Annotated in this window: 169 protein-coding genes and 1 riboswitch (1 of these 170 cut by a window edge); of the genes, 89 read left to right on the forward strand and 80 right to left on the reverse strand. The window is 71.8% G+C overall.

Features of this window, described 5'->3' with window-relative positions:
- Nucleotides 1–1,038, forward strand: partial view of a restriction endonuclease gene (locus IE267_RS31730; protein ID WP_189765544.1) — the end only. Its footprint begins 1,104 nt before the window's first position; 1,038 of the gene's 2,142 nt are visible here — the last part of the coding sequence; the start codon falls outside the window, past its left edge; its stop codon occupies nucleotides 1,036–1,038.
- 68 nt (nucleotides 1,039–1,106) lie between these two features.
- On the opposite strand, the gene IE267_RS31735 is transcribed toward IE267_RS31730, so the two are convergent.
- Nucleotides 1,107–2,498: an NAD(P)/FAD-dependent oxidoreductase gene (locus IE267_RS31735; protein WP_189765545.1), complete on the reverse strand. Its 1,392-nt coding sequence runs from the start codon at nucleotides 2,496–2,498 to the stop codon at nucleotides 1,107–1,109.
- Nucleotides 2,499–2,690: 192 nt separating this feature from the next.
- Here IE267_RS31735 and IE267_RS31740 point away from each other — a divergent pair, with 192 nt between their 5' ends.
- A complete protein-coding gene (locus IE267_RS31740) occupies nucleotides 2,691–3,416 on the forward strand; it encodes a DsbA family protein (protein ID WP_189765546.1) in 726 nt (241 codons plus the stop codon).
- Here IE267_RS31740 and IE267_RS31745 read toward each other — a convergent pair.
- Complete coding sequence (locus IE267_RS31745; RefSeq protein WP_229861530.1) at nucleotides 3,413–4,168, reverse strand: rhomboid-like protein; 756 nt, start codon at nucleotides 4,166–4,168, stop codon at nucleotides 3,413–3,415. The genes IE267_RS31740 and IE267_RS31745 overlap by 4 nt on opposite strands.
- A 452-nt stretch (nucleotides 4,169–4,620) precedes the next feature.
- Here IE267_RS31745 and IE267_RS31750 point away from each other — a divergent pair, with 452 nt between their 5' ends.
- The gene (locus IE267_RS31750; RefSeq protein ID WP_189765547.1) at nucleotides 4,621–5,304 is read left to right on the forward strand and encodes a pentapeptide repeat-containing protein; all 684 of its coding nucleotides are present in this window, start codon (nucleotides 4,621–4,623) and stop codon (nucleotides 5,302–5,304) included.
- Nucleotides 5,305–5,361: 57 nt separating this feature from the next.
- Here the strand turns inward: IE267_RS31750 and IE267_RS31755 are convergent, their stop codons facing one another.
- The 3 genes from IE267_RS31755 to IE267_RS31765 all read right to left on the reverse strand — a co-directional run bounded on the left by IE267_RS31755 (nucleotide 5,362) and on the right by IE267_RS31765 (nucleotide 8,614).
- On the reverse strand, nucleotides 5,362–5,862 hold the full coding sequence (locus IE267_RS31755) for a hypothetical protein (protein ID WP_189765548.1): 501 nt from the start codon (nucleotides 5,860–5,862) through the stop codon (nucleotides 5,362–5,364).
- A gap of 854 nt (nucleotides 5,863–6,716) precedes the next feature.
- The gene (locus tag IE267_RS31760; RefSeq protein WP_161252694.1) at nucleotides 6,717–7,352 is read right to left on the reverse strand and encodes a response regulator; all 636 of its coding nucleotides are present in this window, start codon (nucleotides 7,350–7,352) and stop codon (nucleotides 6,717–6,719) included.
- Entirely contained in the window at nucleotides 7,349–8,614 is a 1,266-nt protein-coding gene (locus IE267_RS31765; protein WP_189765629.1) for a sensor histidine kinase, read from the reverse strand. The genes IE267_RS31760 and IE267_RS31765 overlap by 4 nt, the downstream gene beginning before the upstream one ends.
- Before the next feature lie 185 nt (nucleotides 8,615–8,799).
- On the opposite strand from IE267_RS31765, the gene IE267_RS31770 reads away from it, so the two are divergent.
- Together IE267_RS31770 and IE267_RS31775 are read left to right on the forward strand one after the other, a co-directional pair.
- A complete protein-coding gene (locus IE267_RS31770) occupies nucleotides 8,800–9,414 on the forward strand; it encodes a GlcG/HbpS family heme-binding protein (protein WP_189765549.1) in 615 nt (204 codons plus the stop codon).
- Between the two features lie 77 nt (nucleotides 9,415–9,491).
- A complete protein-coding gene (locus IE267_RS31775) occupies nucleotides 9,492–10,940 on the forward strand; it encodes a M1 family metallopeptidase (RefSeq protein ID WP_189765550.1) in 1,449 nt (482 codons plus the stop codon).
- A gap of 36 nt (nucleotides 10,941–10,976) precedes the next feature.
- Here the strand turns inward: IE267_RS31775 and IE267_RS31780 are convergent, their stop codons facing one another.
- Complete coding sequence (locus IE267_RS31780) at nucleotides 10,977–12,479, reverse strand: M4 family metallopeptidase (RefSeq protein ID WP_189765630.1); 1,503 nt, start codon at nucleotides 12,477–12,479, stop codon at nucleotides 10,977–10,979.
- A 577-nt stretch (nucleotides 12,480–13,056) separates the two neighbouring features.
- Nucleotides 13,057–13,632, reverse strand: a complete 576-nt coding sequence (locus tag IE267_RS31785) for a TerD family protein (protein WP_161252700.1) — start codon at nucleotides 13,630–13,632, stop codon at nucleotides 13,057–13,059.
- A 233-nt stretch (nucleotides 13,633–13,865) separates the two neighbouring features.
- Between IE267_RS31785 and arfB the strand changes: the two genes are divergently transcribed.
- A complete protein-coding gene (arfB, locus tag IE267_RS31790; RefSeq protein ID WP_161252702.1) occupies nucleotides 13,866–14,300 on the forward strand; it encodes an alternative ribosome rescue aminoacyl-tRNA hydrolase ArfB in 435 nt (144 codons plus the stop codon).
- A 180-nt stretch (nucleotides 14,301–14,480) separates the two neighbouring features.
- Here the strand turns inward: arfB and IE267_RS31795 are convergent, their stop codons facing one another.
- Together IE267_RS31795 and IE267_RS31800 are read right to left on the reverse strand one after the other, a co-directional pair.
- Nucleotides 14,481–15,821, reverse strand: a complete 1,341-nt coding sequence (locus tag IE267_RS31795) for an NsdA family TPR-like regulatory protein (protein ID WP_189765551.1) — start codon at nucleotides 15,819–15,821, stop codon at nucleotides 14,481–14,483.
- 35 nt (nucleotides 15,822–15,856) lie between these two features.
- Nucleotides 15,857–16,303 (reverse strand): hypothetical protein, encoded by a 447-nt coding sequence (locus IE267_RS31800; RefSeq protein ID WP_189765552.1) that lies wholly within the window; start codon nucleotides 16,301–16,303, stop codon nucleotides 15,857–15,859.
- 260 nt (nucleotides 16,304–16,563) lie between these two features.
- Between IE267_RS31800 and IE267_RS31810 the strand changes: the two genes are divergently transcribed.
- On the forward strand, nucleotides 16,564–17,094 hold the full coding sequence (locus IE267_RS31810) for a hypothetical protein (RefSeq protein ID WP_189765554.1): 531 nt from the start codon (nucleotides 16,564–16,566) through the stop codon (nucleotides 17,092–17,094).
- Nucleotides 17,095–17,364: 270 nt separating this feature from the next.
- Here IE267_RS31810 and IE267_RS31815 read toward each other — a convergent pair whose 3' ends face one another.
- A complete protein-coding gene (locus IE267_RS31815) occupies nucleotides 17,365–17,931 on the reverse strand; it encodes a flavin reductase family protein (RefSeq protein ID WP_373300256.1) in 567 nt (188 codons plus the stop codon).
- A gap of 341 nt (nucleotides 17,932–18,272) precedes the next feature.
- Here IE267_RS31815 and cdgB point away from each other — a divergent pair, with 341 nt between their 5' ends.
- Both cdgB and IE267_RS31825 read left to right on the forward strand, forming a co-directional pair.
- Nucleotides 18,273–19,946 carry a diguanylate cyclase CdgB gene (cdgB, locus tag IE267_RS31820; protein ID WP_189765555.1) on the forward strand — a complete coding sequence of 558 codons (1,674 nt, stop codon included), beginning with the start codon at nucleotides 18,273–18,275 and terminating at the stop codon, nucleotides 19,944–19,946.
- Between the two features lie 110 nt (nucleotides 19,947–20,056).
- Nucleotides 20,057–21,058 (forward strand): CBM35 domain-containing protein, encoded by a 1,002-nt coding sequence (locus IE267_RS31825; protein WP_167158082.1) that lies wholly within the window; start codon nucleotides 20,057–20,059, stop codon nucleotides 21,056–21,058.
- A 30-nt stretch (nucleotides 21,059–21,088) separates the two neighbouring features.
- On the opposite strand, the gene IE267_RS31830 is transcribed toward IE267_RS31825, so the two are convergent.
- The 3 genes from IE267_RS31830 to IE267_RS31840 all read right to left on the reverse strand — a co-directional run bounded on the left by IE267_RS31830 (nucleotide 21,089) and on the right by IE267_RS31840 (nucleotide 24,332).
- A complete protein-coding gene (locus IE267_RS31830) occupies nucleotides 21,089–22,009 on the reverse strand; it encodes a 1-phosphofructokinase family hexose kinase (protein ID WP_167158080.1) in 921 nt (306 codons plus the stop codon).
- A gap of 77 nt (nucleotides 22,010–22,086) precedes the next feature.
- Nucleotides 22,087–23,232 carry an N-acetylglucosamine-6-phosphate deacetylase gene (gene nagA / locus IE267_RS31835; protein ID WP_167158078.1) on the reverse strand — a complete coding sequence of 382 codons (1,146 nt, stop codon included), beginning with the start codon at nucleotides 23,230–23,232 and terminating at the stop codon, nucleotides 22,087–22,089.
- Nucleotides 23,232–24,332: an ROK family protein gene (locus IE267_RS31840; RefSeq protein WP_205530609.1), complete on the reverse strand. Its 1,101-nt coding sequence runs from the start codon at nucleotides 24,330–24,332 to the stop codon at nucleotides 23,232–23,234. Before IE267_RS31840 ends, nagA begins: the two co-directional genes overlap by 1 nt.
- A gap of 282 nt (nucleotides 24,333–24,614) precedes the next feature.
- Between IE267_RS31840 and IE267_RS31845 the strand changes: the two genes are divergently transcribed.
- The 3 genes from IE267_RS31845 (at nucleotide 24,615) to otsB (ending at nucleotide 27,990) form a co-directional block, all read left to right on the forward strand.
- Nucleotides 24,615–25,832, forward strand: a complete 1,218-nt coding sequence (locus IE267_RS31845) for an extracellular solute-binding protein (RefSeq protein WP_161252727.1) — start codon at nucleotides 24,615–24,617, stop codon at nucleotides 25,830–25,832.
- 988 nt (nucleotides 25,833–26,820) lie between these two features.
- Nucleotides 26,821–27,054 carry a DUF3263 domain-containing protein gene (locus tag IE267_RS31850; RefSeq protein ID WP_189765556.1) on the forward strand — a complete coding sequence of 78 codons (234 nt, stop codon included), beginning with the start codon at nucleotides 26,821–26,823 and terminating at the stop codon, nucleotides 27,052–27,054.
- Nucleotides 27,055–27,150: 96 nt separating this feature from the next.
- The gene (gene otsB / locus IE267_RS31855; RefSeq protein WP_189765557.1) at nucleotides 27,151–27,990 is read left to right on the forward strand and encodes a trehalose-phosphatase; all 840 of its coding nucleotides are present in this window, start codon (nucleotides 27,151–27,153) and stop codon (nucleotides 27,988–27,990) included.
- An 84-nt stretch (nucleotides 27,991–28,074) separates the two neighbouring features.
- Here the strand turns inward: otsB and IE267_RS31860 are convergent, their stop codons facing one another.
- Nucleotides 28,075–29,559, reverse strand: a complete 1,485-nt coding sequence (locus IE267_RS31860) for an alpha,alpha-trehalose-phosphate synthase (UDP-forming) (protein WP_189765558.1) — start codon at nucleotides 29,557–29,559, stop codon at nucleotides 28,075–28,077.
- 147 nt (nucleotides 29,560–29,706) lie between these two features.
- Complete coding sequence (locus IE267_RS31865; protein WP_189765559.1) at nucleotides 29,707–30,654, reverse strand: glucosyl-3-phosphoglycerate synthase; 948 nt, start codon at nucleotides 30,652–30,654, stop codon at nucleotides 29,707–29,709.
- A 136-nt stretch (nucleotides 30,655–30,790) separates the two neighbouring features.
- A riboswitch (SAM riboswitch) is annotated at nucleotides 30,791–30,945 on the forward strand.
- Here IE267_RS31865 and thrC point away from each other — a divergent pair.
- The 8 genes from thrC (at nucleotide 30,939) to mycP (ending at nucleotide 39,950) form a co-directional block, all read left to right on the forward strand.
- Nucleotides 30,939–32,249: a threonine synthase gene (gene thrC / locus IE267_RS31870; RefSeq protein WP_373300255.1), complete on the forward strand. Its 1,311-nt coding sequence runs from the start codon at nucleotides 30,939–30,941 to the stop codon at nucleotides 32,247–32,249. It overlaps the preceding riboswitch by 7 nt.
- A 34-nt stretch (nucleotides 32,250–32,283) precedes the next feature.
- Nucleotides 32,284–32,559: a ubiquitin-like small modifier protein 1 gene (locus tag IE267_RS31875; protein WP_100577754.1), complete on the forward strand. Its 276-nt coding sequence runs from the start codon at nucleotides 32,284–32,286 to the stop codon at nucleotides 32,557–32,559.
- Nucleotides 32,560–33,039: 480 nt separating this feature from the next.
- Nucleotides 33,040–33,243, forward strand: coding sequence for a cold-shock protein (locus IE267_RS31880; RefSeq protein WP_005315736.1), 204 nt, complete (start codon nucleotides 33,040–33,042; stop codon nucleotides 33,241–33,243).
- A 544-nt stretch (nucleotides 33,244–33,787) separates the two neighbouring features.
- The gene (gene groL / locus IE267_RS31885; protein ID WP_100577753.1) at nucleotides 33,788–35,410 is read left to right on the forward strand and encodes a chaperonin GroEL; all 1,623 of its coding nucleotides are present in this window, start codon (nucleotides 33,788–33,790) and stop codon (nucleotides 35,408–35,410) included.
- Nucleotides 35,411–35,669: 259 nt separating this feature from the next.
- Nucleotides 35,670–36,416 carry a DUF4097 family beta strand repeat-containing protein gene (locus tag IE267_RS31890; protein WP_167158064.1) on the forward strand — a complete coding sequence of 249 codons (747 nt, stop codon included), beginning with the start codon at nucleotides 35,670–35,672 and terminating at the stop codon, nucleotides 36,414–36,416.
- Nucleotides 36,417–36,646: 230 nt separating this feature from the next.
- Complete coding sequence (locus tag IE267_RS31895) at nucleotides 36,647–37,102, forward strand: DUF2563 family protein (RefSeq protein ID WP_229861532.1); 456 nt, start codon at nucleotides 36,647–36,649, stop codon at nucleotides 37,100–37,102.
- A 23-nt stretch (nucleotides 37,103–37,125) separates the two neighbouring features.
- The gene (locus tag IE267_RS31900; protein WP_189765561.1) at nucleotides 37,126–38,622 is read left to right on the forward strand and encodes a translation initiation factor IF-2; all 1,497 of its coding nucleotides are present in this window, start codon (nucleotides 37,126–37,128) and stop codon (nucleotides 38,620–38,622) included.
- 164 nt (nucleotides 38,623–38,786) lie between these two features.
- Nucleotides 38,787–39,950: a type VII secretion-associated serine protease mycosin gene (mycP, locus tag IE267_RS31905; RefSeq protein ID WP_229861533.1), complete on the forward strand. Its 1,164-nt coding sequence runs from the start codon at nucleotides 38,787–38,789 to the stop codon at nucleotides 39,948–39,950.
- A 185-nt stretch (nucleotides 39,951–40,135) separates the two neighbouring features.
- Here the strand turns inward: mycP and IE267_RS31910 are convergent, their stop codons facing one another.
- The 3 genes from IE267_RS31910 to IE267_RS31920 form a co-directional block, all read right to left on the reverse strand.
- The gene (locus IE267_RS31910) at nucleotides 40,136–41,041 is read right to left on the reverse strand and encodes a hypothetical protein (RefSeq protein WP_373304617.1); all 906 of its coding nucleotides are present in this window, start codon (nucleotides 41,039–41,041) and stop codon (nucleotides 40,136–40,138) included.
- A gap of 329 nt (nucleotides 41,042–41,370) precedes the next feature.
- Nucleotides 41,371–41,706 carry a DUF397 domain-containing protein gene (locus IE267_RS31915; RefSeq protein ID WP_189765563.1) on the reverse strand — a complete coding sequence of 112 codons (336 nt, stop codon included), beginning with the start codon at nucleotides 41,704–41,706 and terminating at the stop codon, nucleotides 41,371–41,373.
- Nucleotides 41,690–42,529 (reverse strand): helix-turn-helix domain-containing protein, encoded by an 840-nt coding sequence (locus IE267_RS31920; RefSeq protein WP_189765564.1) that lies wholly within the window; start codon nucleotides 42,527–42,529, stop codon nucleotides 41,690–41,692. Before IE267_RS31920 ends, IE267_RS31915 begins: the two co-directional genes overlap by 17 nt.
- A gap of 115 nt (nucleotides 42,530–42,644) precedes the next feature.
- Here IE267_RS31920 and IE267_RS31925 point away from each other — a divergent pair, with 115 nt between their 5' ends.
- On the forward strand, nucleotides 42,645–42,944 hold the full coding sequence (locus IE267_RS31925) for a hypothetical protein (protein ID WP_229861534.1): 300 nt from the start codon (nucleotides 42,645–42,647) through the stop codon (nucleotides 42,942–42,944).
- Here IE267_RS31925 and IE267_RS31930 read toward each other — a convergent pair.
- Nucleotides 42,941–45,250 (reverse strand): LPXTG cell wall anchor domain-containing protein, encoded by a 2,310-nt coding sequence (locus IE267_RS31930; RefSeq protein ID WP_189765565.1) that lies wholly within the window; start codon nucleotides 45,248–45,250, stop codon nucleotides 42,941–42,943. The two genes, IE267_RS31925 and IE267_RS31930, sit on opposite strands and share 4 nt — an antisense overlap.
- A gap of 202 nt (nucleotides 45,251–45,452) precedes the next feature.
- On the opposite strand from IE267_RS31930, the gene IE267_RS31935 reads away from it, so the two are divergent.
- Nucleotides 45,453–45,953, forward strand: a complete 501-nt coding sequence (locus IE267_RS31935) for a hypothetical protein (protein WP_189765566.1) — start codon at nucleotides 45,453–45,455, stop codon at nucleotides 45,951–45,953.
- Nucleotides 45,954–45,960: 7 nt separating this feature from the next.
- Here the strand turns inward: IE267_RS31935 and IE267_RS40515 are convergent, their stop codons facing one another.
- From IE267_RS40515 to IE267_RS31955, 4 genes are all read right to left on the reverse strand, one after another.
- The gene (locus IE267_RS40515) at nucleotides 45,961–46,194 is read right to left on the reverse strand and encodes a helix-turn-helix domain-containing protein (RefSeq protein WP_189765567.1); all 234 of its coding nucleotides are present in this window, start codon (nucleotides 46,192–46,194) and stop codon (nucleotides 45,961–45,963) included.
- A gap of 346 nt (nucleotides 46,195–46,540) precedes the next feature.
- Entirely contained in the window at nucleotides 46,541–48,013 is a 1,473-nt protein-coding gene (locus IE267_RS31945; RefSeq protein WP_189765568.1) for a PTS transporter subunit EIIC, read from the reverse strand.
- A 56-nt stretch (nucleotides 48,014–48,069) separates the two neighbouring features.
- On the reverse strand, nucleotides 48,070–48,999 hold the full coding sequence (murQ, locus tag IE267_RS31950; protein ID WP_189765569.1) for an N-acetylmuramic acid 6-phosphate etherase: 930 nt from the start codon (nucleotides 48,997–48,999) through the stop codon (nucleotides 48,070–48,072).
- Between the two features lie 125 nt (nucleotides 49,000–49,124).
- Entirely contained in the window at nucleotides 49,125–50,048 is a 924-nt protein-coding gene (locus IE267_RS31955) for a MurR/RpiR family transcriptional regulator (protein WP_167158043.1), read from the reverse strand.
- A 126-nt stretch (nucleotides 50,049–50,174) separates the two neighbouring features.
- On the opposite strand from IE267_RS31955, the gene IE267_RS31960 reads away from it, so the two are divergent.
- The 3 genes from IE267_RS31960 (at nucleotide 50,175) to IE267_RS31970 (ending at nucleotide 51,281) form a co-directional block, all read left to right on the forward strand.
- Nucleotides 50,175–50,543 carry a DUF8819 family protein gene (locus tag IE267_RS31960; RefSeq protein WP_308428863.1) on the forward strand — a complete coding sequence of 123 codons (369 nt, stop codon included), beginning with the start codon at nucleotides 50,175–50,177 and terminating at the stop codon, nucleotides 50,541–50,543.
- The gene (locus IE267_RS31965) at nucleotides 50,540–50,806 is read left to right on the forward strand and encodes a DUF4031 domain-containing protein (RefSeq protein WP_161245785.1); all 267 of its coding nucleotides are present in this window, start codon (nucleotides 50,540–50,542) and stop codon (nucleotides 50,804–50,806) included. Before IE267_RS31960 ends, IE267_RS31965 begins: the two co-directional genes overlap by 4 nt.
- 271 nt (nucleotides 50,807–51,077) lie before the next feature.
- Entirely contained in the window at nucleotides 51,078–51,281 is a 204-nt protein-coding gene (locus IE267_RS31970; RefSeq protein ID WP_030160827.1) for a cold-shock protein, read from the forward strand.
- A 106-nt stretch (nucleotides 51,282–51,387) separates the two neighbouring features.
- Here the strand turns inward: IE267_RS31970 and IE267_RS31975 are convergent, their stop codons facing one another.
- The 4 genes from IE267_RS31975 to IE267_RS31990 form a co-directional block, all read right to left on the reverse strand.
- Entirely contained in the window at nucleotides 51,388–52,614 is a 1,227-nt protein-coding gene (locus IE267_RS31975) for a Cmx/CmrA family chloramphenicol efflux MFS transporter (protein ID WP_167158040.1), read from the reverse strand.
- 276 nt (nucleotides 52,615–52,890) lie between these two features.
- Nucleotides 52,891–53,424, reverse strand: coding sequence for a GNAT family N-acetyltransferase (locus tag IE267_RS31980; RefSeq protein WP_167158038.1), 534 nt, complete (start codon nucleotides 53,422–53,424; stop codon nucleotides 52,891–52,893).
- Nucleotides 53,425–53,568: 144 nt separating this feature from the next.
- A complete protein-coding gene (locus tag IE267_RS31985; RefSeq protein WP_167158036.1) occupies nucleotides 53,569–54,216 on the reverse strand; it encodes an HD domain-containing protein in 648 nt (215 codons plus the stop codon).
- Between the two features lie 80 nt (nucleotides 54,217–54,296).
- On the reverse strand, nucleotides 54,297–56,600 hold the full coding sequence (locus IE267_RS31990; protein ID WP_189765570.1) for a heavy metal translocating P-type ATPase: 2,304 nt from the start codon (nucleotides 56,598–56,600) through the stop codon (nucleotides 54,297–54,299).
- Between the two features lie 334 nt (nucleotides 56,601–56,934).
- On the opposite strand from IE267_RS31990, the gene IE267_RS31995 reads away from it, so the two are divergent.
- Nucleotides 56,935–57,621 (forward strand): copper homeostasis protein CutC, encoded by a 687-nt coding sequence (locus tag IE267_RS31995; RefSeq protein WP_167158032.1) that lies wholly within the window; start codon nucleotides 56,935–56,937, stop codon nucleotides 57,619–57,621.
- A 356-nt stretch (nucleotides 57,622–57,977) separates the two neighbouring features.
- Here IE267_RS31995 and IE267_RS32000 read toward each other — a convergent pair whose 3' ends face one another.
- Nucleotides 57,978–60,029 (reverse strand): HelD family protein, encoded by a 2,052-nt coding sequence (locus IE267_RS32000; protein ID WP_373304618.1) that lies wholly within the window; start codon nucleotides 60,027–60,029, stop codon nucleotides 57,978–57,980.
- A gap of 304 nt (nucleotides 60,030–60,333) precedes the next feature.
- The gene (locus IE267_RS32005; protein WP_167158029.1) at nucleotides 60,334–61,236 is read right to left on the reverse strand and encodes a sigma-70 family RNA polymerase sigma factor; all 903 of its coding nucleotides are present in this window, start codon (nucleotides 61,234–61,236) and stop codon (nucleotides 60,334–60,336) included.
- A gap of 316 nt (nucleotides 61,237–61,552) precedes the next feature.
- On the opposite strand from IE267_RS32005, the gene IE267_RS32010 reads away from it, so the two are divergent.
- Nucleotides 61,553–61,756 carry a hypothetical protein gene (locus IE267_RS32010; protein ID WP_189765571.1) on the forward strand — a complete coding sequence of 68 codons (204 nt, stop codon included), beginning with the start codon at nucleotides 61,553–61,555 and terminating at the stop codon, nucleotides 61,754–61,756.
- 68 nt (nucleotides 61,757–61,824) lie between these two features.
- Nucleotides 61,825–63,030, forward strand: coding sequence for a glycosyltransferase 87 family protein (locus IE267_RS32015; protein ID WP_373304619.1), 1,206 nt, complete (start codon nucleotides 61,825–61,827; stop codon nucleotides 63,028–63,030).
- Here the strand turns inward: IE267_RS32015 and IE267_RS32020 are convergent.
- Nucleotides 62,964–64,631 carry a DNA repair helicase XPB gene (locus IE267_RS32020; RefSeq protein WP_189765572.1) on the reverse strand — a complete coding sequence of 556 codons (1,668 nt, stop codon included), beginning with the start codon at nucleotides 64,629–64,631 and terminating at the stop codon, nucleotides 62,964–62,966. The genes IE267_RS32015 and IE267_RS32020 overlap by 67 nt on opposite strands.
- Before the next feature lie 239 nt (nucleotides 64,632–64,870).
- On the opposite strand from IE267_RS32020, the gene IE267_RS32025 reads away from it, so the two are divergent.
- From IE267_RS32025 to IE267_RS32035, 3 genes are all read left to right on the forward strand, one after another.
- On the forward strand, nucleotides 64,871–65,356 hold the full coding sequence (locus tag IE267_RS32025) for a hypothetical protein (RefSeq protein ID WP_189765573.1): 486 nt from the start codon (nucleotides 64,871–64,873) through the stop codon (nucleotides 65,354–65,356).
- Between the two features lie 92 nt (nucleotides 65,357–65,448).
- On the forward strand, nucleotides 65,449–65,700 hold the full coding sequence (locus IE267_RS32030) for an NfeD C-terminal domain-containing protein (protein ID WP_161245323.1): 252 nt from the start codon (nucleotides 65,449–65,451) through the stop codon (nucleotides 65,698–65,700).
- Between the two features lie 11 nt (nucleotides 65,701–65,711).
- Complete coding sequence (locus IE267_RS32035) at nucleotides 65,712–66,896, forward strand: flotillin family protein (RefSeq protein ID WP_229861535.1); 1,185 nt, start codon at nucleotides 65,712–65,714, stop codon at nucleotides 66,894–66,896.
- A gap of 424 nt (nucleotides 66,897–67,320) precedes the next feature.
- Here the strand turns inward: IE267_RS32035 and IE267_RS32040 are convergent, their stop codons facing one another.
- Nucleotides 67,321–69,837, reverse strand: coding sequence for a helicase C-terminal domain-containing protein (locus IE267_RS32040; RefSeq protein ID WP_189765574.1), 2,517 nt, complete (start codon nucleotides 69,835–69,837; stop codon nucleotides 67,321–67,323).
- Nucleotides 69,838–69,960: 123 nt separating this feature from the next.
- Here IE267_RS32040 and IE267_RS32045 point away from each other — a divergent pair, with 123 nt between their 5' ends.
- A complete protein-coding gene (locus IE267_RS32045) occupies nucleotides 69,961–71,001 on the forward strand; it encodes a hypothetical protein (protein WP_189765575.1) in 1,041 nt (346 codons plus the stop codon).
- Nucleotides 71,002–71,562: 561 nt separating this feature from the next.
- Here IE267_RS32045 and IE267_RS32050 read toward each other — a convergent pair.
- The 4 genes from IE267_RS32050 to IE267_RS32065 are packed head-to-tail and all read right to left on the reverse strand — an operon-like array spanning nucleotide 71,563 to nucleotide 75,471.
- Nucleotides 71,563–72,510: an ABC transporter substrate-binding protein gene (locus tag IE267_RS32050; protein WP_189765576.1), complete on the reverse strand. Its 948-nt coding sequence runs from the start codon at nucleotides 72,508–72,510 to the stop codon at nucleotides 71,563–71,565.
- A complete protein-coding gene (locus tag IE267_RS32055; RefSeq protein WP_167158006.1) occupies nucleotides 72,507–73,334 on the reverse strand; it encodes an ABC transporter ATP-binding protein in 828 nt (275 codons plus the stop codon). Before IE267_RS32055 ends, IE267_RS32050 begins: the two co-directional genes overlap by 4 nt.
- On the reverse strand, nucleotides 73,335–74,402 hold the full coding sequence (locus IE267_RS32060; RefSeq protein WP_167158003.1) for a FecCD family ABC transporter permease: 1,068 nt from the start codon (nucleotides 74,400–74,402) through the stop codon (nucleotides 73,335–73,337).
- Nucleotides 74,403–74,460: 58 nt separating this feature from the next.
- Nucleotides 74,461–75,471 carry a FecCD family ABC transporter permease gene (locus IE267_RS32065; RefSeq protein WP_189765577.1) on the reverse strand — a complete coding sequence of 337 codons (1,011 nt, stop codon included), beginning with the start codon at nucleotides 75,469–75,471 and terminating at the stop codon, nucleotides 74,461–74,463.
- A gap of 124 nt (nucleotides 75,472–75,595) precedes the next feature.
- Between IE267_RS32065 and IE267_RS32070 the strand changes: the two genes are divergently transcribed.
- Entirely contained in the window at nucleotides 75,596–76,228 is a 633-nt protein-coding gene (locus IE267_RS32070) for an HAD family hydrolase (protein WP_189765578.1), read from the forward strand.
- Between the two features lie 58 nt (nucleotides 76,229–76,286).
- On the opposite strand, the gene IE267_RS32075 is transcribed toward IE267_RS32070, so the two are convergent.
- Complete coding sequence (locus tag IE267_RS32075) at nucleotides 76,287–76,574, reverse strand: hypothetical protein (protein WP_229861540.1); 288 nt, start codon at nucleotides 76,572–76,574, stop codon at nucleotides 76,287–76,289.
- A gap of 136 nt (nucleotides 76,575–76,710) precedes the next feature.
- On the opposite strand from IE267_RS32075, the gene IE267_RS40320 reads away from it, so the two are divergent.
- Complete coding sequence (locus IE267_RS40320) at nucleotides 76,711–77,094, forward strand: cold-shock protein (RefSeq protein ID WP_100577723.1); 384 nt, start codon at nucleotides 76,711–76,713, stop codon at nucleotides 77,092–77,094.
- Between the two features lie 170 nt (nucleotides 77,095–77,264).
- Here IE267_RS40320 and IE267_RS32085 read toward each other — a convergent pair whose 3' ends face one another.
- The 4 genes from IE267_RS32085 to IE267_RS32100 all read right to left on the reverse strand — a co-directional run bounded on the left by IE267_RS32085 (nucleotide 77,265) and on the right by IE267_RS32100 (nucleotide 80,927).
- Complete coding sequence (locus IE267_RS32085) at nucleotides 77,265–78,116, reverse strand: 1,4-dihydroxy-6-naphtoate synthase (protein ID WP_167157997.1); 852 nt, start codon at nucleotides 78,114–78,116, stop codon at nucleotides 77,265–77,267.
- Nucleotides 78,106–78,858 carry a futalosine hydrolase gene (locus tag IE267_RS32090; protein ID WP_167157994.1) on the reverse strand — a complete coding sequence of 251 codons (753 nt, stop codon included), beginning with the start codon at nucleotides 78,856–78,858 and terminating at the stop codon, nucleotides 78,106–78,108. The genes IE267_RS32085 and IE267_RS32090 overlap by 11 nt, the downstream gene beginning before the upstream one ends.
- A gap of 17 nt (nucleotides 78,859–78,875) precedes the next feature.
- A complete protein-coding gene (locus IE267_RS32095) occupies nucleotides 78,876–79,367 on the reverse strand; it encodes a DUF2771 domain-containing protein (protein WP_167157992.1) in 492 nt (163 codons plus the stop codon).
- 204 nt (nucleotides 79,368–79,571) lie between these two features.
- A complete protein-coding gene (locus IE267_RS32100; RefSeq protein WP_189765580.1) occupies nucleotides 79,572–80,927 on the reverse strand; it encodes an MFS transporter in 1,356 nt (451 codons plus the stop codon).
- Nucleotides 80,928–81,262: 335 nt separating this feature from the next.
- Between IE267_RS32100 and IE267_RS32105 the strand changes: the two genes are divergently transcribed.
- Both IE267_RS32105 and IE267_RS32110 read left to right on the forward strand, forming a co-directional pair.
- Nucleotides 81,263–82,180 carry a DUF3027 domain-containing protein gene (locus IE267_RS32105; RefSeq protein ID WP_189765581.1) on the forward strand — a complete coding sequence of 306 codons (918 nt, stop codon included), beginning with the start codon at nucleotides 81,263–81,265 and terminating at the stop codon, nucleotides 82,178–82,180.
- Between the two features lie 708 nt (nucleotides 82,181–82,888).
- The gene (locus tag IE267_RS32110) at nucleotides 82,889–85,984 is read left to right on the forward strand and encodes a sacsin N-terminal ATP-binding-like domain-containing protein (protein ID WP_189765633.1); all 3,096 of its coding nucleotides are present in this window, start codon (nucleotides 82,889–82,891) and stop codon (nucleotides 85,982–85,984) included.
- 364 nt (nucleotides 85,985–86,348) lie between these two features.
- Here IE267_RS32110 and IE267_RS32115 read toward each other — a convergent pair whose 3' ends face one another.
- Nucleotides 86,349–88,766, reverse strand: coding sequence for a cation-translocating P-type ATPase (locus IE267_RS32115; RefSeq protein ID WP_189765582.1), 2,418 nt, complete (start codon nucleotides 88,764–88,766; stop codon nucleotides 86,349–86,351).
- A 106-nt stretch (nucleotides 88,767–88,872) separates the two neighbouring features.
- Nucleotides 88,873–89,163, reverse strand: coding sequence for a DUF2530 domain-containing protein (locus IE267_RS32120; RefSeq protein WP_189765583.1), 291 nt, complete (start codon nucleotides 89,161–89,163; stop codon nucleotides 88,873–88,875).
- 259 nt (nucleotides 89,164–89,422) lie between these two features.
- On the opposite strand from IE267_RS32120, the gene IE267_RS32125 reads away from it, so the two are divergent.
- Complete coding sequence (locus tag IE267_RS32125) at nucleotides 89,423–90,877, forward strand: NCS2 family permease (protein WP_189765584.1); 1,455 nt, start codon at nucleotides 89,423–89,425, stop codon at nucleotides 90,875–90,877.
- Nucleotides 90,878–91,684: 807 nt separating this feature from the next.
- Here IE267_RS32125 and IE267_RS32130 read toward each other — a convergent pair.
- Nucleotides 91,685–91,867, reverse strand: a complete 183-nt coding sequence (locus IE267_RS32130; RefSeq protein WP_100577851.1) for a ribbon-helix-helix protein, CopG family — start codon at nucleotides 91,865–91,867, stop codon at nucleotides 91,685–91,687.
- Nucleotides 91,868–92,034: 167 nt separating this feature from the next.
- On the opposite strand from IE267_RS32130, the gene IE267_RS32135 reads away from it, so the two are divergent.
- The 3 genes from IE267_RS32135 to thpR all read left to right on the forward strand — a co-directional run bounded on the left by IE267_RS32135 (nucleotide 92,035) and on the right by thpR (nucleotide 94,593).
- Nucleotides 92,035–92,478, forward strand: coding sequence for a MarR family winged helix-turn-helix transcriptional regulator (locus tag IE267_RS32135; protein ID WP_114039122.1), 444 nt, complete (start codon nucleotides 92,035–92,037; stop codon nucleotides 92,476–92,478).
- Nucleotides 92,479–92,505: 27 nt separating this feature from the next.
- Nucleotides 92,506–93,843, forward strand: a complete 1,338-nt coding sequence (locus IE267_RS32140) for an MFS transporter (protein WP_167157981.1) — start codon at nucleotides 92,506–92,508, stop codon at nucleotides 93,841–93,843.
- A gap of 180 nt (nucleotides 93,844–94,023) precedes the next feature.
- Nucleotides 94,024–94,593, forward strand: coding sequence for an RNA 2',3'-cyclic phosphodiesterase (thpR, locus tag IE267_RS32145; protein WP_189765585.1), 570 nt, complete (start codon nucleotides 94,024–94,026; stop codon nucleotides 94,591–94,593).
- Nucleotides 94,594–94,859: 266 nt separating this feature from the next.
- Here thpR and IE267_RS32150 read toward each other — a convergent pair whose 3' ends face one another.
- A complete protein-coding gene (locus tag IE267_RS32150) occupies nucleotides 94,860–95,852 on the reverse strand; it encodes an aldo/keto reductase (protein ID WP_167157977.1) in 993 nt (330 codons plus the stop codon).
- A gap of 71 nt (nucleotides 95,853–95,923) precedes the next feature.
- Nucleotides 95,924–96,604 (reverse strand): DUF4232 domain-containing protein, encoded by a 681-nt coding sequence (locus IE267_RS32155; RefSeq protein WP_189765586.1) that lies wholly within the window; start codon nucleotides 96,602–96,604, stop codon nucleotides 95,924–95,926.
- A 185-nt stretch (nucleotides 96,605–96,789) separates the two neighbouring features.
- Here IE267_RS32155 and IE267_RS32160 point away from each other — a divergent pair, with 185 nt between their 5' ends.
- On the forward strand, nucleotides 96,790–97,908 hold the full coding sequence (locus tag IE267_RS32160; protein WP_189765587.1) for a DUF2786 domain-containing protein: 1,119 nt from the start codon (nucleotides 96,790–96,792) through the stop codon (nucleotides 97,906–97,908).
- A gap of 342 nt (nucleotides 97,909–98,250) precedes the next feature.
- A complete protein-coding gene (locus IE267_RS32165; RefSeq protein ID WP_189765588.1) occupies nucleotides 98,251–100,311 on the forward strand; it encodes an FUSC family protein in 2,061 nt (686 codons plus the stop codon).
- Between the two features lie 56 nt (nucleotides 100,312–100,367).
- Here IE267_RS32165 and IE267_RS32170 read toward each other — a convergent pair whose 3' ends face one another.
- The gene (locus IE267_RS32170) at nucleotides 100,368–100,574 is read right to left on the reverse strand and encodes a hypothetical protein (RefSeq protein WP_189765589.1); all 207 of its coding nucleotides are present in this window, start codon (nucleotides 100,572–100,574) and stop codon (nucleotides 100,368–100,370) included.
- Nucleotides 100,575–100,628: 54 nt separating this feature from the next.
- Here IE267_RS32170 and rpmG point away from each other — a divergent pair, with 54 nt between their 5' ends.
- Nucleotides 100,629–100,793 carry a 50S ribosomal protein L33 gene (rpmG, locus tag IE267_RS32175; protein WP_161250689.1) on the forward strand — a complete coding sequence of 55 codons (165 nt, stop codon included), beginning with the start codon at nucleotides 100,629–100,631 and terminating at the stop codon, nucleotides 100,791–100,793.
- 253 nt (nucleotides 100,794–101,046) lie between these two features.
- Nucleotides 101,047–101,286 carry a DUF397 domain-containing protein gene (locus IE267_RS32180; RefSeq protein ID WP_053724624.1) on the forward strand — a complete coding sequence of 80 codons (240 nt, stop codon included), beginning with the start codon at nucleotides 101,047–101,049 and terminating at the stop codon, nucleotides 101,284–101,286.
- A 124-nt stretch (nucleotides 101,287–101,410) separates the two neighbouring features.
- Here the strand turns inward: IE267_RS32180 and IE267_RS32185 are convergent, their stop codons facing one another.
- Nucleotides 101,411–101,911, reverse strand: coding sequence for an ATP-binding protein (locus IE267_RS32185; RefSeq protein ID WP_189765590.1), 501 nt, complete (start codon nucleotides 101,909–101,911; stop codon nucleotides 101,411–101,413).
- A 291-nt stretch (nucleotides 101,912–102,202) separates the two neighbouring features.
- Between IE267_RS32185 and IE267_RS32190 the strand changes: the two genes are divergently transcribed.
- From IE267_RS32190 to IE267_RS32205, 4 genes are all read left to right on the forward strand, one after another.
- Nucleotides 102,203–103,102 carry a Sco1979 family transcriptional regulator gene (locus tag IE267_RS32190; RefSeq protein ID WP_161250693.1) on the forward strand — a complete coding sequence of 300 codons (900 nt, stop codon included), beginning with the start codon at nucleotides 102,203–102,205 and terminating at the stop codon, nucleotides 103,100–103,102.
- A gap of 81 nt (nucleotides 103,103–103,183) precedes the next feature.
- The gene (locus tag IE267_RS32195) at nucleotides 103,184–104,641 is read left to right on the forward strand and encodes an aldehyde dehydrogenase family protein (protein WP_189765592.1); all 1,458 of its coding nucleotides are present in this window, start codon (nucleotides 103,184–103,186) and stop codon (nucleotides 104,639–104,641) included.
- Between the two features lie 149 nt (nucleotides 104,642–104,790).
- Nucleotides 104,791–105,327, forward strand: a complete 537-nt coding sequence (locus IE267_RS32200; RefSeq protein ID WP_189765593.1) for a DinB family protein — start codon at nucleotides 104,791–104,793, stop codon at nucleotides 105,325–105,327.
- Between the two features lie 38 nt (nucleotides 105,328–105,365).
- Nucleotides 105,366–105,953, forward strand: a complete 588-nt coding sequence (locus tag IE267_RS32205) for a PadR family transcriptional regulator (protein WP_167157965.1) — start codon at nucleotides 105,366–105,368, stop codon at nucleotides 105,951–105,953.
- Between the two features lie 186 nt (nucleotides 105,954–106,139).
- Here the strand turns inward: IE267_RS32205 and gad are convergent, their stop codons facing one another.
- Complete coding sequence (gene gad / locus IE267_RS32210; RefSeq protein WP_161250701.1) at nucleotides 106,140–107,570, reverse strand: glutamate decarboxylase; 1,431 nt, start codon at nucleotides 107,568–107,570, stop codon at nucleotides 106,140–106,142.
- Nucleotides 107,571–107,617: 47 nt separating this feature from the next.
- The gene (locus IE267_RS32215) at nucleotides 107,618–107,983 is read right to left on the reverse strand and encodes a YbjQ family protein (RefSeq protein ID WP_161250703.1); all 366 of its coding nucleotides are present in this window, start codon (nucleotides 107,981–107,983) and stop codon (nucleotides 107,618–107,620) included.
- A gap of 135 nt (nucleotides 107,984–108,118) precedes the next feature.
- Between IE267_RS32215 and IE267_RS32220 the strand changes: the two genes are divergently transcribed.
- Nucleotides 108,119–108,817: a DedA family protein gene (locus IE267_RS32220; RefSeq protein ID WP_167157961.1), complete on the forward strand. Its 699-nt coding sequence runs from the start codon at nucleotides 108,119–108,121 to the stop codon at nucleotides 108,815–108,817.
- A 143-nt stretch (nucleotides 108,818–108,960) separates the two neighbouring features.
- On the opposite strand, the gene IE267_RS32225 is transcribed toward IE267_RS32220, so the two are convergent.
- Both IE267_RS32225 and IE267_RS32230 read right to left on the reverse strand, forming a co-directional pair.
- Nucleotides 108,961–110,610 (reverse strand): threonine/serine exporter family protein, encoded by a 1,650-nt coding sequence (locus IE267_RS32225; protein WP_167157959.1) that lies wholly within the window; start codon nucleotides 110,608–110,610, stop codon nucleotides 108,961–108,963.
- 127 nt (nucleotides 110,611–110,737) lie between these two features.
- Nucleotides 110,738–111,232 carry an inorganic diphosphatase gene (locus IE267_RS32230; protein WP_100577700.1) on the reverse strand — a complete coding sequence of 165 codons (495 nt, stop codon included), beginning with the start codon at nucleotides 111,230–111,232 and terminating at the stop codon, nucleotides 110,738–110,740.
- A 132-nt stretch (nucleotides 111,233–111,364) separates the two neighbouring features.
- On the opposite strand from IE267_RS32230, the gene dacB reads away from it, so the two are divergent.
- From dacB to folE, 6 genes are all read left to right on the forward strand, one after another.
- Nucleotides 111,365–112,774, forward strand: a complete 1,410-nt coding sequence (gene dacB, locus IE267_RS32235; RefSeq protein ID WP_189765594.1) for a D-alanyl-D-alanine carboxypeptidase/D-alanyl-D-alanine endopeptidase — start codon at nucleotides 111,365–111,367, stop codon at nucleotides 112,772–112,774.
- 49 nt (nucleotides 112,775–112,823) lie between these two features.
- Complete coding sequence (locus IE267_RS32240) at nucleotides 112,824–113,960, forward strand: Rv3626c family coenzyme F420 biosynthesis-associated protein (RefSeq protein WP_161254768.1); 1,137 nt, start codon at nucleotides 112,824–112,826, stop codon at nucleotides 113,958–113,960.
- A gap of 219 nt (nucleotides 113,961–114,179) precedes the next feature.
- On the forward strand, nucleotides 114,180–115,247 hold the full coding sequence (tilS, locus tag IE267_RS32245; protein ID WP_167157955.1) for a tRNA lysidine(34) synthetase TilS: 1,068 nt from the start codon (nucleotides 114,180–114,182) through the stop codon (nucleotides 115,245–115,247).
- Nucleotides 115,248–115,321: 74 nt separating this feature from the next.
- Nucleotides 115,322–115,861 carry a hypoxanthine phosphoribosyltransferase gene (hpt, locus tag IE267_RS32250; protein ID WP_120727895.1) on the forward strand — a complete coding sequence of 180 codons (540 nt, stop codon included), beginning with the start codon at nucleotides 115,322–115,324 and terminating at the stop codon, nucleotides 115,859–115,861.
- 202 nt (nucleotides 115,862–116,063) lie between these two features.
- Nucleotides 116,064–118,091: an ATP-dependent zinc metalloprotease FtsH gene (gene ftsH / locus IE267_RS32255; protein WP_161254774.1), complete on the forward strand. Its 2,028-nt coding sequence runs from the start codon at nucleotides 116,064–116,066 to the stop codon at nucleotides 118,089–118,091.
- A 116-nt stretch (nucleotides 118,092–118,207) separates the two neighbouring features.
- Nucleotides 118,208–118,813: a GTP cyclohydrolase I FolE gene (gene folE / locus IE267_RS32260; RefSeq protein ID WP_161254777.1), complete on the forward strand. Its 606-nt coding sequence runs from the start codon at nucleotides 118,208–118,210 to the stop codon at nucleotides 118,811–118,813.
- Between the two features lie 102 nt (nucleotides 118,814–118,915).
- On the opposite strand, the gene IE267_RS32265 is transcribed toward folE, so the two are convergent.
- The 6 genes from IE267_RS32265 to IE267_RS32290 form a co-directional block, all read right to left on the reverse strand.
- Entirely contained in the window at nucleotides 118,916–119,395 is a 480-nt protein-coding gene (locus tag IE267_RS32265) for a DUF3180 domain-containing protein (RefSeq protein ID WP_167157953.1), read from the reverse strand.
- A gap of 49 nt (nucleotides 119,396–119,444) precedes the next feature.
- A complete protein-coding gene (folK, locus tag IE267_RS32270; RefSeq protein WP_161254783.1) occupies nucleotides 119,445–120,059 on the reverse strand; it encodes a 2-amino-4-hydroxy-6-hydroxymethyldihydropteridine diphosphokinase in 615 nt (204 codons plus the stop codon).
- A complete protein-coding gene (gene folB / locus IE267_RS32275; RefSeq protein WP_053731208.1) occupies nucleotides 120,056–120,415 on the reverse strand; it encodes a dihydroneopterin aldolase in 360 nt (119 codons plus the stop codon). The genes folK and folB overlap by 4 nt, the downstream gene beginning before the upstream one ends.
- A 219-nt stretch (nucleotides 120,416–120,634) precedes the next feature.
- Nucleotides 120,635–121,096, reverse strand: a complete 462-nt coding sequence (locus IE267_RS32280; RefSeq protein WP_161254786.1) for a nuclear transport factor 2 family protein — start codon at nucleotides 121,094–121,096, stop codon at nucleotides 120,635–120,637.
- Nucleotides 121,093–121,953, reverse strand: coding sequence for a dihydropteroate synthase (gene folP / locus IE267_RS32285; RefSeq protein WP_189765595.1), 861 nt, complete (start codon nucleotides 121,951–121,953; stop codon nucleotides 121,093–121,095). Before folP ends, IE267_RS32280 begins: the two co-directional genes overlap by 4 nt.
- Nucleotides 121,954–121,969: 16 nt before the next feature.
- The gene (locus tag IE267_RS32290) at nucleotides 121,970–122,440 is read right to left on the reverse strand and encodes a MarR family winged helix-turn-helix transcriptional regulator (RefSeq protein ID WP_373304620.1); all 471 of its coding nucleotides are present in this window, start codon (nucleotides 122,438–122,440) and stop codon (nucleotides 121,970–121,972) included.
- 165 nt (nucleotides 122,441–122,605) lie between these two features.
- Here IE267_RS32290 and IE267_RS32295 point away from each other — a divergent pair, with 165 nt between their 5' ends.
- A complete protein-coding gene (locus tag IE267_RS32295) occupies nucleotides 122,606–124,096 on the forward strand; it encodes an MFS transporter (protein WP_229861536.1) in 1,491 nt (496 codons plus the stop codon).
- Nucleotides 124,097–124,836: 740 nt separating this feature from the next.
- Here IE267_RS32295 and IE267_RS32300 read toward each other — a convergent pair.
- A complete protein-coding gene (locus IE267_RS32300; RefSeq protein ID WP_167157949.1) occupies nucleotides 124,837–126,678 on the reverse strand; it encodes a phosphatidylglycerol lysyltransferase domain-containing protein in 1,842 nt (613 codons plus the stop codon).
- 150 nt (nucleotides 126,679–126,828) lie between these two features.
- On the opposite strand from IE267_RS32300, the gene IE267_RS32305 reads away from it, so the two are divergent.
- A complete protein-coding gene (locus tag IE267_RS32305; protein ID WP_189765597.1) occupies nucleotides 126,829–127,941 on the forward strand; it encodes an alpha/beta hydrolase in 1,113 nt (370 codons plus the stop codon).
- Nucleotides 127,942–128,005: 64 nt separating this feature from the next.
- On the opposite strand, the gene IE267_RS32310 is transcribed toward IE267_RS32305, so the two are convergent.
- The gene (locus IE267_RS32310; RefSeq protein WP_189765598.1) at nucleotides 128,006–129,160 is read right to left on the reverse strand and encodes an ABC transporter ATP-binding protein; all 1,155 of its coding nucleotides are present in this window, start codon (nucleotides 129,158–129,160) and stop codon (nucleotides 128,006–128,008) included.
- Between the two features lie 148 nt (nucleotides 129,161–129,308).
- Between IE267_RS32310 and IE267_RS32315 the strand changes: the two genes are divergently transcribed.
- The 5 genes from IE267_RS32315 to IE267_RS32335 all read left to right on the forward strand — a co-directional run bounded on the left by IE267_RS32315 (nucleotide 129,309) and on the right by IE267_RS32335 (nucleotide 134,075).
- Complete coding sequence (locus IE267_RS32315; protein WP_189765599.1) at nucleotides 129,309–129,989, forward strand: ABC transporter permease; 681 nt, start codon at nucleotides 129,309–129,311, stop codon at nucleotides 129,987–129,989.
- Nucleotides 129,990–129,992: 3 nt separating this feature from the next.
- A complete protein-coding gene (locus IE267_RS32320) occupies nucleotides 129,993–130,661 on the forward strand; it encodes an ABC transporter permease (protein WP_161256505.1) in 669 nt (222 codons plus the stop codon).
- A gap of 136 nt (nucleotides 130,662–130,797) precedes the next feature.
- The gene (locus tag IE267_RS32325; protein WP_189765600.1) at nucleotides 130,798–131,787 is read left to right on the forward strand and encodes an ABC transporter substrate-binding protein; all 990 of its coding nucleotides are present in this window, start codon (nucleotides 130,798–130,800) and stop codon (nucleotides 131,785–131,787) included.
- Between the two features lie 86 nt (nucleotides 131,788–131,873).
- On the forward strand, nucleotides 131,874–132,893 hold the full coding sequence (locus tag IE267_RS32330; RefSeq protein ID WP_189765601.1) for a hypothetical protein: 1,020 nt from the start codon (nucleotides 131,874–131,876) through the stop codon (nucleotides 132,891–132,893).
- Between the two features lie 372 nt (nucleotides 132,894–133,265).
- Nucleotides 133,266–134,075, forward strand: coding sequence for an MmyB family transcriptional regulator (locus tag IE267_RS32335; RefSeq protein WP_167157940.1), 810 nt, complete (start codon nucleotides 133,266–133,268; stop codon nucleotides 134,073–134,075).
- A 33-nt stretch (nucleotides 134,076–134,108) separates the two neighbouring features.
- Here the strand turns inward: IE267_RS32335 and IE267_RS32340 are convergent, their stop codons facing one another.
- Entirely contained in the window at nucleotides 134,109–135,251 is a 1,143-nt protein-coding gene (locus tag IE267_RS32340) for an NADH-quinone oxidoreductase subunit D (RefSeq protein ID WP_189765602.1), read from the reverse strand.
- Nucleotides 135,252–135,584: 333 nt separating this feature from the next.
- Nucleotides 135,585–136,553, reverse strand: a complete 969-nt coding sequence (locus tag IE267_RS32345; RefSeq protein ID WP_229861541.1) for an SAM-dependent methyltransferase — start codon at nucleotides 136,551–136,553, stop codon at nucleotides 135,585–135,587.
- A gap of 204 nt (nucleotides 136,554–136,757) precedes the next feature.
- Between IE267_RS32345 and IE267_RS32350 the strand changes: the two genes are divergently transcribed.
- Both IE267_RS32350 and IE267_RS32355 read left to right on the forward strand, forming a co-directional pair.
- On the forward strand, nucleotides 136,758–137,966 hold the full coding sequence (locus IE267_RS32350; protein ID WP_167157936.1) for a sensor histidine kinase: 1,209 nt from the start codon (nucleotides 136,758–136,760) through the stop codon (nucleotides 137,964–137,966).
- A 55-nt stretch (nucleotides 137,967–138,021) separates the two neighbouring features.
- Nucleotides 138,022–138,693 (forward strand): response regulator, encoded by a 672-nt coding sequence (locus IE267_RS32355; protein ID WP_167157934.1) that lies wholly within the window; start codon nucleotides 138,022–138,024, stop codon nucleotides 138,691–138,693.
- Between the two features lie 85 nt (nucleotides 138,694–138,778).
- On the opposite strand, the gene IE267_RS32360 is transcribed toward IE267_RS32355, so the two are convergent.
- Complete coding sequence (locus tag IE267_RS32360; RefSeq protein ID WP_189765634.1) at nucleotides 138,779–139,891, reverse strand: DUF5937 family protein; 1,113 nt, start codon at nucleotides 139,889–139,891, stop codon at nucleotides 138,779–138,781.
- A 146-nt stretch (nucleotides 139,892–140,037) separates the two neighbouring features.
- Between IE267_RS32360 and IE267_RS32365 the strand changes: the two genes are divergently transcribed.
- Nucleotides 140,038–140,265, forward strand: a complete 228-nt coding sequence (locus IE267_RS32365; protein ID WP_167157932.1) for a hypothetical protein — start codon at nucleotides 140,038–140,040, stop codon at nucleotides 140,263–140,265.
- A gap of 10 nt (nucleotides 140,266–140,275) precedes the next feature.
- Here the strand turns inward: IE267_RS32365 and IE267_RS32370 are convergent, their stop codons facing one another.
- Complete coding sequence (locus IE267_RS32370; protein ID WP_189765604.1) at nucleotides 140,276–141,475, reverse strand: threonine aldolase family protein; 1,200 nt, start codon at nucleotides 141,473–141,475, stop codon at nucleotides 140,276–140,278.
- Between the two features lie 132 nt (nucleotides 141,476–141,607).
- On the opposite strand from IE267_RS32370, the gene IE267_RS32375 reads away from it, so the two are divergent.
- The 10 genes from IE267_RS32375 to IE267_RS32420 all read left to right on the forward strand — a co-directional run bounded on the left by IE267_RS32375 (nucleotide 141,608) and on the right by IE267_RS32420 (nucleotide 149,610).
- A complete protein-coding gene (locus tag IE267_RS32375; RefSeq protein WP_161256619.1) occupies nucleotides 141,608–142,531 on the forward strand; it encodes a Rossmann-like and DUF2520 domain-containing protein in 924 nt (307 codons plus the stop codon).
- Nucleotides 142,528–143,514, forward strand: a complete 987-nt coding sequence (gene panC / locus IE267_RS32380; protein WP_189765605.1) for a pantoate--beta-alanine ligase — start codon at nucleotides 142,528–142,530, stop codon at nucleotides 143,512–143,514. The genes IE267_RS32375 and panC overlap by 4 nt, the downstream gene beginning before the upstream one ends.
- On the forward strand, nucleotides 143,511–145,211 hold the full coding sequence (locus IE267_RS32385; protein ID WP_189765606.1) for an L-aspartate oxidase: 1,701 nt from the start codon (nucleotides 143,511–143,513) through the stop codon (nucleotides 145,209–145,211). Before panC ends, IE267_RS32385 begins: the two co-directional genes overlap by 4 nt.
- A gap of 2 nt (nucleotides 145,212–145,213) precedes the next feature.
- Nucleotides 145,214–146,239 carry a carboxylating nicotinate-nucleotide diphosphorylase gene (gene nadC / locus IE267_RS32390; RefSeq protein ID WP_189765607.1) on the forward strand — a complete coding sequence of 342 codons (1,026 nt, stop codon included), beginning with the start codon at nucleotides 145,214–145,216 and terminating at the stop codon, nucleotides 146,237–146,239.
- On the forward strand, nucleotides 146,239–147,045 hold the full coding sequence (locus tag IE267_RS32395) for a type III pantothenate kinase (RefSeq protein ID WP_161247664.1): 807 nt from the start codon (nucleotides 146,239–146,241) through the stop codon (nucleotides 147,043–147,045). The genes nadC and IE267_RS32395 overlap by 1 nt, the downstream gene beginning before the upstream one ends.
- A 137-nt stretch (nucleotides 147,046–147,182) precedes the next feature.
- A complete protein-coding gene (locus IE267_RS32400) occupies nucleotides 147,183–147,758 on the forward strand; it encodes a hypothetical protein (RefSeq protein WP_189765635.1) in 576 nt (191 codons plus the stop codon).
- Between the two features lie 84 nt (nucleotides 147,759–147,842).
- A complete protein-coding gene (locus tag IE267_RS32405) occupies nucleotides 147,843–148,016 on the forward strand; it encodes a hypothetical protein (protein ID WP_167157923.1) in 174 nt (57 codons plus the stop codon).
- 124 nt (nucleotides 148,017–148,140) lie between these two features.
- Nucleotides 148,141–148,575, forward strand: coding sequence for a BlaI/MecI/CopY family transcriptional regulator (locus IE267_RS32410; protein ID WP_161248111.1), 435 nt, complete (start codon nucleotides 148,141–148,143; stop codon nucleotides 148,573–148,575).
- A 9-nt stretch (nucleotides 148,576–148,584) separates the two neighbouring features.
- Nucleotides 148,585–149,115, forward strand: a complete 531-nt coding sequence (locus IE267_RS32415; protein ID WP_161248103.1) for an amino-acid N-acetyltransferase — start codon at nucleotides 148,585–148,587, stop codon at nucleotides 149,113–149,115.
- Nucleotides 149,116–149,268: 153 nt separating this feature from the next.
- A complete protein-coding gene (locus IE267_RS32420; RefSeq protein ID WP_053729112.1) occupies nucleotides 149,269–149,610 on the forward strand; it encodes a histone-like nucleoid-structuring protein Lsr2 in 342 nt (113 codons plus the stop codon).
- On the opposite strand, the gene IE267_RS32425 is transcribed toward IE267_RS32420, so the two are convergent.
- Entirely contained in the window at nucleotides 149,589–150,221 is a 633-nt protein-coding gene (locus IE267_RS32425; protein ID WP_167157921.1) for an SCO3374 family protein, read from the reverse strand. The genes IE267_RS32420 and IE267_RS32425 overlap by 22 nt on opposite strands.
- Nucleotides 150,222–150,651: 430 nt before the next feature.
- Here IE267_RS32425 and IE267_RS32430 point away from each other — a divergent pair, with 430 nt between their 5' ends.
- A complete protein-coding gene (locus IE267_RS32430) occupies nucleotides 150,652–153,177 on the forward strand; it encodes an ATP-dependent Clp protease ATP-binding subunit (protein WP_120722094.1) in 2,526 nt (841 codons plus the stop codon).
- A 96-nt stretch (nucleotides 153,178–153,273) separates the two neighbouring features.
- On the opposite strand, the gene IE267_RS32435 is transcribed toward IE267_RS32430, so the two are convergent.
- Together IE267_RS32435 and IE267_RS32440 are read right to left on the reverse strand one after the other, a co-directional pair.
- Nucleotides 153,274–156,498 (reverse strand): NACHT domain-containing protein, encoded by a 3,225-nt coding sequence (locus tag IE267_RS32435; RefSeq protein ID WP_189765608.1) that lies wholly within the window; start codon nucleotides 156,496–156,498, stop codon nucleotides 153,274–153,276.
- Nucleotides 156,495–156,848 (reverse strand): trypco2 family protein, encoded by a 354-nt coding sequence (locus IE267_RS32440; protein WP_189765609.1) that lies wholly within the window; start codon nucleotides 156,846–156,848, stop codon nucleotides 156,495–156,497. Before IE267_RS32440 ends, IE267_RS32435 begins: the two co-directional genes overlap by 4 nt.
- A gap of 568 nt (nucleotides 156,849–157,416) precedes the next feature.
- Here IE267_RS32440 and IE267_RS32445 point away from each other — a divergent pair.
- Nucleotides 157,417–158,073, forward strand: coding sequence for a M23 family metallopeptidase (locus IE267_RS32445; protein ID WP_167157915.1), 657 nt, complete (start codon nucleotides 157,417–157,419; stop codon nucleotides 158,071–158,073).
- A 33-nt stretch (nucleotides 158,074–158,106) separates the two neighbouring features.
- Here the strand turns inward: IE267_RS32445 and IE267_RS32450 are convergent, their stop codons facing one another.
- Nucleotides 158,107–158,673: a TetR/AcrR family transcriptional regulator gene (locus IE267_RS32450; protein ID WP_167157913.1), complete on the reverse strand. Its 567-nt coding sequence runs from the start codon at nucleotides 158,671–158,673 to the stop codon at nucleotides 158,107–158,109.
- A gap of 172 nt (nucleotides 158,674–158,845) precedes the next feature.
- On the opposite strand from IE267_RS32450, the gene IE267_RS32455 reads away from it, so the two are divergent.
- Nucleotides 158,846–160,435, forward strand: coding sequence for an MDR family MFS transporter (locus IE267_RS32455; RefSeq protein ID WP_161257118.1), 1,590 nt, complete (start codon nucleotides 158,846–158,848; stop codon nucleotides 160,433–160,435).
- Between the two features lie 278 nt (nucleotides 160,436–160,713).
- Here the strand turns inward: IE267_RS32455 and IE267_RS32460 are convergent, their stop codons facing one another.
- From IE267_RS32460 to IE267_RS32490, 7 genes are all read right to left on the reverse strand, one after another.
- Entirely contained in the window at nucleotides 160,714–161,958 is a 1,245-nt protein-coding gene (locus tag IE267_RS32460) for a low temperature requirement protein A (RefSeq protein WP_189765610.1), read from the reverse strand.
- Nucleotides 161,959–162,016: 58 nt separating this feature from the next.
- The gene (cseC, locus tag IE267_RS32465; RefSeq protein ID WP_167157909.1) at nucleotides 162,017–163,351 is read right to left on the reverse strand and encodes a two-component system sensor histidine kinase CseC; all 1,335 of its coding nucleotides are present in this window, start codon (nucleotides 163,349–163,351) and stop codon (nucleotides 162,017–162,019) included.
- A gap of 114 nt (nucleotides 163,352–163,465) precedes the next feature.
- Nucleotides 163,466–164,170, reverse strand: coding sequence for a two-component system response regulator CseB (gene cseB, locus IE267_RS32470; protein ID WP_161246885.1), 705 nt, complete (start codon nucleotides 164,168–164,170; stop codon nucleotides 163,466–163,468).
- A 176-nt stretch (nucleotides 164,171–164,346) separates the two neighbouring features.
- The gene (locus IE267_RS32475; protein WP_202519096.1) at nucleotides 164,347–164,976 is read right to left on the reverse strand and encodes a hypothetical protein; all 630 of its coding nucleotides are present in this window, start codon (nucleotides 164,974–164,976) and stop codon (nucleotides 164,347–164,349) included.
- A gap of 20 nt (nucleotides 164,977–164,996) precedes the next feature.
- Complete coding sequence (locus IE267_RS32480; RefSeq protein ID WP_161246881.1) at nucleotides 164,997–165,554, reverse strand: SigE family RNA polymerase sigma factor; 558 nt, start codon at nucleotides 165,552–165,554, stop codon at nucleotides 164,997–164,999.
- A gap of 275 nt (nucleotides 165,555–165,829) precedes the next feature.
- Entirely contained in the window at nucleotides 165,830–166,738 is a 909-nt protein-coding gene (locus IE267_RS32485) for an HhH-GPD family protein (RefSeq protein ID WP_229861542.1), read from the reverse strand.
- A 91-nt stretch (nucleotides 166,739–166,829) separates the two neighbouring features.
- Entirely contained in the window at nucleotides 166,830–167,456 is a 627-nt protein-coding gene (locus tag IE267_RS32490; protein WP_161246879.1) for a phosphatase PAP2 family protein, read from the reverse strand.
- A 165-nt stretch (nucleotides 167,457–167,621) separates the two neighbouring features.
- Between IE267_RS32490 and IE267_RS32495 the strand changes: the two genes are divergently transcribed.
- Entirely contained in the window at nucleotides 167,622–168,446 is an 825-nt protein-coding gene (locus IE267_RS32495; RefSeq protein WP_189765611.1) for a hypothetical protein, read from the forward strand.
- A gap of 341 nt (nucleotides 168,447–168,787) precedes the next feature.
- Here IE267_RS32495 and disA read toward each other — a convergent pair whose 3' ends face one another.
- A complete protein-coding gene (gene disA / locus IE267_RS32500) occupies nucleotides 168,788–169,912 on the reverse strand; it encodes a DNA integrity scanning diadenylate cyclase DisA (RefSeq protein WP_161244434.1) in 1,125 nt (374 codons plus the stop codon).
- Nucleotides 169,913–170,013: 101 nt separating this feature from the next.
- The gene (gene radA / locus IE267_RS32505; RefSeq protein WP_167157905.1) at nucleotides 170,014–171,411 is read right to left on the reverse strand and encodes a DNA repair protein RadA; all 1,398 of its coding nucleotides are present in this window, start codon (nucleotides 171,409–171,411) and stop codon (nucleotides 170,014–170,016) included.
- A gap of 291 nt (nucleotides 171,412–171,702) precedes the next feature.
- On the opposite strand from radA, the gene IE267_RS32510 reads away from it, so the two are divergent.
- The gene (locus IE267_RS32510) at nucleotides 171,703–173,361 is read left to right on the forward strand and encodes a BACON domain-containing protein (protein ID WP_189765612.1); all 1,659 of its coding nucleotides are present in this window, start codon (nucleotides 171,703–171,705) and stop codon (nucleotides 173,359–173,361) included.
- Between the two features lie 49 nt (nucleotides 173,362–173,410).
- Here IE267_RS32510 and IE267_RS32515 read toward each other — a convergent pair whose 3' ends face one another.
- Nucleotides 173,411–174,247, reverse strand: coding sequence for a DUF3109 family protein (locus IE267_RS32515; protein WP_161251998.1), 837 nt, complete (start codon nucleotides 174,245–174,247; stop codon nucleotides 173,411–173,413).
- A gap of 52 nt (nucleotides 174,248–174,299) precedes the next feature.
- Between IE267_RS32515 and IE267_RS32520 the strand changes: the two genes are divergently transcribed.
- The 4 genes from IE267_RS32520 (at nucleotide 174,300) to ilvD (ending at nucleotide 179,055) form a co-directional block, all read left to right on the forward strand.
- Nucleotides 174,300–175,232: a Ppx/GppA family phosphatase gene (locus IE267_RS32520; RefSeq protein WP_167157903.1), complete on the forward strand. Its 933-nt coding sequence runs from the start codon at nucleotides 174,300–174,302 to the stop codon at nucleotides 175,230–175,232.
- A gap of 178 nt (nucleotides 175,233–175,410) precedes the next feature.
- Nucleotides 175,411–176,232, forward strand: a complete 822-nt coding sequence (locus IE267_RS32525) for a sugar phosphate isomerase/epimerase family protein (protein ID WP_167157901.1) — start codon at nucleotides 175,411–175,413, stop codon at nucleotides 176,230–176,232.
- The gene (locus IE267_RS32530; RefSeq protein ID WP_167157899.1) at nucleotides 176,229–176,843 is read left to right on the forward strand and encodes a TetR/AcrR family transcriptional regulator; all 615 of its coding nucleotides are present in this window, start codon (nucleotides 176,229–176,231) and stop codon (nucleotides 176,841–176,843) included. The genes IE267_RS32525 and IE267_RS32530 overlap by 4 nt, the downstream gene beginning before the upstream one ends.
- A 361-nt stretch (nucleotides 176,844–177,204) precedes the next feature.
- Nucleotides 177,205–179,055: a dihydroxy-acid dehydratase gene (gene ilvD, locus IE267_RS32535; protein WP_167157897.1), complete on the forward strand. Its 1,851-nt coding sequence runs from the start codon at nucleotides 177,205–177,207 to the stop codon at nucleotides 179,053–179,055.
- A 54-nt stretch (nucleotides 179,056–179,109) separates the two neighbouring features.
- Here the strand turns inward: ilvD and IE267_RS32540 are convergent, their stop codons facing one another.
- Entirely contained in the window at nucleotides 179,110–181,308 is a 2,199-nt protein-coding gene (locus tag IE267_RS32540) for a serine/threonine-protein kinase (protein ID WP_189765613.1), read from the reverse strand.
- A 126-nt stretch (nucleotides 181,309–181,434) separates the two neighbouring features.
- Here IE267_RS32540 and IE267_RS32545 point away from each other — a divergent pair, with 126 nt between their 5' ends.
- On the forward strand, nucleotides 181,435–181,722 hold the full coding sequence (locus tag IE267_RS32545; protein ID WP_229861537.1) for a hypothetical protein: 288 nt from the start codon (nucleotides 181,435–181,437) through the stop codon (nucleotides 181,720–181,722).
- 53 nt (nucleotides 181,723–181,775) lie between these two features.
- On the opposite strand, the gene IE267_RS32550 is transcribed toward IE267_RS32545, so the two are convergent.
- Entirely contained in the window at nucleotides 181,776–182,282 is a 507-nt protein-coding gene (locus IE267_RS32550) for a hypothetical protein (protein WP_167157893.1), read from the reverse strand.
- A 170-nt stretch (nucleotides 182,283–182,452) separates the two neighbouring features.
- Here IE267_RS32550 and IE267_RS32555 point away from each other — a divergent pair, with 170 nt between their 5' ends.
- The 4 genes from IE267_RS32555 (at nucleotide 182,453) to proC (ending at nucleotide 186,223) form a co-directional block, all read left to right on the forward strand.
- Entirely contained in the window at nucleotides 182,453–183,268 is an 816-nt protein-coding gene (locus tag IE267_RS32555; RefSeq protein WP_189765614.1) for a class I SAM-dependent methyltransferase, read from the forward strand.
- A gap of 234 nt (nucleotides 183,269–183,502) precedes the next feature.
- Nucleotides 183,503–184,357: an ABC transporter ATP-binding protein gene (locus tag IE267_RS32560; RefSeq protein WP_189765615.1), complete on the forward strand. Its 855-nt coding sequence runs from the start codon at nucleotides 183,503–183,505 to the stop codon at nucleotides 184,355–184,357.
- Between the two features lie 157 nt (nucleotides 184,358–184,514).
- Nucleotides 184,515–185,252 carry an ABC transporter permease gene (locus IE267_RS32565; RefSeq protein ID WP_189765616.1) on the forward strand — a complete coding sequence of 246 codons (738 nt, stop codon included), beginning with the start codon at nucleotides 184,515–184,517 and terminating at the stop codon, nucleotides 185,250–185,252.
- Between the two features lie 161 nt (nucleotides 185,253–185,413).
- Nucleotides 185,414–186,223 carry a pyrroline-5-carboxylate reductase gene (gene proC / locus IE267_RS32570; RefSeq protein ID WP_161252012.1) on the forward strand — a complete coding sequence of 270 codons (810 nt, stop codon included), beginning with the start codon at nucleotides 185,414–185,416 and terminating at the stop codon, nucleotides 186,221–186,223.
- Nucleotides 186,224–186,235: 12 nt separating this feature from the next.
- Here proC and IE267_RS32575 read toward each other — a convergent pair whose 3' ends face one another.
- Nucleotides 186,236–186,934 carry a hypothetical protein gene (locus IE267_RS32575; protein ID WP_189765617.1) on the reverse strand — a complete coding sequence of 233 codons (699 nt, stop codon included), beginning with the start codon at nucleotides 186,932–186,934 and terminating at the stop codon, nucleotides 186,236–186,238.
- Nucleotides 186,935–187,437: the final 503 nt, after the last annotated feature.

The raw sequence follows: 187,437 nt of genomic DNA on the forward strand, positions 1-187,437 counted from the left end.
CGGCGGCCCGCCGATGTGGGTACGGGGGTCGTGTCGCACGGGGGCGGCGGCGAGCCGGACCTGTTCACGATGGACCCCATCGAGTTCGAGGGGCTCGTCGCCGAGCTGTTCCGGGCGCGGGGGATGCAGGCGCTCACCACACAGCGCTCCAACGACGGCGGGGTGGACGTCGAGGCGCTCGATCCCGACCCGATCAGCGGCGGCCGGATCATCGTCCAGGTCAAGCGCTACCGCAATACGGTTCCGCCGACCGCGGTGCGGGATCTGTACGGGACGGTGCAGGGGGCCGGGGCCAACAAGGGTGTTCTGGTGACGACTTCGGGGTTCGGGCCGGGGTCGTATGGGTTCGCCGAGGGCAAGCCGTTGACGTTGGTGTCGGGGGTGGAGCTGGTGGATCTGCTGCATCAGCACGGGTTGCGGGGGCGGTTGGGGGAGGGGGCCTCGGGCGGTCCCGGTGCTGCGGGGGCGGCGGGCGTGCCGACACCCCGGCCCGCGTCGGACGCGACCGTGCTGGACATGACGGTGCCGGACGCTGCCGCGCCGGGCAGGGCCGGGGACTTCAACCTCCTCGGCATGGTGTGGGCCGGAGCGGTCGCGCTCGACGTGTGCGCGCTGGTGTGCCGGGGGTCCCGGGTGCTGTCCGAGGAACAGTTCGTTTTCTTCAACAACCCCGCCAATCCCGGGAGTTCGGTGCGGATGGTGCCGGGGGTCGGGGGTGACCGGGCTGCGATACGGGTCGCCTTCGACGCGCTGCCGGAGGGGGCGGACCGGTTGGTGCTCGTCGCCGCCGTCGACCCCGAGGCCGCGCCGGGCGGGGATCTGGCGGGGTTCACCTCGGCGGCGATCTGTCTGCGGGACGCGGCGGGGGCCGAGCTGGACCGGCTGCCCGTGGCGGACGGGAGGCCGGGGGAGACGGCGTTGGTGCTGGGGTCGTTCCGGCGGCGGAGCGGGGGCGACTGGGACTTCGTCCCGGGCGGGAAGGGGTATCGGGGTGGGCTGGGGGAGTTGGTGGGGGAGTACGGGGTGGTGGTGGCCTAGGGAGTCTTCCCCGCCCCGCCCCTTCCCGAGACCCTCCGGGAAGGGGCGGGACCGCGCCCGGGATCGCGTCAGTGGCGGCCCGCGATGCGGTCGGCCAGGGTGGCGAGGGGGTCGGTCGCGGGGCGGGGGCGCAGGAGCTCGCGGCGGTCCGCCGAGCGGTACGCCGCGTACATGCCCCGCACCCCCGCCCACCGGAACGGCTCCGGCTCCCACATCCGCACCTTGTGGTTCACCCAGGGGAGGGCGGTCAGGGCGGTCGCGCCCGCCTGGCCCGAGTCCTGGCGGACCAGGTCGCGCAGTGTCCGCGCCGCGAGGTTCGCGGTGGCCACGCCCGAGCCGACGTAACCGCCCGCCCAGCCGAGCCCGGTCGTACGGTCGAGGGTGACCGAGGCGCACCAGTCGCGCGGGACCCCGAGGACCCCCGACCAGGCGTGGCTGATCCGTACCCCGGCGAGCTGGGGGAAGAAGCGGACCAGGATCTCCCGCAGCGCCTCGACGGTCGCGGGCTGTGTGCGGCCGTCGTTGTCGGTGCGCGAGCCGAACCGGTACGGCACGCCCCGCCCGCCGAGCGCGATGCGGTCGTCCGCGGTGCGCTGCGCGTACATGTACGCGTGCGCCATGTCGCCGAGCGTCTCGCGGCCCGCCCAGCCGATCGCCTCCCACGCCTCGGGCCCGAGCGGCTCCGTCGCGATCATCGAGGAGTTCATCGGCAGCCAGGCCCGCCGCTGCCCCTTGAGGGAGGCGGTGAAGCCCTCCGTGCAGCGCAGGACGTAGGGGGCGCGGACGGTTCCGTACGGGGTGACCGCGTGTCCGGGGCTGATCTCGGTGACCGGTGTCGACTCGTACACCCGGACCCCGAGCGCCTCGATCACCTCGGCCAGGCCCTTGACCAGCTTCACGGGGTGGATGCGTGCGCCGTGCGGCGTCCAGGTCGAGCCGACCGCCCCGGCCACCCGGATCCGCTCGGCGGTCTCGCGCGCGCCGAGCAGGACGCGCTCCTTCTCGCCGAAGGCGACCTCGGCGGCGTGGAAGGCCTTCAGGCGTCCCAACTGGGCGGGTGTGTAAGCGACTTCGAGCACGCCGCCCCGGTGGATGTCGGCGTCGATCCCCTCCTCTTCGGAGACCCGCACCACCTCTCCCACCGTGTCGTTCATCGCCTCCTGGAGGCGTACCGCACTCTCCTGCCCGTGCAGCTTGGCGTACCGGTCGCGGCCCGCGATGCCGTTGTAGAGCCAGCCCCCGTTGCGGCCGGAGGCGCCGTAGCCGCAGAAGCGCGATTCGAGGACCGCGATGTCCAGGAAGGGCGCCGCCTTCTTGAGGTAGTACGCCGTCCACAGGCCGGTGTAGCCGCCGCCGACGATCACCACGTCGGCGGTCGCGTCACCGGGCAGTGGCTCGCGGGGGATGGGGAGGCCGTCGGTTGCGTACCAGAAGGAGATTCCGCCGTTGATCGCGCTCATGAGCCCTGTTCGTACACCCGCCTCCCGGAACTGTCCACCCATGGAATTCGCAGGTGGCGGGCCCGTTGCGGAATCCGTGGGACCAACGGCGGCGTGGGGCGGGACCTTTGGCGCGGGTGGCGGCGCGGGTGGGTGTTTAGTGTCGAAGGTCAGGTGGTTTTCGCCGCGTTTGTGCCGAAGGGTTGAGTCTTCATGGGTGTACGCAGTTTCCGTCGTGCCGCCGTCGCGGTGGTGGCGGCCACCGCCCTCGGCATCTCGGCGGCCGCCTGCTCCTCCGGCTCCGGATCGGACACGTCCTCGCAGGCCGAGCTGACCGCCAAGTCCTCGCCGGACGCGGCCACCCTGGCGAAACTGCCCGCCAAGGTCGAGGGTGCGGAAATCGTCGTGGGCGACCCGAAGGCGCCCCACACCGTGACGGTGTACGAGGACCCGCGCTGCCCGTTCTGCAAGCACTTCGAGGAGGGCGGCGCGGGGGCGGTCGCCCGGCTCGCGGCCGATGGCAGGGTCAAGGTGCGCTACACGATCGCCTCGTTCCTGGACCGCAACTTCGGCGGCGACAGCTCGAAGCGGGCGGTCAACGCGATGCGGGCCTCGGTCGAGCAGGGCAAGTTCCCCGAGTTCCACGCGGCCGTCTTCGCCAGCCAGCCGAAGGAGGAGACGGACGACGCCTTCACCGCCGACAACCTCCTGAAGATCGCCGACCAGGTGCCGGGCCTGCGGGGGCCCGCCTTCGACAAGGCGGTGCGCGAGAACACGTACAAGGACTTCGTGAGCGCGGCGGAGAAGGCCTTCGAGGACTCGGGCGTCCAGAGCAGCCCCGTGGTCCTGATCGATGGCGAGAAGCCGACCGGTGACGGCCGCGCGCTCTTCGATGCGGACGCCTTCAAGAAGGTCCTTGCCGAGGCGGGCGTCTCCTAGCGGAGACCCTGGTCGCCGCCCTCCGGGATGCGGCGGCTGCCGCGCCGCAGTCGTAGGCCGGCGTCGCGCACGGTCCGCACGCCGTCGGCCGGATTCCAGGGTGGGCCGCCCCGCCCGCGGGTGAGCGGGTACCAGGCGAGGCCGACGAGTACGGACGCGAAGTGCCCCAGGTCGGTGAAGGTGCGGCCGCTCACCAGCGGGGCGCCGTAGATGACGAGTACGCCGAGCAGGTAGAGGTAGCGGTACGGGGTCGCGATCCGGTACGTGAGTACGGCGACGACGCCGGCCAGCGCGTAACTCACGCCCACATCAAGGGTGTTGACGGCCGAGTGCGGCGCGTAGCCGTGCCGGACGGCCCACAGCAGGGCGCCCTCGCTGATGAAGGTGGCGGCCACGTGCGTACCGAAGGCGACGAGCAGCCAGCGCGCGGTGCCCAGCCAGCGTTCGGCCTGGGCGTGGAAGACGCTGTAGAGCACGGCGTACGAGAGCCAGCTGCCGCCGTCGGTCCAGAACGCGCTCGCGATCAGCACCCGGCGCGGGTTGGTCGACAGCTCGTGGATGTTGGTGGACCGCTGCCGCAGGAAGTCGGCCTCGAACTCCGGTGACATGTGGTGCATGGCGATGGTGGTGACGAACAGCGCGGCGAGCCAGAGGTAGGTGCCGGGCGCGCTGCGGACGTACCTGCCGATGCAGCCGCCGATGGAACGCAGCACGCGCCGGACCGGCCGCGCGCCGGGGGGAAGGGGCCTCATCCCCCGATTCACGCACGGGGGCGGGGCGGCCGGGCGGACCGACATCCCCGACCGCCCGACATCCGGGCCCGACCGCCCGACATCCGGGCCCGGCCGTCGACATCAGGGCGCGACCGTCGACATCCGGGCGCGGCCGCGGCGTCACGGAAGGGGGCGCCGTCCTGGTCCCGCATGACAAAACGGGCATGCGGGGCTTCGGGGCGGGGCCCACTCTCCGCCAATGATGCGGAACGCCATGGCGTGCCGGGGTGGAGTCGCGGCTTCCGGGGTGGTGGGCGCCGGGTCGTGGACGGGGGAGCGTTCCGGTCGGCCGGGGGTGTGCGGATCGGGGCGGAAACGGGGGGAAACGGGCGGCTGGAATGTGACGTGTCCAGGTCGCGAATTTATGGAGTGGACGGTTCCCGCGGGGCCGAGCAGGGGTGATTGTCAGTGCGATGGTCCAGCATGGGGACATGGCAGCGGCACGGAGTGCGAAGAAGACGGCGGCTACGGCGGGTGCCCGCAGGGCGGAGGTGCGACTGCCGCCACTGGCGCCGTTCGGCGCGGGTGAGCTGGAGCCGGAGGGTGACTATGACGGGCTCGAATTCAGGGACCTCGACCTGTCGCGCCAGCAGGCGCACAGCTCGCGCTTCCTCGACTGCGGCCTGTACGGCTGTGTCCTGGACGATACGCGGCTGACCGGAGCCCGGTTCATCGACTCGGTGATCTCCGGAATCCGCGGTGTGGGTACGGATCTGGCGCGGGCCAGCCTGCGCGACGTGGAGGTGCGCGACGTCCGGATGGGCGGGGTGCAGCTGCACGGCTCGGTGCTGGAACGGGTGCTGGTCCGGGGCGGAAAGATCGACTACCTGAACCTGCGCGAGGCCGAGCTGCGCGACGTCGTCTTCGAGGGCTGTGTGCTCTCCGAGCCGGACTTCGGCGGGGCCTCGCTCGTACGGGTCGAGTTCCACGGGTGCGAGCTGCGCGGGGCGGACTTCACCGGGGCCCGGCTCAAGGACGTCGATCTGCGCGGGGCGACGCTGCTCGACATCGCGCGCGGGGTGGAGCGACTCGCGGGGGCGGTCATCAGCCCCTCCCAACTCCTGGACCTGGCACCGGCGTTCGCGGCACAGGTGGGGGTGCGGGTGGAGGCGTGAGGACGTCTCCCGCTCCCGCTTTCCCCGGTTCCGTTCCGTGGGACCCGGGGGCCGGCGTCAGTCGGTTCGGGGGAAGCGGGCCTGGAGGTCCCAGACGATCGGGTTCTCGCCGAGGCCTTCGTGGAGGTCGGTCAGGTCCGCGATCAGATCGTGCAGGAAGTCCCGTGTCTCGCGGCGGAGTTCGGTGTGCGAGAAGGTGAGCGGGGGCTCGTCGGCGGGCATCCAGTCCGCCTCGACGTCCACCCAGCCGAAGCGGCGCTCGAACAGCATGCGGTCCGTCGACTCGGTGAAGTCGATCTCGGCGTACTGGGGGCGGGCCGCGCGGGAGCCGAGCGGGTCCTTGTCCAGGTTCTCGACGGTGTCGCACAGGGCCCAGGCGAAGTCGAGCACGGGCACCCATCCCCAGGCTGTGGACACCTCGCGGTCCGCCTTGGTGTCGGCGAGGTAGACGTCTCCGCAGAAGAGGTCGTGGCGGAGGGTGTAGACGTCCGCGCGGCTGTAGTCGATGCGGGTGGGGTCGGGGAAGCGGCGGGATAGGGAGTAGCCGATGTCGAGCACGCCTCGATGGTGCCATGGCCTGGGGCGCCTGCCCCTTGCAGCCCCCTGCGGACCCCGTTCCCGGGCCGCCCCCCCCCCGGCATCCTCCCCGGGTTCCCTCTTCTGGGCCGGGCCCTGGGGGCGTGCCGCCGGGGGTGGCTGGGGGGGCTTCTCCCCTCCCCGCCCCTTCCCGCAACCCTCCGGGGGCGAGAGGCGGGCCGTCCGGGTTTCCCGGGGCTGCGCCCCGGGCCCCTGTTTCGGCTGCGGACCGTGGGTGGCTGGTCGCGCAGTTCCCCGCGCCCCCCCAAACCCGTGGTCGACCTCGCACCGTGCGTGGCTGGTCGCGCAGTTCCTCGCGCCCCTGGCCCCGTTTTCGTCCTCAGGTCGTGGGTGGCTGGTTTGCGCAGTTCCCGGCGCCCCTGAAAACGTCTGTCGGCTACGGGCCGTGCTCGCTTTTCACGCAGTTCCCCGCGCCCCCAACCCCCTGTCGGCCTCGCGCCGTGGGTGGCTGGTCGCGCAGTTCCCCGCGCCCCCGAAACCCGTTTTCGTCCTCGGGCCGTGGTCGCTTCTAGCGCAGTTCCCCGCGCCCCTGGCCATACCGGTGCTGGCCGGCATCGGGCATTTCAGCCCGTCCGGCGTTTGAGGACGAGTGCCGTTCAGGCGCGAACGGGGTCCGGGGCGGAGCCCCGAACGGGGGTGCAGGGGGCGGAGCCCCTTGCGGGGGTTCGAGGGGCGCAGCCCCTCAGGGGGTCTGGGGCGCAGCCCCAGGGCTCAGCCGATGCAACCCGCCGCACGGGCGGGCGGGTGGGCAGCCCCCCCCCCAGGGCGCCGGAACCGACCAACGCCGGGTCACGGGCGGGCCGGACCCCGCCCCGTCAGGGCAGAAGGCGATGTTCCTTCGCGACGGACACCGCGCCCGCCCGCGTGTCGACGCCGAGCTTCTCGTAGATGCGCCCCAGATGCGTCTTCACCGTCGCCTCGCTGATGAACAGCGCCCGCGCGATCTCCCGGTTGCCGAGGCCGTTGGCCAGCTGGGCCAGGATGTCGAGCTCGCGCGGGGTGAGGGCGGGACGGGAGGCACCCCGGAGCCGGTTCATGACGCGGCTCGCCACCGGCGGGGACAGGGTCGTCCGGCCCTGCGCCGCCGCCCGGATCGCGGCGAACAGCTCCTCCGGGCGCTCCGCCTTCAGGAGGTACCCCGTCGCCCCCGCGGCGATCGCCCGCGTGATGTCCGCGTCCGTGTCGTACGTCGTCAGGACCAGCACGTGCACGCCGCTCGCCGCGATCCGCCGGGTCGCCTCGACGCCGTCGATGCCCGGCCCCAGTTGCAGGTCCATGAGCACCACGTCCGGCTTCAGCTTCGCCGCCGCGGCCACCGCCTCCTCGCCGCTGCCCGCCTCGCCGACCACGTCGATGTCGGGCTCGCTGCCGATGAGCGCGAGCAGCCCCGCCCGCACCACCACGTGGTCGTCGCACAGCAGGATGCGTACCGGGACGGGCGACGGGGTCATGGGCGTGGCTCCAAGGGGATCGCGGCGGACAGGACGGTGCCTTCGCCGGGGGACGATTCGACGGTCAGGGTGCCGCCCAGCTGCCGCACCCGGGCGTGCATCGCGGGCAGGCCGTGGCCCCGTACGCCGGGCGAGGGGGCCCGGGCGCCGAGGGGCCCGGGGGTGAAGCCCCGGCCGTCGTCCGCGATGTCCAGGACCACCTGGTCGCCCAGATAGGTGAGGGTGAGCGCCGCCGTGGTGGCCCCGGCGTGTTCGCGTACGTTCGCGAGCGCGCCCTGGGCGATGCGCAGCAGGGCCGAACCGACCCGGTCGGGCAGCGCCGCGACCGGTGCCCCGTCGATGTGGCAGCGCACCGCGAACGCCCCCGACTCCGCCGACTCCCGCGCCGCGAGCGCACGCAGCGCCTCGTCGAGGCCGCCGCCCGCGGCGAGGTCGGCCGGGGCCAGGTCGTGGACGAACCGGCGGGCCTCCGCCAGATTGCGTTCCGCGATGGACTCGGCGGTCCGGACGTGACGGCGTGCGGCGTCGGCGTCGGTGGCCCACACCCGGTCGGCAGCCTGCAACAGCATCTGCTGGCTGGACAGGCCCTGGGCGAGGGTGTCGTGGATCTCCATGGAGAGCCGCTGGCGTTCGGCGAGCGTGCCCTCACGGCGTTCGGTGGCGGCGAGTTCGCGCCGGGTGCGCAGCAGGTCGTCGATCAACTCCCGCTGCCGTTCGGCCAGTTCGCGCTGACGGTCGGACTGGCGCTGCATCTGTACGAACACGGCCGTCGCGATCGCCGCCACGGCGGGCGGGGCGAGGACCAGGTTCGGGTCGAAGCCGTCGGCGGAGAGCTCGACCTGGGCGATCACCACGAACGCGGTCAGCACCGCGACCAGTACCAGTGCCGCGCGCGGCCGCAGCGTACGCAGGCCGGTGTAGAACAGCGGGACCGCGCACCACGCGAAGCTCGGCGCGAGCACCACCAGGACCATCCAGGTGGCCACGACCCCGCCGAGCCAGGCGAGCCGGCGGGGGGTCGGCCGCGAGCCCAGCGCCGGCCCGAGCACGTACAGCAGGGCGAGCGCCGTCGAGAGCGCGATGATCCAGGGCGTGCGGACGTCCCCGGGGTGCCGGATCAGGAACCGGGCGAGCGAGGCGCCGAGCAGCAGGAAGAACGCCGCGTGCATGACCACCGGCAGCCACCGCTCGGTGCCGGGCGGGTCGACGGTGTCGCGCACCGCATGCCCGCCGTCGATGCCGTCGGCGTCGCCGTCGTCCATCCGTTCTCCGCCCTCCTCGCTCACGCCTCTCACCTGCCCGTACGCACGAGCCGCCTCCTCATCGTCACCCGGACCGGCCACCCCCGCATCAACCGATCGGCTGACGGGCCCATCCGCCGTACCGCGCCGCGGGAGCAGCCGGTACGCCGAGGGGAACGGTCCCTTCGCGGCGCCAGGATCGAAGCATGAACCTCACGACGAAGAACCCCGCCACCGACAGCTCCGCCACCTCCGCCGACTCCACCAGCTCCACCACGAGGAACACGCGGCGCAAGAAGCTCGCCCTGTCCGCCACCGCGCTCGCCATCGCCGCTGCCGGCACCTTCGGCGTCGTCACCGCCAACGCCGCCAGTGGCACCGGCACCGCGGCCCTGGCTCCCGTCGCCGGCCAGAACCTCACCACCTCCACCCACCTCACGGTCGGCGCCGCCACGAAGGCCGCCCAGGCGGCCCTGAACGCGGCCGTCAAGGAGAACCAGAAGGTCTCCGTCGCCGTGGTCGACCGCAACGGCAACACCCTCGTGACGCTGCGCGGCGACGGGGCCGGTCCGCAGTCGCCGGAGTCGGCCGAGCGCAAGGCGTACACCGCCGTCTCCTGGAACGCGCCCACCTCCGAGCTGGCCAAGCGCCTCGCCCAGACCCCGAACCTGAAGGACATCCCCGGCACCCTGTTCCTCGCGGGCGGCGCCCCCGTCCAGGCGAAGGGCGCTCCGATCGCCGGTGTCGGCGTGGCCGGGGCCCCGAGCGGCGACCTCGACGAGAAGTTCGCGCAGGCGGGCGTCGCCGCACTGGGGAAGTAGGACCCTCAAGTAAAGCCCTGGTAGCGGAAACACGGCCCCCGGGCGCGGGTGGCCGTGTCGCCCGTAGGATCACAGACGTGGACAAAGGATCCGAGAGGCGGGCAGGACCGGCACGGCTCGCGGGCAGCCGAACGCACCGCACCCGCCGCACCCGCCTCGCGGCCGTCGCGGCGCTCACCGCCCTCGCCGTCACCTCGTGCACCGGCGGAGTGACCGGCACCCCGGGCTCGTCCGGCACGCGCGACGCGCTCTTCCCCAAGCTCGGCAACGACGGCTACGACGTCCAGCACTACAGCCTGGACCTGGACTACGACCCGGCGAGCGGGCGCCTCACGGCCGGGGCCACCATCGTGGCGAAGGCCGTCAAGGACCTCAGCGCCTTCGACCTCGACTTCGCGGGCATGAACGTGGAGTCGGCCACCGTCGACGACGAGCCGGCCGCCGTCAACCGGGCCGGGGACGAGCTCACCCTGCGGCCCGAGCAAGATCTCACCGAGGGCGAGACGTTCACGACGTACGTGCGCTACTCGGGCCGCCCCAAGACCATCACGGACCTCGACGGCTCCCAGGAGGGCTGGCTGCGCTCGTCCGGCGGACGCGTGCTCGCGCTCGGCGAACCGACCGGCTCGATGGCCTGGTTCCCGTCCAACAACCACCCGAGCGACAAGGCCACGTACGACATCAAGGTGACCGTGCCCGACGGCCTCCAGGCCGTGTCCAACGGCGAGTTGGTGTCGAGGACGGTCAACAAGGGCCGTGCGACGTTCAGTTGGCGTACCAGGGAGCCGATGGCGACCTATCTGGCGACCGTCGCGATCGGACCGTACGAGATCGACAAGGGTACGACCGGGTCCGGCATCCCGATCTACAGCGCCATCGACCCCGGGGTGCGCAAGCAGACCGCCGCCGTCGTCGCCCAGCTGCCGGACATGCTCGCCTGGGAGGAGAAGCGGTTCGGGCCCTACCCGTTCGCGTCCACCGGGGTGATCGTGGCGCCCGCGAAGGCCTCGGGCTACGCCTTGGAGACACAGAACCGGCCGGTGCTGCCGCTCGACCACTTCGACGCCAGCACCCTCGTGCACGAGCTGGCCCACCAGTGGTTCGGCGACTCCGTCACCCCGGCCGTCTGGCGGGACATGTGGCTCAACGAGGGCTTCGCGCAGTACACGGAGTGGCTGTGGAGCGAGGACCACGGCGGTCCGAGCGCCCAGCAGATCTTCGACGAGGAGTACGCCAAGGACGACGGCGACGACATCTGGGCCTTCCCGCCGGCCAAGCCGCCGACCGCCGCCGATGTGTCGGGGCGGCCGGTGTACGTGCGCGGTGCCATGGTCGTGCACAAGATCCGCGAGGCGGTCGGCGAGGACCGATTCCGCACCCTCGTGCAGGACTGGGTGCGCCTCCACCGTCACGGCAACGCCTCGACCAAGGACTTCACCCGCTTCGTGGACGACGAAGCGGGCCACCGCCTGTCGACGGTGTGGGACACCTGGCTCTACGGGGACGGGAAGCCCGACAGCCCGTAGAGCCAGGTGGGTTGGTCAACTACGCGGTGCCGGCCGTCACTTCACGTTGATGGCGGTCCAGGCGGCGCCCACCGTCTTGTACTCGGTGCTGGTCGTGCCGTACAGGTCGCCCGCCGCCTTCAGGGTCGCGGCGCGCGCGGCCTTGTAGTTGGTGGTCGAGGTCATGTACGTGGAGAGCGCCTTGTACCAGATCTTGTACGCCTTGACCCGGCCGATCCCGGTGACCTTGGAGCCGTCGTACGTCGGCGAGTTGTAGTTCACGCCGTTGATCGTCTTCGCGCCGCTGCCCTCGGACAGCAGGTAGAAGAAGTGGTTGGCGGGGCCGGACGAGTAGTGCACGTCCTTGTTGCCGACGCCGCTCGACCAGTAGTCGGCCGACGCGCCGTCCTTGCTGGGCTTGTCCATGTAGCGCAGCGGGGTGCCGTTGCCGTTGATGTCGATCTTCTCGCCGATGAGGTAGTCGCCCTTGTCGGAGGCGTTGTTGGCGAAGAACTCGACCGAGGTGCCGAACATGTCGCTGGTCGCCTCGTTGAGGCCGCCGGACTCACCGCTGTAGTTCAGCTTGGCGGTGGCCGCGGTCAGGCCGTGGCTCATCTCGTGTCCGGCCACGTCGAGCGCGGTGAGCGGCTTGTTGTTGCCCTGGCCGTCGCCGTACGTCATGCAGAAGCAGCTGTCGTCCCAGAACGCGTTGACGTACGCGTTGCCGTAGTGGACCCGGGAGTAGGCGGCCTTGCCGTTGCCCGCGATGCCGTTGCGGCCGAGCTCGGTCTTGTAGAAGTCCCACGTCTCGGCCGCACCGTAGTGGGCGTCGACGGCGGCGGTCTCGCGGTTGGACGGCGAGCCGTTGCCCCAGGTGTCGGTGGACTTCGTGAAGAGCGTGCCGGTGCCGGAGCTGCCGCCCTTCAGGTCGTACGTCTTGTGACCCCCGCGCGCGGCGTCGGTGAGGCTGTAGGTCGAGCCGCTCTTGGTGGTGCCGAGCGTGACGGTGCCGGAGTACTCGCTGGTCCCGGTGCCGGTCTCGATCTCCTCGTGGGAGTAGAGCTGGGCGCCGGTGGTGGCGTCCGTGACGATGTCGCGGCGGCTCGGCGTGCCGTCCGGCTGGGTGCCGGTGACGGTGCGCTCGTACGCGAGGACGGGCTTGCCGGAGGCGGCCCAGACGACCTTGCGCGAGCCGGTGGGGGCGGCCTTGAGCGAGGTGGTGGTGGCGACGGATATCTTCGCGTCGGTCGCCTTGTCGACGCCCTTGACGGCGCCGTCCTTCGCGGTGTGCACGACGAGGTCGCCACCGAGGACGGGCAGGCCGTCGAGGGTGCGCTCGTAGCGGGTGTGGACCGTGCCGTCGGCGTCCTTGATGACGTCGCGGACGACGAGCTTTTCCTTGGCGCCGAGCCCGAGGCCCTTGGCGGTGGCGGGTGCCGCGTCCTGCGCCGCGCTCAGGGCGTCGGCGCGCTGGGTGGTGGTGAGGTCCAGCGCGGTGGCACCGGCGGCGCGGTCGGTGGCGCCGGCCGTGGAGCCGGCTTGTACGCCGACGACGACCATGGCGGCGGATGCAGCAAGAGCGGCGGCACGCAGAGTGGTTCGCACTCGGTGGTCTCCTTCACTCGTTCCGTGGGGGCGAATGGGAGACTGCCAGGCGATGACCTCTTCTTGACAGAGACGCGACAACTATTTGGCCTGATCGTGTCCGAAAGCAGGTCCATGCTGTCCGCTGACCGACTAATTCAAGCCGTGCGTGCGGGAGTTGCTGTGGGGGTGCGTGTGCTCGGCGCGAGCGCGGAGGCCCCCTCGGCGGGCACCCGCGAGCGCCGCGCCCGGCAGGGGCTTCGCGCCAGGCAAAGCGTGCCGAGCCGGGTGAAAGATGCCGAGCCGGTTAAAAGGTGCCCCGCGCGGCAAAGGTGGCCTCTTGCGGCGAAGTTGCCGCCGAGCACGCGAAGTTGACCCGCACGCGGAGGTGCCCCGCATGGCGAAGTCGCCGCCGCACACGTGAAGTCGACCCGTACGCGGAGGTGCCCCCGCACGGCACGGGTGGCGCCGCGCACGTGAAGGTGCCCCGTACGCGGAGGTGCCCCCGGCTTTCCCCGCCGGGGGCACCTCCGCGTCAACTGCCGCCGGAACGTCAGACGCTGACGCCGAAGTCCTGCGCGATGCCGACCAGGCCCGAGGCGTAACCCTGGCCCACGGCGCGGAACTTCCACTCGGCGCCGTTGCGGTACAGCTCGCCGAAGACCATGGCGGTCTCGGTCGCGGCGTCCTCGCTCAGGTCGTAGCGGGCGATCTCGGCGCCGCCGGCCTGGTTCACGATGCGGATGTACGCGTTGCGCACCTGGCCGAAGTTCTGCGAGCGCGTCTCGGCGTCGTAGATGGAGACCGGGAAGACGATCTTGTCGACGTCGGCGGGCAGGCCTGCCAGGTTGACGTTGATCGCCTCGTCGTCGCCCTCGCCCTGGCCGGTGGTGTTGTCACCGGTGTGGACGATGGTCTGGTCCGGCGTCGACTTGTTGTTGAAGAAGACGAAGTGGCCGTCGGAGTAGACCTTGCCCGTCGCGTTCACCGCGATGGCCGAGGCGTCGAGGTCGAAGTCGGTTCCGGTGGTGGTACGGACGTCCCAGCCGAGGCCGACCGTGACGGCGGTCAGGCCCGGGGCCTCCTTGGTGAGCGAGACGTTGCCGCCCTTGGACAGGCTTACAGCCATGGGATGTCCCCTTCATCGTGGTGTGCGGGCTTCGAGCCGTCCCGAAGCTACCGTCATCTCCCATAACGTCGGCAGGGGACCGAGAGGTTCCATCCCGCTTTGCTTTCTTTGCCAAGCGGCCGTCAAGGGGTCGTGAAGGGGCCGTCGCGGGGCCCGTCCCAGTGCCGTCTCGGGGCGATCGGAGGGCCGCCGGCGGGTAAAAGCGCGTGACGCGGTGCCGTGCACCCGGCACCATGGATGTCATGTCCGGGCCCTATTTCATCCGCGGCTCCGTCTCCCTCCCGGAGGCCGAGCTGATCTGGCGTTTCTCCAGGTCGTCAGGGCCCGGCGGCCAGCACGTCAACACCAGCGACTCGCAGGTGGAGCTCCGCTTCGACCTCGCGAAGACCGAGGCGCTGCCGGAGGTCTGGAAGGCCCGGGCCCTGGAGCGGCTCGCGAGCCGTCTCGTGGGCGGCGTCGTCTCCGTACGCGCGTCCGAGCACCGCTCGCAGTGGCGCAACCGGGAGACCGCCGCCGTGCGCCTCGCCTCGCTGCTCGCCGAGGCGACCGCCCCACCGCCCAAGCCGCGCCGGGCCACGAAGATCCCGCGCGGCATCAACGAGCGCCGCCTGCGCGAGAAGAAGGCGCGCGCCCAGACGAAGAAGGGCCGCTCGGGGCGCGACTGGTAGTCGCCGGGCGCGGGCGCCGGTGCCGCGCCCGTTCCCTGGGCGATGCCGGGCCCGGGCCGTGGCCGGTGGCGGGTTCGGCCTTGGGTGCCGATCGCGGGAGCCGGGCATGCGGAGCCACCAGTCGCAGGTGTACGGGTCATGGAAAGGCCGCCGCCGGGTTCTACCCATGGGGCCGCTCCGTCACGACCCCAGCACGTCCATCAGGTGATCGTCGAGGTCGACGGCCCAGTGCTCGCGCCGCCACGGCCGCAGCTCACGCCGGGCCCGGCGCAGCCGAATCGCGGGGACTCGTCCGCCTGTGGTCGCTATGGCCAGCACGCACTCGTGCAAGAGATCCGCCGCTGCCCGGGGATCGTCCATGCGGATCCGGGCCAGTGCCTGATCTGTCGCCGTGATCGCCCGCTGCACCCGCTCCCGAGGTGTCGTCAACGCGCCTGCCGCCGAGACGAACCGTTCGTGCGCCCTGGCCGCGTCTCCGGCATACAGCTCGCAGACACCTTCGAAGCCGCGCAGATGTCCAGGGCTGAAGCTCGACGCGGCCGGATCCCCCCTGTGGTCGCCCTCCATGTCGTACCAGGCAAGCCCCAAAGCCGCCTGCGCCTGGCGCTGCTCGCCGGCACGGGCGGCGATTTCCGCCTGGAGGGCGTGTGCCCGAGCCCGCACCACGCCACTGCCACCAGTACACGCGTCCCGCACTGCGGCATCGACCAACGTGCGCGCCAGGTCGAGCCCTTGGGCCGAGTAGAGCGTGGTCAAGGCATGGCTCATGTGAACCGTGGCCCGTTGCCACGGATCCGGCAGCAGCCCGGCCTCACGGGTCGCCACCGCGTACAGGGCCCTGGATGCGACATCGTCCCGGGTCTCGAACGCCAGGCGGCCGGCCAGCGTGTGCGCGGCTACGGAAACGGCTCGCAGCCGGGGGCGAAGGGCTTCCGGCACCTCGTCGGCGGTCAGTCGCCGACAGGTCTCCAGGGCAGGGGCGAGCAGGAGTTGGAGGCGAGCGAAGGGCAGACCGCCGACCTGGGCGTTCACGTCGGACACCACGGCCGACAGGCCCGCCACCACCTCGTCGTCGGCAAGCGACGGATCCGCGAGGGCTGCGGACAGACCTGCCTGCACGTCCGTCGACAGCAGGGCCAGCATCCCGCCGCCCTGGTCCGTGGCTGTCCGTATCAGCATCGACCGCAGCTCCGCCAACCGAGTCGCGCCTTCGCCGAGATGCGCGAGGGCATCCAGCAACTCCGCGAAGTCCGAGCCCGCGCCCAACGCGATCGTGCCGGTCGGCGTGCGGCCGTAGAGATGGGCCAGGAGCAGCTGGTGGTGGGTGTCGGGGAGCGACGGCTTCGTCGACTCCCACCGGGCTACGGACCGTTGGAGCCCGGCGACGGTCGGGAGAGTGCCTCCTGGCCGGCCGAGCCGCTTGGCGATCGAGATCATCATGCGTGCGGTATCGGCGAGGGAGAGTCCGCGGCGTAGACGCAGCGCCTTCAGGGTCGCCGCACCAGTCGCCTTCTCGTCCATCGGACCATCGTGACGCGAACCGCGCCCAAATGGGCCTACACGGGCACAATCAGGCGCGGCTTCCCCTGCTCCGCTGTGTAGTTGAGGGTCTGCCAAGTGCCGCCCTCCGGCTCATCCGCGTGCGGAAAGCCGATGGTCATGGAGGCGTGGTCGACCATCCAGCGGTTCCGCGCGTGGTAGGCGGGGGTGTCGAGTTCGGCGGCGCCGAGCTCGACGACGTCCTGGATACGTTCCCTTGTCCGGGCGATGGCCTGCTGCGCCTCGGTCGGCTGGTGGAGCACGGTGCCCGGCACGACGACGGTCAGGTGGGCTGCCGAGTTCCCGGCCAGCCACAGCAGGGCCAGCGAGTCGATGCCTTTGGCGCCGCCGATGTAGAAGTGCCCGTCGGCGAAGGGCCGGAGGTACGCCGAGAAAATCGCGCCGTACTCGTCCGGGGGGCGGTGTCCCGTCGCACGTGTTCCCGTGATCGCCACCGATCGCATGATCAACTCCGTGTCATAGGGTGTCATATCCCGCCCGGCCTGACCCGTTGGGATCGTTGCCGCATGGACACCGACCTGCGGAAACTCGTAGGCCATCCCCGCGAATGCGGGCTCCGCGACGACCCCGCCTCCAGTGGGACCACCGTGCGGACGGCCGACCCTCTCAACCGGCGCCTCACCGAGCAGATTGCCACGACCGGGAACCGGTACGCCGCTTCCTTCGATTGCGAGAGCTCCGTCAAAACCTCCGGCGCCGCAGCATGAGCACCGCAGACGTACGGGAGCTCACCGCATGGCTCGCGGGCCCGATGCCCGAGGCCGTACCGGCGCTTCGGGAGTGGGAGCGCAGCCCGGCCGCGGCTCCCGTGATCGCGCTCGGGGCCCGGTTCGAGGCCGTGCGGATCGCCGACGCGGTCGTGCACGCCGCCGTCAGCAGCACCGCGCACGCGACTCTGGCCTGGTTCCTGGCGGAATACCTCCAGGGCGCGGTCATTCGCGATACGGGCCTGTACTACGCGCTGGTCCCGACCCGGACCGCACGGAACTGGCAGGCCCCGGCGAGCCGTTGCCTGGGCCGGGGGGCCGGGCTGGCGATTCCGCACCCCACCTGTCGGCGGGGGCCGCGTACGCACTGGGCCGTGCCGCCGGAACACGTGGGTGACGTGTGCGATCCCGTCCGGGTCGCCGACCTGGCGCGGGTCGGGCAGGAACGGCTCCTCGCCCGGCCGGCACCGAGAAGGTGGCCGGCCCCGCACGCCCCTGCCGTGCTCGACGGGGGAGCCGCGACGTGAAGCAATGGGACTACGTCGTGTACGAACGCGAGGGCCGCACCGGGCTGATCACCCTCGACCTCGGCGAGGGCCTGCTGAGGGTCGCGTTCCTGCGGCCGCCCCCGTGGGGTCGGTTGCGTGAGGCCACGATCCGGACCGGCGACCTGAGCCCCGCCTCGGCCCAGCAGTCGGAAGCCGCGCGTGCGGCCGGGCTGACGCGGGAGTCTCAGAGGAGCTTCCTGCCTGGCCGCGGCTGTGGGGATCGCCCGGTGGACCCGGACAGCGGCCGGGTCAGCCCAACTGCCGGTACCGCCCCCGGAAGTACGTGAGGGGGCCGCCCTCCGCGCTGGGCAGGTTCGCCGTCAGGACGCGGCCGATGGCCAGGGTGTGGTCGCCCGCCTCCACGCGCTGCTCGGTGCGGCACTCCAGGGTCGCGAGCGCGCCGCCGACCAGGGGGGCGCCGCTCGTCTCTCCCCGGGTGTACGGGATGTCCTCGAACAGCAGGCGGTCGCTGATCCGGCCCTTCATCGCGAACCGGCCCGCGATGTGCCGCTGGCTCTCGGACAGCAGGGACACCGCCCACAGCGGCTGTTCGGCGAGGAGGTCGTCCATCCGTGAGCCGTTGCGCAGCGAGATGAGGACGAGGGGCGGGTCGAGGGAGACCGAGAGGAAAGCCGTCGCGGTCATGCCGACGTCTTCGCCGCGCGGTCCGTCGTCGGTGTCGTGCGCGGTCACCAGGACGACGCCTGCGGCCAGTCGGGACATCGCGGCGCGGAACTCGTCATTGCTCACCCCCACAGGATGCGGGGTTTCCGGAGCAAGTGCGGAAAGGGCGGCGGTGAGGGGTGTCTGCAACACAAGCGGAACGCTAGTCTCCTGCCACCGTCCGGCGCATCGGGCCCTGGGACCAGGCGGGACCTAGGTCCCTGGGCCGATGCGGATTCGGCCGGGGTGCCTTCGCCCGAAGGCTCCGTTCGGGCTCGGCCCGTTCTCAGTTTGCGTTCAGGAAAGGTAGGGGGCAAAGACGGAAAGAACGGCCAACACCCCATCATCTGCTGTGACTTGAGTCACAGAAGGCACTATTTGTTGACCCTGTGTACCGGCTAGACAGCTCGCTGTGATTCAGTGGCTGGACAGTGCACAAAGGAATGCCGATCTGAAGCCAGGAGTTGCTGTCGAGGTCTCGGGGAGAGCGAGCAATGGAGACCGAGTCGGAGCCCTACGTCCGTCTTGCGACCCTGCGGCAGCTGCACCAGGTGGTCGGGGAGCTCAACACGGCCCGCAGCCTCGCGGACACGCTGCAGACCGTAGCGGACGGCGTCATCGCCGGGCTCGGCTACGAGCTGGCCTGTGTCAATCTCGTACGCCCCGACGGTGACCTGGTCGTCGCCGCCTTCGCGGGCAACGCCGCCGCCGAAGCCCTGATCACCGGCCGAGTCGGCTCGCGCCCCTCCTGGGAGCGCCGCCTTTCGATGGGCGAGGACTGGGACGGCCTGCGCTTCATCCCGCACACCGAGGGCTGGGTGCTCCTGGAGGACGACGTTCCGCAGTGGTACACCGAGGGCCCCGACCCCCGCTTCGAGGACGAGTGGCATCCCCAGGACCGCCTCTACGCCCCGATGTACTCCGCGGGCGGGACCCTGGAACTCCTCGGCGTCATCTCCGTCGACAAACCCCGCAACGGCCGCAAGCCCGGCGCCTGGGGGCGGGAAGCCCTCCAGATGTATGCGTCGCAGGCGGCGATTGCGATCAGCAACGCCCGGCTGCGCGCAAACATGCAGCGCGCGCTCGTCCGTCTGGAGCGCGAACAGCAGGCGCTGCGCGCAAGCGAGGAAAGCTTCCGGCAGGCCTTCGAGTACGCGCCCTCGGGCATGGCCATCGCCGAGATGGGCGGCGACCAGCACGGGCGCCTGCTCCGCACCAACGACGCCCTGTGCCGGCTGCTCGGACGGCCCGCCTCCGTCATGCGGCGCTACTCCTTCGCCGACCTCGTCCACCCCGAGGACATAGGGACGCTCCTGCGCACCTCGGCCGAGGGGGGCCGGGCCGAACTGCGGCTCGGGCGGCGCGACGGCACCTATGTATGGGTGTCGCTGCGCAACTCGGTGGTCGCCGACACCGCCGACGGGCCGCGCTTCCTGCTCACCCACGTCGAGGACATCGAGGACCGCAAGCGGCACGAGCTCCAGCTCGCCCACCGCGCCTCGCACGACGCCCTCACCGGCCTGCCCAACAGCGCCGAGCTGCGCGCGCGGCTCTCGGCCCGGCTCTGTCCCCGGCCGCACTCGGTCGGCCCGGCGGCCGCCGCCGAGTCCCTGGACGCGGCCTACGGCCGGCCGCCGGGCGGGGCCGAGTCCGAGGCCCACGGGCACGCCTTCCGCGCCGACGGCTTCGACTTCGAGGCGGTCCCCGGCGGGGGACCGTACGACCACCACGTCCACACCGTGGCCCCCGACAGTGAGATCGACGACGGTACGAAGGGGCTCGCGGTCCTCTTCTGCGACCTCGACGGCTTCAAGTCGATCAACGACAGGTTCGGCCACCACACCGGCGACGCCGTTCTGATCGAGGTCGCCCGGCGCCTCACCACCGGGGTCCGCGACGGCGACACCGTCGCCCGGCTCGGGGGTGACGAATTCGTCGTCCTGGCCGACGGGCTCGGTGCGGCGGACGCCGCCGACCTGGCGGTTCGGCTCCGCAACGCGATCATCCCGCCCATCCGGGTCGACGGCCGGGCGGTACGCGTCGGGGCCAGCTTCGGCATCGGCTGGGCCAGCTGCGGGATGTCCGTGGAGGAGGTCCTGCGCTCCGCGGACCAGCGGATGTACATCGAGAAGCGCTCCCGCTCCAAGGTCCACCGCCGCGCGGGCTGACCGCGGCCCGGCCCGAGCGGTGTGTGCTCGGGGCCAGATCGGGCAGTGGTCCGTTCGGGGTAGGCTCGGCCGGTCGGCGACGGCTGGCGGACAGTGAGGAGTGACCCCGGATGACGACGCCCGGCAACAACGGCGCGAACACCCCCGAGGACGACGATCCGTTCGGCTACCTCTACGAGGACGGACAGGCCGCAGGCGCCAACCCGCCTCGCAATGGTGGCGGCTACGGCTACCCCGGTCCGACGGTGGGGCAGCAGCAGCCCGGAGTCCCCAGGACGTCGTACAACCAGGTGCGCACGGTCGGTGAGCGCAAGTACGGCGGACAGATCCCGCAGCAGCAGTACCAGGGCCCCCCGCAGTACCAGGGCCCGCCCCAGCAGGGGCAGACGCAGCAGCAGTACGGGCAGCCGACCGCGCAGTACGCGGCGCCCGAGACCTACCCCGGCGGCCCGCCGCGCCAGGGTCCGCCCCCGCAGCAGAACGGCGGTGGCGGCCGCGGCCCCAACACCAAGGGCCTGCTGATCGGAGCGGTCGCGGTGGTCGCGGCCGTCGTGATCGGCATCGCGGTGGCGCTGGCCAGCAACAGCGGTGACACGGACAAGAAGGACAACACGGCCAATCCGGGCAATTCGGCGTCCGGTCAGGCCTCGTCCACGCCGAGCGGCGACCCGTCGTCCACGCCCTCCGGCTCGACGGAACTGCCCAAGGGCGACGCGGCGACGCTCACGCTCGGCGGCTCCGCGCAGGTCGGCACCAATGTGCCGGGCGCCAAGGGGACGGGCGGCGCGTTCGTCGGCAACTTCAACAACGTGGGCGCCTCCGTCACCTGGAAGGCCAAGGTCCCCAAGGCCGGCTCGTACAAGCTGAACCTGCGCTTCGGCGTGCCCGGCACGGACGCGAACGCGACGATAACGCTCAACGGCAAGGCCGAGTCGCGCCCGATGAACATGAAGAACTTCGCCCAGTCCCCCGCGGGGGACTGGGCCAAGGGGTGGCAGACCACGTTCGCCCTGGTGCAGCTCGGCAAGGGCGAGAACGAGATCAAGCTGTCCTGCGAGCAGGGCAACCAGTGCAACGCCAACCTCGATCAGCTCTGGCTGACCGCCGGCTGACGGATCGTCAGCTCTGCTGGAACGCTCGGCTCAGGGCGCGTGCTCGCTCACGCGCACCGAGCCGAGCGTTTTCTCGTACGTCACGCGGTCGAACTCCCCCGCCGTGGGCGCCGCCACGGTCGCCGCGGACAGGGCCACCGCCCGCGTCAGGCGCCCAGGCCAGTCCAGGCCCTCGACGAGCCCCGACAGCAGACCGGCCACCGCCGAATCGCCCGCGCCCGTCGGATTGCCGCGCACCACGGCAGGCGGCGCCGCCTGCCAGAGGCCGTCGGGGGAGACGGCGAGCAGACCCTCGGCGCCGAGCGAGGCGACCACCGTGTGCGCCCCGCGCCGGCGCGCGTCCCGCGCCGCCCGCAGCGGCTCGCGCGAACCGGTCAGCTGCGCCAGCTCGTCGGCGTTGGGCTTGACCAGATCGGGCCGGGCCGCGATCCCGCGCCGCAGTGCTTCGCCGCTGGTGTCCAGGAGCACGGGCACCTTCGCGCCCCGGGCCTGGCGCACCAGCTGCGCGTACGCCCCGACGGGCAGGCCCGGCGGCAGGCTCCCGCACAGGGCCACGGCGTCCGCGCCCGCGAGCAGCCGTTCGTACGTGACGAGGAAGGCCTCCCACTCGGCGGGCGAGACGAGCGGTCCCGGCTCGTTGAGCTGGGTGGTGTCGCCGGTCGCCGCGTCCACCACGGCGATGGTCCGCCGGGTGGCGCCCGCCACGGGGACGAGCTCGTCGACGGGCGCGTCCTTCGCGAGCAGCGCGCGCAGCACCTCGCCGCTCGGGCCGCCCACGAATCCCGTGACGACCGCCTCGTGCCCGAGCGCGGCGAGCACCCGGGCGACGTTGAGGCCCTTGCCGCCGGGGCGCTCCGTGACCTCGTCGACGCGATGGCTCGCGTGCGGTACGAGGGCGGGGACGCGGTAGGTGATGTCCAGTGCGGTGTTCAGCGTGACGGTCAGAATCACCCGGTGATCATGTCAAACGGACGGCGGCAGGCCCAGACCCCGGACCGGCCACCATGCGAAAGACGCGGTGCGTGGGCTCAGCCGAGCTCGGGCTCGACGACCCAACTCCCCTTGTGCAGCACGCCCTTGACGGTGAAGTCGGCGTCCAGGACCACCAGGTCGGCGTCCTTGCCGGGCTCCAGCGAGCCGACCTTGTCGTCGAGGCCGAGCAGCCGGGCCGGGTTGGCCGACAGCGCCCGTACGGTGTCCTCGACCGAGATGCCGTCGATCGTCACCGAGCGCTTGAACGCACGGTCCAGGGTGAGCGTGGAGCCCGCGATCGAGCCGCCTTCCACCAGCCGGGCCACGCCCTCCTTGACCTCGACCTCCAGCGGGCCCAGGTGGTAGAGGCCGTCGCCGAACCCGGCCGCGTCCATCGCGTCGGTGATGAACGCGACGCGGTCCGCGCCCTTGTGGTGGAAGGCGAGTTCGAGGGCCGCGGGGTGCAGGTGCGTGCCGTCGTTGATGAGCTCGACGGTGATCCGGTCGTCCTCCAGGAGGGCCGCGATCGGGCCGGGCTCGCGGTGGCCGAGCGGGGGCATGGCGTTGAAGAGGTGGGTCGCGACGGTGGCGCCCGCGTCGATCGCCTCGACGGTCTGCTCGTACGAGGCATCGGTGTGGCCGATCGCCGCGATGACGCCGTGCTCGGCGAGCAGCCGCACGGAGTCGAGTCCGCCGGGCAGTTCGGTGGCGAGCGTGAACATCTTCGCGGTGCCGCGCGCGGCGTCCATCAGCTTGCGGACCTCGGCCGGGTCCGGGTGCCGCAGCAGGCTCTCGCTGTGCGCGCCCTTGCGGCAGGGCGAGATGAACGGGCCCTCGAAGTGGATGCCGGCCAGGTCGCCCTGCTCGACCAGCTCGGAGAGCAGTCCGGCGCGCTGCGCGAGGACGTCCATCTCGCCGGTCACCGTGGAGGCGACCACGGTGGTCGAGCCGTGCAGGCGGTGGGTGTGGACGCCCTTGAGGACGTCCTCGACCGTGCCGTTGGTGAAGGAGGCGCCGCCGCCGCCGTGGTTGTGCATGTCGACGAAGCCGGGAACGATCCAGTGGCCCGTCAGGTCGAGCGGGGCCGCATCGGCCGGGGCGGCTCCTGCGATGGCCGTGCCGTCGACGATCACGCGTCCGTTCTCGACGACCCCGGTCGGGAGGACGACGCGGGCGCCGGAGAGAACTTTCGATGCGGCCATCAGGCGGTTACCTCACTGGAGTCGGGGGCGGAGTCGGAGCCGGGGGAGGGGGAGAGGGAGGGGGCGGTGTGCGGCGCGGCGTCGGTGCCGGGGGCGGTGTCGTGGTCCGGGTCGGCGCTCGGTCCGCCGGAGCCTGCGGCCCTGGCGGTTTCGGCCACCAGGTCCCAGGCGAGGAGGCCCGCGCCCAGGCACCCGGCGGTGTCCCCGAGGGCCGCGGGGACGATCTCGGGCAGTTTCTGGAACGTCACCCGCTCCTCCACGGCGGCCCGGAGCGGTACGAACAAGGTTTCCCCGGCTTCGGCGAGTCCGCCACCGATGATCAGCATGCGGGGATCGAGCAGGGTGAGCGCGGTGACGAGGCCGTCGGCGAGAGCCTCGACCGCGTTGCGCCACACGGCGAGCGCGCGGGGATCGCCCGATTCGACGGCCTTGGCACAGTCGGCGGCGTCCGCGTCCGGGTCGCCGCTGGCTTCGGCCCAGGCCAGCGTCACCGCGGAGGCCGAGGCGAGGCGCTCCAGACAGCCCCGCTGGCCGCACGGGCAGGCGACTCCGCCGGGGCGTACGACGATGTGGCCGATCTCCCCGGCGAAGCCGTGCGCGCCCGGCTCGACCCGGCCGTCGATGCCGATGGCACCCGCGATCCCGGTGCCGAGCGGCACGAACAGGAACCGGTCCGCGCCCCGGCCCGCGCCGACGCGGCCCTCGGCCAGGCCACCGGTGCGCACGTCGTGGCCGAGCGCGACCGGCACCCCGTGCAGCCGCTCGCTGAGCAGCCGCCGCATCGGCACGTCCCGCCAGCCCAGGTTCGCGGCGTACGCGGCGATCCCGTTCTCGGCGTCGACGATGCCGGGCACGGCGACACCGGCCGCGACCGCGCTCTCGCCGAGGTGCTCCTCCCCGTACGCCAGCAGGTCCTCGGCGAAGGCGAGGATCGACTCGACCACGGCTTCGGGCCCGCGCTCTCTGCCGGTGGGCCTGCGCGCCTCGTGGAGCAGTTTGGGGGGTCCGGGGTCGGTGCCCCCGGACAGCGCGGTGTCCGCCCCGACCAGGGCGGCTTTCATCCCGGTGCCGCCCACATCCAGGGCGATGACGTGTCTCACGGAGGACAGTCTCGCGCCAACACCCACTAAAGGTCTAGTCCACTCGCCGGAAGAAGGGGAAAGCGCTTTCTGCGCTGAAAGTTTCCCAATGTACTCTTGCTCCGGGCGTTGCGGAAGCGATATGCGACTGGTGTAGACCTCATTCCCCCGTATGAGGGAAAATCGCAGCTCGATACAGGACGTCACGGGGGACCGACTGGATCCGTCAGGATCACAACGAGGGTGGGATAGCGCGTGCGCAGGCGCTTCTTGGGCTTGACCGCGGCGGTTGCCGCATTCGGTATGACGGCAGTGCTCTCGGGGTGTGGCGGGCAGAGCGGGTCCGGTGACGTCACCCTCAAGCTGGTGGCCGCCGACTACGACATAGCCGGCGGCAACACCACGAAGACGTACTGGCACAACGTGGTGGCCGACTTCGAGAAGAAGAACCCGAACATCAAGGTCGACGTCCAGATCTTCTCCTGGGACGTGGTCGACGCCAAGGTCGCCGAGATGGTGAAGGCGGGCAACGCCCCCGACGTCGCGCAGATCGGCGCGTACTCCGACTACGCGGCGAGCGGCAAGCTCTACAGCGTCGACCAGCTGCTCTCCATCCCCGTCGAGGCCAACTTCCTCGCCCCGCTCGCGGACGCCGGCAACGTCAAGCGCGTCCAGTACGGCATGCCGTTCGTGGCCTCCACGCGTCTGCTCTTCTACAACCAGACGCTCTTCGAGCAGGCACACATCAAGCCGCCCACCACCTGGGCCGAGATCGCGTCCGACGCCAAGGCGCTCAAGGCCAAGGGGGTGAAGACCCCCTTCGCGCTGCCGCTCGGCAGCGAGGAGGCGCAGGCCGAGACCATGATGTGGATGCTCAGCGGCAACGGCGGCTACACCAACACCGTCGACGGCTACGACATCGACTCGCCCGAGAACATCCAGACCTTCGACTGGCTGAAGACCAACCTGGTCGAGCCCGAGCTGACCGGACCGGTCGCCCCCGCCAAGCTGAACCGGCAGGCCGCGTTCGACGCGTTCGCGAAGGGGGATGTCGGCATGCTGAACGGCCACCCCTCGCTGATGGAGCAGGCGAAGAAGAAGGGCATCAAGTTCGGCATGGTCCCGCTGCCCGGCCCCAACGGCCAGGCCAAGGCGGCGATGGGTGTGGCCGACTGGATCATGGGCTTCAAGCAGAGCGGGCACCGGGCGCAGATCGGCAAGTTCCTGGACTTCGCGTTCTCCGACGACAACGTGCTCAAGTTCGCCGACCAGTACGACCTGCTGCCGTCCACGGTGTCGGCGTCCTCGGCGATGGCGGCGGACTCCAAGCACAAGGAGCTGAAGCCGTTCCTGGCCGCGCTGCCGACCTCCGAGCTGCCGCCGGTGGGCAAGACGTCGTGGCCGAAGGTGAGCGAGACGGTGAAGAAGAAGATCGGTACGGCTGTGGCGCCCGGGGGGTCGCCGAAGGCGGTGCTGCAGGACATCGCGAAGGTGGCGATGGACGCGGAGAACGCCGAATAACCCTGGGTTCCTCGGGGCCCCGCCCCGAACCCCGGGGGGTTTGCCCTCCCGCCCGCCCGTGGCCCGGGGTTGGTTGGTTCCGGCTCCCTGGGGCTGCGCCCCAGACCCCGGGGGGTTTGCCCGCCCGCCCGCCCGTGCGGCGGGTTGGATGGGTTCCGGCCCCTGGGGCTGCGCCCCAGACCCCGGGCGGGGGCTCTGCCCCCTGCACCCCCGTTCGCGCCTGAACGGCGCTCGTCCTCAATCGCCGGACGGGCTGAAGGTGCCTGCGCTGGCCAGCACCGAATCCTTCAGGGGCGCGGGGAACTGCGCGAGGAGCGACCGTGGCCCGCAGCCGACAGGGGCCTTTGGGGGCGCGGGGAACTGCGCGAACAACCACCCACGGCCCGAGGACGTAAACGGGTTTCAGGGGCGCGAGGAACTGCGCGAGAAGCGACCACGGCGCGAGGCCGACGTCGGATTTTTGGGGGCGCGGGGAACTGCGCGAGCAACCACCCACGGTGCGAGGACGAAATCGGGGTTAGGGGCGCGGGGAACTGCGCGCGGAGCGACCGCGGCCCGCAGCCGACAGAGGTCTTTGGGGGCGCGGGGAACTGCGCGAGCAACCACCCACGGTGCGAGGACGTAAACGGGTTTCAGGGGCGCGGGGAACTGCGCGCGGAGCGACCGCGGCCCGCAGCCGACAGGGGCCTTTGGGGGCGCGGGGAACTGCGCGAGCAACCACCCACGGTGCGAGGACGTAAACGGGTTTCAGGGGCGCGGGGAACTGCGCGACCAGCCCCGCACGGCCCGCGGACGAAGCACGAAGGACGCAAACGGGGCCGCGCCCCCGGGGTCCGGGGCGGAGCCCCAGCCACGTCCGCCCCCGGGGTCCGGGGCCGAGCCCCAGTCACCCGCGCCTCCGGGGCCCGCGGCGGAGCCCCAGTCACCCGCGCCTCCGGGGCCCGCGGCGGAGCCCGGACGGACGGCCGGGGCGGCTACCGTGGGCGGCATGGCAGACGACGACCTGGACGCCCGCGCCCGCGCCGTCCTCCGCATGGAAGCGCACCCCTGGCCCACCCCCGGCGCCAAGGAACGGGCCATCCGGGAGGAGCTCGGGGTCTCGCCCACCCGCTACTACCAGCTCCTCAACGCCCTCCTCAACGACACCCGCGCCCTCGCTCACGACCCCGTCACGGTCAACCGACTCCGCCGCATCCGCGACGAACAACGCGGTCGGCGCTGATCAGCGAGGCCGGGAGCAGAACGGGGCCCGAGCACAACGGACCCCGCGCCACACGCGCCCGCCCCCACCCGCCCGCTCCCCGATAGGGTCAACCGCATGGGAAGCCAACCGGAACCCCTGCCGACCCCCGCCACCCCGTCCGGCCGCGACGGCCTCGCGGCGATCCTCGCGCAGCCGAAGAAGGCCGTCGTGGCCATCGACTTCGACGGCACGCTCGCCGAGATCGTCGCCGACCCCGAGCAGGCCCGGGCCCACCCCGACGCCGTACCCGCGCTCGCCGCGCTCGCCCCGCACGTGGCATCCGTGGCCGTGATCACCGGCCGTCCCGCCGGAGTGGCCGTCCGCTACGGCGGCTTCGCCGGCGTACCCGGCCTGGAGCACCTCGTGGTCCTCGGCCACTACGGCGCCGAGCGCTGGGACGCGGTCACCGGTACCGTCCACACCCCCGCACCCCACCCCGGCGTGGCCGCCGCCCGTGCGGAACTCCCCGGGTTCCTGGAGTCGCACGGGGCCTGGCGTGGTACGTGGGTGGAGGAGAAGGGGCAGGCCGTGGCCGTCCACACCCGCCGGGCCCGCGACCCCCAGGCCGCTTTCGAAGCCCTGCGCGAGCCTCTCGCGGAGCTGGCCACCCGACACGGCCTCGTCCTCGAACCCGGCCGCATGGTCCTGGAGTTGAGGCCCCCCGGCATGGACAAGGGGGTGGCGCTCGCGGCGTACCTGCGCGAGGTGGGCGCCGAATCCGTGCTGTACGCGGGCGACGACCTGGGTGATCTGCCCGCGTTCGCAGCCGTCGAGAAACTCCGCTCGGACGGCATGCCCGGCCTGTTGGTGGCGGCGGACACGGTGATCTCCGACCTGGCCGAACGAGCCGACCTGACCCTGAGCGGCCCCGAGTCGGTGACGGCCTTCCTGAGGGCCCTGGCCACGCGCCTGTAGCCCCGGGGAAGGGGCCGCGGCTCCGCCGGACCTTCGAGTCCGCCCCGGGCCCCGCACGGGGTCCGGGGCGAGAGCCCCGGGGGTCTAGCCCCCCAGCGCCTCCAGCTGGTCCAGGAACCAGCGCCGGGGCGGCAGCGCCGTACCCGCCGCGGCCAGTCGCTTGGTCCGCTCGGCCCGCTCGCCGTCCGGCACGGACAAGGCCGCGTGCAACGCCGATGCCGTCCCCGTCACGTCGTACGGGTTCACGACCACCGCGTCGTCCGCCAGCTCCGCCCACGCCCCCGCCTCCCGCGACAGCACGAGCACGCACCCCGCGTCGGACACCACCGGGACCTCCTTCGCGACGAGGTTCATGCCGTCGCGGACGGGGTTCACGAGGGCGACGTCCGCGAGCCGGTACGCCGCGAGGGAGCGGGCGAAGTCGTCTTGGACGTGGAGTACGACCGGGGTCCAACCAGGCGTCCCGTAAAGGGAGTTGATCTCCTCGGCGACCCGGGCGACCTCCGCCGTGTAGTCCCGGTACACCGCCAGGTCCTGCCGCGAGGGATACGCGAACGCGACGTGCACGACCCGCTCGCGCCACTCGGGATGCGTGTCGAGCAGGTGCCGGTAGGCGAGCAGCCCCCGCACGATGTTCTTGGACAGCTCCGTGCGGTCGACCCGCACGATCGTCTTGCGGCCGGCCCCGATCTGCTCGCGCAGCGCCGCCATCCGCTCCTCGACATCGGCCTCGTGCGACCGCTTCCGCAGGAAGTCGCCGTCCGCGCCGAGCGAGTGCACGGCGATCTCCGTCTCGCGCCCCTGCCCGCCGGACCCGCCGGACCCGCCGGCCGCCCCGTGCCGGAAGAAGCGGCGCCCCTCCTCGTCGCGCCCGTGCACCTCGCCCGCCGTCACGGGCAGCACCCCCGCCACCGAATCCAGGAACGCCGACGCCCACCGCCGGGTGAGGAACCCGAGCCGGTCGGCGCCCAGCATCCCGCGGAGCAACTGCTCGGCGATGTCGTCGGGCAGCATCCGGAAGTAGTCCACCGGCGCCCACGGCGTGTGCGAGAAGTGCCCGATGCGCAGGTCGGGGCGGAGTTCGCGGAGCATGCCCGGCACCAGTGCCAGGTGGTAGTCCTGCACCAGGACTCGGGCCCCGTCCGCCGCCTCGGCCGCCAGCGCCTCGGCGAAGGACCGGTTGTACGCCTCGTACGACGCCCACTGTCGGCGGAACTCCGCGTCGAAGACCGGTTCCAGGGGGATCTGGTACAGCATGTGCTGGACGAACCACAGCACCGAGTTCGCGATGCCGTTGTAGGCGTCGGCGAACACCTCGGGATCGATGTCCAGCATCCGGACACCCTGCTCGCCCACGCCCTGCCGCACGGCCTCGCGGTCGTCCTCGCCGAGCGCCGCGCACACCCACACCGAGTCGACGTCGGAGCCGATCGCGCTCAGCCCGGAGACGAGCCCGCCCCCGCCCCGCTTGGGTTCGAGGGACCCGTCGTCCTTCAGCGTGTAGGAGACGGGGCCTCGGTTGGAGGCGACGAGGACCTGAGCCCGGGGGGTTTCATGCGCGGTGACCATGTTGCGGAACCTAGCCCGCCCCGCAATACCTCAAACACCCGTACGCCCACCCCCATGGGCGGAAACCGGCCACCGCCCTTCTCTAAAGCCGGGCCCGGATCTTCTTGCAGGCTGGGCCCGGATCTTCTCGGGAGCCGGGCCCGGACGCTAGGCGGCCCGGTGCACCGCGTACTCCTCGATCTCCCGCATCGGCGGCCGCTCCTCGGTGTCCACCGCGTACGTCCGCGGCACGAAGCCGTGCTCGCCCCGCTCGAACTGGGTCAGCTCGGGCCGTACGAGATGCCCCCGCGACAGCCGCAGCTGCGCGGTGCGGTAGATCGCGGCGGCCATCCGGCCGAGCGCCTGCCCGTCCTGGTGGCGGTGTTTGCGTACGCCCACGTCGACCTGGGCCAGCGCGTCCAGGCCCACGGTGTGCAGCGCGTCCACCAGCAGCGCGAGCTCCACCCCGTACCCGACGGGGAAGGGCAGCCGCTCCAGGAGCGAGCGCCGGGCCGCGTACTCGCCGCCCAACGGCTGTACCATTCCCGCCAGTTGGGGCCAGTGCAGATTGAGCAGCGGACGCGCCACCAGCTCGGTGACCCGGCCGCCCTGACCGGCGGTCTCACCGAAGGGCCGGTCGTACATCGCCTTGACGAACGCCACGTCCGGGTCGGTCAGGAGCGGCCCGACGATGCCGGAGACGAACCCGGCGTCGAAGTCCTTCAGGTCGGCGTCGATGAAGCACACGATGTCGCCGCTGGTCACGAGCAGCGAGCGCCACAGCACCTCGCCCTTGCCCGGCAGGGCCGGGACCCGCGGCAGGATCGCGTCGCGGTGCACGACCCGGGCGCCGGCCCCGGCGGCGACCGCGGCCGTACGGTCGGTGGAGCCGGAGTCGACGACCACCAGCTCGTCGACCAGCGGCACGGCCTCCGTCATCAGCTCGCGCCGGATCGCGGCCACGATGTCACCGACCGTGCCCTCCTCGTCCAGGGCGGGCAGCACGACACTGACGGTGGTCCCCGTGCGGTGTTTCGCGGCCAGGATGCGGTCGATCGGTCGCTCGGCCGCGGACCAGGAACGCCTGCTCAGCCAGCGTTCCACCTCTTCCAGCACGGCTCCTGGCCTCCTTGTGTGATCCATCTCGCGGTTCGGACGACTATCTCAACCGTCCAGGGCTTCGGTTACAGTCTTGAACAACGCGGATGACCGTCGCATGTCGGGGGTCGTCGTCACGCTGACAATCGAATACCGCTCATCCAGAGGGGCAGAGGGATACGGCCCGTTGAAGCCCCGGCAACCCTCCAGTCGGTTCTCGTCGATCGTTTCGATCAAGACACGGGGCCACCGGCTAGGGAAGGTGCCAAATCCGTCTCATGGCGAAGTTCGTCATGAGGAAGATGAGGAGAAAGGGCCTCCCCTCCATGTCTGCTCAGACTGTTGAATCCCGCACCGCCGTCGACCTCGGTCCGGCATCCGGCCTTTCCTGCCGTGAGTGCGGCCAGCGTTTCGAACTCGGGCCGATTTTCGCCTGTGAACTGTGTTTCGGACCGCTCGAAGTGGCTTATGACCTGCCGCTCGGCGACCCCGAGGCGCTGCGCAAGAAGATCGAGTCGGGCCCCGAGAACATCTGGCGTTACGCCCCGCTGCTGCCCGTCCCCGCGGACGTCGCCGACAAGCCGAACCTGAACCCCGGCTTCACCAAGCTCGTCAAGGCCGAGAACCTGGCCCGCGAGCTGGGCGTCGAGCCCGGCAAGCTGTTCGTCAAGGACGACTCCGGCAACCCGACGCACTCCTTCAAGGACCGCGTCGTCGCGCAGGCCCTGGAGGCCGCCCGCGCCTTCGGCTTCACCACGCTCTCCTGCTCCTCCACCGGCAACCTGGCCGGCGCGGTCGGCGCCGCGGCCGCGCGGGCTGGCTTCCGCTCCTGCGTGTTCATCCCGCACGACCTGGAGCAGGGCAAGGTCGTCATGGCCGCGGTGTACGGCGGCGAGCTCGTCGGCATCGAGGGCAACTACGACGACGTGAACCGCTTCTGCTCCGAGCTCATCGGCGACCCGCTCGGCGAGGGCTGGGGCTTCGTCAACGTCAACCTGCGCCCGTACTACGGCGAGGGGTCCAAGACGCTGGCGTACGAGATCTGCGAGCAGCTCGGCTGGCAGCTGCCGGACCAGCTGGTCATCCCGATCGCCTCCGGCTCCCAGCTCACCAAGATCGACAAGGGCCTCCAGGAGCTGATCAAGCTCGGCCTGGTCGAGGACAAGCCGTACAAGATCTTCGGCGCCCAGGCCGAGGGCTGCTCCCCGGTGTCGACCGCCTTCAAGGCCGGTCACGACGTCGTGCGCCCGCAGAAGCCGGACACCATCGCCAAGTCGCTCGCCATCGGCAACCCGGCGGACGGCCCGTACGTCCTGGACATCGCGCGCCGCACCGGTGGTGCGGTGGAGGACGTGAACGACGAGCAGATCGTCGACGCCATCAAGCTGCTCGCCCGCACCGAGGGCATCTTCGCGGAGACCGCGGGCGGTGTGACGGTCGGCGTCACCAGGAAGCTCATCGAGGCCGGTCTTCTCGACCCGTCGCTCACCACGGTCGTGCTCAACACCGGTGACGGGCTCAAGACGCTGGACGCGGTGGCCGCCACGTCCCAGGCGACCGCGACCATCCGCCCGAGCCTGGACGCCTTCCGCGACGCGGGCCTCGCCCACTGAGCCACTGCTGCTGATCGACTAGGAGTACCGAACCATGAGCGTGAACGTCCGCATCCCCACGATCCTGCGCACCTACACCGGCGGCAAGGCCGAGGTCGCCGCCGAGGGTGCCACTCTCGCCGAGGTCCTCGCCGACCTGGAGAAGAACCACACGGGCATCGCCGCGCGCGTCCTGGACGACCAGGGCAAGCTGCGCCGCTTCGTCAACGTGTACGTCAACGACGACGACGTGCGCTTCGAGCAGGGCCTGGAGACCGCCACGCCCGAGGGCGCCGGCGTCTCGATCATCCCGGCGGTCGCGGGCGGCTGAACGGCCTCCCCGGAGGGAGACCGAGCGCCCCTCCCGCGGGCGGCCGAACGGCCCCGCGCTGAACCCGAGTCGTACTCGGAGTTGCTCTTGAGTTGCCCCTGAGTTGCCCCCTCCGCACGAGAAGCGGAGGGGGCAATTCAACATGGTTGAGCGGGGTACAGTTGGGGAAGCCCCTTCGCTTCGAGTGCCAAGTGCATATGAGAACGCGACAACATGGGGTCAAAGTGTGAGAGCCCTTTGCGCAGTAAGTGCGCTTTGCCCGGCCCGACTTGCCCCGGAATGCAGAATAAATGGCATTCCGCTCCCCGCGCGTGCCCGGAATTCTCGTCCGATTGACCTGTTGCAGAGGGCAGTTGGGCAGATACATTCAGCCGCGGTCGACGCGTTCCGGCGCACACCCTCTCCTGTCGGAGGGTGCAGGTCTGACCCGGGTCCGCGAAGTGTGGTCCCGTGCAAGGGCCAGTAATAGGGGAGTTAGGCATGGCTCAGGGCACCGTCAAGTGGTTCAACGCGGAGAAGGGGTACGGCTTCATCGCGGTCGACGGTGGTGCGGATGTTTTCGTCCACTACAGCGCGATCCAGATGGACGGTTACCGCACCCTTGAAGAAGGTCAGCGAGTCGAGTTCGAGATCTCGCAGGGCCAGAAGGGTCCGCAGGCGGACATGGTCAAGCTCGCCGTCTGATCTCGGCGCGATCGACCAGCGACGCAAGCAAACTTGAAGGGGGCCACCCGAGAGGGTGGCCCCCTTTGAGCGTCCCCGGTCGGCCTGAGCGTCCCTTGGTCGGCCTGAGCATCCTGGTCGGCTTCTCCTGGCCCCGACCGCTGCCGGAGGGTGCCGTGCCGACGGCGCACGTATACCGGAGAGCGCTGCACCGACGGCGCGTGCCGGGGGCGCGGGAAGCGGCGCGAGCTGCTACGCACGGTCGCGAACGAGCCGGTCCGGCCGGGGCGTGGGGGCGGAGTCCGCACCGGAAACCGGGGCCCGGAGGCCCGTGAGGAACCCCGAAGAGAAGGCGTCCGTTTCAAGAGACTCGCTTGCACTCGCAGGGGCCGAGTGCTAATCATTGGGCTTAGCACTCTCCCAGTGAGAGTGACAGAACTTGGATCGGGTCAGTGAGGCCCGCAGACCGCGTGGGGCAAGGAACCACAAGGGATGCAGGCCGTCCGTCGCGGGCACCGGCGCGATCCACGAAGAACGCCACCCCTGTCCGGGAGGACCACTTCACATGGCCAAGATCATCGCGTTCGACGAGGAGGCACGGCGCGGTCTCGAGCGCGGGATGAACCAGCTCGCCGACGCCGTCAAGGTCACCCTCGGCCCCAAGGGCCGCAACGTCGTCCTCGAGAAGAAGTGGGGCGCCCCCACGATCACCAACGATGGTGTTTCCATCGCCAAGGAGATCGAGCTCGAGGACCCGTACGAGAAGATCGGCGCCGAGCTGGTCAAGGAAGTCGCCAAGAAGACGGACGACGTCGCCGGTGACGGAACGACCACCGCGACCGTCCTCGCCCAGGCCCTGGTGCGCGAGGGTCTGCGCAACGTCGCCGCCGGCGCCAACCCGATGGCCCTGAAGCGCGGCATCGAGAAGGCCGTCGAGGCCGTCTCCGCCGCCCTCCTGGAGCAGGCGAAGGATGTCGAGACCAAGGAGCAGATCGCTTCGACGGCCTCCATCTCCGCCGCCGACACCCAGATCGGCGAGCTCATCGCCGAGGCGATGGACAAGGTCGGCAAGGAAGGCGTCATCACGGTCGAGGAGTCGCAGACCTTCGGTCTCGAGCTCGAACTCACCGAGGGCATGCGCTTCGACAAGGGCTACATCTCGGCGTACTTCGCCACCGACATGGAGCGTATGGAGGCGTCGCTCGACGACCCGTACATCCTGATCGTCAACTCGAAGATCAGCTCGGTCAAGGACCTGCTGCCGCTCCTCGAGAAGGTCATGCAGTCCGGCAAGCCGCTGCTGATCATCGCCGAGGACGTCGAGGGCGAGGCCCTGTCGACCCTGGTCGTCAACAAGATCCGTGGCACCTTCAAGTCCGTCGCCGTCAAGGCTCCGGGCTTCGGCGACCGCCGCAAGGCCATGCTCGGTGACATCGCCATCCTCACGGGCGGCACCGTCATCTCCGAGGAGGTCGGCCTCAAGCTGGAGAACGCCGGTCTCGACCTGCTCGGCCGCGCCCGCAAGGTCGTCATCACCAAGGACGAGACGACGATCGTCGACGGCTCCGGTGACAGCGACCAGGTCCAGGGCCGCGTCAACCAGATCCGCGCCGAGATCGAGAACTCGGACAGCGACTACGACCGCGAGAAGCTGCAGGAGCGCCTGGCGAAGCTCGCCGGCGGTGTTGCGGTCATCAAGGCCGGTGCCGCGACCGAGGTCGAGCTCAAGGAGCGCAAGCACCGCATCGAGGACGCCGTTCGCAACGCGAAGGCGGCCGTCGAGGAGGGCATCGTCGCCGGTGGTGGCGTGGCCCTGCTCCAGGCCTCCGCGGTGTTCGAGAAGCTTGAGCTTGAGGGCGACGAGGCGACCGGCGCCAAGGCCGTGAAGCTGGCCCTGGAGGCCCCGCTCAAGCAGATCGCCGTCAACGGTGGTCTCGAGGGTGGCGTCATCGTCGAGAAGGTGCGCAACCTGCCCGTCGGCCACGGCCTCAACGCCGCGACCGGTGAGTACGTCGACATGATCGCCGAGGGCATCATCGACCCGGCGAAGGTCACGCGCTCCGCGCTGCAGAACGCCGCCTCCATCGCGGCGCTCTTCCTCACCACCGAGGCCGTCATCGCCGACAAGCCGGAGAAGGCCGCCGCGGCCGCTCCGGGCGGCATGCCGGGCGGTGACATGGACTTCTGAGCCACGGCTCGGTAGCTCCATGTAGGTAGCGGTACACAGCAGTTCGCAGCAGTTCACTGCTGTACGCCGAGGGCGGCACTCCCCATCGTGGGGGTGCCGCCCTCGGCCGTTCCCGGACCTGCCCGAACCAGGAGGGTGGGAAATTCCGAACCTCGAAGGTGGTGCTGGCTCCATGGTGCGGGGATGCGGGCGGGGTTAGCTTGGTGATCAGAGGGGCAGGCGCGAAGCAGCCCAACTGACGCACTTCCGGGGGACTTTCATGAGCACCACACGCCTGCGGACCCGTACCGTCGCGGCCGTGTGTCTGACCGCCCTGGTGGTCGGCGGACTCGCCGCGTGCAGCCCGCTGGACGACCAGACGTTCAAGGACGACGCGACGGTCAAGGACAGGATCACCGCGGTACGCATCGACGGAACCTCGGACGGGTTCCGGGTGCGGGGCAAGAAGGACCTGGCGAAGGTGTCCGTGCACCGCGAGGTCACCTACCGCGGCAAGACGAAGCCGACGGAATCGACGTACCGCGTGGAGAACGGGGTGCTCGTGCTCGGCGGCTGCGCGGGTCACTGCTCGGTCGACTACACGGTGGACGTTCCGGCCGGAGTCCCGGTCACCGGCTCCACCAGGGCGGGCGGGCTGAGCCTGTCATCGGTCGGCCAGGTGCAGGTGTCCACGAGCGACGGCGCGGTGAAGGTACGGGGCGCGACGGGCCCGGTCGACATCCGTACGAGCAACGGCTCGATCGACGCGAACGGCCTGAAGGGCACGGGCATCACGGCCATGGCGTCCAACGGCTCGATCTCCCTCACACCCGACACCGCCCAGAACGTCACGGCCCAGACCTCCAACGGCAGCATCACGGTGACCGCCCCGCGCGCGCCCTACCGCGTCTCGGCCCGAACCGGCCACGGCCACAAGGCCCTCGACATCCCGAACGACCCCGCCGCCCCCCACCGCCTGGACCTGACCAGCGGCAACGGCGGCATAACCCTGAAGCCGTCGAAGTAGCCGACCACCAGCCCGCCGACCGGTTCACGAACGACCACCTCTGCGACCCCGCCCTCCCACATTGGCCTGTTCCTGCCCCTCTTTGCGAGGGTACGACTGGGAACCGCAATTGCTGCTCGTTAGAGTTGCGTTGCGTGTGAAAACAGTGCTGTACGGGGGAGGATGTTTTGCCACCAAACGGGGGTGGAGCGGCGTCGGAGTCACCGGGTTGGCCTTTCAACGTGCTTGAGGTGGCGCAGACCGCCGCCGGGGACGTGGTCACCGAGCTGACGTCGTTCACGAAGTTCCAGCAACGCGTGGATGAGCTGATCCGGAACCTCAAGGGTTCTCCGGCCGGCCCCGGCGAGGTGGGCCAGGAGCGGCTCGCCCGCGGCCAGTTCGGGGGCGGAGGCGGCGCGTTCGCCGAAGCGACGGGCCTGTTCACCTCGTACGAGACGGTGATCAGCGAACTGGAGAGCCTGTCCAAGCTGCTGTCGGACTCCATCGAGGGCATGGGCATCGCGGTACTGGCCTCGCACAAGGGCTACCAGAACATCGATGCGGACGTCCGCAAGCGGATGGCGGCGATCGCCGTGGAGACCAAGAAGCACTACGGCGGCGACTACCACCCCGCCCAGCCCAAGCCGGACAAGCCGGGCCAGCCCGACCGGCCGCCCACGGGCGGCGACGCCGGAGGGACGATCTGATGGGCGGCACACCGTTCGAGGGCATGAGCCACGAAGCCATGCTGGCCTGGCTCGACCAGGCGAACAGCGGCACCGTGCAGGGCGCCGCCGACCGCCTGGCGGCAGCGGCCAAGGAGATCCGGAAGATCGCGGACGACCTGAAGGTCCGCCCCCAGTGGGTCGACTGGAAGGGCGCGGGTGCGGACGCGTTCCGCACCTGGAGCGCGGACCTGGCCAACGCCACGCTGCGCCTGGGCGACTTCAGCGAGGGCTCCTCGACATGGCTGGGCCACGCCTCCGACGCGATCGCCTCGGCCCAGGCGGCCATCCCCCGCGACAAGCCGGGCGCGGAGGGCAACTTGGCCGCGGCCCAGAAGGCCCACAACGACCCGGACGCGGCAGCGATCAGCAGGAAGTCGACGGCCGAACTGGCAGCGCTGGAAGCGGACAAGGAGAAGGTGCGGCAGGAGGCCGTCGCCCAGATGCGGAAGCTGGGACAGGCGTACCAGCAGTCTGCGACGCAGATGAACGGCTTGGAGCGGCCCAAGTTTCCGCCGCCGCCGCAGTCGATTGCGCCGGAACACTACGATTCGAAGGGCTCTGGCAAAGAGAGGCCGGACTCCAGCGGTGCGACTGGGGATTCCTCTTCATCTGGCCGCGCCGCCCCGGAGCATCCGGCACACATCGAGACTTCCGCCTCTGAGAGCCCGTACTCGACGTCCCATTCGAGCCACTCCTCATCGGTGAGCCCCACGTTGGGGAACGCGCAGCAGCCCTCGAAGCTGGATATCGACTCGGTGGCTACGTTGCCGCATACAGCACCGACACCCAGCCCGGCAGAAAACGTGCTGACCTCGCCTCCGGCTCACAGCGGTGAGGTGTCGGCGGTAGGTATCCCGCCGTCGACCCTTGGAGGGGAACGGAATGTGTTTCCAGGCCCCACGGGGGCAGGGCGGTCTACGGCAGGGGGAAATCCGCTGGTCCGGCCTGGTGGGCAGACGGCGTCCGGGCGTAGCCCGATTCGCATGCCGGACAGCACCCCCGGCATCACCGGAGGTCGTCCCATGCCCACTCCCGCCGGACGATCGAGCGGCAGCATCCCGAGGGGAACCGTTGTAGGAGCCGGCGAAGGAGTGGGCCGCAGTGCGGCCGGTCCCGTCACCGGGACCGGTCCGGTGGGGCAGACCGCCGGTCGGCCAGCGGGGGGTTTCGGCCGCTCGGGCACGGCACCCGGTGGTCCAGGAGCAGCTTCCGGCCCCCGTTTCCCGTCGGCGACTGGCGGCGTGAGCGGCGGGAGCGCGCAGCCGTCGGGACGAGCCGCCGCTCGCTCTTCCGCGGCATCTGGTGCCAGTGCGGAGCGAGGAGGCATCTCGGGCGGGAGGCCAGTTGGCGCGAACCCGAGCGGCACCCCTGGTGGCAAGGGGCCACGGGACTCCAAAAAGGCGCGCCCACGCCGTGAGGGGGTAGCCGGTTACCTGGTTGAGGACGAAGAGACGTGGCAGCAGGGCGCCGGGCGAGCCGTGCCGCCTGTCATCGACTGATGTGTTCAGGGAAGACGCGAGGGAAGCCCATGCCGAGGAGCAGTGTTCGACGCAGGTGCGGGTCGGCTGCGGTATTGGCGCTGTGCGGTGCCCTGCTACTTGGGGCTACTGCTGGGCCAGCCCTGGCCAATACACCGCGCGAGGACGAGTGGTTCCTTGACGCCATGAAGGCTGGGGATATGTGGCGGACCAGCACGGGCAAAGGCATCACGGTCGCTGTGATCGACACAGGCGTTGACCCGAACAATGCCGATCTGCGCGGGCAAGTGCTGCCGGGCAAGGACTTCGCACAAGATCAGCCGGGTGATGAACGCACCGATTATGACGGACACGGCACCGGCATGGCTGGGCTTATCGCGGGAACGGGGGCGTCTCACGACGGGAAGGGTGCTTTCGGACTGGCTCCAGGCACAAAGATCCTCCCAATTCGTATGCCGAAGGCGGGCACTGCTGCCAACCAGGCTGAGGGCGACAAGCGGTTCCACGTCATTGCACCCCAGGCGATCCGTTACGCAGCCGACCAGAACGCGAAAGTCATCAACCTGTCCCTAGGCCGAAGCGAAGGCTCACCGCAGCTGACCGCAGCGGTGAAGTACGCCTTGGACAAGGGGGCGTTGGTCTTCGCCGCCGTGGGGAACAGCGGCAACGCCGGCAACGAGGTCGAATACCCTGCCGCTACACCAGGCGTGGTCGGGGTGGCGGCGGTCGGCAAGGATCTCCGTAAGACCGCAGAGTCCGAATACGGCCCCCAAGTAGACCTGGCCGCGCCCGGCGACGACATGGTGCATGCCTGCACGAGCGACACCGGCCTATGCACATCCCACGGCACCAGCGACGCCACCGCCCTGGCCTCCGCCTCCGCCGCCCTGATCTGGTCCAAGCACCCCACCTGGACGAACAACCAGGTCCTGCGGGTCATGCTCAACACGGTCGGCGGGCCGACGGACGGTGCCAAGCGGAACGACTCGATCGGCTACGGCATCGTGCGCCCCCGGGTGGCCCTGGAAAACCCCGGCGACCCCGGCCCCGCCGACGTGTACCCCTTGCCCGACCTCACCGCGTCAGCCGCACCGCCCAAGCCGACCCCCGCTGGGACCCCCGCTGGCCACGCGGCGCCCCAGGCGGCCGGGGGAGGCGAAAGCGAGGCCTCGACTTACGGACTGGCAGCCGGAATTGGCGTGGTGGCTCTCGCCGGTGCATTCCTCGGCTACTGGCTCCTCCGATCGCGGCGGCACAAGGCGGCAGCCGTCCAGGATCAAGTGGGCCCGCAGGAGCCGGGGTTGGGCTGGCCGGGGCAAGGGGACGGCGGAGGCACGAGAGGCTTCTGACGCCACACAGGGTGAAATGGAGCCCAGGGCTGCTCAGAGGGCATAGTTCTTCAGCTCTTCGGTGTCCAGGGTGATGTTCGCCGGGTCGGGGAGTTCAACGGATGCGCCGTAGGGGTGGGAGGCGGTCATGGCGTCGCCTCCTCCCCTCCATCGCGCCCCGCCCCGCGCACGGATGGGCTGCAGGGTCACGCGGGCGTCCTCTCGGTGCGGCGGATCGCTGCCGCGCGGGCCTCGGCGGCGTGGGCGCGGACCCGTTCGGAGGAGAGGGCCTCGCCGGGGGGCCGGGGTTCCGGTTCGCCGCGGCAGGGGCCGCACTCGCCGCCCGGCAGGGCCTCCGCGCGGCCCGGGGCGCCGCACTTCGCGCACTCCAGGATGCGCAGCACCGGACGCGGGGGTGGTGGTTCCGGGGGCAACTTGTTGATGAGCCGGGTCCGGGTCAGGGCGGCCGGGCTGTGGACCGGGGTCGGGAGACCAGTGGTCAGCGCACGAAGGACGTCCTCTTCCGTTGCCCCGCGCTCGAACCACGCGGACGCCAGCGGAGCCAACTCCGCGCAGTCCCGCGCCGAGAGTGAGAGGGCGGGTGCGGTACGGCCCAGGGCCGCCAGCAAGATCAACGCCCGGCTCCGACAAGCCGGTTGAGTCGTCGGGGGACCTGACTCAGGCGGCGCGGGTGGCGGGGACGGGGAGCTGTCGTCGACACTCCCACGGGTGAACTTCGCCCACCAGGCGTCGTCCCGCGCCGTACGCGAGAACCAGGTCCGGGTCACCCAGCGCGCACTGTCCGAGCCGCGCAGATGTTCCCTTCCCCGGCGCAGATGCCCTGCCTGCACGAGGCGTTGGAGCGCGGTACGCAGGGCGCACTGCCCGTACGGCAGCACCTTGGCCAGCGTCTTCACGGACATGTCCGCGCCCTCGGGAAGCCGGTCTATGTACCCGGCAACAGCCGCCTCGCGCGGCGAAAGGTACGTGAAGTCGTCGTTCCTGCGCGGGCGTTGGCCGGGAACACACCGTTTTCCGTAGCCCGGACTGGCCATTGGATGCTGGTCCGGATGCGCGGCGAAGGGGTCGGCACTAAAGTGGCTGTCAGCCATCGGATCGCTCGATTCGATCGTGGTGGTTGCGCCGTCGGATCGCTGCTAACGATCTTGCGGCCAAGCCCCCGTAGGTGTTTCAGCACCTGTCGGGGGCTATTTGTTGTCTGGGACGCTAGACGCTCGTCACCCTCTGTGGCAAGTCGAACGCGGAAAGTGCCGATCCGCTGTGCCGCGTGCCCAACTCGCAGGGTGGGGGGGTGGGTTGAGGCCCTCCACCCATTCGATTTCCAGCACGGCTCGGCGTCCGGCGCGTGAGCTTCGAGCCGTATGCGCAACGAGCCGGTCACCTCGGGGAGGTGACCGGCTCGTCTTGGTGAACTGCGTTCTCAGGCTGCCGCGTTGGATCCCTTCACGTCCGCGATGAAGGCCGACCACGCCCCGGCTCGGAACACGAGCGTCGGGCCGTGGGGGGCGGTCTTCGAGTCCCGGACCGGGACGATGTGCGGCATGTCGTCCCTGACTTCGAGGCAGTCGCCGCCGCTGCTGTCGCTGTACGTCGACTTGCGCCAACGGCCCACCTCGAGGCAGTCGCCACCGTCGCCACCGCTGTAGCTGGACTTCTGCCAGCGTGCGATCTCAAGGCAGTCGCCGCCGCTCGCTCCGCTGTAGCTGGACTTGTGCCACGTGGCCTTGCTCAGGTCGTACTCAGGGCTGATCCTCATGAGCGTAATCCTCCGCCACTGATTCGATCAGGGCCAGGGATTGTTGTGGTGACAGCGCGCTGGCCCCGACCAAATCGTAGGTCAGCTCGTACTGAGTGACGGTGGCCGGGTCGTCCTGGAGCCGTCCAGTTCCAAGGCCCTGGAGATAGGCGAGCGGGGGTGCGTCCTCGAAGGCCATCAGTTTGAGGGAGCCCCCCAGTGCCATGTGTGCGCCGGCGTCGAACGGCAGCACCTGAACGATGACGCGATGTCGGAAGCCCAACGCGGCAACGTGGGCCAGCGCCTCGGCCATGACCGCCGATCCGCCGACCCTCCGGCGTAGGACTGCTTCATCGAGCACCGCCCACAACAGTGGCTTTGTTGGGTCGTCGAGGAGCTGAGAGCGAGCCAGTCGATTGGCGACCAGCTCGTCGATCGACTCTTCCGGCGCCGTCAGGTGGCCCGCGCGGAACATCGCCCGCGCATACGCCTCCGTCTGAAGCAGCCCCGGAATCAGCAGCGGCGCGTACTCGCGGATGGTCGTCGCGACCGCCTCCGCTTCCGCCGCCTCCGCGAAGTGGTCCGGGTACTTCGACTTCGCCGCCGCGACGCAGTTGCGGGTGAAGAAGCCCTCCGTGCCCAGGATTTCGTCGATCTGGCGGGCGTATTCGAGGTGCATGCGCCGCGTGCCCGCTTCGAGTTGGCCGATGAAGGAGCCGGAGACGAAGAGGGGTTGGCCGAGTTCGTCCTGAGTGAGGCCGGACTTTTCGCGGGCGAAGCGGAGTTCGGCGCCGAGGAAGGCGCGGGGGGAGGAGGAGGGGTCGAGGTCCTTGGGGCCTGGCATGGGCAACTCCCTGGACATGCGGGGTTGTTGGGTTGCCGTCGGTGGTCAGGCTAGCGGGACTCGGCCACGCTGGGTGAGGAAAGCGGAACACTCGGTATGCAGGAGGGCAAGGCGGATGGCGCTGACGGCAATGGAGCGGGTGCGGGCGGCGGAGGACGCCGTGGAGCAGCTGCGTACGGAACTGGGGCGGGCCGGGGTGGTGCTGCCGTCGCTCAGGATCGACCCGCTGACGTGCGGGGGCCACGTCCTGTTCCCGCTGGTGGATCTGGGGCGCTGCAACATGGACATGGCGCTGCGGCTGGTCGCCGTGCTGGCCGGGACGTACAGCGCGGAAGGGGCGCCGCCGATCGGCGACACCCCTTCCCCTTCTCCTGCTGAACCTCCTGCTGGACGTCCTGCCGCTGAGCCTTCCTAGCCGAGGCCGTTGCGGCGGCGCCGGAGCCAGACGAGGCCGGCGCCCGCGCCGACCAGAAGCGCGGCCACTCCCGCGATCGTGGCGATCTGGGTGCCGGTGTTGGCGAGGCCGCCGCTCGCGTGCTGGTCACCGGGGGCCGGCCGGTGACCGCCCTGGCCGGAGGGGGCGGGGGCCGGGGTGGCCGGGGGAGTGGAGGAGCCGCCGCCGGTGTGGGTCGGGGTCGGGGTGGGGGTCGGGTTGCCGCCCGTGCCGGTCCCGGTGTGGGCGGCGGTGTTGCCGCCGAGGGCGAGGAGCGCCTTGTTCTCCGCGTCGTCCGTCATCGCCTTCACGGAGATGTCGGTGGTACGCGGCAGGTTCTTGTGCTCGGCGGTGAACTTGGCCTGAGTGACGTTCTCCTTGGGCGACTTGGAGAAGTCGACGCCGCCCGCCACGCAGGTGCCGGGGCGGCCGGCCTTCTCGCAGGGATAGCTGTAGTCGCCCTCGGTGAAGGACTTCACGTAATCCTTGTACGTCTGCGTGGGCGTCCACGAGGCGTTCTTGCCGCGCAGGGGCCAGTCGGTCACCTTGTTGCTGTTGATGACCGCGTGGTAGTCCGTCGGCGACTTCGCGTCCTGCTGGCGGATCCACTCGGCGGCGACGCGCGCGTTGTAGACGGTGCGCAGGTCGGCGTACTTGGCGTCGGTGTTCACCTTCTTCTCGATGTCCGGCACGATCATCGTGTCCATGAGTTCCTGGACGCGCTTGTGCTGGGCCTCGGTGAGGTCGCAACTGCCGTTCGGCTGAGGTGTTTTGAAGTCCTGCGGGACCGAGTTGACCTTGAGCGGGGCGTCGAGGATGTAGAGGCCGCCGTCCTGCTCGCGGACCTCGGCGGGCTTGGGCACGATCCAGTTGCGGACGCCGTGGGTGCAGGGGATGTTCTCCGCCGCGAGCTTGGCGAAGAGCTGTTTGCCGATGCCGGTGCGGGGGTCCATGTCCTTGGCGTAGTCGTGCTTCATCTCCAGGTCGGCCTGGAGCAGGACGCGGCCGGCGTCGGTCGTGCCGAACGTCTTGTCCATGACCCGGTCGGGCTCGTCCGGGTTGAGGTTGACCCAGAACTTCTCCGGGGTCAGGGCGAGCCAGGTGAAGAACGAGTCGGAGATGAGCTCGGCGCGCTCCTTGCCGCCGTAGCCGAGGCCCGAGGACTCGTCGACCTTGTTGGCGGAGAACGAGTAGTTCAGGCCCTGGCCCTTGACCGGCTTGCCGACGTAGCGCAGTTCGAGGCTGGAGAAGTCGACGCCGCCGGGGCCGCGCACGCGCAGGCCCTCGGGGTCGGCGGCCCGGATGCGGTCCATCTGGCGCTTCATGTCGGCCGGGTTGGGCGGCGACTGCCGGATGACGTCGGGGCTGCGGCCGATGCTGCGCGCGGTGTCCTGCGCGGTGTACTTGCCGGGCTTGAACTGGGCCTCCGGTGTGGAGACATGCTCGTACGTGGTGACCCGGCCCGCCCCGCCGAGCTTCTTGAGGCTCTCCGTGTAGCGGGCGGTGTCCTGGGACTGCTGCTGCCCGAAGGCGTACCGCAGTTTGTAGTCCTTGTACTTGGGGTCCTTCAGGAACGCGCGGTCCTTCGGGGCCTGCGAACTGTCGTGGTTTCCGCCGGACTTGATCTCGACGACTTCCTTGGTCTTGTGATTGACCGCGTCGAAGCGCCGCGTGTAGGGCTTACCGGTGTCCGGGTCGGTGACCGTGACGGTCTCCTCGCAGATCCAGTCCGGCCCGATCAGGCCGAGGTCCTTGACGACCTTGCCGTGGAAGGCCTCACCGCGCGGGTTGCGCCCGTACACCTCGATGTAGGCCTCGTTGAGCCAGTTGCCGAAGCCGCCGTACTTGGTGTCGGCGTTGCCGTTGCGCGACAGATAGTCCTTGTACGTGGCGTAGACCCGCTCGGGGGTGCCCTCCGCGTACTTCTTGTAGGGCAGGGTGAGCTTGCCGAGGATCTTGTCGCGTGCGGCGGGGTCGTCGGGCAGGGTCAGGCCGTCCATGGCCTGACGCTGGTTGGGGAATCCGTAGGAGTCCCAGTCGGCCTCGGGCCGGGCCGCGTCACCGTTGGCCCACGGCAGCTTGCCGGGGTCGGTGGGCTTGCCCTTGAGCTTGAACATCTGCTCGCAGGGCATGGCCTTGGTCGCGGCGTCGGCGGTGCCTTGGAGCTGCGGAAGGCCGCTGACGGAGAGGATGCCGACGGTGGCGAGCGCGACGGCGGCGCGTGGCCACAGGTGTGGTCGGCGGGTGGATGCGGATATCGGAGATATCCGGGAGATCGGTCGGTTCACGCGAACGTGTCTTTCCCCGGGAGCCCGAAGAAGTGGGCGTGCAGCATGCTGCGACACCAGGGGCCCCCGTGCTCGATGGTGTCGCGCAGCACCACACGGTAGCCCTCGCGGCCCACAGGGGCCTCACAGTTTTCTGGGTCCCCAAACTCCCAACTCCCCATCTCCACAAGGTTCTTACACCGCTCCCGTACGCTCGGGTGCCATGAGCGAGCGCGATCAGCAGTGGACGGAGCACCCCCGGCTCGGCGCGTGGCTGGCGGAGCAGGAGGCGGCGTTCGGGGAGTGGGCCGCCTCGCACCCCGGGCAGTGGGACTTCTCCGCGTCCTCGGTTGACGCGCTGGAGCGGGCGGTACGGGCGGACTTCGCCGGGGCCGCCTGGGAGGACGTGCGCGCCGCCCAGGACACCCCGCGCCTGACCGCCCCCGCCTGGTACCTCGGCGAGGTGTGCGTACGGGCGGGCGCGGTGTGGAAGGTCAACCCGGCGGCGGACTTCGAGGCGGGGGCGTGGGACGGCCCGTTCGTCGGCGTCCCGGGGGACCCCATGGAGGACCCGGACCACGAGGACCTGTACGAGGACGACGACTACTGCCCGGCGTCGGTCCCCGTCCCCGAACTCCGCGACATGTTCCTGAAGGACCCGCCCTGGCGGCTGCGGGACGTGGTGGGGGAGTTCGAGGAGTGGGGGCGGGGGCGGGGGGTGTGAGCGGGAGTCAGGCTGCGGGGTGGGCGATGAAGGTGACCTCTTCGTGGTCCGCGTCCAGCGCGATGTTCAGCGAGGCGTTCAACCCCAGGGCCAGGCGGCGCAGCAGCGGGAGGGTCGGGACGGAGCCCGCGCCCTCGATGCGGGAGACCTTGGCCTGGGTGAGTCCGGCGCGCTCGGTGACCTCGGCCTGGGACAGCCCGAGTTCAACGCGGCGGTCGTAAACGGCCTTCGCGAAGGCCATCGCCAGTCGGATCTCGGCGCGCTCGAATTGCCTGCAAGATCACTTGTGCCCGATCGGGGCTCCGACGCGGCCTCGGGCGATTCGGCGAACCCCTCGGCGAGGGCCTTCTCGCGGGCCGGTTTCCAGCGGGCGTGATGCATGACGCGTCCCCTTTCTCGCCCCGGCTGTACGTCTCGTGGGCCGGGCCGGGCCGGGCCGTGCTCGCCTTCGCATACCTTACGAGCGGCGACCGCTCGGGCCGCCTGAGCGGGCTCCCGCATCTGCGTCTTGTGGAAGACGGTAAGCAGCACGACCCGTGGTGGCGTCCCTTCCGGCTGGAGGGAAGCCGTCCTCGTGCGGCCCGGCATCACACCTGGGCGGGCTCCGCCGTGGCCGGTGTGGGCATCCCCGCCTCCGTCGGGCCCGGTGCGGCGTTGAGGGCCGTCAGGGAGGCTCGGGTGAAGCCGAAGTAGTACGTGGCCAGGAAGCCCACCGCGTAGCCCACGAGCAGGCCGCCCGCGTAGATGGCGATCGTCGTGCCCAGGTCGTGGCTGCCCTGGAGGAGAGGGAACAGGGCCCAGCCCGAGGGGCCGATCGCCGTGGAGCCCACCTTGTCGCCCAGCATCGAGAACAGACCCACGAACGCGCCGCCCGCCGCGCCGCCCACGCACGCCGTGACGAAGGGACGGCCGAGGGGGAGGGAGACGCCGTAGATCAGGGGTTCGCCGACGCCCAGGAAGCCCGCGGGGAGGGCGGACTTGATGGTGGTGCGCAGGGGCTCGTTGTGCTTCGCGCGCAGGTACACCGCCATCGCGCAGCCCACCTGGCCCGCGCCCGCCATTGCCAGGATGGGCAGCAGGACCGTGTAGCCCTGCTGCTCGATCAGGGTGGTGTGGATCGGGATCAGGGCTTGGTGCAGGCCCAGCATCACCAGGGGCAGGAACAGACCGCCCAGGACCAGGCCCGCGAACGCGCCCGTGTTGTCCAGGAGCCAGTTCGCGCCGTGGCCGATGCCCGTCGACACCTCGCCCGCCAGGAACATCAGGCCGTAGAGGGTCACCAGACCGGACACCAGGACCGTCACGGTCGGCGTGACCAGGACGTCCAGCGCCTCGGGCACCCAGCGCCGGCACCACCGCTCCACGTACACCGCGAGCAGCGCCGCGCCCAGTGCGCCGAGGACTCCGCCCTGGCCGGGGGCCAGCGTCTGGCCGAACACGGTGATCTTCGCCACGCCCGCGAACACGATGATGGACGCGACCGCCCCGCCCAGGATCGGCGTGCCGCCGAACTCCTTCGCCGTGTTGTAGCCGACGAACACCGCGATCAGCGCCATGAAGCCCGAGGCGATCGCGGCGAGTGCGGGGGTCACGCCCGGCAGCCAACCCAGGTTCACCAGAAGGCCGTTGAGGCCCGCGATGATGCCGCAGCCGATCAGCGCCGGAATCAGCGGGACGAAGATGTTCGCCACCTTGCGGAGGAACAGCTTGAAGGGGGTGGCGTTCGCTGCCTTCCGGGCCGCCTTCAGCTCCGCGCCCCGCGCCGCCAACTCCTGGGGACCACTGCCGACTTGAGGGGGCTCCTCCGCCATCAGGGCCTCGAACTCGGGGGCCACCCTCGCCACCGTGCCGGGGCCGAGCACGATCTGGTACGTGTCGTCCTCGACCACGCCCATCACGGCGGGCAGCGCCTTCAGGGCGTCGTCCTGGACCAGTGTGCGGTCCTTCAGGCCGAGACGTAGCCGGGTCATGCAGTGGGCGATCGAGTCGATGTTCCGGGCACCGCCGACGAGCGGGAGGATCGCGGCGGCTGTGGCGCGGTTCTTGTTCTCTGGTGCCATGGTGCGGGTGCCTTGCTGTGCGGGTGCCCCGCGGTGTGGGCGGGGCGGTGGAAGGGTCAGGGGGCCGCGTGCAGCGCCGCACGCAGGTGGCCTCGGGATTCGGCCAGGAGATGGGCGGCCGTCGGGCCCTCGACGCCGCCGAGGATCACCAGGATCGCGTTCTTCACCTCGCCGTCCGTCGTGGCGAGCGCCGCCTCGATCTCGGCGTCGTCGGCGCCGGTGGCCAGGGCCACGATGCGGCGCGAGCGGGCGCGCAGCTTCTCGTTGGACGCCCGTACGTCGACCATCAGGTTTCCGTAGGTCTTGCCCAGCCGGATCATCGTGATCGTCGAGATCATGTTGAGGACCAGCTTCTGGGCCGTGCCCGACTTCAGCCGCGTGGAGCCGGTCAGCAGCTCCGGGCCCACCACGACCTCGATGCCGTGCTCGGCCGCGGCCGCGAGTGCGGAGTCCGCGTTGCAGGACAGGCCGATCGTGAGGGCGCCCACCCGCCGCGCGTGCTCGACCGCGCCGATCGCGTACGGGGTGCGGCCCGAGGCCGAGATGCCGACGACGGTGTCGCGGTCGGTCAGGCCGAGCGCGGCCAGGTCCTCGGCGGCCAGCTGCTTGGAGTCCTCGGCCCCTTCGACCGCCTTGACCATCGCGGACGGGCCGCCCGCGATCAGGCCGACGACCTCGGACGGGTCGGTGTTGAAGGTGGGCGGGCACTCGCTGGCGTCCAGCACGCCCAGCCGCCCGGCCGTGCCGGCGCCCGCGTAGATCAGCCGGCCGCCCCGGGACATCCGCGCGGCCGTGGCGTCGATGGCCGCCGCGATGTCCGGGAGCCGCTCGGCCACGGCAGCGGGGACCGTGGCGTCCTCGCCGTTCATGATCCGGGCGATCTCGGAGGTCGGCAGCCGGTCGATCTCCGCGAGGTCGGGCCGGAACGCCTCGGTGGTGAGGGTGGCCAGCTGGGCGCGGAGCTCGGCGTAGTCCTGCGTGGTCATGGTGACGGCGGCTCTTTCTCTGCGGATGTACGGCTCTGACGGGTGCGGTGCGGTGTGGCTGGCGCAGTGGGTCGTGGTGGTGTCGGTGGGTGGCTGGGTGGTGCGGTGTGGCGCCGGTGCGTGGCCTAGCGGGTGCGGGGGTTGTGGCGGTGGGCGAGGGCCTCGTACGAGGCGGACAGGGCCGGGGCCGCCGTCTCGTAGGTGCGCTGCGCGATGCCGATGAACAGGCAGTCCACGACGAGGAGTTGGCTCGTCCGGGAGGACATGGCGGCCGGGCGCAGCTCGCTCTCGCGGGCCGTGGAGGTCGTCAGCAGGTGGTCGGCGTACTGCGAGATCGGGCCGTCCGGGCGGCCGGTGATCGCGATCGTCGTGGCGCCGCGGTCGAAGGCGACGCGCAGCGGCTCGATGACGTCGCCGGTCGAGCCGGAGTGGGTGATGGCCACCGCCGCGTCGCCCGAGCGCAGCTGCACCGCGTTGGTGACGGCCAGGTGCGGGTCGGTGTGGGCGTGCGCGATGAGGCCGATGCGCAGCAGCTTCTGCGCCAGGTCCTGGCCGACCAGCGAGGAGGCGCCCACGCCGTAGATGTCGATGCGCCGGGCAGCCGCCAACACGCTTACCGCGGCGCCGAGTTGGACGGTGTCGAGGGCGGCCGCGGTGTCGGCGAGGGTCTGCTGCTCGTCGTAGGCGAGCTTGGCCACGACGTCCGCGATCGGGTCGTCGACGGCTATGTCGGCGGTGACCGCGGGGGCCCGGCCGGACTGCTGCTGGGCGGCGAGGCCCGCGAGTGCGAGGCGCAGGTCGCGGTAGCCGGGGTAGCCGAGGAGGCGGGCGGTGCGCACCACGGTGGCCTCGCTGGTGCCGGTGAGCTCGGCGAGGCCGGTGACCGTGAGGGCCGCACAGCCGGCCGGATCGCCGGCCACGGCCTCGGCGACCCGCTGCATGGAGCGGGTCATGGACGGCGCGAGCGTACGCACCTTGGCCGCGAGGGCCGCCGGTGCGGGCGGCGCACCGGCGCTTCCGCTGAAACTTTCCTTCAGGTCGTTGGTCACTCTTGAAAGATATTTTCGCGCCGTCCTGCGGTCAACCCTCCTTCGGTCCCGTCGCCGCCCGGGCCCTTCGTCCCGGACCGCGGGAGGGGGGCGATGCTCCGGGCGCAGGGAGTGACAATGGAGGGCATGGACGACGTACAACCCATCCAGCCCCTTGAGCAAGCACTGCACGCCGCCCGCGCGCTGGTCCTGGCGGATCTGGCGGCGCGGGACGTGGCGCACGCGGACGTCGTCTCGATGGTCGAGGACGCGGTGACCCACCGGCGCTGGTGGGTGGAGCAGTGGCCCGAGGGCACGGAGTACGTGGCGGGGCTGGTGGCCCAGGACGTACAGGACGCGCTCCTGGAGCGGTACGGGCGCTGGCCGCTGTGCCCGGTGTGCGATGTGGGTGACCCGCACGCCCTGGACGTGGAGCCGGAGCTCGGGCCCGACCCGCACTGGGTGTGCGGCAAGGCGGGCGTCGTCGTGGCCCCGGTCGGCGGCCTCGGCGGATGACCGTCTACATCGACCCGCCGACCTGGCCGGGGCACGGCCGTATGTGGTCGCACCTGGTCAGCGACGCCTCGTACGAGGAGCTGCACGCCTTCGCGGCGTCCATCGGCTGCCCTCCCCGCGCCTTCGAACGCGATCACTACGACGTGCCGTCGCACCGGTACGCGGACGCGGTGCGGGCGGGTGCGCGGGAGATCGGCTCGAAGGAACTCGTACGGCGTCTGACGGAGGCGGGGCTCAGGCGCCCCAAAGGGCGGCCCGCCTGAGGCGACCGGGGTCGGGGCGGCTCGTGCGGGCCGTCGGGGCCCGGCCGGAGGACTCCGCTGGCCGGAACTTGTCGCCGGTTCGGCTGCGGCCCGTAGCCAGACGAGTGCGGATCGGCTAACTTCCTTGCCAGTAGTCGTGGTTCCGAAGTCTCAGCGCCCGCGGTTTACGCCGTGGGCGTTTGCCTTGCAGCAATGTCCGAGGACCAGGGCGATCACCTCACCCAGGGGTACTGACAAGCCAGTACCCCGCGATCCTCGACAGGGGAAACACATGGCAACCGGCACCGTGAAGTGGTTCAACGCCGAAAAGGGCTTCGGTTTCATCGCGCAGGACGGCGGCGGCCCGGACGTCTTCGTCCACTACTCCGCGATCAACTCCACCGGCTTCCGTGAGCTGCAGGAGAACCAGCAGGTCAACTTCGACGTCACCCAGGGCCCGAAGGGCCCGCAGGCGGAGAACGTCACCACCGTCTGAGCAGGTACCCCGTGACCCCGGTCCGCCGGGGGAACACCGAAGCGCCCCGCACCCGGGGAAACCGGGTGCGGGGCGCTTCGCCGTGTACGGGGCGCCGGGTACGGGACTACGGGCACACCTCGGCGGGGGAGGCTGCGTGGGCCTGGTCCGCAGAGATCTGGTCGGCCGAGCGGGCCACGACGCGGGACTGGGACTTGTGGAGGCGCAGGGAGACCGTGACCAGGGCGAGGGCGACGACCGTCATCGCGGCGCCCGCCCAGGCGGTGGCCGCGAAGCCCAGGTTCGCACTGATGACGAGGCCGCCGAGCCAGGGGCCCGCGGTGTTGCCCAGGTTGAACGAGGACGTCGTGGTCGCACCGGCCAGCGTCGGGGCGGCGCCGCCCACGTTGAACATGCGGGCGTTCAGCGCGGGGGCCGTGTAGAAGGCCGAGAGGCCGATCAGGAACGACAGGGTGATCGCGATCGCCGGCGTCGAGGCGAACAGCGCGAGCGCGACGAGGAACACGGTCGAGGCGGTGATGCCGCTGAGCAATACGCCGAAGAGGTGCGCGTCCGCGACCCGGCCGCCGATGGTCGTACCGATGAGAGCGCCGACGCCGAACAGTCCGAGCACGGCCGGAACCCAGCCCGCGTCCACGTGCGCGACGTCCGTGAGGAGCGGCTTGAGGTAGCTGAACGCGCAGAACACGCCACCCGCGGCGAGTGCGGTGACGGCGACCGAGAGCAGCACCTGCGGGTCGCGGTAGATCCGCAGCTCGCGGCCGAGCCGGGGCTTCTCGGCGGGCAGCGGGATGCGGGGGATACGGGTCAGGATGCCGACCAGGGCGATCGCGGAGGCGGCGCCGACCGCCCAGAACGCCGAACGCCAGCCGAGGCCGTCGCCCAGCAGCGCCCCGAGCGGCACGCCGAGCACGTTCGCGATCGACAGGCCGCCGATCATGACGGCCATCGCCCGGGCCCGGGCGTTGACCGGGACCATCGCGATGGCGACCGCCGCGCCGACCGCCCAGAACCCGGCACAGGCCAGCGCCGACACGATCCGGGAGGCGAAGAGCAGGGCGTAGTTCGGGGCCAGCGCGCCCGCGATCTGGCCCAGGCCGAAGACCGTGATCAGCGCGATCAGGGTGGTGCGGCGGGGCAGGCGCAGGGTGGCCACCGCGAGCAGCGGGGCGCCCACCACCATGCCGATCGCGAAGGCGGAGATCAGCAGGCCGGCCTGCGGGATCGAGACGTTCATGTCGTCCGCGATGTCCGGGAGCAGTCCCGTGAGCATGAACTCGCTCGTTCCGAGCGCGAAGACGGAGAGGCCGAGGATGTAGACGGCGAGCGGCATACGGGCCGCTGAGGCGGTCGAGCCGGGGGGTCGGGAGGCGGGCGCGGGCGTGGGTATGGGCTCGGCGGGCATATCGCGTGCCAACGCCGCCGGCCGGTTCCGTATTCCTCCGGCGCGGCCGCTTCCGGCTACCGCTGGGTAGCGGGAACACCCCGGCTGCCGCCCCGGCCGCTGCCCCGCTGTCGTCCTCGCTGTCACCCTTGGAGCCGTCGTCCGGCCGTCGTCGCTGCGGCCCCTGTAGTCCCTGTCGTCCTAGCTGTCGTCCTAGCTGTCGTCCTAGCTGTCGTCCTCGGTGTCGTACCGGGACTGCTCGAAGAGGTGCTGGTCCTTGCGGCCGCCGATCGGGCGGGGCGTGTCGCCGATGCGGCGGAATCCCGCCCGTTCCAGGACGCGCTGCGAGGCGGTGTTGTCCTCGTCCGTCGTGGCGTACACCGTCTCGACGTCGGGCTGGGCGAGCGCCCAGGCGGTCAGGGCGCCGAGGGACTCGGTGGCGTACCCGTGCCCCCGGGCGGAGTCCGCCAGGTCGTAGCCGATCTCCACCCGGCCGTCCTCGGGCGGGCCGTGGAAGCCGATCCCGCCGATCGCCCGGCCGTCCTCGGCGCGGACGATGACGTACGCGCCCCAGCCGGTACGGTGCCGGCCGGTGGCCATGCCCGCCAGCATCTTCGCGGCGGCGAAACGGCTGCCCTCGTGCGGGCCGCCGGGGGCCCACTCCCAGCCGCCGGAGCCGCCGTCCTGCAGCTCGGTTGCCGAGGCGCGGGTCAGCTCGTGCAGGGCGATGCGGTCGGCCTGGACTGTCACGGGGAGCACGTGGGTTGCCTGCTTTCCGTCCGGGGGCGGGCGAGCGGTGGGTGTGCTCACCCGCGATGAGTTCGGGCTCGGCCGGTCCGGGCTCTGGCGGTACGGACCGGGTGGGTCCGGGCTCGGGCGGTCGGGCTCGGGCGGTCGGGCCGATTATGCGGTCAGCAGGGTCAGTTCCGCCTCGAGATTCTCCCGAGCCGTGGTCTCCCACTCGCGTTCGCCGTACGGGGTGCGGAACAGCCTGGGCAGCGCGAGCAGTTGGGACAGCACATCGGCCCGGCCGGAGCGGAACGCCTCGGCCGGTACGAAGGCGTACTCCTCGCGCACGGCGGCGGCGTAGGCGGCGTACGCCTCCGGTGCGGCGGCCAGGATCGCGAGGTCCGCGTCGCACAGGACGGCGCCGTTCGCGTCGCCCTCCTCGGGGGCGTGGCTGACGGTCAGACGCACCAGGCGCACCACCTCGGCGATGTCCTGCGGGCTCAACCCGGCCTCTTCCAGCGCGCGTTGAGCCAGACGCGCCGAGCGCTCCTCGTTCTCCGAACGGTCCGGGAAGTACACGGCGTCGTGGAACCACGCGGCGAGGCGTACGAGGTCGGGGGCGTCGGCGTACTGCTCCAGTACGTCGATGTGGTCCAGGACGGCCGCGAGGTGGGCGGTGTCGTGGTAGCGGCGCTGCGGTTCCGCCCAGCGTGCGAGGAGGTTCTCCCCGTACGGGGCCGGGTCGACGGGCTCGGCGTCGGCGGGGCGGGCCGCGAGGAGGGTGGTGTGCCAGCGGGCGCGGAGGGGGTCGGTGTGTGGCATGCGGCCGAGCGTATCGGGGGCGGTCCACCCGGCCGCCCGCCCCCGATACGCTCGGCCGTCTGCGACGTCCGGGGCGCGGGTCAGCTTTCGACGGGCCGGAAGCGGCGGAGCCGCAGGGAGTTGCCGACCACGAAGACCGAGGAGAAGGCCATCGCGGCGCCCGCGATCATCGGGTTGAGCAGGCCCGCCGCGGCGAGCGGCAGGGCGGCGACGTTGTAGGCGAAGGCCCAGAACAGGTTGGACCGGATCGTGCCGAGCGTCCGGCGGGAGAGCCGGATCGCGTCCGCCGCCGAGCGCAGGTCGCCGCGCACCAGGGTCAGGTCGCCGGCCTCGATGGCGGCGTCCGTGCCAGTACCCATCGCCAGGCCCAGGTCGGCCTGGGCGAGGGCGGCCGCGTCGTTGACGCCGTCGCCGACCATCGCGACCGAACGGCCTTCGGCCTGAAGGGACTTGATGACGTCGACCTTGTCCTGCGGCATGACCTCCGCGTACACCTCCTCGATGCCGACCTCGGCCGCGACCGCCTCGGCGACGGCCCGGTTGTCGCCGGTCAGCAGGATCGGGGTGAGGCCGAGCGCGCGCAGCCGGTCGACGGCCTCGGGGCTGGTCTCCTTGACGGCGTCGGCGACTTCGAGGACCGCGCGGGCCTCACCGTCCCAGGCGACCGCGATGGCGGTACGCCCCGCCGCCTCGGCCTCCTCCTTCGCCTTCGTGAGGGCCGGGGTGAGTTCCATTGCCCACTCCGCCAGCAGCCTCTCGCGGCCGACCAGGACCGCGTGTCCCTCGACGACGCCCTGGACGCCGAGCCCCGCGATGCCGGCGAAGTCCTCGGGGGCGGGCAGTGCCCCGACCTCTGCCGCGGCGCCCTCGGCGACCGCGCGGGCGATGGGATGCTCGGAGGAGTGTTCCAACGAACCTGCCAGGCGGAGGACTTGGGCCCTGTCGACCCCGTCCGCGGTGTGCACGGCGAGCAGGGTCATCCGGCCGGTGGTCACCGTGCCGGTCTTGTCCAGGACGATCGTGTCGACCTTGCGGGTCGTCTCCAGGACCTCGGGGCCCTTGATCAGGATGCCGAGCTGGGCGCCCCGGCCCGTACCCACCATGAGCGCGGTCGGAGTGGCGAGCCCCAGGGCGCAGGGGCAGGCGATGATCAGTACGGCGACGGCGGCGGTGAACGCGGCGGTGATGCCGGAGCCCGTGGCGAGCCATGCGCCGAGCGTGGCCAGCGCCAGGCCGATCACGACCGGCACGAAGACCGCCGAGATCCGGTCCGCGAGGCGCTGGGCCGCGGCCTTGCCGTTCTGGGCGTCCTCGACGAGCCTGGCCATGCGGGCGAGCTGGGTGTCCGCGCCGACCCGGGAGGCCTCGACGACGAGCCGGCCGCCCGCGTTGAGGGTGGCGCCGGTGACGGCGTCCCCGGGGGCCACCTCCACCGGGACGGACTCGCCGGTCAGCAGGGAGGCGTCGACGGCGGACGAGCCCTCGACGACCGTGCCGTCCGTGGCGATCTTCTCGCCGGGTCGCACCAGGAAGCGGTCGCCGACCGTCAACTCGGCGGTGGGTACGGTCCGTTCGCTGCCGTCCGGGCCGAGCACGGTGACGTCCTTGGCGCCCAGTTCGAGCAGCGCCTTCAGGGCCGCGCCCGCCTTGCGCTTGGAGCGGGCCTCGAAGTAGCGCCCGGCGAGGATGAACGCGGTGACCCCGGCGGCGGCCTCCAGGTAGATGTTGCCCGCGCCGTCCGAGCGGCCGATGGTCAGCTCGAAGGGGTGGGTCATGCCGGGGTGGCCGGCGGTGCCGAAGAACAGGGCCCACACGGACCACAGGAAGGCCGCCGACGTGCCGACCGAGATCAGCGTGTCCATGGTCGCCGCGCCGTGCCGCGCATTGGTCCAGGCGGCCCGGTGGAAGGGCCATGCGGCGTATGTCACGACCGGGGCGGTCAGGGTCAGCGAGAGCCACTGCCAGTACTCGAACTGGAGGGCCGGGACCATGGACATCGCGATCACCGGTACGGCGAGAGCGACGGCGGTCAGCAGCCGCTGACGCAGCGGCCGCAGCTCGTCGGCCGCCCGCTCGGCGCCGCCGCTGCCGCTGCCGTCCGCCCCGGTCCTGGTCCCGGCCTCGGCGCCGGTCCGTACGGGAGCGGGCTCCTCGGCCGTGTAGCCGGTGGCCTCGACGGTGGCGATGAGGTCGGCGACGGACACGTCCTCGCGGAAGGTGACCTTCGCCTTCTCGGTGGCGTAGTTGACCGTCGCCTCGACCCCGTCCATGCGGTTGAGCTTCTTTTCGATCCGGGCCGCGCAGGAAGCGCAGGTCATGCCGCCGATGGCGAGTTCGACGTCGGCGGCGGCGCCGGGTGCGGTGCCGGGAGCGGTGGTGGTCATGGCTGCGGCTCCTCGGGAGCTGGCGGATCTTGGTCTGGTACCCCTAGGGGGTATCCATTCGTTCGCTTCATGTATACCCCCCAGGTGTATGGGGCGCAAGGGAGGAAGCTGTTCGATACATACCCCCCGGGGGTGTGGAGCGGACTCGACGTTTCCCCGGAGTTCCCCGCCGGGCCGTGTGCCGGTGGTCGCCTCCCGGACTGCCGGCGCGGCCGAAACGTCCGTACGGCTGTGTTTACCGTCCGCGCGGATGGGCATCTCGCCGCGTAGGCTGGTCAATGGACTAGACCTATTTGGGCCGAGCCGGGCCCGGGTTACGGAGGAATGGGGTCAGATGAGCAACCGCGCACTGCTTGAGGTGATCGCGCTCGACGCGCAGGACGCCGTCGCGGCCCAGGCCGGCGGGGCGGACCGCCTTGAGCTGGTCACCGACATGGCGGCGGACGGGCTGACCCCGCCCCTGGATGCCTTCGCGGCGATCCGCGCGGCCGTCGACATCCCGCTGCGGGTGATGCTGCGGTCGGCGGACGGGTTCGCGGCCGGGGACGTCGACGCGCTGGTGCGGGACGCGGAGGCGCTGCGGGCCGAAGGAGCGGACGAATTCGTGCTCGGCTTCCTCGACGAGACCGGGGGGCCCGACATGGATGCGCTACGCGCGTTGGCCGCCGCGCTCGACGGGTGCCGCTGGACCTTCCACCGGGCCATCGACCGGGCCGCGTCCCGCGATGCCCTGCGCAAGGAGCTGGCGGGGCTGCCCGGGCTCGACACGTACCTGACGGCGGGATCGGCGCTGGGCGTCGACGACGGGCTGCCGGTGCTGCTCGCCGAGGCGGGGCGGGGGGAGCCCGGCTACGAGCCGCAGATCCTGGTCGGAGGCGGGCTCTCCCTTGCCCACCTGCCGGTGCTGCGGGAGGCGGGGATCGACGCGTTCCACATCGGCGGGGCGTCCCGTCCCGGCGGTTGGACCGCGCCGGTGTCCTCTGCGGCCGTCGCGGAGTGGCGCGCGGCGCTGGACGCGTAGCGGGCCCCGGCCCAGGTGCGGGTCCGGGGTGCTTTCCCATTCCCACCCGCCCGCCCGTGAACCGGGGTTGGTTGGCTCCGGGCCCCTGGGGCTCCGCCCCAGACCCCGGGAGTCGCCCCGCCCCGCCCCTCCCCACAACCCTCCGGGGGGTGAAGCGACCCTGGGGGCTCCGCCCCAGACCCCCGTTCGCGCCTGAACGGCGCTCGTCCTCAATCTCCCCCAAGGCCTTAAGGGCCAGGGGGGACCCCCATGACAGGCTGAGGATGCCTGCGCAGCCCAGCACCGAATCCTTCAGGGGCGCGGGGAACTGCGCGATCAGCCGCGCACGGTCCGCAGTCGAGGGCGGGTGGAGGGGGCTAGGTCAGCTGGGGCGGGAGGGGGGTTCCGTGGATGACCGTCAGGCCTGACACCGCCCGGGTCAGGGCCACGTACAGGCGCCGCAGGCCCGTGCGTTCGTCGGGTTCGGCGGCCACCAGCGTCGCGGGGTCGTCCAGGACCACGTAGTCGTACTCCAGGCCCTTCGCCAGGGAGGCGGGGACCAGGGTCAGCCGGGATGCGGCCGTGGTCTCCTCGCCGGGCGCCAGGCAAGGGAGACCGGCGGCCTCAAGTGCCGCCGCCAGTGCGGGGATTCGGGGGTCCGCCGCGATGAGGCCGATCGAGCCCTCGTGGGCCAGCGACTCCACGCACGCGGCCACCACGTCCGCGTCCGGGTCCGACGACTCCCGTACGGACAGGGAGCCCGGAGTCTCTCGCACCGACTCCACCGGGGCCAGACCGGGGGAGATCGACGGCAGCAGCTTCGAGGCGTACGCGATCACCTCGCGCGGCACGCGGAAGCCGGCCGTCAGTTCCTCCACCACCGCCTCGCCCTTGCCCAGGTGGCGCAGCGCCTCGGCCCAACTCGCCGTCGCCCAGGGCGTGGTGCCCTGCGCCAGGTCGCCCAGGACGGTCGCCGAACCCGTCGTGCAGCGGCGGCCGACCGCGCGGTACTGCATGGGGGAGAGGTCCTGCGCCTCGTCGAGTACGACGTGACCGAGCGAGTGGGTGCGGGTCACCAGGTCGTTCGCCTCGTCGATCAGGACCGCGTCCGCCGCCGACCACTTCGCCGACTTCACGCTGCGGGCGGGCTTCTCGGCGAGGATCGTCTTCTGCTCGTCGGCGGTGAGGACGCCTTCCGCGTGCGCGGCCAGGAAGTCGGGGTCGTTCAGGAGCCGCAGCACCAGCTTCGCCGGGTCCACCGGGGGCCAGATCGTCTTCACGGCCGCCTTCACCGCCGCGTTCCGGGCCACCGCGTCCTGCACCCGGTCGTCCGGCGCCTCGCCCGCCTGCTCCATCCGGACCAGGACGGTGTGCGCGATCCGCTGCGGCAGGGCCTCCCTCGCGGCCCCGTACCGGATGTCCCGTGCCCGCAACTCGTCCACGATCTCGGCCAGTTCGTAGGCCGGGACGCGCCAGCGGCGGGAGCCCCGTACCACCACCAGGGGCTCGGTGGGGGTCGTGACGTGGGACCGGACCGCGCGGCGCAGCACCTCGGCCATGCGGGCGTCGCCCTTGACCACGGCCGACTCGGCCGGGTCGGTGCCGCGCACCTCGATGCCCGCCGTCACCAGGTCGTCCACCGTCGCCTGCTTGACCTCCAACTCACCGAGGGCGGGGAGCACTTGCTCGATGTAGTGCAGGAAGGACCTGTTCGGGCCGATGACCAGCGTGCCCGTGCGGGCCAGGCGGTCGCGGTGGGCGTAGAGGAGGTACGCGACCCGGTGCAGGCCCACGGCGGTCTTTCCGGTGCCGGGACCGCCCTGCACGCACACGCTGCCGCTCAGGCCGGAGCGGACGATCTCGTCCTGCTCGGGCTGGATCGTCGCGACGATGTCGCGCATCGGGCCCACGCGGGGGCGTTCGATCTCCGCCTGGAGCAGCTTGCTGGTCTGCGACGATTCGGTCGGGTCCGTGAGGTGCTCGTCCTCGTACGCCGTCAACTCGCCGCCCGTGTAGCCGAATCGGCGGCGCAGGCCCACGTCCAGCGGGTCCTTCTTCGAGGCCCGGTAGAACGGCTGCGAGACGGGCGCGCGCCAGTCGATGACCATCGGGTCGCCGTCGGCGTCGTGGACGTGCCGGCGGCCGATGTAGAACCTCTCCCCCTCGGCGCCCTCCGCGAGGTCCGCGCCGGGGGCGTGGAGGTAGTCGAGGCGGCCGAAGAAGAGGGGGGTGTGGGAGAGGTCGGCGAGGGCCTTGATGCGGTCGTCGATCTGTCGCTGGAGGACGGCGGCGTTCACCCAGTTCGCGGTGACGTCCTTGATGTCGAGGGACTCGACGTCTTCGCGCATGGCGCGGAGCGCGGCGCGGGACCGGCTGAGGTGGGTGCGTTCGTGGAGGAGGGGGTCGGGGTCGGGGTCGTGCCTCTGCACGGGGTGCCTCCGGCGGTTTTGGGGGAGGGGGGATTTTAGGCCCCGGGCCGGGTGGGGGGCCAATGCTTTTCGGGTGGAGCCGGCCCCTGGATCTCCGCCCCGGACCCCGTTCGCGCCCTGAGGGCGCTCGTCCTCAAGCTCCCCCAAGACCTTGAGGGCCAGGGGGGACCCCCATGGCGGGCTGGAAGTGCCCCGGCACCGAGGCATTCGGGGTGCGGGGAACACCATCCCTCCCGGGAGGGCGACGCTCAGCCGCCTCTCCCGGGAGGGCCACGCTCAGCCGCCTCTCCCGGGAGGGCGACGCTCAGCCGGGCAGGAAGGACACGTCCAGTCCGGGGAGCCGCTCCGGGTCCGCCAGGATGTTCAGTTCCGTGATGCGTCCGTCCGTACCCAGCGCGAAGGACAGGACCGAGAACGCCCGGCCCTCCGAGACGCCGACGATGCCCGGCTCGCCGTTGACCAGGACGACCCGGTTGAGGGGGGCGAACCGCCGGAAGGCGTAGGCCTGTTCGGCCACCGTTCGGGCGCCCCGCACCAGCTTCGTGCCCGGCATGGCGCCCGTGTCCGCGCGCAGCACCACGTCCGGGTCGAGGAGTGCGAGCAGCGCCTCGAAGTCGCCGCCGCGTGCCGCGGCGATGAACGCCTCGACCACCTCGCGCCGGCGGGTGCGGTCGGCCGACGGGGAGGGCGCCCGGCCCTGCACCCGGCGCCGGGCCCGGCTCGCCAGCTGGCGAGCCGCCGCCGGTGTCCTGTCGACGATCGTCGCGATCTCCTCGAACGGCACCGCGAACAGGTCGTGCAGGACGAAGGCGAGGCGCTCCGCGGGGGCCAGGGTTTCGAGGACCACCATCAAGGCCAGGCCCACCGAGTCGGCGAGCAGCGCCTCCTGCTCCGGGTCGGCCACGTCCACCGGGCCGAGCACCGGATCGGGCACCCGGACGTGTTCGTACTCCTGGACGTCGAGCGCGGCCTCCCGTCGGGTGCCCCGCGAGCGCAGCATGTTCAGGCAGATCCGAGCGACGATCGTGGTCAGCCAGCCGCCCAGGTTGTCGACCGCGCCGGTGTCGGCCCGGCTCGCCCGCAGCCAGCCCTCCTGGACGGCGTCCTCGGCCTCGCTGAGGGAGCCGAGCATCCGGTACGCCACCGCACGCAGATGGCTCCGGTGCTCCTCGAAGCGCTGGGCGAGGTGTTCGACGTCGTCGTCCATCCTTGGTGATCCTCCGTCGCGTTGCGTGATGGCGTGGTGGCGTGGTGGCTCTGCCGGCACAGGAGATCCGACATGGGAGATCCGGCACAGGAGATCCGGCATGGGGAATCCGGCACGGGAGCTCTGACACGGGACAGGAAGGCGATGTGACATTCGGGCCGGCCCGGGCCGTGGTCCCGGGGCCATCGTCCCCCGTGCGGGAGGCGATCGGTCATACCCGTAGGGGACGGCGTCGGACCAGAGGACTACGCGGGGGGCCAGGAGGTTCAGCCCCGGGGTCGATGTGTCCGGGTTGTCCGCGTTCCATCATGGAGACATGAGTGCAGCGACCTTCACCCCAGCCCCCTCCGTCCGCCCCGGCGCCCCCAACGGTGCCACCGCCTCCGGCGCCGCCCCACACCGCACGCACAGGATCGGCAACGCCGTCCGGGCCGCGAGAGTTCTCGCCGGTGCCGCGTTCAGCGTCGTGGTCATGGGCGAGTACGCCGAAGAGGCCGGGGTCCGCCGGCGTCAGCACTGACGCCGCCCCACGCCCGCGCGGGCTCGCGTGGCCCGCTGTGATGTCCCGTCCCGCTAGGGTCACTTCGTGTGACCGAACGTTCACCGCGCGCCAACGCCCGGGCCCTGCTCGCGCTGACGCTCTCGCTGGCCGCGCTCGCCGCGCTCTGTGCCGCCCTGCGGATTCCCATGGCGGACGCCCTGGTCTACCGGGCGGAGGGCGCCGCCGTCGCGAACGGCACCTCGTTGTACGGGTTCACCGTCACCTCGTGGCGGCTGCCCGCCACCTACCCCCCGTTCGCGGCCCTCGTGTTCGTGCCGAGTGCCTTCGTGCCGCTTCCGGTGCTCAAGGCGGCCTTCTGCGTCGGCAACGCCGTACTGCTCGCGGTTCTCGTGCAGCTCTCCTGCCGGTTCGCCGGAGCCCGGCCCCGGCGCCCTCACGCGCTCGTCGCCGTCGCCCTCGCCCTCTGGATCGAGCCCGTCTTCCAGACGCTGCTCTTCGGGCAGGTCAACCTCGCGCTCGCCTGCCTCGTGCTCTGGGACCTCTCCCGGCCGGCGGGCGCCCTCGGCAAGGGCCTCGGGGTCGGGATCGCCGCCGGGATCAAGATCACCCCGCTGTCCTTCGTCCTGTACCTGCTGGTACGGGGCCGTCGCCGGGAAGCCGTCACCGCGCTCGCCGGGTTCGGCACGACCGTGCTCGTCGGGGCGCTCGTACTGCCCGGCGCCAGCGTCGAGTTCTTCACCCGGCGGCTCTTCGAGACCGGCCGGGTGGGCAAGGCGTGGATCGTCGACAACCAGTCCCTGCAGGGGCTCGTCGCACGGCTGCTGCACACCGCCGAGCCCGGCGCGGTGTGGGCGGTGGCGGCCGTGGCCGTCGGCGCCGCCGGGCTGTGGACCGCCCGCCGTGCCGACGAGCGCTGGGCGCTGCTCGTGACCGCGTTCACCGCGCTGCTGATCTCGCCCATCAGCTGGTCGCACCACTGGGTGTGGTGCGTTCCGCTGATCGCCGTGCTGTGGGCCGAGGGACGGATGCGTACGGCCGTCGCCGTCGCCCTCGTCTTCACCGCCCGCACGCTGTGGCTCGTACCGCACGCGGGTGATCTCGACCTTCGACTGCCGCTCTGGGAACAGCCGTTGGCGTCACCGTACGCACTGGTCGGGCTCGCGGTGCTGGCGTGGGCGGCCCGGCGGCCCCTCGCCGCCGGGTCCAACGTGCCTTGTGGTGAAGGTCAGTTGTCCGCTTCCCCGGTGGGCCGGTTGTCCGCGAGGAGCTCGTCCGCGTCCATGATCCGGTAGGCGTAGCCCTGTTCGGCCAGGAAGCGCTGGCGGTGGGCCGCGAAGTCCTGGTCGATGGTGTCGCGCGCGACCACCGAGTAGAAGTGCGCCTGGTGGCCGTCCGCCTTCGGGCGCAGCACACGGCCCAGGCGCTGGGCCTCCTCCTGGCGGGAGCCGAACGTGCCGGACACCTGGATGGCGACCGTCGCCTCCGGCAAGTCGATCGAGAAGTTCGCCACCTTGGACACCACGAGCACACTGATCTCGCCCTCGCGGAACGCCCCGAACAGCTTTTCGCGCTGCGCGTTGGTCGTCTCGCCCTTGATGACCGGCGCGTTCAAGTGCTCGCCCAGCTCGTCGAGTTGGTCGATGTACTGGCCGATGACGAGGATCTGCTGACCCGCGAACCGGCGTACCAGCGCCTCCGTGACCTTCCGCTTGGTCGCCGTCGTCGCACAGAAGCGGTACTTCTCCTCCGTCTCCGCGGTCGCGTAGGCGAGGCGCTCGGAGTCCGTGAGGTTCACGCGGACCTCGACGCAGTCGGCGGGCGCGATGTAGCCCTGCGCCTCGATCTCCTTCCACGGCGCGTCGAACCGCTTCGGCCCGATCAGCGAGAACACGTCCGACTCGCGGCCGTCCTCGCGCACCAGCGTCGCGGTCAGGCCGAGCCGGCGGCGGGCCTGGAGGTCGGCGGTGAACTTGAAGACCGGCGCCGGCAGCAGGTGCACCTCGTCGTAGACGATCAGGCCCCAGTCCCGCGAGTCGAACAGCTCCAGGTGCGCGTAGACACCCTTACGGCGGGTGGTGAGCACCTGGTACGTGGCGATCGTGACCGGGCGGATCTCCTTCTTGGTGCCGCTGTACTCGCCGATCTCGTCCTCGGTCAGGCTGGTGCGCTTCACCAGCTCGTGCTTCCACTGGCGGGCCGAGACGGTGTTGGTGACCAGGATCAGCGTGGTCGCCTTCGCCTCGGCCATCGCCCCGGCGCCGACCAGCGTCTTGCCCGCACCGCACGGCAGCACGACCACGCCGCTGCCGCCGTGCCAGAAGCCCTCGACGGCCTGCTTCTGGTACGGGCGCAGGCTCCAGCCGTCCTCGGCGAGCTCGATGGGGTGCGCCTCGCCGTCCACGTACCCGGCGAGGTCCTCGGCCGGCCAGCCCAGCTTCAGCAGCGTCTGCTTGATCTGGCCCCGCTCGGAGGGGTGCACGGCGACGGTGTCCGGATCGAGGCGGGCGCCGACCAGCGGGGTGACCTTCTTCGAGCGCAGGATCTCTTCGAGGACGGGCCGGTCGGTCGAGGTGAGCACCAGGCCGTGGACGGGGTGCTTGCTGAGGGTGAGGCGGCCGTAGCGGGCCATCGTCTCGGCGATGTCGACGAGCAGGGCGTGCGGGACGGGGTAGCGCGAGTACTCGACCAGCGCGTCGACGACCTGCTCCGCGTCGTGCCCGGCGGCCCGCGCGTTCCACAGGCCCAGCGGGGTCACCCGGTAGGTGTGGATGTGCTCCGGCGCCCGCTCCAGCTCGGCGAAGGGCGCGATGGCACGGCGGCAGGCGTCGGCCTGCTCGTGGTCGACCTCCAGGAGCAGGGTCTTGTCGCTCTGGACGATGAGTGGTCCGGTCACCTGGGGCGTGTCCTTCCGACGGATGGCCACCCGGGGAGGGCGGGCAAACTTCCAGTCTGCCGCATCGGCGGGCCCGGTGGGGCGCGCACCGGATGCGGACGCGGTGCTGACGGGCTCCCCGTACGCACCCGAGGGCCCAGCACTCCCCCACCCACCCACCCTCGGGTGAGTACGGGGCGCAGTCCGGATGAGTAGGCGGACGGTGCCGGTGGGGCGGGGGCGGCGGGTGGGATGGAGCCATGACGACGCAGGGGAATCAGACGCGGCGGAACCGGAACCCGTACGCCTACCGGGAGGTCTCCGCCGGGGAATGGGCGCAGAGCACCAGTGGCTTCGGGGGCTTCCGGAGCTTCGTGGACGGCCGTGGTGTCGGTGGCGTGGGTGGCATCCGTGACGTCGGGGACGTCGGGCCCGATGACCGGTGGTGGGTGGTGCCCGCCGTGTGCACGGCCGTGCTGGTGCTGTCGGCGTGGCTGGACCTCTCGGTGCTGGCCGGGACGGGGATGTCCGGGCCGGCCACGATGGCGTTCGGCTACGCGGTGCCGGCCGTGCTGGTCACCGTGAGCTGGCTGCTTCCGCACCGGCGGAGCCTGCGGTCGGCGCGGATCGGTCTGGGGGTGACGGCCGCGGCCGCGGTCGTCCTGTTCTCGAAGATCGCGGCCTTGGGTCTGATGCTCCTGCTGATGTTCTTCGTGCTGCTCTGCGGTGGGACCCTGGAGGGGTAGGCCAACACACGGGGTGGCCCGGCCATAGGCGGGTGATCCCAGCAGGTCTAAGGTCTGGAATCCAGGACCAGAACGATGGGGGGCGCATGGCCGTGGAACAGGACGACGACGTCATCGGCCGCCCCGGAGTGCTGCACGTGGCCACTCGTGGAACCGCCGGGCCCGGTGAGGTCGTGGTGAGCGTCAGAGGCGGCACGGAGGCCTTCCTCGCCTGGTCGGAGGAACCCCTGCCGAGGGGGGCGACCGTGCTCGTGATCGGATCCCGTGGCACCCGCCAGGTGGACGTCATCGAGTGGGCCGATCCGTTGGATGCGTTGGGCGGCTCCGCCGCCGACGCCGGCTAAGGAGACAAAGGATGTTCGGTTACCGGGTGCCCGCCCCCGACGAGGCAATGTTGATCTCGGGCGGCAGGCGCGGACTCGGGGGCGCCCCGTTCCGCGTAGTGACCGGCCACGGCAAGTTCGTCCTGCCCATTTTCCGCAAGACCCGCTTCCTCACCCTGTCGATGTGCGAGGCCGAGGTCACCGAGACGTGCGTGACGAAGCAGGGCATCGCGCTGCACGTGCGCGCCGTGATCGCGTTCAAGGTCGGCAACGACACCGAGTCCATCGTGAACGCGGGCCAGCGCTTCCTGTCTGACCAGGACCAGATGTCGGTCCTGACCGGCCGGATCTTCGCCGGGCACCTGCGGTCCATCATCGGCTCGATGACCGTCGAGGAGATCGTCACCGAGCGGCAGAAGCTCGCGGCGGAGGTCCTGGAGACCTCCAAGACCGAGATGGCGAAGATCGGCCTCATCGTCGACTCGCTCCAGATCCAGTCCATCGACGACGGCGAAGTCGGCTACATCGACGCGATGTCCGCGCCGCACAAGGCCGCCATCCAGCGGGCCGCCCAGGTCGCGCAGGCGCAGGCCACGCAGGCCTCGGTCGAGGCGGAGCAGGTCGCGGCGCGCAACCAGGCGGAGTACGCGCGGCAGACGGCGGTCGTGAAGGCGGAGTACTCGGCCGAGGTCGACCGCGTGCAGGCGCAGGCCGCGCAGGCCGGCCCGCTCGCCCAGGCGCACGCCCAGCAGGAGGTGCTCCTCGCGCAGACCGAGCTGGCCCAGCGCGCGGCCGAGCTCCGCCAGCAGCAGCTCGTCGCGGAGATCGTGAAGCCGGCGCAGGCCGAGGCCGAGCGCATCAAGGTGCTCGCGATCGCCGAGGCGGAGCGGATGAAGATCCAGGCGGAGGCGGCCGCGTCGTACGACCGCGTCGCGCTCGACCGGATGCTGATCGACCAGCTGCCGCTGATCGTGAAGGAAGCGGCGGGAGGTCTGGCGGGGGCGAACGTCAACGTGCTCAACGGGGCGGACGGGCTGGGCGAGATCGCGGCGGGGCTCGTCGGGCAGGGCCTGACGATCCTCGACTCCGTCCGGCAGAACCTGGGCGGTTCCGGCGACCGCGACTCCAAGGGCCCGGCCCAGCTGTCCCTGCCGGGGCTGTTGTCGGGCTCGGGGGACGGGCCCGCCAAGCGGGACGGGTCTGTCGACATCGACTAGGCCGGGTCGGAGGGGGGTGCGGGTTGGCGGGGCGTGGGCTTTTCCCCTCCCCGCCCCTTCCCGCAACCCTCCGGGGGGGGGAAAGGCGGGGTGAGTGCGCCTTGCGGGGCTGCGCCCCGGCCCGGGGGTTCGACTGCGGATCGTGGGTGGCTGGTCGCGCAGTTCCCCGCGCCCCCAACCCCGTTGGCGGGTGCGGGTCGTGCTCGCTTCTCGCGCAGTTCCTCGCGCCCCTGAAGACTTGGTGCCGGTCCGCATCGGGCATTTCAGCCCGTCATGGGGGTCCCCCCTGGCCCTTGAGGCCTTGGGGGAGTTTGAGGACGAGCGCCCTTGAGGCGCGATCGGGGTCTGGGGCGGAGCCCCAGGGGCCGGGACCCGTCCACCCCCGAGCCGCCAGCGGGTGGGTGGGCAAACCCGGCGGGTTGTCCTACGCCGGGTCGTCGGCGAGTTCGGCCACGCCGGTGATGCGGTGGAGGGGGTACGTGCGAACCTCGTCCGCCGTGTGGTCGTACGCGGTGACGAACCCTCCCTCCACCCGTACCGGCGCGATGACCCGCTGACTGGCGGAGCCCTCCGCGTTGACGTAGCCGATCCACACCGCCGAGCCGGTCATCGCCGCCGCCTGCACCGTCGCCAGCGTCTCCGCAGGCGAGGTGCGCGGGAGCGAGCCGTCCGTGCGGGCCGCCTCGGGCTGGTCCTTGCGGACGACCGTCGCCGCCGTGTCGCCCGCCCGGATCGCCCGTACCGCCGCGTCGAGCAGCGTCTCGTCGGGCAGCGGCGGGCCGTCCGGGACCGGCACGGGGGCCGTGCGGCGCGGGGTGCGGCGGGCATCGGCGCGGGTGATCAGGACGTCGCCCTCGGCGGATTCGGCGGCCGGGGCGTAGCCCATGGAACGCAGCCCGTCGAGCAGCGCGCCCGGCTCGGCCGTGGTGGCCAGGACCGTCGGGGCGAGGCGGCGCAGGCGCAGCGCCTGGCTGCGTTTGTCGGCCAGGATCTCGCCCAGCATCGCCTCGTCGTCGCAGCGTACGTACGCCGAAGCGGCGCCCACCCGGAGGTGGCCGTGTCTGCGGGCCACGTCGTCGATGAGGTAGCTGAGCGGCTGCGGCACCGGCGTACGGCTGTGCTCGGTCAGGAAGGCCTGTAGGTCGGAGGCGGTCTGGCCGGCGTCAAGGGCGCGTCGCACCGAGCCCGCCGTGAAGCGGTAGACGGTCGCGCCGCCCTTGGACTCGACGTCCGCGAGCACCCCCAGCATCGCCGCGAGCGGACGCCGCAGCGGCCCCGGCGCGACCGCCGTCAGGTCCGCCTGGAGCAGGACGTGGTCGACGGGCTCGGGCAGGTGCGGGGCCAGCGCCTTCGCGGCGAGCACGCCGAGTGCCCCGCGTTCGCCTGCGCCGACGGTCTGGGTGAGGAGGGTGCGGCCGTGCATGGTGAGCGCGCCCCGGCCCGTCACGCCGATCAACTCGGCCTCGGACAGCGCCCATTGGGCAAGCCGCGAGCGCAGGTCCGCGGGGCCGCTGCGGGCCGGGTGCTCCCAGCGCAGCCGGGCGAGCAGGGATGCGGGGTCGGGCGAGGTGGCCTCGGGCAGCGTGCCGAGCAGGGTCAGGACGCGGTGGCGGACCTCGGGCGCGGGGGAGCGGTCGAGGTCGGGGCCGAGTGCGGCGAGCGTGCGGCCCTTGGTGTCCTGCTCGCCGACGAGCCCGGCGGTACGGGTGGCGCCCAGCCAGGCCACCGCGAGCCGCGACCAGCGTTCGGCGGGCGGCAGCTCCAGCCAGTCGTCGTACTCGGGGGTCGGCGCATAGCGCTCGTCCGCCTCGCCGTCGGAGGCCAACAGGCCTGCCGCGTAAGCGAGTTCGAGCCAGAACGCGGCGATCGGCTCGGTCGCGTCCAGAGCGGTCGCGGTGCGCTTGAGGTCGCGTACGGACAGGCCGCCGGCCCGCAGCACGGCGGGGCCGCCCTCGTTCCACTCGGCGAGCAGGTCCTCGACGGTGGTCAGCGCGGTGAACGCCTGGCCCGCGGCGGTCGCGTCCACAACCTGTGGACGGTACTCGCGCAGCGGCGCGACGGCGGGCGGCACCGGCTCGGTGGTGCGGTGCGCGCGCCCGGCGCGCAGATGCAGGGCGACCTCGCGCGGCAGCACCAGGGTGCGGGCGGTCGCCGGGAGCAGCAGGCCGTGGTCGCGCAGCCAGCGCACCGGGGGCGGCGGATCGGCGGACACCTCGCCGTACGGCGGGCCCCACACCAGCCGGTCCAGGACGGTCAGCGCGTCGGACGGGGCGCTGTCCAGGAGCTGCGCCATGCGCGTGCGGTCGGTGAACAGCGAGGTCAGCGCGGCTACCGCGGACACCGGATCGTGCGTGGCCGGAAGCCCGGCGGCCTGGAGGATCTCCTGGACCCGGCCCGGAGACATACCCGAGGTCGCCTCCGCGACGGTCGGGCCGAGGCCGGTGGGCGAGGGGTGCGTGGGGGAGGGGGCGAGCAGTTCGCGCGCGGTGCGCACCAGGCGCAGCCGGTCGTCGCCGCCCCACACGAGGGCCTGTTCGCGCAGCGCGGCGAGCGCGCCGGGCAGCGCGGCCTCGACCTCCGGGTCGCCGTCGTCCCCGGCGAGCAGATCGCGTACGGCGTCGTACGGAGCCGGGTCCGGGGCCACCGCGAGGACCTGCGCGGTCTGGAGCGCAAACGTGTCGAGCCGTTCGAGGGCCCGCACGACGGAGGCCCGGGTGCCTGCGCGGGTGGCCAGCTGAGTGAGGTCGCCCGGCACCGGGCTGAGCAGGTCGGGGCGGCTCCGCAGCAGCGCGGCGAGCGACTCGTCGGGGCGGGCGCGCAGGGACTCGGCGAGGGTACGGGGTGCCGAGGCGGCGGTGCGTGCTGCCGTGGCAGCTCTGTCCGTAGCGCCGGTCGTTCCTTCGGGCACGTGCGCCTCCTGATTGCGCTCGCCGGTCCCCATCCGCCCCACGGTAGCCCGTGCGCGCTACCGTCAGGACCCGTAGCCGCTGTCCGAAACGCGACCGGACCGGCGGACGGCGGCCCTCAGGGTGGCCGCGGGGCGGCTCGCGGAGGGGAAACGCGCGTGGGGATCGAGAGCGACCAGCTGGTCTACGACTACCTGAGCCGGGTCGGAGACCTGGCCCAGCAGCGGCAACTGCCCTCCGGGGACCGGATGCGCCTGGTGTCGTCGCTGCGCAACGAGATCGACCGGCAGCGGGCGAAGTACGGGACGGAAACCCCGGCGACGGTACGGCGGGTGCTCGGGCGGTTCGGAACGCCGGAGGAGCTGGTGGAACGGGCCGCCTCCGGCGCGGGATTGGACCTGGGCGCGGGTTCCACGTCCCCTTCCGCCTCCGGCGCGTCGTCCGCCCCGGAGCCGGAGCCTCCTTCCGGGCGGGCCGTGCCGGTGCAGCGGGACCGGCTGTTCCCGGGCCGGGCCAAACGCGTTCCGCGGCCGCGTCGGCGCGAGGCGGAGGCGGAGCCTGCCGCGCCTTCGGTTCCGGCGCCGCCGCACCTCGCGGGCATGGACGAACTGGGCCGCCAGGGCGACGAGCCCGACTGGTGGCGGGTCGGGCCGCCCGGCCCGCTCGGGGGTGACTCGGTGGCGGGGTTCGTCGGCGGGGTCGAGATCCCGGAGATATTGCGGCCGCCGGTGGAGGACGAGGACGGCGAGGCGGAGGGCGACGCCGAGGAGGAGGCCGAGCCGGAGGACGCCGACCTCGTCGAGGCCGCCCCGGTGCGGCGCCGTCTGCGTCTGCGCCGCCGCCCCGCCGAGGGCCGGGCCGGCCTGTCGAACCCCCTCCTGCTGCTTGCGGCGGCGCTGCTCGTGGCCGGCGCGCTGTTCGGCCTGTGGCCGGCCCTGGGTGCGGGCTGGCTCCTGGCGTACGTGTCCCGGCGGCTGACCCCCGCGGAGTCGAAGTGGGCCGTCTTCGGGGTGCCCGGCCTCGCGCTGGCCGGAGGCCTGGTGTGGCTCTGGGGGCGGCAGGACGGGCGCTGGGGCGATCCGATCGCGCAGGGTGAGATGGGGGTTGCGCTCTCGGGGATGTGGCCGTGGCTGGTCCGGGTCGCGGCGGTGGGCTCTGCGGCGTTCCTGGTCTGGCGGTCCCAGCGCGTCCCGCGCTGACCCGCCCCGGACGCCCTGGCTGGGCCCCGCCCCTTTCGCTGTGGCGCGTGCGGCTGCACCGCGTGGCGTGCGGGGTTGGCCCGGGGGTGTTCCGGGGCTCTGCCCCGGACCCCGGCTTCTTTCCCCTCCCCGCCCCTTCCCGCAACCCTCCGGGGGTTGAACGTGGGGTGCCTCCCGGGGCTGCGCCCCCCCGGGACCCCCGGGCCCTCGATTCGGCTGCGGACCGTGGGGGCCGTTCGCGCAGTTCCTCGCGCCCCCAACCCCGTTCACGGCTGCGGACCGTGCCCGCTTCTCGCGCAGTTCCCCGCGCCCCCGAACCCGTCGTCGGCCTTGCACCGTGCCCGCTTTTCGCGCAGTTCCCCGCGCCCCCGAACCCGTCGTCGGCCTTGCACCGTGGTCGCTTTTCGCGCAGTTCCTCGCGCCCCTGGCAGGACTGGTGCTGGCCAGCACCAGGTATTTCAGCCCGTCCGGCGTTTGAGGACGAGCGCCCTTTAGGCGCGACGGGGGTCTGGGGGCGGAGCCCCCAGGGGGACGGGGGGCCCGGGGCGGAGCACCAGGGGGTCAAGTGGGGAGCGCGGTGGTCAGTTCGGCCAGGATTCGGGTGGCGGCGGTGTAACCGATGCCCTGGATCCAGAGCTGGTCGTCCACCCCGTGCACCCGCCCCGCCCGCACCGCGGCCAACCCCTTCCACAGGGAGCTCGCCAGCGTCCGCGTCGCCCCCGCCTTCCCCGGATCGCCGTACGTCGCGTAGAAGATCACGTCCGCCGCCGCGAGATCGATCCGCTCGGGGCTCACCTCGTACGCGAACCCGTCCTTCGCCCTGTCGACGACCGCCGGTCGCCCGAGGCCCACGTCGGCCAGGACCGTCGCGATGTAGTTCTGCCGCCCGTAGATGCGGATGTCCGCGCCCTCGACGAACCGGACGACGTTCACCTTCAGCGCCGCCGCCTTGGCGGGACCACCGAGCCGCGCGGTCAACTCCCGTACCCGCGAACCGTATTCGGCCGTCGCCCGGGCCGCTTCGGGCAGCCGTCCCAGCGCCTCCGCGTGCACCTGGAAGTTCTGCTTCCAGGGGTAGCCCGTGGACTCCGTCATCACCGTCGGCGCGATCTTCGAAAGATCCCCGTACTTGTCCCCGTGCCGCACCTTGCTGGTCAGGATCAGGTCCGGCTTCAGAGCGGCGATGGACTCCAGGCCGGGGTTCATCATCGCGCCGACGTCCTTGATCCCGGCGAGCCGGTCCTTGGGGAGGTAGTCGAGGAACCCGGAGGTGACGTCGGCGTGCGTCGCGCCGACCGGGCGCACGCCGAGCGTGATGGCCGAGTCGAGTTCCGCCGTGTCCAGGACGACGACCCGCTCCGGCCGGGACGTGACCCGTACGTCCCCCATCGCGGTCTTCACGACACGTGAAACGCCTTGTTTTGAAGGAGAGTTGGAGTGGACCGACGTGCAGGCCGCCAGCGCCAGTGCCGGCCCGCCGAACAGCAGGCCGCGGCGGGGGAGGGTCATCCGGGAATCCTCTCCTTGGGTGGTGCGTCCTTCGGGGGCGAGTAGGGGGCGCCGGGCACCACCAGGGGCGAGCCCGTCACCGGGTCCGGGACCACCACCGAGTCCAGGCCGAACACCTCGCGTACGAGTTCCGCCGTCACCACCTCCTCGGGGCGGCCCTCGGCGACGATCCGCCCCGCCTTCATCGCCACGAGGTGGTCGGCGTACCGCGCGGCCTGGTTCAGATCGTGCAGGACCATCACCACCGTACGGCCCCGCTCGTGATTCAACTGCCGTACCAGGTCCATGACTTCGACCTGATGGGAGATGTCCAGGTAGGTCGTCGGCTCGTCGAGCAGGAGGACGCCCGTCTCCTGGGCCAGTGCCATCGCGATCCACACCCGCTGGCGCTGGCCGCCCGACAGCTCGTCCACCGGGCGGTCGGCGAGCGCCGTCACATCGGTGCGGTCCATCGCGTCGGTGACCGCCCGCTCGTCCGCGTCCGACCACTGCTGCCACCAGTGCTGGTGCGGCTGGCGTCCGCGCGAGACCAGGTCGGCCACGGTGATCGCCTCGGGCGCGACGGGCGACTGCGGAAGCAGGCCGATCGCCTGGGCGATCCGCTTGGTGGGGATGCGCGCCAGCTCCGTACCGTCGAGCAGGACCGCCCCGCCCCGCGGCTTGAGGAGGCGGCCCAGTGCGCGCAACGTGGTCGACTTTCCGCAGGCGTTGGGGCCGACGATCACCGTCACCTTCCCGTCCGGCACGGCGAGGTCGAGGCCGTGCACGACGGTGCGGTCCTCGTAGGCGAGGGTCAGCTCGCGGGCCGTCAGCCGGCTGGTCATCTACTTTCCTCCAGTCGTACGGCTGCGCACGATCAGCCAGATCAGATACGGGGCGCCGATCACCGCGGTGAGCACGCCCACCGGCAGCTCGGTCGGCGAGAACAGCTTGCGGGCGAGCAGATCGGCGAGCACGACGATGACCGCACCCGTCAACGCCGAGCAGAACAAGGGTATTTGGGCGGTACGGGTCATCCGGCGGGCGATCTGCGGCGCGAGCAGCGCCACGAAGTCGACCGGCCCGGCCGCACCCGTCGCGACCGATGCCAGGACCACACCGATGACGACCAGGCCGAGCCGCACCCGCCCGAGCCGTACGCCGAGCGCGGTCGCGGTGTCGTCGTCGAGGGAGACCGTGCGCTGGGCGCGGGCCGCCCACAGCACGGCCGGCACGAGTGCGAGCAGCACCCAGCCGAGCGGCGCGGCCTCGTCCCAGCCGCGCCCGTTGAGCGAGCCCGTCATCCAGATCTGGGCCTGCTGGGCGACCAGGTAGTCGCCCTTGGTCATGAACAGGGTGGTGAGGGAGCGCAGCGCGATCGCGAAGCCGATGCCGATCAGTACGAAGCGCGTGGCGTGCAGCCCGCCGCGCCACGCGAAGACGTACACCAGCGCCGCGGCGAGGACCCCGCCGGCGACGGACAGGTACGGCAGCACGGTGTACGAGGTGACGCCGAACGTCATCGCGCCCACGGTCAGCGCCGAGGCGCCCTGGCTGATGCCGATGATGTCGGGGCTGGCGAGCGGGTTGCGTGCGACGGTCTGGATGAGCGCGCCCGCGATGCCGAACGCGGCGCCGACCATCAGGCCCACCACCATGCGGGGCAGCCGCAGGGTGCCGACGACGAGTTCGGCGCCCGAGTCCTGGCCGGTCAGCACCTTGAGTACGTCGCCGGGCGCCACGAAGCTCTCGCCGACGCAGAGATAGGCGACGCAGAGCGCGGCCAGGAGGGCGAGCAGGCAGGAGCCGACCGCGGCCGCCCTGCGGTGCAGCAGGAAGGCGGCCCGTCCGGCCCGCACGACGGCGTATCCGGCGGGGCGCACGCGCGGGCCGGTCGAGGAGAGGGCGCTCATGCGGGGACCGCCTTCGCGAGGGGCCGGGCGGCCCGCGGGTCGAGGGGCTCGGTGCCGCTCATGCCGGGACCGCCTTCCTGCGGACCAGCGTGACCAGGAACGGCACGCCGATCAGGGCGGTCATCACGCCCGCCGGGATCTCGCTCGGCGGGAACACGATCCGGCCGAGCGTGTCGGCGACCAGCAGCATCACCGGGCCGACGAGCGCCGCCATCGGCAGCACCCAGCGGTGGTCGCTGCCCACGACGGCGCGGGCGATGTGCGGGATCGCGAGGCCGATGAAGGCGATCGGCCCGGCCGCCGCCACCCCGACGCCGGTCAGGACGGTCGCGCCGATGCCGCCCAGGACGCGTACCGTCGCGACGTTCTGGCCGAGGCCCTTGGCGACGTCCTCGCCGAGCGCGAGCGCGTCGAGGCCGCGCGCCACCCAGGCGACCAGGACGATCCCGACGAGCAGGAACGGCCATGTCTGATGGGCGACTTGGGCATCGCGGCCGGCGAGCGAACCGACCTGCCAGAAGCGGAATTCGTCGAGTGCCGCGGCCTTCGTGGTGAGCACGCCCATCGTCACGGACACGAGCAGCGCGTTGATCGCGGCGCCGCTGAGCGCGAGCTTCACCGGGGTCGCGCCGCCGCGCCCGCTGGACGCGATCGCGTACACCACGACGGAGGCGATGCCCGCGCCCGCGAACGCGAACCACACGTATCCCGTCAGTGTGTGCACGCCGAGGAACGCGATCGCCAGGACCACCGCGACCGAGGCGCCCTGGCTGATGCCGAGGATGCCGGGGTCGGCGATGGGGTTGCGGGTGATGCCCTGCAGAACGGTGCCCGCGACCGCGAGGGCGGCCCCGACCATCAGGCCGATGAGGGTGCGCGGCACCCGCAGTTCGCGGACGACCTCGGCGTTGGGGGTGTGCGCGCCGCCGAACAGCGCGTCCAGGACCTCCGACGGCGGGATCGGGCGCGCGCCCACGGTGAGCGAGAGCAGGACGGCGACCAGCAGGGCCGCGACGGCCGCCGCCGTCGCGAGCACGCGTCTGGTCCGGCGGGGTGCGGCGGCTGGCATAGGGCCCATCACAGTCGGCGTTTCGAGAATCGGGTCGGGCCGGCGTGGGGCGCGCGGCTTCGGTAAGGCTTGGCTAACTACCGGGTCAGTCTAGGGGGCCGGTTCCGCTGCCCGTCTGGGCACAATGGCCTTCATGCCTCTCGACGCACCCACGGTCGGCTTCGACCTCGACATGACCCTGATCGACTCGCGCCCCGGTATCCACGCCGTCTACCAGGAGCTTTCCGCCAGGACCGGGACGTTCATCGACGCCGACCAGGCCGTCAGCCGGCTCGGGCCGCCGCTCGACTGGGAGCTGCGGCACTGGTTCCCCGAGGAGCTGATCGCGGAGATGGTCCTCGCCTACCGTGAGATCTACCCCACACGCGCGATCCTGCCGACCCCGGCGCTGCCCGGTGCCGCCGACGCGGTGCGCGCGGTGCAGGAGCTCGGCGGGCGGGCCGTCGTCGTCACCGCCAAGAACGCGCCGCAGGCCCGGCTGCACCTCGACCACCTGGGCATCACCCCGGACGAGGTGGTCGGCGGCCTGTGGGCCGAGGGCAAGGCGATCGCGCTGCGCGAGCACGGCGCGGCCGTATACGTCGGCGACCACCTCGGCGACGTGCTCGGCGCACGCGCCGCGGGCGCCCTGTCCGTCGCGGTCCCGACCGGACCGATCGGCGCGGCGGAGCTGCGCGAGGCCGGCGCCGATGTCGTCCTCGACGATCTGACGTCATTTCCGGCCTGGTTGAAGGGTTACGCCGCCGAACGCGCTTGACAGCCGGGCCTCGTACTCGCGTACGGGACCGGCCGGTTCGGGTGGGCTTCGGGCCCGGTCAGACGCGGGCCCGGCGGCGCTGCTCCGCGATGGTGAGCAGCACGCCCGCCCCCGCGATCAGGAAGCCGACGCCCATCAGCATGCAGACCAGATAGGCGACGGACGGGAACGGGGCGGTGTGCAGGAACAGCGGCGCCACGGTGACCAGGGTGGCGAGCGCGCCGACGAAGAACACGACGACGCCGACGCGAACCAGCCGATCACCGGTGGTGAGGGCGTCGCGGTCGGTCCTGGCCTGGGTTTCGGTACTCACCCCGCCAGGGTAGTTCCCTGCTCGTAAGGACAGGCCGGGACGTCTTGTCAGCTGCCCCTGGACCATTAGCCTTGGTGTCGGCGGGTCGGAAGGCGACCCGCTGTCGTGCTATCCAGAGCCGTTTTCGGCGCCCCCGCACACAACGACGAGTACGAGGACGAGGACAGACGTGCCTACCGGCAAGGTCAAGTGGTTCAACAGTGAGAAGGGCTTCGGCTTTCTCTCCCGCGACGACGGCGGCGACGTCTTCGTCCACTCCTCCGTGCTCCCCGCCGGGGTCGACGCCCTCAAGCCCGGCCAGCGCGTCGAGTTCGGCGTCGTCGCCGGTCAGCGTGGCGACCAGGCCCTGTCCGTGACGGTCCTCGACCCGGCCCCCTCGGTGGCCGCGGCCCAGCGCCGCAAGCCCGACGAACTGGCCTCCATCGTGCAGGACCTGACCACGGTCCTGGAGAACATCACGCCCATGCTGGAGAAGGGCCGCTACCCCGACAAGGCCGCGGGCAAGAAGATCGCGGGCCTGCTGCGCGCGGTGGCGGACCAGTTGGACGTCTAGGTCCCGTCGCCGTCCTCCGGACGTCTAGGTCCCGTCGCCGTCCTCCGGACGTCTAGGTCCCGTCGCCGTCCTCCGGACGTCCGGGTTCCGTCGCCGTCCGCGCACGGCTCCGCAGGCTTGGGGCGGGCCGCCGGGCTCCGTGCGGTCCCGCCCGGCAGCCCGTTGCCGGTTCAGACGAACGACAGCGCATCGGGGCCGAGGGGCGGGACGAGACCCTCGGCCGCGGCGCGCGTCAGCAGGCCCCGCACCGCGGCGTAGCCGTCCTCGCCGAGGTCGGCGGTGAACTCGTTGACGTAGAGCCCGATGTGCCGGTCGGCCACGGCCGGGTCCATCTCCTGGGCGTGCTCCAGTACGTACGGCCGGGACGCCTCGGGGTGCTCCCAGGCGAGCCGTACGGAGGTGCGGGCCGACTCGGCTAGGAGGCGCAGCGTGTCCTCGCCCAGCGAGCGCTTGGCGATGATCGCGCCGAGCGGGATGGGCAGCCCGGTGGTCGACTCCCAGTGCCGGCCCATGTCGGCGAGGCAGTGCAGCCCGTAGTTCTGGTACGTGAAGCGGGCCTCGTGGATGACGAGTCCGGCGTCGACCTTGCCGTCGCGCACCGCGGGCATGATCTCGTGGAACGGCATGACGACCACCTCGCCGACCCCGCCCGGCACCACGTCCGCGGCCCACAGCCGGAACAGCAGGTACGCCGTCGACTTCTCGCTGGGCACCGCAACCGTCTTGCCGGTCAGGTCCGTTCCCGCTTCCCGGGTGAGGACCAGCGGGCCGCAGCCCCGGCCGAGCGCGCCGCCGCACGGCAGCAGCGCGTACTCGTCGAGGACCCAGGGCAGCACCGCGTACGACACCTTGAGCACGTCGAACTCGCCGCGCTCGGCCATGCCGTTGGTGATGTCGATGTCGGCGAACGTCACGTCGAGTCCGGGCGCGCCCGGCACCCGGCCGTGCGCCCACGCGTCGAAGACGAAGGTGTCGTTCGGGCAGGGAGAGTAGGCGATCTTCAGCGCCGGTTCAGTGCTCATGCGAGGTCCAACTCTCCAATACGGGCGGGAGCTTCCCGAATGCGTCGGTGAGGGCGGCGAGTGCGTCGCCGATCCGCCAGGCCGAACGGTCGCGCGGGCCGACGGAGTTGGAGATCGCGCGGACTTCGAGGACCGGCAGGCCGTACTGGTCGGCGGCCTCGGCGACGCCGAAGCCCTCCATCGCCTCGGCGACGGCGGACGGGTGGCGGGCCAGGAGTTCGGCGGCGCGCTCGGCGGTGCCGGTGGCGGTGGTGACGGTGAGGACGGTGCCGTACGCCGCGCCGAGTGCCCTCATCACGCGGCGGCCGAGCGGGACGGACGGGTGCACCTGGTCGCGGCCGAAGCCGAGCTCGGTGACGGGGATGAAGCCCTCGGGGGAGCCCGCGCCCAGGTCGGCGGCGACGATCCGGGAGGACACGACGAGTGAGCCGAGCGGCGCGACCCCGGGGAAGCCGCCGCCGATGCCGGTCGAGATCACCAGGTCGTAGCCGGGGTCCTGGGCGCGGCCCAGCGCGACGGCGGTGCCCGCGGCCGCGGCGGCGGGGCCGACGCCCGCCGGGTAGACGTGGATCTCGTGGCCCGCGCGGCCGTACCGGGTCAGCGGCGAGGGGGAGGACTCGGGCCCCGCGAACGGCGCGCGCCGGATGAACTCCTCGTCGAGGCGCGCGTACCCGGCGACCGCGAGGCCGGCGGCGACGGAGTCCGACTCCGCCGCCACCGCGGTCACGACCAGTACGCGCATCAGGCAGGGCCCGGTCGTCAGGAGTTGGTGCGCTTGAGCGTGAAGCTCCAGACCGACTCGGGCTTGTTGTCCTTGTCGACCTGCACGATGCTGACCTTCTTCTCCTTCGGGGCGGCACCGCCCTGGCCGCTGGCGAAGACGTCGGCGTTGGGGAAGCTCCGGTAGGTCTGGGCGGACGCCTCGGTGATCGGGCTGCCGTCGAGCAGCGCGATCCACTTGCTGCCGTTCTCGACGACCTTGGGGTCGACGCCCAGACGCAGGGTCGAGCCCGGCGCGTAGTCGATCGACTTGGCGTCCTTGACGCCGCTGAGGCAGCCGGTGAGCTTGGACTCGGCGAGCGGCTTGCCGTCCTCGCCGCGGCAGGACGCCTCGGTGTTGACGGAGTTGGTGCCGACCGTCACGGTCGCGAGAGGCGTCGGCTTGTCGCAGGCGGAGAGGACGAGGAGTCCGGCGGAGGCGGCGGCGAGTGCAGCGCCGGCCCGGCGGGTCCTACCGGAACGAAGTGACATTGTGCGGCTCCGCCGCGGGGCAACGGTCATGGAGCGAAGGCTATCGGTCGCCCCGAGCCACGCCGCGCGGGGGTGCGGCGTGCGGTGTGGCGCGGACCCGCCGACCCCGTGACGGGCCGTCCGCCCACGCTCGTCCGGGTCCCGTCCGGCTGCATGCGTAGGGGGCCCGTCCGCCCGCACTCCTACGGGCCCGTTCCCGACGGCTCAGGCCACCCGGGGATGGGGCGTGCCGCGGCGGGCCGCGCCGAGCAGGCCGCGCACCGAGACGGTGGCGCCCAGTGCGAGCAGGGACGCGGCCACCGACATGCCGAGGAGCCCGTTCAGCGGAAGCGCTATGCCGATGGCGCCGCCGAGGACCCAGGCCACCTGGAGCAGCGTCTCCGAGCGGGCGAACGCGGAGGTGCGGACCTCCTCGGGCACATCGCGCTGGATCATCGCGTCCAGGGACAGCTTGGCCAGGGCCTGGGTGAGCCCGGCCGTCGCGCCGAGGACGGCCACCATCACCCCGCTGAAGAACGCCGCCGACAGGACGGCGACGCCCAGCGCGGTCGTCAGCATCGTCACGATCAGTACCTCGGGCCCGCGCGCCTTGAGGAGCGAGCCGACCGCCGTGCCGAGCGCGTTGCCGACGCCCGCCGAGACGCCGACGATGCCGAGCGAGACGGCCGCGCTCTGCCCGGACAGCGGGTGCTCGCGCAGCAGGAACGCCAGGAAGAAGATCAGGAACCCGGACAGCGCGCGCAGCGCGGCATTGGCGTACAGACCGTTCTGCACGGACACCCCGACCGTCCGCAGACTGGGCTTCTGGCCGCCCCGGTCGGACAGCCGTGCCTTGGTCTCGCCCTTGGCCGAGTCGACCTTCGCGGGCAGGGTGAAGGCCAGGAACGTGCCGCCCATGAAGACACAGCACGCCCCGTAGAGCGGCCACTCGGGCCCGATGCGGGAGAGCCCGGCGCCGATCGGGGCGGCGGCGCCGGTGGCCAGCAGGCCGGCGAGGGTGACCCGTGAGTTCGCCTTCACCAGGGAGAAGCGGGGTGGCAGCAGGCGTGGCACCACGGCGCTTCTGACCACGCCGTACGCCTTCGACGCGACCAGCACGCCGAGCGCGGCGGGGTAGAGCTCCAGGCCACCGGTGGCGACCGCGCCCGACATGGTCAGGGCGAGCAGCACGCGGGCCAGCATCGCGCCGGCCATCGCGGCGCGCCGGCCGTGCGGCATCCGGTCGAGCAGCGGGCCGATGACCGGCGCCAGGAGGGTGAAGGGCGCCATCGTGATCGCCAGGTAGAGGGCGACCCGGCCGCGCGCCTGGTCGGTCGGCACCGAGAAGAACACGGTCGAGGCGAGCGCGACGGTGATCATGACGTCACCGGCGCCGTTCACCGCGTGCAGCTCGATCAGTTTGCCGAGCCCCGACTCACCGGCGCCGTGCGCGTGCGTGGCTTTTCTGATCGAACGCGCCGTCCCCGTGAACGGCAGATGCAGGGCGCGACCGACCGCCCGCCCTGCCCTGCCCAGGCGGCCGGACCCGTCCGAAGAACCTGACGACCTCGCGGTTGCCACCCCGCCATAGTGCCCCAAGCCCGTCCGACCCGAACCAGGATTCGGACGTGCAGGTGGGCCGGGGGCCACGAAGGGGGTAGCGTGACAGGCGCGCCGCCCGCGGCTGCCCAAGGCCGCGCGCCTCTCCGCGATCCCGCAGAATGGATCGCAGAAGGTGCGCCTCCACGCTCATACGGAGCAGGGGGGACCCCCTTGGTCAGTGAACTGGACAGCCGCTGGGCAGTTGATCGCCCGGGCGCGGACGTTGACGCGGCCCCCTGGTCCGCTCCGCCCGCCCCGTACGCATTCGGCTCCCCGGCGCACCCGTGAGACGGCGTAGGAGAGAAGCGAGACCTGTGAGTGCTGCGACGACGCGAAGCCGTACCCCTGACCGCCTGTGCGCCGAGGCGGTCGACCTAGCCCGCGAGGCGGCGGAGGAAGCCGCCGCGCCCGGCGTGGTCGGCGAGCACGTGACCCTCGTGTCGGAGGGCGACCGGGTCGTCACGCACTTCTTCGAGTGCAAGGAACCCGGCTACCGGGGCTGGCGCTGGGCGGTGACGGTCGCCCGGGCCTCCCGCGCCAAGCTGGTCACCCTCGACGAGACGGTTCTGCTGCCCGGGCCCGACGCCCTCCAGGCCCCCGAGTGGGTGCCGTGGAGCGAGCGGCTGCGGCCCGGCGACATGGGCCCCGGCGACCTGCTGCCGACGGAGGCCGACGACCTGCGCCTCGAACCCGGCTACACCGGCGAGGACGCGCCGCCGCCGAACTCCGCGGTCTCCGATGAGATGGCCGAGCGGGTCGACGCGGAGGACGCCGAGCTGGCGGACCGGTCCGACGCGGCCCCCGCGGGCACCGCGCGCGGCTCCATCGCGGCCGTCGCCGACGAGCTCGGCATGCGGCGGGCGCGGGTCCTCTCGCGGTACGGGCTGCACGCCGCGGCCGACCGGTGGGAGGAGTCCTTCGGCGGGAAGACCGCCATGGCTCAGGCCGCGCCGGCCTCCTGCGAGTCCTGTGCGTTCCTCGTCCCGATCGCGGGGTCGCTGTCGCAGGCGTTCGGGATCTGCGCGAACGAGTTCGGTCCCGCGGACGGGCGTGTCGTGGCGCTCGACTACGGGTGCGGGGGGCATTCGGAGGCTGCGGTCATGCCGAAGCCGCCGCGCCCGGCCGCGCCGGTCCTGGACACGGTCGCCCCCGACCCGCTGCCGCTCCGCCCGGCCCGCGACGGCTCGGTCCCGGAGACCCCGGACCCCACGGACGACCTGGGCCACTCGTAACCCCGGGCACGCGGGGTCCCCTGGGGCTCCGCCCCAGACCCCGGGGGGTTTGCCCACCCGCCCGCCCGTGACTCGGGGTTGGTTGGTTCCGGCTCCCTGGGGCTGCGCCCCAGACCCCTGCGGGGGCTCCGCCCCCTGCACCCCCGTTCGCGCCTGAACGGCGCTCGTCCTCAATCGCCGGACAGGCTGAAATGCCCGATGCCGGCCAGCACCGGTATGGCCAGGGGCGCGGGGAACTGCGCGACCAGCCACGCACGGTGCGAGGTCGACGGCGGGTTTTTGGGGGCGCGGGGAACTGCGCGACGAACCGCCCACGGTCCGCAGCCGAGAGCGGGTTGAGGGGCGCGGGGAACTGCGCGAGAAGCGACCATGGCCCGCAGCCGACGAGGGTTTTTGGGGGCGCACGGAACTGCGCGAGAAGCGACCACGGTGCGAGGTCGACAGGGGGTTGGGGGCGCGGGGAACTGCGCGATCAGCCACGCACGGTCCGCACCCGAACAAACGGGACCCGGGGCGCAGCCCCTGGAAGCCCCCCATTCCACCCCCGGAGGGTTGCGGGAAGGGGCGGGGCGGGGCAAGACCCCGGGGCCCGGGGCGGAGCCCCGGTGGGGGGAAATTGAAGGGCTCGGCCCGGCGCGCGGTACCTTCGGGCCGCGGTCCCGGCACGCGGGGCAGGACAGAGCGGAGTACGGCGTGATCGTCAAGGCGATGGCGGCCGAAGGGGCCGACCCCTTCGGGACGGCGCGGCTGCGGCGCGGGGTCCTGAACGCCTGGGGCGCGGCCCCGGCCAGGTTCCGCGAGGACGCCAACGCCGAGGAGGACCTCGCACTGGGCGGCTACCGCGACCGCCTGATCGTGGAGCTCGCCCAGAACGCCGCCGACGCGGCGGCCAGGGCGAACACCACGGGCCGCCTCCGGCTGACCCTCCACCCGGCGGCCCAGGACACCCCGGCCGTGCTGGCCGCGGCCAACACCGGCACCCCGCTGGACGCCGTCGGCGTCGAGTCCCTGTCCACGCTGCGCGCCAGCGCCAAGCGCGCCGACACCGAGGTCGCCGTGGGGCGCTTCGGCGTCGGGTTCGCCGCGGTGCTCGCCGTCAGCGACGAGCCCGCCGTGGTGGGGCGCACCGGCGGCGTGCGCTGGTCGCTCGCCGAGGCCCGCGAACTGGCCGCCGACGCCGCCCTCGCCAGCCCCGGCCTCGGCGACGAACTGCGCCGCCGCGACGGACACGTACCGCTGCTGAGGCTGCCGATGCCCGCCGAGGGCGCCGCCCCCGAGGGCTACGACACCGTCGTGGTGCTGCCCCTGCGCGACGGCACCGCCGAGGACCTCGTGCGCCGCCTGCTCGACGGCATCGACGACGCCCTGCTGCTCACCCTTCCCGGCCTGACCGAAATCGTCGTCGAAACCCCGGACGCCACACGGGTGTTGAGGCGGTCGGTGCACGACGCGCATGTGCACATCGACGACAGCCGGGACGAATCCATTCACCGCTGGCGGACGGTCAGTCACCACGGCCCCATTGGCAAGGAGTTGCTCGCCGACCGGCCCGTCGAGGAGCGGCTGCGCCCGCACTGGACGGTGACCTGGGCGGTCCCGGTCGACGAGGACGGCGCGCCCGAACGGCCCCGCACCGCCGCGGTGGTGCACGCGCCGACCCCGACCGATGAGCCGCTCGGCGTGCCCGCGCTGCTCATCGCCTCGTTCCCGCTCGACACCGCGCGGCGCCACCCCGCGCCCGGCCTGCTCACCGACTTCCTGGTGCAGCGCGCGGCCGACGCGTACGCCGAACTCCTGGGCGCCTGGCGTCCGGTGTCGACCGGCGTCGTCGACCTGGTGCCGGGGCCGCTCGGACGGGGCGAACTGGACGGTGCGCTGCGCGCGGCCGTGCTGAAGCGGCTGCCCCGGGTCGCGTTCCTGGCGCCCGCCGCGCCCACCGAGGAACTCGTCGCACTGCGCCCCTTCGAGGCGGAGGTCGTCGAGGGCGCGGGCGTGGACACGGTGCGCGTGCTCGCCGAAGTGCTGCCCACGCTGCTGCCCGCCGGACTCGAACGACGCCCGGAACTGAGGGCGTTGGAAGTCGGGCGGCTCTCGCTCGGCGACGCCATCGAGCGGATCGCGGGGGCCGAACGTGACCCCGAGTGGTGGCACCGGCTGTACGACACGCTCGCCGGGGTCGACCCCGACCGGCTGTCCGGGCTTCCGGTGCCGCTCGTGGGCGGCCGTACCGCGATCGGCCCCCGGCAGATCCTGCTTCCGCTCGCCGACACCCCCTTGGACCTGGGGCGTCTCGGCCTGAAGGTGGCCCACCCGGACGCGGCCCACCCGCTGCTCGAAAAGCTCGGCGCGCTGCCCGCGACCCCACGCGCCGTACTGACGACCCCTCAGGTGCGGGCGGCCGTGGCGGCCTCGCTCGACAGTGGGGAGGTCTGGGACGAGGACGGCGGGCTCGATGCGGACGAACTCGCCGACACCGTACTGACGTTGGTGCGCGAGGCGAACCTCGAACCCGGCGACGAGCCCTGGCTCGGTGCGCTCGCCCTGCCCGACGAGGACGGAGAACTGGCCCCGGCCGGTGAGCTCGTACTCCCCGGGTCGCCCTTCGCCGCCGTCATCCGCGAGGGTGAACTTGCCCACGTGGAACGGGAGTTGGCGGACCGATGGGGCGAGCAGCCGCTGACCGCCTGCGGAGTGCTCGCCACGTTCGCCCTCGTGCGGGCGACGGACGTCGTCCTGGACCCGGACGAACTGGAGCCCCGCGAAGGGGACTTCGCCGAGCCGGACGACGCGGGACTGCTCGACGCGGTCGACGTGTGGTGCGAGGACGTCCTGGACCGGCTGCCCGAATCGCCGGTTCCGCCGGTCGCCACGGAGATCGTCGCGATCCGCGACCTCGACCTGGTCGACGACGAGGCCTGGCCGCAGGCGCTGGCCCTGCTCGCGCAGCCGCCGCTGCGGGACGCCTTGGTCCAGCCCGTGCGCGTCCTGCTGCCCGACGGCACGACGGAGTCCGTACGCCCCTACACCGCGTGGTGGCTGCGGGACCATCCGGTGCTGGCCGGGCGTCGCCCCGCGGGCCTGCGTGCGGCCGGCTCCGACCCGTTGCTCTCCGGTCTGTACGAGTCCGTGGACGCGACGGGCTTCGACGACGCGCAGGTCCTGCGGGCGCTCGGCGTACGCACCTCGGTGGCCGCGCTGCTCGACGAGCCGGGCGGTGCGGCGGAACTCCTCGGCCGCCTGGCCGACGCGGACCGCCCGGTGTCGGCCCCTCAACTCCACCCCCTCTACACGGCGTTGGCGGACCTCGACCCCGAGCAGGTCACGCTGCCGGACGAGTTGCGCGCGGTGGTGGACGGGGAGGTGCGGGTGGTCGACGCGGCGGACGCGGTCGTGGCGGACGCCCCGGACCTGCTGCCCCTCGCCGCCGGCCTGCCCCTGCTCCCGGTCGCCCCCGCGCGGGCGGCCGAGCTCGCGGAGCTGCTCCAGGTGGGACGGCTCGGCGAGGCGGCGGCAGCGGAGGTGACGTCCGAGGGCGTCGAGCACGCGGTGCCGGAGGCGGTGCGGGCTCTGCTGGGCCCCGGTGCGCCGTCGACGTACGTCGAGCACGAGGAACTCCGGGCGGGTGGAGTGGAGCTGGACTGGCGTCGCTCGCCCGACGGTACGGTCCACGCGTCCACCCTGGAGGGGGTGGCGGCGGGCCTCGCCTGGGCGGCCGCCCAGTGGCCCCGCCGCTTCGAGGTGGCGGCCCTCCTGGAGGACCCGTCGCGCACGGCCGAACTCGCGACGGCCCGCTGGTTCGACTAGCGGGGCGTACGCCGGGGCTCCGCCCCGGGCCCCGGGTTTTGGCCCCTCCCCGCCCCTTCCCTCAACCCTCCGGGGGTGGGTGGGGATGGTAAGGGCTTCCGGGGGCTGCGCCCCCGGGCCCCCTGGTTCGGCTGCGAACCGTAGGGGCCGTTCGCGCAGTTCCCCGCGCCCCTAGCAGCGCCGGGTGCTGGGACACCTACAGCCCGTCCGGCGTTTGAGGACGAGCGCCGTTCAGGCGCGTACGGGGGTCTGGGGGCGGAGCCCCCAGGGTCCTTTAACCCCCGGAGGGTCTCGGGAAGGGGCGGGGCGGGGGCCAAACCGGGGTCTGGGGCGGAGCCCCAGGGGGCCGGGGCCGCCGAGGGGCCTAGTCCGGGTAGCGGAGCGTTACGCGGCGCCACACCAGTTCCAGCAGGGCCGACGCCAGCACCGCAATGCCGACGGCGGTCCACGGCATGACCGCGCCGACCAGCTTCAGGGCGAAGAAGTTCTGCAGCCACGGCACGGCGAGGACCAGCAGGAACGCCACCCCCATGGCGACGACCAGGGCGATCCGCCACCACGTGTAGGGGCGGGCGATGATCGCCAGGACCCACATGGAGACCAGGAAGAGGGTCAGCGTCGTGACGCTGGTCTCCGCGTCCAGGTCGCCGGGACCGGTGTAGTACGCCCGGGCGATCATGTACATCACGAACGTGGCCACCGCCGCGATGACCCCGCTGGGAATCGCGTACCGCATCACCCGCCGCACGAAGTGCGGTTTGGCGCGCTCCTTGTTGGGCGCGAGGGCGAGGAAGAACGCCGGGATGCCGATGGTGAAGGTGGACAGGAGCGTCAAGTGCCTCGGCAGGAAGGGGTATTCGACCTGGAAGCAGACCACGAGGACCGCGAGCAGGACCGAGTACACCGTCTTGGTGAGGAACAGCGTGGCCACCCGCGTGATGTTGCCGATCACGCGCCGCCCCTCCGCCACCACCGAGGGCAGCGTCGCGAAGCTGTTGTTGAGCAGGACGATCTGGGCGACGGCCCGGGTCGCCTCCGAGCCCGAGCCCATGCTCACGCCGATGTCGGCGTCCTTCAGCGCCAGCACGTCGTTCACGCCGTCGCCGGTCATCGCGACGGTGTGCCCGCGTGACTGGAGGGCCGCCACCATGTCGCGCTTCTGCTGCGGGGTGACCCGGCCGAAGACCGAGTTGGAGTCGAGGACGTCGGCCATCTCGCCCTGGTCGGTGGGGAGTTGGCGGGCGTCGACCGTATCGGCCGCGCCGTGCAGGCCGAGCTTCCCGGCGACCGCGCCGACGGAGACCGCGTTGTCGCCGGAGATGACCTTGGCCTTGACGTTCTGCTCGTCGAAGTAGCGCAGGGTGTCGGCCGCGTCCGGCCGCAGGCGCTGTTCGAGGACGACGAGTGCGGTGGCCTCGGCGTCGGAGGCGACGGCAGGGTCGTCGAGGTCGCGCGATGCGCGGGCGAGCAGCAGGACGCGCAGGCCCTGTTCGTTGAGCGCGTCGATCTCCGCGAGCGCCGGGTCGCCGGTCTCCAGCAGGACGTCGGGCGCGCCGAGGAGCCAGGTGCTGTTCTCGCCGTCGCCCTCGCTGAACGCGGCGCCGCTGTACTTGCGGGCCGAGGAGAACGGGAGCGACTCGGTGCAGCGCCACACCTCGCTGTCCGGGTAGGCGTCGATGATCGCCTGGAGGGAGGCGTTGGGCCGCGGGTCGGACTCGCCCAGGGCGCCGAGCACCTTGCGTACGTACGCCTCGTCCGAGCCGTTCAGCGGGCGCAGCTCGGTGACGTCCATGCCGCCCTCGGTGAGCGTGCCCGTCTTGTCGAGGCACACCACGTCGACGCGGGCCAGGCCCTCGATCGCGGGCAGTTCCTGCACCAGGCACTGCTTGCGGCCGAGCCGGATGACGCCGATCGCGAAGGCCACCGAGGTCAGGAGGACGAGCCCTTCGGGGATCATCGGGACGATGCCGCCCACGGTACGGGCGATGGAGTCCTTGAAGTTGTTGTCCTTGACGACCAGTTGGCTGATGACCAGGCCGAGTGCGGTGGGGATCATCATCCACGTGACGTACTTGAGGATGGTGGAGATGCCACTGCGCAGCTCGGAGTGGACGAGCGTGAACCGGCTGGCCTCCTCGGCCAGTTGAGCCGCGTACGCCTCTCGGCCGACCTTGGTGGCGGTGAACGCGCCGCCGCCCGCGACCACGAAGGCGCCCGACATCATCTTGTCGCCGGGCTTCTTCAGGACGGGGTCGGCCTCACCGGTCAGCAGGGACTCGTCGACCTCCAGGCCCTCCGCCTCGACCGCCTCGCCGTCCACCACGATCTTGTCGCCGGGGCCGAGCTCGATGACGTCGCCGAGCACGATCTCGGAGGTGGATACCTCCACGGCCTGCCCGTCGCGCCGCACGGTCGGCTTGGCCTCGCCGATGACCGCGAGCCCGTCCAGGGTCTTCTTGGCCCGCATCTCCTGGATGATGCCGATGCCGGTGTTGGCGATGATGACGAAGCCGAAGAGGCTGTCCTGGATCGGCGCGACGACCAGCATGATCGCCCAGAGCACACCGATGATCGCGTTGAACCGGGTGAAGACGTTGCCGCGGACGATCTCCGCGGTGGAGCGACTGCTGCGTACGGGAACGTCGTTGACCTCGCCGCGCGCCACCCGCTCGGCGACCTCGGCCGTCGTCAGACCGCCGGCCCGCCGCGCCGTCGCGGGGCACTTCATGGGGTGGACGGGGTCGAGTTCCGCCCCGGCGTCGATGTTGGCGGGCTGCGTCATGATTTCGACGGTACGGGGGGTTCGGGCGCTTCACCTGCCGGGGAGGCCGAACATCCGACCCTGGGAGGAGACGAATGGTCCTCCGGCCGTACGCAGGTCCCGCGGGTCAGAGACTTTCGGCCCTTGTGCCCGTCGTGCCGCTGTCCGCCTGCTGTGCGGCGTGCCGCTTGAGGGCGGCGTCGCGGCCGCGGACGTACCAGATGCCGATGAGGCCGAGGCCGCCGCCGGCCAGGCAGGTCCACACCCACCACAGGTGGCCGTGGTCGTCGAACCAGCCGTAGAAGGGGAGCTGGACGAGGAAGAGGACGAACCAGAGGATCGTGCCGCCGGTGATGGTGGCGACCACGGGGCCCTCAAGGGGCTCCGGCGCCTCGTGCTGGGGTGTCCACTTCGCCATGCGATCAGTGTAGGGCGCGCTCTTTCGCGTCCTTTCGCGGGAATCCGGACACCGACGGACGCACGGCCGGAGGCCGGAAACGCACCTGGTCGGGGGCGGTCGGCCCTTGGCGTTGCAGGGGTCTACGCGCGGAGATGGTGATCTTCGACTTATGTATTCATACTGAAACGGCTTACGGCTGACTCATTCTGTTCGTTAAAACGTCCAAAGAAGCTCGGGTACGTGCCGTTTCCCCGCCCCTTCACGACTGAGGTTTCGCATGCCCTCCTCGGCCCCCGACACGGTCGACGCCGCAGCTCAGCCGCCGGTGCCCAGCAGGCCGACCAACGGCCTCGACCGCTACTTCAAGATCTCCGAGCGGGGTTCCACCCTGGCCCGTGAGGTCCGTGGCGGATTCGCGACCTTCTTCGCGATGGCCTACATCATCGTGCTGAACCCGATCATCCTCGGCAGCGCCAAGGACATGTACGGGCACCAGCTCAACAGCGGCCAGTTGGTCACCGCCACCGTGCTCACCGCGGCCTTCACCACGCTGCTCATGGGCGTCATCGGCAACGTGCCGATCGCGCTCGCGGCGGGGCTCGGCGTGAACACCGTGGTCGCCCTCCAGCTGGCGCCCCGGATGAGCTGGCCCGACGCCATGGGCATGGTCGTCCTGGCCGGCATCGTCGTGATGCTCCTGGTCGCCACCGGCCTGCGCGAGCGCGTCATGAACGCGGTGCCGCTGGGCCTGCGCAAGGGCATCGCCATCGGCATCGGCCTGTTCATCATGCTGATCGGCCTCGTCGACTCGGGCTTCGTCTCGCGCATGCCGGACGCCGCGCACACCACCGTGCCGCTGGAACTCGGCGGCAACGGGCACCTGCTCGGCTGGCCCGTCCTGGTCTTCGTCCTCGGCGTGCTGCTCACGCTCGCGCTGATGGTCCGCAAGGTGCCGGGCGCGATCCTGATCTCCATCGTGGCGATGACCGTCCTCGCGATGATCATCAACGCGGTGGCGACCGTGCCGTCCTGGGGTCTGACCACCCCGAAGTGGCCGGGCAACCCCGTCGACACCCCGGACTTCGGTCTTGTCGGCCAGGTCAGCCTGTTCGGCGGCTTCTCCAGGGTCGGCGTCCTGACCGGCATCCTCTTCGTCTTCACCGTGCTGCTCTCGTGCTTCTTCGACGCGATGGGCACGATCATGGGCATCAGCGACGAGGCGGGCCTGACCGACGCCCAGGGCAACATGCCCGGCATGAACAAGGTCCTGTTCGTCGACGGCATCGCGGTCGCGGTGGGCGGCGCGTCGTCCTCGTCGGCCACCACCTGCTTCGTGGAGTCCACGGCGGGCGTCGGCGAGGGGGCCCGTACGGGCCTCGCGAACGTGGTCACCGGCGGGCTCTTCACCGTGGCCCTCTTCCTGACCCCGCTCGCCACGATGGTGCCCTCGCAGGCGGCCACCCCCGCGCTGCTCGCGGTCGGCTTCCTGATCCTGTCCGGCTCGATCCGCGAGATCGACTGGGCGGACTGGACGATCGCCATCCCGGCCTTCGTGACGATGCTGATGATGCCGTTCACGTACTCGATCACCAACGGCATCGGGATGGGCTTCATCACCTTCACGGTCCTGCGGCTGGTGGCCGGGCGGGCCCGCGAGATCCCGGTCGCGATGTACATCGTCTCGGCGGTGTTCGCCTTCTACTACCTGATGCCGGCGCTGGGCCTGACCTGACCCTGGCCCGCCGCGTCCCGGGTGCCCCGGGGGGTTTGCCCTCCCGCCCGCCCGTGGCCCGGGGTTGGTTGGTTCCGGCTCCCTGGGGCTGCGCCCCAGACCCCGGGGGGTTTGCCCGCCCTCCCGCCCGTGCGGCGGGTTGTATCGGCTGAGCCCTGGGGCTGCGCCCCAGACCCGCTGAGGGGCTGCGCCCCTCGAACCCCCGCAAGGGGCTCCGCCCCCTGCACCCCCGTTCGCGCCTGAACGGCGCTCGTCCTCAATCGCCGGACGGGCTGTAGGTGCCCCAGTACGGGTATGGCCAGGGGCGCGGGGAACTGCGCGAGAAGCGGGCACGGTGCGAGGCCGACCACGGGTTTTGGGGGCGCGGGGAACGGCGCGACCAGCCCCGCACGGTCCGCAGCTGAGAGCGGGTTGAGGGGCGCGGGGAACTGCGCGAGAAGCGGGCACGGTCCGCAGCCGAAACGGGGTCGGGGGCGCGAGGAACTGCGCGACAGCCACCCACGGTCCGCAGCCGAGGGCGAGTTGAGGGGCGCGGGGAACTGCGCGACCAGTCACCCACGGTGCGAGGACGAAAACGGGGTCGGGGGCGCGGGGAACTGCGCGAATCGCCCCCATGGCGCGGGGTGCCTAGCCAAAGCCAGCCCCCCCCGTGGTGCGGGGTGCCTAGCCAAAGCCAGCCCCCCCCCGGTGGAGCGGGGGCACCTAGCAAAGCCGCCCCCCCCGGGCGGCGCCGGGCACCCAGCAAAGCCCCCCGGCGGCGCGGGGCACCTCGCGAGTCGGCACCCCCGGGCGCGGCCCGCGGCGCGGCTACGCCGCCCCGTAGAAGCGCTCCGTCTCATCGACCGCCGCCTTGAAGCGCTCGTCGAAGTCGTCACGAACGAGCGTCCGGACCACATAGTCCTGGACGCTCATGCCGCGTTTCGCGGCATGGTGCTTGAGCCGGTCGAGCAGCTCACCGTCTATCCGCAGGCTGAGCACGCTGGTCCCCATGGAGCGAGGGTCGCCGCCCGCCAGGGCATCGCGCGTCACTTTTCCCAGCCAACTCACTCATTCGGGTGATGTTCGGCGAGGTGTGGCGGGATGGGGCCCGTGTGGCGCTCGACACCTGGGCTTAATCCGGTGGTATTTAGCCAGAGTAATGAGTTATGCTAACGAACATGTCTGACCTGTCCCACGGCAGTGGCGAGGACGCCGCCGCCGTGAACTCCCTGCGCTCGGCCGTCATGCGTCTTGGCCGACGCCTCAAGCACCAGCGTGTTGACGAATCGCTCAGCCCGACCGAGATGTCGGTGCTCGGCACCCTTGCCCGTTGCGGTTCGGCCACCCCCGGTGAGCTGGCTCGCAAGGAGCACGTACAGCCGCCGTCGATGACCCGGATCGTCGCACTGCTGGAGGCGAAGGGCCTGGTCAGGCTGGAGCCGCACCCCGACGACCGCCGCCAGAAGGTGGTCAGCCAGACCGAAGAGGCCGAGGCGATGCTCGAAGAGAGCCGCCGCAAGCGCAACGTCTGGCTGGCTTCCCTCGTGGAAGGTCTGGACGAGGACGAATGGGCGAAGCTGCGCGCGGCCGCCCCGGTCCTGGAAAAGCTCGCACATCTGTAAACGCGCATCACTAGGAGGCGAGCCCTTTTGAGTACGGGATCCGGAGCAGACTCCGCCCCCGCACCTACCCCCACCTACAACAAGCGTGGCGGGGGGACGTTCTCCTCGCTTGCGGTACGCAATTACCGACTGTTCTTCTCCGGCGCCATCGTGTCCAACATCGGCACCTGGATGGCCCGGATCACCCAGGACTGGCTGGTCCTGACGATCACCGGCTCCTCGGTGGCGGTGGGCATCACCACCGCCATGCAGTTCCTGCCGATGCTCCTGTTCGGCCTGTACGGCGGCGTCATAGCCGACCGGTTCGCCAAGCGGAACATCCTGTTCGTGACGCAGGCGGCGATGGGCCTCGGCGGCCTCTTCCTCGCCGTGATGACCCTGTCCGGGCACGTCCAGGTGTGGCACGTCTATCTCACGGCCTTCTTCACCGGTCTGGTCACCGTCGTCGACAACCCGACCCGGCAGTCCTTCGTCTCCGAGATGGTCGGACCCGACCGGGTGCGCAACGCCGTCAGCCTCAACTCGGCGAACTTCCAGTCCGCCCGGCTCGTCGGTCCCGCCGTCGCCGGTGTCGTGATGGCCGCCGTCGGACCCGGCTGGGCGTTCCTCGCCAACGGCCTGTCCTTCACCGCCCCGCTGATCATGCTGTCGCTGATGCGGACCAAGGAGCTCCAGCCGACCCGCCTCGCCCCGCGCGGCAAGGGCCAGCTGAAGGAGGGGCTCGCGTACGTCTCCGAGCGGCCCGAGCTGATCTGGCCCATCGTGCTCGTCGGCTTCGTCGGCACCTTCGGGTTCAACTTCCCGATCTGGCTGAGCGCGTTCGCCTCCGACGTCTTCCACGGCGACTCCGGCATGTACGGCTTGTTCAACAGCCTGATGGCGATCGGCTCCCTGGTCGGCGCGCTGCTCGCGGCCCGTCGCTCCAGCACGCGACTGCGGATGCTGGTGCTCGCGGCGGTGCTGTTCGCGGTGCTCGAAATCGCGGCCTCCGGGGCCCCTGACCTCGGCCTCTTCATGGCGCTGCTCATCCCCGTCGGCATCCTGGGCCTCACGGTGAACGTGACCGCCAACGCCTCGGTGCAGATGGCCACGGACCCCGAGATGCGGGGCCGGGTGATGAGCCTGTTCATGATGGTCTTCACCGGCGGCACCCCGCTGGGCGGCCCGCTCTTCGGCTGGCTGACCGATGTCTACGGCGTGCGCGTCAGCCTCGCGCTCGGCGGCCTCATCTGCGGCGCGGCGGCGATCGGGGTCGGCCTGATGCTGGCCCGCGCGGCCAACCTGCGCCTGAAGGTCGACGTACGCCCCGGCCACCGCCACCTCGAATTCGTACCGAGGAACCGGGCACTCGTGGCCGCCGCCTGACGACCGGACCCGCGCGCAGAAGCACCGGACGTCCCACGGCTCGGCCCGGCCCCCGCAGTGCGGGGGCCGGGCCGCTTCCGTACGGGCCGTTTCCGTAAGGGCCCCCGTGCGTACCCGGGCCGGCGGCCGGACCCGTCGTGCGTCGCGACAGACCGGGGCCGATCTTGGTTGACTGTCCCCATGCGCCTCTTCGCCGCCGTACTGCCCCCTGCCCGGGCTGTCGACGAACTAAGGCTCGCCGTAAGGGAGTTGACTACTCTGCCCGGTGCGGGCGAGCTGCGCTGGACCGGGCGCGAGGGCTGGCACCTCACCCTCGCGTTTCTGGGAGAGGTCGACGAGCGGGTCCTGGACGAGCTGCACGAGCGGCTGCGCAGGGCCGCCCGTCGCACCGACCCGTTCGCGCTGCGCCTGCACGGCGGCGGCCGCTTCGACGGGCGCGCCCTGTGGGCCGGCGTCGCGGGCGGCCTCGACGAACTGCGGCTGCTCGCCGAACGCGCCGACGCCGCCGCCCGCCGCTCCGGCGTCCCGATGGACCAGCACCGCCGCTATGTGCCGCACCTCACCCTGGCCCGCTCGCGTACGCCGGTGGACCTGAAGCCCTGTGTCGGCGCCCTGGCCGCGTTCGAGGGAAGCCCCTGGCAGGTCACCGAGTTGACGCTGGTCCGCAGCAGCCTGCCGCGCGCCGGAGTGCCCGGGGAGCGGCCCCGTTACGAGGCGGTCGCCCGCTGGCCGCTCGGCCGGGACGGTTAGGCTCAAGGGGTGGACCCGAAGACCAGGAACCGGATCATGGCCGGTGTGCTCGTGTTGATGTTCGTCGTCGTGGCGGTGGCGGCCGCCGTCGGCTGACCGCGCCCGCCACCGCTCGTCGCACGGCCCGTGTACCCCGCACGGCGTCTGACCCGAAGTGGTCGTACGTCGTACGACCCGAGTGCCCCGCACGCCGTACGGCCCGCCGTACGACCCGAGCCGGCCGCATGCCGGGCCGTCCCGGCGCCCTCGCGTACGACCCCGTCGAGCTACCAGGCGAAGGCCTCCGGCGACGGCCCGGGGCCGGGGAACACGTCGTCGAGCGCGGCCAGGAACTCCTCGGACAGGTCGAGTTCGACGGCCCGCAGCGCCGACTCCAGCTGATCGGCCGTGCGCGGCCCGACGATGGGGCCCGCCACCCCCGGCCGGGTCAGCAGCCAGGCGAGCGCCACCTCCGCCGGGTCGAGGTCGTGCTTGGCGACCAGCTCCTCGTACGCCTGGACCCGCTGCCGTACCGCCGGGTCCGTGAGGGCCTGGGCCGCCAGCCCGCCCTTGGAACGCGCACCCGCGCCCTCGCGCTCCTTGCGCAGGATGCCGCCGAGCATCCCGCCGTGCAGCGGCGACCAGGGGATCACGCCGAGTCCGTACTCGTGTGCCGCCGGGACGATCTCCATCTCGGCGCGGCGCTCGGCGAGGTTGTAGAGGCACTGCTCGCTGACCAGGCCGAGCCGGCCGGTCCGCGAAGCGATCTCGTTGGCCTGGGCGATCTTGTAGCCGGGGAAGTTGGACGAACCGGCGTACAGGATCTTGCCCTGCGTGATGAGGACGTCGATCGCCTGCCAGATCTCCTCGAAGGGGGTCAGGCGGTCGATGTGGTGGAACTGGTAGAGGTCGATGTAGTCGGTGCCGAGGCGCTTGAGGGAGGCCTCGACGGAACGGCGGATGTTGACCGCCGACAGCTTGTGGTGGTTGGGCCAGGGCTCGCCCGCGGCCATGTTGCCGTTGAGCTTGGTGGCGAGGACGGTCTTGTCGCGCCGGTCGCCGCCCTTGGCGAACCAGCTGCCGATGATCTCCTCGGTGCGGCCCTTGTTCTCGCCCCAGCCGTACACATTGGCCGTGTCGAAGAAGTTGATGCCGGCGCCCTGCGCGGCATCCATGATCGCGTGGCTTGCCGCCTCGTCGGTCTGCGGTCCGAAGTTCATCGTCCCCAGGACGATCCTGCTCACCTGGAGACCCGTGCGTCCGAGCTGCGTGTACTTCATGGAAGCCCAGCCAACGTCTTCGAGCGCGCTCAAGGCAAGGGGTATGCCTCATCAGGGGTTCGGTCGGGTGGTCACTTCGAGCCGACCGGGCCGACGTACGTGCCGGGGTGGGTCGCGCCGTCCTGGAGCAGGACGGACGAGTAGGTCCAGGGCAGCGTGTGGGGGTGGGTCTCGTTCGGCGGGGTGACCACGATCGACTTCGGCCGGAACTCCTGCCCGTCCCCCTTGTCGAACGGCAGGTAGAAGACGGTGAAGGTGGTCGTCGCGCCGGGCCGCACGGTGACCGTCGAGGGGGACTCCGCGGTCTGGCGGGGCAGTGACCACCGGGTCGGGCCGCCGACCAGGTCGACGCCCGGATAGCCCTTCATCACACAGGACTTGGCGCCCCTGTTGGTGAGCGTGACGGTGATAACGCCCTGCTCGCCCTTCGACTGGGCCCCACTTCCGGGGGCGACGGCGAAGGCGAGCTGGGAGGTCCGGCAGCGGGTGCCGTCGGCGCCCGCACCGGTGCCGGTTCCCGCGTCGGTGCCGCCACCGGTGCTGCCGCCGGAGGGTGCCATGGTCCGGCCGCCGTCCACGCCGGGGGAGCCGGTGCCGGTTCCGGTGCTGCCGGTGGCGGTGCTGCTCGGAGTGTCGGTGGCGACCGTGTCGGAACCGCCGCCGCCGTTGCCGTCGCAGGCGGTCAGGGTCAGGGTCAGGCCGGCGGCGAGGGAGACGATCGCGGCCAGGGGGGAGGTGCGCGGACGCAACACGGCGATCCTTTCGGTGGGGCGGGCCGGTCCCTGAGGGGCCGGTGGGGCGGCCCGCGTTTCACGGTTCCGTTCGGCAGCTGGGACGATTGTCGGGTCCGGGACGCGAGGATTCGTTGAGGAGAGACTTCCATGTCGGTGGGGCCCACCGCGGTGAATCGGCCGCGCGCAGGCGGGGCGGTGCGGTGATGGAGGCCGTGGACCGCGCCTTCGCGGCGGCGCTGTACATCGAGGGCGACGCGGCCCTGGACACCGGCGCGTCGCTGCTCGCCGCCGCACCCGACGCCGATGCCGAACTCGCCCTGCGCGGGCGGGAGTTCGTACGCCGTGCCTGGGACCGGGGCTGGCAGCCCGCCGATGTCGTACGGATCGTACGGCGTGACCTGGACGAGCCGCAGGTACGCATTCTGGCCGGGCTGATCCGCGACGAGCTGTCCCGTTACGAGCGGCTGCCCGCGCGCTGGCAGGGGCAGGTCGAGGAGCTGCCGCGCGAGACGTGGCGGTCCGACCGCTTCTCGTACGCAACGGCCGTCCTTGAGCTGTACCGGGTGCTGCTCGCGCTCCCCGCGATCGAACCGGCCGGGCCCGCGCCCGGGACCTCGGTGCTCGGCCCGCCGGTGCACGGCGAGCCGAAGACGCTGGCCCGCATCCGGGCGCTGCTCGCCAAGGCGGAGGCGACCGGGTTCCCCGAGGAGGCGGAGGCGCTCACCGCGAAGGCGCAGGAGCTGATGGCGCGGCACAGCGTGGACGACGCGCTGCTCGCGGAGCGCGGAGCGGGCGGGGAGGTGCCGGGCGCCTGCCGGATCGGGGTGGACGCCCCGTACGAGACGGCGAAGGCGATCCTCCTCGACGCGGTCGCCTCCGCCAACCACTGCCGGGCGGTGTGGAACGCCGAGCTCGGCTTCTCGACGGTCGTCGGGTTCGAGGGCGACCTGGAGGCGGTGGAGCTGCTCCACACCTCGCTCCTCGTGCAGGGCACGGCCGCGATGACGGGGGCGGAGGCGGCGCAGCGGGCGGGTGGGCGCAAGCGCACGAAGACGTTCCGGCAGTCGTTCCTGCTGGCGTACGCCGGGAGGCTCGGCGATCTGCTCGCCGAGACGGCGCGGGGGGTGGAGGCGGAGTTCGGCGGTGAGCTGCTTCCGGTGCTCGCGACGCGGGCGGTGGCGGTCGCGGGGCGGGCGGAGGCGATGTTCCCCCGGACGGTGTCGACGCGGGTTCGCGGGGCGTCGGACGAGTCGGGCTGGCGGGACGGCCGGGCGGCGGCGGACCGCGCCCACCGGGGCCGCATGCGCGGCCTGGGGCGCTAGGCCGGGTCCCCTGGGGCTCCGCCCCAGACCCCGGAGGGGCTGCGCCGACGGGCTGGGGGATGCCCATGCCCGCCGGCACCGAGGCATTCGGGGCCACCTGCAGGGGCGCGGGGAACTGCGCGACCGGCCCCTACGGTCCGCAGCCGAACGAGGGGGCTTGGGGGCGAAGCCCCCGGACGGGGCCTGGGGGCGAAGCCCCCGGACGGGGCTTGGGGGCGAAGCCCCCGGACGGGGCCTGGGGGCGGAGCCCGCTGGGGCCCTGGGGCGGGGCCCCAGCGCACCCCGACCGGCCGCACCCCTACTCCGAAGCCACGCCGCAGGCGACCCGGTAGCCTCGGGATCATGAGTTGGGTCCGGGCGCTGAAGGAGACCGCCCGCTCGGGGCTGAAGGTCGAGCGGCGCCGGCTCGAACCCCTCGTCGCCCTGCGCGGAGCAGCCGGCCTCGCCATCGTCGTCGGCATCAGCCTCACCCTCTTCGGCCCCTCCGTCGCCGCCAGCTCGGCGTTCGGCGCGTTCCAGGGCGCCATCGCCACGTACCAGCGCAGCTGGCGCCCCCGTCCCGTGCTCGCCCTCGCCTCCGGCCTCTCCCTGGCGATCTCCACCTTCCTCGGCTACCTCGTCGGCACCCACTCCCCGTTCTTCCTGCTGCTGCTCGCCCTGTGGACGTTCATGGCGGGCCTCGCCTGGGCGGTCGGCCCGACCGTCGGGGTGATCGCCTCGTCGAACGTGGCGATCATGCTGGTCACCGTCACCCTGCCCAGCACCGTCGCCGAGGCCGCCGGGCACGCCGGGATGATCGCGGTCGGCGGGATCGTCCAGGCCGCGCTCATCGTCCTGTTCCCCATCCGCCGCTGGGGCGCCCAGCGCGACGCGCTCGCCGACGCCCTGGCCGCGGTCGGCGACTATGCGCGCAGGCTGCGGCACGACCCGGTCGCACCGTTCGACGCCGAGCCGCTCATGACCGCCCGGCTCGCCGCCGCCGTCACCCCGCGCGAGGCCCGCCGCCGCCCCGCGGAACTGCACGGCGCCCGGGGCGTCGCCGAGCGGATCAGGCCGGTGCTCGCCTCGCTCGCCGACCCCGCGCTCGGCGTGCCCGAGGAGGGCGAGGAACGCCACCGGGTAAGGGAGTTGCTGGCCGCCGCGGGTACCGTCCTGGACGCCGCGGCCCGGGCCGTGCGGCACGGTGAGGCGCCCGTCATCCCGCCCGCGGCCCAGGCCGCGCTCGCCACCCCCGACACCGGCGCCATCCTCACCGGACCCGCCCGCCGCGCCGCGGGCCGGCTGACCACCCTGCTCGCCGACGTCGTCGAGACCGCCCAGGGCAGCGGCACGGGACAGGGCGCGGAACCCCTGCTCCGCCCCACCCTGCCGCGTCTGATCCCGGGCGCCCTGCGCACCATGCGCGCCGAGCTCGGCCGGCGCCGCTCACCGGTGTTCCGGCACGCGGTGCGGGTCTGCGTGGTGGCGACGGTGGGCTATCTGCTCGGCTACGTCCTGCCGTTCGGCCACGGCTACTGGGCCCCGATGGCCGCGGTGATGGTGATGCGCCCGGACTTCACGCTCACCTACGCCCGCGCGGTCGCCCGCTTCGGCGGCACCCTCGTAGGCGTCGCCCTCGCCACCGGCATCGTCCAGCTGACCCACCCCGACACGAGTCTCTCCGCCGCCATCGCGGTGACCTGCGCGTTCCTGGCGTACCTGTTGATGCGCACCGGCTACGCGGTGCTGAGCGGCTGTGTATCGGCGTACGTGGTCTTCCTGCTCGGCATGGGCGGCCTCCAGTGGACCCAGACCGTGCCGGACCGCGTGTTCCTCACGCTGATCGGCGGCGCGCTCGCGATGGTCTCGTACGCCGTCTACCCGGCCTGGGAGACGCCCCGCCTGCGCACCCGCCTCGCCGACTGGCTTGCCGCGAACGGCCGTTACGCCTCCGCCGTCGTCCTCCACTACGCCGACCCGGACCGCGGCACGGGCGAGTTGCGCCAGGCGTTGCTCGATACGCGCGAGGCCCGGATCGCCTGGCAGGAGGCGCTCGACAAGGCCACCCACGAGCCGGTGCGCCACCGGGGTCTTTCGCACCTCGCGGCCGAGGAATCCGCCCATGCGCTCAGCCAGTTGGGGCGTACGGCCATGTTGATGGAGGCGCATCTCCCGGACCGGGACGCGGTGCCGGTGCCGGCCGCCGCGAAGCTCGCCGAGGCGCTGCGCGCGGCCACCGAGCAGGGCGCGAAAGCGGTGCGTGAGCGGCGCGTCCCGCGGTGGGACGAGGTCGAGCAGGCCTTGGACGCCTGGGACGGCGAGGGCGTGCCCGACCGTGTGGTGCGGCGGGGGGCGGGTCTGGTCCTGCACTGCCTGGACGACCTGACGGATGCCCTCACTGCCCCCAACTCACCCAAACCATAGGGTAGTTGGCCAACGGCCGCGTTGCGGTGTCGAGCGGCGTCGGGGACCGCGACGAGCTACCGGCCGGTCCTGGCTCGACCGGTCCTGGTCCGGCCGGTGCTGGTCCGGTCGGGCCCGGCCGGGGTGGGCCCGTTCGCTCCGGCTCGGGGCGTGGCGCGGATGACCGCGATCAGTACGGCCCGTCGGGCGGCGTACCGGGCGACGGTCAGTCGGCATCGCAGTCGCCGGTAGCGGGTGCGCCGGGTGCTCGATCGGCAGGACATGGGGTCACCCTAGCCCTTCTTGCAAATGAAAACCATTTCCATATACTGGGTGTCATGGCTCGCAACGAAGTACGTCCCGTCATCAAGCTCCGATCCACAGCCGGTACCGGGTACACATATGTGACCCGCAAGAACCGGCGGAACGACCCCGACCGCATGAACATCCGCAAGTTCGACCCCGTCGCCGGCCGTCACGTCGACTTCCGGGAAGAGCGCTGACCATCGAGGGAGCGGCAAGTCTGAACCAAGCGGTGCCGGAGCGCGTCTCTTACTCGTGCACGAGCGCGTGCACGCGGAGTTCGAACGGGACGGCCCGGCGCGGATGGCGTGGCGCGGGGTGCGGCGGGCGGCTGTAACCGCCCGGGCACCCCGCGTGCACGTGCATCTTCCCATGCAGGCGCACATGAACACAGCTATGATCCGGGGCAGTTGACCATTCACAGTTGCACGTCTGCACATCCCGGGAGCGACCTTGCACCACGCGTACAACGGCATGGCGGCAGCGGAGCTTCAGGGTGCCGCGTGGCAGAAGAGCCGGCACAGCAACTCGCAGGGGTCCTGCGTCGAATTCGCCAAACTTCCGGGAGGCGGGGTGGCAGTACGCAACTCACGCCACCCCGACGGGCCCGCTCTCGTCTATACGAGAGCGGAGATCGAGGCGATGCTGCTCGGGATCAAGGACGGCGAGTTCGACCATCTGATAGCCGACTGAAGCCGGTTGAGGGGTGACGGCCGTCGGGGCGGGTGCCCGCTCGCGGCCGTCGACTGACAGGTGTCAATCCGGTCGCAGGGCTCGCTGCGGGCGGCCCGGCCCGGTCCGGCCTGGCCCGGCTCGTTCAGTCCGACGGTTGCAGCCGGAACAGCGCCCAGACGACCTTGCCGCTGATCGCCCCGGACAGCGGGTGCCAGCCCCAGCTGTCGGCGAAGGACTCCACCAGGAACAGGCCACGGCCCGACTCGGCGCCGAAGTCGTCGCCGGCGCGCTCGACCGGGCTCTCGTCACTGGGGTCGCGCACCGCGCACACCAGTCGGCTGGTCCAGCGCATCAGGTGCAGCCGCACCGGGACCTCGGTCTCGCGCGGGGTGTCGGCGGGCAGGGCGTGGCGCAGCGCGTTGGTGACGAGTTCCGAGACGACCAGGGCGACATCGTCGAAGCGCTCGCCGAGGCCCCACTGCGTGAGGGTCGAACCGGTGAACTTCCTTGCCCCGCCCACCGCTTCGTAGCGCGCGGGCAGCGCACAGGACGCGGAGCCCGACACGGTCGAGGGATCGAAGGGGGGAAGCGCCTGCCGCAACGGGTCGTAGGGCTCCAGCATGGTCGATCCATTCGTCCCCATGCGAGGCACTCCCGGGTTCGCGGCCGTGGCGGTACAGGACGCAAGCGACTAGACGCAGTTGAGCACGCAGGTGCGCGAGGACCATGGTTCCGAATGCTTCGGCCCGATGCAAGGGCAGATGCACGTGCACGCGACCGACCTGTCCCCGCCCGTGCCGTTTCTTGCTCATTTCTTCCTCAGAAGTTCCTCAGGCCGATTTCACTCCTTGACCATTTCCGTAATCACGCGGGTACGGGGTGAAGCGTTTTGATGGCAGACTGCCCACCACCATTGGATGGGGAGGACGGCGAAGTGACCGCAGGGGAGGCATGGGGATCCCCCCGGCCGAGTGCAGTCGAGGCCGGCGGAGGTTCGGTGGTCCGGCGCATTCTGCTCGGCTCTCAGCTGAGGCGCCTGCGCGAGTCGCGCGGCATAACCCGGGAAGCGGCCGGCTATTCGATCCGGGCGTCCGAGTCCAAGATCAGTCGTATGGAGTTGGGGCGGGTGAGCTTCAAGGCCAGGGATGTCGAGGACCTGCTCACGCTCTACGGCGTCGGCGACGAGGCGGAGCGCATGTCGCTCCTCGGCCTCGCCAAGGAGGCCAACATCGCAGGCTGGTGGCACAGTTTCGGCGATGTGCTGCCGGGCTGGTTCCAGACGTACATCGGTCTGGAGGGCGCGGCCTCCCTCATCCGCATCTATGAAGTCCAGTTCGTACACGGCCTGTTGCAGACCGAGGCGTACGCCCACGCGGTGGTGTCGCGGGGCATGCACGGTGCACCGGCCGCCGAGATCGACAAGCGTGTCGCGCTGCGTCTTGAGCGGCAGAAGGCCCTGGTGTCGGAACGGGCGCCCCAGTTCCACGCGGTGCTCGACGAGGCCGCGCTGCGCCGTCCGTACGGTGAACGGGACGTCATGCGGGCCCAGTTGAAGCACCTGATCGAGATGTCGGAGCAGCCCAACATCAACCTCCAGGTGATGCCGTTCAGCTTCGGCGGTCACGCGGGCGAGAGCGGCGCGTTCACGATGCTGCGGTTCCCCGAGTCCGATCTGTCGGACATCGTGTACCTCGAACAGCTCACCTCTGCACTGTATTTGGACAAGCCCGAAGAGGTCGGCCAGTACGAGCGCGCGATGGCGCGGCTGCAGCAGGACAGTCCCGGCCCGGAGGAAAGCCGCGATCTTCTGCGCGGACTCCTCCAACTCAGCTGACTCATCAGTAGGATGACGTCACATCAGGCCAGTGACGCGGTTGACCGCGCGAAGCCGGCGGACACAGCAGTAGGGGATGGCATGTCCTTCTTCACCGACCTCGCCCACCAGTTCATAGACGGCCAGTGGCGCACCGGCAGCGGGTCGTGGGACATCATCGACTTCGATCCGTACAACGGGGAGAAGCTCGCCACCATCACCGTGGCCACCGTCGAGGAGGTCGACGAGGCCTATCGTGCCGCCGAGCGCGCCCAGCGTGAGTGGGCGGCCACCAACCCCTACACCCGCCGGCTGGTCTTCGAGCGCGCCCTGCGCATCACCGAGGAGCGCGAGGCCGAGATCATCGACGCCATCGTCAGCGAGCTGGGCGGCACCCGGCTCAAGGCGGTGTACGAGGTCCACCTCGCCAAGGAGTTCCTGCGCGAGGCGGTCCAGCTGGCGCTGCGTCCCGAGGGCCGCATCCTGCCGTCCCCGGTCGACGGCAAGGAGAACCGGGTCTACCGGCTGCCGGTCGGTGTGATCGGAGTGATCAGCCCGTTCAACTTCCCGTTCCTGGTGACCATCAAGTCCATAGCCCCGGCCCTGGCGTTGGGCAACGCGGTCGTCATCAAGCCGAATCAGAACGCGCCGGTGGTCGGCGGCGGGCTCATAGCGAAGATCTTCAAGGACGCGGGCCTGCCCGCCGGCCTGCTGAACGTCCTGGTCACCGACATCGCGGAGATCGGGGACGCGCTGATCGAGCACCCCGTCCCCAAGGTGATCTCGTTCGCGGGCTCCGACCGCACCGGGCGCCATGTCGCCTCGGTCGCCGGCAGCCACTTCAAACGCGTCATTCTGGAGCTGAGCGGCAACAGCGCGCTCGTCGTCCTCGACGACGCGGACCTCGACTACGCGGTGGACGCGGCTGTTTTCAGCCGGTTCGCCTATCAGGGCCAGGTCTGCATGGCCGCCAACCGGATTCTGGTCGACCGGTCGGTGGAGGAGGCGTTCACGGGCAAGTTCCTCGCCAAGGTGGCCTCGCTCAGAACGGGCGACCCGGCCGACCCCGCCACCGACATCGGCCCCGTCATCAACAACTTCCAGGCCGAGGCGCTGACTTCGCTGGTCGAGCAGGCCCTCGCAGAGGGCGCCACCGCCCTCGTACGGGGCCGCACTCGCGGCAACCTGGTGGAGCCCACCGTGCTGACGGACCTGCCCGCCGACTCTCCCGTACTGCGCCAGGAGATCTTCGGCCCGGTCGCCCTGCTGATCCCCTTCGACGGGGAGGACGAGGCCGTACGCATCGCCAACGACAGTCCGTACGGGCTCAGCGGGGCCGTGCACACGGCCAATGTGGAGCGCGGGGTCTGGTTCGCCAAGCGGATCGAGACCGGGATGATGCACGTGAACGACTCGACGATCCAGGACGAGCCGCTGGTCGCCTTCGGCGGCGAGAAGTACTCGGGGCTCGGGCGGCTCAACGGGGAGGCCATGGTCGAGGTGTTCACGACCCAGAAGTGGATCTCGGTGCAGCACGAGCGGAGCCCGTTCCCGTTCTGACGGGCGGGCGCGGTACGGGAGTTGTCCGGCCGCCCCGGTCCGCGCGATAGAGGACGGCATCTGACCTCTATGCCTTCTACCGTGTCCTTGTCGGCGGCCGAAGCTCAGGGCCGCGGGGCACGGGCAGGACGAACGAAGGCGGTTGGATCATGGTTACTCACGTTCCTTCGGAGACGTACGGCGACGAGCGCGGCGCCCTCATCAACTTTGTGGAGGCTCAGCGCGGCGGGCTGCGCCGGGCGCTCATCGGGCTCACCGACGAGCAGGCGGCGAGCCGGCCGAGCGCGAGCGGGCTGTCCCTGTCCGGGCTGGTCAAGCATGTCGCCGAGACCGAGCTGAACTGGCTGCGGATGGCGCAGCAGCGGACCAACGAGAAGCAGCGGGACCAGTCCAACTGGCACGAGAGTTTTGTCCTCGTCGGGGACGAGACCGTCGAGGGCATGCTGGCCTTCTGGGCCGAAGTGGCCGTCGAGACCGAGGAGTTCATCCGCAAGGTGCCCTCCCTCGACGACACGTTCCCGCTGCCCGAGGCGCCGTGGTTCCCGAAGGACGGCCGGGTCTCGATGCGCTGGCTGATGATGCACCTCGTCGAGGAGATGGCCCGGCACGCCGGGCACGCCGACATCATCCGCGAGTCGCTCGACGGGAAGACCGCGTTCGAGCTGGTGGCGCTCGCAAACGGCTGACGCCTCGGCGGGACGGCCGGGGTCATAGGCTTGCGGTCATGTCTGCCATCCGTCTCCTCGTCCTCGGCGCGGTGCGCCGGCACGGCCGGGCGCACGGCTACCAGGTGCGCAACGACCTGGAGTACTGGGGCGCCCACGAGTGGTCCAACGCCAAACCGGGATCGATCTACCACGCGCTCAAGCAGATGGCGAAGCAGGGCGTGCTCCTCGCGCACGAGGTCGCACCCAGTACGGCGGGCGGCCCGCCGCGTACGGAGTACGAGCTGACGGATGCGGGCCGGGCGGAGTACGTCCGCCTGCTGCGCGAGGCGCTCGCGTCGTACGACCAGAAGTTGGACGTCCTGTCGGCGGCGATCGGCTTCATGGTCGACCTGCCGCGCGCCGAGGCGGTCGCGCTGCTGCGCGACCGCCTCGGGAAGCTGGAGGCATGGCGCGGCTCGGTGACGGAGCACTACGTGCCGGAGGGCGGGCCGGGGCAGCTGGGCCACATCGGCGAGATCATGAACATGTGGGTGCATTCCGCCGATGCGGAGGCGGGGTGGACGCGGGGGCTGATCGCCCGGATCGAGGGCGGGGCGTATGTCTTCGCCGGCGAGGGCGAGCCGTTCGTGGGCGTCCTCCCCTGAAACCTCCCGGTGCCCGGGGGCCAGCCCCTCCCGGCGCCCTGAGGCCGGGGGCGTTGTGCACAGTTCCCCGCGCCCCTGAATGCCCGCCTTCGTCCTTCGCCTGCGGGCCGTGGGGGCCGTTCGCGCAGTTCCCGCGCCCCTGAAAAGCCTGACTTCGGCTTTACCAGGGGCCGAGCCCAAGCGGGGTCAGTGGTGGAAGGCGGTGGCTTCGGATTCGGAGCGGCCCAGGGGAGCGGACTGACGGCGGAGCTCCGGCAGCAGCCGCCCGAGGTCCTCCAGGAGCAGCGCCCCGAGGTCGGAGGAGAAGCCGTTGCGGCAGACCACCCTCAGCACCGACAGGTCCTCCCGGTTCGCCGGGAAGGTGTAGGCCGGCACCAGCCATCCGTGCTCACGCAGCCGCCGCGAGACGTCGAACACGTCGTACTGCCGCACCTCCGGCGTCGTGGTGAAGGCGAACACCGGCAACTCGTCGCCCCGGGTGAGGAGTTGGAAGTCCCCGAGCGCCTCGATCCGCTCCGCGAGCCCGCGCGCGACGTCCCGCGTGGTCTGCTGCACCGCCCGGTACCCCTCCCGGCCGAGCCGCAGGAACGTGTAGTACTGGGCCACCACCTGCGCCCCGGGCCGCGAGAAGTTCAGCGCGAACGTGGGCATGTCGCCGCCGAGGTAGTTCACCCGGAAGACCAGCTCCTCGGGGAGCTCGGCCGCCGTGCGCCACAGCGCCCAGCCGACCCCGGGGTAGACGAGGCCGTACTTGTGGCCCGAGGTGTTGATCGAGGACACCCGCGGCAGCCGGAAGTCCCACACCAGGTCCTCGTCGAGGAAGGGCGCGATCATCGCCCCGGACGCCCCGTCGACGTGGACGGGGATGTCCAGACCCGTACGCTCCTGCAAATCGTCGAGCGCCGAGCACAGCGCGCCGATCGGCTCGTACGACCCGTCGAAGGTCGAGCCGAGGACGCCGACGACACCGATCGTGTTCTCGTCGCAGAGGGCCGCGGCGGCCTCGGGGTCGAGGTGGAAGCGGTCCCCCTCCATGGGGACCTGCCGGGCCTCGACCTCCCAGAACGTGCAGAACTTCTCCCAGCACACCTGCACGTTCACACCCATGACCAGATTCGGGCGGGCGTCGCGCGAGGGGTAGCGGTCCGCGTTGCGCTTCATCCAGCGCCGCTTGAGCGCCATCCCGGCCAGCATGCAGGCCTCGCTGGACCCGGTGGTCGAGCAGCCGACCGTGGTGCTCGGGTCCGGCGCGTGCCACAGGTCGGCGAGCATCGCCACGCACCGCCGCTCCAGCTCGGCGGTGCGCGGGTACTCGTCCTTGTCGATCATGTTCTTGTCCCGGCACTCCGCCATGAGCACCCCGGCCTGCGGCTCCATCCAGGTGGTGACGAAGGTCGCCAGGTTGAGCCGGGCGTTCCCGTCGAGCATCAGCTCGTCGTGGACCACCTGGTACGCGGTCGCGGGGGCCAGCGGCCGGTCGGGCAGCCGGTGCCGGGGCGGCGCGGAGGTCATCGAGCCGACCGGGTCGGCCTCCCCGAAGAAGGGGTTCAGGGCGAGCCGCCCGAACTCCTTCTCGTCGGTGCGGTCCTTCTCGCTGCCGCCTCGGTGCAGTGCCATGGACGGTCAACCACCTTTCGGGGAACGGGAGTTGGGGAAGGCGGCCGTCAGTTGCGGGCCAGGATCACCGCGGTTCCGTACGCGCACACCTCGGTGCCCACGTCCGCCGCCTCCGTCACGTCGAACCGCATCATCAGGACCGCGTTCGCGCCCCGCGCCTTGGCCTGCGCCACCAGCCGTTCCATCGCCTGGTTGCGGGTCTCGACCAGCGTCTTGGTCAGGCCCTTGAGCTCGCCGCCGATCATCGACTTGAGGCCGGCGCCGATCTGGCTGCCCAGGTGGCGGGAGCGCACGGTCAGGCCGAAGACCTCCCCGATGACCTGTTGCACGGTGTACCCGGGTACGTCGTTCGTGGTGACCACCAGTACGTCCGACTGCGGGCCCTGGCCGCCGCCGTATTCCTCGATGCCCATCCGGTTCCCCTTCGGTAGCGCTTGTCGGCCCTTCCAGCCTGCCCCTGGAACCTCGCTTTCGCGCGTTACGTTGATAACTTTGGCTGCCGACGGCAGACAGCCCCGCCCGACACCCACACCAGGAGCCCGGTACCCGTGACATCCCTTGCCCTCGGACCGAGCTGGCTGGACCCCGACTATCTGTTGCAGACCTTCGGCCTGGTCGGTCTGCTGATCATCGTGTTCGCCGAGTCCGGCCTGCTCATCGGCTTCTTCCTGCCGGGTGACTCGCTCCTGTTCACCACCGGCCTCCTGGTCACCACGGGCAAGCTGGACACCCCCCTGTGGCTGGTGTGCATCCTGGTGGTGTTCGCCGCGGTCCTCGGTGACCAGGTGGGCTATCTGTTCGGCAAGAAGGTCGGCCCCTCGCTGTTCAGCCGGCCCGACTCGAAGCTCTTCAAGCAGGAGAACGTCGAGAAGGCCCACGAGTTCTTCGAGAAGTACGGCCCCAAGTCGCTGGTCCTGGCCCGCTTCGTGCCGATCGTGCGGACGTTCACGCCGATCATCGCGGGCGTCAGCGGCATGAACTACCGCTCGTTCGTCACCTTCAACGTCATCGGCGGCACCCTGTGGGGCGCGGGCGTCACACTGCTCGGCGCGGCGCTCGGCAATGTCGCGTTCGTGCACCAGCACATCGAGCTGATCCTGGTCGCGATCGTGCTGGTCTCGGTCGTCCCGATCGCCATCGAGTTCCTGCGGGCCCGCTCCAAGGCGAAGAAGAACCCGTCGGCGGCCGAGGGCCCGGGCGGCCCCGGCCAGGCCCCGCAGCGCGGCGGCCGGCACGCCAAGCGGTAGGCGCTCCGCGGGGGAGGGGCCGGGCCGGGCTTGGCCGGTGCCGCTGGCTGCGGCCCGGTGCCGGGAGGCCCTGCCGCACCTCCGGCCTCCCCGCGCCCCTGTAGGTGGCCCAGTGCCCGGTCGCCCCCTCGCGGGGCGGCGCCTCAGAAGCCCCGGGTGCGCTTCGCGGCCGCGCGGCCCGCGCCCGGTGCCCGCAGGAAGAGCCGGGCGATCTCGTTTCCGAGGTTCACGCCGATCGCGATGGCCAGGGCCAGCGCCGCCGCCTTGGCGAGCGAGGTGACGCCCTGGTTGAGATGGTTCTGGGCGATCGCCAGGACGCCGAAGTAGGTGGCGCTACCGGGCAGCAGCGGGCCGATCGCGGCGGTGACGTACAGCAGCGCCGAGGTGTGCCAGTACCGCGAGAGCAGCTGCCCGAACAGGCCTACCAGGCCGGCCGCGATGGCCGTGGCCATGATCGGGGAGCCCTTCGCGGTGACCGCGATCGAGGCGTACACCACCCAGGCGACACCGCCGTTCGCTGCCACGATCAGGACGGTGGAACGGTCCTGCTGGAGCAGGACCGCGAAGGTCAGACAGAGCAGGATCGACGCGAGGGTCTGCAGGATCGGCCGGTCGATGGGCTGGAAGGTGCCCTCGGGATTGAGCTTGGCGTGGAACTGGAGTCCGCCGTACAGGACGGTCAGGACGCCGACGACGATCGCGACGAAGAAGTACCCGACTTCGAGCAGCCGGGCCGCCGCGGTGACGTAGAAGCCGGTCAGGCCGTCCTGGACGGCCGCCACCAGGGCCCGTCCGGGGATCAGGGCGAACAGGCCACCGGTGATGACCGCGGACGAATTGAGTTCCCAGTGCAGCAGCGTGAGCGCGACACCCATCGCGGCGGGCGGCATCGCGGCCACGGCGAACTGGTAGAACTCCGGCAGCCCACGCGACGCGCACAGCCAGGCGAGCCGGTCGCCGAGCACCGCGCCGACCGCCGCCACCAGGAACACCGTGATGCCGCCGCCGAGCAGCACCGAGGCCGCGCCGGCGAGGAGCCCGCAGGCCGTGGTGAGGGCCCAGCCCGGGTAGGGGTGGCGGTTGCGGCGGATCTCCGCGAGGCGCCGGTAGGCCTCTTCGAGCGAGACCTCGTGGTCCTCGCTGGTCATGTCCGTGACGAGCCGGTGCACGGCCGCCAGACGGGTGTAGTCGGTGCCGCGGCGGCGCACGGTGCGGTTGGCCGTCACCGGGTCGTCCACGAGCGAGGGCTGGTGGGTGATGGCCAGCATGGTGAAGGTGACCGTCGGCTCGCAGCGGTCGAGGCCGTAGCTGCGGCAGATCGCGAACATCGCCGCTTCGACGTCCTCGGCGCCCTCGCCGCCCGCGAGCAGCAGCTCGCCGATACGCAGCACCAGGTCGAGGACGCGGGGCACCGCGGGGCCGGTGTCGTCGTGCTTCTGGATCGGCTCGGCCACCGGCCGGTCGCCGACCGGCATGCGCAGCATGGTGCGCATGCGGTCCTGCCAGGGCGCGTCCTTGGACAGCCGCACGAGGGGCATGGACCCGGTGGTGGCCATCGGGTTCGGTTCGCGCGCGGTGTAGCCGCTGGGGGTGGTGAACGCGGAGGCGGGCTGGTCGGCGGGCGGCTCGGCCACCGGGGTGGCGAGTCCGGCGGGCAGCGCGAACTCGGAGGTCGGCGACTCCTCCTCGGGCACCTGCGGCTGCTCCACGCCCTCGGGAGGGGTGAAGGCGCTGCGGGCTTCGTCGGACTGCGGTTTGCGGTCCTCGACCACGTCCTGCTGCTCGGCCACCACTGGTCCCTCGCCTCCCTCCGGCCGCTTGCGTGCGTCTGCCCAGTATGTGGGCCGTCATGAACGGAGACGACTGCGGGCGGCCCACCCCGGAGGTGAGCCGCCCGCAGTCGTTACGGAAGTACGCGCGTCAGTGCGCGCCACCCTGCGCCTCAAGGCGCTTGTAGGAGGCCTCGACCTCGGCCTCGGCCTCGACGCGGCCGACCCAGTCGGCGCCCTCGACGGACTTGCCGGGCTCCAGGTCCTTGTAGACCTCGAAGAAGTGCTGGATCTCCAGGCGGTCGAACTCGGAGACGTGGTGGATGTCGCGCAGGTGCTCGACACGCGGGTCGGAGGCCGGGACGCACAGCAGCTTGTCGTCGCCGCCGGCCTCGTCGGTCATCCGGAACATGCCGATGGCGCGGCACTTGATGACGCAGCCCGGGAAGGTCGGCTCGTCGAGCAGGACCAGGGCGTCCAGCGGGTCGCCGTCCTCGCCGAGGGTGTTCTCGACGAAGCCGTAGTCGGCCGGGTAGCTGGTCGAGGTGAAGAGTCGACGGTCCAGACGGATCCGGCCGGTCTCGTGGTCGACCTCGTACTTGTTCCGCGATCCCTTCGGGATCTCGATGGTGACGTCGAACTCCACGGGTGGCTCTCCTCCATGATCAGCACATGCATCGGACGGGGCTGCGTCGCCGCCGTGTTCCCGGCCGGACGCAGTTCTGGTGATTAAGTGTCCCTCACGCAGGTGTGTGATCGCGAAAGGGGCTGGTCCTCGGTGCCGGGACCCAAGACATGGCAGCTCACGGCTGGTGCGGCGGCGGTCGGCCTGGCACTTTCGGCCGGGGCCGTGGCCCTGGCCGGACCGTGGGACTCAGGCCAGCGTACGGCCGAGCGTGTACGGGCCGCATCGCGGGAGGCCGGGGGTGGCGCAGATCACCAGCGCGGTACGGATCCGGACGCTCCGGCTCCGGCTCCGAGCGCTCCCGGAGTCCTCGCCGCCCTGGGCGTCCCCGGTGGCGCCCCGGTCCCGGCATCCCTGCCCGCGGCGCTCGCCCCGCTGCTCGGCGACCCGGCGCTCGGGGCGCACCCGGCGGCCTCCGTCGTCGACACCGCCACCGGCCAGGAGCTGTACGCCTCGCGCCCGGACGCCGCCATGACGCCCGCCTCCACCGTCAAGATCGCCACGGCGGCCGCGGCTCTCACCGCGTTCCCGGCCGACCACCGCTTCGCCACCACCGTGGTGGCCCCCGAACAGGGCGGCGCGCTCACGCTCGTCGGGGGCGGCGACCCGACCCTGGACACGGCCCGGCTGACCGCGCTCGCCGACGGCACCGCCCGCGCGCTGCGGGCCCGCGCCCTCGACCACGTACAACTCGCTTATGACGCCTCGCTGTTCACGGGACCCGCGGTGCATCCGATCGGGCCCAACGAGAACCTGGCGCCGGTCGTCGCCCTCATGACGGACGAGGGGCGCCTCGGGCCGGCGGGTGCGTCGGACGGCGGGCCCGCCGACCGCACCGCCGACCCCGCGGGCGACACCGCCAGGGCCTTCGCCCGGCTGCTGCGGGACCGCGGGGTGCGGGTGGACGACCCGGTGGCGGGCGACAGGCCCGCCGGCGCGAAGGAGCTGGCGAGCACGCTGTCGGCGCCGCTGCCCGACGTCGTCGAGCGGATGCTGACCAACAGCGACAACGACATCGCCGAGGCCCTGAACCGCCAGACGGCGATCGCCTCGGGCCGGCCCGCGAGCTTCGACGGGGGCGCCGCGGCCGTGGCCGACCGGCTCGGCAAGCTCCAACTCCCGCTTGCGGGAAGCGTGTTCACCGACGGCAGCGGGCTCAACCGCGCCGACAAGGTCACCGCCGGGCTGCTCACCCGGCTGCTCGCCAGAGCCGCGGACCCGGCCCGCCCCGAGCTGCGCCCGATCCTCACCGGACTGCCGGTCGCCGGGTTCACCGGCACCCTCAGCGCCCGCTACGGCTCCTCCTCCGCCGCGACCGGCCTGGTCCGGGCGAAGACCGGCACCCTGGGCGGCGCCGGGGTCAACACCCTGGCCGGCACGGTCGTGGACGCGGGCGGCCACCTCCTGGCGTTCGCCTTCCTGTCCGCCGGGGCGCCGGGCGCCGACCCGGCCCCCGCGCAGCGGGCCCTCGACCGGCTCGCCACCCGGCTCACCGCGCACTGACGGGTGCCGACCGGGTTCCCTCACGGTGTCGACAACGTACGGTTGACGCATGACTGGCATCGGCGGTGCAGGTACCTCTGGGATGGTCGACTGGAACCTCGCGGTCGCGACCGCGACCCGACTGGTGCGGCCGGGCCCCGACGTGAGCCGCGACGAGGCACGTGAGATCGTCGCCGAGCTCCGCCGGCACGCCAAGGCCGCCGAAGAACACGTACGGGCGTTCACCCGGATGATCCCGGAGGGCGTGGAGCCCGAGGACACCCCGGTCCTGGTCGTCGACCGGGCCGGCTGGGTGAAGGCCAACGTGGCCGGCTTCCGCGAGGTGCTGCGGCCGCTCCTCGACAAGATGCAGGAACGTCGCGGCAACAGCCCCGGCGGGGCCGTGCTCGGCGCCGTCGGCGGCAAGGTCACCGGCGTCGAGCTGGGCGCGCTGCTCAGCTTCCTGTCCTCCCGGGTCCTCGGCCAGTACGAGACGTTCGCGCCCCCGAGCCGCGAGTTCCCCTCGGCCCCCGGCGGTGGCGGGCGGCTGCTGCTCGTCGCCCCCAACATCGTCCACGTGGAGCGCGAACTCGACGTCGCCCCGCACGACTTCAGGCTCTGGGTGTGCCTGCACGAGGAGACCCACCGCACCCAGTTCACGGCCGTGCCCTGGCTGCGCGACCACCTGGAGAGCGAGATCCAGTCATTCCTCGACCAGACCGAGGTCGACCCGATGACCGTCCTGGAGCGGCTGCGCGAGGCCGCCCAGTCCCTCGCGGGCGGCCGCCCGGAGGGCGAGGAGGACGAGGGCCGCTCCCTGGTCGAGCTGGTGCAGACCCCGGCCCAGCGCGAGATCCTCGGCCGGCTCACCGCCGTGATGTCCCTCCTGGAGGGGCACGCCGACTACGTCATGGACGGGGTCGGGCCGCAGGTCGTGCCCTCGGTGGGGGAGATCCGCGAGAAGTTCCAGCAGCGCAGGGCCAAGGGCGCGTCCCGGCTCGACATGGCGCTGCGCAAGCTCCTCGGCCTCGACGCGAAGCTGCGCCAGTACCGCGACGGCGAGCGCTTCGTGCGGGCCGTGGTGGAGGAGGTGGGCATGGACGGCTTCAACCGCGTGTGGACCTCGCCGAACACGCTTCCGACGAAGTCCGAGATCGCGACGCCCGCGGACTGGGTCGCCCGGGTCCACCGCCGCGCGGAGTCCTGACCCGAAAGCCGCCGGTGGGCGGGTGTCAACGCGGGAATCACCCATCCGAGGGACCGTGGGGCATGGGTAGGCGTGCAATGCTCGGGTAACGGCTCTGTTCTGTCACCATCTACGCACTCTGTGTGACTGAATGGCCCCGGTCGTCACCCCCGCTCCTCCGATTCCCCCGCTTCCTCTCCGCGCCGAGGCACCCCCCAACTTCACCGAAGGGCACCGGACATGGGTCCCCATCCTGCGGTCGCAGCGATACGCCTGGCGGTTCGCCGCGTACTCCACGACGTACTGAACGAACACTCCCGCGACCACGAGGCCGTCGCCACCGCCGTGACCGCGGGGGCACCCGCCGGTCCCGGGACCGGCGGCCGCACCGCGCCCGAGCCCCTCGTGCTCGTGGCCTGCTCGGGCGGCGCCGATTCCATGGCGCTCGCCTCCGCCCTCGCCTTCGAATCCCGCAAGCTCTCGCTGCGCGCCGGCGGCATCACCGTCGACCACGGCCTCCAGCACGGCTCCGACCTGCGCGCCGCCGAGGTCGTCTCCCGCATGACCGGCCTGGGCCTGGACCCCGCCGAGGCCGTCGCCGTGCACGTGGGCCGCGAGGGCGGGCCCGAGGCCGCCGCCCGGGACGCCCGCTACGCCGCCCTCGACGACGCCGCCGAGCGCCACGGCGCCGCCGCGGTCCTGCTCGGCCACACCCGCGACGACCAGGCCGAGACCGTGCTGCTGGGCCTCGCCCGCGGCTCCGGCACGCGCTCCCTGTCCGGCATGGCCGCCGTCTCGGGGGCGGCGGGCCGCTACCGGCGCCCCTTCCTGGAGATCGACCGCCAGACCGCCCGCAAGGCCTGCATGGTGCAGTCCCTGCCGGTCTGGGACGACCCGCACAACGCCGACCCCGCCTACACCCGCTCCCGGCTGCGCCAGGAGGGGCTGCCGGCCCTGGAGAAGGCGCTCGGCAAGGGCGTCGTCGAGGCCCTGGCCCGCACCGCCCAGCTCTCCCGCGACGACGCCGACGCCCTGGACGCCTGGGCCCTCCAGGCCGAGGCGACCGTGCGGGACGACGCCGGGCTCCTGGAGTGCGCGAAGCTCTACGCGCTGCCGCCCGCCGTGCGCCGCCGCATCGTCCGCCGGGAGGTCATCGGGGCGGGGGCACCCGCCGGTTCGCTCTTCGCCCGCCATGTGGAGGAGGTCGACAAGCTGATCACCAGCTGGCGCGGCCAGCGGGCCATCAATCTCCCGGGCCGCGTCGTCGCCCGTCGGCAGGGTGGCAGACTGGTCATTCGGCAGAGCTGAGCTCACGCACGTAACTCGGCTCCCGCACGGACCAATGAACCCCCAAGAAAGCGGCCCGGGTGAACGAGAAGGACATGGGCACCGACCTCCAGTCGGTGCTCATCACCAAGGAAGAGATCGACGCGAAGCTGGCGGAGCTGGCCGGGAAGATCGACGCGGAGTACGCGGGCAAGGACCTGCTCCTCGTCGGCGTTCTCAAGGGCGCCGTCATGGTCATGGCGGATCTGGCCCGCGCGCTGTCCACCCCGGTCACCATGGACTGGATGGCCGTCTCCTCGTACGGTGCGGGCACCCAGTCCTCCGGCGTCGTGCGGATCCTCAAGGACCTGGACACCGACATCAAGGGCAAGCACGTCCTGATCGTCGAGGACATCATCGACTCGGGTCTGACCCTGTCGTGGCTTCTTTCCAACCTCGGATCGCGCGAGCCCGCCTCCCTGGAGGTCTGCACGCTGCTGCGTAAGCCGGATGCCGCAAAGGTCGCGATCGACGTGAAGTGGATCGGGTTCGACATTCCGAATGAATTCGTCGTCGGTTACGGCCTCGACTACGCCGAGAAGTACCGCAATCTCCCCTTTGTCGGCACGCTCGCGCCGCACGTGTACGGCGGCTGACGCCACCCGGGCCGTTCGGGGAACCACAGCCCGCCTCCCGCCGTTGGAGCAGGGGAAGGGCCCTTTGTCAGCCGTACCGTGCGACCACGGGTGACAATGCTGGGGTACCGTCCGAAGAACAGTCTTTACACACAGTCTTAGTCACACTCACAGCAGCATTTACCTACGGGCAGGAGGGACGGGGCGTTCTCGCTCCGTATGGATGGACGTGAAGCGATACTTCCGTGGGCCGGTCATGTGGATCGTGCTGGCCGTCCTCGCCGTGGTCGTGTTGATGCAGGTCGTCGGCTCGTCGGGCGGCTACAAGACGGTCGACACATCCGATGTCGTTCAGGCGATCAACAACAAGCAGGTCGAACAGGCCAAGATCACCACTGGTGACAGTCAGGTCATCAAGATCGACCTGAAGGACGGCCAGAAGGTCAAGGGCAGCAGCAAGGTTCAGGCCAACTATATCGGTGACGCCCAGGCGACCGACATGGCCAACCAGCTGCAGACCGGAGTGAAGGGCGGTGACATCCCGAAGGGGTACACCGTCTCGCCCGACAAGCAGAACCCGTTCCTCGGGATCCTGCTGTCCCTGCTCCCCTTCGTCCTCATCGTCGTGGTCTTCCTGTTCCTGATGAATCAGATGCAGGGCGGCGGCTCCCGAGTCATGAACTTCGGGAAGTCCAAGGCCAAGCTCATCACCAAGGACACCCCGAAGACGACCTTCGCCGATGTGGCGGGGTCCGACGAGGCCGTCGAGGAACTGCACGAGATCAAGGAGTTCCTCCAGGAGCCGGCGAAGTTCCAGGCCGTCGGCGCCAAGATCCCCAAGGGTGTGCTGCTCTACGGCCCGCCCGGTACGGGCAAGACGCTGCTCGCCCGCGCCGTCGCGGGTGAGGCCGGCGTTCCCTTCTACTCGATCTCCGGTTCCGACTTCGTCGAGATGTTCGTCGGTGTTGGCGCCTCGCGTGTGCGTGACCTGTTCGAGCAGGCCAAGGCGAACGCTCCGGCGATCGTCTTCGTCGACGAGATCGACGCCGTCGGCCGGCACCGCGGTGCGGGTCTCGGCGGCGGTCACGACGAGCGCGAGCAGACGCTCAACCAGCTGCTCGTCGAGATGGACGGCTTCGACGTGAAGGGCGGCGTCATCCTGATCGCCGCCACCAACCGGCCCGACATCCTCGACCCGGCGCTGCTGCGCCCCGGCCGCTTCGACCGCCAGATCGCGGTCGACCGCCCGGACATGCAGGGCCGTCTGGAGATCCTCAAGGTCCACCAGAAGGGCAAGCCGGTCGCCCCGGACGTCGACCTGTCGGCCGTCGCCCGTCGCACCCCCGGCTTCACCGGCGCCGACCTGGCGAACGTGCTGAACGAAGCGGCGCTCCTGACGGCGCGCAGCGACAAGAAGCTGGTCGACAACCACGCGCTGGACGAGGCGATCGACCGCGTCGTCGCGGGTCCGCAGAAGCGGACGCGGATCATGTCCGAGAAGGAAAAGAAGATCACCGCGTACCACGAGGGCGGTCACGCCCTGGTCGCCGCGGCTTCCCCCAACTCGGACCCGGTCCACAAGATCACCATCCTGTCGCGCGGCCGGGCCCTGGGCTACACCATGGTCCTGCCGGACGAGGACAAGTACTCGACCACGCGCAACGAAATGCTCGACCAGCTGGCGTACATGCTGGGCGGGCGCGCGGCCGAGGAGCTCGTCTTCCACGACCCGACGACGGGCGCGGCCAACGACATCGAGAAGGCCACGGCCACCGCGCGAGCGATGGTCACGCAGTACGGCATGACCGAGCGTCTGGGCGCGATCAAGTTCGGTGGCGACAACACCGAGCCGTTCCTCGGCCGTGAGATGGCGCACCAGCGCGACTACTCGGAAGAGGTCGCGGCGCTCGTCGACGAAGAGGTCAAGAAGCTCATCGAGACGGCGCACAACGAGGCCTGGGAGATCCTGGTCGAGAACCGCGACATCCTCGACAACCTGGTCCTGCAGCTCCTGGAGAAGGAGACGCTGGGCAAGGAGCAGATCGCCGAGGTCTTCGCCGGCATCGTCAAGCGCCCGGCCCGCCCGGCCTGGACCGGCTCCTCGCGGCGTACGCCGTCGACGAGGCCGCCGGTGCTCTCGCCCAAGGAGCTGGCGCTCACCAACGGCGCCACCACGAGCACCAACGGCTCCACGCCCCTGGAGACGCCCACGGAGGCCATCCCGGCCCCCGAGGACCGTCCCGAGAGCTGAGCACCGGGGCCGCACCGGCCCCGGAATGCATGCCGCGCCCCCCAGGTTTTAGCCTGTGGGGGCGCGGGTGTTTTCCGGCCACGCGCATGGATTGACAGTCGAGGAACGAGGCACAGATGACCGACCCGGTGACGCTGGACGGCGAGGCCAAGATCGGCGAGTTCGACGAGAAGCGGGCCGAGAACGCGGTGCGCGAGCTCCTCATAGCCGTCGGCGAGAACCCGGACCGCGAGGGCCTCCAGGAGACGCCGGCCCGCGTGGCGCGGGCCTACCGGGAGATCCTGGCGGGCCTGCGGCAGACGCCCGAGGAGGTCCTGACGACGACGTTCGACCTCGGGCACGACGAGATGGTCCTGGTGAAGGACATCGAGATCGTTTCCCTCTGTGAGCATCACCTGCTGCCGTTCCACGGGGTGGCCCACGTCGGCTACATCCCCGCCGAGTCCGGCAAGATCACCGGCCTGTCCAAGCTGGCCCGCCTGGTGGACGTGTTCGCACGCAGGCCCCAGGTGCAGGAACGCCTCACGACCCAGGTGGCGGACTCGCTGATGCGCATCCTCGACGCGCGCGGCGCCATCGTGGTGATCGAGGCCGAGCACATGTGCATGTCGGTGCGCGGCATACGCAAGCCCGGTGCGAAGACGACGACGTCGGCGGTCCGCGGCCAGCTCCGCCACCCGGCGACGCGCAGCGAGGCGATGAGCCTGATCATGGCCCGCTGAGCCGGACGACCGCGGCCCACCGGGCCCGATGACATCGGACGGCCCCGCCTCTCTGCCTCGGCAGGGGGACGGGGCCGTCCGGCGTTGCTTGGTGACGGCGGGTCAGGTGACCGGGGCCGTGGTGTCGTCCTCGTCCTCGGGGAGCTTGCAGACGCGCTCCAGGAACAGGGCGGCGGCCACCACCGCGATTCCGGCGAGGACCGAGAAGCCGGCGTAGATCGCCTGGTCGCGGCGGGCCGGGACGTCGAGGTAGCTGAGCAGGTAGACGCCCGTGCCGCCGTACATCCCGCAGACCAGGGCCGCGACCAGGGCGCTGGCCTGGCCGAAGACGACCGCGCGGGCCGCCATCAGGGGCTCCACGCCCTTGGCGCCCGGGCGGCGCTCGCGCTGGGCCCGCAGCCGGGCGCGGATGGACAGGCCGGTCGCCAGCAGGACGACGGCGATCACGCCGAGCACGATGGGTGCCGCGAGCGGCACGCTCGGCAGGGTGGACACCGAGTCCCACAGCCGGGCGCCCGCCCAGGAGAGCACGCCGGCGATGACGAACAACCCGGCCAGCACGCCCAGGCGCAGTTGCTTCACGGAGTAGGGCCCTTCGCGTCTCGAGTGATCGACCTCAGAAGCGTAACGACTACTCGGGCAGGCGGAGTTCCAGATCGGCGCGCGGCTGGACGCCGGTGCGGCCGACGCCGGTCAGCAGGTCGGCGATCGCGCCGTGGCCGGGCAGCTGGGCCTCGGGGTCCACGTCGAGCCACGGGGCGAGCACGAAGGCGCGCTCGTGGGCGCGCGGGTGGGGCAGCGTGAGGACCGGGTCGTCGGAGACGACGTCGGCGTACGAGACGATGTCGACGTCGATGGTGCGCGGGCCCCAGCGCTCGTCCCGGACCCGGTCGAAGGCCTCTTCGATGGCGTGGCCGCGCTCCAGGAGCGAGGCCGGGGGCAGGGTCGTCTTCACGACCACGACCGCGTTGAAGTAGGACGGCTGGGAGCCGGGGTCGACGCCCCAGGGCTCGGTCTCGTACACCGGCGAGACGGCTTTGACGCGCAGGCCCGGAGTGTCCTCCAGGGCGTCGATGGCGCCCTGGAGCGTCTCCAGGCGGTTGCCCAGGTTCGACCCGAGGGCGATGACCGCGCGGCGCGGGTTGGAGAGCGTCATGTCCGCCGCGTCCACCTGCTCGACCACGGAGGCGGGCACCGGCTGTACGGTCGGGTCGCTCTGCGCGGCCCCCTGCGAGAACACGGTCATACTCGGCTCCGGGTGATGGTGATGGTCACGTCGTCGAACGGGACGGTGATCGGTGCGTCGGGCTTGTGGACGACCACCTCCACCTCCTGGACCCCTTCGTGCTTGAGGCACTGCTGGGCGATCCGCTCGGCGAGCGTCTCGATCAGGTCGACGGGCTCGCCCTGGACGACGTCCACGACCTCCTCGGCCACCACGCCGTAGTGCACGGTCTTCGCCAGGTCGTCGTCGGCCGCCGCGAGGCGGGTGTCGAGGCCGAGCACCAGGTCCACGATGAAGGTCTGGCCCTCTTCGCGTTCCCGGGGGAAGACGCCATGGTGCCCACGGGCCTTGAGGCCGCGCAGCGCGACACGATCCACGCGAATCACTCCTGCTGTCGTTGGTCAGACGGGCATGCGGCCGCGTGCGGGCGGCACCGTGCCCACAATCGAATCTACCTGCGGGCACTGACACTGCTCGCCCACGGGGGCTATGGACAGATCTGGACAGGCCTGGTAGCCGCCCCTACCCGATGACTCCCGGTTCAATCCCCCGAGACGTCGGCTTCAACCCTCCGAAGTCCCCAAACGTGCCCGGATTCAGTCCTCTTCCGACTCTTCGTCGCCCGATTCGGCCAGTACCGGCGAGCCGTGGTGGGACCAGAGCCGCCAGCCCTCGGATGTGCGGCGGAACACATTGGTGGCGACCACGAGCTGCCCGACGAGCGGGCCCAGTTCGCCGCTCTCCTCGGCGGGGCCGCCGCTGAGGATGTTCTCGGTGCAGGTGACGAGCGCGGTCTCGCCGAGGATGACGACCTTCACGTCGGTCAGGAAGAACTGGATGTACTCCGTGTTCGCCATGATCAGTGCGTACGAGCGGAGCACCTCGCCGCGTCCGGAGAGCACCGGCCAGCCCGGATGGACGCAGGAGATCCCGGTGTCGCCGGCCTCGGTGGCGTCCAGCCAGAGGGCGGAAAGCTCGTCGAAGTCGCCCCGCTCCAGGGTCTCGTAGAACGCCGTGTTGGCGCGCTCGACCGCCTCGCTCTCGGTGCGCGGGCTCACCGGGCTCCCTCGACGGCGCGTGCCACGCGGACGGCGTCGGCGGTGGCCCGCACCTCGTGGACGCGGACCGCCCAGGCGCCCTCGTGGGCGGCGATGGCGGAGACGGCGGCGGTGGCCGCGTCGCGTTCGCGGGCGGGCGGCGGGGCGCCCTCGTGGCCGGCCAGGACGCGGCCGAGGAAGCGCTTGCGGGAGGCCGCGACCAGGACCGGACGGCCGAGCGCACGCAGTTCCGCGAGGTGGGCGAGGAGCGCGAGGTCGTGGTCGGCCTGCTTGGCGAAGCCGAGGCCGGGGTCGATGACGAGCCGCTCGGGGGCGATGCCGCCCTCGATGACGGCCTCGGTGCGAGCGCGGAGTTCGGCGACGACCTCGGCGACCACGTCGGTGTACACCGCGCGGGCGTTCATGTCCTGGCTGAATCCGCGCCAGTGCATGACGACGAAGGGGGCGCCGGTGGCGGCGACGGCGGGGATCATCGCCGGGTCGGCGAGGCCGCCGCTGACGTCGTTGACCAGGACCGCGCCGGCGGCGATCGCCTGCTCGGCGACGCGGGCGCGCATGGTGTCGACGGAGACGGTGACGCCCTCGGCGGCCAGGCCCCGTACGACGGGGATGACGCGGCGCAGTTCCTCGTCCTCGTCCACGCGGGAGGCGCCGGGGCGGGTGGACTCGCCGCCGACGTCGACCAGGTCGGCGCCCTCGGTGACGAGGTCGAGGCCGTGCTTGACGGCGGTGGAGGTGTCGAACCACCTGCCGCCGTCGGAGAAGGAGTCGGGCGTCACGTTGACCACGCCCATGACCGCGCAGCGGTCCCATTCGGGCAGGCCTTCGACGGACCCCCGCCCGTTCCACTTACTCATACGTCAAGCGTAGGCGTCAGCCGGGTGTTCCAGGACCACGCTCGGGGGTGGCGAAAAGGCGCTGGAGGAGATCGTGCAGGGCGACGCGGTCGGCGTCGGGGAGCCCGTCCAGGGCCGTGTGGGTGGCGAGCATGCCGGTGCGGACGGTCTCCACGGTGCGTACGCCGTCGTCGGTCAGGACGACGTTCTTGACGCGGCGGTCGGTGGGGCTGGGCTCGCGGCGCACCAGGGCGCGGGCTTCCAGGCGGTCGATGATTCCGGTCACGTTCGAGGCGTCGCAGTGCAGCGTGGTGGCGAGCGAGCGCATGGAGGCGGGGCCCCGGCGCAGCACGGTCAGGGTCTTGGCCTGGCTGGAGGTGAGGCCCTCGTCGGCGGCGGCCGAGGTGAAGTCGCCGTAGAAGCCGGCCAGGGAGTCCCAGATGGCGTCCATGAGCGCGGCGTTGCTGACGGCTTTGCTGACCCCGGTCGGGCGGCTGGTTCCTGGCATGCCGTCCACTGTACCCGCGGCTCGACCAAAACTTGACTACCTCAACCTTCGATGTTTACCTTCATTCAGTTGCTTGAGGTAATCAAGCATCCATGTGTTCAAGTACCTGCTCCCGAGCGCCCTCGCGTGCTCGGGCGTACCTACTCCTGCCGTACGGAAGAAGAAGTGACCACTAACCAACGCCCCAGCGGCGGTACCGGGCTCGTCCTGGTCCTCGGCCTTGCCGCCATGGTCGTCTCGATGATGCAGACCCTGGTCGTGCCGATCCTCGGGATCATCCAGAACGACCTCGGCACCACCACCTCGGGCGTCAGCTGGGTCACCACCGCGACCCTGCTCTCGGCGGCCGTCTTCACCCCGCTGCTCGGCCGCTTCGGCGACATGCACGGCAAGAAGCCGACGCTGATCGGCGTGCTCGTGGTCATGGTCGTGGGGTCCGTGCTCGCCGCCACCACCAGCTCGCTCGTCCTGCTGATCATCGGCCGGGTGCTCCAGGGCGCGGCCACCGCGATCTTCCCGCTGGCCCTTTCCGTGCTGCGCGAGGAGATACCGGCGCAGAAGCTGCACGGCGCGATGGCGCTGGTCAGCGGAACCCTCGCGTTCGGCAGCGGGCTCGCGCTCGTCGGTGCCGGGCTGCTCACGCAGGGCTCGCACCCCGACTACCACCGGGTGTTCTGGCTCGCGGTGATCCTCGCGGTCCTCGCCCTCGTCGCGGTCGTCGCGGTCGTGCCGGCCTCCCGCAACAAGACGGGCGGACGCACCGACTGGCTCGGCGCGGCCACGCTGGCCGCCTTCCTCGTCCTGCTCCTGCTGCCGATCTCGCAGGGCCACGAATGGGGCTGGTCCTCCGCCCGTACGGTCGGGCTCTTCGTCGGCGCGGTCGTGATGGCCGGGGTGTGGGTGCTGGTGGAACGCAAGGTCGCGGCGCCCATGGTCGACATGCGGATGTTCGCGCACCGGCCGGTGCTCTTCACCAACCTGGCCGGTCTGCTTCTCGGCTTCGCGATGTTCTCGCAGTTCATCGGCGTCTCGTACCTGGTGCAGATGCCGGACCGGCTCACCGGGTACGGGTTCTCCGCCTCGGTGCTGCGGGCATCCGTCGAGTACCTGCTGCCGACGACCCTGATCTCGCTGGTCGCGGCGCCGCTCGGCGGGCAGCTGGTCGGACGGATCGGGGCGCGCTTCACGCTCGCCGCGGGCGCGGCCTTCGGTGTGCTCGGCTTCGCCTGGCTGACCGGGGCGCACGACTCGACGGCGTCCGTGATCCTCGCGGGCATGCTGATCGGAGCGGCGATCAGTTTCGGGTACGCGGCGATGCCGGCGCTCATCGTGGCGAGCGTCCCGCACCACCAGACGGGGATCGCGAACGGGATCAACTCGATCTCGCGGTCCGTCGGTTCCGCGATCGCCAGCGCGGTGATCACTTCGCTGCTCGCCTCGAAGGTGCTGTCCGGCCTGCCGGCCGGGGTGCCTCCGCTGCCGGCGGAGAGCCAGTTCACGCTCAGCTTCGCGTTGGCCGGGATCGCGTTCGTGCTCGTGGTGGGGGTGGCTCTGGTGGGGCTGTCCTCCGACGGGCTCCGGGCGCGGCGGGTCACGGCGTCCTCGGAGGCCCCGGACCCCGACCCGACCCCGGAGCCCGAGCTCCAGCAGGCCTGACCCCCCGGGTGCCGGCCCCCGCGCCCCCTGGGCTCCGCCCGGGGGGGTTTGCCCACCCGCCCGCCCGTTGCCCGGGGTTGGTTGGGTTCCGGCTCCCTGGGGCTGCGCCCCAGACCCCCGGGGGTTTGCCCACCCGCCCGCCCGGTGCTCGGGGTTGGTTGGGTCCAGGTCCCTGGGGCTGCGCCCCAGACCCCCTGAGGGGCTGCGCCCCTCGAACCCCCGCAAGGGGCTCCGCCCCCTGCACCCCCGTTCGCGCCTGAACGGCGCTCGTCCTCAAACGCCGGACAGGCTGAAGGTGCCTGCGCCGGCCAGCACCGGTACTGCCAGGGGCGCGGGGAACTGCGCGAGAAGCGATCACGGTCCGCGGACGACGACGGGGTGAAGGGGCGCGGGGAACTGCGCGAGCAACCACGCACGGTGCGAGGCCGACGACGGCCGTTGGGGGCGCGGGGAACTGCGCGAGCAACCACGCACGGTGCGAGGCCGACGACGGCCGTTGGGGGCGCGGGGAACCGCGCAAGCAACCACGCACGGTGCGAGGCCTCCGACGGCCTTTGGGGGCGCGGGGAACTGCGCGACCAGCCACCCACGGTCCGCACCCGAACCAGGGGCCCGGGCGCGCAGCCCCGGAAGTGGACTCGGCCCGCCCCACCCCCGAGGGGGCCGGGGAAAAAGTAAACGCCCCGGCCCAGGCCCCCGCAGGGGGACCCGGGACCGGGGTTCAAGGGGGTGGTGGCGGGCTACGCCGCCGTCGCGCCCTGCTTGCTCGGGGGGACGTGGGTGCAGGCCCGTTCCCGGCGGGCCGCCCGGGTGAGGCGGGCCAGGGGGCCGGGGAGGCCCAGGTTCACGAAGCCTTCCGCCTGCATCACGGCGAACCCGATGCGAGGGAGGTCCGCATGAGCCCGGTAGACCATGAAGCGCGGCTCCCACCGCGGCTGGAACTTCGCGTTGAACTTGTACAGCGACTCGATCTGGAACCAGCGCGACAGGAAGACCAGCAGGCCCCGCCACATCCGCAGCACCGGACCCGCGCCGATCTTCTCGCCGCGCGCCAGCGCCGAGCGGAACATCGCGAAGTTCAGCGAGACCTGGCGTACGCCGATCTTCTCGCAGGCCTGGAGCGACGCCACGATCAGGAGCTCGTTCATGCCGGGGTCCGCCGCACGGTCGCGGCGCATCATCTCGAGCGACATTCCGTCCTTGCCCCAGGGGACGAAGTGCAGGATGGCCTTCAGATCGCCGTAGGGGGAGGGGGCGGTGCCCTCGTCGTCGGCCTTGTGGGCCGTCGCGATCACGCAGTCCCCGTCGTTCGGGTCGCCGATGCGGCCGAGCGCCATCGAGAAACCGCGCTCGGTGTCCGTGCCGCGCCAGTCCTCGGCGGCCCGGCGGACGCGTTCGAGTTCCCCGTCGGAGAGGTCACGAACGCGCCGCACGCGGGTTTCGTAGCCATTGCGCTCGATGCGCTTGACCATCTGGCGTACGTTCCGCATGGCGCGTCCGGCGAGGGAGAAATCCGCGACGTCCACCACCGCCTCGTCACCCAGTTCCAGCGCGTCGAGCCCGGTCTCGCGGGTCCAGACCTCGCCGCCGGTCTCCGAGCAGCCGACGACCGCCGGGGTCCAGGAGTGCGCCTTGGCCTCGTCCATGAAGCGCTCGATGGCGCCCGGCCACGCCTCGACGTCACCGATCGGGTCGCCCGATGCGAGCATCACGCCGGAGACCACGCGGTAGGTGACGGCCGCCTTGCCGCTGGGCGAGAACACGACGGCCTTGTCGCGGCGCAGCGCGAAGTGGCCGAGCGAGTCGCGGGCGCCGTGCTTGGCGAGCAGTTCGCGCAGCTTGTGCTCGTCGTCCTGGGTGAGCCGGGCCGCCGGGTGCTCGGGGCGGAAGGCCAGGTAGATCGTGGTGATCGCGGTGAGCAGGCCGAGCGCGCCGAGCGAGTAGCCGACCGTCCAGCTGGTCTTGCCCTGGTATTCGACCGGCCCCTCGACGCCGAACAGGCCGAACATCACGTGCTGGATGCGGTCCACGATGCTCGGGTTGCCGACCGTGCGGTTGGGGTGGACGCTCACGATGACCAGGCCCAGGCCCAGCGACCCCGCTCCCATCAGGAAGAAGTTCGCCACCGCCTTCCAGCGGCTGCGCGGGTCGGGCAGCGCGTTGAACTCGCTCCGGTGGCGGACGAGCAGTGTGAGAAGTACCAATGAGATCAGCACCCCGACGACGGAGTGCCGGTACCAGAACTGGGCCACCGCCCCGATCGGCAGCAGCACCACGGCGGCTCGCCAGGCCCGGCGCTTGCGGCGCTTCAGGCCGTGCGCGAGGAGCAGCAGCAGGATGCCGGCGCTGAGCGCCACGGCCGCCGCGAAGGGGCCGAAGGTACCCGGAAGCACCTCGCTGACCGTGTGGAACCGACTGTGCCGGACGCGATCGAAGACTCCGGCCGCGACGTCCAGGAGGCCCACGATCGTGCAGGCCGTACCGACCAGCTTGGGAACCGACTCGGGGCGCGGCCCGCGGAGGACCTTTCGTACACGAGTCGGAACCGATCCGTTTTTGTCCCCATCTATCCTGACAGACATCGCTTCCCGTGACTCCGCGAGAGATTCAGTTGGCCGGGGGACGGCGTCCGCACCGTCCAGCCGGACAATTTGCGCCCTCTAGGACGGGACTTGTGGGGGGCGGGTTCCCTCGGTCTCAGGAAAATCTCAGCCAGAAAGTTTCATCGACTCATGGGTCTCACGAGCAACAAGGTCCTGGCACTCGCCGTGTTCCTGGCGGTGGTGCTGTTCGCGGTCACCATCTGGTTGTGGCCGCGCCTGGCGCGTCGCAGCTGGAAGGCAGTGACGGGCCGGATCGGTCTGCTGCTCGCGACCCAGCTGGCGATCTTCGCCTCGGTCGGTCTGGCCGCCAACAACTCGTTCCTGTTCTACGGGTCCTGGGCGGACCTGTTCGGTCAGGAGCAGGACATGGGCAAGGTCGTCGACCACTCGGCGGGCGGGAAGAACATCCAGGTGGTCGCCAAGCAGAAGCCGGACACCCCGGGCGCGGGCAAGCCGCAGCTGGGCGGCGAGATACAGAAGATCGTCCTGGCCGGCGAGCAGTCCAAGATCACCAGCCCGGCCTACGTGTATCTGCCCCCCGAGTACTTCCAGAAGGCGTACGAGAACAAGACGTTCCCCGCCTCGGTCGTCCTCACCGGATACCCGGGCACCGCCGAGAACCTGCTCAAGGGCCTCCGGTACCCGAAGACGGCCTGGGCGCAGGCCAAGCAGAAGAAGATGCAGCCGATGATCCTGGTCATGATGCGCCCGACGGTCGCGGGGCAGCGGGACACCGAGTGCGTGAACATACCGGGCGGCCCGCAGACCGAGACGTTCTTCGCGAAGGACGTGCCGGACGCGATCTCGGCGAGCTACCGGGTCGGCAAGAAGCCGCAGAACTGGGGCTTCATCGGCAACTCGACCGGCGGCTACTGCGCCCTGAAGATCGGCATGCAGCACCCCGAGCGGTTCGCGGCGAGCGCGGGCCTCTCGGCGTACTACAAGGCGGCGGACGACCCGACGACCGGTGACCTCTTCCACGGCAACAAGCACGAGGAGAACCGGGCCAACCTGTTGTGGAGCCTGGACCACCTGCCCGCCGGCAAGTCGTCGTTCCTGGTCACCAGCTCGCTGTCGGGCGAGGACAACTACAAGCCGACCCAGGCCTTCATCAGGAAGGTGAAGGCGCCGGGCCGGGTCTCCTCGATCACGCTCGACAGCGGCGGCCACAACTTCAACACCTGGCGGCGCGAGATCCCGCCGACCCTGGAGTGGATCAGCGGCCGGCTCAGCGCGGGCTGACCGGCCCTGCACGGCGTTCCCCCGCCCCCGGCCGGCCGGGCCGGGGCCGGCCGGCCCACCCGGCTCAGCGTGGGCCGACCGAGGCCACCGATTCGACCTTCACCTCGGTGCGGGGCACGGCCTGCGCGTCCGCGTCGATGGAGCGGCGCAGCGCCTCGTGCAGCCGGGCCGGGGTGAGCACGCCGAGGAAGCGGCCCCGCTCCTCGCGGTCGATGACCGCGATCCAGCCCGCGTCGTGCTGGAGCATCGTGGCGAAGGCCTGCTTGAGGGATGCGCCGACCGGCAGCCAGGCCTCCATGCGCCGGGCGTGCTCGCGGACGGTGCCCTTGCCGAGCCGGGCCTGCTCGCCGGAGATCCAGCCGTGCAGGTTGTCGTCGCCGTCCAGGACGACCGCCCAGCGCGCGATGTCGGCCGGCAGCGGGTCGTCGAGGTGGACAACGGGCGGCTGGTCCAGGTCGCTCTCCTCGATGGGGGTCACCGAGAGGCGCTTGAGGCCGCGGTCGGCGCCCACGAAGTCCGCGACGTAGTCGGTGGCGGGGGCGCCGAGCACGGCGGCCGGGGCGTCGAACTGCTCGATGGCGCCCTGCCCGTAGACCGCGATGCGGTCGCCGAGGCGGACCGCCTCCTCGATGTCGTGGGTGACGAACAGCACGGTCTTGCGCACCTGCGACTGGAGCCTGAGGAACTCGTTCTGCAGCCGCTCGCGCACCACCGGGTCGACCGCGCCGAACGGCTCGTCCATCAGCAGTACGGGCGGGTCGGCCGCCAACGCCCTTGCCACGCCGACCCGTTGGCGCTGACCGCCGGAGAGCTGCTCCGGGTAGCGCGAGCCGTACGTCTTCGGGTCGAGCCCGACCAGGTCGAGCAGCTCGGCCGCGCGCTGCTGCGCGACGGACTTCTTCACGCCGAGCAGGTGCGGGACGGTCGCGGTGTTCTCCAGGACCGTCTTGTGCGGGAAGAGGCCGACCTGCTGGATCACATAACCGATGCGCCGCCGCAGCTGAACGGGGTCGACGGTCGATATGTCCTCGCCGTCCAGGAATATCCGCCCGCCGGTCGGCTCGATGAGCCGGTTGACCATTTTCATCGTGGTGGTCTTGCCGCACCCCGACGGGCCCACCAGGGTGACCAGTTCACCCTCGGCCACCTCGAAGGACAGGTCGTCCACGGCGATGGTGCCGTCGGCGTACCGCTTGGTGACGTGCTCGAACCGGATCATGGGTCCCCATTGTGAAGGCTGTCTGGCGCGCTTGTGTGAAGCCCATGTTGCTGTACTGCAAAGGCGCAGGTCGATTGTCAGTGGGCGGGGATAGGGTTTTGGTACGTACGTTCGGGGCACCGGGCGAGGTGTCAGGGGAGGTGGGAGAGTGGCGCAGAGCTGCCTGGCGGCGAACGACTGGATCTGCTGGGAATACGTCAGCTCCCGGAGTCAGGAGCTGACCGACGCGACGGTCCAGCACATCTGGATCACCGCGATGTCGGTGGTGATCGGCCTGCTCATCGCCTTCCCCCTCGCGCTGCTCGCACGCGGGCGCAAGGGCGTCGCGGCCACCGTCCTCGGCGTCACGACCGTGCTCTACACCGTGCCCTCGCTCGCGATGTTCGCCCTGCTGCTCCCGCTGCTCGGCCTCTCCGCCGGGCTGGTGATCACGGGCCTGGTGCTCTACTCCCTGACGATCCTGGTACGGAACATCCTGGCGGGCCTGGAGTCCGTGCCCGCCGACGCCCTGGAAGCGGCCCGTGGCATGGGATACGGGCGGATACGGCTGCTTTTCGAGGTCGAGCTGCCGCTCGCGCTGCCGGCCCTGATGGCCGGGCTCAGGATCGCCACGGTGGCGACGGTCGCGCTGACCACGATCGGCTCGCTCGTCGACCACGGCGGCCTCGGCAACCTGATCGAGCAGGGCCTGCCCACCTTCTTCAAGGCGCAGATCCTCACCGCGTCCGTGCTGTGCGTGGTGCTCGCGATCGCCGCCGACCTCCTGCTCCTCGGAATCCAGTGGCTGCTCACGCCGTGGACCCGCATCCGTACGGCGAAGGCGGTCTGAGCGATGGGGGTCTTCCCGCAGGCCTGGACGTGGCTGACGACCGGGGCCAACTGGTCGGGCGACGACGGCGCCTGGCACCGCCTCGGTGAGCACGTGTACGTCAGCGCGCTCGCCCTCGTGGTGTCCTGCCTGGTCGCCCTGCCGCTCGCGCTGTGGCTCGGCCACATCGGCAAGGGCGGCGCGCTGGCGGTCAACATCTCCAACGTCGGCCGCGCGATACCCGTGTTCGCGGTGCTCGCCCTCTTCATGGTGACGCCGCTGCGCAACGCGGGCTATCTGCCCACCGTGATCGCCCTGGTGCTCTTCGCGGTGCCGCCGCTGCTGACCAACGCCTACGTCGGGATGCGCGAGGTGGACCCGGCGGCGGTGGAGGCGGCCCGCGGCATGGGGATGTCGGGGCGCCAGCTCTTCCTTCAGGTCGAGCTGCCGCTCGCCTACCCGCTGATCATGACCGGGCTTCGCTCGGCGGCGGTGCAGATCATCGCGACGGCGACGATCGCCGCGATGGCGGGCCTCGGCGGGCTCGGACGCATAGTCACGGAGGGGTTCGCGGTGTACAACACCCCCCAGGTGGTGGCGGGGGCCATGCTCGTGGCGGCGCTCGCCCTGCTGGTGGAGGGCGCCCTGGTGGCGTTCGACCGCCTCTTCAGCCCGCTGCGCAAGCGTTCGTGAGCCCGCACTGACGCCCCGTACTGCCTCTCGTGACTGCCCGTCGTGCTCGCCCCACTGCTTGTCCCCCCCGCCCCCCACACCTCGTGACCCCGCAACTCCCTTGATTTCGTGACATCTCCTGGACGGTGAAACCCTCATGAGCAAGATCCTGCGCACGACCGGTGCGGTGCTCGGCACGCTGGCCCTGGCCGGCACGCTCGCCGCGTGCGGCGGCGACAGCCTGGAAAAGAGCAAGGACAAGAGCAGTGCGAGCGCCTCGGGCGGCTCCAGCAGTACGGGCGGTGGGAAGAAGGGCTCGCTGGTGATCGGCGCGGCCGGCTTCACCGAGTCCGCGGTGCTCGCGGAGCTGTACTCGCAGGTCCTGGCGGACGCCGGGTACTCGACCTCGGTCACCACCGTGAAGAACCGCGAACTGTACGAACCGGCTCTGGAGAAGGGCGAGATCGACGTCGTACCGGAATACGCGGCGACGCTCACCGAATTCCTCAATGCCAAGGCCAACGGCGCCGACGCGAAGCCGATCGCGTCCAGCGATGTGACGGCCACCGTCGCCGAACTGTCCAAGCTGGCCGGGCCGCGCGGACTGAAGGTTCTGCCCGCCGGTGCGGCCGTGGATCAGAACGCGTTCGCGGTGACCAAGGAATTCGCCACCAAGAACAACCTCAAGACCCTTTCCGACCTGGGCACTTCGAAGGCCAAGGTGAAGATCGCCGCCGGTGACGAGTGCAAGGTCCGGCCATTCTGCGCGCCGGGTCTCACCGCCAAGTACGGCATCGACGTGACCGGCATCGACCCCAAGGGCGTCGGCACCCCGCAGGCCAAGCAGGCCGTCAAGGACGGGGTGGACCAGCTGGTGCTGACCACCACCACGGATGCGACGCTGGACTCCTACGGCCTCGTCCTGCTCCAGGACGACAAGAAGCTGCAGAACGCGGACAACATCCTGCCGGTCGTCAATGCGAAGGAAGCGGGCGGCCAGGAGATAGCCGATGCGCTCGGCAAGCTGACGAAGGCGCTGGCGACCGACGATCTCGTGGATCTCAACCGCAAGGTCGACGCCGAGCGCGCCAAGCCGGCCGATGTCGCCAAGGCGTATCTCCAGTCGAAGGGGCTGATCAAGAAGTAGCCGAATTTGGCGCTCGGAGTAACTACAGGGGAACAGATTGACGGGTGGGGGTCCATGTGGGCGCTACGCACGGTAAATTTCAGGCCATGCCACGTGGACGCCACCGTCATTCCCCTCCGCTGCACCGGCTTCTTCAGCCGTCGGCCGTCGCAGGCGTTTCCGTCCTGTGCGCCGGCGGCGCCTGGCTCTTCGATCAGCCGGCGGCGCTAAGGGCGTTGGCCGCGGCCGCCGCGGCGGCCTGCGTCACCGGCTCGGTGCTCATGCGCGCCTGGGACCGGGCGGCGGGCCGCCGGGTCGCCGAGCTGACCCGCTCGCGCGCCGCCGACCAGTGGCGGACCGAGGAGCGCATCGCCGAGCTGGAGACGGAGTTGGAGGAGTCGCGCGAGCTGCGCGGCCGCCTCGACGCCAAGCTGCGCACCAAGCGCATGGAGCTGGCCGGGCTGCGCGGCGAGCACGCGGCCCTGCTGCGGCGCTACGCCAACGCCGAGACCGAGCGGGCCAGTGCCCTTGAGGGCCGGCGTCAGCTGGCCCTGGAGTCCACCGGGCCCAAGGCGCTGACGGCGTCCGGCAGTACGCCGACGCCGGCTTCCTACCTCGCGGCCGCCCGCGCCCTGGAGTCCCTCTCGCTCAGCGCCGAACGGCAGGCGAAGGCCCGTGCCGAGGCGGAGGCGGCGCGTACGCGCGAGTCCCAGGAGGCGGAGGAGCCGCAGGGGAAGCCCGCGGCGGCCCTCGGCAGCGGGGAACACACCCGCCCGTCGGCCGCCCTCACCGCCGGGCCCCGCCAGGCCGAACTGCCCGCGGCCCCCGCGCCGGTCGCCGCCGCGGTGGTCCCCTACCTCGCGCGCCGCGCGGCGCGCCCGGAGGGAAGCTTCGACTTCTTCGGCACGGGTGGCGCGCAGCCTGCCGAGGCCGCGGACGCGGACCACAGGGCTGCCGCGATCGAGGCCGTCCAGGACGAGGACCTCGCGGACGTGGTGGGCGAGGAGGTCCTCGCCCACCGGGTGCAGCAGGGTCCGGAGAAGGTGGTCGGCGAGGTCATCGACCTGACCGCCCACGACGAGACGGAACAGTTGGACGTGGCGGTCCTGCGGACCGCGATCTCCTAGGGCGGGGCCGCAACCGCCCGGGCGCGTACGGAAACCCGTGGAGCGGGGCCCAGCTGCCCGGGCGCGTCCGGACCTCGCAGGCCGGGGTCGGGGCTCAACTGCCGGGGCGCGTCCGGAAAATGGTCTGCGGCCGGTACCGAGGCCGCTGCATCGTGGCGAGTGTCGGTACCTGCCGCAGAATCCGGACGCACGGGACAGTCGGCATCCGGCAGGCCGTTCCCCCGAACCGGCCACGTGCCCATTGTGGTCGCGCACCCGACGGCCTTTCCAGGGGGCACGGGTGCAGATAATTGCCGTGCGGCCCGCTTCGCGCCCCTCGGCCGCCCCCCTCGGCCGCCCCATCGACCGCCCTCGCCACGGAAGGCGCCCCCCTTGCACCTCGCCGCCGCCGACCGCGCCGCCCTGCGGACCCTGCTGCGCGAGCGGCGGGCCGCCGTCAGCCCCGCCTCCGCGGGCTTCCCGCCCAGGCGGCCCGGCCCCGGGCGGCGCGTCGCGGGGCTCAGCCAGGAGCAGATGGACGTCCTCCTGGAGCGCACGCCGGGCACGTACAACCGCTTCGAGAACGGTCAACTGCCCACGCCTTCAGCCGAGTTGCTGACGGCGGTCGCCACCGTTCTGCGCCTCGACGAACAGGAGTGGGTCTTCCTGTGGCGGCTCACCCGGCGCGAGGCCCCGCCGAACCCGCTGCACCGCGACTCCGGCCTGAGCGTGCCCGAGGAGTGGCACGGGTTGGTCGACGGCATCAGCGGTGCGATCGCGTACATCAACGACGCCGAGTGGAACCTGCTGGCCCACAACAAGGAGTTCGCCGAGCTCTTTCCCGGCGGCGAGCCCCCGGCCAACCCGATGCGGTGGATGCTCCTGGACCCCGAGGCGCGCGAGGTGGTCCTCGGCGACTGGGCGGAGTCCTGGGCGCCGCTGGTGATGCCGCAGCTGCGGCACGCGGTGGAACTGCATCCGCGGAACGCGGCGCTGGCCCGCCTGCAGGCCGACGTGCGCCGGGACCCGGTGGCCGGGCCGCTGTACGCGGCGGCGGCCGCGGCGCCCATCGCCTACCCGGACGGCTCGGCGCGGCCCCTCAACCACGCGCTGTACGGGCCGGGCCGGGTGACGACGTGCGTCGCCGAGCCCGTGACGTCGCCGGGCGCGCGGGTGGTGCTGCTGCTCTACACCCCGAACTGAGCGGCGCCGTAAGCTAGTTGACGTTCCCGGACGTCACTTGTCGATGTCGCCGACGACGAAGAACAGCGACCCCAGGATCGCGACCATGTCGGCGACCAGGGTCCCCGGCAGCAGCACGGCGAGCGCCTGGATGTTGTTGTACGAGGCCGACCGCAGCTTCAGCCGGTACGGGGTCTTCTCGCCCTTGCTGACCAGGTAGTAGCCGTTGACGCCGAGCGGGTTCTCGGTCCAGGCGTACGTGTGGCCCTCGGGTGCCTTGAGGACTTTCGGCAGCCGCTGGTTGATCGGCCCTGGCGCGAGGCCCGCCATCGTGTCGAGGCAGGCATCGGCGAGGTCGAGCGCGTTGTGGGTCTGCTCCAGGAGGCACTCGAAGCGGGCGAGGCAGTCGCCCTCGGTACGGGTGACGACCTTCAGGGTGTCCTGGAGTTCCCCGTAGGCGAGGTACGGCTCGTCGCGGCGCAGGTCGAAGTCGACGCCGGAGGCGCGGGCGATCGGGCCGCTGACGCCGTACGCGTGCACGGCCTCGGCGGACAGGACGCCGACGTTCCTGGTGCGGGCGCGGAAGATCTCGTTGCCGAGGACGAGCCGGTCGTACACGTCCATGCGCGAGCGCACGGAGGCGACGGCCTGCCGGGCCCGGCCGAGCCAGCCGAGCGGCAGGTCCTCCTTGAGGCCGCCGACCCGGTTGAACATGTAGTGCATGCGGCCGCCGGAGACCTCCTCCATCACGGCCTGGAGCTCCTCGCGCTCGCGGAAGGCGTGGAAGACGGGGGTGATGCCGCCGAGCTCCAGCGGGTACGAGCCGAGGAACATCAGGTGGTTGAGGACGCGGTTCAGCTCGGCGAGCAGGGTGCGGGTCCATACGGCGCGCTCGGGGACCTCCATGCCGAGCATCCGCTCGACGGCCATGACGACGCCGAGCTCGTTGGAGAACGCGGAGAGCCAGTCGTGGCGGTTGGCCAGCATCACGATCTGGCGGTAGTCGCGGGCCTCGAAGAGTTTTTCCGCGCCGCGGTGCATGTAGCCGATGACCGGCTCGGCCTGTTGAATGCGTTCGCCGTCGAGTACGAGCTTGAGGCGTAGCACTCCGTGGGTGGAGGGGTGCTGGGGGCCGATGTTGAGCACCATGTCGGTGCTCTCCGCCCCGCCCCCGATCCCGACCGTCGTCTCCGTCATGCGGGCCAGTATCCCCCGGGGCCCCCGGGCCACCTGCCACCCGGGCCCCGGCGGGGGCGACGGGGTGGTCCCGCGCTCGCGCCGTGCGTGGCCGATCGCGCCGTTCCCCGCGCCCCTGACCCCGGTTTCGTCCGTCTGCGGACCGTGCGTGGCTGGTTGCGCCGTTCCCCGCGCCCCTGGCAGCGCTGGTGCCGGTCGGCGTCGGCATCTTCGGCCTGCTTCCCGTGCCCCCCAAAAGCCTCGACGCTGGGGCACCTTCAGCCTGTCCGGCGTTTGAGGACGAGCGCCGTTCAGGCGCGAACGGGGGTCTGGGGCGGAGCCCCCAGGGTCGCTTCACCCCCCGGAGGGTTGTGGGGAGGGGCGGGGCGGGGCGACTCCCGGGGTCTGGGGCAGGGCCCCAGGGGGCCGGGGCTGGAGGAGCCAGAGGAAGTCGCCGAGGGCGCCCCGGGCGGTCAGCTCGGCCGCCGCCCCCGCCACCGCCAGCGCGCGTACGTACGCCGCCGGGTCCGAGGAGGCCAGGGACAGGGGCGGCCGGGCCCCGGAGACGCCGAGACGGGCCAGGGCCTCGCGCTGGGGGAGCAGCTCCGCGCCGGGCAGCGCGCATGCGTCAAGGGCGACGTGCGCGGTGATGTCGCAGGAGCCGTCCGGCACCGGCACCACCTCGCGCCCGCCCCGGAACCCGGCCAGCGTTCCGAAGGGCGGCCTGGCCTCCCGCACGTGCGCGTAGTCCACCGCCACCGCGAGCCCCGCCGAAAGCGAGCCGACCGCGTCCGCCCACGCCGCATCGCGCGGCCGGCCGATCTCGGCCCGGGCCCCCGGCTCGCTCAGCGGCCACCACCGCGCGAGCCACTCCGCGTCCGCACCCGTCACCGGCGCACCCGGGGTCTCGGTGCCGTCGGGCCCGACGAGAACGAGCCGGGGAACCCCCTCCGCGTCGACCTCGGCGACCTCCACCGGCACGTTGTCGAGCCACTCGTTGGCGAAGAGCAGCCCCCGGATCCCCCGCGGCACCGAGTCCCGCCACTCGATCCGCTCGTCGAGCCCGGCCGGGCGGGCCGCACGCTCGACGGCGTACGCCCGGACCGGAAAGTCCGCGGGCAGCGCGGCGAGCACCCCGGTGAGCAGTTCCCCGCGCCCGGCGCCGACGTCCACGAGGTCGAAGGGCCCGGGGCCGAGCCCCGCGGCGACCTCGGTCAGGAGGCGGGCGACGGCCCCCGCGAAGAGCGGCGAGGCATGCACCGACGTGCGGAAGTGCCCGGCGGGCCCCTCGGGCCGCAGATAGAACCCGCCGTCCCCGTACAGCGCCCGCTCGGTGGCCGCGCGCCATCCGACGGGCGCGTCCCGCCCCGCCGAATCCGCCGGTCGTGGCCCGTTCCCGTCGCCGGAGTGCTGACACGTCTCATCCGTCACGCGCTCAAGTCTCCACCTTGCGGAGTACGCCGCCGGGATCAGGATCGCCCCGGCGGTTGACCCCTGCACCTGTCCGCTTTCCCTACGCTGGGTTACGTGCAGCGCCTCTACGACTTCATCCGCAGGAACCCGACCGGGGTCGACGCCTTCTGGGCCGTCATCCTGTTCGGGTTCTCCTGCCTGCAGATCCTGTCGGCGGCGCACGGCCCGAAGCAGCCGGCCTGGGGTCTCCAGATCCTGGTCTCGCTCGGGATGGGCGTGGCCGTGGCGCTGCGCCGCCGGATGCCCGAGCGGATGCTGCTGCTGGTCATCGCCGTGGGCCTGGCGCAGCTGGCGCTGAACGTCCAGCCGCGGATCGAGGACTTCGCGATGCTGGTTCTCGTCTACACCGTGGCCTCCGCGGGCGAGCGCTGGGCCTCACGGGTAGCCCTGGCCGGCAGCCTGCTCGCGGCCCCCCTCGCCCAGGTGCGCTGGTCGTCGGCGGGGGCCGGGAACGGCGGGCAGCAAATAATCTTCTTCGTCGTCATCATGACGGTCCCGTTCGTGCTCGCCTGGGTGCTCGGCGACTCGATGCGTACCCGCAAGGCGTACTTCGCGCAGCTGGAGGAGCGGGCCTCGCGCCTGGAGCGGGAGCGCGAGGCGCAGGCGAAGGTGGCGGTCGCGGCCGAGCGGGCCCGGATCGCCCGCGAGCTGCACGACGTGGTCGCGCACAACGTCTCGGTGATGGTGGTGCAGGCCGACGGCGCCGCCTATGTCATGGACACCTCGCCGGACCAGGCGAAGACGGCCCTGGAGACCATTTCGATGACGGGCCGTCAGGCGCTCGCCGAGATGCGCCGGCTGCTCGGCGTGCTGCGCACCGGTGAGCACCAGGAGGCGGGGGAGTACGTCCCGCAGCCCGACGTCCAGCAGATCGAGGACCTGGTGGAGACGGTCCGCGGGGCCGGCCTCACCGTCGACTTCAAGATCGAGGGCACCCCGCGTCCGCTGCCCAGCGGCGTCGAGCTGACGGCGTACCGCATCGTGCAGGAGGCCCTCACCAACACCCGCAAGCACGGCGGCCCGGACGCGGGGGCCAGCGTGCGGCTCGTGTACTTCGACGACGGCCTCGGCCTGCTCGTCGAGGACGACGGCCGCGGCGCCGCCCACGAGATGTACGAGGACGGCGGCGCGGACGGGCAGGGCCACGGCCTGATCGGCATGCGGGAGCGGATCGGCATGGTCGGGGGCACCCTTGACGCGGGGCCGCGCCCCGGCGGCGGCTTCCGCATCAGCGCCCTGCTGCCGCTCAAGCCGGCCCACTGATTTCCTGTACGTGCTCGTGTGACCGGACTTTGTACGGCGTGATGGAGAGGGAACGATGACGATCCGCGTGATGCTCGTCGACGACCAGGTGCTGCTGCGCACCGGGTTCCGGATGGTGCTCGCCGCCCAGCCGGACATGGAGGTCGTCGCGGAGGCGGGCGACGGCGCGGAGGCGATCGACATCCTGCGCGCGACGGCCGTCGACGTCGTCCTGATGGACGTGCGCATGCCGAGGCTGGACGGGGTGGAGGCGACCCGGCGCATCTGCGAGGCGCCGAACCCGCCCAAGGTGCTGATCCTGACCACCTTCGACCTCGACGAGTACGCCTTCTCCGGGCTGAAGGCGGGGGCCAGCGGCTTCATGCTGAAGGACGTGCCGCCGGGCGAACTGCTCGCCGCGATCCGCTCGGTGCACAGCGGCGACGCGGTGGTCGCGCCCTCGACGACCCGGCGGCTGCTCGACCGGTTCGCCCCGATGCTCCCGACCAGCGCCAAGGAGCCCGAGCACAAGCAGCTGGAGCGGCTGACCGAGCGCGAGCGCGAGGTCATGCTGCTGGTCGCGCAGGGCCTGTCCAACGGCGAGATCGCGGCCCGGCTCGTCCTGTCGGAGGCCACCGTCAAGACGCACGTGGGCCGCATCCTGACCAAGCTGGAACTGCGCGACCGCGTCCAAGTGGTGGTCCTGGCGTACGAGACCGGTCTGGTGCGGGCGGGCGGCGCGGGCTGACCCGACCGTACGCCGACCGGCCGCGGGCTGACCCCGGGGCGGCCCGACCGTTCGCCGACCGGCCCGGGGTCGCGTGCCCGCGGGCTCAGCGCAGCACGCCCTCCAGGAAGTCGCTGCCGAGCCGGGCCACCACCGTCAGATCCAGCTGGTGCAGTACGTACCGGCCGCGCCGCCGGGTCGTGATGAGCCCGGCCTTCTTCAGGACGGCCAGGTGGCGGGAGACCTCCGGCGGCGTGATCCCGTGCGCGTCGGAGAGCTCGCTCGTGGTGTACGGGGAGCGGGCGAGGTTGCGGCACAGGCGCATCCGCATCGGGTGGGCCAGTGCCTCCATGCGCAGCTTGAGCGTCTCCACCGAGGCGGGCGAGGGCAGTTCGGGGCCGTGCACCGGATAGTGGATCACCGGCCGCCAGCCCGGCGCGTGCAGCACCATCAGATGCGGCCAGCCGAACGAGGTGGGCACGAAGGTGAGCCCGGCGCCGGGCTCCGGGTCGGTCGCGATGGTGCGGCCCTCGGTCAGCTTGTCGATGCTGATGCGGTTGCCGCCCATGTCGACGCTGAGCGCGGCCGAGACCGAGCCGATCGCCTCGTCGAGGCCCTTGCGGCGCAGCAGCTCCGCCTTGTGCCGCGCGTCGGCGGCCAGTTGGACCCGGACCCGCTGCCAGGTGTCCGCGAAGAAGGCCTGCTCGCAGTCCTCCAGGAGGCGTCGGAGCCAGGCCCTAACGGCTGCGGGTTCGTCCAACAGGCGCTTGGTGAACTCCACTTGGTGCGGGCCGCGCGTCGCCGCCATCTCCAGGGCGCGCATCCGCATCGCCGGATCGTGCAGTGCGGAAAGCGTCTTGACCCCGTACAGGCTGGAGCAGGTGAACTCCAGGGCGGCGGAGGTGAACCGCTCGTCGGTGAGGCGGTCGAGCAGGTCGAGGTCCTCGGCGAGCGTGGCGCCGGGGGTGCCGTCGTGGCCGGGGATGCCCGCGAACGGCATGAACACGTCGGAGAAGGTGTTGCGCCACAGGAACTCGGCCTCGTGCAGCCGGTCGGCGAGGTCGGGCTTGAGGGACGCCGCGGTCGCCGTCGCCCAGCCGTGCAGGCCCGGGTGGTGGCCCGGCTCGGAGAGCGCGTGCAGGACCAGGCCGAGCTCCGCGAGCGGGGAGATGGCGAAGCCGATGCGCTCGGGCGGCAGGCCCGTGATGTCGATGGTCACGCTCATGCGCCCATGGTGCACCGGCGCACCGACGATGCCGCCGTCGATTGACGGTCCCGGTCAATCGACGGCGCTGGTCAAGGCGTCATTTGACGTGACTCGTCAATCGGCGCGACGCGGCGCGCGGGCGGGCCCACCGTGGAGGCATGGACGCGATGCAGCAGCACATGATCGACAGCTACCGCGCGGCCCGCCTCGGCGAGCCCGCGCCGCCCGTGCCGGGTACCCACGACGTGGCGACCGTGCGCACGATGCGCGACCACCGGCGCTTCGAGGCGGTCCTGGCGGGCCGCCCCGCCACCGGCCGGCTGCGGGCGGCCCTGGCCCGTCTGACGGCCCCCCAGCACCGGCGCCGCCCGCCCGCCTGCCCGTGAGAAGGGCGGGCTACGGCAGCAGCGTCACGAAGTCGGCCACCGCGGCCCGTACGTCCTCGGCGGTCCAGGTCAGGCCCGGCGCGTTGACGGTGACCTCGGTGACGGCGAGGCCGGCCGGGCCCGACGGGCTCGCTGACCAGCGCCGGAACAGGCAGGTGCCCGCCTCGGCCTGCCGCAGGGACGCGGCGTCGAGCACCTCGGCGTCGTAGGGCAGCCACACCTGGAACTGGTGGGTGTGCGGCGGCTCGGGATGCACCCGGAACCAGGGCACGCCCGCCTCGGCCAGGCCCTCGTGGATCGCCTTGGCCACGACCTTGGCATGGGCCACGTACGACGGCAGCTCGGGCAGTTCGCGGCGCAGCCCGAGCAGGCCGGAGAGGGCGGCGGGGAACTGCTGGAAGAGCTGGCCGCCGTAGCGGTGGCGCCAGGTGCGGGCCTGTGCGACCAGCGACTCCGGGCCCACGAGGACCGCGCCCGAGAGGCCGCCGAGGGTCTTGTAGAAGGACACGTACACGCTGTCCGCGAGGCCCGCGACCTCCCGCAGCGGACGGCCGAAGTGGGCGGTGGTCTCCCAGAGCCTGGCCCCGTCGAAGTGCACCACCGCGTCCCGCTCGCGGGCCGCCTCCACCACGTCGACCAGCTCGTCCCAGCTCGGCAGGACATAGCCCGCGTCGCGCAGCGGAAGCTCCAGCATCAGGGTGCCGAAGGGCTCCTCGAAGTCGCGCACCTCGGCCGCGGTGGGCAGCCGCGGCTCGGCGGTCGGGTGGACCGTGCGCAGGCCGCTGAGCTGCCCGAAGGCCTGGCGCTCGTGCACCTCGGGGTGGGCGAGCGGATGCAGGGCGACCGTCGCGTCGCCGGTGCGCGCGGCCCAGCAGCGCAGCGCGACCTGCTGGGCCATCGTGCCGGTGGGGAAGAAGACGCCGGCCGGGAAGCCGAGCTCCTCGGCGGTACGGCGCTCCAGCTCGGCCACCGGGCCGTCGCCGTAGATGTCGGCGAACGCGTCCAGGTCGTAGACCTCGGCGCCGTCCGCGAGGAGGGCCGTCAGACGTTCCGCCATGGTGTGGTCGACCGAGTGGTGCGCCAGGGTCCGCCCGGCGCTCCTGAAGACGGCCAGGCGGTGCTGCTGGGCCTGTTCCGGGGTTTCCTCCCGCGCCGCTCCGGGGGCCTGGGAGGGGGAGTCGGGGAGGGACTGCGGCTCGGTGTCTGGCATGGGGCGATGATCGCCCACACCCTGTGGACAACCAAAGGGGTTTCCGGGGCCTGGGCGTAGCATGAGCGGGCCGTTTGATTTTGGTTTGGCGTCCGGTACCCCCCGCGGACTGGAACGGAAGGCCCCCACCGCGTGAACGCACCACCAGAGCACCGCCACGAGAACAGTCCGGCGGACCGCCCCGCCCGCCTCACCGTGGGCGTCGTCGGCGCGGGCCGGGTCGGCCCCGCCCTCGCCGCGGCCCTCCAGCTGGCCGGGCACCGTCCCGTCGCGGTCTCCGGCGTCTCCGACGCCTCGGTGCGCAGGGCCGCCGCCCTGCTGCCCGACGTGCCCCTCGTGCCGCCCGCCGAGGTCCTCGCGCGCGCCGAGCTCGTCCTCCTGACCGTCCCCGACGACGCCCTGCCGGGCCTGGTCGAGGGCCTCGCCGAGACGGGCGCGATCCGCCCGGGACAGCTTTTGGTGCACACCTCCGGGCGCTACGGCACGGCCGTCCTCGACCCGGCCAGGCGGGCCGGCGCGCTGCCGCTGGCCCTGCACCCGGCGATGACGTTCACCGGCACCGCCGTGGACGTCCAGCGCCTGGCCGGCTGCTCGTTCGGCGTGACCGCCCCCGAGGAGCTGCGGCTCGCCGCGGAGGCCCTGGTCATCGAGATGGGCGGCGAGCCCGAGTGGATCGAGGAGGGCGACCGCCCGCTCTACCACGCGGCCCTCGCGCTCGGCGCGAACCACCTGGTCACCCTGGTCGCCCAGTCGATGGAGCTGCTCGGCCGGGCCGGTGTCGCCCACCCCGACCGGATGCTCGGCCCGCTGCTCGGCGCGGCCCTCGACAACGCCCTGCGCTCGGGCGACGCGGCCCTGACCGGGCCGGTCGCGCGCGGCGACGCGGGCACGGTCGCCGCCCATGTGGCCGAGCTGCGCGAGCACGCCCCGGGCATGGTCGCCGGATACCTCGCGATGGCCCGTACGACCGCGGACCGGGCGCTCGCCCACGGACTGCTCAAGCCCGAGCTCGCCCAGGACCTGCTCGGGGTGCTCGCCGAAGGAGACGAGAGATGACCGCCCTGGTGCGTACGGCCGCGGAGCTCGCGGCCCTGGAGCACACCGGCCGCCGCGCCGTCGTGATGACGATGGGCGCGCTGCACGAGGGTCACGCCACCCTGATCCGCACCGCGCGCGAGCTGGCGGGCCCCGGGGGCCAGGTCGTGGTCACCGTCTTCGTCAACCCGCTGCAGTTCGGCGCGGGCGAGGACCTGGACCGCTATCCGCGCACCCTGGACGCGGACCGCGCCATCGCCGAACGGGAGGGCGCCGACGCGGTGTTCGCGCCCTCCGTGGACGAGGTCTACCCCGGCGGCGAGCCCCAGGTGCGGATCACCGCGGGCCCCATGGGCGAGCTCCTCGAAGGCGCGACCCGGCCCGGCCACTTCGACGGCATGCTGACCGTCGTGGCCAAGCTGCTCCACCTCAGCGCGCCCGACGTCGCCCTGTACGGGCAGAAGGACGCCCAGCAGCTGGCACTGATCCGGCGCATGGTGCGCGATCTGAACTTCCCCGTGGAGATCGTCGGCGTACCGACGGTGCGCGAGGACGACGGGCTCGCCCTGTCCAGCCGCAACCGCTACCTCGGACCGGCCGAACGGACCGCGGCCCGCGCCCTGTCGCGGGCCCTGTTCGCGGCCCGCGACCGGCTCGCCGCCGAGCACGCCCTGCACGCCCGGGCCAACGCCGGGGGCGCGGTCTCCGGCCGGGCCGACGCACTTACGGCGATCGGTGAGGCCCGCGCTGCCGCCGACGCCCACGCGGTCGCCGCGGCCGCGCCGTCGCCCGCCTCCATCAGGGCCGTCGCCCAGGGCGTGCTCGACGCCGCCGCGAAGGCCGAACCCCCGGTCGTGCTGGACTACTTGGCGCTGGTCGACCCGACGACGTTCCGGGAGGCGCCCGAGGGCTTCGACGGCTCGGCGATCCTCGCGGTCGCCGCCCGCGTCGGCACCACCCGCCTCATCGACAACATCCCGCTCACGTTCGGAGCACCGGAATGACCAGTACCGGAATACGGCTCGACGCCCCCGCCGCCGGCTGGGCCATCGACGCGGACGTCGTGGTCGTCGGCTCCGGCGTCGCGGGCCTGACCGCCGCGCTGCGCTGCACGGCGGCCGGTCTGGCCACGGTCGTCGTCACCAAGGCCCGCCTGGACGACGGCTCCACGCGCTGGGCGCAGGGCGGCATAGCGGCCGCCCTCGGCGAGGGCGACACCCCCGAACAGCACCTGGACGACACCCTGGTGGCCGGCGCCGGCCTGTGCGACGAGGACGCGGTACGCCTCCTGGTCACCGAAGGCCCGGACGCGGTACGGCGGTTGATCGACACCGGAGCCCACTTCGACACCGACGACTCGGGCGCGATCTCGCTGACCCGCGAGGGCGGCCACCACCGCCGGCGCATCGCGCACGCGGGCGGCGACGCCACGGGCGCCGAGATCTCCCGCGCGCTCGTCGAGGCGGTCCGCACCCGGGCGGTGCGCACCATCGAGAACGCCCTGGTCCTCGACCTCCTCAAGGACGAGCACGGCCGCACCGCCGGCATCACCCTGCACGTCATGGGCGAGGGCCAGCACGACGGCGTCGGCGCGGTCCACGCCCCCGCGGTGGTCCTCGCGACCGGCGGCATGGGCCAGGTGTTCTCGGCGACCACCAACCCGTCGGTGTCCACCGGCGACGGCGTGGCCCTCGCGCTGCGCGCCGGCGCCGAGATCTCCGACCTCGAATTCGTCCAGTTCCACCCCACGGTCCTCTTCCTCGGCGCCGACTCCGAGGGCCAGCAGCCGCTGGTCTCCGAGGCCGTGCGCGGCGAGGGCGCCCACCTGGTGGACGCGGCCGGCACCCGCTTCATGCTCGGGCAGCACGAGCTGGCCGAGCTCGCCCCGCGCGACATCGTCGCCAAGGCCATCACGCGCCAGATGCAGGCGCAGGGTGCCGAGCACATGTACCTGGACGCCCGGCACTTCGGCGCCGAGATGTGGGAGCAGCGCTTCCCGACGATCCTGGCCGCCTGCCGCTCGCACGGCATCGACCCGGTGACGGAGCCGATCCCGGTCGCCCCGGCCGCGCACTACGCCTCCGGCGGCATCCGTACCGACCTCCGCGGCCGCACCACCGTGCCGGGCCTGTACGCGTGCGGCGAGGTGGCCTGCACCGGAGTGCACGGCGCCAACCGGCTCGCCTCCAACTCCCTCCTGGAGGGCCTGGTCTTCGCCGAGAACATCGCGGCGGACATCCTGGCGAACCCGGGCGGGCGCACCCCAACTCCCGTACACGGCAAGGCTGTTGCGGACGACCCGCTCGACGGTCCCGTACCGCTGCTCGACCCGGCGGCCCGGATCCGGATCCAGCGGATCATGACCAATGGCGCCGGGGTGCTGCGATCGGCCGCGAGCCTCGCCGAGGCCGCCGAGCGCCTGGAGGAGATCCGCGCCGACGAGCGCAAGGCCGCCGTGCCGGGCGTCGAGGCGTGGGAGACCACCAATCTGCTGCTGGTCGCCCGGGTCCTGGTCGCCGCGGCGGCCGCCCGCGAGGAGACCCGCGGCTGCCACTGGCGCGAGGACCGGCCGGACCGCGACGACACCGACTGGCGTCGCCACCTCGTCGTCCGCATCACCCCCGGGCGGTCCCTGGACATCCGCCCCACCCCCAGCGCCACCTTCCCCCCGACCGTCGCAGCCACCCCCCTGGAGCCGTAACCGTGAGCACGCCCGAGGAACTCCGTCCCCAGCCGGTGGACGTCCCCCTGATCCAGATCGGTGCGCCCGTCCAGGGCGGCGGCTGCGGCGACGACTGCGGCTGCGGCGGCGAAGAGGTGTACGAGTGCGGGCTCGACCCCGCGCTCGCCGCGCTGCTCGCCGAGTCCGGCCTTGACCCCGTCCAGGTCGAGGACATCGCCCACCTCGCCATCGAGGAGGACCTGGACGGCGGCATCGACGTCACCTCGGCGGCCACCGTCCCCCAGGACGCCGTCGCCACCGGCGACTTCACCGCCCGCGAGGCCGGTACGGTCGCGGGCCTGCGGGTCGCCGAGGCGATCCTGTCCATCGTGTGCACCGAGGAGTTCGAGGTCGAGCGGCACGTCGCCGACGGCGACCGGGTGGCCGCGGGCCAGAAGCTGCTCAGCGTCACCACCCGCACCCGCGACCTGCTGACCGGCGAGCGCAGCGCGCTCAACCTGCTGTGCCGCCTGTCCGGCATCGCGACCGCCACCCGCGCCTGGGCCGACGCCCTCGAAGGCACCGGCGCCAAGGTCCGCGACACCCGCAAGACCACCCCGGGCCTGCGCGCCCTGGAGAAGTACGCGGTGCGCTGCGGCGGCGGCGTCAACCACCGCATGTCCCTGTCGGACGCGGCGCTGGTCAAGGACAACCACGTGGTCGCGGCCGGCGGTGTGGCCGAGGCGTTCAAGGCCGTACGGGACCGCTTCCCGGACCTCGCCATCGAGGTCGAGGTCGACACCCTGGCCCAGGTCACCGAAGTCCTGGACGCAGGGGCCGACTTGATCCTGCTCGACAACTTCACCCCGGCCGGGACGGCCGAGGCGGTCGCCCTGGTCGCGGGCCGCGCGATGCTCGAATCCTCGGGCCGCCTCACCCTGGAGACCGCCCCCGAGTACGCGGCGACGGGCGTCGACTACCTGGCGGTGGGCGCCCTCACCCACTCCTCGCCCATCCTGGACATCGGCCTCGACCTGCGCGAGGCCGGCCGAGAGGGCTCGGCCTGATGCTGCTCACCATCGACGTCGGCAACACCCACACCGTCCTCGGCCTGTTCGACGGCGAGGAGGTCGTCGAGCACTGGCGGATCTCCACCGACGCCCGCCGCACCGCGGACGAGCTGGCCGTGCTGCTCAACGGCCTGATGGGCACCCACCCGCTGCTCGGCGCGGAACTCGGCGACGGCATCGAGGGCATCGCGATCTGCGCGACCGTCCCCTCGGTCCTGCACGAGCTGCGCGAGGTGACCCGCCGCTACTACGGCGACGTCCCCGCGGTCCTGGTGGAGCCGGGCATCAAGACGGGCGTACCGGTCCTGACCGACAACCCCAAGGAGGTCGGCGCCGACCGCATCGTCAACTCGGTCGCCGCCGTCGAGCTCTACGGCGGCCCGGCGGTCGTCGTCGACTTCGGCACGGGCACGACGTTCGACGCAGTCAGCGCGCGCGGCGAGTACGTCGGCGGCGTCATCGCCCCCGGCATCGAGATCTCCGTGGACGCCCTCGGCATCCGGGGCGCCCAGCTGCGCAAGATCGAGGTGGCCAGGCCCCGTTCGGTGATCGGCAAGAACACCGTGGAGGCCATGCAGGCCGGCATCGTGTACGGATTCGCGGGCCAGGTCGACGGCGTCGTGCGGCGCATGAAGCGCGAACTGGTCGGCCCGGACGGCGACCCGGACGACGTGACGGTCATCGCCACCGGCGGCCTCGCCCCGATGGTGCTCGGCGAGGCCGAGGAGATCGACGAGCACGAGCCGTGGCTGACCCTGATCGGCCTGCGTCTCGTGTACGAGCGCAACGTGGCGCGCTCCTGAGTTTCTGAGTTCCCGGGCCGGTGCCGGGCGCGGGACGGGATTCCGTCAACGCGCCCGGCATCGGCCTGTTAAGAGGATTTTGTCCCTTTAGGACGTATCGTCGCCGCATGCCCACGCCATACGGATCCCGCGGCGGCATGGCGTTCGGTGCGGACGAGCTGCGTGTGCTCCGACGCGCCCTCGCCATCGCCCTCCACCCCAGCGCCGTCGCGGATGAGGACATCCGGGACTGCCTGCGCCTGGCCGACTCGGTGGACGAGGCCGTCCGCGAGGGGGAGCGGCTGCGCGCCTTCCTGCTCGCCGACCTGGCCCGCTACCGCGATGCGCTCCCCGGCTCGCTGCCCGGCTACACCGAGCTGCTCCAGGACGCCCTGGCGGCCGGCTACCAGCCGGGGCCCGACGACCTGGCCGCGCTGCGCGCGCTGCGCTCGGACCCGGTGTGCGAGGCCCTCCTGGAACGCTGCCGCCGGATCGCCGAGCGCTCGGTGCGGGCCCGCCTGGCCGGCCGCGCGGGCGCGGCGCCCGACCGGCGCGGCAGGCTCCTGACCCTGGTCGGCGGAGGCGCCGCCGAGGGGGACAGGTCCGCCGAGCCGCGACCCGGCACCCCGGCCCGCCCGGCGCCCGCGCCCGAGCGGCCCGTACCCAAGCCCTCCGAGGTCTTCCCGCCCCGGCGCCGGCCCGAGCCCCCGGCCGAACGGCGCCGGGCGGGCTGAGGGGGACCCGGCGGGCCACGGCCGGGGCCGCGCCGCGGCCCACCCGATCCCGACCCGCCGGGCAGTGCTCGCTACCCTGTCGGTATGGACTACGTTTCCGCGCTTCTGCCCCCCGTGGTGATGGCCGTCTTCTTCATCGCGCTCGTCGTGACGATCGTGAAGAGCCAGGGCGGCCCCAACAAGGGCAAGGAGGACGCGGCCGTGGACAGCGCGCTCGCCCGCGCCGAGGCCGCACAGCAGAAGCCCGCCTCTCCCTGACCGCACGGTCCGGAGGGGTACGTACAGCGGGGGCGCACGGGGTATTTCCCCACGTGCGCCCTTTTTGCTGCGCGCTAACTGCAAATAAGCAGCCATTCGCGACATCTCCCACTATGGTGCAGTTGTGCCCCGTCAATTGGGAGAGCTGGAAGACGCCGTCATGACCCGGGTCTGGCAGTGGAACCGCCCGGTGACCGTCCGGGAAGTCCTCGAAGACCTTCAGCAGGAACGGTCCATCGCGTACACCACGGTCATGACCGTAATGGACAATCTCCATCAGAAGGGCTGGGTCCGCCGGGAAGTCGACGGGCGGGCCTATCGATATACGGCGGTCTCCACCCGGGCCGCGTACGCCGCGGCGCTGATGAACGAAGCCTGGTCCCAGAGCGACAACCGGGCGGCCGCACTGGTCGCCTTCTTCGGCATGATGTCCCCCGAGGAGCGCGAAGCACTGCGCGATGCCGTGCGCATGGTGCAGGAGCCGGAACCCGAACGGGACCGCGAAGCCGAACAGGGATCCGAAGAGGGCGATGCGCCCGGAGCCGAAGCGGGGCGATAGCGTCCAGGCATGTCTTATCCCGCCGCGAATGCGGTCACCGTCCGCCGGGCCAGGACCGGCGATGTACCGGCCGTGCGAAGCCTTCTCGACGCGTACGTCGGAGGCGGGATCCTGCTCGACAAAGCAACGGTCACGCTTTACGAGTCCATCCAGGAGTTCTGGGTCGCGGAACGCGACTCGGACGCCCGGGTGGTCGGCTGCGGGGCCCTGCACGTGATGTGGGAAGACCTCGCCGAAGTGCGCACTCTTGCCGTGGATCCCGAGTTCCACGGCTCCGGCATCGGACATCTGGTACTCACCAAGCTGCTCCAGACCGCCCGCTGGCTCGGAGTGCGGCGGGTTTTCTGCCTCACCTTCGAAGTCGCGTTCTTCGCGAAGCACGGCTTCACCGAGATCGGTGAGACTCCGGTCGATACCGTCGACACAGATGTCTACAGCGAGCTGCTGCGCTCCTATGACGAGGGCGTCGCCGAGTTCCTCGGTCTCGAACGAGTGAAGCCGAACACCTTGGGCAACACCCGGATGCTTCTGCACCTGTGATCGGCGAAGCGGCGGGAAGCTGTCGGAACCCTATGTCCGAATCGCGTACGTTTCCCGCGGAGCAAGGGCTCTGAACCTCTCCAGGGGGTTTGTGTTTTCCAGTCAAAAGCGGTTTCCTTTCCGCGTACTGCATTTTCGATGAAAGGAAATCCGGTGGCACAGAAGGTTCAGGTCCTTCTTGTCGATGACCTCGACGGTGGCGAGGCTGACGAGACCGTGACGTTCGCTCTTGACGGGAAGAGCTTCGAGATCGACCTCACCACCGCCAACGCGGACAAGCTCCGCGGTCTTCTCGAGCCGTACGTCAAGAGCGGCCGGCGCACCGGTGGCCGCGCTGCGGGCGGTCGTGGCAAGGCCCGTGGCGCGCTGCTCGGCACCGGCAACCAGAACACGGCCGAGATCCGTAAGTGGGCCAAGGAGCAGGGCTACAACGTGAACGACCGCGGACGCGTCCCGGCCGAAATCCGTGAAGCCTACGAGAAGCAGAACGGCTGAGTTCCCGCGTTCCCCGTACCACCTGGGGATTTCGCGTGAAACAACCGGGCCCGGTGGCATTCCGTCGCCGCCGCGGCCACCAGCCTCACGAGGCTGAGGCCCGCGGCGCGGCCGCCCTGCGCGGCCCGGGAGGCATCCGAAACGTCCCCGTCACCGGAACCACCGCACTGAGTGACCCCGGTGAACGAGGGCAACCGTGCCTCGATCTCGCACCCGGGCTCGGGGGGTCGCAGCCACACGGCGGCCCCCCGCGAGCCGGCCCAGCCCGGCGGCACCGGGGCGGTCATCCGGCCCCCCGCGCCGATCGCGCGCAGGTCCAGGGCGACCCCGCCCCACTCCAGCCAGTCGAGCAGCCCCGGCAGCTCGTCCGCGCTGCCGGCCGCCACGAGCAGCCGCATCCGGCGCCCCACCAGGGCTACGGGGCCGGTCCGCTCGTACCGTTCCAGGAGGGCGAAGCCGGCGCTCGCCGGGAGTTCCAGGACGTCGAAGCGCAGCCCGGTGAGCAGTTGGACCGGAGGCCCCTCGGAGACGGCCCAGCCGAGCCCGCGCTCGTACCACTGCGCGAGCGAGCCATCCAGGGGTGCGCGGGGCTGCGGGACGGTGAGGACCATGCCCGGAGCAACTGAAGAAACGGCGCCAAGTTACGCTGGGTTTCCGTACGAACGCGTTCCGTCGACATGCGTGCGGCGCTCCGGGGTGTGAGCGGGCGCAAGGTTGTTCGCCCGTAGCTTACGGAACCGGGGTCTTTCGCATGGAGTGTCAGTCCGGGCGGGTAAGACATTCCTAGTGGGGAGGGGCGACACGCTCGTCAGGCGGTCTCACGTTCGCCATCGGCGTACTGGAGACAGGGGTATCTGTCTGGCCTGCGGGAACATCGTCTCGCACCATCGGGTTGGAGCAGTTGTCGGCTGTTCGGGCCGGGAGGCATTGAACGGGTGTCGGCAGTTGGAATGAGCTGTCCCGCCCTGCGGGACTAGCATGCGGAAGGACAGGGAGGGGACCGCCCCCTTACTGCCCGACCGCTCTGAGGAGCGATTAACGATGTTCGAGAGGTTCACCGACCGCGCGCGGCGGGTTGTCGTCCTGGCTCAGGAAGAAGCCCGGATGCTCAACCACAACTACATCGGCACCGAGCACATCCTCCTGGGCCTGATCCACGAGGGTGAGGGTGTCGCCGCTAAGGCCCTGGAGAGCCTCGGGATTTCGCTCGAGGCGGTCCGCCAGCAGGTGGAGGAGATCATCGGTCAGGGCCAGCAGGCCCCGTCCGGGCACATCCCCTTCACGCCCCGTGCCAAGAAGGTCCTGGAGCTGTCGCTCCGCGAGGCCCTCCAGCTCGGCCACAACTACATCGGCACCGAGCACATCCTGCTCGGCCTGATCCGCGAGGGCGAGGGCGTCGCCGCCCAGGTCCTGGTGAAGCTGGGCGCCGATCTCAACCGGGTGCGGCAGCAGGTCATCCAGCTGCTCTCCGGTTACCAGGGCAAGGAAGCCGCCACCGCCGGCGGCCCTGCGGAGGGCACCCCCTCCACGTCCCTGGTGCTCGACCAGTTCGGCCGCAACCTGACGCAGGCCGCTCGCGAATCCAAGCTCGACCCGGTCATCGGGCGCGAGAAGGAGATCGAGCGCGTCATGCAGGTCCTGTCGCGCCGTACCAAGAACAACCCGGTCCTCATCGGCGAGCCCGGCGTCGGCAAGACCGCCGTCGTCGAGGGCCTGGCCCAGGCGATCGTCAAGGGCGAGGTGCCCGAGACGCTCAAGGACAAGCACCTCTACACGCTGGACCTCGGCGCCCTGGTCGCCGGCTCCCGCTACCGCGGTGACTTCGAGGAGCGCCTGAAGAAGGTCCTCAAGGAGATCCGCACCCGCGGCGACATCATCCTGTTCATCGACGAGCTCCACACCCTGGTGGGTGCGGGTGCCGCCGAGGGCGCGATCGACGCGGCGAGCATCCTGAAGCCGATGCTGGCCCGCGGTGAGCTCCAGACCATCGGTGCCACCACGCTCGACGAGTACCGCAAGCACCTGGAGAAGGACGCCGCTCTCGAGCGCCGCTTCCAGCCCATCCAGGTCGCCGAGCCGTCGCTGCCGCACACCATCGAGATCCTCAAGGGTCTGCGCGACCGCTACGAGGCCCACCACCGCGTCTCGATCACGGACGAGGCCCTCGTCCAGGCCGCGACGCTGGCCGACCGGTACATCTCGGACCGCTTCCTGCCGGACAAGGCGATCGACCTGATCGACGAGGCCGGTTCCCGGATGCGCATCCGCCGGATGACCGCGCCGCCGGACCTCCGCGAGTTCGACGAGAAGATCGCGGGCGTGCGTCGCGACAAGGAGTCGGCCATCGACTCCCAGGACTTCGAGAAGGCGGCCTCTCTCCGCGACAAGGAGAAGCAGCTGCTCGCCGCGAAGGCCAAGCGCGAGAAGGAGTGGAAGGCCGGCGACATGGACGTCGTCGCCGAGGTCGACGGCGAGCTGATCGCCGAGGTGCTGGCCACGGCCACGGGCATCCCGGTCTTCAAGCTCACCGAGGAGGAGTCCTCGCGGCTGCTCCGCATGGAGGACGAGCTGCACAAGCGCGTCATCGGCCAGAAGGACGCCATCAAGGCGCTCTCGCAGGCGATCCGTCGTACGCGTGCCGGTCTGAAGGACCCGAAGCGTCCCGGTGGTTCGTTCATCTTCGCCGGTCCGTCCGGTGTCGGTAAGACCGAGCTGTCGAAGACGCTGGCGGAATTCCTCTTCGGTGACGAGGACGCGCTGATCTCCCTCGACATGTCGGAGTTCAGCGAGAAGCACACGGTTTCCCGCCTCTTCGGTTCGCCCCCCGGTTACGTGGGTTACGAAGAGGGCGGCCAGCTCACCGAGAAGGTGCGCCGCAAGCCGTTCTCCGTCGTCCTCTTCGACGAGGTCGAGAAGGCCCACCCCGATATCTTCAATTCCCTGCTCCAGATTCTGGAAGACGGTCGACTGACCGACTCCCAGGGCCGGGTCGTGGACTTCAAGAACACGGTCATCATCATGACGACCAACCTCGGGACCCGGGACATCTCGAAGGGCTTCAACCTGGGCTTCGCCGCCCAGGGTGACGTCAAGACCGGCTACGACCGGATGAAGGCCAAGGTCAACGAGGAGCTGAAGCAGCACTTCCGCCCCGAGTTCCTCAACCGTGTCGACGACACGGTGGTCTTCCACCAGCTGACCGAGGAAGACATCATCCAGATCGTCGACCTCATGATCGACAAGGTGGACGAGCGCCTCAAGGACCGCGACATGGGCATCGAGCTCAATGCCGAGGCCAAGTCGCTGCTCGCCAAGAAGGGCTACGACCCGATCATGGGTGCCCGGCCGCTGCGCCGGACGATCCAGCGGGAGATCGAGGACATCCTCTCCGAGAAGATCCTCTTCGGTGAGCTGCGCCCCGGTCACATCGTGGTCATCGGCACCGAGGGCGAGGGTGAAGAGAAGAAGTTCACCTTCCGCGGCGAGGAGAAGTCGGCCCTGCCCGACGTCCCGCCGATCGAGGACGCGGCCGCCGGCGGCGGTCCGAACCTGAGCAAGGAGGCGTAGTCCTCTGCGGAGGCCTCGCCCGAAGGGGCTGCCCCGGCCCGTACGTCACGTACGGGCCGGGGCAGCCCCTTTTTCACGCGCCGGTTCCGCGGCGCGCTACGGGGACAGCGGGCCGCCGTTGACGGTGACCGTCAGGCCGGGGCGGCGCAGCAGCGCGCCCGGGTTCCAGGAACCGGCCTGGACGGTGCCGACCGCCAGGTCCACCGTCGTCAGTGCCGGGAACGCCGCGAGGACCGCGCCCAGGTCGCCGTCGGAGTTGGCGAGCCACAGGTCCAGGTGGCGGACGCTGGGCAGCGGGGCCACCCCGGCGAGCGCGGCCACCGAGCTGAGCGCGACCCCGAGCCGGATGATGCCGGGCCGCCCCCGCACGTACGCCAGGAGCCGTCGGGTGGTCGCCGACGAGGAGGGGGCGAGCTCCAGATAGCTGAGGGCGGGCCAGCGGCTCAGCGCGTCGAAGCCGGCCACCTGGTCCGCCTCCAGATGCAGGGTGGTCACCCGGTCCAGGACCGGGAGCTGGGCCAGGTGCAGATCGGTGCTGCTGCCGAACAGCAGGGTGCGCAGCGCCGGGACCTCGCCCAGTGGCGAGAGGTCGACCTCCTGCGCGGACAGGTCGAGCAGCCCCAGCGAGGTCAGTCGTGGCAGCCGGGCCAGCTGGGTCAGGTCGCGCAGGCCCGAGCCCCGCAGCACCTCCAGGTCCGCCAGGCGCTCCGCGCTGTCCCGCAGGAAGGCGAGGTCCCGCAGGCGCTCGGTGCCGTTCAGGCGCAGCGCCGCCACCTCGCGGCCGCGCAGCGCGACGTGCAGCTCGTCCGCGGTCAGGTCGGGCGGCACGGTGATCCACAGCCGGCGGGCGTCGGGCACGTGCGGAAGCTGGGCGAGCTGCCAGCGGGTCTCCACGTGCAGCCGGGCCTCCCGCAGATCGAGGTGCGCGAGCACCTCGCGGGCGTAGCGCTCGGCGGGGTAGCGCGACCACTCGGAGGCGAACAGGTCGACCGCGTCGGGGTGGGCCGCGGACCATGCTCGGGCGTGCTCGATGGCCTCCGCGTTGCCGACCCGGTTGATGAGCCCGACGACGAGGCCGAGCGCCTCGGCCGATGTGGTGCCCGGGTCCGGCAGATGGCCGAGGACGGACGGGCCGAGCCGCGCGAGCAGGGTGACCGTCTCCAGGTCGCGCGGCGGGAGCAGGGCGGCGATGTGTTCGCGGACCCGGCGGGCGGTCGTCTCGTCGAGGTAGGCGGCGTGTTGGGCACAACGGGCCGCGAGCACATGGATCTTGGCCTTGTCCTGGTGGCCGTGGTGGCGGGAGCCGGCGTCGAGCAGACCGTTGACGAGGACGGGCCGGTCGCGGCGGCCGCAGTGCCCCGCGGCGAGCAGGATCACGTCCTGCCACTGCTGTTCCTCGGAGGCGTGCCGAAGCAGCTCGCCCAGATGCCCGTCCTCCACGAACTCCTTGGCGGCGAGGAAGTCCTGGAAGGTGCGGTGGGTGAACTGGAAGACGTCGTCCGCGCGTTCCTGGAGCAGCCCGCTGCGGTTGAGGAGGTGGCGCAGGACGTCCTCGGGAGTGCCCTGGCCGCGTACGTTCTCCATGCCGGAAAGGGCCCGCTTGAGCTGGCGCAGCGCCTGGTCGCGGGAGAACTCCGACTGGCCCTCGCGCACCAGCCACACCGCTATCCGCTGGAGGAGTTCGGTGCACTCCTCGGCGCTGATCTCGATGCCCTCGGGCGCCTCGACCTTGCGCTGCTGGTCCCGGTTGCCGAGCAGCATCCGCAGGGCGGCCTCGTACAGCTTCCAGCGGGTGTCGGGCAGGAAACCCTGGCGCAGCCGGTGCAGGGCGCAGATCACCGCGCACAGCAAGGGCGTACGGGCGAGGCCCTTGAGGGTGCTGTTCTGCTTGAACTGCTCGGACAGGTCGCGCTCCAGCTCGTCCAGGTCCTCGTGCGGGCCGCTGTCGAGCCGGGCCGCGCGGTGCCAGGCGGCGATGAAGGCGGTGATGTCCTCGTCGTTCATCGGGAGCAGCCTGAGCTCCTCGAAGCCCGCGTACTTCAGCCAGTCCGGCTCGACCGCCATCGGCCGTACCGTCACCACGCAGCGGGTGCGCGGATAGCGGTCCAGGAGGGCGGCGAGCCAGCGGTGGGCCTCCTCGCGGTCCTCCTGCGGCACCTCGTCCAGGCCGTCCACCAGGAGCAGCGCCTGCCCGGTCTTCAGGACCCGCCCGGCCCAGCCCTCCGGGGCAGCGTCCACCACCAGCCTTGCTGCGGTGGGGAGTTGGGCGGGCAGCGGGAAGGTGGCGCCCTGGGCACGCAGGGTGCGCAGCGGCACCACGAACGGAATGAGCGCGTTGAGGTCCGCGAGGCCCGGGCCGAGTCGCCCGGCCGCCGCGTGCGCGGCCAGCCACCACACCAGGGTGGTCTTGCCGGCGCCCGCCTCGCCCCGGATCAGGACGCGGGGGCGCGATGCGAGCAGGGCGTCGATGCGCTGCGGGGCGCTGTCCATCAGGGGGCGGCCCGCCTGTGGCGGCTCGGTGGCCTTGGGTCTCGCCTCCAGGCTGAGGTAGGCGGTGTCCAGGTCCCACTCGGAGTCCCGCTTGTTCAGCTCGTCCAGGCCGAAGATCTTCGTCTTGCGGTACGAGGCGCCGATGGCCTCCGCGTACTCGTGCTCGTAGCGCTGGTCCTCCGGGGGCACGCCGGTGACCAGTTCGAGGGGGGTGAGCGCGGCCAGCGTGACCCACGCGGCGCGGAAGCCCTCCGAGGCGAAGATGCCCCGCAGCGGCACGCACACCACTCTGCGGTGGCCGCGCCCGCGCGGGATCTCCTTGACCAGGCCGAGCAGGGTGGCCGCCGCGAACAGCGGGGCGCCCGAGAGGCCGGCGAGCGGCGAGCTGCCGTCCGCGCGTTCGGTGGCGGGCGGCCGGTGCAGCTCGCAGACCAGATCGTCGCGCAGGCTGCCCGCGACCGGCAGGACCGTGCCCACGAACTGGTCGTAGTCGAGGTGGTGGTCGGCCCCGTAGCGCTGGATGTCGGGAAAGCCGATGATCTCGCAGCCGGGCAGCGACTGCGCGGTGTCGACGGTGCCGAGCCGCAGCAGGCCGGGCACCAGCTCCTCGTCGCTGTAGATCAGCGCCGCGTCCAACTCGGCGTCCCGCCAAAGGACTTGCCCGGTCACCTCGCCGATGGCGGGATGCGCGAGCCGAATCGGCGGGGCGCCCACCAGATTGTGCGCACAGGTCAGCACCAGCCACGGCGAGACGATCACCCCGCTGCCCTGCCGCCCGTCGGAGAGCACGGCCACGACCCGGTCGGCGGGCGTGGGTAAGGCGCCGCTCATCGCGGCCCGGTCCCGAAGCCCCCGCCGGGCCGGTCGTTGCCGACCCGCCAGGCGGAACCGTCGGCGGCGGAGTGCGGCTTCAGGGTGAAGGCCACCTTGTGGGTACGGCCCGTGTTCCGCCCGGCGTCGGCCCCCGCGTCCACCACCCAGGCCCGCACCTTGAGCCCGCCCTTGACTTCCCTGCGGAGCTCGACCGTGAACTCCATCTGGATGTCGCCGAGTTCGAAGACCAGCGCGTGCCCCGAGGCCCGGGCGGCGGCCTCGGTGAGCTGCTCCCGTACGGACTCGATGGCGTCGGCCAGTTCGATCCCGTCGAACGCGTCGGATGCGTGCGTGTCGCTGTCGGTCATGGCGCTGTCCCCTCGTTGGCCTCAATTCTCGCGCCGGGGAGGGGAGTTGGGACAGGGGTGGGAGGGGGGTGGTGGTGCGGGGCGGGGGAGGGGGCCACCCTGTCGGGCGGGGTCGGGGGTGTCGTCCGCGGCGATCGGCGCATCGCGTCCGGCTCCGGGGCCGTGCAGTACGCGCCCGCGGTCGGCGCGGGCCTGATCGGCGGACAAGGGGAGGACGGGCGCGCCGTACCCACGAGGAGTGAGCCCGGCGAGGGCCGCCGGGCCTTGGTCCCGAAAGGGAAGGACCGAGGACATGGACCGGGGACCCGGGGCGGTGACAAGGCACACAGGGTCCCGGGGGTCTACTACGCGGCCTAGGGGGCGTTGGCCGCGCATCGGGCGTATTCCCCGTCTGATCGTTACGGCTTTCGTTAGTAGATGGGCGTTTTGGGCGGAGATGGGGGCTTGGGTTACCAAGGTGAGGCCGACCCGGTGTGCCGCTGTGCGTGCCGGGTCCGCGCATGCCGCCGGAGCTCAGTCCTGGGTCTCACTCGGCGGATCCCCTGTCGCCGTAAGGAAGAGCTCCCGCATGCCTCAGCGCACCCTGTCCAAGACCGTCCGCCCGTCCGCGTTCCGCCTGCGCGCCGTGGCGATCGCCGCCGTCGCCGCCGGAACGGGGGCCGCGACGCTCCTCGGCGCGGGTGCCGCGGCCGCCGACCCGGCGCCGCTCGGCACGACCTCCGTCACCACGTCCGCCGTCGCCGACCAGGCCAAGGCGCAGACCAAGGCCGCCGCCGCGGTCAAGAAGGCAGCCGCCGCCAAGGCCGCCTCCTGGGTGCACCCCGTCTCGCGCTACACGCTGAGCGCCAGCTTCGGCCTGGGCGGTTCGATGTGGTCGCACAAGCACTCCGGGCAGGACTTCGCGGTGCCCACCGGCACGTCCGTCCTGGCCGCGCACGCCGGTACCGTCGTCAAGGCCGGCCCGATCGGCGCCGGTGACGGCCCCGCCTACGGCAACGCCGTCGTGATCCGGCACGCCAACAACACGTACTCGCAGTACGCCCACCTGTCGAAGATCAACGTGCGCGTCGGGCAGAGCGTGGGCACCGGCGAGCGGATCGCGCTCTCCGGCAACACCGGCAACTCCAGTGGCCCGCACCTGCACTTCGAGATCCGTACGTCGCCGAACTACGGCACGGCCGTCAACCCCGTCGCCTTCCTGCGCACGGTCGGCGTCACCCTCTGACCGTCGGGGCTGCTCGGCCGGGTCCCAACGCGCCTAGGAGCGGGACGAGTTGTGGTGGGCCTGGGTGACCAGGTCGCTGGCGACCTCAAGGACGCTGATGCGCTTCTCCTCGGGGTCGCCCTCCATGTCCTTGAGGACGAACATCCCGGCGTGCATCGAGAACAGCGCCGTGAAGCACCGGATCCGGTCGGCCATCGAGGCGTCCGGCTCCTTCAGCAGGTCGACCATCGCGTGCATCCGCTCCTTGAACATCTCGCCGATGCTCAGCTCGCGCATGGTCGCCTGGTTCTCCTGCATGAACCGGAACAGCGGCTCCGCCCCGAAGAGGGCCTTGCTGTAGCGGCGCAGGATCTCCAGTTTGACGTCGAGGGTGCCCGGCTGGGTCCGGCCCCACTCGATCACCTCGTCCAAGGGCCTGGTGAGGTCCTGGAAGAGGCTGATGATGATGTCTTCCTTGGTCTTGAAGTGGTAGTAGAGCGCCGCCTTCGTCACATCCAGCCGCTCGGCGATCTCGCGCAGCGAGGTCTTTTCGTACCCCTGCTCACCGAAGAGCTCCAGGGCAACGTCCTGGATCCGCTGGCGGGTGTTTCCTCTGGCCATGCCGCTCTCCCGAATGCGTACGGCCGCCGTCCCCCGGCGGCCGTGCCGTGAGCCATGTACTTACTTGACGCCCGGCTAGTTACGGTCTACCTTCCCCAGTGTAGTGGTAACTAGCCGGGCGGCAAGTAAGTGCCTCATCCGGTGGACGGCGGGTTTCAGGGAGTTGGGGACGATGGCGACGGGGATACCTAAAGAGAAGGCGGCGGAGTCGGGGGTGACCGACGGACCGCAGCCGCGCAGCGTACGGGTCGTGCTGCTCGCGCTCATGATCGCGATGCTGCTCGCCATGCTCGACAACATGATCGTGAACACGGCGATGCCGACGATCGTGGGCGAACTCGGGGGACTGGAGCACCTGTCGTGGGTGGTGACGGCCTACACCCTGGCCACCGCCGCGTCCACGCCGATCTGGGGCAAGCTCGGTGACATGTACGGGCGCAAGGGCGCCTTCCTCACCTCCATCGTGATCTTCCTGATCGGCTCCGCGCTCAGCGGCATGGCGCAGGACATGAGCCAGCTGATCGGCTTCCGCGCGATCCAGGGTCTGGGCGCGGGCGGTCTGATGGTCGGCGTCATGGCGATCATCGGTGACCTCATCCCGCCCCGCGAGCGCGGCAAGTACCAGGGCATGATGGCCGGCGTCATGGCGCTCGCCATGATCGGCGGCCCGCTGGTCGGCGGCGCCATCACCGACCACCTCGGCTGGCGCTGGACCTTCTACATCAACATCCCGCTCGGCGCGGTCGCGCTCGCCATGGTCACCGCCGTGCTGCACCTGCCCAAGAAGCGGGCCCGCGGCCGGATCGACTACCTCGGCACGATCCTGCTGACCGTCGGCATCACCTCGATCGTCCTGGTCACCACCTGGGGCGGCTCGCAGTACGCCTGGGGCTCCGGGACCATCATCGGGCTCATCGTGCTCGGCGTCGTCGCGATCCTCGGCTTCCTCTTCGTCGAGACGAAGGCCGCCGAGCCGATCCTGCCGCTGCACATCTTCCGCAACCGGAACTTCTCGCTGATGTCCGGCATCGGCTTCCTCACCGGCTTCGTGATGTTCGGCGCGATGCTGTTCCTGCCGCTGTACCAGCAGTCCGTGCAGGGCGCCTCCGCCACCAACTCGGGTCTGCTGCTGCTCCCGATGCTGCTCTCGATGATGGCCGTCTCGCTGATCGCGGGCCGGGTCACCACCAACAGCGGCAAGTACAAGATCTTCCCGATCCTGGGCGGCGCGCTCGTCGTGGTCGGCCTGTTCCTCCTGTCCACGATGGACACGACCACGACGCGGTTCATGTCCGGCGTCTACATGGCCGTGCTCGGCGCGGGCATGGGCTTCCTGATGCAGATCACGATGCTGGTCGCGCAGAACAGCGTCGAGATGAAGGACATGGGCGTCGCCTCGTCCTCCACGACCCTCTTCCGTACGCTCGGCTCGTCCTTCGGCGTCTCGATCATGGGCGCGATCTTCACGAACCGGGTGGGCGACGAGATGACCCACCGCCTCGGCTCCGGCTCGGGCAAGCTGGCCTCGGCGCAGCTGGACCACGCGAGCCTGCTGAAGCTGCCCGCGCCGGTGCGGGAGGCGTACCAGTACGCGGTGTCCTCCGGTACGCACGGGACGTTCCTGGTCGGTTCGATCATCGCGGTGGCCATGTTCGCGGCGGCCTTCTTCGTCAAGGAGGTCCCGCTGCGGGGTGCCGCGCCGGCCCCCGAGCCGGGCAAGGCGCCGGTGGACGCGGCGCCGCTGTCGGAGCCGGTGCTGTAGCCCGCCTCCGGGATGCCTGCCTTTGCCGCCTCCCCGTCTCGTCCGCGCGTGCGGGTGGGGTGGGGAGGCGGTTTTTTGCCCCTCCCCACCCCTTCCCGCAACCCTCCGGGGGTGGGGTGGCTGGGCTTTCCGGGGCTGCGCCCCGGGCCCCTGGTTCGGCTGCGAGCCGTGGGTGGCCGGTCGCGCAGTTCCCCGCGCCCCTAACCCCGTTGGCGGGTGCGGATCGTGCTCGCTTCTCGCGCAGTTCCCCGCGCCCCTGAAGACGGGGTCCCCCCTGCTCATTGAGAGCTTGGGGGAGGGTGGGCAAATCCCCCGGGCTGGGCCAGGCGGCGCCGGTGGCTGGGCGCCTCCGCGACCACGGAGAGCCCGAGCAGCACCGCCGGCGCGGCCAGCATCACCCACACCGGAACCCGCCCGGCCGCGGGCACCAGCGCCGCAATGAGGACCGCCGTCACCAGACGGACCCGTACCACCGGATCCCCCACCCCCGTGAAGGCGCCCCGCACCGCCGCCGTGGACAGCAGGAACAGCGCGACCCCGCCCAGAACGCACAGCGCGAGCGCGGTCGTGAGCCGGCTCCCCGAGCCGAGGACCGCCGTGCCCACGGCACCGCCCGCCACCGCGAGCCCGAGCTGCACGGGCAGATGGCCGAGGACATACGTGTGCAACAGCCTTGGGCTGTCGGCGAGTTCGGCGTGCGCCCCCGGCCGCGTACCGCTCGCGCTGAAGTAGGACCACCACAGGCAGGCGCACAGGGCGAACGCCGCCGCCCCGGTCGCCATCGCGGAGCCGGCCGTACGCGCCTGGACCAGCCCGTTGGTGAAGCCGAGCACCGATTCGCCGAGCACGATGATGGTGAACAGGCCGAAGCGTTCCCGCAGATGCTCGGTGTGGTGCGGGGCCCGCGCGATCCGGCGCCCCGAGAGCAGCGGGATCGCCAGGTCGACCGCCATCCCGCCGGCCCAGATGCCGTACCGCGCCGCCCCCGCCGGGGCGAGCAGCGCGCCGCCCGCCCAGAACAGCGCGGAGAGCACCGACCCCGTCGCGAAGGAGCGCAGCAGCGGTACCAGGCGCGGGTCCCGCCGGGCCTCCAGCGCGTACAGGAGCGCGACGCCGAGGCGCGCGCCGAGGTACGACAGGGCGAAGCCGGTGTCCGCGCTGTCGGAGCTGCCTACGCTGCCCACGAACACCGCGAGCCCGCACACCGCCACGAGCCCCGCCATGGTCAGCAACCGGTGCGAAGTGACGTCCCGGTCGGCCCGGTTGGCCCGGACCGCGTACAGCACCCAGGTCCACCACAGCGGTACGAACAGGGCGGCCGCCGCCGCGACCGAGCCGAGGGTGGGTTCGGCACTGATGCGCCGGGTGATCTGGCCGACGGCGGCGACGAAGACGAGGTCGCAGAACAGCTCGAACCAGGTCGCCCGCCGCTCGCCCTCGACAGCGGCCACCGCCTCGGGCGCCTCGGGCGCTGCGGGCTTCGGTATCGGATGGGACGGCGAAGTGTGTGGACCCTCATGCATGGTCAACAGTGTTGCCACTGTTGCCCGTTGACGCCTCCCCGTTCTCGAACCGGATCGGCTACACCTGCCGCGCACTCGTCGTCGACGGCGGCTGCACCGGGAAGCTCCCCGTGTTGGTCGGCGCGTGTTCGGGCAGCCAGAGCACGGCGATCGCCCCGCCGGTGCCCGCCGCGTTCGGGGCGCCCTCGGGGGCGGCGTTGCGGAAGGTCAGCCGGGCGCCGAGCACCTTGGCCTGACCCGCGGCGATCGTCAGACCGAGGCCGTGCCCGTTGCCGGCCCGGTCGCTCGACCCGGTACGGAACCGGCTCGGCCCCTCGCGCAGCAGCGCCTCGGGGAACCCGGCCCCGTGGTCGCGGACCCGTACGACCCGGCCCTCGACGGTGACCTCCACCGGCCCCTCGCCGTGCTTGGCGGCATTGCCGAGCAGATTGCCCAGGATGCGTTCCAGACGGCGCGGGTCGGTGCTGACCCACGACTCGTGCACGACCCGCACCTTGACGTCCGGGTCGTACGCGGCGACCCGGCGGCTCACGAACTCGCCGAGCGCCACGTCCTGCAACTCGGCCCGCTCCGACGCGCTGTCGAGCCTGGCCACCTCCAGGACGTCCTCGACCAGGGTGCGCATGGCCTGGGCCCGGTTGCGCACCAGCTCGGTGGGGCGGCCCGGGGGCAGGAGCTCGGCGGCGGTGAGCAGCCCGGTGACGGGGGTGCGCAGCTCGTGCGCGATGTCCGCGGTGACCCGGCGCTCGGCCTCGATCCGCTCCTGCAGCGCGTCGGTGAGCGCGTCGACCGCGCGGGCGAGCTCGTCGGTCTCGTCGCGCACGACGCCGCCGATGGCGTCCCGTACCCGGACGTCGGTGTTCCCCTCGGCGACCTTGCCCGCCGCATCCGCCGCCTTGCGCAGGCGGCGCGAGATCTGGCCGCCGATGAGGATGCCGAGCGCGCAGCCGCCGAAGACGACCGCGACCGAACCGATGACCAGGGCGCGGTCGAGGTCGGCCATCACGTTGGAGCTGCGGTCGGTGAAGGTGGAGTGCAGCGACAGGACGTCGCCGTTGCCCACGGGCACCGCCGCCCAGATGTCGGGCGGCCCGCTGTCGCGCTCCTGCACGGAGGAGACCTTGCGCCCCTGCAGGGCCTTGGACTTCAGCGTGGGCGGCAGCGCGGGATCGTTGAGCTTGGTGCCGAAGCGGACCCGCTTGTTGCTGGTCTCGTAGTAGTTCTGCGCGAAGTTGAGCCGCTCCATCTGCACTTCGCGGGCGTTGTCGAGCATGGAGACACGGGCCGCGTTGTGCACGACGAGGCTGAGCGCCATCACGGTGAGCGCACCCACGGCCGTAATGGCAATGCTGATCTTCCAGCGCACGCCGGTGCGCAGGGCGAAGCGCCTCATGCGGCGTGCTCCTGTTCGGCTTCGGCGGGGCTGCGGCCGGGGGTCCGGGGGTTGGCCCCCGGGTGACACAGTCGGCGCACGCCGGTGCGCAGGGCGAAGCGCCTCACTTGGCCATCACGCCTTCAACTTGTAGCCGAAGCCGCGGACGGTCTCGATCCGGTCCTGCCCGATCTTGGTGCGCAGCCGCTGTACGTGCACGTCCACCACCCGGGTGTCACCGCCCCAGCCGTAGTCCCACACCCGCTCCAGGAGCTTGTCGCGGGACAGGACCGTGCCGGGCGCCGAGGAGAACTCCAGGAGCAGCCGCATCTCGGTCGGCGTCAGGGCGACCGTCTCGCCGCCCTTGCGGACTTCCATGCCCTCGGTGTCGATCTCGATGTCGCCGAAGGCGAGGACCCCGCGCTCGGGCGCCTCGTCGGCCGTCTCGGTGGTCGCGCCGGGCCCGCCCGCGTGCCCGAAGCGGCGCAGCACGGCGCGGATGCGGGCGACCAGGACGGCGCCGTCGAACGGCTTGGTGACGTAGTCGTCCGCGCCGGCCTCCAGGCCGAGGACGACGTCGATGGAGTCGGCGCGCGCGGACAGCATGATGACCGGCACGGTCGACTCGTCACGGATGCGGCGGCACAGGCTGACGCCGTCGAGGCCCGGCAGCATCACGTCGAGCAGGGCGATGTCCGGCCGGTCGGCACGGAACGCCTCCAGGCCGGAGAGCCCGTCGGGCATGGCGGTCACGGTGAAGCCGTCCCGCTCCAGGGCGAGCTGGGTGGCTTCACGGATGACGTCGTCGTCCTCGACGAACAGAACATGGGTCTCGGCCATCGCGCTGCTCTCTCAGTTCTCCGGCGGTCTCTTCCGGCGCCCGGCGGTGGTGCGGTCGTGCTGTGGTGCGGTGCCGCTCTCGTGCTGTCGTCCTGTCCAGCGCCGGCGAGCGGCTCCGGGCGCAGTACCAGTCTGCGGCATGCGCACGGCGCGGCCTGCCGACACGGGCGGGCGGCTCAGGGAGTGGCGGGAAGCGGGGCGGGGGTCCCGTTGCCGTCGACGGCCTTGCTGTAGTCGTTCTCCACCTGGTCCTGCTGGGCGAACCTGCCGTTCGTGCCGCCCGACCAGCGGTAGGTCGTGACGACCTCGCTGGAGGCGAAGGCGGGCTTGTCGCCGGGGGCGTACATCTGGCGGGTCACCACCAGGTCGCCCCGGTCGATCTCGGCGTACACCGGGGTTTCCTCGGCGGTGAAGACGTTGTCGTACGAGGCGCCGGACGCGCGGTAGACGTAGGAGCCGAGGCCGACGGCGTCCGAGCAGTTCATGACGTTCACGACGACGTCCTGGCCGGTCGTGCCGGTCAGGTGCCCGTACGTCACGTCGATGGGGTACTCGTCCTTGGTGCACGGCTTGAGCTCGGCCTTGACCCGGGAACTCACCTTCGGGTCGCCCTTGAGCAGCCGTACCGGGTCGACCTTGGTGAACGGCGCCGGCGAGGACGCGCTCGGCGACGGTGTGGCGTGGGCGACCTTGTCGGACCGGGGGGCCTCGCCCTCGTCCCGGGTCCCGGTGCCGCCGGTGGAACAACCGGCCATGAGCAGCCCGAGGGCGGAGAGCCCGGCCAGTGCCGTGGTCCCCGCCGTCAAAGCGCCCCCGCTCCGCCTGCTCAGGCCGCGCACCGCTCCCGCCCCTTTACCTCGCCCGTGTAACCGTGCTCCAGCGCACGGAAGTCCAGCTCGCGGCTCTCCAGCTCCTGGCGGAGCCGGGCCAGCGCCCGGTGCAGCGTGCTCTTGACGGTGCCGGCCGACATGCCGAGGGCCGCGGCCGTCTCCTCGGTGCTCATCTGCTCCCAGTGTCGCAGCACCACGACGCTGCGCTGCTTGGGGGCCAGCACCTTCAGGACGTCCATCAGGAGGGCGCGGTCGGCGCGCTGCTCGGAACCGTCCTCGACGCGGGCGTCGGGCAGCTGCTCGGTGGGAACCTCTTCGAGCTTGCGCGCCCGCCACCACTCGGTCCGGGTGTTGATCATGACCCGGCGCAGGTACGCGTCGGCCAGCGTCTTGTCGGCGATGCCGTCCCAGCGGCCGTAGGTGCGGGCCAGCGCGGTCTGCAGGAGGTCCTGCGCGTCCACCGGGTCCGGAACGAGCCGCCGGGCACTGCGCAGCAGCGCGTCCTGCCGGGTGCGTACGTACTCCTCGAACTCAAGCACCTCGCCCTGCGCCATACCCAACCGCCTCCGTCATCCCCGTGAGCTGGTCCCGCTCGCCCTGCTGGTCGCTTACGTGAATGAAGCTACGGAGGACTTGTCACGGGCCTGTGCGGAGCAGCCGTCGACCGACGCACGGAGAGCCATCGGTTGTGTAACAGCCGAGGTTTACCGCCGTTTTCCAGGGGTAACGCCGCTCTTTCGGGCGTTACGGACACAGTCGGGCAGGCCGAGGGCAGGGGTCGTCCGGGCCGGGACGCAGAGGTGGAACCGGGCCGCGCGCGGGGCCGGCGTCAGGACTGGGGCAGCCGGTAGAAGCCGTCGTCGAGCGGCTCGACGAGACCGTCCGCGACCAGCCCGTCCAGCGCCCTGGCCCGCTGCACCGGCTCGTGCCACACCGCGTCGAGCGCCGACTGCGGTACGGAACCGGTGGCGTCGCGCAGCACCGCGAGGAGCCGGCCGCGCACCTGGCGGTCGGTGCCCGCGTACGTCTGGCCACGCCGGGCCGGGCCCTGGTGGGCGGGTTTGCCGGCCAGGCGCCAGGCGCACTGGGCGGCGATCGGGCAGCGCACGCACGTCTCGTTCTTCGCCGTGCAGACCAGCGCGCCCAGTTCCATGGAGGCGGCCGCCCAGCGGGCCGCCGTCGTCTCGTCCTCGGGCAGCAGCGCGCGGGCCAGACGCCGCTCGGCGGCGGTGGTGGCGGTCGGCGGGTACTGCACACCGGTGACGGCCCGGGCGAAGACCCGGCGGACGTTGGTGTCGAGGACCGCGTGGCGCTGCCCGTACGCGAACGAGGCGACCGCGGCCGCCGTGTACTCGCCGATGCCGGGCAGCGCGAGCAGCTGGGCGTGGTCGGCCGGTACGTCGCCGCCGTGCCGTTCCGTTATGGCCAGGGCCGCTCCGTGCAGCCTCAGCGCACGGCGCGGGTAGCCGAGCCGGCCCCAGGCGCGGACCGCCTCACCGGGTGCCTCGGCGGCCAGGTCGGCCGGGCGCGGCCAGCGCGCCAGCCACTGCTCGTACACCGGAAGGACCCGGCTGACCGGGGTCTGCTGGAGCATGAACTCGCTGACCATCACGCCCCAGGCGCCCGCTTCGGGGCGGCGCCAGGGCAGGTCGCGGGCGTGTTCGCCGAACCATCCGATGACGGATTCGTGGAGGGCGGCGGGCTCGGCGGCCGGGGCCGCCGGGTTCGTCTCGTTCATGGGCGTGGTCACGGTGGGCATCGTCGGCAGAGTGTTCATCGCAGAGCCGATCCTGGCATGTTCGGGCCCCAAGGGGGGCGCGCAGCGGCCCTCAGCGGCGTGCGTGCTGCCTGGCGTGCACACGTGCGCCGGGTCCGGTGAACCAGGCGACGGCCCCGATGTCGCTGGTACGCATCGACTCGGCGAGGGCCCGCACCGGCCGGGTGCCGAGCTTCACCACGATCAGTGCGACCACCGTGCCGAGCACCAGGCCGACCGCGACGTCGTGCGGGTAGTGCACCCCGACGAAGACCCGCGAGAAGGCCATGGCCAGGGCCATCGGGACGGTGAGCATCCAGATGCGCGACCAGGCGAGGGCCAGGCCGACGGCCGCCGCGCCCGCGATGGTGGCGTGGTTCGAGGGGAAGGACCAGTCGCCGTTGGCGGGGCAGGCGATCAGCGAGGTCGCCGCGCCCGCCACCGCGCGGCAGGGCCGTTCCTCGTCGATCAATGACTTGGCCACCTCACTGCACAGGTAGGCGGCCGCGGTCGCCAGCGGCGCGAGCAGGGCGAGGGCGAACGCCGTCGTGTCCCGGCGGCGGGCCCGCCACCAGGCGCAGACGAACAGCACGCCGAACAGGAGCAGGCCGAGCTCCGTCCAGACCTCGACGAAGCTCTGCACCCAGGACGGCATGTCGTGGGCGAAGTCGGTGATGTTGCGGTAGAGCTCACTATCCATGGTGACCGACAGTATGAATCATGAATGGGGGGTGACCACGAGTCGGCCGTGAGACTGCGCCAGGACCGCGGAGCGGGGCGTTCCGAGATGATGATCCGGAAAACTTGGCCGGAGTGGCGGCGGGTGGGGCCGGAGTTGGCCACGATCTCTCGTAAGGTTCGGTGCGTGGGATCTCTGCGCAATCCGGTCGGGCCGCTTCCCTCCTCCATCTATTGGCGACGGAGGGCAGTCGCGCTGTCCTTGATCGCGCTGCTTGCCGTCCTCGTCCTATGGGTCGTCACTTCCGGTGGCGGCAGCGGGAACAAGGGCGGCGGCAACGACAAGGGCCCGAACCCCACGCAGTCCATCACCCCCGGCCCTTCGGGCTCCGGGCCCGCCATCAGCTCGGCACCGGGCGGCCGCGACGAGTCGAGCGGTTCGGGCGGCTCCGGCGGTCCGGGCGGCTCCGGCGGCTCCGGCGGCGCCAACTCCGGTGACGGCGGCACGAGTACGGGCGCGGGTGGCTCGGGCGGCTCCGACTCCGGTTCTGGGGGCGGGAGTTCGGGCGGTGGCGGCAGCGCGGGCAGTCAGGTGCCGGCCGGGTCCAGCCTGCCCACCTGTGCGCCGGGTGCGCTGTCGTTGACCCTGCGCAGCACGAAGACGTCGTACGAGCCGGGGGAGAAGCCCCGCATCGAGGTCGTCCTCAAGAACAACTCGGCGTCGGCCTGCAAGGCGGACCTCGGGCCCAAGGGGGCGGTGGTGACGGTCACGTCCACCGCGAACGACCGGGTGTGGTCGACGGACGACTGCCCGTCGGGGGATGCCAGCGCCTTCTTCCAGGTGCCGGGTGGCTCGACGATCACCCACACCGTGGAGTGGGACCGCACGAAGTCCGCCCCGGCCTGTGCGACCCCCTCGCCGGGCGCGATCCCGCCCGGCACCTACCTCCTGGAGGCCCACCTCCCCGGCCTCCCGGTGGCCCGAGCCTCCTTCGCCCTGTCCAAGGACTAGCTCCCCTCCGGGGAAGGAGACACCGCGTCCGAGCCCGTCCGCGGGCGGTGGGTGGCTGGTCGCGCGGTTCCTCGCGCCCCTGGCAGTACTGGTGCTGGGGGCACCTACAGCCCGTCCGGCGTTTGAGGACGAGCGCCCTTCAGGCGCGAACGGGGGTGCAGGGGGCGGAGCCCCCGCAGGGGTCTGGGGCGCAGCCCCAGGGACCGGAACCCAACCAACCCCGAGCAACGGGCGGGCGGGTGGGCAAACCCCCGGGGTCTGGGGCGCAGCCCCAGGGAGCCGGAACCCAACCAACCCCGGGTCACGGGCGGGCGGGTGGGCAAACCCGCCCCCGGCCCCAGCTACACGTACCGCTCCAGAATGGAGGACTCGGCCAACCGCGAGAGCCCCTCCCGCACGCTCCGAGCCCGCGCCTCGCCGACCCCGTCGACCGCCTGGAGGTCGTCCACGGACGCGGCGAGCAGCTTCTGCAGCCCCCCGAAGTGCTCGACCAGGCGCTCGATGATCGCCCCCGGCAGCCGCGGCACCTTCGCGAGGAGCCGGTAGCCCCGCGGGGACACCGCCGAGTCCAGCGTCTCGGGCGAGCCGCTGTAGCCCAACGCCCTTGCCACTATGGGCAGTTCGAGCAGTTCCGCATGGGTGAGGTCGTTCAGCTCGCGCAGCGCCTCGTCCACCGTGCGCGAGCGCTTGGCCGTGGGCTCGGGCACGTAGTCCCGTACGACCAGCTCCCGCTCGGGCTCGACCCCGGCGATCAGCTCGTCCAGCTGGAGCGAGAGCAACCGCCCGTCCGTGCCCAACTCGACCACGTACTCGGCGATCTCGGTGGCGATGCGCCGCACCATCTCCAGGCGCTGGGCGACCGCGGTGACGTCCCGCACCGTCACCAGGTCCTCGATCTCCAGGGCGGACAACGTGCCCGCCACCTCGTCGAGGCGGAGCTTGTAGCGCTCCAGGGTGGCAAGCGCCTGGTTGGCGCGGGACAGGATCGCCGCCGACTCCTCCAGGACCCGGCGCTCGCCGTTCACGTACAGCGCGATCAGGCGCATGGACTGGCTGACGGACACCACCGGGTAGTTGCACTGCTTCGAGACGCGGTCCGCCGTGCGGTGGCGGGTGCCCGTCTCGTCGGTGGGGATGCCCGCGTCCGGCACGAGCTGCACGCCGGCCCGGTGGATCTTGGTGATGTCCTTGTCCAGGACGAGCGCGCCGTCGAGCTTGCACAGCTCGCGCAGCCGCGTCGCGGCGAACTCGACGTCCAGGACGAAGCCGCCCGTGCACATCGAGTCGACCGTCTTGTCCAGGCCGAGGACGATCAGACCGCCCGTGTTGCCGCGCAGGATGCGCTCCAGGCCGTCGCGGAGCGCGGTGCCGGGCGCGACCGCGCTCAGCGCGGCACGCATCAGAGCTTCGTTACCGGAGCCTGTGCCGGACTTTCCGGGTGATGATGCCCGGTCGTTGGCTGCCACTGCACTCCTCCGGTGTTGCTCATACGGCGCGTACTGCTCGCGTGCTGCTTGCGTACTGCTCGTACGGACGGGCGAGACCAGGGCAAAGTCTACCGGCGCGGCTACTCCTCCCGTGGGGCCTGTGCGCGACGCCCGCGCGGCAGCACCCGCAGCGCGTCACCCATGTCGGCGACTTCCGTGACCTTCATACCGGCCGGGACCTTGCCCGGGTCGGTCGGCACCAGGGCGTGCGTGAAGCCGAGCCGGTGCGCCTCGGCGAGCCGGCGCTGCACCCCGGTGACCCTTCTGACCTCGCCCGCGAGCCCCACTTCGCCGATCGCGACGAGGTTCTTGGGCAGCGGAGTGTCGCTGGCCGCGGAGGCGAGCGCGAGCGCGATCGCGAGGTCGGCGGCGGGCTCGGAGAGCTTCACCCCGCCGACGGTCGCGCTGTAGATGTCACGCTTGCCGAGCGCCGTGATGCGGCCCCGCTGTTCCAGCACCGCGAGCATCATCGAGACGCGCGAGGTCTCCAGGCCCGACGTGGTGCGGCGCGGCGAGGGGATCTGCGAGTCGACCGTGAGCGCCTGCACCTCGGCGACCAGGGGGCGGCGGCCCTCCAGGGTGACCGTCAGACAGGTGCCGGGGACCGCCACGTCGCGCCGGGTGAGGAACAGGCCGCTGGGGTCGGCGAGTCCGGTGATGCCCTCGTCGTGCAGCTCGAAGCAGCCGACCTCGTCCGTCGCCCCGTACCGGTTCTTGACGCCGCGTACGAGACGGAGCCGTGCGTGCCGGTCGCCCTCGAAGGAGAGCACCACGTCCACCAGGTGCTCCAGGAGGCGGGGGCCGGCGATCGCGCCGTCCTTGGTGACGTGGCCGACCAGGAGCGTGGACATGCCGCGCTCCTTGGAGGCGCGGATCAGCGCGCCCGCGACCTCGCGGACCTGGGCCATGCCGCCGGGTGCGCCGTCGATCTCGGGGGAGGCGACGGTCTGTACGGAGTCGAGGACGAGCAGGGAGGGCTTCACCGCGTCGAGGTGGCCGAGCACCGCGGACAGGTCGGTCTCGGCCGCCAGGTACAGGTGGTCGTTGAGGGCCTTGATCCGGTCGGCGCGCAGCCTGACCTGACTCGCCGACTCCTCGCCCGTGATGTACAGCGTGCGGTGGTCGTCACTGGCCGCCTTGGCCGCCACGTCCAGGAGCAGCGTGGACTTGCCGACGCCGGGCTCGCCCGCGAGCAGCACCACCGCGCCCGGCACGAGACCGCCGCCGAGCACCCGGTCCAGCTCGGCGACGCCCGTGGTGCGGGCGGTCGCCTGGCGGCCGTCGACCTCGCCGATGGGCAGCGCGGCCGTGGAGACCCGGCCCGCCGCCGTGGTGCGGACCGCGGGCGCGCCGTACTCCTCGACCGTCCCCCACGCCTGGCACTCGGGGCAACGGCCGAGCCATTTGGCGGTGGTCCAGCCGCATTCGGTGCAGCGGTAGGACGGCCGGTCCTTCGCGGATTTCGTACGGGCAGCCATGGCGTCACCGTATAGGGGCCCACTGACAATCCCGCCCGGCGGACCTCTGGGGCGGGGAGCGGCGCCGGGGAGCGGGGCCGGGATTTCCGCGCCCCGCCGTTCGGGTGGATGCCGACGGCCGCACGTCGCCCTGATCCCTTGCGCCCGTTTGCACAGTGCGTGATGGGTCCGCCATGGAATGCCGTGGAATTCCCAATTCCTGTCCCCTTTTGAGGGATACGTTCACCCGTAAGGATTAAATGTGCTCAACCGGTACGAAGAACCCTTGATGCTGCCCCTACGGTCGCACGCGTGACGAGCAGCAGACTGGATCAACCAGCGCACAACACCGGCGCACACCGGGCGCAGCGCCGTGCGCCCCGGACGTTGGCCCAGCGGCCGCCCGCGCGGTACGAGGCGTACCTCGACGGCCTGTTCACCTATTGCCTCTCCGTCCTGTGCGACCACGACGAGGCGACCGCGGCCCTCGGCGACCTGCTCGCCGTCTCCGAGCGCCAGTACGCGCGCTGCCCCGCGGGCGAGGCCGAACGCAAGGCGTGGCTGTACGCGCTCGCCCGCTGGGCCTGTCTGCGCAAGCTCGCCGAGCGCAGGCGCAGCCGCCAGGGCGCCCACACCGGCCGCGTCCCCGAGCAGGCCCCCGCCGTGGAGGTCTCCGATGAGGAGCGCGAGCGCCGCCACCGCGAACTCGCCCTGCTGGCCTGGCCGGAGGCCGCCGGCACCACCCCCGAGCAGCGCGAGGCGCTCGAACTCGCGGTCCGCCACCAGCTCGGCACCCGCGAGGTCGCCTCGGTGCTCGGCATGAACTATCCGGCCGCGCGCGAACTGCTCGCGGCGGGCGCCTGCGAGGTCGACCGGACCCGGGCCGCGCTCGCCGTCGTCGAGATGGGCGGCTGCCCAACGGTCGCCCAACTCACCGGTGACCACCAGGTGTTGCTCTCCGCGGCGCTGCGCCGCGAACTGGTCCGGCACGTCGACGACTGCCCCCGCTGCCGCCGCGCCGCCGAACGCGCGGGCGCGGCCGGCCCCTGGCCCGGGTCGACCGTGACGCCGGCCGCGCTGCCGCTGGCCGAGGCGCCGCGGGCCGCCGCGCAGGCCGCGATGCTGCACGTGCCGAGGGCGCGCGGCGGGGCTCCGCGCTTCGACCGGGCCGGGTTCCCGATGGACCCCAAGGACCGGGCCGCCCGGCGCGACCGGCTGCGCGCCAGGGCCGTGACCACCACCGTCGTGGCCACGGTCGTCGCGGCTCCCGTCTTCGCGCTGTGGGCCGCCTACCGCGGCGCACCCGCCACCGGCGAGCCCGAGGGCGGCGCCAAGGTCACCGCGAGCGAGGCCGACAATCCCGGCGGGCTCGCCGGGCACCCGTACGACCGTTACGAGAACGCGGGCAACGCCCGCAGCGAGCCCGACAACCGCTTCACCGCGGGCAGCCGCGCCCCGGACGTGTCGGTCGAGGTCATCAGCCCCACGACGGCCCCGGCCGGCTCGGCCCGGCTCGCGGTCGCGGCGAGCTCGGCGGGCGACACCACGGTGCTCACGCTCACCTCGACCGGCGACGCCCCCGTCGACTGGTCGCTGCGCAGCCGGGCCCGCTGGCTCACCTTCAGCCAGAGCGCGGGCCGTCTCGCGCCCGGCGAGAGCGTCACCGTGTACATCCGCGTCGACCGGGCCGAGGAGCCGCACCACGCCTGGTCGGTGCGGGTCGAGGTGGCGCCGTCGGGTGCCGCGGTACGCATCAGCGGCGACGGCACCCCGGTCGTGACCCCGTCCTCGCCCGACCCGGGCACCACGGGCCACCCCGGTCCCGGCGGATCGAGCGCGCCCGCCTCGACCCCGCCCACCAAGAGCCCGGGCAGCCCCACGCCCACCCCGACCCCGCCGAGCCAGAGCCCCACCCCGACGGAGACGCCCACACCCACGCAGACGCCACCGTCACCGACTCCGAGCAGCTGACAACTCCCGTACGGAGCACGGGAGTTGGTGGGCGCAAGGGTCGCGGGTGTTACCGCTTCGGGTCGGCCGGGTGCGGAGCGACGAGCGGCAGCTGCGAGGCGAGCCGCGCCTCGCACTGCTCGACGAGCACGGCGTAGGCCTCCGCGCCCATCAGCTCGGTCAGTTCCGGCTTGTACGTCACGTACACCGGCTCACCCGCGCCGTGCGCGGAGGTCGCCGAGGTGCACCACCAGTGCAGGTCGTGGCCGCCGGGTCCCCAGCCGCGCCGGTCGTACTCGCCGATCGAGATCTGCAGCACCTTGGTGTCGTCGGGCCGCTCGATCCAGTCGTACGTCCGGCGCACCGGCAGTTGCCAGCAGACGTCCGGCTTGGTCTCCAGGGGCTCCTTGCCCTCCTTGAGGGCCAGGATGTGCAGCGAGCAGCCGGCGCCGCCCGCGAAGCCCGGCCGGTTCTGGAAGATGCACGAGCCGTTCCAGCGCCGGGTCTGCCGGTCGCCGTCGTCGTCGGTCTGGATCCAGCCCGACTCCGTACCCACGTCGTGGAACTGCCAGAGCTCCGGAGTGAGCCGCGCCACGTGCCCGGCCACCCGCTTCTCGTCGTCCTTGTCGGAGAAGTGGGCGCCGAGCGTGCAGCAGCCGTCGTCGGCCCGGCCCGCCTCGATGCCCTGGCAGCCGCTGCCGAAGATGCAGGTCCACCGTGAGGTGAGCCACGTCAGATCGCAGCGGAAGACCTGCTCGTCGTCGGCGGGGTCGGGGAACTCGACCCAGGCCCGCGGGAAGTCGATCCCCTGCTCGTCCTGAGCCCGCTTCCGCTCGTCCTGCGACAGCTTCGCGAGGTTCTTCGGGTCTTTGGCTTTGCCCGGCTTCGCCTTTTTCGTCTTTGGCACACCTCAAGCGTATGTCCGAGGGGGTGTCGCCACGCGCAGTAGCGTTCAGTCCATGAGACTCGGAGTCCTCGATGTGGGGTCGAACACGGTTCATCTGCTGGTGGTGGACGCGCACGCCGGTGCCGCGCCCCTGCCCGCGCACTCGCACAAGGCCGAGCTGCGGCTCGCCGAACTCCTCGACGAGGACGGTGCGATCGGGCCGGAGGGCATCGACCGGCTCGTCGCCACGATCAGCGCGGCGCTGCTCTCCGCCGAGGACAAGGGCGTCCAGGAGCTGCTGCCGTTCGCGACCTCCGCGGTGCGCGAGGCCAGCAACGTCGACCACGTCATCGCCCGGGTCCACGACGAGACGGGCGTCGACCTCGCCGTGCTCTCCGGCGAGGAGGAGGCCCGCCTCACCTTCCTCGCGGCGCGTCGCTGGTACGGCTGGTCGGCCGGGAAGCTGCTGCTGCTCGACATCGGCGGCGGTTCCCTCGAAGTGGCGTACGGCATCGACGAGGAGCCGGACGCGGCGGTCTCGCTGCCGCTGGGCGCGGGACGCCTGACCGCGGGCTGGCTGCCGGGCGACCCGCCGGACCCGGCCGACGTACGGGCGCTGCGCCGCCATGTGCGGGCCCAAATCGCGGGAACGGTGGGGGAGTTCACGCGCTCGGGGCGTCCCGACCACGTGGTCGCCACCTCGAAGACGTTCAAGCAGCTGGCGCGGATCGCGGGGGCCGCGCGGTCGAGCGAGGGCGCCTACGTCCAGCGCACCCTGAGTCGTAAGTCACTGGAGGAGTGGGTGCCCAAGCTCGCCGCGATGACCGCCGAGCAGCGCACCACCCTGCCCGGCGTCTCGGAGGGCCGGGCTCCGCAACTGCTCGCGGGGGCACTCGTCGCGGAGGGCGCGATGGACCTGTTCGCGGTCGACGAGCTTGAGGTCTGTCCCTGGGCGCTGCGCGAGGGCGTGATCCTGCGCCACCTCGACCACCTGCCGGTGGGCTGAGAACGCGAAAGGGACCGGGTGGGGGCCGAGCAGGGGCGGGGAAGGGCGTCGGGCAGGGACGTGGGGCAGGGGCGTCGGGCAGCGAAGGACACGGTCCCGAGTTACCGGCGAGTGTGACGTTCGCCGGGGTCGCGGGACCGCCTCCCCTCCCGGCGGTGACGGCCCGTACCCTGTCTGCGTGGCAGAACCAGTGGTGCGCATCCCGGATGCGAAGGTCGCCCTGTCCACGGCCTCGGTCTACCCGGAGTCGACGGCAACGGCCTTCGAGATCGCCGCGCGCCTGGGCTACGACGGTGTCGAGGTCATGGTCTGGACCGACCCCGTGAGCCAGGACATCGAAGCCCTGCGGCGGCTCTCCGACTACCACCAGGTGCCGATCCTGGCCGTCCACGCGCCATGTCTGCTGATCACGCAGCGGGTCTGGTCCACCGACCCCTGGGTGAAGCTGCAGCGGGCGCGGTCGGCGGCGGAGAAGCTCGGCGCCTCCGCGGTGGTGGTCCACCCTCCCTTCCGTTGGCAGCGCCAGTACTCCCGCGACTTCGTCGACGGAATCTGGCGGATGGCCGACGAGACGGACGTCAGATTCGCGGTGGAGAACATGTACCCGTGGCGCTACCGGGACCGCGAGATGCTGGCCTACGCCCCCGACTGGGACGTGACGAAGGACGACTACCGGAACTTCACGGTCGACCTCTCGCACGCGGCGACCTCCCGCATCGACGCGATGGCCATGGTCGACCGGATGGGCGACCGGCTCGCCCACGTCCACCTCGCGGACGGGCGCGGCTCGGCGAAGGACGAGCACCTGGTCCCGGGCCGCGGCACCCAGCCGTGCGCGGAACTCCTGGAGCGCCTCGCCGTGTCGGGCTTCGACGGCCACATCGTCATCGAGGTCAACACCCGCCGGGCCATGTCCGCCGCCGAACGCGAGGCCGACCTCGCCGAGGCGCTCGCCTTCACGCGGCTGCACCTGGCGTCCGCGCCGGCCCGCCGCGCATGACGGACGGCGCCGCCCCGCGCCGACGCGGCCGCCCGCCGCGCTCCGCCGGGGACGACGGCCCCGGCACCCGCGAGCGGATCCTCGCGGCGGCCCGTACGGAGTTCTCCGGCCGGGGTTACGACAAGACGTCCATGCGCGGGATCGGCCGGGCGGCGGGGGTGGACGCGGCCCTGGTGCACCACTACTTCGGCACGAAGGAGGCGGTGTTCGCGGCGGCCATCGAGGTCGACTTCGAGCCGGCGCTGACCGTGGACGCGATCCTGGGCGACTCCCCCGACGGCCTCGGCGAACGCCTGGCCCGTCACTTCCTGGCGATCTGGGAGAACCCGGCGACCCGCACACCGCTGCTCGCCGTGATCCGCTCGGCCCTCACGCACGAGGCGGCGGCGAAGGTGCTGCGGGGGGTGGTGCTGCGGCGCCTCCTGGAGCGGGTCGCGGCCGAGCTGGACGTGCCCGATCCCCGTCTGCGCGCGGAGCTGGCGGCCTCGCACATGATGGGCATCGTGATCATGCGGTACGTACTGGAGCTGGAGCCCCTCGCCTCGACCCCGCCCGCCCGGATCGTGACCCTGGTGGCCCCCACCCTCCAGCGCTACCTGACCGAGGCCTGACCCCTGGCTCCGCCCCGGACCCCGGGGGTGAGTTCTTCGGCCGCGGGCATCTTCAGCCCGTCATGGGGGTCCCCCCTGGCCCTTAAGACATTGGGGGAGTTTGAGGACGAGCGCCGTTCAGGCGCGAACGGGGGTCTGGGGGCGGAGCCCCCAGGGTCCGTCAACCCCCGGAGGGTCTCGGGAAGGGGCGGGGAGGGGCCAAAAACAGGGGTCCGGGGCGCAAGCCCCAGGGACCCGGCCCCGCCCGGCCCGGGGGCCACATGGCGAACCCCGCGTCCCAACATCTGGACGCCCTGTCCAGATGGCGGAGCCAGGCGTAGGCTCGCACCAGAGCAGATCCATACCTAGGAGACGAGCGACGATGCCCGAGCTGAGGTCCCGCACAGTCACCCACGGCCGCAACATGGCGGGCGCCCGCGCCCTTATGCGGGCCTCCGGTGTAGCGAGCGAGGACATCGGCAAGCCGATCATCGCCGTGGCGAACAGCTTCACCGAGTTCGTGCCGGGCCACACCCACCTCGCCCCGGTGGGCCGGATCGTCAGCGAGGCGATCCTGGCCGCGGGCGCGGTTCCCCGCGAGTTCAACACCATCGCCGTGGACGACGGCATCGCCATGGGTCACGGCGGCATGCTCTACAGCCTCCCCTCCCGCGACCTCATCGCGGACAGCGTGGAGTACATGGTCGAGGCCCACTGCGCCGACGCCCTGATCTGCATCTCCAACTGCGACAAGATCACCCCCGGCATGCTGATGGCGGCGCTCCGCCTCAACATCCCCACCGTCTTCGTCTCCGGCGGCCCGATGGAGTCCGGCAAGGCGACCCTGGTGGACGGCACGGTCCGCACGCTCGACCTGGTCGACGCGATCTCGGACGCCGTCAACGACAAGATCTCCGACGCGGACATCCTCCGCATCGAGGAGAACGCCTGTCCCACCTGCGGCTCCTGCTCCGGCATGTTCACGGCGAACTCCATGAACTGCCTGACCGAGGCGATCGGCCTGAGCCTCCCCGGCAACGGCTCGGTGCTCGCGACCCACACCGCCCGCCGCGCGCTCTACGAGAACGCGGCCCGCACGGTCGTCGAGATCACCAAGCGGCACTACGAGGAGGACGACCACACCGTCCTGCCCCGCTCCATCGCGACCCGCGCCGCGTTCGAGAACGCCATGGCGCTCGACATCGCCATGGGCGGCTCGACCAACACGATCCTGCACCTGCTCGCCGCGGCCCAGGAGGCCGAACTCGACTACGGCCTCAGCGACATGGACGCCGTCAGCCGCCGCGTTCCGTGCCTCGCCAAGGTCGCCCCGAACGTCGCCAAGAACCGTACGTACTACATGGAGGACGTGCACCGCGCCGGCGGCATCCCCGCCATCCTGGGCGAGCTGTACCGCGCGGGCCTGCTCAACGAGGACGTCCACACCGTCCACTCCCGCTCCATCAAGGAGTGGCTGGACGCCTGGGACGTGCGCGGTGGCTCCCCGTCCGCCGAGGCGGTCGAGCTGTGGCACGCCGCCCCCGGCTGCGTCCGCTCGGCCACCGCGTTCTCGCAGTCCGAGCGCTGGGACACGCTGGACACCGACGCCGCCGAAGGCTGCATCCGGGACGCGGCACACGCGTACAGCAAGGACGGCGGCCTCGCGGTCCTGCGCGGCAACCTCGCCGAGGACGGCTGCGTCGTGAAGACGGCCGGCGTCGACGAGTCGATCTGGACCTTCGAGGGCCCGGCCGTCGTCTGCGAGTCGCAGGAGCAGGCCGTCGACAAGATCCTCAAGAAGGAGATCACGCACGGCGATGTCGTCGTGATCCGCTACGAGGGCCCCAAGGGCGGCCCCGGCATGCAGGAGATGCTGTACCCGACGTCGTTCCTCAAGGGCCGCGGCCTCGGCAAGACCTGCGCACTGATCACCGACGGCCGCTTCTCCGGCGGCACTTCGGGCCTGTCCATCGGCCACGCCTCGCCCGAGGCGGCGTCCGGCGGCACCATCGCGCTGGTCGAGGACGGCGACCGCATCCGGATCGACATCCCCAACCGTACGATCGAACTCCTGGTCTCCGAAGCCGAGTTGGCGACCCGGCGCGAGGCGCTGGACGGGGTGTACGCCCCGAAGGGCCGGGAGCGGAAGGTGTCGGCCGCGCTGCGCGCCTACGCGGCGATGGCCACCAGCGCCGACCGGGGCGCGGTCAGGGACGTCTCGAAGCTCGGCTGAAGCCAGCCACGGCAGTGAACTTACGCCCCGTCACCGGTACTCGGTGGCGGGGCGTCACCAGCTCCCGATGTCCCCGGGATCGACCCCGAACACCGACCCGTCCGGGGCGGCGGCATACACCCGCCCCCCGATGGCGAGCGGCGCCGGGAGGGCGGGCGTGAAGGTGTAACGCCCGTTGTTCATGCGGGGGTTGGTCTGCCCGACGAGTACGCCCTTGGCCGAGTCGAAGGCCAGCAGCCGGCCGTCGGCTCCGGTCAGGAACACCCGCCCGCCCGAGGCGACCGGACGCGAGGCGCGGGCCACCCCCGTGTCGAGCCGCCACTTCTCGGTGCCGTGCGCGGAGTCGACCGAGACGAGCGCTCCGCCGGCCCCGAACAGGTACACGGCATCCCCGTCGAGCCCGGCCTGCGCCTGGTCGAGCGGCGCGGTGAGCGTGGCGCGGCGGGCGGTGCGGGTCGCGGTGTCGAGGCGTACGACCGCCGTGGTGAACCCGCTCGGGTCGGTCGCGAGCAGCACCACGGCCCTGCCGTCGGCCGCGGCGGGCCGCAGCCGCCCCTCCGCCCCGGCCCGCCACCGCACGGAACCGTCGGCGGGATCGACGGCGGCGACGGCGGTGGAGCGGCCGTCGGGGGAGGGCGTCACGACGTAGACCGCCCCCGCCCCCGCGCCGCCGGGCGCGACCCACTGGGACCGGGGCCCGCCCAGCGCCTTGCGCCACATCTCCTTGCCCGTACCGGAGTTGAGCGCGGTGACGTGCCCGTCCGCCGTGGTGAGCAGCACCGCGGGGCCCGCGGGGCGCACCCCCGAGTACGCCGACACGTCGGCGGACCACACCGGCTTGCCCGTGCCCGGGTCGTACGCCCGCAGCGGCCCGCCCGGCACCCGGGCCAGCACCCGGCCGCCGGACACGACGGGTGCGTAGTCGTCCGAGAGCAGTTGTCCGCCCGCCCCGGCCACCGTCCACCCGACCTTCCCGCTGACGGCGTCGAGCCGGGCGAGGGCTACGCCCGGCGCGGAACAGTACAGCGCGCCGTCGCCGTCCCCGGCCGAGCAGAAGGCCGTACGGTTCCCACCGCCACCGCTCACCTTGGTGGCGCCTTCCAACTGGGCGCTCCAGGGCCGGAATTGAACAGCCCCGGGCTCCTCGGGCGCGGCGGCCACGGCACCGGTCCCGTCCGGCATCATCTGCACACCGACGACCCCGGTCCCGGCGATGGCGACGAGGGCCGCCGCCCCGACGACCCACCGGGCCCGGTGCCGGACCCGCTTCTCGGGTCCGGGGGGTTCGGAAGGTCCGCCGGGACCACCGGGACCACCGGGGCCACCGGGGTTGGCAGCGTTCGCAGGGTTGGCAGGGTTGGCAGGGTTGGCGGCACCAACGGGATTGCGGAACTGCTGAGTAGGGATATGGGCCTCGGAACCGTACGCGGCGGACCGCAGCGCCGACATCAGCTCGTCCGGCGTGGGCCGGTCGGCCGGGTCCTTGGCGAGGCAGCCGCGCAGGACGGGCACGAGGTCCTCGGGCACACCGGCCAAGTCGGGTTCGTTGTGCACGACTTGATAGGCGACGACGTAGTGCGAGTCGGAGTCGAAGGGCCCCCGCCCGGTCGCGGCGTGCACGAGTACGGCCCCCATGGCGAACACGTCCGCGGCGGGCCCGACTTCGCGGGGCCGCTGGAACTGCTCGGGCGCCATGAAGGGAGGGGTGCCGATGAGCTTGCCGGTCTCGGTGCGCAGATCGCTGTCGTACGGACGCGAAATGCCGAAGTCGATGACCTTGGGCCCGTCCGCGGCGAGCAGGACGTTGCTCGGCTTGAGGTCGCGGTGCACCACCCCGGCCCGGTGGATGTCCCGCAGCGCCTCCGCGAGCCCGGCCCCAAGCCGGCGCACCTCGACCGCGTCCAGCGGCCCGCTCTGCTTGACCCGCTCGGCGAGGGTGGGTCCGGGGACGTGCAGGGTGGCCATCCAGGGCCGCTCCGCGTCGGGGTCGGCGTCGACGACGGAGGCGGTGAACGCGCCGCTGACCCGCCGGGCCGCCGACACCTCCTGCCGGAACCGCGCCCGGAACTCCGGGTCGGCGGCGTGCTGGGCGTGCACGATCTTGACGGCGAGCCGCATGCCGGAGGGGGACGTGGCCAGATGCACCACCCCCATGCCGCCCGATCCGATGACGGTTTCGAGCCGGTACGCCCCGACGGATTCCGGGTCGTCGTCACCCGGCGCCCCGAACCCGACACTGTGCGGCGACGCCATGGCCCACCCCCATGTGTCCGGTTTATGCGTACGCCCGACGGAGCCTAGTCGATGGGCCGTACGGGCTCGATGGGGCTTGCTAGCCTGCGTGTTGCACGCAGAGTGAAGCCAATGGGGGAGTTGGGCATGACATCAGAATCGGCCGAAACACTGGCCTCGGGATCGACGCACCGCTACCCGGTGGCCCCCGGCTGCGAACTGAACGTCCGCAGCGGCCCCGGCACGGGCTACTCGATCGTCGACGTCCTGCCGCTGGGCGCGACGGTCCCGGTGAACTGCCAGACCTCCGGCACGCGCGTCACGGGCCCGTACGGCACCTCGAACATCTGGGACAACATCGGCAACGGCCGGTTCGTCGCGGACGCGTACGTGAAGACGGGTAGCGACGGTTACGTGGCCCCCCGCTGCGGCTGACCCCGCTCCCGCCGCCCCCGGCGGGCGGAGCCGTCGGGCCGCCGGCCTGGGGGCTACTTCCGCTTGGGGCGCTTGCGGGTTGCGGGATTGTTCCTGCGGCGGGTCCACTGGGCGAGGGCCGCTTCGTATTCCTTGCGGTGCAGGGACTCGCCGGGGGCCTCGACGAAGGTGCGGGCGCAGTAGGCCAGCAGGGAGCCGATGAAGCCGATGGCCTTCAGACCCTGGAGGGAGCGGTCCGCGTCCGGGTCGGCGGGGCGGGTCGAGAAGCCCTCCCAGGTCTTGCGGAAGGCCATCGCGCTGCAGATCGCGAACATCACGACGACCAGCACGTTGACGAACGAGCCGGTGTTCGCGAGCTGCAGCCCTTCGTACGCGAACCGCAGAACGAAGCAAGCCGCGACCGCCGCCACCAGAGCGCCGATCCCCGCACCCACCCGGCGCAGCGCGTAACCCCCGTCGTGGTCCACCCAGGTGGTGCCGAAGAATCGAATGGCCTCGGGCCGGGGCCCAGCGGGGGTCGCCCCGCCGACGGCGTCGCTTTCGCCCTTGTTCTCGGTCATGCCGTCGATTATCCCCGCATTCCCCAACCCCCGGCTCCAGCAGACACGGCCCCGGCCCGCCTAGGGGGACGCGGGCAACCGCGCGACCGGCCACGCACCTCCCGAACTCCCCCCACCTCCCGAACTCCCCCCACCTCCCGAACGCCCGCCCCGCACGGCAAACTCCCCCCATGACCCAACCCCGCGCCCACTCCTTCAACGCGGTCGCCGCCCAATACGCCGCCAACCGCCCGTCCTACCCCCCGGCCCTCCTCGACGCCGTCGAGGAACTCGCGGCCCACCCCCTGCGCGACGCGAACGTCGCGGACATCGGCGCCGGCACCGGCATCGCCAGCGCCCTCCTGCACGCCCGGGGCGCAAGGGTCACCGCGGTGGAGCCGGGCGACGGCATGGCCGCGGAGTTCCGCAGGAACAACCCCGGCATCCCCCTGGTGCGGGGCGACGGCAACCACCTCCCCCTCGCCACCGCATCCGCGGACTTCATCACGTACGCCCAGGCCTGGCACTGGACGGACCCGGCGAAGGCGGGCCCGGAAGTCTGCCGAGTGCTGCGCCCGGGCGGCGCACTGGCCCTGTGGTGGAACCGCACGGACCACTCCGCACAGTGGCTCGCGGACCAGGACGCCCGAGTGCACGACTTCTTCCGAACGGACCCGTCAGCCCGAGCAGGCCAAGGGGACCAGGCGGGCCCGGCGGACCACCAACGCCCATCGGGCATCTCCGCACTGCAACGCGGCGGCCACCCGTGGGTCGACATCCCCGGCCTGACCTTCACCGAACGCAATATCCCGCACACCCGCAAGGTCCCCCTCACGACCCACCTGGCGAACCTCGGCAGCCACTCGGCGTTCCTGGTCATCGGTCAGGAGCGGACGAGGGAGTTCATGACCCGGGAACGCGCCGTGCTGAGCAAACTCTTTCCCGACGGCACGATCGAGGAGAGCTACGTCGTCCACCTGCGCCTGGCCCGCACCGAAGGGCCGTGACCAGGGACCGGCATGGCCCCCCTCCCCGCCCTCGGACCGGCACGGACCGCCGCCCCGCCCTCGGACCGGCGCGGACCTCCCTGCCTCGGACCGGCATGGCCCCCCTCCCCGCCCTCGGACCGGCGCGGACCGCCCCGCCTCCGGACCGGCACGGACCAGCCCCCTGCCCGCAGACCGGCACGCAGGCCCCCCGAACCTTGACGCCCGGCCCCGATCCGGAGCAGTATTCATCACATGGTGAATTACAACCCGCACTCCCCGGGCGACACCACCACCCCCGAGCCGGCGGCCGCCCCCGCCGCGCAGATTGCCGGCCCCGCCGCACAGGCGCCCCGCACCGCCGAGACGGCGCCCGGCCCCGCCGTGACGGCGGAAGCCCTCACCGTCGTGCGCGGCGACCGCACAGTCCTCCGGGGTCTGGACTTCACCGTTCCGCGCGCCCGCATCACCGGCCTCCTCGGCCCCTCGGGCTGCGGGAAGTCCACCCTGCTGCGGGCGATCGTGGGCACCCAGGCCAAAGCCACCGGCACCCTCACGGTCCTGGGTGCCCCCGCCGGCACCCCGGCCCTGCGTGAACGCATCGGGTACGTGACCCAAGCCCCGTCCATCTACCAGGACTTGACGGTGCGTCAGAATCTGGACTACTTCGCAGCCGTACTCCACCCCGGCCGCGCCCACCGCACGGCCCGCGCGGAACCCGTCACCCGGGCGATCGAGGACGTCGACCTCACCAGCCACGCCGACGACCTGGCCGGACGGCTCTCCGGCGGGCAACTGAGCCGGGTCTCGCTCGCGGTCGCCCTGCTCGGCGCCCCGGAACTGCTCGTCCTGGACGAACCGACCGTCGGCCTCGACCCCGTACTCCGGCGCGACCTGTGGACCCTCTTCCACTCCATCGCCACCACCCGCGGGACCACCCTCCTGGTGTCCTCGCACGTCATGGACGAAGCGGAACGCTGCCACCGCCTGCTCCTGCTCCGCGAAGGAGCCCTCCTGGCCGAGGACACCCCGGACGCCCTACGCACCCGTACCGGCACCGGAACCGTCGAGGAAGCCTTCCTCCACCTGGTCGACGAAGCCACCCGATGACCGTCATCGACCACCCACCACGCCCACCCCTGCCCGCACGAAGGGACGGCCCCATGACCGCCGCCGGACCCGTAACCGCCGCAGCACCCATGACGGTTGCCGCACCTATGACGGTTGCCGCACCCATGACCGCAGCGCACTCCGACGGGACGGCCCCATGACCGTGTCCCGCACCCTCGCGACCGCCGCCCGCGTCCTGCGTCAGCTGCGCCACGACCCCCGCACGATCGCGCTGCTCCTGATCGTCCCGTCCCTGATGATCATCCTGCTCAGGTACGTGTTCGACGGCAGCCCGGCCGTCTTCAACAGCATCGGCGCCTCACTGCTCGGCATCTTCCCGCTGATCACGATGTTCCTGGTGTCCTCCATCGCCACCCTGCGCGAACGCACATCCGGCACCCTGGAACGCCTCCTCGCCATGCCCCTCGCCAAGGGCGACCTGATCGGCGGCTACGCGATCGCGTTCGGCGCGATCGCCGTGCTCCAGTCGCTCATCGCGACAGGCATCGCCCTCTGGCTGCTCGACCTGAACGTCACGGGCTCCCCGTGGCTGCTCCTCCTGGTCGCCCTCCTCGACGCGCTTCTCGGCACGGCCCTCGGCCTGTTCGTCTCGGCGTTCGCGGCATCGGAGTTCCAGGCGGTCCAGTTCATGCCGGCGGTGATCTTCCCCCAGCTCCTGCTCTGCGGCCTGTTCACTCCGCGCGACACGATGCAACCGGTGCTGCGCAGGATCTCCGACGTCCTGCCCATGTCGTACGCGGTCGACGCGATGACCCAGGTCCTGCACCACCCCCACGCAACCGCCGCGTTCGCGCGGGACGCCGGCATCGTGGCCGCGGTGGCGATCCTGGTCCTGGCCCTGGGCGCGGCCACCCTGCCCCGCCGCACCCCGTGAACCCGCACCCCGTGAACCCGCACCCCGTGAACTCGTACCCGCCGGCCCCGTAACCGCGCCACGCCGCGCCCCCGTACCGCCCTTCGGACGCCCCCTTCGGACACCCGCGGCCGATGCGAGGATGACGTCACGAAACGCCGCACCACCTGGAGGGTGACCGCATGACCCAGACCGTCGCAGTCCTCGGCACCGGCAAGATCGGCGAGGCCCTCCTCAGCGGAATGATCCGCGCCGGCTGGCACCCGGCCAACCTCCTCGTGACCGCCCGCCGTTCCGAGCGCGCCGCGGAACTCCACACCCGTTACGGAGTGGACGCGGTCACCAACGCCGAGGCCGCCAAGCGCGCGGACACCCTGATCCTCGCGGTGAAGCCCCAGGACATGGGCACGCTCCTGGACGAGCTCGCCCCGCACCTCACCAACGACCGCCTGGTGATCAGCGCCGCCGCCGGCATCCCGAGCTCGTTCATCGAAGCCCGCCTCGCCTCCGGCACCCCCGTCGTACGCGTCATGCCGAACACGCCCGTACTGGTCGACGAGGGCATGTCGGTGATCAGCGCCGGCAGCCACGCGACGCCGGACCACCTCGCTCATACGGAGGAGATCTTCGGCGGCGTGGGCAAGACCCTGCGCGTACCGGAGTCGCAGCAGGACGCGGCAACGGCCCTCTCCGGCTCGGGCCCCGCGTACTTCTACTACCTGGTCGAGGCCATGACGGACGCGGGCATCCTGCTCGGCCTGCCGCGCGCCCAGGCGTACGACCTGATCGTGCAGTCCGCGATCGGCGCCGCCGTGATGCTGCGCGACAGCGGCGAGCACCCGGTGAAGCTCCGCGAGGCGGTGATGTCCCCGGCCGGCACGACCATCAGCGCGATCCGCGAGCTGGAGAACCACGGCGTACGGGCCGCCCTGATCGCGGCCCTCGAAGCGGCCCGCGACCGCAGCCGCGAACTGGCGTCCGGCAACAGCTGATCCGCCCCGCCGCTATTCCTTCCCGTACGGCCGCCGCACCACGGCGGCGGCCAGCCCGCCGCCGACGAGTGCGAGCGCACCCCCGCCGATCAGGCTCAGCACACCGACGGGGGTGTCCGGAAGAGCGGCTCGCGCGGCCTCGAACGCGTTGTCCCCTCCGCTGTCGCGGTCGGAAGCCCCGCCCGGCGAACTGTCGACGGACCCGGCCGGCGGGTCCACCGAGTAGACGGCCGGGGCGACAGCCGCGCCGGTGGCCGCTCGGACCATTGATCCGGTGGCCGATCCCGTGGAGGGTTCGCCGACCTGGGCCGAAGCCGGCCGGACGGCCGATCGGCCAGGGCCACCAACGGCCGTACCGATACCCGAGTGGCCGGCGGAAGCGCTCGCCCCGGGGGAGGTGCTCGTCCCGGCGCCTCGCGCATGGCCCGCCCCCGGCACCCGCACCGACCGCAGGTCCGCCGCGAGCTGCCACCCGTGCCGCAACCTCGCCTCTAGCCGGGCCACCACCCGATCGGAACCGCTGGCACCTACGGCGGCCCGGAGCCGCTGGATCTCGCCCAGGGTCCCCTCGTTGACCGCGTCGACGACCCGCAGCCGCATCTGGGCGATCCGCTCATCGCCGTTCACGGCGTGCGCGGCCCCGGGCGCGACGGCCATCCCCAACAGGAGGAGGGTCGCGGTGGCCACGGCAATCCGAAGAAGAGACCTCATACCGTCAAGCTAGGTCGCGGGGCGCGGCCAGGAGATCAGCCGTCCCGCCAGGCCTGCCTCGGCCGAAAGTACGAGGTCGAAGGCTTACGGGCTCCCCGAACCGACCCGCACGGCCGACGCCCGGCGGCCCTTTGGCGGCTCCTCTGCGGGCACCGGTCGAGGGTTGACACGGCCCTCCCCCGTACGTAGTGTTCTCCGAGTTGTCCGACGTGAGCGCCGACCCCGGTCGGTCCCCGGACAGCCATTCCGCACCAACCACTTCTTATGAACGACACCTAGTCGTCTCATTTTTCGTGCGCTTTTGCGAAATGAGGAATCCGCGTTCGAGGACGCACCCCGATTGGCGTCGGGGCCCAGGATTCCGCTAATGTCTCACTCGTCGGAACGGCCCAACAGCCGGGAAGACAAGCCGACTTGGCCCCGGGAGACCGGGAATCGGGCCCGAAAGGATCTGATAGAGTCGGAGCCGCCGGAAAGGGAAACCCGAGAGGGAGAACCTGAAA

It is taken from the genome of Streptomyces xanthochromogenes (assembly GCF_014650455.1).
In the GTDB taxonomy this organism is placed as follows: domain Bacteria; phylum Actinomycetota; class Actinomycetes; order Streptomycetales; family Streptomycetaceae; genus Streptomyces; species Streptomyces xanthochromogenes.

Bases quoted from the DNA above. Each gene is read 5' to 3' on its own strand.
- IE267_RS32170 (WP_189765589.1), bottom strand. From the start codon at position 100,574: ATGTCCTGCCGATCGAGCACCCGGCGCACCCGCTACCGGCGACTGCGA.
- IE267_RS32010 (WP_189765571.1), top strand. From the start codon at position 61,553: ATGAGTGCAGCGACCTTCACCCCAGCCCCCTCCGTCCGCCCCGGCGCC.
- cseB (WP_161246885.1), bottom strand. From the start codon at position 164,170: ATGGCCGAGACCCATGTTCTGTTCGTCGAGGACGACGACGTCATCCGT.
- cseC (WP_167157909.1), bottom strand. From the start codon at position 163,351: ATGAGGCGCTTCGCCCTGCGCACCGGCGTGCGCTGGAAGATCAGCATT.
- IE267_RS32290 (WP_373304620.1), bottom strand. From the start codon at position 122,440: ATGCCAGGAACCAGCCGCCCGACCGGGGTCAGCAAAGCCGTCAGCAAC.
- proC (WP_161252012.1), top strand. From the start codon at position 185,414: ATGACCCAGACCGTCGCAGTCCTCGGCACCGGCAAGATCGGCGAGGCC.
- IE267_RS31985 (WP_167158036.1), bottom strand. From the start codon at position 54,216: ATGCCACACACCGACCCCCTCCGCGCCCGCTGGCACACCACCCTCCTC.
- nagA (WP_167158078.1), bottom strand. From the start codon at position 23,232: ATGGCCGCATCGAAAGTTCTCTCCGGCGCCCGCGTCGTCCTCCCGACC.
- IE267_RS31960 (WP_308428863.1), top strand. From the start codon at position 50,175: ATGGACGACGTACAACCCATCCAGCCCCTTGAGCAAGCACTGCACGCC.
- IE267_RS31850 (WP_189765556.1), top strand. From the start codon at position 26,821: ATGGCAGACGACGACCTGGACGCCCGCGCCCGCGCCGTCCTCCGCATG.
- IE267_RS31970 (WP_030160827.1), top strand. From the start codon at position 51,078: ATGGCAACCGGCACCGTGAAGTGGTTCAACGCCGAAAAGGGCTTCGGT.
- IE267_RS32195 (WP_189765592.1), top strand. From the start codon at position 103,184: ATGTCCTTCTTCACCGACCTCGCCCACCAGTTCATAGACGGCCAGTGG.
- IE267_RS32520 (WP_167157903.1), top strand. From the start codon at position 174,300: ATGAGACTCGGAGTCCTCGATGTGGGGTCGAACACGGTTCATCTGCTG.
- IE267_RS32110 (WP_189765633.1), top strand. From the start codon at position 82,889: ATGGCGGCCGAAGGGGCCGACCCCTTCGGGACGGCGCGGCTGCGGCGC.
- IE267_RS32310 (WP_189765598.1), bottom strand. From the start codon at position 129,160: ATGATCCGGTTCGAGCACGTCACCAAGCGGTACGCCGACGGCACCATC.
- IE267_RS32135 (WP_114039122.1), top strand. From the start codon at position 92,035: ATGTCTGACCTGTCCCACGGCAGTGGCGAGGACGCCGCCGCCGTGAAC.
- IE267_RS31975 (WP_167158040.1), bottom strand. From the start codon at position 52,614: ATGCCGCTCGCCGTCTACATCCTCGGCCTCTCCGTCTTCGCGCTCGGA.
- IE267_RS32545 (WP_229861537.1), top strand. From the start codon at position 181,435: ATGACATCAGAATCGGCCGAAACACTGGCCTCGGGATCGACGCACCGC.
- IE267_RS32415 (WP_161248103.1), top strand. From the start codon at position 148,585: ATGTCTTATCCCGCCGCGAATGCGGTCACCGTCCGCCGGGCCAGGACC.
- IE267_RS31770 (WP_189765549.1), top strand. From the start codon at position 8,800: ATGAACCTCACGACGAAGAACCCCGCCACCGACAGCTCCGCCACCTCC.
- IE267_RS31765 (WP_189765629.1), bottom strand. From the start codon at position 8,614: ATGGACGACGGCGACGCCGACGGCATCGACGGCGGGCATGCGGTGCGC.
- IE267_RS32490 (WP_161246879.1), bottom strand. From the start codon at position 167,456: ATGGATAGTGAGCTCTACCGCAACATCACCGACTTCGCCCACGACATG.
- IE267_RS32400 (WP_189765635.1), top strand. From the start codon at position 147,183: ATGGCGTTCGGTGCGGACGAGCTGCGTGTGCTCCGACGCGCCCTCGCC.
- IE267_RS31910 (WP_373304617.1), bottom strand. From the start codon at position 41,041: ATGGCTGACAGCCACTTTAGTGCCGACCCCTTCGCCGCGCATCCGGAC.
- IE267_RS31925 (WP_229861534.1), top strand. From the start codon at position 42,645: ATGGCGCTGACGGCAATGGAGCGGGTGCGGGCGGCGGAGGACGCCGTG.
- IE267_RS31920 (WP_189765564.1), bottom strand. From the start codon at position 42,529: ATGCCAGGCCCCAAGGACCTCGACCCCTCCTCCTCCCCCCGCGCCTTC.
- IE267_RS32370 (WP_189765604.1), bottom strand. From the start codon at position 141,475: ATGCCAGACACCGAGCCGCAGTCCCTCCCCGACTCCCCCTCCCAGGCC.
- IE267_RS32150 (WP_167157977.1), bottom strand. From the start codon at position 95,852: ATGAAGTACACGCAGCTCGGACGCACGGGTCTCCAGGTGAGCAGGATC.
- IE267_RS31825 (WP_167158082.1), top strand. From the start codon at position 20,057: ATGACGACGCCCGGCAACAACGGCGCGAACACCCCCGAGGACGACGAT.
- IE267_RS32320 (WP_161256505.1), top strand. From the start codon at position 129,993: ATGGGGGTCTTCCCGCAGGCCTGGACGTGGCTGACGACCGGGGCCAAC.
- IE267_RS32115 (WP_189765582.1), bottom strand. From the start codon at position 88,766: ATGACGCAGCCCGCCAACATCGACGCCGGGGCGGAACTCGACCCCGTC.
- IE267_RS32550 (WP_167157893.1), bottom strand. From the start codon at position 182,282: ATGACCGAGAACAAGGGCGAAAGCGACGCCGTCGGCGGGGCGACCCCC.
- IE267_RS32300 (WP_167157949.1), bottom strand. From the start codon at position 126,678: ATGTCTGTCAGGATAGATGGGGACAAAAACGGATCGGTTCCGACTCGT.
- IE267_RS32165 (WP_189765588.1), top strand. From the start codon at position 98,251: ATGAGTTGGGTCCGGGCGCTGAAGGAGACCGCCCGCTCGGGGCTGAAG.
- IE267_RS32440 (WP_189765609.1), bottom strand. From the start codon at position 156,848: ATGACCGACAGCGACACGCACGCATCCGACGCGTTCGACGGGATCGAA.
- IE267_RS32555 (WP_189765614.1), top strand. From the start codon at position 182,453: ATGACCCAACCCCGCGCCCACTCCTTCAACGCGGTCGCCGCCCAATAC.
- IE267_RS32070 (WP_189765578.1), top strand. From the start codon at position 75,596: ATGGCCTTCATGCCTCTCGACGCACCCACGGTCGGCTTCGACCTCGAC.
- IE267_RS31900 (WP_189765561.1), top strand. From the start codon at position 37,126: ATGAGCCACGAAGCCATGCTGGCCTGGCTCGACCAGGCGAACAGCGGC.
- IE267_RS31785 (WP_161252700.1), bottom strand. From the start codon at position 13,632: ATGGCTGTAAGCCTGTCCAAGGGCGGCAACGTCTCGCTCACCAAGGAG.
- IE267_RS31735 (WP_189765545.1), bottom strand. From the start codon at position 2,498: ATGAGCGCGATCAACGGCGGAATCTCCTTCTGGTACGCAACCGACGGC.
- murQ (WP_189765569.1), bottom strand. From the start codon at position 48,999: ATGACCACGCAGGACTACGCCGAGCTCCGCGCCCAGCTGGCCACCCTC.
- IE267_RS31750 (WP_189765547.1), top strand. From the start codon at position 4,621: ATGGCAGCGGCACGGAGTGCGAAGAAGACGGCGGCTACGGCGGGTGCC.
- IE267_RS40515 (WP_189765567.1), bottom strand. From the start codon at position 46,194: ATGGCCTTCGCGAAGGCCGTTTACGACCGCCGCGTTGAACTCGGGCTG.
- IE267_RS32125 (WP_189765584.1), top strand. From the start codon at position 89,423: ATGCCCTCCTCGGCCCCCGACACGGTCGACGCCGCAGCTCAGCCGCCG.
- IE267_RS31810 (WP_189765554.1), top strand. From the start codon at position 16,564: ATGAGCACCGCAGACGTACGGGAGCTCACCGCATGGCTCGCGGGCCCG.
- IE267_RS32540 (WP_189765613.1), bottom strand. From the start codon at position 181,308: ATGGCGTCGCCGCACAGTGTCGGGTTCGGGGCGCCGGGTGACGACGAC.
- IE267_RS31745 (WP_229861530.1), bottom strand. From the start codon at position 4,168: ATGAGGCCCCTTCCCCCCGGCGCGCGGCCGGTCCGGCGCGTGCTGCGT.
- tilS (WP_167157955.1), top strand. From the start codon at position 114,180: ATGGGTCCCCATCCTGCGGTCGCAGCGATACGCCTGGCGGTTCGCCGC.
- IE267_RS31880 (WP_005315736.1), top strand. From the start codon at position 33,040: ATGGCTCAGGGCACCGTCAAGTGGTTCAACGCGGAGAAGGGGTACGGC.
- panC (WP_189765605.1), top strand. From the start codon at position 142,528: ATGACCGCCCTGGTGCGTACGGCCGCGGAGCTCGCGGCCCTGGAGCAC.
- IE267_RS32035 (WP_229861535.1), top strand. From the start codon at position 65,712: ATGTTCGGTTACCGGGTGCCCGCCCCCGACGAGGCAATGTTGATCTCG.
- IE267_RS31990 (WP_189765570.1), bottom strand. From the start codon at position 56,600: ATGACCACCACCGCTCCCGGCACCGCACCCGGCGCCGCCGCCGACGTC.
- IE267_RS32085 (WP_167157997.1), bottom strand. From the start codon at position 78,116: ATGAGCACTGAACCGGCGCTGAAGATCGCCTACTCTCCCTGCCCGAAC.
- IE267_RS32120 (WP_189765583.1), bottom strand. From the start codon at position 89,163: ATGGCGAAGTGGACACCCCAGCACGAGGCGCCGGAGCCCCTTGAGGGC.
- IE267_RS32205 (WP_167157965.1), top strand. From the start codon at position 105,366: ATGTCTGCCATCCGTCTCCTCGTCCTCGGCGCGGTGCGCCGGCACGGC.
- IE267_RS32405 (WP_167157923.1), top strand. From the start codon at position 147,843: ATGGACTACGTTTCCGCGCTTCTGCCCCCCGTGGTGATGGCCGTCTTC.
- IE267_RS32215 (WP_161250703.1), bottom strand. From the start codon at position 107,983: ATGGGCATCGAGGAATACGGCGGCGGCCAGGGCCCGCAGTCGGACGTA.
- IE267_RS32185 (WP_189765590.1), bottom strand. From the start codon at position 101,911: ATGGGGACGAATGGATCGACCATGCTGGAGCCCTACGACCCGTTGCGG.
- IE267_RS32560 (WP_189765615.1), top strand. From the start codon at position 183,503: ATGGTGAATTACAACCCGCACTCCCCGGGCGACACCACCACCCCCGAG.
- IE267_RS32040 (WP_189765574.1), bottom strand. From the start codon at position 69,837: ATGGGGACCGGCGAGCGCAATCAGGAGGCGCACGTGCCCGAAGGAACG.
- thrC (WP_373300255.1), top strand. From the start codon at position 30,939: ATGAGGAGAAAGGGCCTCCCCTCCATGTCTGCTCAGACTGTTGAATCC.
- IE267_RS32575 (WP_189765617.1), bottom strand. From the start codon at position 186,934: ATGAGGTCTCTTCTTCGGATTGCCGTGGCCACCGCGACCCTCCTCCTG.
- IE267_RS32485 (WP_229861542.1), bottom strand. From the start codon at position 166,738: ATGAACGAGACGAACCCGGCGGCCCCGGCCGCCGAGCCCGCCGCCCTC.
- thpR (WP_189765585.1), top strand. From the start codon at position 94,024: ATGCGCCTCTTCGCCGCCGTACTGCCCCCTGCCCGGGCTGTCGACGAA.
- IE267_RS32340 (WP_189765602.1), bottom strand. From the start codon at position 135,251: ATGACGGAGACGACGGTCGGGATCGGGGGCGGGGCGGAGAGCACCGAC.
- IE267_RS32330 (WP_189765601.1), top strand. From the start codon at position 131,874: ATGCCACGTGGACGCCACCGTCATTCCCCTCCGCTGCACCGGCTTCTT.
- IE267_RS31860 (WP_189765558.1), bottom strand. From the start codon at position 29,559: ATGGTCACCGCGCATGAAACCCCCCGGGCTCAGGTCCTCGTCGCCTCC.
- IE267_RS32365 (WP_167157932.1), top strand. From the start codon at position 140,038: ATGGACGCGATGCAGCAGCACATGATCGACAGCTACCGCGCGGCCCGC.
- ftsH (WP_161254774.1), top strand. From the start codon at position 116,064: ATGGACGTGAAGCGATACTTCCGTGGGCCGGTCATGTGGATCGTGCTG.
- hpt (WP_120727895.1), top strand. From the start codon at position 115,322: ATGGGCACCGACCTCCAGTCGGTGCTCATCACCAAGGAAGAGATCGAC.
- IE267_RS32460 (WP_189765610.1), bottom strand. From the start codon at position 161,958: ATGCATGAGGGTCCACACACTTCGCCGTCCCATCCGATACCGAAGCCC.
- IE267_RS31875 (WP_100577754.1), top strand. From the start codon at position 32,284: ATGAGCGTGAACGTCCGCATCCCCACGATCCTGCGCACCTACACCGGC.
- IE267_RS32095 (WP_167157992.1), bottom strand. From the start codon at position 79,367: ATGTCACTTCGTTCCGGTAGGACCCGCCGGGCCGGCGCTGCACTCGCC.
- folP (WP_189765595.1), bottom strand. From the start codon at position 121,953: ATGAGTAAGTGGAACGGGCGGGGGTCCGTCGAAGGCCTGCCCGAATGG.
- IE267_RS31760 (WP_161252694.1), bottom strand. From the start codon at position 7,352: ATGACCCCGTCGCCCGTCCCGGTACGCATCCTGCTGTGCGACGACCAC.
- ilvD (WP_167157897.1), top strand. From the start codon at position 177,205: ATGCCCGAGCTGAGGTCCCGCACAGTCACCCACGGCCGCAACATGGCG.
- IE267_RS32055 (WP_167158006.1), bottom strand. From the start codon at position 73,334: ATGACCAGCCGGCTGACGGCCCGCGAGCTGACCCTCGCCTACGAGGAC.
- IE267_RS32425 (WP_167157921.1), bottom strand. From the start codon at position 150,221: ATGGTCCTCACCGTCCCGCAGCCCCGCGCACCCCTGGATGGCTCGCTC.
- IE267_RS32060 (WP_167158003.1), bottom strand. From the start codon at position 74,402: ATGAGCGCCCTCTCCTCGACCGGCCCGCGCGTGCGCCCCGCCGGATAC.
- IE267_RS31780 (WP_189765630.1), bottom strand. From the start codon at position 12,479: ATGGTCGTCGTCGGCGTACAAGCCGGCTCCACGGCCGGCGCCACCGAC.
- IE267_RS32325 (WP_189765600.1), top strand. From the start codon at position 130,798: ATGAGCAAGATCCTGCGCACGACCGGTGCGGTGCTCGGCACGCTGGCC.
- IE267_RS32005 (WP_167158029.1), bottom strand. From the start codon at position 61,236: ATGGACGACGACGTCGAACACCTCGCCCAGCGCTTCGAGGAGCACCGG.
- IE267_RS31740 (WP_189765546.1), top strand. From the start codon at position 2,691: ATGGGTGTACGCAGTTTCCGTCGTGCCGCCGTCGCGGTGGTGGCGGCC.
- IE267_RS32090 (WP_167157994.1), bottom strand. From the start codon at position 78,858: ATGCGCGTACTGGTCGTGACCGCGGTGGCGGCGGAGTCGGACTCCGTC.
- IE267_RS32385 (WP_189765606.1), top strand. From the start codon at position 143,511: ATGACCAGTACCGGAATACGGCTCGACGCCCCCGCCGCCGGCTGGGCC.
- folE (WP_161254777.1), top strand. From the start codon at position 118,208: ATGACCGACCCGGTGACGCTGGACGGCGAGGCCAAGATCGGCGAGTTC.
- IE267_RS32065 (WP_189765577.1), bottom strand. From the start codon at position 75,471: ATGCCAGCCGCCGCACCCCGCCGGACCAGACGCGTGCTCGCGACGGCG.
- rpmG (WP_161250689.1), top strand. From the start codon at position 100,629: ATGGCTCGCAACGAAGTACGTCCCGTCATCAAGCTCCGATCCACAGCC.
- IE267_RS32395 (WP_161247664.1), top strand. From the start codon at position 146,239: ATGCTGCTCACCATCGACGTCGGCAACACCCACACCGTCCTCGGCCTG.
- IE267_RS31800 (WP_189765552.1), bottom strand. From the start codon at position 16,303: ATGCGATCGGTGGCGATCACGGGAACACGTGCGACGGGACACCGCCCC.
- IE267_RS31915 (WP_189765563.1), bottom strand. From the start codon at position 41,706: ATGAGGATCAGCCCTGAGTACGACCTGAGCAAGGCCACGTGGCACAAG.
- IE267_RS31845 (WP_161252727.1), top strand. From the start codon at position 24,615: ATGACGGCAGTGCTCTCGGGGTGTGGCGGGCAGAGCGGGTCCGGTGAC.
- IE267_RS31965 (WP_161245785.1), top strand. From the start codon at position 50,540: ATGACCGTCTACATCGACCCGCCGACCTGGCCGGGGCACGGCCGTATG.
- IE267_RS32565 (WP_189765616.1), top strand. From the start codon at position 184,515: ATGACCGTGTCCCGCACCCTCGCGACCGCCGCCCGCGTCCTGCGTCAG.
- gad (WP_161250701.1), bottom strand. From the start codon at position 107,570: ATGGCACTGCACCGAGGCGGCAGCGAGAAGGACCGCACCGACGAGAAG.
- IE267_RS32445 (WP_167157915.1), top strand. From the start codon at position 157,417: ATGCCTCAGCGCACCCTGTCCAAGACCGTCCGCCCGTCCGCGTTCCGC.
- IE267_RS32355 (WP_167157934.1), top strand. From the start codon at position 138,022: ATGACGATCCGCGTGATGCTCGTCGACGACCAGGTGCTGCTGCGCACC.
- arfB (WP_161252702.1), top strand. From the start codon at position 13,866: ATGGATGTCATGTCCGGGCCCTATTTCATCCGCGGCTCCGTCTCCCTC.
- IE267_RS32455 (WP_161257118.1), top strand. From the start codon at position 158,846: ATGGCGACGGGGATACCTAAAGAGAAGGCGGCGGAGTCGGGGGTGACC.
- cdgB (WP_189765555.1), top strand. From the start codon at position 18,273: ATGGAGACCGAGTCGGAGCCCTACGTCCGTCTTGCGACCCTGCGGCAG.
- IE267_RS32480 (WP_161246881.1), bottom strand. From the start codon at position 165,554: ATGGCGCAGGGCGAGGTGCTTGAGTTCGAGGAGTACGTACGCACCCGG.
- IE267_RS32435 (WP_189765608.1), bottom strand. From the start codon at position 156,498: ATGAGCGGCGCCTTACCCACGCCCGCCGACCGGGTCGTGGCCGTGCTC.
- IE267_RS31995 (WP_167158032.1), top strand. From the start codon at position 56,935: ATGAGCAACCGCGCACTGCTTGAGGTGATCGCGCTCGACGCGCAGGAC.
- otsB (WP_189765557.1), top strand. From the start codon at position 27,151: ATGGGAAGCCAACCGGAACCCCTGCCGACCCCCGCCACCCCGTCCGGC.
- IE267_RS32025 (WP_189765573.1), top strand. From the start codon at position 64,871: ATGACGACGCAGGGGAATCAGACGCGGCGGAACCGGAACCCGTACGCC.
- IE267_RS32450 (WP_167157913.1), bottom strand. From the start codon at position 158,673: ATGGCCAGAGGAAACACCCGCCAGCGGATCCAGGACGTTGCCCTGGAG.
- IE267_RS32200 (WP_189765593.1), top strand. From the start codon at position 104,791: ATGGTTACTCACGTTCCTTCGGAGACGTACGGCGACGAGCGCGGCGCC.
- folK (WP_161254783.1), bottom strand. From the start codon at position 120,059: ATGACCGTGTTCTCGCAGGGGGCCGCGCAGAGCGACCCGACCGTACAG.
- groL (WP_100577753.1), top strand. From the start codon at position 33,788: ATGGCCAAGATCATCGCGTTCGACGAGGAGGCACGGCGCGGTCTCGAG.
- mycP (WP_229861533.1), top strand. From the start codon at position 38,787: ATGAAGGCTGGGGATATGTGGCGGACCAGCACGGGCAAAGGCATCACG.
- IE267_RS31890 (WP_167158064.1), top strand. From the start codon at position 35,670: ATGAGCACCACACGCCTGCGGACCCGTACCGTCGCGGCCGTGTGTCTG.
- IE267_RS32305 (WP_189765597.1), top strand. From the start codon at position 126,829: ATGGGTCTCACGAGCAACAAGGTCCTGGCACTCGCCGTGTTCCTGGCG.
- radA (WP_167157905.1), bottom strand. From the start codon at position 171,411: ATGGCTGCCCGTACGAAATCCGCGAAGGACCGGCCGTCCTACCGCTGC.
- IE267_RS32430 (WP_120722094.1), top strand. From the start codon at position 150,652: ATGTTCGAGAGGTTCACCGACCGCGCGCGGCGGGTTGTCGTCCTGGCT.
- IE267_RS31935 (WP_189765566.1), top strand. From the start codon at position 45,453: ATGAGCGAGCGCGATCAGCAGTGGACGGAGCACCCCCGGCTCGGCGCG.
- IE267_RS31795 (WP_189765551.1), bottom strand. From the start codon at position 15,821: ATGGACGAGAAGGCGACTGGTGCGGCGACCCTGAAGGCGCTGCGTCTA.
- IE267_RS32240 (WP_161254768.1), top strand. From the start codon at position 112,824: ATGACTGGCATCGGCGGTGCAGGTACCTCTGGGATGGTCGACTGGAAC.
- IE267_RS32050 (WP_189765576.1), bottom strand. From the start codon at position 72,510: ATGACCCTCCCCCGCCGCGGCCTGCTGTTCGGCGGGCCGGCACTGGCG.
- IE267_RS31945 (WP_189765568.1), bottom strand. From the start codon at position 48,013: ATGGCACCAGAGAACAAGAACCGCGCCACAGCCGCCGCGATCCTCCCG.
- IE267_RS32160 (WP_189765587.1), top strand. From the start codon at position 96,790: ATGGAGGCCGTGGACCGCGCCTTCGCGGCGGCGCTGTACATCGAGGGC.
- IE267_RS32530 (WP_167157899.1), top strand. From the start codon at position 176,229: ATGACGGACGGCGCCGCCCCGCGCCGACGCGGCCGCCCGCCGCGCTCC.
- IE267_RS32130 (WP_100577851.1), bottom strand. From the start codon at position 91,867: ATGGGGACCAGCGTGCTCAGCCTGCGGATAGACGGTGAGCTGCTCGAC.